The organism is Nonomuraea sp. bgisy101 (genome assembly GCF_057708945.1).
Genome location: NZ_JBYITD010000001.1, coordinates 277800 through 504390 on the forward strand (window position 1 = coordinate 277800; position 226591 = coordinate 504390).

Annotated in this window: 212 protein-coding genes, 1 pseudogene and 2 riboswitches (2 of these 215 only partly in view); of the genes and pseudogenes, 137 read left to right on the forward strand and 76 right to left on the reverse strand. The window is 70.9% G+C overall.

Going from position 1 to position 226591, the window contains the following annotated elements:
• The 3 genes in view from AC3EO4_RS01325 to AC3EO4_RS01335 are tightly spaced (each overlapping or abutting the next) and all read right to left on the reverse strand, a layout consistent with a single transcriptional unit that may run on beyond the window.
• A protein-coding gene (locus tag AC3EO4_RS01325; protein ID WP_431893072.1) for a carbohydrate ABC transporter permease crosses the window boundary here: on the reverse strand, positions 1-681 show its 5' portion. 234 nt of this gene lie to the left of the window's left edge; only the first 681 of its 915 coding nucleotides appear in the window; the start codon lies at positions 679-681; its stop codon lies off the left edge, out of view.
• Positions 678-1544 carry a carbohydrate ABC transporter permease gene (locus AC3EO4_RS01330; protein WP_379579561.1) on the reverse strand — a complete coding sequence of 289 codons (867 nt, stop codon included), beginning with the start codon at positions 1542-1544 and terminating at the stop codon, positions 678-680. Before AC3EO4_RS01330 ends, AC3EO4_RS01325 begins: the two co-directional genes overlap by 4 nt.
• Positions 1544-2830 carry an ABC transporter substrate-binding protein gene (locus AC3EO4_RS01335; protein WP_431893077.1) on the reverse strand — a complete coding sequence of 429 codons (1287 nt, stop codon included), beginning with the start codon at positions 2828-2830 and terminating at the stop codon, positions 1544-1546. The genes AC3EO4_RS01330 and AC3EO4_RS01335 overlap by 1 nt, the downstream gene beginning before the upstream one ends.
• Before the next feature lie 246 nt (positions 2831-3076).
• On the opposite strand from AC3EO4_RS01335, the gene AC3EO4_RS01340 reads away from it, so the two are divergent.
• From AC3EO4_RS01340 to AC3EO4_RS01350, 3 genes are read left to right on the forward strand one after another with little or no spacing between them, the layout of a single operon-like run.
• Positions 3077-3682 (forward strand): PadR family transcriptional regulator, encoded by a 606-nt coding sequence (locus AC3EO4_RS01340; RefSeq protein ID WP_379579557.1) that lies wholly within the window; start codon positions 3077-3079, stop codon positions 3680-3682.
• Complete coding sequence (locus AC3EO4_RS01345; protein WP_431893080.1) at positions 3669-4880, forward strand: FAD-dependent oxidoreductase; 1212 nt, start codon at positions 3669-3671, stop codon at positions 4878-4880. The genes AC3EO4_RS01340 and AC3EO4_RS01345 overlap by 14 nt, the downstream gene beginning before the upstream one ends.
• 60 nt (positions 4881-4940) lie before the next feature.
• Positions 4941-6107, forward strand: coding sequence for a serine hydrolase domain-containing protein (locus AC3EO4_RS01350; protein ID WP_431893083.1), 1167 nt, complete (start codon positions 4941-4943; stop codon positions 6105-6107).
• A gap of 109 nt (positions 6108-6216) precedes the next feature.
• On the opposite strand, the gene AC3EO4_RS01355 is transcribed toward AC3EO4_RS01350, so the two are convergent.
• Positions 6217-7971 (reverse strand): AMP-dependent synthetase/ligase, encoded by a 1755-nt coding sequence (locus tag AC3EO4_RS01355; RefSeq protein ID WP_431893084.1) that lies wholly within the window; start codon positions 7969-7971, stop codon positions 6217-6219.
• A 168-nt stretch (positions 7972-8139) separates the two neighbouring features.
• Here AC3EO4_RS01355 and AC3EO4_RS01360 point away from each other — a divergent pair, with 168 nt between their 5' ends.
• From AC3EO4_RS01360 to AC3EO4_RS01390, 7 genes are read left to right on the forward strand one after another with little or no spacing between them, the layout of a single operon-like run.
• On the forward strand, positions 8140-8907 hold the full coding sequence (locus tag AC3EO4_RS01360; protein WP_379579550.1) for a metallophosphoesterase family protein: 768 nt from the start codon (positions 8140-8142) through the stop codon (positions 8905-8907).
• A 21-nt stretch (positions 8908-8928) separates the two neighbouring features.
• A complete protein-coding gene (locus AC3EO4_RS01365) occupies positions 8929-9366 on the forward strand; it encodes an SRPBCC family protein (protein WP_379579548.1) in 438 nt (145 codons plus the stop codon).
• Positions 9363-10526, forward strand: a complete 1164-nt coding sequence (locus tag AC3EO4_RS01370; RefSeq protein WP_379579546.1) for an ArsA family ATPase — start codon at positions 9363-9365, stop codon at positions 10524-10526. The genes AC3EO4_RS01365 and AC3EO4_RS01370 overlap by 4 nt, the downstream gene beginning before the upstream one ends.
• Positions 10519-10911 (forward strand): hypothetical protein, encoded by a 393-nt coding sequence (locus AC3EO4_RS01375; protein WP_379579544.1) that lies wholly within the window; start codon positions 10519-10521, stop codon positions 10909-10911. The genes AC3EO4_RS01370 and AC3EO4_RS01375 overlap by 8 nt, the downstream gene beginning before the upstream one ends.
• A gap of 29 nt (positions 10912-10940) precedes the next feature.
• Entirely contained in the window at positions 10941-11873 is a 933-nt protein-coding gene (locus AC3EO4_RS01380; RefSeq protein ID WP_379579541.1) for an ROK family glucokinase, read from the forward strand.
• A gap of 9 nt (positions 11874-11882) precedes the next feature.
• Entirely contained in the window at positions 11883-12575 is a 693-nt protein-coding gene (locus AC3EO4_RS01385; RefSeq protein ID WP_431893090.1) for an endonuclease/exonuclease/phosphatase family protein, read from the forward strand.
• 36 nt (positions 12576-12611) lie between these two features.
• Positions 12612-13712, forward strand: coding sequence for a hypothetical protein (locus AC3EO4_RS01390; protein ID WP_379579537.1), 1101 nt, complete (start codon positions 12612-12614; stop codon positions 13710-13712).
• Here AC3EO4_RS01390 and AC3EO4_RS01395 read toward each other — a convergent pair.
• Together AC3EO4_RS01395 and AC3EO4_RS01400 are read right to left on the reverse strand one after the other, a co-directional pair.
• Entirely contained in the window at positions 13705-14157 is a 453-nt protein-coding gene (locus AC3EO4_RS01395) for a hypothetical protein (protein ID WP_431893093.1), read from the reverse strand. The two genes, AC3EO4_RS01390 and AC3EO4_RS01395, sit on opposite strands and share 8 nt — an antisense overlap.
• A 42-nt stretch (positions 14158-14199) precedes the next feature.
• Complete coding sequence (locus AC3EO4_RS01400; RefSeq protein WP_379579533.1) at positions 14200-14958, reverse strand: alpha/beta hydrolase; 759 nt, start codon at positions 14956-14958, stop codon at positions 14200-14202.
• 200 nt (positions 14959-15158) lie between these two features.
• Between AC3EO4_RS01400 and AC3EO4_RS01405 the strand changes: the two genes are divergently transcribed.
• A complete protein-coding gene (locus tag AC3EO4_RS01405) occupies positions 15159-15860 on the forward strand; it encodes a lysophospholipid acyltransferase family protein (RefSeq protein ID WP_379579531.1) in 702 nt (233 codons plus the stop codon).
• A gap of 38 nt (positions 15861-15898) precedes the next feature.
• Here AC3EO4_RS01405 and AC3EO4_RS01410 read toward each other — a convergent pair whose 3' ends face one another.
• On the reverse strand, positions 15899-16810 hold the full coding sequence (locus AC3EO4_RS01410) for a LysR family transcriptional regulator (protein ID WP_431893097.1): 912 nt from the start codon (positions 16808-16810) through the stop codon (positions 15899-15901).
• Between the two features lie 93 nt (positions 16811-16903).
• Here AC3EO4_RS01410 and AC3EO4_RS01415 point away from each other — a divergent pair, with 93 nt between their 5' ends.
• The gene (locus AC3EO4_RS01415) at positions 16904-18253 is read left to right on the forward strand and encodes an MFS transporter (RefSeq protein ID WP_431893100.1); all 1350 of its coding nucleotides are present in this window, start codon (positions 16904-16906) and stop codon (positions 18251-18253) included.
• Here the strand turns inward: AC3EO4_RS01415 and mmuM are convergent.
• The 3 genes from mmuM to AC3EO4_RS01430 form a co-directional block, all read right to left on the reverse strand.
• A complete protein-coding gene (gene mmuM, locus AC3EO4_RS01420; RefSeq protein ID WP_431893103.1) occupies positions 18186-19052 on the reverse strand; it encodes a homocysteine S-methyltransferase in 867 nt (288 codons plus the stop codon). The genes AC3EO4_RS01415 and mmuM overlap by 68 nt on opposite strands.
• A 191-nt stretch (positions 19053-19243) precedes the next feature.
• Entirely contained in the window at positions 19244-21802 is a 2559-nt protein-coding gene (locus AC3EO4_RS01425; protein WP_431893105.1) for a VIT domain-containing protein, read from the reverse strand.
• A complete protein-coding gene (locus AC3EO4_RS01430) occupies positions 21799-22695 on the reverse strand; it encodes a helix-turn-helix domain-containing protein (RefSeq protein WP_431893107.1) in 897 nt (298 codons plus the stop codon). The genes AC3EO4_RS01425 and AC3EO4_RS01430 overlap by 4 nt, the downstream gene beginning before the upstream one ends.
• A gap of 113 nt (positions 22696-22808) precedes the next feature.
• Here AC3EO4_RS01430 and AC3EO4_RS01435 point away from each other — a divergent pair, with 113 nt between their 5' ends.
• Positions 22809-23276 (forward strand): Dps family protein, encoded by a 468-nt coding sequence (locus tag AC3EO4_RS01435; RefSeq protein WP_379579521.1) that lies wholly within the window; start codon positions 22809-22811, stop codon positions 23274-23276.
• A gap of 8 nt (positions 23277-23284) precedes the next feature.
• Here the strand turns inward: AC3EO4_RS01435 and AC3EO4_RS01440 are convergent, their stop codons facing one another.
• Positions 23285-25987 (reverse strand): KAP family P-loop NTPase fold protein, encoded by a 2703-nt coding sequence (locus AC3EO4_RS01440; RefSeq protein ID WP_431893111.1) that lies wholly within the window; start codon positions 25985-25987, stop codon positions 23285-23287.
• A gap of 140 nt (positions 25988-26127) precedes the next feature.
• Between AC3EO4_RS01440 and AC3EO4_RS01445 the strand changes: the two genes are divergently transcribed.
• Positions 26128-27225, forward strand: a complete 1098-nt coding sequence (locus AC3EO4_RS01445; RefSeq protein ID WP_379579517.1) for an alkaline phosphatase PhoX — start codon at positions 26128-26130, stop codon at positions 27223-27225.
• On the opposite strand, the gene AC3EO4_RS01450 is transcribed toward AC3EO4_RS01445, so the two are convergent.
• Both AC3EO4_RS01450 and AC3EO4_RS01455 read right to left on the reverse strand, forming a co-directional pair.
• Positions 27207-27785: a TetR/AcrR family transcriptional regulator gene (locus tag AC3EO4_RS01450; RefSeq protein WP_431893114.1), complete on the reverse strand. Its 579-nt coding sequence runs from the start codon at positions 27783-27785 to the stop codon at positions 27207-27209. The two genes, AC3EO4_RS01445 and AC3EO4_RS01450, sit on opposite strands and share 19 nt — an antisense overlap.
• Before the next feature lie 9 nt (positions 27786-27794).
• Entirely contained in the window at positions 27795-28424 is a 630-nt protein-coding gene (locus tag AC3EO4_RS01455; protein ID WP_379579513.1) for a GNAT family N-acetyltransferase, read from the reverse strand.
• A 27-nt stretch (positions 28425-28451) separates the two neighbouring features.
• Here AC3EO4_RS01455 and AC3EO4_RS01460 point away from each other — a divergent pair, with 27 nt between their 5' ends.
• Together AC3EO4_RS01460 and AC3EO4_RS01465 are read left to right on the forward strand one after the other, a co-directional pair.
• A complete protein-coding gene (locus tag AC3EO4_RS01460; RefSeq protein ID WP_379579511.1) occupies positions 28452-28811 on the forward strand; it encodes a YciI family protein in 360 nt (119 codons plus the stop codon).
• Positions 28808-29983, forward strand: coding sequence for an RNA polymerase sigma factor (locus AC3EO4_RS01465; RefSeq protein ID WP_379579509.1), 1176 nt, complete (start codon positions 28808-28810; stop codon positions 29981-29983). The genes AC3EO4_RS01460 and AC3EO4_RS01465 overlap by 4 nt, the downstream gene beginning before the upstream one ends.
• Positions 29984-30013: 30 nt before the next feature.
• Here AC3EO4_RS01465 and AC3EO4_RS01470 read toward each other — a convergent pair whose 3' ends face one another.
• Positions 30014-30937 (reverse strand): bifunctional helix-turn-helix transcriptional regulator/GNAT family N-acetyltransferase, encoded by a 924-nt coding sequence (locus AC3EO4_RS01470; protein ID WP_431893116.1) that lies wholly within the window; start codon positions 30935-30937, stop codon positions 30014-30016.
• 31 nt (positions 30938-30968) lie between these two features.
• On the opposite strand from AC3EO4_RS01470, the gene AC3EO4_RS01475 reads away from it, so the two are divergent.
• The gene (locus AC3EO4_RS01475; RefSeq protein WP_431893117.1) at positions 30969-31895 is read left to right on the forward strand and encodes a lactonase family protein; all 927 of its coding nucleotides are present in this window, start codon (positions 30969-30971) and stop codon (positions 31893-31895) included.
• Here the strand turns inward: AC3EO4_RS01475 and AC3EO4_RS01480 are convergent.
• Together AC3EO4_RS01480 and glpK are read right to left on the reverse strand one after the other, a co-directional pair.
• Positions 31892-32596, reverse strand: coding sequence for a Clp protease N-terminal domain-containing protein (locus AC3EO4_RS01480; protein ID WP_379579503.1), 705 nt, complete (start codon positions 32594-32596; stop codon positions 31892-31894). The two genes, AC3EO4_RS01475 and AC3EO4_RS01480, sit on opposite strands and share 4 nt — an antisense overlap.
• A gap of 31 nt (positions 32597-32627) precedes the next feature.
• On the reverse strand, positions 32628-34082 hold the full coding sequence (gene glpK / locus AC3EO4_RS01485) for a glycerol kinase GlpK (RefSeq protein ID WP_431893119.1): 1455 nt from the start codon (positions 34080-34082) through the stop codon (positions 32628-32630).
• 121 nt (positions 34083-34203) lie between these two features.
• On the opposite strand from glpK, the gene AC3EO4_RS01490 reads away from it, so the two are divergent.
• Positions 34204-35229, forward strand: coding sequence for a 6-phosphofructokinase (locus AC3EO4_RS01490; protein ID WP_379579499.1), 1026 nt, complete (start codon positions 34204-34206; stop codon positions 35227-35229).
• 215 nt (positions 35230-35444) lie between these two features.
• Here the strand turns inward: AC3EO4_RS01490 and AC3EO4_RS01495 are convergent, their stop codons facing one another.
• The gene (locus AC3EO4_RS01495; protein WP_379579497.1) at positions 35445-36479 is read right to left on the reverse strand and encodes an MHYT domain-containing protein; all 1035 of its coding nucleotides are present in this window, start codon (positions 36477-36479) and stop codon (positions 35445-35447) included.
• Between the two features lie 115 nt (positions 36480-36594).
• Between AC3EO4_RS01495 and macS the strand changes: the two genes are divergently transcribed.
• The 3 genes from macS (at position 36595) to thiI (ending at position 40001) form a co-directional block, all read left to right on the forward strand.
• Complete coding sequence (gene macS, locus AC3EO4_RS01500) at positions 36595-37695, forward strand: MacS family sensor histidine kinase (RefSeq protein WP_431893123.1); 1101 nt, start codon at positions 36595-36597, stop codon at positions 37693-37695.
• Between the two features lie 31 nt (positions 37696-37726).
• Positions 37727-38362 (forward strand): response regulator, encoded by a 636-nt coding sequence (locus AC3EO4_RS01505; protein ID WP_379579493.1) that lies wholly within the window; start codon positions 37727-37729, stop codon positions 38360-38362.
• A 442-nt stretch (positions 38363-38804) separates the two neighbouring features.
• Positions 38805-40001, forward strand: a complete 1197-nt coding sequence (thiI, locus tag AC3EO4_RS01510) for a tRNA uracil 4-sulfurtransferase ThiI (RefSeq protein WP_379579491.1) — start codon at positions 38805-38807, stop codon at positions 39999-40001.
• 36 nt (positions 40002-40037) lie between these two features.
• On the opposite strand, the gene AC3EO4_RS01515 is transcribed toward thiI, so the two are convergent.
• Both AC3EO4_RS01515 and AC3EO4_RS01520 read right to left on the reverse strand, forming a co-directional pair.
• Positions 40038-41159, reverse strand: coding sequence for a hypothetical protein (locus AC3EO4_RS01515; protein ID WP_431893126.1), 1122 nt, complete (start codon positions 41157-41159; stop codon positions 40038-40040).
• On the reverse strand, positions 41152-41757 hold the full coding sequence (locus AC3EO4_RS01520) for an RNA polymerase sigma factor (RefSeq protein WP_379579488.1): 606 nt from the start codon (positions 41755-41757) through the stop codon (positions 41152-41154). The genes AC3EO4_RS01515 and AC3EO4_RS01520 overlap by 8 nt, the downstream gene beginning before the upstream one ends.
• A gap of 457 nt (positions 41758-42214) precedes the next feature.
• On the opposite strand from AC3EO4_RS01520, the gene AC3EO4_RS01525 reads away from it, so the two are divergent.
• A complete protein-coding gene (locus tag AC3EO4_RS01525) occupies positions 42215-43558 on the forward strand; it encodes an MFS transporter (RefSeq protein WP_431893129.1) in 1344 nt (447 codons plus the stop codon).
• Positions 43559-43574: 16 nt separating this feature from the next.
• Here the strand turns inward: AC3EO4_RS01525 and AC3EO4_RS01530 are convergent, their stop codons facing one another.
• Complete coding sequence (locus AC3EO4_RS01530; protein ID WP_379579485.1) at positions 43575-43865, reverse strand: YiaA/YiaB family inner membrane protein; 291 nt, start codon at positions 43863-43865, stop codon at positions 43575-43577.
• 114 nt (positions 43866-43979) lie between these two features.
• A complete protein-coding gene (aroF, locus tag AC3EO4_RS01535) occupies positions 43980-45014 on the reverse strand; it encodes a 3-deoxy-7-phosphoheptulonate synthase (protein WP_379579483.1) in 1035 nt (344 codons plus the stop codon).
• Positions 45015-45232: 218 nt separating this feature from the next.
• Between aroF and AC3EO4_RS01540 the strand changes: the two genes are divergently transcribed.
• From AC3EO4_RS01540 to AC3EO4_RS01560, 5 genes are all read left to right on the forward strand, one after another.
• Positions 45233-45865, forward strand: a complete 633-nt coding sequence (locus tag AC3EO4_RS01540; protein WP_379579481.1) for a molybdopterin-dependent oxidoreductase — start codon at positions 45233-45235, stop codon at positions 45863-45865.
• Positions 45866-45918: 53 nt separating this feature from the next.
• Complete coding sequence (locus AC3EO4_RS01545) at positions 45919-47055, forward strand: sensor histidine kinase (RefSeq protein ID WP_379579479.1); 1137 nt, start codon at positions 45919-45921, stop codon at positions 47053-47055.
• Between the two features lie 66 nt (positions 47056-47121).
• Entirely contained in the window at positions 47122-47859 is a 738-nt protein-coding gene (locus AC3EO4_RS01550; protein ID WP_379579477.1) for a LytR/AlgR family response regulator transcription factor, read from the forward strand.
• On the forward strand, positions 47856-48146 hold the full coding sequence (locus tag AC3EO4_RS01555) for a hypothetical protein (RefSeq protein WP_379579476.1): 291 nt from the start codon (positions 47856-47858) through the stop codon (positions 48144-48146). The genes AC3EO4_RS01550 and AC3EO4_RS01555 overlap by 4 nt, the downstream gene beginning before the upstream one ends.
• Positions 48143-49681, forward strand: coding sequence for a sodium:solute symporter family transporter (locus AC3EO4_RS01560; RefSeq protein ID WP_379579474.1), 1539 nt, complete (start codon positions 48143-48145; stop codon positions 49679-49681). The genes AC3EO4_RS01555 and AC3EO4_RS01560 overlap by 4 nt, the downstream gene beginning before the upstream one ends.
• Positions 49682-50001: 320 nt before the next feature.
• On the opposite strand, the gene AC3EO4_RS01565 is transcribed toward AC3EO4_RS01560, so the two are convergent.
• From AC3EO4_RS01565 to AC3EO4_RS01575, 3 genes are read right to left on the reverse strand one after another with little or no spacing between them, the layout of a single operon-like run.
• Positions 50002-50841: a deoxyribonuclease IV gene (locus AC3EO4_RS01565; RefSeq protein ID WP_379579473.1), complete on the reverse strand. Its 840-nt coding sequence runs from the start codon at positions 50839-50841 to the stop codon at positions 50002-50004.
• Positions 50842-50885: 44 nt separating this feature from the next.
• Positions 50886-52370, reverse strand: coding sequence for a beta-N-acetylhexosaminidase (locus tag AC3EO4_RS01570; protein WP_431893138.1), 1485 nt, complete (start codon positions 52368-52370; stop codon positions 50886-50888).
• 38 nt (positions 52371-52408) lie between these two features.
• Complete coding sequence (locus tag AC3EO4_RS01575; protein WP_379579469.1) at positions 52409-53956, reverse strand: PucR family transcriptional regulator; 1548 nt, start codon at positions 53954-53956, stop codon at positions 52409-52411.
• 133 nt (positions 53957-54089) lie between these two features.
• Between AC3EO4_RS01575 and uraD the strand changes: the two genes are divergently transcribed.
• The 9 genes from uraD to AC3EO4_RS01620 all read left to right on the forward strand — a co-directional run bounded on the left by uraD (position 54090) and on the right by AC3EO4_RS01620 (position 63342).
• Positions 54090-54563 carry a 2-oxo-4-hydroxy-4-carboxy-5-ureidoimidazoline decarboxylase gene (uraD, locus tag AC3EO4_RS01580; protein ID WP_431893141.1) on the forward strand — a complete coding sequence of 158 codons (474 nt, stop codon included), beginning with the start codon at positions 54090-54092 and terminating at the stop codon, positions 54561-54563.
• The gene (gene uraH, locus AC3EO4_RS01585; RefSeq protein ID WP_379579465.1) at positions 54560-54859 is read left to right on the forward strand and encodes a hydroxyisourate hydrolase; all 300 of its coding nucleotides are present in this window, start codon (positions 54560-54562) and stop codon (positions 54857-54859) included. The genes uraD and uraH overlap by 4 nt, the downstream gene beginning before the upstream one ends.
• On the forward strand, positions 54860-55723 hold the full coding sequence (pucL, locus tag AC3EO4_RS01590; protein WP_379579463.1) for a factor-independent urate hydroxylase: 864 nt from the start codon (positions 54860-54862) through the stop codon (positions 55721-55723).
• Between the two features lie 3 nt (positions 55724-55726).
• A complete protein-coding gene (locus AC3EO4_RS01595) occupies positions 55727-56587 on the forward strand; it encodes an FAD binding domain-containing protein (RefSeq protein ID WP_431893145.1) in 861 nt (286 codons plus the stop codon).
• Complete coding sequence (locus AC3EO4_RS01600) at positions 56587-57060, forward strand: (2Fe-2S)-binding protein (RefSeq protein ID WP_379580259.1); 474 nt, start codon at positions 56587-56589, stop codon at positions 57058-57060. Before AC3EO4_RS01595 ends, AC3EO4_RS01600 begins: the two co-directional genes overlap by 1 nt.
• 2 nt (positions 57061-57062) lie before the next feature.
• Positions 57063-58445 carry an 8-oxoguanine deaminase gene (locus AC3EO4_RS01605; protein ID WP_379580257.1) on the forward strand — a complete coding sequence of 461 codons (1383 nt, stop codon included), beginning with the start codon at positions 57063-57065 and terminating at the stop codon, positions 58443-58445.
• On the forward strand, positions 58442-60763 hold the full coding sequence (locus AC3EO4_RS01610; protein WP_431893148.1) for a xanthine dehydrogenase family protein molybdopterin-binding subunit: 2322 nt from the start codon (positions 58442-58444) through the stop codon (positions 60761-60763). Before AC3EO4_RS01605 ends, AC3EO4_RS01610 begins: the two co-directional genes overlap by 4 nt.
• 105 nt (positions 60764-60868) lie before the next feature.
• Positions 60869-62266 (forward strand): NCS2 family permease, encoded by a 1398-nt coding sequence (locus tag AC3EO4_RS01615; protein ID WP_431893151.1) that lies wholly within the window; start codon positions 60869-60871, stop codon positions 62264-62266.
• Positions 62266-63342, forward strand: coding sequence for an XdhC family protein (locus AC3EO4_RS01620; RefSeq protein ID WP_379579455.1), 1077 nt, complete (start codon positions 62266-62268; stop codon positions 63340-63342). Before AC3EO4_RS01615 ends, AC3EO4_RS01620 begins: the two co-directional genes overlap by 1 nt.
• Here the strand turns inward: AC3EO4_RS01620 and AC3EO4_RS01625 are convergent.
• Positions 63339-64487 carry a winged helix DNA-binding domain-containing protein gene (locus AC3EO4_RS01625; RefSeq protein ID WP_431893154.1) on the reverse strand — a complete coding sequence of 383 codons (1149 nt, stop codon included), beginning with the start codon at positions 64485-64487 and terminating at the stop codon, positions 63339-63341. The two genes, AC3EO4_RS01620 and AC3EO4_RS01625, sit on opposite strands and share 4 nt — an antisense overlap.
• Before the next feature lie 174 nt (positions 64488-64661).
• On the opposite strand from AC3EO4_RS01625, the gene AC3EO4_RS01630 reads away from it, so the two are divergent.
• The 7 genes from AC3EO4_RS01630 to alc all read left to right on the forward strand — a co-directional run bounded on the left by AC3EO4_RS01630 (position 64662) and on the right by alc (position 71937).
• Entirely contained in the window at positions 64662-65024 is a 363-nt protein-coding gene (locus AC3EO4_RS01630; RefSeq protein ID WP_358123664.1) for an allophanate hydrolase-related protein, read from the forward strand.
• Positions 65021-65788 (forward strand): TIM barrel protein, encoded by a 768-nt coding sequence (locus AC3EO4_RS01635; RefSeq protein WP_379579450.1) that lies wholly within the window; start codon positions 65021-65023, stop codon positions 65786-65788. The genes AC3EO4_RS01630 and AC3EO4_RS01635 overlap by 4 nt, the downstream gene beginning before the upstream one ends.
• Positions 65785-66609, forward strand: a complete 825-nt coding sequence (locus AC3EO4_RS01640) for an NAD(P)-dependent oxidoreductase (RefSeq protein ID WP_379579449.1) — start codon at positions 65785-65787, stop codon at positions 66607-66609. The genes AC3EO4_RS01635 and AC3EO4_RS01640 overlap by 4 nt, the downstream gene beginning before the upstream one ends.
• Before the next feature lie 2 nt (positions 66610-66611).
• On the forward strand, positions 66612-68309 hold the full coding sequence (gene gcl, locus AC3EO4_RS01645) for a glyoxylate carboligase (RefSeq protein ID WP_379580255.1): 1698 nt from the start codon (positions 66612-66614) through the stop codon (positions 68307-68309).
• A gap of 93 nt (positions 68310-68402) precedes the next feature.
• Entirely contained in the window at positions 68403-69578 is a 1176-nt protein-coding gene (locus AC3EO4_RS01650; protein ID WP_431893159.1) for a glycerate kinase, read from the forward strand.
• A 28-nt stretch (positions 69579-69606) separates the two neighbouring features.
• Positions 69607-70911 carry an allantoinase AllB gene (allB, locus tag AC3EO4_RS01655; protein WP_431893162.1) on the forward strand — a complete coding sequence of 435 codons (1305 nt, stop codon included), beginning with the start codon at positions 69607-69609 and terminating at the stop codon, positions 70909-70911.
• Between the two features lie 78 nt (positions 70912-70989).
• Positions 70990-71937 (forward strand): allantoicase, encoded by a 948-nt coding sequence (alc, locus tag AC3EO4_RS01660; RefSeq protein WP_431893165.1) that lies wholly within the window; start codon positions 70990-70992, stop codon positions 71935-71937.
• Positions 71938-72007: 70 nt separating this feature from the next.
• Here alc and AC3EO4_RS01665 read toward each other — a convergent pair whose 3' ends face one another.
• From AC3EO4_RS01665 to thiO, 6 genes are all read right to left on the reverse strand, one after another.
• Positions 72008-72883 (reverse strand): CAP domain-containing protein, encoded by an 876-nt coding sequence (locus AC3EO4_RS01665; RefSeq protein WP_431893168.1) that lies wholly within the window; start codon positions 72881-72883, stop codon positions 72008-72010.
• 162 nt (positions 72884-73045) lie between these two features.
• The gene (locus AC3EO4_RS01670) at positions 73046-74284 is read right to left on the reverse strand and encodes a hypothetical protein (protein WP_431893170.1); all 1239 of its coding nucleotides are present in this window, start codon (positions 74282-74284) and stop codon (positions 73046-73048) included.
• A gap of 41 nt (positions 74285-74325) precedes the next feature.
• Positions 74326-76278 (reverse strand): Stk1 family PASTA domain-containing Ser/Thr kinase, encoded by a 1953-nt coding sequence (pknB, locus tag AC3EO4_RS01675; RefSeq protein WP_431893173.1) that lies wholly within the window; start codon positions 76276-76278, stop codon positions 74326-74328.
• A gap of 332 nt (positions 76279-76610) precedes the next feature.
• Entirely contained in the window at positions 76611-77366 is a 756-nt protein-coding gene (locus AC3EO4_RS01680) for a thiazole synthase (RefSeq protein ID WP_379579435.1), read from the reverse strand.
• Positions 77359-77559, reverse strand: a complete 201-nt coding sequence (thiS, locus tag AC3EO4_RS01685) for a sulfur carrier protein ThiS (protein ID WP_379579433.1) — start codon at positions 77557-77559, stop codon at positions 77359-77361. The genes AC3EO4_RS01680 and thiS overlap by 8 nt, the downstream gene beginning before the upstream one ends.
• Positions 77559-78671, reverse strand: a complete 1113-nt coding sequence (gene thiO, locus AC3EO4_RS01690; protein ID WP_431893176.1) for a glycine oxidase ThiO — start codon at positions 78669-78671, stop codon at positions 77559-77561. The genes thiS and thiO overlap by 1 nt, the downstream gene beginning before the upstream one ends.
• Positions 78660-78775, reverse strand: a riboswitch (TPP riboswitch). Its footprint overlaps the gene before it by 12 nt.
• A gap of 57 nt (positions 78776-78832) precedes the next feature.
• Between thiO and AC3EO4_RS01695 the strand changes: the two genes are divergently transcribed.
• The 3 genes from AC3EO4_RS01695 to thiE are packed head-to-tail and all read left to right on the forward strand — an operon-like array spanning position 78833 to position 81017.
• Positions 78833-80002, forward strand: coding sequence for an NAD(P)/FAD-dependent oxidoreductase (locus tag AC3EO4_RS01695; protein WP_431893179.1), 1170 nt, complete (start codon positions 78833-78835; stop codon positions 80000-80002).
• 30 nt (positions 80003-80032) lie between these two features.
• Complete coding sequence (locus tag AC3EO4_RS01700; RefSeq protein WP_379579427.1) at positions 80033-80407, forward strand: Rv2175c family DNA-binding protein; 375 nt, start codon at positions 80033-80035, stop codon at positions 80405-80407.
• Positions 80385-81017 carry a thiamine phosphate synthase gene (thiE, locus tag AC3EO4_RS01705; RefSeq protein WP_379579425.1) on the forward strand — a complete coding sequence of 211 codons (633 nt, stop codon included), beginning with the start codon at positions 80385-80387 and terminating at the stop codon, positions 81015-81017. The genes AC3EO4_RS01700 and thiE overlap by 23 nt, the downstream gene beginning before the upstream one ends.
• 9 nt (positions 81018-81026) lie before the next feature.
• On the opposite strand, the gene AC3EO4_RS01710 is transcribed toward thiE, so the two are convergent.
• Entirely contained in the window at positions 81027-82073 is a 1047-nt protein-coding gene (locus AC3EO4_RS01710; RefSeq protein WP_379579423.1) for a polyprenyl synthetase family protein, read from the reverse strand.
• A 98-nt stretch (positions 82074-82171) separates the two neighbouring features.
• Here AC3EO4_RS01710 and metF point away from each other — a divergent pair, with 98 nt between their 5' ends.
• Positions 82172-83092: a methylenetetrahydrofolate reductase [NAD(P)H] gene (metF, locus tag AC3EO4_RS01715; protein WP_379579421.1), complete on the forward strand. Its 921-nt coding sequence runs from the start codon at positions 82172-82174 to the stop codon at positions 83090-83092.
• A gap of 36 nt (positions 83093-83128) precedes the next feature.
• On the opposite strand, the gene AC3EO4_RS01720 is transcribed toward metF, so the two are convergent.
• Positions 83129-83674 (reverse strand): GNAT family N-acetyltransferase, encoded by a 546-nt coding sequence (locus tag AC3EO4_RS01720; RefSeq protein ID WP_379579419.1) that lies wholly within the window; start codon positions 83672-83674, stop codon positions 83129-83131.
• Entirely contained in the window at positions 83671-84150 is a 480-nt protein-coding gene (locus tag AC3EO4_RS01725) for a YbaK/EbsC family protein (protein ID WP_431893183.1), read from the reverse strand. The genes AC3EO4_RS01720 and AC3EO4_RS01725 overlap by 4 nt, the downstream gene beginning before the upstream one ends.
• Before the next feature lie 97 nt (positions 84151-84247).
• Here AC3EO4_RS01725 and AC3EO4_RS01730 point away from each other — a divergent pair, with 97 nt between their 5' ends.
• Complete coding sequence (locus tag AC3EO4_RS01730) at positions 84248-85063, forward strand: L,D-transpeptidase family protein (protein WP_431893186.1); 816 nt, start codon at positions 84248-84250, stop codon at positions 85061-85063.
• Between the two features lie 569 nt (positions 85064-85632).
• On the opposite strand, the gene AC3EO4_RS01735 is transcribed toward AC3EO4_RS01730, so the two are convergent.
• Positions 85633-86259: a TetR/AcrR family transcriptional regulator gene (locus AC3EO4_RS01735; RefSeq protein WP_431893189.1), complete on the reverse strand. Its 627-nt coding sequence runs from the start codon at positions 86257-86259 to the stop codon at positions 85633-85635.
• Positions 86260-86340: 81 nt separating this feature from the next.
• Between AC3EO4_RS01735 and AC3EO4_RS01740 the strand changes: the two genes are divergently transcribed.
• From AC3EO4_RS01740 to AC3EO4_RS01750, 3 genes are all read left to right on the forward strand, one after another.
• Positions 86341-87504, forward strand: a complete 1164-nt coding sequence (locus AC3EO4_RS01740; RefSeq protein WP_379579411.1) for a cytochrome P450 — start codon at positions 86341-86343, stop codon at positions 87502-87504.
• Entirely contained in the window at positions 87501-87704 is a 204-nt protein-coding gene (locus AC3EO4_RS01745) for a ferredoxin (RefSeq protein ID WP_379579409.1), read from the forward strand. Before AC3EO4_RS01740 ends, AC3EO4_RS01745 begins: the two co-directional genes overlap by 4 nt.
• A 449-nt stretch (positions 87705-88153) precedes the next feature.
• A complete protein-coding gene (locus tag AC3EO4_RS01750) occupies positions 88154-88600 on the forward strand; it encodes an SAV_6107 family HEPN domain-containing protein (protein WP_379579407.1) in 447 nt (148 codons plus the stop codon).
• Between the two features lie 684 nt (positions 88601-89284).
• On the opposite strand, the gene AC3EO4_RS01755 is transcribed toward AC3EO4_RS01750, so the two are convergent.
• Positions 89285-89668: a MerR family transcriptional regulator gene (locus AC3EO4_RS01755; protein WP_379579405.1), complete on the reverse strand. Its 384-nt coding sequence runs from the start codon at positions 89666-89668 to the stop codon at positions 89285-89287.
• Between the two features lie 51 nt (positions 89669-89719).
• On the opposite strand from AC3EO4_RS01755, the gene AC3EO4_RS01760 reads away from it, so the two are divergent.
• Positions 89720-90535: an MBL fold metallo-hydrolase gene (locus AC3EO4_RS01760; RefSeq protein WP_431893193.1), complete on the forward strand. Its 816-nt coding sequence runs from the start codon at positions 89720-89722 to the stop codon at positions 90533-90535.
• A 196-nt stretch (positions 90536-90731) separates the two neighbouring features.
• On the opposite strand, the gene bldD is transcribed toward AC3EO4_RS01760, so the two are convergent.
• The 8 genes from bldD to AC3EO4_RS01800 form a co-directional block, all read right to left on the reverse strand.
• On the reverse strand, positions 90732-91226 hold the full coding sequence (gene bldD, locus AC3EO4_RS01765; RefSeq protein ID WP_026214021.1) for a transcriptional regulator BldD: 495 nt from the start codon (positions 91224-91226) through the stop codon (positions 90732-90734).
• Between the two features lie 264 nt (positions 91227-91490).
• Entirely contained in the window at positions 91491-92375 is an 885-nt protein-coding gene (locus AC3EO4_RS01770) for a universal stress protein (RefSeq protein WP_431893198.1), read from the reverse strand.
• A complete protein-coding gene (locus AC3EO4_RS01775; RefSeq protein ID WP_431893200.1) occupies positions 92372-93793 on the reverse strand; it encodes an amino acid permease in 1422 nt (473 codons plus the stop codon). Before AC3EO4_RS01775 ends, AC3EO4_RS01770 begins: the two co-directional genes overlap by 4 nt.
• A 10-nt stretch (positions 93794-93803) precedes the next feature.
• The gene (gene arcC / locus AC3EO4_RS01780) at positions 93804-94739 is read right to left on the reverse strand and encodes a carbamate kinase (protein WP_379579397.1); all 936 of its coding nucleotides are present in this window, start codon (positions 94737-94739) and stop codon (positions 93804-93806) included.
• Position 94740: 1 nt separating this feature from the next.
• Positions 94741-95745, reverse strand: a complete 1005-nt coding sequence (argF, locus tag AC3EO4_RS01785; protein ID WP_379579395.1) for an ornithine carbamoyltransferase — start codon at positions 95743-95745, stop codon at positions 94741-94743.
• Positions 95746-95747: 2 nt separating this feature from the next.
• Positions 95748-96977, reverse strand: coding sequence for an arginine deiminase (locus tag AC3EO4_RS01790; protein WP_379579393.1), 1230 nt, complete (start codon positions 96975-96977; stop codon positions 95748-95750).
• A gap of 16 nt (positions 96978-96993) precedes the next feature.
• Positions 96994-98391 carry an amino acid permease gene (locus AC3EO4_RS01795; RefSeq protein ID WP_431893205.1) on the reverse strand — a complete coding sequence of 466 codons (1398 nt, stop codon included), beginning with the start codon at positions 98389-98391 and terminating at the stop codon, positions 96994-96996.
• Between the two features lie 118 nt (positions 98392-98509).
• The gene (locus AC3EO4_RS01800) at positions 98510-98746 is read right to left on the reverse strand and encodes a DUF3040 domain-containing protein (RefSeq protein WP_431893207.1); all 237 of its coding nucleotides are present in this window, start codon (positions 98744-98746) and stop codon (positions 98510-98512) included.
• A 234-nt stretch (positions 98747-98980) separates the two neighbouring features.
• Between AC3EO4_RS01800 and pyrR the strand changes: the two genes are divergently transcribed.
• From pyrR to AC3EO4_RS01900, 20 genes and pseudogenes are all read left to right on the forward strand, one after another.
• Positions 98981-99514 carry a bifunctional pyr operon transcriptional regulator/uracil phosphoribosyltransferase PyrR gene (gene pyrR, locus AC3EO4_RS01805; RefSeq protein ID WP_379579387.1) on the forward strand — a complete coding sequence of 178 codons (534 nt, stop codon included), beginning with the start codon at positions 98981-98983 and terminating at the stop codon, positions 99512-99514.
• Positions 99511-100425 carry an aspartate carbamoyltransferase catalytic subunit gene (locus AC3EO4_RS01810; RefSeq protein WP_379579385.1) on the forward strand — a complete coding sequence of 305 codons (915 nt, stop codon included), beginning with the start codon at positions 99511-99513 and terminating at the stop codon, positions 100423-100425. Before pyrR ends, AC3EO4_RS01810 begins: the two co-directional genes overlap by 4 nt.
• Entirely contained in the window at positions 100425-101723 is a 1299-nt protein-coding gene (locus tag AC3EO4_RS01815; RefSeq protein WP_379579383.1) for a dihydroorotase, read from the forward strand. Before AC3EO4_RS01810 ends, AC3EO4_RS01815 begins: the two co-directional genes overlap by 1 nt.
• Positions 101720-102823 carry a glutamine-hydrolyzing carbamoyl-phosphate synthase small subunit gene (carA, locus tag AC3EO4_RS01820; RefSeq protein WP_431893212.1) on the forward strand — a complete coding sequence of 368 codons (1104 nt, stop codon included), beginning with the start codon at positions 101720-101722 and terminating at the stop codon, positions 102821-102823. Before AC3EO4_RS01815 ends, carA begins: the two co-directional genes overlap by 4 nt.
• Before the next feature lie 135 nt (positions 102824-102958).
• Entirely contained in the window at positions 102959-106246 is a 3288-nt protein-coding gene (gene carB, locus AC3EO4_RS01825) for a carbamoyl-phosphate synthase large subunit (protein WP_431893214.1), read from the forward strand.
• A 6-nt stretch (positions 106247-106252) separates the two neighbouring features.
• The gene (locus AC3EO4_RS01830; protein WP_379580253.1) at positions 106253-107119 is read left to right on the forward strand and encodes a dihydroorotate dehydrogenase electron transfer subunit; all 867 of its coding nucleotides are present in this window, start codon (positions 106253-106255) and stop codon (positions 107117-107119) included.
• Positions 107109-108086 carry a dihydroorotate dehydrogenase gene (locus AC3EO4_RS01835; RefSeq protein WP_379579377.1) on the forward strand — a complete coding sequence of 326 codons (978 nt, stop codon included), beginning with the start codon at positions 107109-107111 and terminating at the stop codon, positions 108084-108086. The genes AC3EO4_RS01830 and AC3EO4_RS01835 overlap by 11 nt, the downstream gene beginning before the upstream one ends.
• Positions 108083-108772 (forward strand): orotidine-5'-phosphate decarboxylase, encoded by a 690-nt coding sequence (pyrF, locus tag AC3EO4_RS01840; protein ID WP_379579375.1) that lies wholly within the window; start codon positions 108083-108085, stop codon positions 108770-108772. Before AC3EO4_RS01835 ends, pyrF begins: the two co-directional genes overlap by 4 nt.
• 571 nt (positions 108773-109343) lie before the next feature.
• Positions 109344-109667 (forward strand): integration host factor, actinobacterial type, encoded by a 324-nt coding sequence (mihF, locus tag AC3EO4_RS01845; RefSeq protein ID WP_183658973.1) that lies wholly within the window; start codon positions 109344-109346, stop codon positions 109665-109667.
• A 139-nt stretch (positions 109668-109806) separates the two neighbouring features.
• A complete protein-coding gene (gmk, locus tag AC3EO4_RS01850) occupies positions 109807-110343 on the forward strand; it encodes a guanylate kinase (RefSeq protein WP_379579373.1) in 537 nt (178 codons plus the stop codon).
• A gap of 24 nt (positions 110344-110367) precedes the next feature.
• Positions 110368-110637 carry a DNA-directed RNA polymerase subunit omega gene (gene rpoZ / locus AC3EO4_RS01855; protein ID WP_358123574.1) on the forward strand — a complete coding sequence of 90 codons (270 nt, stop codon included), beginning with the start codon at positions 110368-110370 and terminating at the stop codon, positions 110635-110637.
• A gap of 7 nt (positions 110638-110644) precedes the next feature.
• Positions 110645-111847, forward strand: coding sequence for a bifunctional phosphopantothenoylcysteine decarboxylase/phosphopantothenate--cysteine ligase CoaBC (coaBC, locus tag AC3EO4_RS01860; protein ID WP_379579371.1), 1203 nt, complete (start codon positions 110645-110647; stop codon positions 111845-111847).
• A gap of 213 nt (positions 111848-112060) precedes the next feature.
• The gene (locus AC3EO4_RS01865) at positions 112061-112429 is read left to right on the forward strand and encodes a hypothetical protein (RefSeq protein WP_379579369.1); all 369 of its coding nucleotides are present in this window, start codon (positions 112061-112063) and stop codon (positions 112427-112429) included.
• Positions 112430-112558: 129 nt separating this feature from the next.
• Complete coding sequence (gene metK, locus AC3EO4_RS01870) at positions 112559-113746, forward strand: methionine adenosyltransferase (RefSeq protein WP_379579367.1); 1188 nt, start codon at positions 112559-112561, stop codon at positions 113744-113746.
• 118 nt (positions 113747-113864) lie between these two features.
• The gene (locus tag AC3EO4_RS01875) at positions 113865-115925 is read left to right on the forward strand and encodes a primosomal protein N' (protein ID WP_379579365.1); all 2061 of its coding nucleotides are present in this window, start codon (positions 113865-113867) and stop codon (positions 115923-115925) included.
• Positions 115926-115974: 49 nt separating this feature from the next.
• Positions 115975-117573 (forward strand): hypothetical protein, encoded by a 1599-nt coding sequence (locus AC3EO4_RS01880; RefSeq protein WP_431893221.1) that lies wholly within the window; start codon positions 115975-115977, stop codon positions 117571-117573.
• Between the two features lie 23 nt (positions 117574-117596).
• Positions 117597-118916, forward strand: coding sequence for a hypothetical protein (locus AC3EO4_RS01885; RefSeq protein WP_431893223.1), 1320 nt, complete (start codon positions 117597-117599; stop codon positions 118914-118916).
• Positions 118917-119110: 194 nt separating this feature from the next.
• Positions 119111-119659 carry a peptide deformylase gene (def, locus tag AC3EO4_RS01890; RefSeq protein ID WP_183658990.1) on the forward strand — a complete coding sequence of 183 codons (549 nt, stop codon included), beginning with the start codon at positions 119111-119113 and terminating at the stop codon, positions 119657-119659.
• Between the two features lie 2 nt (positions 119660-119661).
• Positions 119662-120594 (forward strand): methionyl-tRNA formyltransferase, encoded by a 933-nt coding sequence (gene fmt / locus AC3EO4_RS01895; protein ID WP_379579360.1) that lies wholly within the window; start codon positions 119662-119664, stop codon positions 120592-120594.
• A gap of 176 nt (positions 120595-120770) precedes the next feature.
• Positions 120771-122213, forward strand: a pseudogene (locus tag AC3EO4_RS01900) (RsmB/NOP family class I SAM-dependent RNA methyltransferase); the annotation flags it as partial.
• Positions 122214-122218: 5 nt separating this feature from the next.
• Here AC3EO4_RS01900 and AC3EO4_RS01905 read toward each other — a convergent pair.
• The gene (locus AC3EO4_RS01905; protein WP_379579356.1) at positions 122219-122635 is read right to left on the reverse strand and encodes a VOC family protein; all 417 of its coding nucleotides are present in this window, start codon (positions 122633-122635) and stop codon (positions 122219-122221) included.
• A 95-nt stretch (positions 122636-122730) separates the two neighbouring features.
• On the opposite strand from AC3EO4_RS01905, the gene AC3EO4_RS01910 reads away from it, so the two are divergent.
• Together AC3EO4_RS01910 and rpe are read left to right on the forward strand one after the other, a co-directional pair.
• Positions 122731-123702, forward strand: a complete 972-nt coding sequence (locus AC3EO4_RS01910) for a helix-turn-helix transcriptional regulator (protein WP_431893228.1) — start codon at positions 122731-122733, stop codon at positions 123700-123702.
• 48 nt (positions 123703-123750) lie between these two features.
• On the forward strand, positions 123751-124413 hold the full coding sequence (gene rpe, locus AC3EO4_RS01915; RefSeq protein ID WP_379579352.1) for a ribulose-phosphate 3-epimerase: 663 nt from the start codon (positions 123751-123753) through the stop codon (positions 124411-124413).
• Between the two features lie 122 nt (positions 124414-124535).
• Here rpe and AC3EO4_RS01920 read toward each other — a convergent pair whose 3' ends face one another.
• The 5 genes from AC3EO4_RS01920 to AC3EO4_RS01940 are packed head-to-tail and all read right to left on the reverse strand — an operon-like array spanning position 124536 to position 130333.
• Positions 124536-125537 carry an ABC transporter ATP-binding protein gene (locus tag AC3EO4_RS01920; protein ID WP_379579351.1) on the reverse strand — a complete coding sequence of 334 codons (1002 nt, stop codon included), beginning with the start codon at positions 125535-125537 and terminating at the stop codon, positions 124536-124538.
• Positions 125534-126514 (reverse strand): ABC transporter ATP-binding protein, encoded by a 981-nt coding sequence (locus tag AC3EO4_RS01925; protein ID WP_379579349.1) that lies wholly within the window; start codon positions 126512-126514, stop codon positions 125534-125536. The genes AC3EO4_RS01920 and AC3EO4_RS01925 overlap by 4 nt, the downstream gene beginning before the upstream one ends.
• An 11-nt stretch (positions 126515-126525) precedes the next feature.
• Complete coding sequence (locus tag AC3EO4_RS01930) at positions 126526-127506, reverse strand: ABC transporter permease (protein WP_431893232.1); 981 nt, start codon at positions 127504-127506, stop codon at positions 126526-126528.
• Between the two features lie 54 nt (positions 127507-127560).
• On the reverse strand, positions 127561-129333 hold the full coding sequence (locus AC3EO4_RS01935; protein WP_379579345.1) for an ABC transporter substrate-binding protein: 1773 nt from the start codon (positions 129331-129333) through the stop codon (positions 127561-127563).
• A 7-nt stretch (positions 129334-129340) separates the two neighbouring features.
• Positions 129341-130333: an ABC transporter permease gene (locus tag AC3EO4_RS01940; protein ID WP_431893234.1), complete on the reverse strand. Its 993-nt coding sequence runs from the start codon at positions 130331-130333 to the stop codon at positions 129341-129343.
• Positions 130334-130580: 247 nt separating this feature from the next.
• On the opposite strand from AC3EO4_RS01940, the gene AC3EO4_RS01945 reads away from it, so the two are divergent.
• From AC3EO4_RS01945 to AC3EO4_RS01975, 7 genes are all read left to right on the forward strand, one after another.
• Complete coding sequence (locus AC3EO4_RS01945) at positions 130581-131390, forward strand: oxygenase MpaB family protein (RefSeq protein WP_379579341.1); 810 nt, start codon at positions 130581-130583, stop codon at positions 131388-131390.
• Between the two features lie 255 nt (positions 131391-131645).
• Positions 131646-131776: riboswitch (FMN riboswitch) on the forward strand.
• Positions 131777-131882: 106 nt separating this feature from the next.
• Positions 131883-133127 carry a bifunctional diaminohydroxyphosphoribosylaminopyrimidine deaminase/5-amino-6-(5-phosphoribosylamino)uracil reductase RibD gene (gene ribD / locus AC3EO4_RS01950; protein WP_431893236.1) on the forward strand — a complete coding sequence of 415 codons (1245 nt, stop codon included), beginning with the start codon at positions 131883-131885 and terminating at the stop codon, positions 133125-133127.
• The gene (locus AC3EO4_RS01955; protein WP_379579336.1) at positions 133127-133717 is read left to right on the forward strand and encodes a riboflavin synthase; all 591 of its coding nucleotides are present in this window, start codon (positions 133127-133129) and stop codon (positions 133715-133717) included. The genes ribD and AC3EO4_RS01955 overlap by 1 nt, the downstream gene beginning before the upstream one ends.
• Positions 133714-134343 carry a nicotinamide riboside transporter PnuC gene (gene pnuC, locus AC3EO4_RS01960; protein WP_379579334.1) on the forward strand — a complete coding sequence of 210 codons (630 nt, stop codon included), beginning with the start codon at positions 133714-133716 and terminating at the stop codon, positions 134341-134343. The genes AC3EO4_RS01955 and pnuC overlap by 4 nt, the downstream gene beginning before the upstream one ends.
• Complete coding sequence (locus tag AC3EO4_RS01965) at positions 134340-135542, forward strand: bifunctional 3,4-dihydroxy-2-butanone-4-phosphate synthase/GTP cyclohydrolase II (protein WP_431893239.1); 1203 nt, start codon at positions 134340-134342, stop codon at positions 135540-135542. Before pnuC ends, AC3EO4_RS01965 begins: the two co-directional genes overlap by 4 nt.
• Positions 135539-136006 carry a 6,7-dimethyl-8-ribityllumazine synthase gene (gene ribH / locus AC3EO4_RS01970; RefSeq protein ID WP_379579330.1) on the forward strand — a complete coding sequence of 156 codons (468 nt, stop codon included), beginning with the start codon at positions 135539-135541 and terminating at the stop codon, positions 136004-136006. Before AC3EO4_RS01965 ends, ribH begins: the two co-directional genes overlap by 4 nt.
• Before the next feature lie 44 nt (positions 136007-136050).
• Entirely contained in the window at positions 136051-136500 is a 450-nt protein-coding gene (locus AC3EO4_RS01975; RefSeq protein WP_379579328.1) for a PH domain-containing protein, read from the forward strand.
• Positions 136501-136592: 92 nt separating this feature from the next.
• Here the strand turns inward: AC3EO4_RS01975 and AC3EO4_RS01980 are convergent, their stop codons facing one another.
• The 4 genes from AC3EO4_RS01980 to AC3EO4_RS01995 form a co-directional block, all read right to left on the reverse strand.
• Positions 136593-138053, reverse strand: a complete 1461-nt coding sequence (locus AC3EO4_RS01980) for a hypothetical protein (protein ID WP_431893244.1) — start codon at positions 138051-138053, stop codon at positions 136593-136595.
• A gap of 155 nt (positions 138054-138208) precedes the next feature.
• A complete protein-coding gene (locus AC3EO4_RS01985) occupies positions 138209-139498 on the reverse strand; it encodes a dicarboxylate/amino acid:cation symporter (RefSeq protein WP_431893246.1) in 1290 nt (429 codons plus the stop codon).
• A 94-nt stretch (positions 139499-139592) separates the two neighbouring features.
• Entirely contained in the window at positions 139593-139676 is an 84-nt protein-coding gene (locus AC3EO4_RS01990) for a putative leader peptide (RefSeq protein ID WP_373317351.1), read from the reverse strand.
• A 191-nt stretch (positions 139677-139867) separates the two neighbouring features.
• Positions 139868-141976, reverse strand: a complete 2109-nt coding sequence (locus AC3EO4_RS01995) for a glycosyltransferase family 4 protein (RefSeq protein WP_431893249.1) — start codon at positions 141974-141976, stop codon at positions 139868-139870.
• A 285-nt stretch (positions 141977-142261) separates the two neighbouring features.
• On the opposite strand from AC3EO4_RS01995, the gene AC3EO4_RS02000 reads away from it, so the two are divergent.
• Positions 142262-143581 (forward strand): ricin-type beta-trefoil lectin domain protein, encoded by a 1320-nt coding sequence (locus AC3EO4_RS02000; RefSeq protein ID WP_431893251.1) that lies wholly within the window; start codon positions 142262-142264, stop codon positions 143579-143581.
• Here the strand turns inward: AC3EO4_RS02000 and AC3EO4_RS02005 are convergent.
• Positions 143578-144618 (reverse strand): LLM class F420-dependent oxidoreductase, encoded by a 1041-nt coding sequence (locus AC3EO4_RS02005; RefSeq protein ID WP_379579318.1) that lies wholly within the window; start codon positions 144616-144618, stop codon positions 143578-143580. The genes AC3EO4_RS02000 and AC3EO4_RS02005 overlap by 4 nt on opposite strands.
• A 104-nt stretch (positions 144619-144722) precedes the next feature.
• On the opposite strand from AC3EO4_RS02005, the gene AC3EO4_RS02010 reads away from it, so the two are divergent.
• Entirely contained in the window at positions 144723-145610 is an 888-nt protein-coding gene (locus AC3EO4_RS02010) for an endonuclease/exonuclease/phosphatase family protein (RefSeq protein ID WP_431893254.1), read from the forward strand.
• 88 nt (positions 145611-145698) lie between these two features.
• On the opposite strand, the gene AC3EO4_RS02015 is transcribed toward AC3EO4_RS02010, so the two are convergent.
• From AC3EO4_RS02015 to AC3EO4_RS02030, 4 genes are read right to left on the reverse strand one after another with little or no spacing between them, the layout of a single operon-like run.
• Positions 145699-146259, reverse strand: coding sequence for a nucleotidyltransferase family protein (locus tag AC3EO4_RS02015; RefSeq protein ID WP_431893257.1), 561 nt, complete (start codon positions 146257-146259; stop codon positions 145699-145701).
• On the reverse strand, positions 146259-147347 hold the full coding sequence (locus AC3EO4_RS02020) for an XdhC family protein (RefSeq protein WP_379579312.1): 1089 nt from the start codon (positions 147345-147347) through the stop codon (positions 146259-146261). The genes AC3EO4_RS02015 and AC3EO4_RS02020 overlap by 1 nt, the downstream gene beginning before the upstream one ends.
• Positions 147328-148407, reverse strand: a complete 1080-nt coding sequence (locus tag AC3EO4_RS02025) for a vWA domain-containing protein (protein WP_379579310.1) — start codon at positions 148405-148407, stop codon at positions 147328-147330. Before AC3EO4_RS02025 ends, AC3EO4_RS02020 begins: the two co-directional genes overlap by 20 nt.
• Positions 148400-149266 carry an AAA family ATPase gene (locus AC3EO4_RS02030; RefSeq protein WP_379579308.1) on the reverse strand — a complete coding sequence of 289 codons (867 nt, stop codon included), beginning with the start codon at positions 149264-149266 and terminating at the stop codon, positions 148400-148402. The genes AC3EO4_RS02025 and AC3EO4_RS02030 overlap by 8 nt, the downstream gene beginning before the upstream one ends.
• 277 nt (positions 149267-149543) lie before the next feature.
• On the opposite strand from AC3EO4_RS02030, the gene AC3EO4_RS02035 reads away from it, so the two are divergent.
• The gene (locus AC3EO4_RS02035) at positions 149544-150341 is read left to right on the forward strand and encodes an SAM-dependent methyltransferase (protein WP_431893262.1); all 798 of its coding nucleotides are present in this window, start codon (positions 149544-149546) and stop codon (positions 150339-150341) included.
• Positions 150342-150397: 56 nt separating this feature from the next.
• Here the strand turns inward: AC3EO4_RS02035 and AC3EO4_RS02040 are convergent, their stop codons facing one another.
• On the reverse strand, positions 150398-152170 hold the full coding sequence (locus tag AC3EO4_RS02040; RefSeq protein WP_379579304.1) for a glycoside hydrolase family 9 protein: 1773 nt from the start codon (positions 152168-152170) through the stop codon (positions 150398-150400).
• An 85-nt stretch (positions 152171-152255) separates the two neighbouring features.
• On the opposite strand from AC3EO4_RS02040, the gene AC3EO4_RS02045 reads away from it, so the two are divergent.
• The 4 genes from AC3EO4_RS02045 to AC3EO4_RS02060 all read left to right on the forward strand — a co-directional run bounded on the left by AC3EO4_RS02045 (position 152256) and on the right by AC3EO4_RS02060 (position 154762).
• A complete protein-coding gene (locus tag AC3EO4_RS02045) occupies positions 152256-153287 on the forward strand; it encodes a M24 family metallopeptidase (protein ID WP_379579302.1) in 1032 nt (343 codons plus the stop codon).
• 25 nt (positions 153288-153312) lie between these two features.
• Positions 153313-153873, forward strand: coding sequence for an elongation factor P (efp, locus tag AC3EO4_RS02050; RefSeq protein ID WP_379579300.1), 561 nt, complete (start codon positions 153313-153315; stop codon positions 153871-153873).
• Positions 153874-154284 (forward strand): transcription antitermination factor NusB, encoded by a 411-nt coding sequence (nusB, locus tag AC3EO4_RS02055; protein WP_379579298.1) that lies wholly within the window; start codon positions 153874-153876, stop codon positions 154282-154284. It begins immediately after the preceding gene.
• A gap of 139 nt (positions 154285-154423) precedes the next feature.
• Positions 154424-154762 (forward strand): MmcQ/YjbR family DNA-binding protein, encoded by a 339-nt coding sequence (locus AC3EO4_RS02060; protein WP_379579296.1) that lies wholly within the window; start codon positions 154424-154426, stop codon positions 154760-154762.
• Here AC3EO4_RS02060 and AC3EO4_RS02065 read toward each other — a convergent pair.
• The gene (locus AC3EO4_RS02065; RefSeq protein WP_379579294.1) at positions 154759-155670 is read right to left on the reverse strand and encodes a cation diffusion facilitator family transporter; all 912 of its coding nucleotides are present in this window, start codon (positions 155668-155670) and stop codon (positions 154759-154761) included. The two genes, AC3EO4_RS02060 and AC3EO4_RS02065, sit on opposite strands and share 4 nt — an antisense overlap.
• Before the next feature lie 177 nt (positions 155671-155847).
• Here AC3EO4_RS02065 and AC3EO4_RS02070 point away from each other — a divergent pair, with 177 nt between their 5' ends.
• From AC3EO4_RS02070 to AC3EO4_RS02080, 3 genes are all read left to right on the forward strand, one after another.
• The gene (locus AC3EO4_RS02070) at positions 155848-156603 is read left to right on the forward strand and encodes a methyltransferase (RefSeq protein WP_379579292.1); all 756 of its coding nucleotides are present in this window, start codon (positions 155848-155850) and stop codon (positions 156601-156603) included.
• A gap of 98 nt (positions 156604-156701) precedes the next feature.
• Positions 156702-157943, forward strand: coding sequence for a DNA polymerase IV (gene dinB / locus AC3EO4_RS02075; RefSeq protein ID WP_431893269.1), 1242 nt, complete (start codon positions 156702-156704; stop codon positions 157941-157943).
• 205 nt (positions 157944-158148) lie between these two features.
• On the forward strand, positions 158149-158550 hold the full coding sequence (locus AC3EO4_RS02080) for a DUF3040 domain-containing protein (protein ID WP_379579288.1): 402 nt from the start codon (positions 158149-158151) through the stop codon (positions 158548-158550).
• 54 nt (positions 158551-158604) lie between these two features.
• Here AC3EO4_RS02080 and AC3EO4_RS02085 read toward each other — a convergent pair whose 3' ends face one another.
• From AC3EO4_RS02085 to AC3EO4_RS02095, 3 genes are read right to left on the reverse strand one after another with little or no spacing between them, the layout of a single operon-like run.
• Positions 158605-161013 (reverse strand): transglutaminase TgpA family protein, encoded by a 2409-nt coding sequence (locus AC3EO4_RS02085; protein ID WP_431893273.1) that lies wholly within the window; start codon positions 161011-161013, stop codon positions 158605-158607.
• Entirely contained in the window at positions 161010-162260 is a 1251-nt protein-coding gene (locus AC3EO4_RS02090; protein ID WP_431893666.1) for a DUF58 domain-containing protein, read from the reverse strand. Before AC3EO4_RS02090 ends, AC3EO4_RS02085 begins: the two co-directional genes overlap by 4 nt.
• Positions 162260-163237 (reverse strand): AAA family ATPase, encoded by a 978-nt coding sequence (locus tag AC3EO4_RS02095; protein WP_379579284.1) that lies wholly within the window; start codon positions 163235-163237, stop codon positions 162260-162262. The genes AC3EO4_RS02090 and AC3EO4_RS02095 overlap by 1 nt, the downstream gene beginning before the upstream one ends.
• Positions 163238-163699: 462 nt before the next feature.
• Between AC3EO4_RS02095 and mraZ the strand changes: the two genes are divergently transcribed.
• The 18 genes from mraZ to AC3EO4_RS02185 all read left to right on the forward strand — a co-directional run bounded on the left by mraZ (position 163700) and on the right by AC3EO4_RS02185 (position 184439).
• A complete protein-coding gene (gene mraZ / locus AC3EO4_RS02100) occupies positions 163700-164131 on the forward strand; it encodes a division/cell wall cluster transcriptional repressor MraZ (RefSeq protein WP_431893276.1) in 432 nt (143 codons plus the stop codon).
• 279 nt (positions 164132-164410) lie between these two features.
• The gene (rsmH, locus tag AC3EO4_RS02105; RefSeq protein WP_379579280.1) at positions 164411-165340 is read left to right on the forward strand and encodes a 16S rRNA (cytosine(1402)-N(4))-methyltransferase RsmH; all 930 of its coding nucleotides are present in this window, start codon (positions 164411-164413) and stop codon (positions 165338-165340) included.
• A complete protein-coding gene (ftsL, locus tag AC3EO4_RS02110; protein ID WP_379579278.1) occupies positions 165327-165824 on the forward strand; it encodes a cell division protein FtsL in 498 nt (165 codons plus the stop codon). Before rsmH ends, ftsL begins: the two co-directional genes overlap by 14 nt.
• A gap of 632 nt (positions 165825-166456) precedes the next feature.
• Complete coding sequence (locus AC3EO4_RS02115; RefSeq protein WP_431893281.1) at positions 166457-168199, forward strand: peptidoglycan D,D-transpeptidase FtsI family protein; 1743 nt, start codon at positions 166457-166459, stop codon at positions 168197-168199.
• A 40-nt stretch (positions 168200-168239) separates the two neighbouring features.
• A complete protein-coding gene (locus AC3EO4_RS02120; protein WP_431893284.1) occupies positions 168240-169772 on the forward strand; it encodes a UDP-N-acetylmuramoyl-L-alanyl-D-glutamate--2,6-diaminopimelate ligase in 1533 nt (510 codons plus the stop codon).
• Positions 169769-171181 carry a UDP-N-acetylmuramoyl-tripeptide--D-alanyl-D-alanine ligase gene (locus AC3EO4_RS02125; RefSeq protein WP_431893288.1) on the forward strand — a complete coding sequence of 471 codons (1413 nt, stop codon included), beginning with the start codon at positions 169769-169771 and terminating at the stop codon, positions 171179-171181. Before AC3EO4_RS02120 ends, AC3EO4_RS02125 begins: the two co-directional genes overlap by 4 nt.
• Positions 171178-172236 (forward strand): phospho-N-acetylmuramoyl-pentapeptide-transferase, encoded by a 1059-nt coding sequence (mraY, locus tag AC3EO4_RS02130; RefSeq protein WP_379579270.1) that lies wholly within the window; start codon positions 171178-171180, stop codon positions 172234-172236. Before AC3EO4_RS02125 ends, mraY begins: the two co-directional genes overlap by 4 nt.
• On the forward strand, positions 172233-173591 hold the full coding sequence (gene murD / locus AC3EO4_RS02135; RefSeq protein WP_431893292.1) for a UDP-N-acetylmuramoyl-L-alanine--D-glutamate ligase: 1359 nt from the start codon (positions 172233-172235) through the stop codon (positions 173589-173591). The genes mraY and murD overlap by 4 nt, the downstream gene beginning before the upstream one ends.
• Positions 173588-174904, forward strand: coding sequence for a putative lipid II flippase FtsW (gene ftsW / locus AC3EO4_RS02140; protein WP_379579266.1), 1317 nt, complete (start codon positions 173588-173590; stop codon positions 174902-174904). Before murD ends, ftsW begins: the two co-directional genes overlap by 4 nt.
• Before the next feature lie 35 nt (positions 174905-174939).
• Positions 174940-176025, forward strand: coding sequence for an undecaprenyldiphospho-muramoylpentapeptide beta-N-acetylglucosaminyltransferase (gene murG / locus AC3EO4_RS02145; protein WP_379579264.1), 1086 nt, complete (start codon positions 174940-174942; stop codon positions 176023-176025).
• The gene (gene murC, locus AC3EO4_RS02150) at positions 176022-177428 is read left to right on the forward strand and encodes a UDP-N-acetylmuramate--L-alanine ligase (protein WP_431893296.1); all 1407 of its coding nucleotides are present in this window, start codon (positions 176022-176024) and stop codon (positions 177426-177428) included. The genes murG and murC overlap by 4 nt, the downstream gene beginning before the upstream one ends.
• Complete coding sequence (locus AC3EO4_RS02155) at positions 177425-178087, forward strand: cell division protein FtsQ/DivIB (protein ID WP_431893299.1); 663 nt, start codon at positions 177425-177427, stop codon at positions 178085-178087. Before murC ends, AC3EO4_RS02155 begins: the two co-directional genes overlap by 4 nt.
• Before the next feature lie 194 nt (positions 178088-178281).
• The gene (gene ftsZ, locus AC3EO4_RS02160) at positions 178282-179688 is read left to right on the forward strand and encodes a cell division protein FtsZ (protein ID WP_431893302.1); all 1407 of its coding nucleotides are present in this window, start codon (positions 178282-178284) and stop codon (positions 179686-179688) included.
• 158 nt (positions 179689-179846) lie between these two features.
• Positions 179847-180548 (forward strand): YggS family pyridoxal phosphate-dependent enzyme, encoded by a 702-nt coding sequence (locus AC3EO4_RS02165; protein WP_431893305.1) that lies wholly within the window; start codon positions 179847-179849, stop codon positions 180546-180548.
• Between the two features lie 157 nt (positions 180549-180705).
• A complete protein-coding gene (locus tag AC3EO4_RS02170) occupies positions 180706-181209 on the forward strand; it encodes a cell division protein SepF (RefSeq protein WP_379579254.1) in 504 nt (167 codons plus the stop codon).
• Between the two features lie 80 nt (positions 181210-181289).
• Positions 181290-181574 (forward strand): YggT family protein, encoded by a 285-nt coding sequence (locus AC3EO4_RS02175; RefSeq protein ID WP_183659086.1) that lies wholly within the window; start codon positions 181290-181292, stop codon positions 181572-181574.
• 54 nt (positions 181575-181628) lie between these two features.
• Positions 181629-182501: a DivIVA domain-containing protein gene (locus tag AC3EO4_RS02180; protein ID WP_379579252.1), complete on the forward strand. Its 873-nt coding sequence runs from the start codon at positions 181629-181631 to the stop codon at positions 182499-182501.
• Positions 182502-182558: 57 nt separating this feature from the next.
• Positions 182559-184439, forward strand: coding sequence for a hypothetical protein (locus AC3EO4_RS02185; protein ID WP_431893309.1), 1881 nt, complete (start codon positions 182559-182561; stop codon positions 184437-184439).
• Positions 184440-184615: 176 nt separating this feature from the next.
• Here the strand turns inward: AC3EO4_RS02185 and ileS are convergent, their stop codons facing one another.
• Complete coding sequence (gene ileS / locus AC3EO4_RS02190; protein WP_431893312.1) at positions 184616-187762, reverse strand: isoleucine--tRNA ligase; 3147 nt, start codon at positions 187760-187762, stop codon at positions 184616-184618.
• A 430-nt stretch (positions 187763-188192) separates the two neighbouring features.
• Here ileS and AC3EO4_RS02195 point away from each other — a divergent pair, with 430 nt between their 5' ends.
• Genes AC3EO4_RS02195 through AC3EO4_RS02205 form a run of 3 tightly spaced genes read left to right on the forward strand, consistent with a single transcriptional unit; the run spans position 188193 to position 190064 of the window.
• On the forward strand, positions 188193-188582 hold the full coding sequence (locus tag AC3EO4_RS02195) for a TraR/DksA family transcriptional regulator (protein WP_379579246.1): 390 nt from the start codon (positions 188193-188195) through the stop codon (positions 188580-188582).
• Entirely contained in the window at positions 188555-189142 is a 588-nt protein-coding gene (gene lspA / locus AC3EO4_RS02200; protein ID WP_431893669.1) for a signal peptidase II, read from the forward strand. The genes AC3EO4_RS02195 and lspA overlap by 28 nt, the downstream gene beginning before the upstream one ends.
• Positions 189135-190064, forward strand: coding sequence for an RluA family pseudouridine synthase (locus tag AC3EO4_RS02205; protein ID WP_379579242.1), 930 nt, complete (start codon positions 189135-189137; stop codon positions 190062-190064). The genes lspA and AC3EO4_RS02205 overlap by 8 nt, the downstream gene beginning before the upstream one ends.
• Here the strand turns inward: AC3EO4_RS02205 and AC3EO4_RS02210 are convergent.
• The 3 genes from AC3EO4_RS02210 to AC3EO4_RS02220 are packed head-to-tail and all read right to left on the reverse strand — an operon-like array spanning position 190061 to position 194975.
• Positions 190061-191488, reverse strand: a complete 1428-nt coding sequence (locus AC3EO4_RS02210; RefSeq protein WP_431893316.1) for a serine/threonine-protein kinase — start codon at positions 191486-191488, stop codon at positions 190061-190063. The two genes, AC3EO4_RS02205 and AC3EO4_RS02210, sit on opposite strands and share 4 nt — an antisense overlap.
• A gap of 31 nt (positions 191489-191519) precedes the next feature.
• Entirely contained in the window at positions 191520-193064 is a 1545-nt protein-coding gene (locus AC3EO4_RS02215) for a serine/threonine-protein kinase (protein ID WP_379579238.1), read from the reverse strand.
• A 9-nt stretch (positions 193065-193073) separates the two neighbouring features.
• Positions 193074-194975, reverse strand: coding sequence for a serine/threonine-protein kinase (locus AC3EO4_RS02220; protein ID WP_431893319.1), 1902 nt, complete (start codon positions 194973-194975; stop codon positions 193074-193076).
• 200 nt (positions 194976-195175) lie between these two features.
• Here AC3EO4_RS02220 and AC3EO4_RS02225 point away from each other — a divergent pair, with 200 nt between their 5' ends.
• Positions 195176-196000 (forward strand): chorismate mutase, encoded by an 825-nt coding sequence (locus AC3EO4_RS02225; RefSeq protein ID WP_431893322.1) that lies wholly within the window; start codon positions 195176-195178, stop codon positions 195998-196000.
• Here AC3EO4_RS02225 and AC3EO4_RS02230 read toward each other — a convergent pair.
• Positions 195963-197330, reverse strand: a complete 1368-nt coding sequence (locus AC3EO4_RS02230) for an amino acid permease (protein ID WP_379579232.1) — start codon at positions 197328-197330, stop codon at positions 195963-195965. The genes AC3EO4_RS02225 and AC3EO4_RS02230 overlap by 38 nt on opposite strands.
• Positions 197331-197514: 184 nt before the next feature.
• On the opposite strand from AC3EO4_RS02230, the gene dnaE reads away from it, so the two are divergent.
• Positions 197515-201042, forward strand: coding sequence for a DNA polymerase III subunit alpha (dnaE, locus tag AC3EO4_RS02235; protein WP_431893326.1), 3528 nt, complete (start codon positions 197515-197517; stop codon positions 201040-201042).
• Between the two features lie 102 nt (positions 201043-201144).
• Here dnaE and AC3EO4_RS02240 read toward each other — a convergent pair whose 3' ends face one another.
• On the reverse strand, positions 201145-203346 hold the full coding sequence (locus tag AC3EO4_RS02240; protein ID WP_379579229.1) for a transglycosylase domain-containing protein: 2202 nt from the start codon (positions 203344-203346) through the stop codon (positions 201145-201147).
• 94 nt (positions 203347-203440) lie between these two features.
• Complete coding sequence (gene murA, locus AC3EO4_RS02245) at positions 203441-204751, reverse strand: UDP-N-acetylglucosamine 1-carboxyvinyltransferase (RefSeq protein ID WP_379579228.1); 1311 nt, start codon at positions 204749-204751, stop codon at positions 203441-203443.
• A 66-nt stretch (positions 204752-204817) separates the two neighbouring features.
• Between murA and AC3EO4_RS02250 the strand changes: the two genes are divergently transcribed.
• The gene (locus AC3EO4_RS02250; protein WP_379579226.1) at positions 204818-205336 is read left to right on the forward strand and encodes a hypothetical protein; all 519 of its coding nucleotides are present in this window, start codon (positions 204818-204820) and stop codon (positions 205334-205336) included.
• Here the strand turns inward: AC3EO4_RS02250 and AC3EO4_RS02255 are convergent.
• Both AC3EO4_RS02255 and ybaK read right to left on the reverse strand, forming a co-directional pair.
• A complete protein-coding gene (locus tag AC3EO4_RS02255; protein WP_431893330.1) occupies positions 205331-206701 on the reverse strand; it encodes an amidase in 1371 nt (456 codons plus the stop codon). The genes AC3EO4_RS02250 and AC3EO4_RS02255 overlap by 6 nt on opposite strands.
• 64 nt (positions 206702-206765) lie before the next feature.
• Positions 206766-207263 (reverse strand): Cys-tRNA(Pro) deacylase, encoded by a 498-nt coding sequence (gene ybaK / locus AC3EO4_RS02260; RefSeq protein ID WP_379579222.1) that lies wholly within the window; start codon positions 207261-207263, stop codon positions 206766-206768.
• A 120-nt stretch (positions 207264-207383) separates the two neighbouring features.
• Between ybaK and hisD the strand changes: the two genes are divergently transcribed.
• From hisD to AC3EO4_RS02310, 10 genes are read left to right on the forward strand one after another with little or no spacing between them, the layout of a single operon-like run.
• On the forward strand, positions 207384-208691 hold the full coding sequence (gene hisD / locus AC3EO4_RS02265; RefSeq protein WP_379579220.1) for a histidinol dehydrogenase: 1308 nt from the start codon (positions 207384-207386) through the stop codon (positions 208689-208691).
• Complete coding sequence (locus AC3EO4_RS02270; protein ID WP_379579218.1) at positions 208688-209758, forward strand: histidinol-phosphate transaminase; 1071 nt, start codon at positions 208688-208690, stop codon at positions 209756-209758. Before hisD ends, AC3EO4_RS02270 begins: the two co-directional genes overlap by 4 nt.
• Positions 209755-210351, forward strand: coding sequence for an imidazoleglycerol-phosphate dehydratase HisB (hisB, locus tag AC3EO4_RS02275; protein WP_379579216.1), 597 nt, complete (start codon positions 209755-209757; stop codon positions 210349-210351). The genes AC3EO4_RS02270 and hisB overlap by 4 nt, the downstream gene beginning before the upstream one ends.
• Positions 210348-210503: a hypothetical protein gene (locus AC3EO4_RS02280; RefSeq protein WP_358123422.1), complete on the forward strand. Its 156-nt coding sequence runs from the start codon at positions 210348-210350 to the stop codon at positions 210501-210503. Before hisB ends, AC3EO4_RS02280 begins: the two co-directional genes overlap by 4 nt.
• Entirely contained in the window at positions 210500-211132 is a 633-nt protein-coding gene (hisH, locus tag AC3EO4_RS02285) for an imidazole glycerol phosphate synthase subunit HisH (RefSeq protein WP_379579214.1), read from the forward strand. The genes AC3EO4_RS02280 and hisH overlap by 4 nt, the downstream gene beginning before the upstream one ends.
• Before the next feature lie 37 nt (positions 211133-211169).
• Complete coding sequence (locus tag AC3EO4_RS02290) at positions 211170-211499, forward strand: hypothetical protein (protein WP_379579212.1); 330 nt, start codon at positions 211170-211172, stop codon at positions 211497-211499.
• Positions 211500-211504: 5 nt separating this feature from the next.
• Complete coding sequence (gene priA / locus AC3EO4_RS02295) at positions 211505-212227, forward strand: bifunctional 1-(5-phosphoribosyl)-5-((5-phosphoribosylamino)methylideneamino)imidazole-4-carboxamide isomerase/phosphoribosylanthranilate isomerase PriA (protein WP_379579210.1); 723 nt, start codon at positions 211505-211507, stop codon at positions 212225-212227.
• A 21-nt stretch (positions 212228-212248) separates the two neighbouring features.
• Entirely contained in the window at positions 212249-212653 is a 405-nt protein-coding gene (locus tag AC3EO4_RS02300; protein WP_379579208.1) for a Rid family hydrolase, read from the forward strand.
• Positions 212650-213411, forward strand: a complete 762-nt coding sequence (gene hisF / locus AC3EO4_RS02305; RefSeq protein WP_379579206.1) for an imidazole glycerol phosphate synthase subunit HisF — start codon at positions 212650-212652, stop codon at positions 213409-213411. The genes AC3EO4_RS02300 and hisF overlap by 4 nt, the downstream gene beginning before the upstream one ends.
• A 33-nt stretch (positions 213412-213444) precedes the next feature.
• A complete protein-coding gene (locus AC3EO4_RS02310) occupies positions 213445-213762 on the forward strand; it encodes a nuclear transport factor 2 family protein (protein ID WP_379579204.1) in 318 nt (105 codons plus the stop codon).
• A gap of 9 nt (positions 213763-213771) precedes the next feature.
• On the opposite strand, the gene AC3EO4_RS02315 is transcribed toward AC3EO4_RS02310, so the two are convergent.
• From AC3EO4_RS02315 to AC3EO4_RS02325, 3 genes are all read right to left on the reverse strand, one after another.
• Positions 213772-215100, reverse strand: a complete 1329-nt coding sequence (locus AC3EO4_RS02315) for a glutamine synthetase family protein (protein WP_379579202.1) — start codon at positions 215098-215100, stop codon at positions 213772-213774.
• A 77-nt stretch (positions 215101-215177) separates the two neighbouring features.
• Entirely contained in the window at positions 215178-215339 is a 162-nt protein-coding gene (locus tag AC3EO4_RS02320; protein WP_354910408.1) for a hypothetical protein, read from the reverse strand.
• Positions 215340-215683: 344 nt separating this feature from the next.
• Positions 215684-216313: a TIGR03085 family metal-binding protein gene (locus AC3EO4_RS02325; protein WP_431893340.1), complete on the reverse strand. Its 630-nt coding sequence runs from the start codon at positions 216311-216313 to the stop codon at positions 215684-215686.
• Between the two features lie 119 nt (positions 216314-216432).
• Between AC3EO4_RS02325 and AC3EO4_RS02330 the strand changes: the two genes are divergently transcribed.
• The 12 genes from AC3EO4_RS02330 to AC3EO4_RS02385 all read left to right on the forward strand — a co-directional run.
• Positions 216433-218229 carry an ABC transporter ATP-binding protein gene (locus AC3EO4_RS02330; protein ID WP_379580249.1) on the forward strand — a complete coding sequence of 599 codons (1797 nt, stop codon included), beginning with the start codon at positions 216433-216435 and terminating at the stop codon, positions 218227-218229.
• A complete protein-coding gene (locus AC3EO4_RS02335) occupies positions 218226-220001 on the forward strand; it encodes an ABC transporter ATP-binding protein (protein WP_379579197.1) in 1776 nt (591 codons plus the stop codon). Before AC3EO4_RS02330 ends, AC3EO4_RS02335 begins: the two co-directional genes overlap by 4 nt.
• Before the next feature lie 58 nt (positions 220002-220059).
• Positions 220060-220257 (forward strand): STAS domain-containing protein, encoded by a 198-nt coding sequence (locus tag AC3EO4_RS02340; protein ID WP_379579195.1) that lies wholly within the window; start codon positions 220060-220062, stop codon positions 220255-220257.
• Positions 220258-220265: 8 nt separating this feature from the next.
• On the forward strand, positions 220266-220607 hold the full coding sequence (gene hisI / locus AC3EO4_RS02345) for a phosphoribosyl-AMP cyclohydrolase (RefSeq protein WP_379579194.1): 342 nt from the start codon (positions 220266-220268) through the stop codon (positions 220605-220607).
• Positions 220604-221158, forward strand: a complete 555-nt coding sequence (locus tag AC3EO4_RS02350) for a Trp biosynthesis-associated membrane protein (protein WP_379579192.1) — start codon at positions 220604-220606, stop codon at positions 221156-221158. The genes hisI and AC3EO4_RS02350 overlap by 4 nt, the downstream gene beginning before the upstream one ends.
• The gene (locus tag AC3EO4_RS02355; RefSeq protein WP_431893344.1) at positions 221113-221421 is read left to right on the forward strand and encodes an HGxxPAAW family protein; all 309 of its coding nucleotides are present in this window, start codon (positions 221113-221115) and stop codon (positions 221419-221421) included. Before AC3EO4_RS02350 ends, AC3EO4_RS02355 begins: the two co-directional genes overlap by 46 nt.
• Before the next feature lie 39 nt (positions 221422-221460).
• The gene (locus AC3EO4_RS02360; RefSeq protein ID WP_379579188.1) at positions 221461-221976 is read left to right on the forward strand and encodes a DUF4190 domain-containing protein; all 516 of its coding nucleotides are present in this window, start codon (positions 221461-221463) and stop codon (positions 221974-221976) included.
• 14 nt (positions 221977-221990) lie between these two features.
• Entirely contained in the window at positions 221991-222404 is a 414-nt protein-coding gene (locus AC3EO4_RS02365) for a DUF2752 domain-containing protein (RefSeq protein ID WP_379579186.1), read from the forward strand.
• Between the two features lie 123 nt (positions 222405-222527).
• A complete protein-coding gene (gene trpC, locus AC3EO4_RS02370) occupies positions 222528-223367 on the forward strand; it encodes an indole-3-glycerol phosphate synthase TrpC (protein ID WP_379579184.1) in 840 nt (279 codons plus the stop codon).
• A 1-nt stretch (position 223368) separates the two neighbouring features.
• Entirely contained in the window at positions 223369-224598 is a 1230-nt protein-coding gene (trpB, locus tag AC3EO4_RS02375; RefSeq protein ID WP_431893348.1) for a tryptophan synthase subunit beta, read from the forward strand.
• A 1-nt stretch (position 224599) separates the two neighbouring features.
• Positions 224600-225397 carry a tryptophan synthase subunit alpha gene (gene trpA, locus AC3EO4_RS02380; protein WP_431893350.1) on the forward strand — a complete coding sequence of 266 codons (798 nt, stop codon included), beginning with the start codon at positions 224600-224602 and terminating at the stop codon, positions 225395-225397.
• 327 nt (positions 225398-225724) lie between these two features.
• Positions 225725-226591: the 5' portion of an ABC transporter substrate-binding protein gene (locus AC3EO4_RS02385; protein WP_431893353.1), read on the forward strand. The gene runs 471 nt beyond the window's last position; 867 of the gene's 1338 nt are visible here — the first part of the coding sequence; its start codon is at positions 225725-225727; its stop codon lies off the right edge, out of view.

Sequence of the window (226591 nt, forward strand, 5' to 3'; positions counted from 1 at the left end):
CGACAACGCCGCGAGCGCGGGACGGCACAGCGGGAGCGTCAGCTGCCAGTACCGCCGCCACACGCTCGCCCCGTCCACGAGCGCCGCCTCGGAGATCTCCTCGGGGATGGTCCGCATGAAGTTGGCCAGCACGAACACGCAGAACCCGAACTGGAACGCCACGTGCACGAGGATCAGCCCGAGATACGAGTCGTACAGCGACAGCGAGTCGGACAGCCACCACGGCAGTGGGATCAGCGTGTACAGCGTGTACAGCGGTGTGATCAGCACCTGTGGCGGCAGCAGGTTGCCCGCCGTGAACACCACCAGCAGCACCTTGCGCCCGGGGATGCGCAGCCGCGCGATGGCGAAGGCGGTGAAGGAGGCCATCAGCAGCGTGAGGATCACGCCGGGCACGACGATGATGAGCGTGTTGAGGTAGTACTTCGGCAGGTCGGCCTGGTCCCACCCCTGCGTGTAGTAGTCGAGCGTGAGCGTGCGCGGCAGCGAGAGGTAGCCGAGCTCCGCCGTCTCCTCGTACGGCCGCAGCGAGGCGTAGACGGCCAGCAGCAGCGGCAGCAGCCAGCCCAGCGCCACCAGCCCGAGGAAGGCGTGCAGCAGCACGCGCAGCGGACGGAAGGGGCGCCTGGCCGGCCCGCGTGCGGGTTCGACGGCGGCGGGGCGGGCGGCGGTCAGCGTCACCTGTGGTCCTCCTTGAACAGCTGCGTCAGGTAGGTGACGATGAACCCCATCGAGATCACCAGCAGGATCACCGCGATGGCCGAGCCGAACCCGATCCTGCTCGCCTCGCCCACGATGTTCTCGGTGACCAGCACCGACAGCAGTTCGAGCCCGTTCCTGCCCTTGTTGACGGCGTAGACGATGTCGAAGGCGCGCAAGGCCTCGATCACCGTGATCACCAGCACGATGACGTTGATCGGCCGAAGGGTCGGGAACACGACGCGGAAGAAGGACTGCGCCTCGTTGGCCCCGTCGATCGCCGCGGCCTCCTTCAGCGCGGGGTCGACCGCCTTCAGCCCGGCCAGGTAAATGATCATCACGTAACCGACATGCCGCCAGGCCGCGGCGATCATGATGACCCAGATGTTGATGCTGCTGTCGCCGAGCCAGTCGGTGGTCAGCCCGGTCACCGCGTTCAGCACGCCGTAGTCGGAGGAGTAGACGAGCTGCGCGATGAAGCCGACGACGGCCAGCGACAGCACGACGGGCAGGTAGAGCGCGCTCTGGTAGACCCGCGACAGCCGCAGCCGCCGGTCGAGCAGCACCGCGCAGAACAGCCCGAACGGCGTCGCGATCAGGCCGAGGAAGCCCAGCCACAGCACGTTGTTGCGGACCGCCGACCAGAACGGCGGGTACTCGCCCGCCAGGTCTCCGTAGTTGCGCGTCCCGATCCAGCGCAGCTCGGAGATGCCGTTCCAGTCGGTGCCCGACAGCGCGATCGAGGCCAGCGTGGGTCCCCAGATGAGAGCCACGTTGACCAGGATGGCCGTCCCGAGCCCGAGGCTCAGGACGGCGACGTCCCTGCGGGAGTAGCGGCGGCTCATCAACGGAAGATGTTGGCCTTCTGCGCCTCGATGTCCTTGAGCAGCGAGTCGATGTCGTCGGGCTTGCCGACGAACCGCTGCAGCGCGGGGATCATCACGGTCGAGGCGAAGTCGGGCCTGGTGTCGCGGTCGAGGAACTGGGCGATGTGCGTGGCCTGCGAGACCAGCTCGGCGCCGCGTTTCTGCAGCGCGCTGTAGCCGCTGGTGTCGGCCTTGGAGCTGGAGGCCAGCGTGCCGGGGTCGAGCTTGGTGGCCGCGTTCTGGGAGGTCGCCTGGGCGAAGTGCTTGAGCAGCGCCTTGGCTCCGTCCACGTTCTTGGCCTTGGCCGAGATCATGTAGCCGTCGATGGGCGCGTCGATGGAGTCGGTGCCGAACTGCGGGTTGATCTCGGGGAAGGTGAAGAAGTCGATGTCGTCGCGATCGGCTTCGGGGAACTGCTGTGCGACGAACATGCCCAGCAGGTACATGCCGGTCTTCTTCTGGGCGAGCGACTGCCCGGCCTCCTGCCAGGTACGGCCCAGCGCCGCGGGCTGGTGGAACTCCATGAGGCCCCGCCAGGTGTCGAAGACCTGCCTGACCTTCGGGTCGGTCCACGCCTCCTTGCCCGCCATGAGCGAGATGTGGAAGTCGTAGCCGTTCGTTCGCATGTTGAGGATGTCGAAGGTGCCCATCGCCGGCCAGCCGTCCTTGTCGGCGAAGGCGATCGGGATGAGCCCGTCGGTCTTCATCTTCCTGGCCAGCGCGGTTAACTCGTCCAGCGTCTTGGGCGGCTGGTATCCCTTCTCCTCCCACAGGCTCTTGCGATAGAAGACCGCCCATGGGTAGTAGGTGAACGGGACGAAGTACTGCTTGCCGTCCGAGCCGGTCGAGGCCGCCTTGAACGCGGGGGTGTAGTCCGCGCCGATCTCCTGCCACACGTCCGAGATGTCGGTGGCGAGCCCTTGCTCGGCGAAGAACTGCATGCGGTAACCGGCGAACCAGGTGAACACGTCGTCGGGCGTGCCCTTCAGGTAGCGGTTGATGTTCTCCTGGAAGGTGTTGTGGTCGACCGTGTTGATCCTGACGTCGGCCTGCGTGAAGGCCTTGATCACGGTTTCGAGTGATTTCTTGGGAATCTCGTCGGACGCGTTGGATCCGATGGTGATCGTGCCGCGCGCCGCGGAGCCGCTCGCGCCGGGGGTTCGTTGATCGTTGGGGTTGCCGCATCCCGCGAGGATCGCGGGGACTCCGAAGGCCGCTGCGCCGAGCAGCAGGTTTCGGCGGGTGATCGGCAGTCGTTGGGTCATGGTGGGTTCCTCCTTGACCGACCCTCAGATTCCCCCGATATCCCGCAAATCTCCACAGAATCAGCACGAATGTCAACGTAACTTTCCTAACGATTACAGGGGTCGGCCCGCGCGAATGGCGAGCGAATGGCGGGCTCCGGCCGGGCGCTCGGTGTCGGCGCGGGCGTGATCGGGGGAGAACTGATCAATTGATAGTTGACATCAACTAGCCGGGTATGGATAGTTGATATCAACTAAGGAGGAGCGGTGGATAACCGTCGCAAGGTGTCCAACCCGTTGGCGTTGGCGGTGCTGGCGTTCCTGTTGATGGAGCCGATGCATCCGTACGAGCTCGGGCGGCGGCTGCAGGAGACCGACAAGGACCGCAGCTTCAAGTACAACAGGGGCTCGCTGTACATGGTGGTCAAGCAGCTGGCGAAGGCGGGCTTCATCGTCGAGCGGGAGACGGTGCGCGACACCGAGCGGCCCGAGCGCACGCTCTACGCGCTCACCGACGAGGGCAGGCACGAGCTCTACGACTGGCTGCGCGAACTGGTCGCCATGCCCGCCGAGGAGTATCCGAACTTCGGGGCCGCGCTCTCCCTGCTCAGCGTCCTCAACCCCACCGAGGCGGTCGACCTGCTGCGACGGCGCACGGCCGCGCTCGAGGCGCGGACGCTCGAGATCCGCGAAGGCGTGCGCGCGGCGACCGACGGCGGCGTCGCGTGGGTCTTCCTCGTCGAGGAGGAGTATCGGCTCGCCGTTCTGGAGGCCGAGCTCCGCTTCGTCACCCGGCTCATCGAGTCGCTCCAGCAACCCGACTACATCACGACATGGCACACGGTCTTCGGGAGTCAGCATGACAGCGATTAGGACAGCGTTGGTGATCGGCGGCGGCATCGCCGGGCCCGTGACCGCGATGGCACTGCGCCGCGCGGGCATCGAGGCGAGCGTCTACGAGGCGTACACGGGCAGCGCGGACGGCATCGGCGGCACGCTCACCATCGCCCCGAACGGGCTCGACGCGTTACGGGTCGTCGGAGCCGACACGCCCGTCAAGGCCGTGGGGCAGCCCGTGACGCGCACGGTGATCACCGACGGTGCCGGCAGGCGCATCGGCGAGTTCTCCGGGCTGGCCGACCTCGAGCCCAGCCAGGCGATGTGGCGCTCCGACCTGTACCGCGCGGTGCACGAGCACGCCGTCGCCTCGGGCGTCCCCATCGAGCACGGCAGGCGCCTGGTCGATGCCGAGGAGAGCCCCACCGGCGTCACCGCCAGGTTCGCCGACGGGGGCAGCGCGAGCGCCGACATCCTCGTCGGCGCCGACGGCATCAACTCCGTCGTCCGCACGCTCATCGACCCCGCCGCGCCGGGCCCGCGCCACGTCCCCCTCCTCAACTTCGGCGGCCTGGCCGACATCGCGCTGCCCGCGCGCACCGACGCCGCCTCCTTCGTCTTCGGCAGGCGCGGCTTCCTCGGCTACTGGGTGCAGCCCGACGGCAGGACCGCCTGGTTCGCCAACCTCCCCCACGAGGCGCCGATGACGGCGGCCCAGGCGAGGCAGGTGCCCGCGGGCGAGTGGCTGCGCAGGCTGCGCGAGATCTACGCCCACGACGTGCCTGGACCTGATCTGCTGCGCCACACCGGCGAAGAGGCGCTGGTCACGCTCGGCACGGTCGCGATCATGCCGAGCGTGCCGCGCTGGCACAGCGACAGGATGGTGCTGGTCGGCGACTCCGTCCACGCGCCGTCGCCCAGCTCGGGGCAGGGCGCGTCACTGGCGGCCGAGAGCGCGGTCCAGCTCGCCCGTTGCCTGCGCGACCTGCCCGACGCGCCCAGCGCCTTCTCCGCCTACGTACGGCTGCGCCGCGACAGGGTCGAGAAGGTCGCCGCCAGGGCGTCCAGGACCAACAACAGCAAGGCGCTCGGGCCGTTCGCCATCGCGATGATGCGCCTGATGATGCCGTTGGCGACGCGCACCTTCCTCGCCCCCGAGCGCGCCCTCGGTCCTGAGCAACGCCACCACGTGGAGTGGGACACCCCGGTCCCCGCCCTCGCCGCCGCGCTGTAGGCGTCTTGAAGGCGGTGGGCGCTATCCCTTGGGGAAAGGCCCTCTGCTCAGGAGACCCTGATGAACCAGCATCCGCAGCACGGGGGAGGCCGCGCGATGACCGCTCGCGCCAGGCGATTCGTGACGCTCGCCCTCGCGGCGGCGATGGCGATCGGCCTGTCCTCGGCGGCCCACGCCGGTGCCCGGCAGTCCGCCCTCCCGCGGTCCGCCGTCCAGGCGTCCGCCGTCCAGGGATCCGCCGTCCAGGGATCCACCGTCCAGGGATCCGCCGTCCAGGGATCCGCCGTCCAGGACCGCGTCAACGCCGCCCTTCGCGCATGGATGGCCGCCAACGGGGTCGGCAACGCCGGCCTCGCCGTGATGCGCGACAACGAACTCGTCGGTTCCTACGGCTACAACGAGATGTCGGCCGAGACGCCCGCCCCCGTGGCCTCGCTGTCGAAGTCGATCACAGCGGTGTGCGTCATGTCGCTCATCGACGACGGCAGGCTCCGGTTCAACACGCCGCTCTACTCGCTGCCCCCGAGCTTCAGGAAGATGACCGGGCGATGGGCGAGCAGGGCGGTCGGGAACATCACCGTCGAACAGTTGCTGCGGCACACGAGCAGGATCACCTTCGATCCCTCCCAGGCCGGACTGGCCGGCATCCCCAACGCCGCCTCCTCCGACAGGATCCTCGTCCGCCGCGCGCTGGCGCAGCCGCTCAGCACCATGCCCAGGAGCGAGGTCTACAACAACATCAACTACGCCGTTCTCGGGCTCGTCATCCAGGCGGTCACGCGCGAGCCCTACGAGTCCTACTGCCGTCGCATGGCGCTGGCTCCGCGGGGCGCCGCCCAGGCCAGGATCGGCGCAGGCATCCGTGCCATGGGCGCCTTCGGTGGCTGGGAGATCTCGGCGGTCGACTACGCGATGTTCGCCCGCGCCTACGACCCCCGCTCCCGGCTGCTGAGCCCGGCGGCGCACCGGTTCATCGACGCCCTGTCCAACCCGCGCAAGCCGACCGCGTCGCTGGGGATGTTCGTGGTGCGCACGTCGTCGGGCCGCAACCTCTTCCATCACGGTAGCTGGCAGTCGTCGGCGACCACCCCGCGGCAGTTCAGCTCCTTCTTCGCCATGTGGGACAACGGGATCTCGGTGGTCGTCACCTATGACAGGAACCTGACGGACGCCGCCCGCGGGGCGCTCGACGACACGCTGCGCCAGGCGGCCTACAGCCGGGGCTAGCCGCCCGCGGCGGCGTGACCCGCGGCACGCGGGGCGATGGCGGCCGACGTGACCCGAGGCCGATCCCGCCGGCGCTCGCGAAGAGCGCCGGCGGCGGAGGCCGTCGCCGTCACCTGGTGTACAGGGCGTCGATGTCGGAGGCGAAGTCCCGCATCACCAGGTTGCGCTTGACCTTGAGGGTCGGCGTCAGGTGGCCGCTCTCCTCCGTGAGGTCCGCGTCGAGGATGACGAACTTCTTGATCTGCTCGGCCTTGGACACGCTCCCGTTGGCCGCGTCGACCGCCGACTGGACCTCCGCCAGCATCGCGGTGTCCTGCTTGGCCTGCTTGGCGGACAGCCCGCGCTGAGCCAGCGCCTCGGGGTCGAGCGTGATGAGGGCCGCCGCGAACGGGCGGCCGTCGCCGACGATCATGGCCTGGGAGATCAGCGGGTGCGCCCTGATCGCGTCCTCCAGCGGCGCGGGCGCGATGTTCTTGCCCGCGGCCGTGACCAGCAGCTCCTTCTTGCGCCCGGTGATCAGCACGTACCCGTCGCCGTCCAGCTCGCCGACGTCGCCCGTGTGGTACCAGCCGTCGGAGTCGATCGCGGCCGCGGTGGCCTCGTCGTTGTTCCAGTAGCCGTGGAAGACGTGGCGGCCCTTGGTGAGGATCTCGCCGTCCTCGTCGATCCTGACGCTCGCGCCGGGGATCGGCTTGCCGACGGTGCCGATCTTGTTGGCGCCCGGCATGTTGACGGAGATGGGCGCGGTGGTCTCCGTCAGGCCGTACCCCTCGAACACCTCGATGCCCACGCCGGTGAAGAAGTGGCCGAGCCGCTCGCCGAGCGCGCCGCCGCCGGAGACGGCCGCGGTCAGGCGGCCGCCGGTGGCCTGACGGAGCTTGCCGTACACGAGCTTGTCGAAGAGCTTGTGTCGCAGGCGGAGGCCGAGCGGCGCGCCGCCGGCGGCCTCAGCCTTGCTGTAGGCGATGGCCACGTCGGCCGCGCGGGCGAAGATCTTGCCTTTGCCGCCGGAGATGGCCTTCTGCTCCGCGCCGTTGTAGACCTTCTCGAAGACCCTGGGCACGCCCAGCAGGAACGTCGGCCGGAAGGCGGCCAGGTCGGGCGCGACGTTCTTCATGTTCGGGGTGTGGGCGAGGACGGTGCCCGTCTCGACGAGCACGATCTGGATCACCCTGGCGAACACGTGGGCCAGCGGCAGGAACAGCAGCGCCGCCCTGCCGGGCTCGTCGAACAGCTGCTCCAGCGGCCCGCGGGCCACGTTGATCGAGGTGAACAGCAGATTGTCGTGGGTGAGCCTGCAGCCCTTCGGCCTGCCCGTGGTGCCCGAGGTGTAGATGATCGTCGCGAGGTCGCCGCCCGCCCTGCAGGTACGGCGGGCCTCGAGCGTCTCGTCGGTGACGTCAGGACCGGTGAGCTCGGCGATCTGCTCCACCCGCCAGACGTTCTCCAGCTCGGGCCGCGCCGTCTTGACGGTCTCCTCGTGGGCGTCGAGCTCGACGAAGGCGGCCTTGGCGCCGCTGTCGGACAGGATCCACGCGACCTGGTCGGTGGAGGAGGTCTCGTAGACCGGCACGCTGACCGCGCCGGCCGCCCAGATGGCGTAGTCGATGACGGTCCACTCGTAGCGCGTGCGCGACATCAGCGCGATGCGGTCGCCCGGCTCGATGCCCGCGGCGATGAGGCCCTTGGCGAGCGTGGCGACCTCGTCACGGAACTCGCGAGCGGTGACCGCCGGCCAGCTCTCGCCGGCCTTCCTGCGCATCACGACCGCCCCAGGCTCCTGCTCGCCCCTCCGGAAGACCGTGTCGGTGCAGTTGGCGGTTAGCTGGACATCCACCAGGACGGGGACGCTGTACTCGCGCACGGATCACTCCTCCGGGTGCACGCTACTGGGACGACCGAGGACGCTACCGCGTTAAGTTACGCGTGGGTAGCCTCGTCACACAGGCGTTATCTAGGGCGTTCATCACGCTAGCAGCCAACGGGCGCTGTGCCGCACGAGCCACGGGGCCCCGCCGTTAGGGTGTGCCGTATGCGGGTGCATGTCGTGAGCGATGTCCACGGAAGCGTCGACGCGCTGGCCCGCGCGGGCGACGGCGCCGACGCGCTGATCTGCCTGGGCGACCTCATCCTGTTCATCGACTACGACGACCACGCGCAGGGCATCTTCCCCGAGCTGTTCGGCGCGCGGAACGCGGCCGAGTTCATCGCCTTGCGCACCGCCAAGCGGTTCGACGAGGCCAGGGAGATGTCGGCGAAGCTGTGGGCGGGACTCGGCGGCGACCCGCGCGAGCACATCGAGCGGATCGTCAGGGACCAGTACGCGCGGCTGTTCGAGGCGATGCCGACGCCTGCCTACCTCACCTACGGCAACGTCGACCTGCCCAGGCTGTGGGGCGACTACCTCAAGCCAGGGCTCCAGGTGCTCGACGGTCAGACCGTGGAGATCGGCGGGCTCACGTTCGGGTTCGTCGGCGGCGGGCTTCGCACCCCCTACCGCACGCCGTACGAGATCTCCGACGAGGAGTTCGCCGCCAAGGTGGAGGCGGTAGGCGAGGTGGACGTCCTGTGCTGTCACATCCCGCCCGCGGTGCCCGAACTGCTCTACGACGTGGTGGCCAGGCGTTACGAGCGGGGCAGCGAGGCGACGCTGGAGGCGATCAGGCGGACCCAGCCCCGCTACGCGCTGTTCGGCCACGTGCACCAGCCGCTCTACGCGCGTACCAGGATCGGCAGGACAGAGTGCGTGAACGTCGGTCATTTCCGTGGAAAGGGCGTCCCGTACGTCCTCGAATGGTGACCCGACCGGTACCTTTGTCGCATGGCTGATCGCACCACGTCGAGCATCACCATCGACGCCGACCGCTCCCGCGTGATGACCGTCGTCGCCGACTTCCCCGCCTATCCCGAATGGGCAGGTCAGGTGAAGTCGGCCGAGGTTCTGAGCACGAACGGCGCCGGCCGTCCGCAGACCGTGCGCTTCGTGCTCGACGCGGGGGTGATCAGCGACACCTACACCCTCGGCTACGAATGGATCGACGACGAGAGCGTCAGTTGGCAGGTCGTCGAGTCCGGCACCATGGTGCGCGAGCTCAAGGGGAGCTACACCTTCGCCGACCGGGGCAGCGCCACCGAGGTGACCTACGAGCTCGCGGTCGACCTGAAGGTCCCGATGATCGGCATGATCAAGCGCAAGGCCGAGAAGGTCATCGTCGACACGGCGCTCAAGGGCCTGAAGAAGCGTGTCGAAGGCCGATGAGAGTCCTGCTCTTCACCGGTAAGGGCGGCGTCGGGAAGACCACGGTGGCCGCGGCGACGGCGACCCTGGCCGCGCGGCGCGGGCTGAAGACACTGGTCGTCTCCACCGACACCGCGCACTCCCTGGCCGACGCGCTCGACGTCAGCGTGGGCGACCAGCCGGTGGAGATCGAGCCGGGCCTGCACCTCCACCAGGTCGACACCCAGAAGTCGCTCGAACGCCACTGGGGAGAGCTGCAGGACTACGCGAGAGGGCTGTTCTCCGAGCTGGGCCTCGACGCGATCACCTCGGAGGAGATCACCGTCCTGCCGGGCGCCGAGGAGGTCATCGCGCTGCTGGAGCTGCGCGAGCAGGCGCACTCGGGCCGCTGGGACGTCATCGTCGTCGACTGCGCGCCGACCGCTGAGACGCTTCGCCTGCTGGCCCTGCCCGAGGCGCTCGACTGGCACGTCTCACGCCTGCTGCCCGTCGGGCGCAGGCTGATGAAGGTCGTCGCCCCGTTCGTGCGCAGCCTCGCCCACGTCAGCACGCCGGGCGAGGAGGTCGTGAGCGCCGGCGAGCGCTTCCACCGCGGTCTCATGGAGGTGCGCGAGCTGCTCACGGGCGAGTCCGCCTCCGTCCGTCTCGTGCTGACGCCGGAGTCGGTGGTGCTGGCCGAGGCCAGGCGCACGCTCACCTCTCTCAACCTGTACGGCTACCGCGTCGACGCCGTGATCGCCAACCGCGTCTTCCCCGCCGACGGCGCCGACGAGTGGCGCTCCCAGTGGGTGAAGGCGCAGTCGAAGCTGCTGGCCGAGGCCGAGGAGTCGTTCGCTCCGCTGCCCGTCCACGTCGTGCCCTACCTGCCTGGCGAGCCCGTCGGCGCCGCCGCGCTGGCCGAGGTGGGCGAAGGCATCTACGCCGGCGGCGATCCCTTCGCCGATCCCGACGTCGATCCGCCGCTGGCCTTCGACGGGCACGAGCTGTCGCTGGCCCTGCCGGGAGCCGACAAGAACGAGGTCGACCTGGCCCGCAAGGGCGACGAGCTGATCGTCACGGCCGGGCCGTACCGCAGGATCCTGGCCCTGCCCACCGCGCTGGCCCGCAGGAACATCAGCGGCGCCGTGCTCCGTGACGGCCGCCTCCGGGTACGGTTCGTGACAGGAGGGCGAGATGACTGAGAGCAATGACAGAGATCCCATCGGCACGGTCGCCGAGGAGGCGCGCAAGCTGTTCGACGCGCTGCAGGGGCGCGCGACCCGCCAGGTGGGCAAGACGGTGATCAATTCGTTCACCGGCGGCGGTGGCGGGCGCGAGCGGGACGTGTGGGGCGAGGCCGTGGCCGAGCACCCCGAAGGCGAGTACATCTGCCGCGCGTGCCCGGTCTGCAGGGCCATCGCCGCGCAGAAGGAGTCGGGGTCAGACGTGACCGGGCACCTGATGGCCGCGGGCGGCGAGCTGTTCGCCGCGTTCCGCCAGGCGGTCGACGCGCTGAGCCGTCCGAGTTCCCCCCGAAGGCCCCGCGAGGAGCGGCACGAGGACGTGGAGCACATCGACCTGGGCTGAGGAGCCCCGGAAGAAAGGTTGGGACGGACATGCTGACGATCGGCGTGGACATCGGCGGCACGAAGGTCGCCGCGGGCGTGGTGGACGAGAACGGCGCCATCATCGAGAACGCCTTGCGGCCGACCCCCGCCGACCGGCCCGACCAGGTGGCCGCGACGGTGGCCGACGTCGTCAAAGAGCTGGCGAAGGGCAAGGAGATCGAGGCGGTCGGCGTCGGCGCGGCCGGATTCGTCGACGAGACCCGCTCCGTCGTCCGCTTCGCGCCCAACCTGGCCTGGCGCGAGGAGCCGCTCCAGAAGAAGATCACCGAGCTGATCGGCCTGCCCGTGATCGTGGAGAACGACGCCAACGCCATGGCGTGGGCCGAGGCCCGCTTCGGCGCGGGCAGGGGCGAGAGCCACCTCGTCTGCATCACCGTCGGCACCGGCATCGGCGGCGGCATCGTCATCGACGGTCAGCTCTACCGCGGCCGTTGGGGCATGGGCGCCGAGCTCGGCCACATGCAGGTCGTCCCCGAGGGCAGGCTCTGCGGGTGCGGGAACCTCGGCTGCTGGGAGCAGTACGCCAGCGGCAACGCCCTCGTCCGCGAGACCCGCGAGATCGTCGCCGACCAGCCGGAGCGGGCCGCCGTCCTGCTCGGCCTGTCAGGGGGCACGGTCGAGGGCGAGGAGATCACCGAGGCCGCGAGGCAGGGAGACGAGGCCTCGCTGGCGGCCTTCACCGCGATGGCCGACTGGCTGGCCCAGGGCATGGCCGACCTGGCCGCGGTCCTCGACCCTGGGCTCTTCATCGTCGGCGGCGGCGTGTCCAGGGCGGCCGACCTGTTCCTCGACAGGACCCGCGAGACGTTCGGGCGCGTGCTGACCGGCAGGGGCCACCGGCCCGTCGCCGGGATCAAGCTCGCCGAACTCGGCGCTTCCGCCGGGCTCGTAGGCGCTGCGGATCTGGCGCGCAGGCGTTAAATTCACGGAGTGACCATCACGGTCGGCACCTACAACGTGCGCGGCATGAAGGATGACGTCGCCGCGCTTGCCAGGGTCATCAGGGCCATGAGCCCTGACGTGCTGTGCGTGCAGGAGGCGCCGCGGCTGCTGTGCTGGCGGCGCCGCCGCATGGAGCTGGCCGAGTCCGCGGGCATGCGCGTGGCCGCGGGCGGCAGGCTCGGCGGTGTCGCCATCCTGCTCGCCCCCGGGGTACGGCTGCTGCACAGCGAGAGCCACGTCTTAAAGATCTTCTTAGGTTTGGAGATCAGGGCGGTGGCCATCGCGGTCGTCGAGGTCGAAGGCGCGCGCTTCGCCGTCGCCTCGATCCACCTCGACCTCGACGAGGCGGCCAGGCTTCACCATGCCACCGAGGCCGTCGCCATGATCGAGCAGGTCGCGGCGAGGTTCGACGCGGCGATCGTGCTGGCGGGCGACATCAACGAGCAGGACGACAAGACCACCTGGCGGTACATCGCGGCCAGACTGAGCGACTGCTACCCGAGGGCGCCACGAGGTAATGGTTTGACCTTCAGGGCCGCCCGCCCCGACAGGCGCATCGACGCGATCTTCGCCACCCAGGGGCTCCAGGTGGCCTGGTGCGGCGGTGTCGACGCCGATCCCGCCGACCTGGTCGCCGCCACCGATCACCTTCCGGTGGTCGCCAGGCTTGTACGGGCCTAGTCCGCGTCGCGTCATCGGTGGCCGTACCATTTGGTCATGACCCGTCGCCTTCGGCGGCGTGCGCTGTTCCTGTGCGTGGCCACCATAGTCTCCGGCCTGCCCGTCGTGAGCGCCGCGCACGCCGAGCCCGTCCGCACGCCGATCGAGGCGTGGCAGCGTTCGACGAGCGTGCGTCTCAGTGCCGACAGTTCACTGACCGACGTGGACGCCGTCTCCGCGAACGAGGTGTGGGCGGTCGGCCAGCAGCAGATCTGGGACGTGTGGGAGAACCGCGGCGCCGTCGGCCGGTGGAACGGCACAGGGTGGAGCGAGGTGCCCATCCGCGACGCGACGGGCGCGGGGCCGCTGCGCAGCGTGTCGGCGGTCTCGGCAGGCCAGGTGTGGACGGTCGGCGACGGCCACGACGGCCTGCCGTACCTCGGCAGGGGCGACGCGAGCGGTTTCGACAGGGTCAGGGTGCCCGGCATGCGGGCGGGCGACTGGTTCGGCGGCATCGACGCGCGCGCGGGCAGGGTCGTCGCGGCGGGCAGCCGCGACGGCAAGGGCCTGCTGCTGACCGGGCAGGACGGCAAGTGGACCTTCCACCAGATCGAGGAGAAGGGCTCCCTCTACGCGGTCGCCGGCTCCTTCGCGGTCGGTGACACCGGCAAGGCGCCGCTGATCATGCGGTACGCCGAGGGCGAGTGGACCTCGATGGAGCTGCCCTCGATCCCCGGCGGCTACCTGCGCGACGTCTACATCGACAGCGCCAAGCGGGCGGTGGCGGTGGGCGGCGTCTACGGGGACCTCGGCGTGTCCGAGCCGCTCGCCCTCGTGTGGAACGGCAAGCGCTGGACGCGCGCCGAACTGCCGGAGTCACGCGCCAGGCTGTACGGCGTGACCGGCGACGGCAAGGGCCGCTTCTGGGTCTCCGGCTACGACCCCGACCACGACGGCGAGGCGTTCCTGCTGCGCAACGAGAAGAAGCAGTGGGAGGTCATCCGCGGCGGCCCCGAGAAGACCAGGGGCAGTGTGCGGTTGCAGGCCGTGACGTACCTGCCCGGCAAGGGCGGCGTGTGGGCCGTCGGCCACGTCGTGGACGCGGCCGAACGCTACAGCGACGTCGTGGAGTCGTTCGGCCGCTCGTCGGCTAAATGACCGCGCCGTCGTCCCAGCCGGAGTCGTTGGGCGGGCCGTCCCCCATGCGGACCACGAGCGCCACGAAGCCGCCGATGAAGGCGGCCACCGCGGTGAACAGTGCCCAGCCCTGCATGTCCCAGCCACTCATGGCCGCCACCAGCAGGTAGGCGGGGCCACCGAACAGCGCCACCCACGCCACCTTGGTGGCCAGGTCGACCTTGGGCAGGGGAGGGGGCGGCTCGGGCACGAAATGGCCCTCGTCCTCCTCCTCGTCGTCGACGAGGGGCGTCTCGTCGACGTCCTCGGGCTCGGAGGCCTTGATCACTCGGCGGGTCGGCTCGGGCTCCTGTTCGGCGGGGGACAGGTTCTCGCTGTCGGGCCAGGGCTGATCGGCGGAGTCGGGCTCGTTGTAGGACGCGACGATCTGACGCCAGACCTCGTCCTCGTCACTCTGCGGCGTCACGTCACATCCTTCACGAAGATCGCACTTTCCCCCCGGTAGCGATCAGTCTCTCTGCAAGGGTACCGAGGCGTGTGTCCTGATGAAGTCCAGGCTCCCGGCAAAGATCCTGTCGGCGTCGTTGTCCAGAGTCGCAACATGGTAGCTATCGGGGAGCTCCTCCACCGTCACTCCGGCGACCCGCTCACGCAGGATCGCCACGCTTGTGGGTTTGACCACGTGGTCCTCCGGGCTGTGGAAGACCAGTACCGGCGCGTCGAGCGTCCCGAGGTCGGCCTGGACGAGCGACCACAGCCATGGCAGCGACGCCGCCGCCTTGACGGGGGTGCGCGCGTAGGCCAGTTCGACCGCTCCCGGCTTCTTGATGTCGTTGGCCACGCCGGGAACCGACGCGATGAACCATTTCAGCACGGGCGCGAGGCGCAGCAGCGGCACGTCGTTGGCGATCGATGGGTTGACCACGATCACGCCCTTCACGCCGGCCCCGTGCACCTCCGCCAGCCTTAACGCCATGCAGCCCCCCAGCGAGAGCCCGGCCACGAACACCTCCGCGCACCTGCCGCGCAGGTCCTCGAAGGACTTCTCGAGCTCGGCGTACCAGTCCTCCCACCGGGTGTGGCTCATCTCCTGCCAGGTGGTGCCGTGTCCCGGGAGCCTGGGCAGGGCCACGCTGAGACCGTGCGCCGCGAGGTACTCCCCCCACGGGCGCAAGGACTGGGGCGTGCCGGTGAAGCCGTGACACAGCAACACCCCGACCTGTCCGGCCTCGTGGTGGTACGGCTCGGCACCTGGCATGACCGGCATAACCGCTCCTCGCCGGGAAATCATCCCTGCACGCTCAACACTGCCTGCACAATCAACGCTGTCATAAGTCAACGCTGTTATTGAGCCCCGATTTGCCCGATCGTCGCATGATATGGGGGAGTTGCGCGAGTAGTGGTGTAGGAGCTTCGCCTCCGAGATGCGAAGATGATTACCGACTGTTCCGAGGAAGAGGTGGCCAGGTGTTCTATTGGATGGTGAAGGCCATCTTGTCGCCGTTCCTGCATCTGGTCTTCAGGCCGTGGGCCGAGGGCCTCGACAACGTGCCGCGCCAGGGTCCTGTCATCCTCGCCGGCAACCATCTGTCCTTCGCCGACCACTTCTTCGGCGCGCTCCACCTGCCCCGCAAGGTGATCTCGCTCGGCAAATCCGACTACTTCACCGGAAGCGGCGTCAAGGGCTTCTTCACCCGGCTGTTCTTCAGCGGCGTCGGCACCGTTCCGATCGACCGCTCCGGCGGCAAGGCCAGCGAGGCGGCGCTGCGCACCGGCAAGCGCATCCTGGCCGAGGGCCACGTGCTCGGCATCTACCCCGAGGGCACCCGCTCGCCCGACGGCCGCCTCTACAAGGGCAAGACGGGCGTGGCGAGGCTGGCGCTGGAGTCGCGGGCCCCGGTCATCCCGTGGGCGATGGTCAACACCTACGAGATGATGCCGCCAGGACGGCCGCTGCCCAAGCTCGGCATCAGGCCAGGCGTACGCTTCGGCAAGCCGCTCGACTTCTCCCGGTACTACGGGATGGAGGACGACCGCCTGGTGCTCAGGGCCGTCACCGACGAGATCATGTACGCGCTGATGGAGCTGTCCGGCCAGGAGTACGTCGACAAGTACGCCGCCAGCGCGCGCGTCGAGATGGAGCGGGCGGCCAGGGCGGCCCAGAACTGATCACGGCTGATCGGCTCCGGCCGGTCGCCACGGGCTGCTCACCACGCCGGTTGCTCGGCGAACACCTGCCTGACCGTGGCGCGCAGCCATGCGTGCGCTGCGTCCGCGTCGTGCCGCGGGTGCCAGGCCTGTGAGATCTCCATCGTGGGCAGCTCCAGCGGGATCTCGAACGTCACCAGGCCGAGGGCCGCCACCGCCTCGGGAGCCTGCCAGGCGCCCACCATCCCCACCAGATCGGTCTCCCGCAGGACGATCAGCGACTGGGTGAAGGCGGGCACCGTGCCCACCACCCTGCGCCGCAGCCCCAGCTCGCCCAGCGCCCTGTCGATCGGCCCGGCCAGCCGTCCTCTCCGGGTGACCAGGAGATGGTCGGCGTCGGCGTAGCGCTCGGGCGTGATCGGCCCTTCGAGCAGGGGGTGCCCCGCTCGCACCAGGCCGACGGGCCGGTCGACGGCCAGGAGCTCGACCCTGGTCTCCGGCGCGGCATCCTGGATGACCGTCACCTCCAGGTCCGCCAGCCCGTCGCGCAGCGCCCTGACGTCGGTCTGGCCCTCGGGAACGAAGCGCAGGGTCACGCCGGGGGCCTGCCGTACCGTGCGGGTGAGGAGCGGGGCGGCGATCGCCGCGATGACCGCGTCGGAGGCCAGGATCGCGAAGTCACGCCTCAGCGTGGCGAGGTCGGGTTCGGCGGGCGAGGCGAACACCCTGCGCGCCGCCTCCACCAGCGACCGCACCTCCGCCTGTACGGCCAGCGCGCGCGGCGTCGGGACCATCGCCCGCCCCGACCTGACCAGGATCGGGTCGCCCATCGCCCTGCGGATGCGGCCGAGCGTGCGGCTCATCGCGGGCTCGGACAGGCGCAGGCGCAACGCCGCCCCCGAGACGCTGCCCTCCTCCAGGAGCGCGTCGAGAGCGATCAGCAGGTCGAGTGATGGTTGCGTCTGACGCATACATACCTTGCCAAAGATGCATTTGAAGTCAGGTCACTCTCGATCCTACGGTGAGGCTGCTTCCCGTTCCCACCTGTTCCGAAGGGTTCCCGCATGCCCGAAAGATCAAGGATCCTGGCCGTCATGGCGGCCTCGGTCGTCCTGGCGGTCTCCCTGGTGGCCGCCGTCAACCTGGCCATCCCCACCCTCGCCGCCAGCGCGCTCCGACCGAGCCCCTCGCAGCTGGTATGGATCGTCGACGCCTACGTCATCGTCTTCGCCTGCCTGCTCATCCCCGCGGGCGCGGCGGGCGACCGCTTCGGGCGCAAGGGTGTGCTCATCACCGGCCTCGCCGTGTTCGCGCTCGGCAGCCTGGCCGCCGCGCTCGCCCCGGCCACCGGGGTGCTCATCGCCGCCCGGGCGCTCAGCGGCGCGGGCGCGGCGCTCGTCATGCCCGCCTCGCTCTCGCTCACCGTCGGCGTCCACCCGCCGGAGGAACGCGGCAAGGCCATCGCCACCTGGACCGCCGCCACCGGCGTCGCGGGCGTCCTCGGCAACGTGGGCGGCGGGCTCGTCATGCAGTACCTGCCGTGGCAGGCGCTGTTCCTGATCCCCGTGCCGATCGCAGGGCTGCTCGCGCTCCTCACCGCCAGGCTCGCGCCCCGGCTGCCCCGCCACCACGCCGACCTCGACCTGCCGGGTGCCGCCCTGCTGATCGCAGGCTCCGTCGCGCTGCTGTTCGGCGTCATCGAGGGGCCCTCACACGGCTGGACCAGCGCCCCCGTGCTCGGCGCCTTCGCCTTCGCCGCCGTCCTGCTCGCGGGCTTCGTCGCCCACCAGTTCCGTACGGCGGGGCCGCTGCTCGACCCGCGCCTGTTCGCCAGGACGGGACTGCGTGCGGGAACGCTCGGCGTCGCCGTGCTCTTCTTCGGGCTGTTCGCGCTGTTCTTCGTCAACGCCCGCTACCTGCAGGAGGTCATGGGCTTCTCGCCGCTGCTCACCGGGCTCGCGATCCTGCCGCTCACGGTGCCGATGATCGTGCTGTCGCGGCTGTCGGCGCGCTTCGACCAGCGCAGGGCGGTCCTGGCGGGCCTCGCGCTGGTGCTCGCCGGGCTGGTGGCGCTGTCGTTCGCGAGCGCGGGCACGCCGTACGTGCTCTACGCCGTCGGGCCCACACTCATGGGCGCAGGCATGGGGCTCAGCCTCCCGCACCTTTCGCACACCGCCGTGGCCGCGCTGCCGCCCGAGCGGGCCGGGCTCGGCTCCGGCCTCACCAGCGCCGCCCGCGAGCTGGGCAGCGCCGTCGGCGTCGCCGTCATGGGGACCGCCCTGGCCACCAGAGGCATGAGCGCCGGCTACCTCGTCGTCGCGGTCGTCGTGCTCGCCGGTGGGCTGCTCACCCTGCGCTGGCTTCGCGCACCCGCTTCACGTGCTCAGGCGTCGTACGGCAGCAGCCGCCGATGAACGACGCGCCCAGATCCCGCCACTGCCTGGCGGCCTCGCCGTACTCGACGGGGTCGGCGAACCCGCGCCAGCGCTGGGCCTCGGCGTCCCAGGTCTCACCCGAGTTCGGGTAGACGACGACCGTGAACCCGGCCAGCTCGCGGATCAGCCCCGAGATGTGCGACGGCGAGGTGCAGTTGACGCCCACCGCGAGGACCTGCGGGTTGTCCGCGAACAGGGCCGCGGCCCGCCTGATCGGGGTGCCGTCGTTGAGATGCCTGTCGTCCCGGCAGGAGAAGGCGATCCACGCCTTCACCTCCGGAGTCTCCTCCAGGAGGCGGCTGATCGCCTTGGCCTCGGCGAACGACGGGATGGTCTCGCAGGCCAGCAGGTCCGCCTCCGATCCCGCGAGGATCTCCCACCGGGGACGGTGCCAGTCGGCCAGCCCGTCCTCGTCGAGGTCGTAGTCGCCGGTGTACTCCGCGCCGTTGGCCAGGTATGCGCCGTAGGGGCCGACGCTGGCGGCGACCAGCCCGCCGCCTGCCTCGTCCCTGGCCTGAACGGCGAGCGTGACGGAGAGGGCGATGAGGTCGGCGGCCTCCTGCTCGGACATGCCGCGCTTGACGAAGCCAGGGATCGAAGCCTGGTAGCTGGCGGTGGTCGCCACCTGCGCGCCCGCCGCGAAGTAGTCGGCGTGGACCCGGCGGATGAGGGCGGGATCTTCCAGCAGCAGGCGGGCCGACCAGAGCTCGTCGCGCAGGTCGGCGCCCAGCGCTTCGAGGTGAGTGGCGAGACCGCCATCCAGGACAAGTGTGCTCACACCATCACTTTATGCTCTCTTCTCCAGCCGTTTTCCCGCCCTCGACCCGAGGTGCCCTCGTTCAAGGCCCGCGTTCGGATCCCTCGGGTGGGTGCATCCTCGTGGGGCAGGGGCCTCCGGGCCCCGGCGCCCTCGGCCCGATGTCCGTTCGGGCTTCTTCCGGAGGATGCACCCTTGTCGCCGGGTGGAGGTCAGCCTCGCTTCCAGAACGGGCGAGGGCGGGTGGTGCCGCCGGCGGAGTCGCCCAGGAGCCTGGTCAGGACCTCTACGGCGCGAGCCCACAGGGCGTCCGCGTCGGTGCCGGGGTCCTCGGCCGTCTCCAGCTCGGTGGCCAGCGCCGACAGTTCGGCGTGACCGCCGAGGTAGGCGGCCAGCGCGGCCAGGCGGCTGCCCAGGTCGGCCAGGTAGAGCCGGCGGTCGACGAGGACCGTCTTCAGCCGTTCGAGTTCGGCCACCAGCTGTGGCCTCACCAGGTCGAGCTCGTGCCTGACCGGCGGCGGCTGCGGGGCGCTCCTTCCGCGGCCGAGCCCGGCCGCCCTGCCGAAGGACGGGCGGCGGCCCGCAGGCCCGGTGATACCGGCCCCACCGGGGCCGCCGCGGGACTGCTCCTGCTCCATCCAGTCGACGCTCGCCTGGCCGTCCTGCGTCCCGCCTCCGCCGAAGCCCGCGGTCCCGCCGAGCGGGGCGGGGGCGCCAGGCTCGGGGAGGCTGCGCGGCACGCCAGGGCCGGCCGGACGGCGCGGGGCCGGCGGCGGTGGCGCCGAGGGAGCGGCGGCGGCCATGGCGGTGAACATCATGCCGGACGCCGAGGGCGGCATGGCGGGCATCTCCCACCCGCTGGGCGGCTCGACGGGCTGGATCACGCGATGCTCGGGCGTGCCGTCGGCGACCTGGTGGGTGTCGATCGCGACATAGGCGGTGAAACGGCACAGCACACTGTACGCGAGCGACGTCTCCACGATCCCGGACTCGAGGTCGTGCTCGCCCATGGCGTAGCGGTCCTCGAGGTCGCGCAGGTGCGCGCGGGCCCAGATCGCGCGGATGGCGGGGTTGTCCACCACAGTGCCTGGGACGGTCTGCTCCCACGGCGTGCCGCCCGCGAGACCGTGGACGGTGACGGAGGAGCCTTCGCGGTGGCGCCCCGACACCGTCAGCGGCACGCCAGGGAAGATCGAGCCCAGGTGGGTGACGGTGCCGGTCTCGACGTCGAGGCCCTTCAGCGACAGGTCGGTGACCAGCGGGGCCCCGATCCTGCGGTGGATCTGCTCCATGGCCGCGTCGAGGCGGTCCTCCGACTCGACCAGTTCGCAGCGGCCCGCGCCGAGGCCGGCCAGCCTGCCGAGGAAGCCCGCGTTGACGGCCCTGTCGATGCCGACGACGTGCACCCGCATGGCCGAGAGCGCTCCTCCGGCCTGCTCGAGGATCTGATCCTCGTTGCCGACCTGGCCGTCGGTGACCAGCACGACGATCCGGTCGCGGGCGCCCTGCTCCCCGGCCGGCCCCGTGGACTGCCCTGTGGCCTGTCCCGTGTCCGGGCTCGTGCCCGAGCCGGCGGTGGCCGGGCTCGTGGGGGAGGGCGAGGCGCCGGCCGTCGAACGAGAGGCCGTGGGCGGCGACGGGTGGGCGAGCAGGGCGACGGCCTGCAGCAGCGGGGCGAGCAGTTCGGTGCCGCCACGGGCATCGACCCTGGCCAGGTGCTCGACCGCGCGATAGCGGTTGCGGTCGGTCGCCTCGCGCAGCCCCTCGAACGCCTGCTCCACCACGGAGTCGAAGGCGAGCACAGCGAACCTGTCGTCGGACGTCAGCGTGTCGACGATGCGGGCCGCCGCGCGCCTGGCCGCCACCATCTTCCAGCCGGTCATACTGCCCGAGCGGTCGAGCAGCAGCACCACGTCGCGCGGCGCGCGCCGCTCCTGCAGCGCGGGCGGCAGCACGGTCAGGTTGAAGGTGCCCTCGCCGTCGAGCAGCAGCGCCGTCGACGCCTCGAAGCCCATGCGGAGGATGAAGTCGCGGTCGAGGCGTTCGCCGGGCTGCAACTCCACGGTGGTGCCCTCGCGCTGGACGACGTGCAGGCTGGAGGCGAGCTCACGCAGCTCGAGGCCCGCGGGGTCGACGTCGGCGCGCAGCGACAGCCGTACCGGATGGGGGAAGCCGGGCAGCAGCACCGGCGGGGTGATGCGGGAGGCGTCGGGGACGGCTCCGGTGTCGGGGGCCACGCCGCCACCCGCGGGGGCGCCGTCGAGAGGGTCGCCGGGGATGTAGCGCGGTGCCACGACCAGGGGAAAGCGGAAGGTGGCAGCGCCGTCCTCGTACGGGAGCGGCTGGCTCAGCGTGAGGCGAACGGTGACTCGCTCGCCCGGCAGGATGTTGCCGACGGTGATCGTGAAGACGTCGGGCCTGTCCTCCTCGGCGAGCGCGGCCCGCCTGCCCTCGCTCAGCGCCCTGTCGTAGTCGGCCCTGGCCTGGCCGCGCTCCTTGAGCACGCCTTCGATCACCCGGTCGTCGGCCTCCATCGTGAACGCGGTCACGGCCGCCCTGTCGGGAAGCGGGAAGACGTAGGTCGCCTCCAGCGTCACGTCGAACGGGTTGCGGAAAGCCTGCGTCACCTCCACGCCCGCGATCAGGCCCGAGATCCGCGCGGCGATGTCGACGCTCTCCAGGGGCAGGTTGCCGCGCTCGGTCCGCAGCGCGCCCATGCCTGCCTCGGGGACCGGCAGGCACTCGGTCGGGTCCAGCGAGATGATCTTCATGTCGCGCTCCCTTCGTGAAGGCGGCGCTCTTCGAGCACCGCGAGAAGCGGTCCGGCGGCGGCGAGGACTGCCTCGAGGTCGGCTTCTGACGGGGTACGGCCGGCGCCGTCGATGAGCAGCGTCACGCCTTCGGCCAGCCGTACGCCGTGGACGGGCCACGAGCGCGGAGCCGACTCCGGAGCCCGCGCCCAGAACCTCACCTTGGCCCCTTCGCCCGGCCACACGGTGTCAGGCGCGGAGGGCGGCGTCGTGGAGGCGGGGGCGGGCGGGATCGAGCCGGGGGCGGGCGGGGCGGGCTCGGCGGCGCGTGACGGCGGTGCGGCAGGGGAGAGGGAGGGGCCGGGGGAAGGGGCCGCCTGCCCGTCGAGGCGAGACGGCGGCCCGGCGTGCGGGGACACGGCGTGTGGGGACTCCGCGTGTGGGGACTCCGCGTGTGGGGACTCCGCGTGTGGGGACTCCGCGTGTGGGGACTCCGCGTGTGGGGACTCCGCGTGTGGGGACTCCGCGTGTAGGGACTCGGCCTGCGGGGATATGGCGGGCGGCGACGGGGCGGGCGGCGACGGGTCCGCGGTGGGCGGGGGGACGGGGAGGCGGGCGGCGTGGGCGAGCATCGCGTCGGTGGCGCCCGTCAGGGCGGCCTGGATCTCCGCGATGGACGCGCCGTCGGCCTGCATGCGCTTGATGGCCACCAGCTGCAGCAGATGGCGGCGGCCGTAGAGGGCCACCCTGCCGCGCCTGGTGAGCGGCGGGTCGAGGAGCCCGATCGTGGCGTACCACCTGATCAGCCGTTCGCTCGGCACTTCGCGCACCCGCCCGTTGACCTGCTGGCCCGACGTGCGCAACTCGCCGGCCGCGTGCCGCGCCAGCTCGCCGATCGTCCAGGTCTCGCTCATACTGCAACGATGACACTGTCATCATTGCAGTGTCAAGGCCGGGGAAGATTCGGCTGGTGATGTTGGTTGTTTCAGACAGAACCTCATGTGTCGAGCGACGGGAGGACAACCTCATGGCCACGATCACCGGAGCGCTGTCGGGTGACGCGCGGAAGATCGTCGCGGAGGCCCTGCAGGGGGCGCTGGTCGACCTGATCGATCTGTCTCTGGTGGCCAAGCAGGCGCACTGGAACGTGATCGGCGCGCACTTCCGCCCGCTGCATCTGCAGCTGGACGAGCTGGTGGCGGTGGCGCGCGAGCACGCCGACACCGTCGCGGAGAGGGCCGTCGCGCTGGGGATCAACCCTGACGGGCGTGCGGCCACGATCTCCGGATCGACGAAGGTGCAGCAGCCCGAGCACGGGTGGATCGAGGACGGCAAGGTCGTCGCCACCTTCACCGACATCCTCGAAGGCGTCATCAGGAGGATGCGCGACCGGGTCGCCGCGACCGACGAGCCCGACCCCGTCACCCAGGACCTGCTCATCGCCGTCACTCAGGACATCGAGAAGCAGCACTGGATGTTCCAGGCCCAGCGGTAGAGGCGCGGCTACAGCAGGTCGGTGGCGAGCGCGGCGATCGGCGGACGCGTGGCGAGCAGGAGACGCAGCGACTCCTCCGCCGCCCCATGCGTGGCGACGTCCGCCTCCATGAGCGCGCGAAGCCAGGCGTCGCCGTCGCCGCGCAGCGCCGCCCGTTCCAGCCGGTCGAGTACGGTCGCGCCCGGATGCGCCTCTCTGGAAAGGGTCGACAGCAGGTGCGGCCATCCGGCGGTGAGCGCCGCCAGTTTGGCCACCGCCGCGTCCGGCGTCCGCGGCGCCCCGGCCAGCTGCCGCCGGTAGGTGACGAACGAGTAGAAGCGGAACACGTTGAGGTACCGCTTCACCTCGCGCGGGTTGCGCAGGTCCAGCCACGGCAGCGTCGCCTCGATGGCGTGGAAGGCGTTCTCGTCGCTGTAGAGGTCGCCGAAGACGCGGTCGGCGGCGCGCCGTACCTCTTCCGGGCGGGCGCCGAGGGCGGCCTCCGCGCGGCGGACGCTGTGCTCCAGCGTCGCCGAGGTGGGCGACAGCTTCCTGATGGCCGCCTCGACCCTGTCGACCTCCTCCTCCCGCACCGGTTCCGCGGGCGGCGGCGCGTCGCCCGACGGCATGCCGAGCAGGACGCGCAGGTAGTGGGGCAGCCGGTCGTCGTCCAGCTGGGGAACGCTCAGAGGCAGCTGCACGATCTTCTCGAGGAAGCGCCAGCCGACGCCCTCGGGTAGCCGCAGCCCCCGGTAGGCGCTCTCGACGTGAGCGGCCACCACGTCGGGCTCCATCGCCAGCACGAACACGCAGTTGGGGAACTCGCCCGCGAGGAACAGGTTGATCGCCTCGATGACCTGCCCCACCGTCCCGGACGAACAGCGGTCGAGGTCGTCGACGAACACCACGAGCGGGCGTTCGGGCGTGGCCACCAGGTCGAGCACGTTGCGCATGTCGGTCTGCACCAGGTGCAGGAAGCCTGCCTTGCCGCGGTAGTCGTGCTCGTAGCCGAGCCCGAGCGGGTCGGGCGGGCGCATCAGGCCGCTGAAGCTGCCGCCCGCCGACTCGCCGAAGAACCTGGCGATCCGCTGTGTCCCCGTGGCCACCGCGGTCACCGCCCCCGCCGCCCCGATCGCCGCGGCCGACCCCTTCAACCAGGGCAGCAGTTGTTCGGCCGCGAGCGACGCGCCCGACAGCAGCAGCGTTCCCGCCAGGCCGATCCCTACGGGCACGAGCCTGGTGAGCGCCAGCTGGTAGGCCTGGCGGCGGACGGACTCCCTGTCGACACGGCCGAGGTTCAGCTCCAGCCAGAACCGCTCGCGCTCGGTAGGGGAAAGGCGCTGGGTGACCTGGGTGATGATCTCGTGGGCGAGCCCCGCCCACACCTGCTCCCCGTCCTGATACATCCAGGGGTTGAACCAGACGGTGGGCCGCCAGTCGCCGTCGGCGTCGGGGACCGCCCTGTCCTCGCGCGAGGTGACCGCACGCCGTACCCGATCGAGGATCTCGGCGTTGGTGACCTGGCCGCGCTCGCGGCGCGGAGGTCGCAGGCGGACCGGGCTCTCGCCCGTCGCGCCCGGGTCGAGCAGCTCCTGCACCATCCGCATGAGCGAGGTCTTGCCGACGCCCCACGGGCCCTTCACGCCGATCGTCAGCGGCGGCTGTGTGTCGGGGTGGCGGATGAAGGCGGCCATCGCCTCGGCGTACACGCGGTGCCCGAGCCGGTCGTCGAGCGTCCACCTGTCCGGTGTCAGCCGTGCCCTCGGCCGTACGGCGGTGCGGCGGGCGCGCAAGCGCCGCAGGCTCCACGCCAGCCGTTCGGACTCCTCCCGCGTCAGCAGCGACCTGCCGAACTCGCGCACCGCCTCGTGCGGCGCAGGCGCCAGACCCCACCTCACGAGCTCGTCCAGGCCTTCGCGGGCGTCCAGCAGCTCGGCGTGGTCGGCCGTCAGTTCCTCGGCGGAGCCGAGCAGCGCGACCACGGGCAGCAGCCGCCGCGCCTGCTCGCTCAGGTGCAGGTCGTGGACACGTGCGACGATCTCCGCCGCCGACTCGGGCACCTCGCGCTCGCCCGCCGCCCTCAGCAGCGCCGCCGTCTGCCCCAGTGCCGCCTCTCCCTCGGGACGGCCCGCGCTGACCGCCACGTCCTCGATGTCGCCGTGGCTGAACATGATCGCGCGCAGGTCCGAGCCGAGCCCCTCGTAGCCCTCCTTCGCCATGGCGTACAGGTCCGACACCGTCACCGTCCCGCGCCGCGACAGCAGCCCCTCGGCCAGCAGCCCGCTCAGCGAGGGGGCGGGCCCTGGACGTTCGGCGCGGGTGCCCAGCGAGGCCGTCAGGGCGGCGGCCGCCACCGGCGGGTCGCCCGGCACGTCGAGCCGCGCGTGGCCGGGCTCGCCGGGGCCGCTGTGCAGAACCCAGCCGAAGTCGACCACCAGCAGCAGCGCGGCGGCGCACGAGTCACCGAGCCGCCGGGCGAACTCGGAGATCAGTCCCGTGAACGCGCTCGGCACCCACGCCGAGCCTGCGGGCCAGCGGACCAGCAGCAGTTCGCCGGGCTCGGCCGACTGGAGGAACGCCGCGAGGGCGGGGAACGGCGCCTCCGCCTCGCCGGTCGCCACCTCGAACCCGCACAGCCGCAGCGCGTGCGCGAGCCTGCGCGAGGGCTCGCCGTCCAGGTAGACCAGCGCCCTGCGCCCTTTGATCCTGGGAGCGAGCTGCACGGGTGTCATGTCCAGAATGCTGGGGCTCCGGATCAGTGGTCGGCGCAGGGTTTGCGCAGAGTTTGACGGCGAGATCCCTTTCCATTCATGTCATTCCGATCCACTGGGTAAGGGCTTGGGCCTAGCGTGGCAACTGACAGGGAGGCCCTATGTTGCGCAGAACTCTCCTCCGCACGGGCGCCGTCGTCGTGGGCTCGCTGTGGCTCGGCTCGTCGAAGGCGGACGCCTCCGTCGGCCCGTACGGCGCGCTCCAGAAGCCGAACGCCGACGGTCTCGCGTTGCCCAAGGGCTTCACGGGCCGGGTGGTCGCCCGCTCGGGCCGCAAGGTGGCGGGGCTGACCTGGCACGCCGCGCCGGACGGCGGCGCGTGCTTCCCCGACGGCAAGGGCTGGATCTACGTGTCCAACTCCGAGATCCCGCTGCTCGGCGGCGCGTCCGCGCTCAGGTTCGGGCCCGAAGGATCCGTCCGCGACGCGTACAGGATCCTGTCGGGCACCAACCTCAACTGCGCAGGCGGCGCCACCCCGTGGAACACCTGGCTGTCGTGCGAGGAGATCCTCAGAGGCCGCGTCTTCGAGTGCGACCCGTACGGCTCCCGCGCCGCCCGCCCCCGCCTGGCCATGGGCCGTTTCAAGCACGAGGCCGCCGCCTGCGACCCCGACAGGCAGGTCGTCTACCTGACGGAGGACGAGCCCGACGGCTGCTTCTACCGGTTCAGGCCACGCGACTGGGGCGACCTGACGGAGGGCACGCTCGACGTGCTGACCACCTCGGGTGCCTGGCGGCGCGTCCCCTCGCCCGCCGCGCTCACCAGGGCCACCCGCCACCAGGTCGACGACGCCAGGCACTTCGACGGGGGCGAGGGCTGCCACTACATGAACGGCGTCTGCTACTTCACCACCAAGGGCGACGGCAAGGTCTGGGCCTACGACGCCGCCGCGGGCAGCCTGGAGGCGCTGTCGACCGTGCGGGGCGCCGACAACGTCACCGGTACGGGCGCGGGGCAGCTGTTCGTCGCCGAGGACGGCGGCAACATGGAGATCAGCCTGGTCAGCCCGTCAGGAGGGGTCTCACCGTTCCTGCGCCTGTCGGGCCACGACCGTTCGGAGCTGACGGGGCCCGCGTTCTCCCCCGACGGCAGCCGGCTCTACTTCTCCTCCCAGCGCGGCAGGAAGGGTGACTCGGGCGGCCTCGACGGGCACACCTTCGAGGTGACGGGCCCCTTCGCTCAGGCGCCGGACAGATAGCCCATCAGCGCCACCTTCAGCTCCCGTGTCAGCTCCGGCGAGTTGTGCGGGACGACGGCCTTGACCATGGAGACGGCCATCGTGCCCATGAGCAGCGCCCGGTCGCGGTCGAGCAGGGGGGAACGGCGGACCAGCAGCTCGGCGACCTGTTCGGCGATCGCCGCGTGCAGGCGTTGCGAGGCCGCCGCGAGCCTGTCGCCCGTCGCCGAGCCGTACAGCAGGGCCCAGTAGGCGGGCGAGCGGCCCTTGAACGCCACGCTCTCGTCCACGAAGGCCGCCACCATGGCCTCCAGCGGCACCTCCGGGGTGACGGAGGCCAGCCGCTCGGCCCAGAACTCGCGGCGCTCGTCGGTGTAGCGGGCGACCAGGCCGTCGAGGATCTCGTCCTTGTTGCGGAAGAACTGGTACAGCGAGCCGGGGGACATGCCCGCCCGCGCCGCGACCTGGTTCGTGGTCAGGTCGGGGTAGCCGACCTCCGCGATGACCTGTTCGGCCGCGTCGAGGATTTCGGCCATGCGCTTGAGGCCGCGGGCCTGGCGGCGTACCGGACGGTCGGACATGCGAGCAGTTTACCGAGTTTCGTCGGCCACGAGCAGGGCCTCGGCGCCCACGGGCGCGAACCCGGCGGCCAGGAAGGCCCGCAGGCTGGCCGCGTTGCCCGGCGCGATCTGTGCCCACAGCGGCTCGTCGCACAGCCCGCGCGCCGCCGAGGCCAGTCGCCTGCCCACGCCCCGCCCCCTGTGCTCGGGGCCGACCTCCACCGACACCTCCCAGCGTCCCGCGACGCCCCTGCCGATCGTCAGCACGCCCTCCTCGCAGGCCCACACCTGGACGGCGTCGCGATGGCTCATGGCCCGCGCCACCCGGGGATGGTCGCCGCCGGTGATCTCGGCGAGCCAGGAGGGCCGCGGTCCCGCGAGGGGCCGGGCGAGGACGAGCACGTCGATGTTGTCCACCGTCCGTCCCGTCTCCAGCTCCAGCGCTCGCAGGAACGGCGGGTTCAGCGGCGCGGACAGGTCGCCGACCGGGAGCCTGTCCCGCAACCAGCCGTGGTCGAGGTCGGCGAAGACCACGCTGTGCCCGGTGAAGGCGATCACGCCCATGTCACGTGGGCTGGGCTGGGGCACGATCGTCACCGTTCCGTCGGCCTCCGGCGCCTTCCCCGCCGCCACGTCGGACAGCAGCTCGGCCAGCGTCATGGGGGTTCCTCCTACTAATCTCGACGAATGAAGTATCTGATCCTGATCTACAGCAATCCGAGGACCAGGGAGCTGTGGGGCCGGTTTTCCGACGAGGAGCGGGCCGAGGGATGGAAGGCGTACGCCGCGCTCAACGAGGAGCTCGCCGCCTCCGGAGAGCTGATCGTGACGGAGGCGCTCGCCGACGCCTCCCAGGGCAGGCGCGTCCACGTGCACGAGGGGAGGACGACGACCAGCGACGGGCCCTTCGCCGAGGTCAAGGAGCACCTGGCCGGGTTCTACCTGGTCGAGTGCGACAGCTTCGAGCGCGCGGTCGAGCGGGCGTCGCAGGTGCCGGAGGCGGCCTTCGGCCTGGTCGAGGTACGGCCGGTGATGGAGCTGCGGTGAGCTTCGAGACTCTGCTGCGCGAGCTGGCGCCGCAGGTGCTGGGCGCGCTCGTGCGCCGCTACGGCGACTTCGACTCCTGCGAGGACGCCGTGCAGGAGGCGCTGCTCGCGGCGCACGTCCAGTGGCCCGAGGAGGGTGAGCCGCGCGATCCGAAGGGCTGGCTGATCACGGTCGCCTCCCGGCGCAGGATCGAGCTGTGGCGCAACGAGACGGCCCGCCGCCGCAGGGAGGAGAGCGCCGCCGCGCTGGAGGTGCGGGCCGAGCCCGCGCTCGACGACACGCTCACCCTGCTGCAGATGTGCTGCCATCCGGCGCTGACGAGTGACTCGCAGGTGGCGCTGACCCTCAGGGCGGTGGGCGGGCTGACGACCGCCGAGATCGCCAGGGCGTTCCTGGTCCCCGAGCCGACCGTGGCGCAGCGGATCAGCAGGGCCAAGCAGCGGATCAGGGCGAGCGGTTCGTCGTTCTCGCCTCCCTCCGGGCGCGTCACCGCGGTGCTGGAGGTGCTGTACCTGATCTTCAACGAGGGTTACACCGCCGGCGCGGGCCCCCTGCTGAACAGGGTCGAGCTGAGCGGAGAGGCGATCAGGCTGGCCAGGCAGCTGCACGCGCGGTTGCCCGCCGACGGCGAGGTGGCGGGGTTGCTGGCGCTGATGCTGCTCACCGACGCGCGCAGGCCCGCAAGGACACGGGCCGACGGGACGCTGGTGCCGCTCGCCGAGCAGGACCGCGGGCTGTGGGACGCGGCGCTGATCGAGGAGGGGACGGCGCTGCTGACCAGGACGCTGTCGGGGGCGCCCGTCGGGCCGTACCAGGTGCAGGCGGCGATCGCGGCGGTGCACGACGAGGCGGCGAGCGCAGGCGACACCGACTGGCGGCAGATCCTCGGGCTGTACGACCTGCTGCGGGCCCTCGCACCAGGGCCGATGGTCACGCTCAGCCGGATCGTGGCCCTGGCGATGGTGTCGGGTCCTTCGGAGGGGCTGGCGGAGCTGGCGACGGCCGAGGGCGACCCCGCGCTGGCGGGGCACCACCGGGTGCACGCGGTCCGCGCGCACCTGCTGGAACTGGCAGGGGACAGGGAGACGGCGCGAGTCCATTACGAGCTGGCGGCGAGGACGACGCTGAGCGTCCCCGAACGGCGCTACCTCGAATCCCGCGCGGCCCGGTAGATCCGGCGTGCCCGACCCGGCTGCTCCGGGTCAGAGGTCGCGGGACCAGACCTGCTCGACGACGTCCACCCCGTTCTCGACCGACTTCTCCTCCGAGTCCAGCGTGAACCCCGCCGCCTGGTAGATCCTTCGAGCGCTCACCAGGGAGTCCCTGGTCCACAGCATGATCCGCTTGTATCCCGACTCCCGCGCGTGCCGCAGGCACTCCTCCACCAGCCGCCGGCCCAGGCCGAGCCCCCGCGCCGAAGGCTCCACCAGCAGCATCCGCAGCTGCGCCGTGGTCTCGTCCTTGTGCACGCAGAAGACCGATCCGACGGGAGCCCCGTCGATCTCCGCGATCCACCCCGCGTCCTTCTCCGGGTCGTACTCGCCGACGATCCGCGCCACGAGCTTCTCGAACTCGAGGCCCCAGCCGTAGTCCTTGCCGTAGAGCGTGCCGTGCCGCCACACGACCCACCCGAGGTCGCCCGTGCGCGGAGGTCTGATGACGTACGGCACGCGTGCGGGCGACGAGGCCTTGTCGAGCACCGTCCTGATCGACGACATCCCCTCGGTCAGCCGCGACTGCTCCTGCTCGCTCAGCCCGTCGAGCAGCGCGCCGATCTGCTCGCTCTGTCGCAGATCGAGCCGGGCGAAGGTGGCGGCCCCCGCCTCGGTGAGGCGGACGACCTGCTTGCGCGCGTCGGTCGAGCAGCGCTCCTTGGCGAGGAGGCCGTCGCTCTCGAACCTGGTCAGGATCCTGCTGAGGTATCCGGCGTCGAGGTCGAGCATCCGCCGCAGCTCGCCCGCCTCCAGCACGAGCCCTTCGGCGTTGGCCAGCTCGAACAGCACCCTCACCTCCGTCAGCGAGTAGGGCGAATCGAGCATGCCGATCTGCAGGACGCCGATCACCTTGGTGTAGAAGCGATTGAAGGCCCTGATCTCGGAGATCCTTGCCTCGGTCAACGAGTTCATTGACATAGTCAAGCATGAAAGGATGTCTGCTGTGAAGCACCTCTTCATCGGTGGATACGGCCCCGACATTCTCACGGCGAGCCAGGAACTGGAGGTGGTCGCGCGGACCGGCGCCGTCAAGGCCTCCTTCCTCGCGGCCCACCCCACGCTGCCCGTGCTGTACGCCGTGGGGGAGGACGACAGCGGCACCCTGGCCGCCTACACGGTGACCGGCGGCGAGCTGTCCCTCCTGGGCGAGCGGCCGAGCGAGGGGAGCCAGCCGTGCCACCTGGCCGTGCATCCCGGCGGAGAGCTGCTGGCCGTGGCCAACTACGGCGACGGCGTCGTCAGCCTGCACGGGCTCGACGAGGCCGGCGCGTTCGCCGGCGACCCCATCGTGCTCGCGCACCAGGGCTCGGGTCCGGTATGGGAACGGCAGGAGCGGCCCCACGCCCACCAGGCCGTCTTCCACGAGGACGTGCTCCACGTCTGCGACCTGGGCACCGACGAGATCCGCCGGTACACGCTCGACGGCCGGGCCCTGGAGTTCGTCAAGCTGCCCGCCGGGATGGGCCCCCGCCACCTGGTCTTCTCGGGCGGCCGTTGCCACGTGGCGGGCGAACTCGACGCCGCGGTCCGCACCTACGACCGCGACTGGAACGAGCTGGCGGCCGCGGCCGCCAGCGAGGAGCCGGGCACGAACTACCCCTCGCACATCGACGTGGCGGGCGACTACGTCTACGTCGGCAACCGCGGTCCCGACACGATCTCCGTGCTCCGCGCGTCGGACCTGGCGATGGTGGCGGAGGTGCCCAGCGGCGCCGCATGGCCCAGGCACTTCGCCATCGACGGCACCACCATGTACGTGGCCAACCAGACCGGCGACGCGGTCACGCTGCTGGCCCTGCGCGGGGGAGTGCCCCAGCCGACGGACGTCAGGATCGACGCCGTCGCGCCCGCGTGCGTGCTGCCGCGCTAGCTCTTGCCGAGATAGCCGGACAGCAGCCGCTTGAGCTCCTTCTCCGTCTCCTCCTTCGTCACGCCCAGGCCGGTGAGCGCCTCCACCGCGGAGCCCTCCTCGAGTGAGAGGACCCCGAGCAGGATGTGCTCGGTGCCCACGTAGTTGTGGCCGAGCCGCAGCGCCTCGCGCAGGGTGAGCTCGAGCGCCTTGGTGGCCTGGGCGGAGAAGGCGATCACGTCGCCGCCTCCCGGCCCCGCGGGGACGATCACCGCCTCCCGCACGGCCGACGGCTCCGCGCCGAGCGTGACCATGATCTTGGCGGCGAGCCCCTCGGGCTCGTGCAGGAGGCCGAGGACGAGGTGTCCTACCTCGATCTGGTCGTTCCCGCCGTCGCGGGCCTCCGACTGGGCCTCGACGACCACGTGGCGGGCGCGCTCGGTGAAGCGGGCGTAGTTGCGCAGGTCCTCGGCGAGGGTCGGGCCGTCCTTCGAGACGAACCGCTTCTGTGCGGCCTGCTTGGACACGCCCATGCTGCGGCCGATCTCCGTCCACGAGGCGCCCGAGTGGCGGGCCTGGTCGACGAAGTGGCCGATGAGGTGGTCGGCCACGTCGCCGAGGTGTTCTCCGAGGGTGACCGCGTCGGAGAGCTGGGCGAGGGTGTCGCCCCCGCGGGTCTTGATCGCTGAGATCAGGTCGTCGAGCCTGACGGTGTTCTCCATGCGTCAACCATAAGTTGACGGCCCATCGACGTCAACCGCGAGTTGACGTTCGTCTCACGGCGTCGCGCCACCGCTCGTACGCGGCGTCGTCCCGCTGGCCGGGCTCGAAGCGCCGCTCCAGCCGCCACGTCTTGCGCAGCTCGTCCGTCGACTCCCACACGCCCGAGCCGAGGCCCGCAAGGAAGGCCGCGCCCAGGGCTGTCGTCTCCTGGACCACAGGACGCTCGACAGGGACGCCGAGCTGGTCGGCCTGGAACTGCATGAGGAGATCGTTGGAACTGGCGCCGCCGTCGGCCTTCAACGCGGCGACCTCGGGCATCGTCTCCACCACGTCGCGCACCTCGAAGGCGATCGCCTCCAGCGTCGCGCGCACCAGATGGGCGCGGGTCGTGCCGCGGGTGATGCCGGTGATCGTGCCGCGCGCGTCGGGGTCCCAGTGCGGAGCGCCGAGACCGGTCAGCGCGGGGACGAACACCACGCCGCCGCTGTCGGGGACCGTGCGGGCCACCGCCTCCGACTCGGGCGCGGTGCTGATCAGGCCGAGGCCGTCGCGCAGCCACTGCACGGCCGCCCCCGTCACGAAGATCGCGCCCTCGACGGCGTAGGTGCGCTCGCCGGAGGGCGTCTGCCAGGCGACCGTCGACAGCAGGCCCGCGGCCGGGCGGACGATCTCCGCGCCCGTGTTGACCAGGAGGAACGAGCCGGTGCCGTAGGTGCACTTCACCTCGCCCGCCCCGAAGCACGTCTGCCCGAACAGCGCCGCCTGCTGGTCGCCCGCCATCCCGGTGATGGGCAGGTCGAGCCCGAGGAAGGCCGCGGGGTCCGTCCTGCCGATCTCGCCGTGGTTGGGCACGATCTCCGGCAGGGCGTGCGAGGGGACGCCGAACAGCTCGCACAGCTCCTCCTCCCACGTGCCCGAGGCCAGGCCGTACAGGAGCGTGCGGGAGGCGTTGGACGGGTCGGTCACGTGCCGCGCGCCCGCCGTCAGCCTGGCGACGACGTAGGAGTCGACGGTGCCGACCACGGTGTCGCCCGACGTGACCCCCTCCCACACGCGCGGGTCGTGAGAGGCCAGCCATGTCAGTTTGGTCGCGGTGAAGTAGGGGTCGAGGCGCAACCCGGTCAGGTCGGACACCCGGGGTTCATGACCCGCCTCGCGCAGCCGCGCGCAGATCTCGGCCGTCCGCCTGTCCTGCCAGACGATCGCGCGGCGCGGCGCGGCCAGCGTCCGCCGGTCCCACAGGACCGCCGTCTCCCGCTGGTTGGTGAGGCCGACACAGGTGGGCGCCGCCGAGGCCCCCTCCAGCGCCGTACGGCAGGCCGCGAGCGTCGCCTGCCAGATCTCCTCCGGCGCGTGCTCGACCCATCCCGGATGGGGGAAATGCTGGGCGAACTCCTCGTACCCCCGCGAGTCGATCCGCCCCTCGTCGGTGACGACCAGCGCGGTCACACCGGTCGTGCCTGCGTCTATCGCCAAAACGCTCACGACGCCTACCTTTTGGTCTAGACCATTGTCGGTGCCAGGGGGCACAATGCGTTGCGTCGGCGATACGCCGATCGCACCGCCCCATTAGTTTGGCCGTGAACCCCATCGGGAGGAACCCGCCATGCGTATTGGAGTGCTCACCGGAGGTGGAGACTGCCCCGGTCTGAACGCTGTGATCAGGGCTGTTGTTCGCAAGGGTGTCAGCGTTTACGGACACGAGTTCGTCGGATTCAGAGACGGCTGGCGTGGCCCCCTCGAGGGTGACACCATGCCGCTCGACATTCAGGCCGTGCGAGGAATCCTGCCGCGTGGCGGCACGATACTCGGCTCGTCCCGGACCAACCCGATCAAGATCGAGGGTGGAGTCGACCGGATCAAGGAGAATCTCGCGGCCGGCGGGATCGACGCGTTGATCGCCATCGGTGGAGAGGACACCCTCGGTGTCGCCCGCCAGTTGTACGACCGTGACGTCCACGTGGTCGGCGTGCCCAAGACCATCGACAACGATCTGTCGGGCACCGACTACACCTTCGGCTTCGACACCGCCGTCAACATCGCCACGGAGGCCATCGACCGGCTCCACACCACCGCCGAGTCCCACCACAGGGCGCTCATCTGCGAGGTCATGGGCCGCCACGCGGGCTGGATCGCGCTGCACGCGGGCATGGCGGGCGGCGCCAACGTCATCCTCATCCCCGAGAAGCCGTTCGACATCGACCGCGTCTGCGAGTACGTCGAGTCGCGCTTCCGCACCCGCTACTCGCCGATCATCGTGGTCGCCGAGGGCGCCCACCCGGTCGAGGGGCAGATGGAGCTGCAGGCGGGCGAGCTCGACTCCTTCGGCCACGTACGGCTCGGCGGCATCGGCGAGGTGCTGGCCAAGGAGATCGAGAAGCGCACCGGCAAGGAGGCCCGCACGACCGTGCTCGGCCACATCCAGCGCGGCGGCACGCCGACCGCGTTCGACAGGGTGCTGGCCACCAGGTTCGGGCTGCAGGCGATCGACGCGGTCCACGCCGGCGACTTCGGCAAGATGGTGGCGCTGCGCGGCACCGACATCGTGCGCGTCGGGCTCGACGAGGCCACCTCGGAGCTGAAGACCGTGCCGGCCGAGCGCTACGAGGAGGCCGAGGTCTTCTTCGGTTAAGCCGATTGCAAGTGGCGGGCCGTACCTTGAGGGCAGAGCGGGAGACCGCTCCATTCCCCTCCAGGTACGGCTTGCGCCCTGACTGTCGCGGCCCGATGTAAGGGGCGCAGGCCGTACCCTTGGAGCCCGGTCCGGCGACCCCGCCTCAGCCTGTCGCAGGCCTTGCCGCCCCCACAGGCCTCGGCGTGTGCTGGAGCGTGCCTGCCGGAGAGACCTCAGCCCTGCTGATAGGGGTAGGGCCGGGACTGGGGCCGGCCCTGCGGGGCGCGGGCCCTCCTGGGGTCGGGCCGACCTCCCTGTGGCCTCCCGTACTCGGGGCCACCGTACTCAGGACTCCCGTACTCGGGGCCGCCGTAGGCGGGGCCACCGCGTTGGGGCCTTCCCTGGCCGGGACGAGGCTGGGCCGGCATCGGAGTGCGCGCCTGCGCGGGCGGACCCGCCGGGACGTTCGCGGGCGCGCGCAGGGTCTGCGCGCGTTCGGCCGCCAGACGGCGCATCTCAAGGCGGGCCATCAGCTCGGCGTCCTCCTGGAGCTCTCTCTGCGAGGGGGACAGGATGACCATCAGCAGCATGGTCAGCGTGATGAGGCTGACCACCGTCATCAACGGCACGAGGAACGACAGCGCGTCCGCGCCACCCACGTGCCCCTGCTCGCCGTGTACCTGGACGCTCATCGCGAACATGCCGGTGTAGTGCATGCCGCACACGGCCACGCCCATGATCAGGGCGGCGCCGGTGATCGCCACCGCGCGCCTGACCCGCAGCGTGAACCACAGCGCGACCGTCGCGGCGACGACCGCGATCACGACGGAGGCCGCCACGATCGTCGGATCGTAGGAGACGTGGGCCGACATGTTCATCGCGTACATGCCCATGTAGTGCATCGCGGCGACGCCCAGTCCGGTGAGCAGCCCGCCGCCGAGCAGCGCGAGCACCTTGGCGCGGCCATAGGCCACCAGGAAGAGCCCGGCACCGACGAAGACGACGGCCACCAGCGCGGACGCGACGGTGAGGGGCACGTCGTACCTGATCTCGGTGCCCTCGACGTCGAAGCCCATCATCGCGATGAAGTGCATGACCCAGATGCCGGTGCCGCCGATGGAGATGGCGGCGCCGACGAGCCACCGGGCACGCGAGGCCCCGGTCGAGGCATGGGCCTGGGCGGTGAGCCGCAGTCCGAGCATCGACCCCATGCACGACATCACGTACGCGAGGATCGGCGTGAGCGGACCCTGGGTGAAATGATTCATGTTGTGACAATCCTTGCCATAGGGATCTCCGGGATTGTGGCAGCGGACCTGTCCTATTTGCATGGATAGTTCAACTATCTGTCAGACGATCCTGTCGGAAACGTGAGAATGTCTCATGGACTTCGCCTTCTGGCGGGCGATCGCGGTGTTCAGAATCGCGTCGCTCGTCTACGCGACGGTGCTGATGGTCCAGCACGAAGGCTTCGCCCATCCGGTCGCGGGGTGGACGGTCATCGCGGTCATGGCGCTGTGGACCGCGGCCGCCACCTTCTGCTACTCCGTCGACGCCGTGCGCGGGTGGCCGCTGCTGGTCATCGACATGCTCGTGGCGGTGGCGTGCCTGCTGGCCACGCCGTACGTGCAGGGAGAGTTCCAGGGTGAGCTGGGCAGCATGCCGGTGCCCGCGATCTGGGTCGCAGGACCCGTCCTGGCATGGGCCGTGTACGGCGGGCGCCGCCTCGGCGGGGTGGCGGCGGCGATCGTGGCGGGCGCCGACCTCTGGGTACGCGTGAACGGTCCCGGCACCCCCATCCTGATCAACGGCGCGGTCCTGCTCTTCATGGCGGGCATCGTCGTCGGGCACGTGGCACGCCTGGCCATCCGCGCGGAGGAACGCATGCAGCGGGCCGTCGAGATGGAGGCCGCACAGCGCGAACGCGAACGCCTGGCCCGCGGGATCCACGACTCGGTGCTCCAGGTGCTCGCCCTGGTCAAACGGCGGGGGCAGGAGATCGGCGGCGAGGCGGCCGAACTCGGCAGGCTCGCCGGAGAGCAGGAGGCGGCGCTGCGCGAACTCGTCACGGTGCGGGCCGCCCCCACGGGGTCGGCCGACCTGCGGGCGCTGCTCATGAGACTCGGATCCACCCAGGTGACGGTGTCGACCCCGGCCACGCCGCTCGTCATGCCCACCGCGACGGCCGAGGAGACGGCCGCCGCCGTACGGGCGGCCCTCGACAACGTCCGCGCGCACTGCGGTGAGCAGGCGAGGGCCTGGGTGTTCGCCGAGCAGGGCGACGGCGAGGTGACCGTCAGCGTCAGGGACGAGGGGCCGGGCATCGCCGAAGGGCGTCTGGAACGGGCGCACGCCGACGGGCGGCTCGGGGTGGCCCAGTCCATCAAGGGACGCGTCGCCGATCTCGGCGGCCGGGTGTCGATCCTCTCCGCGCCCGGCGAGGGCACCGAGGTGGAGATCACCGTACCCGCACCCCTCCACTAGCGGATTCGCCCGAAGTCCCTAGAGTTGCGGCATGGTGCGGGTGATGGTGGTCGACGACCATCCCATGTGGCGAGACGCGGTGGCCAGGGATCTGACCGAGGCCGGCTACGAGGTCGTCGCGACCGTGGGCGAGGGACGGCAGGCGCTGCGGGTGGCTCAGGCGGTCAGGCCTGACGTCGTCGTGCTCGACCTGCACCTGCCCGACATGTCCGGCGCGCAGGTCGCCGGCGGGCTGCCCGGCGTGAAGATCCTGGTGCTGTCGGCCAGCGCCGAACAGGAGGACGTGCTGGAGGCGGTCAAGGCGGGCGCCGCCGGCTACCTGGTGAAGTCGGCCGGCAGGGAGGAGTTCCTCGACGCGGTCGCGCGGACCGCCGCGGGCGACGCCGTCTTCACCCCGGGGCTCGCCGGGCTGGTGCTGGGGGAGTACCGCAGACTGGCGACCCGGCCGCAGGCCCAGCCCGAAGGGCCCCGGTTGACCGACCGGGAGACGGAGGTGCTGCGGCTGGTGGCGAAGGGGCTGTCCTACAGGCAGATCGCCGACCGGCTCGGACTCAGCCACCGGACCGTGCAGAACCACGTCCAGAACACGCTCAACAAGCTCCAACTGCACAACCGCGTGGAACTGGTCCGCTACGCGATCGAACAGGGCCTCGACGAAGACCCCTGACACCCCCAAGGCCGCACTCTCCATGGCCCTCGCCGTTCCCGGACCATCCCCTCGACCTCCCCGCGCCTTCCGGGCCCCGCGACGTCCGGGCCCCGCGACGTCCGGGCCCCGTGCCTTCCGGGCCCGGCGCCCTGACCCTCGGAGGCGCGCCTTTCCGACGCGGATGTCGTGTTCCCGCTTCCTGCGGGCGTGTCCCGAATCCCGCGCTCTGCGTCCTGCATCCCGTCGCCCGCGTCCGGCGTCCCATCCCGGCGTCCCATGCCCGGCGTCCTATGCCGGTGCCTCATGCCTCATGCCCGGTATCGGGCGCCGGTGGGAGGTGAAACCCGCCGGACCGGCAAGAGACCGGGCGGGGCTCGCCGCTCCCAGGCGGACTAAACTCAATGGGTCGCGGCGTTGGAGATGGCGCTGTGTTTCCACATTCCTCCCGGAGGTTCCCGCCATGACGATGTCCGCCCTGGGCGAGCCGTGCGTTCTGCTCAAGCTGGGGGAGATCGTCCTGAAAGGCAAGAACCGCGAGCTGTTCGAGCGCAGGCTCGTCGGCAACATCCGCGCCGCCCTGAAGGACTTCGACCTCAAGACCGAGGTGCGCCAGCGCCACGGCGTCATCGCGATCTTCCTGCCTGAGGGCACCTCCGTCGAGGTGGCCGACCAGGTCGCCGAGCGGGTGACCGACGTGCCCGGCCTGGTGTGGATCCACCGCGCGTGGCGCGTGGCCAAGGACCCTGACACCGTCGTCAAGGCCGCGCTGGAGCTGATCAAGGACCGCGACGAGGTCAAGCGGGGTGCCACGTTCGCCGTACGCTCCCGCCGCCGCGACAAGCGCTTCCCGCTGCGCTCCAACGAGCTCGACCGCCTGGTCGGCGGCACCATCAACGACACCTACGGGCTGCCGGTCGACCTGAAGCGCCCCGAGCTGACGGTCTTCATCGAGGTCGACCGCGACGAGGTCTTCGTCTTCACCGACGGGCTGCCGGGCCAGGGCGGTCTGCCCGTCGGCAGCAGCGGCAGGGCCCTGGTGCTGATGTCGGGCGGCATCGACTCGCCCGTGGCTGCCTACCGCATGATGCGACGCGGGCTCCACGTCGACTTCCTGCACTTCTCGGGAATCCCGTTCACGACCTCCGAGTCGATCTACAAGGCCTACGCGCTCGTCCGCAAGCTCGACCGCTTCCAGGGCAAGTCGCGCCTGTGGGTCGTGCCGTTCGGGAAGGCGCAGCAGTCGATCAGGACCTCGGGCCAGGACAGGCTCGCGGTGATCGCGCAGCGGCGGCTCATGCTGAAGACGGCCGAGGAGGTCGCGCACCGCATCAGAGCGGGAGCGCTCGTCACCGGCGACGCGCTCGGCCAGGTGTCCTCGCAGACGCTCCAGAACATCACCGCCCAGGACAACGCGGTCGACCTGCCGATCCTCCGGCCCCTGATCGGCTGGGACAAGACGGAGATCATGGCCGAGGCGCGGCGCATCGGCACGCTGGAGATCTCCGAACTGCCCGACGAGGACTGCTGCACGCTGCTGGCCCCCAAGCGCGCCGAGACCCGAGCCAAGATCGAGGATCTGAAGCTGATCGAGAAGCGCCTCGACGCCGAGGAGCTGGCGGTGCAGCTGGCGGACTCGATCCAGGAGTACACCCTCTGACGGCACGGACCCTCACGACGGGGCGCTTCCGACTCGTCAGCGGCGCTCGCCGGGCTTGTCGACGATCACGGCCTTGAGCAGGCTGTCCCAGCCGACGATCTGGCCCCTCTTCACGGGGACGCCGCCTCCGTCGTGGTCCCGGGTGGCGATGGTGCGGTATCCCATGTACTCGTAGGTCTTGGGGTCGATGAAGATCTCCTCGCGCAGGTAACCCCTCTGGACGCGGTAGAGGGTGACGCACGATCGCTTGGCCAGGTCCGTGGACCGGGCCTCGTACCGCACGCCGGGGATCTTCGCCATGGCGCCGTACATGGCGGCGCGGAGCCTGGACGGCAGCACGGCATCGCGCATCCCCTGCGCGATCTGCTGGAACGCCCACATGTTCCGTTGCCCGGCGGTCAGGGGAGGCGACGCCTCCTCGGCGATCGCCGTCGCCTCCTCAGACGTCTTCCCCTTCCTCATGGCCAGCACCTTGGCCCTCGCGAAGGTGTCGGCACGCCTCTTGGCGTCCTCGGCGTCGACCTGCTCGTAGACGCGGGCGAGCAACGCGGAGGGCTCGGTCGGCAGCGAGAACAGCCATGGGTAGGCCACCTCGAACTCCGAGCCTTCGATCACCTCCAGCTTGCCGTTCTCCTTGACGGCGAACTTCTTGTCGTCCACCCGGCGCCACATCTCATGGGTCTTCGTCCTCTTCGGGGAGCCGAACAGCCCTTCACCGCCGTCCCCTTGAGTCTGGGCGTACCGGTTCTTCACGTACGCCCATTGCGTGGGCTTGGGCGTGGCCTCGGAGTCGCCCGCGGCCACCACCGCCGCGTTGTTGGCCAGGTCCTCCGCGTTGGCGACCGGGCGCAACTCGACCGGGCTCAACTCGAGCGGGCGCGGCTCGAGACGCGGGCTGGGCAGCCGTTCCACGGGTCGGTCCCTGTCCACTCCGGGACCGGCCACCGCGACCGCCGCCACCAGCGTGAGAGTGGCCGCGCCGGCCAGGCCGAGCCCCCACGCGGGCCGGGCACGGCGGGCGGCCGAAAGCCATGAGGTGTTCCTGACCGGAGCCTGGCGGATGTGGGCGGTCAGCCGGGAACGGGCCGCGGCGATGCTCTCCGGAGGAGGATCCGCCAGCGCGTCGTGACGATCGCGCAACTGCTGCAGCTCATCCATGGTCCACTACCTCCTGTGCCGTGGGGCCCAATGTCTTGCGGAGCTTGCGTCTGGCCCGGTTGACCCGGGAGCCGACGGTGCCGATCGGGATGGCGAGGGCGCGCGCCACCTCGGCGTAACTGAGCTGGGCGCAGGCGACGAGCAGCAACGCGTCACGGTCTCCCTTGGACAGCCCCGCCAGACCCCGCGCCAACGCGGGGCTCAGCTGCTCGGCGGCCACCTGGTCCGCCACCCGGCCGGCGTGGTCGCCGACGTCGTCCCTGGTCACCGAGCGGCCGAGGGCGCGATAGAACCGGATCTCGCTCCGGCGGTGCCTGCCGATCAGGTTGGTGACGATCCCGTAGAGCCAGGCCCGGGCCTCGGGGCAGGTCAGGTCGTAGCGGTCCCGCTGGTCGAAGGCGGCGAGAAACGTCTCGGCGGCGACGTCGTCAGCGGCACTGGGCCCGAGCCTGGCCGCCGCGTACCGGCGGATCGAGGTGAAGTACCGATCGAAGATCATCGAGAACCACTCGGGCTCGTGGCGCGACTTCTCGATGATCGACGCGTCGGTCGCCCCCTCGGCATCCGTGTCGGAGGGGTAGGGGTCAGGGTCATGCATCCGGCGCCTTTCTCGAGAAGTGATCAGCGCTGATTGCCCGAACCTCAGAATCTTCTTCGCACTTTCGACGATGAAATGTGGGATCTGGCCAGATTTCATGATCGAGGCGAGACAGGTCCGAGCCGGGAGCCGGGCCGCCGTTTAACCGCTTTCGCGATGGACGGCCGACGGCTAGCCTTCCGAACAGCGAAGGACTCCGAGGAGCTGAGATGGTCGGTCAACCGAGCGCGCGTTGACGTCGTAGGTCACGTTCGACCTGTCATCGCGTGCTGCCTCTGACATGCGGCACAGCGAGCCTTTCCCTGCCTGATTCGCCGGAGCGCCTGTCGTCGCGCGCCGGGCGGCGGGCACCGTCCTCGGCAGCTCAAGGAATCCCTGTGCCATCCGTTTCTCTCGCCGTGCTCGCACGGCGTCGCATCGCGTCCCTCGACGCTCTGACGTGCGGACGAGGTCCGCGATGAACGCGGCCGACTCCGTCCGGCCGGTTCCGCCGAGCCTGTGGCGGGACGGCGACTTCCGCCGGCTCTGGGTCGGTCAGACCGCCTCGCAGCTCGGGGCGCAGGCCGCCCAGGTAACCCTGCCGCTCGTCGCCGTGGTGGCACTCGACGCCGGCGCCGACCAAGTCGGCGTCCTCCGCGCGGTGGAGCAGGCGCCGATCCTGCTGTTCTCGCTCTTCGTCGGCGTGTGGGTGGACCGCCGGCGACCCCGGGAGGTGATGGTGCTGGCGGACTTCGGCCGGGCTGTGGCGTTGGCCGCGATCCCCGTCGCCTCTCTCCTCGGCCTGCTCGGCATTCCCGCGCTGCTCGTCGTCGCCTTCCTCGTGGGCGTTCTCACGGTGTTCTTCGACGTGGCCTACCAGGCCTCACTCGTGGAACTGGTGAAGCGAGACCAGCTGGCGCAGGGCAACAGCGCGCTCGAGGGCAGCAGGTCCGCCGCGCAGGTCGGCGGACCCGCGCTCGGTGGCGCGATGGTGTCGCTGCTTTCCGCTCCGGCAGCCATCATGGCGAGCGCGTTCTTCTTCACGGTGTCGTTCCTGTCGATCAGGCGAATCCGTCCACGCGAGTCGCCACCTCAGCGGGCCGAACGGCCCGCCCGGATGTGGCGGCAGCTCCACGAAGGGCTCCGCCTCGTCGCCGGCGACACCTCGTTGCGGGCGGTGGGTGCCTGCTCGGCGATCTTCCAGTTCTTCTTCGCGGCCCTGATGACCGTCTACCTGCTCTTCCTGCCACGCACACTGCACCTGTCCGGTGCGGCCGTCGGCCTGGCGCTCGCGGCGATGGGTCCGGGCGCGCTGGTGGGATCGCTGCTGTCGGCCAGGCTGCCGAGGAGATTCGGCTACGGCGTCGTGCTGGTGTCTTCAGCGGCGCTCGCCGACGGTGTGATGCTGTGTGTGCCCGCACTGCACGGCTCCTCCGCCGTCACGATCCCCTTGCTCATGGTGATCAACTTCGTGTTCGGCGTCTTCAGCCAGCTGGTCAACGTCAACGTCATGGCCGTACGGCAGGCCATCACGCCCCTTCGGATGCAGGGCCGGGTCGTCGCGACCATCAACGTCGTGGGGATGGGACTGACCCCGCTCGGTTCGCTGCTCGGCGGCTGTCTGGCCGGCCAGTGGGGGTTGCGTACCAGTTTGCTGGTGACGGCCGCCGGTCTGTCCCTGTCCCCGCTGTTCATGGCCCTGTCCCCCCTCGCGCGCCTGGGGAAGACCCTTCCGGCAGCACACCGAGCCGCCGGACGTCACGCCGGCGAGGGGGAGCCCGGGTTCCCCGAAGGGCCGGCTGGAGCAGCGAGGCGCGCCTGAGCGAAGGTTCGTGCCTTCAGGGGTTGTCGACCTTGAAGGGGTCGTGCTCGGCGAGAAGTTTGTCGAGGCGGGCCTGGTCGACGCGGTTGGTGACCGCGCTGAGCTCCTGGCGGTCGCGCACCACCTTGGCCAGCGTGAACGCCGAGGTGATCACGTACAGGACGCCGACCGTGAGGAAGGCCCTGATCCATCCGGAGACCGGAAGGTAGGCCACGCCGATCGCCACGGCGGCCACCGACAGGCCGAAGGAGAGGACCGACTGGATGTAGTAGGCGGTTGTCTGGGTGGGCTGGATCGGTTTGTTCATGGCTCGATGATGAAGTTCCGTGAACGCCGACACATGCGGAGAACTACTTAGTTACTCGTGAGTACGGCAGGCGGTTCGTGGCGCGCCCGCCGTACCAGCGACCCTCGGATCGGGTCAGACCGCGAGTGCGTCGCCGACGACGCCCCTGCCCATCAGCCCGGGGAACGTCCGCATGATCGTGGCGAGCTCGCGCAGGTCGCCGTCGACCAGGGCCTGCGGGCCGTCGCACAGGGCCTGCTCGGGGTGCGGGTGCACGTCCACGATGACGCCGTCGGCGCCCACCGCGATGGCGGCGCGGGTCAGCGGCAGCACCAGGTCACGGCGGCCGCCCGAGTGGGACGGGTCGATGATGACCGGCAGGTGCGACAGCCGCTGGGCGACGGGGACGGCCGACACGTCGAGGGTGTTGCGGGTGGCGGTCTCGAAGGTGCGGATGCCGCGCTCGCACAGCACGATGTCGAGGTTGCCGCGCTGGGCGATGTACTCGGCGGCCATGAGCCACTCCTCGATGGTGGCGTTCATGCCGCGCTTGAGCATGACGGGCCTGCCCGCCGCGCCGACGGCCTGCAGCAGCGCGAAGTTCTGCGCGTTGCGGGTGCCGACCTGCAGCATGTCGGCGTAGGAGGCGACGAGATCGACGTCGTGAGCGTCCACGACCTCGGTCACGATCGGCAGGCCGGTCTCCTCGCGCACGTCGGCGAGGATGCGCAGGCCCTTCTCGCCGAGCCCCTGGAAGGCGTAGGGAGAGGTGCGCGGCTTGTAGGCGCCGCCTCGCAGCAGGGTCGCGCCTGCGGCCTTGGCCATCTGGGCCGCCTCGAGCGTCTGCTGCGGTGTCTCGACCGCGCAGGGGCCGGCGATGAGCGTCACGCTGTCGGGCCCGATGGGCACCCCGCCCACGTGCACGGTGGACCGGTCGGGATGGTTCTCCCTGCTCACCAGCTTGTACGGCGTCGACACCCGCATGACGTCGCGCACCCCGCTCATGCCGCGCAGGTTGACGGCACTGAGCTGCGTGACGTCGCCCACGAGCCCGATGATCGTCCGCTGCACGCCCCTGCTGACGAACGCCTCCACCCCTGCCGCCTGCACGAGGCCGACCACTGCCTCGACGTCGCCCTGCGTCGCCTCGGAACCCATCACGATGACCATGAATCTCTCCTTGAAAACGACGAAGGCCCCGGGTCCTGACGGACCCGGGGCCTTCGTTTCGCCTGTGAGCTAGCGCATCACCAGATGGCGAACGGTCCGATCGGGTCCGTCGCCATACCAAAACAGGAAGGTGATGTGCATAGTGCGCCAATAGTAGCGCACGGCGGAGACCTGGCAAGCAGGCACCGAGTCGGACCCGCTCCCGGAAGGATGGGAGGATGGCCTTGAACACAGTCGGCGAGGGAGTGATCGTGGAAGAGTCGCGCCTGCCCCCAGGCCAGTACATTCCACGCGGCCGACCCGTCATCCACTACGGCAGGGTTCCGCGTTTCAAGCGGGAGACCTGGGACTTCCGCGTCTTCGGCGCGACGGCGTCGGGCGAGGAGCACCGGTTCACCTGGGAGGACTTCGAGCGGCTGCCGCGGGCTTCGGTCCTGGCCGACTTCCACTGTGTGACGAAGTTCTCGCTCATGGGCAACGAGTGGGCGGGCGTGACGCCGCAGACCATCATGGCGGCCGCGCCGCCGGTCGGTGGCGTCCACCACGTGATGATCTGGGCGGAGTACGGCTACAGCGCCAATCTCCGGATGTCCGACCTGACGGCCCCCGGCACGCTGTTCGCCATGGAGCTGGACGAGAAGCCGCTGGCGCCCGAGCGGGGCTTTCCGCTGCGCATCGTCGTCCCGCACCTGTACGCGTGGAAGAGCGTGAAGTGGGTGCGAGCGGTGGAGTACCTGACGGAGGACAGGCGCGGCTTCTGGGAGGAGCGCGGCTACCACAACGTGGCCGACCCCTGGAAGGAGCAGCGCTACTCCTACCAGGAGGAGCCGGGCGAGGGCCCGCCTCCCTAGATCTCGCACCGTTCCCACCCGGACACGGTGCGTTGTTGGCTACCGTTGCGCGCATGTCGACCACCGCTTGCGTGGTTCTGGCCGCCTTCGCGTTCGTCGCGGGGTTCGCCCTGGCCAGACGGCGTCCCGCGCTACCCGAGGGTGGCTGGAAGGACGAGGCCACCTTCACGACGCTGCACATCGCGGCGATGGCGGCGCCCTCGCTGCGGACGGGGCTGACGAGGGAGTCGGCACGCAAGGCCGTACGGCATCTGCGGGCCCTGCTCGGCACCTCGGCTGTCGCGATCACCTCGACCGACGCCGCGCTGGCCTGCGACGGAGCGTGCCCCGAGGAGGTGCTCGCGCACGCGCGCACGTCGCTGGCCTCGGGGCGGCCGCACGTGTTCGCGGGCGAGCCGAACGGCGCGGTCGTGGTGCCGCTGACCGTCGAGGGCAGAGTGGTGGGCGCGCTGGCGGCCTACGACGAGGAGCTGAGCGCGGCGCTGGTGCGCACGGTCACCGAGGTGGCCAGGTGGGTCTCCGGGCAGCTGGAGCTGGCCGAGCTCGACTCCTCCAGGCGGCGCGCGATGGAGGCGGAACTGCGCGCGTTGCGCGCCCAGATCTCCCCGCACTTCGTCTACAACGCGCTGACCACGATCGCCTCGTTCGTCAGGACCGACCCGTGCAGGGCCCGCGAACTCATCCTCGACTTCGCCGACTTCTCCCGCTACGCGCTGCGCAGGGCGCGGGACTTCACGACCCTCGCCGACGAGCTGACCTGCGTGGACCGCTACCTGCTGCTGGAGCGGGCCCGCTTCGGCGACCGGCTGCGCTTCAGCGTGCAGGTGGCGCCCGAGGTGCTGCCGGTGCCGGTGCCGTTCCTGTGCCTGCAGCCGCTGGTGGAGAACGCCATCAAGCACGGCATGGGCGGGCGTGACGGCACGGGCGAGGTCAGGGTGGTGGTCCGCGACGCGGGGCCCGAGGCGCACATCACGGTCGAGGACAACGGCATGGGCATGGAGCCCGAGCGCGCCCGCGAGGTGCTCGACGACGACCCGCGCCGCAGGGGCGGCGGCATCGGCCTGGCCAACGTCGACGTCAGGATGCGGCAGATCTACGGCGAGGGTTACGGCCTGGTCGTGGAGACCGCCGTGGGCGCCGGCACCAAGGTGAGGATGCGTGTGCCCAAGGCCCGCCATAGCTCTTTGTAGTCAATTCTTTACCCTACGCTGGCGTGTCGCTTGTGACCTGTGTGTTCTTGAGGCACCGTGGAAAGCATGCTACGTGTTCTGGCCGTCGACGACGAGGTGCCCGCCTTGGAGGAGCTGGCCTACCTGCTCCGTCAGGACGCCAGGGTCGAGCACGTCGTGACCGCCTCCGACGGTGTCACGGCGCTGCAGGACATGGTGCAGATGATCGGCGGGGGAGAGCGGCTCGACGGCGTCTTCCTCGACATCCGCATGCCGGGGCTCGACGGGCTCGACCTGGCCAGGCTGGTCGGCGGGTTCCCGAGCCCGCCCAGGCTGGTGTTCGTCACCGCCCACGACGACTGCGCGGTGCAGGCCTTCGAGCTGGAGGCGGTCGACTACCTCCTCAAGCCGGTGCGCGCCGAGCGGCTCGCCGAGGCGGTGCGCAGGCTGGAGGCGGCCGCCGCCCCGCCGTCCGAACACGGGCCGGACGACGTCATCCCCGTCGAGCTCGGCGGCGTCACCAGGTTCGTGCCGCAGCAGGCGGTGTGGTTCGCCGAGGCGAAGGGCGACTACGTGCGCCTGCACACGCCCGACGGCGGATACCTGGTGCGCATGTCGCTGGCCGCGCTGGAGCGCAGGTGGGCGGACGCGGGCTTCATCAGGGTGCACCGCAGCACGCTGGTGTCCGCACGCCATGTCAGCGAGCTGCGCTTCGAGGGCGGCAGGGTGCTGCTGACGGTCGGCAGGGAGACGCTGCCGGTCAGCCGCCGCCATACCAGGCAGGTCAGGGAGCAGCTGGTGCGACAGTTCAAGACGCTCACATGAACGCCAGGCGGGTGGTCGTGCCCAGGAGGCCGGCCGCCGTGCAGCGGGCCCCTGTCCCGCTCGGGCTCGACGGGCCCGACAGCGACGCGGAGGTCAGGGCGCTCATGGGTAGGCAGGCCAGGCACGCGCTGGTCACGGTGGCCGCGGTGGCAGCCGTGCTGGTCGCCCTGCCGCTGCTGACGGCCGAGGGCGACTGGCTGCTGGTGACGCTGGCCGTCCAGCCGCTGTGGGTGGTGCTGGCCGTCTTCCAGCTCAGACGGGCGGAACGCGCGGAACGCGAGCCGTGAGCAGCACCGTCGCCGCGTCGGCGGCCGGCATCGCGTTCGTGGTCATCATCTCGGTGATCGTCGGCGCGGTACGGCCGCGGCGCTACGCGACGGTGTCGGAGTTCTACGTGGCGGCGAGGGCCGTGGGGCCGTGGTGGAACGGCGCGGCGATCAGCGCGGAGTTCACCTCGGCCGTGGCCTGCCTGGGACTGGCCGGGTTGATCGCCACGCACGGCGCGCCCGCGCTGTGGTTCCCGGTGGGCGCCGCGGCGGGCTATGTCGTCATCCTCGCCCTGGTGGTGGCGCCGCTGCGCCGCTCGGGCACCTACACGCTGCCCGACTTCGCGCAGTGGCGGCTCGGGTCGGCGGCGCTGCGCAGGTTCGCCACCTGCTACGTGCTGGCGATCGGGCTGCTCTACCTCGTCGCGCAGCTCCACTCGGCGGGGGTGGTGCTGCACCTGCTGACCGGGCTGCCGCCGTGGACGGGCTGGCTGTCGGTGACGCTCGTGTCCGTCTTCGTCACGCTCGCGGGCGGGATGGGCAGCGTGACCAGCGTTCAGGCGGTGCAGTACTGGCTCAAGCTCGTCGTGTTCACCGGGGTCGCGCTCGTGCTGTGGTGCGCGTGGCGGTGCGCGGTCGAGGCGGGCCCGCTGGAGGTGGCGGGGTTCGCCGCGCCGTACGGAGACCTGCTGGCGGGCTCGGGCGACCCTTCGCTGCCGGGCGTGCTGACCGTGCTGCTGGCCTGCGCGCTGGGCACCATGGGACTGCCGCACATCATCGTCCGCGTCTACACCAATCGCGACGGGCCCAGCGCGCGGCGTTCGATCTTGGCCACCCAGGTGCTGCTCGGCCTGTTCTTCCTGGTGCCGCCGCTGTACGGCATTCTCGGCCGCGTCCACGTGCCCGACGCCCAGGACGAGGAGGTCGTGCTGCTGCTGCCCGGCGCGATGCTGCCGGGCCCCGCGGGCGACGTGCTGACCGGGCTGCTGGCGGCAGGGGCGTTCGCGGCCTTCCTGGCCACCTCCTGCGGGGTGCTGGCCGCTGTGGGCGGCGCGGTGTCGGCCTGCGTGACGCGGGCGGGGGTGAGCGCCTTCCGCCTCGCCACGGCCGGCGTGGCGTTGACGACGCTGGCGCTGACCTCGCTCACCACTCCCGGCAGTTCCGTGCTGGGCGTGCTGCTCGGATTCAGCCTCTCGGCGGCGACCTTCTGCCCATTGCTGCTGCTCGGCATCTGGTGGCGGCGGCTGACCGCCGTGGGGGCGGCCGCGGGGTTCGCGGTGGGCGGCGGGCTCACCGCCGTGCTGGCCGCCGGTGAGGCGACGGGCGTGAAACTGGGGTTGGTGTCCGAGTATCCTGCGACCTTCGCCGTGCCGCTCGCCTTCGTCGCGATGGTGGTGATTTCCCTGGTCACGCCGGGTCGGGTGCCTATGGGTGTGGATCGGATGATGGCCAGGATGCACCTGCCGGAAGAGGCCGCGAGCGCCTCCGGCGACCGCTCGTCGCTTGAGGACGGCCGCTCGTCAGTGCGGCACTCTCCGTACGTCGATGACTACTGACCGTTCAGCGAGCTGTTCTTGAAGAGGGTTTCACGTTCAAGATCGCATCCGTAGTGTTTCCGCATCGGAGAGCCACTCCGTCGCATCGGGGGGACGAGCCGCGCGGCTCACACAGGCCTGATGCGCGGTTCCGCTGGTGACCAGCTGGTCACCGAAACGGTGGTCGGGCCCTTTACCGGGGGGTAGGGCCCGCCCGCCGAGGACGTGAAGGGGCGCCCGCTGTAGCTGCGTGCCGGACCGCGATCCGGCCATACGGGGGCGGCCGGGTCGCGCGAGCGGCGCCCCTTTACGCCACCTCCGAGCCGACGGCGCCGCCGGGCTCAGGCGTCGCGCAGCTTGCGCAGCAGCTCGATGTCCTCGCGGTGCTTGTCGGCCTTGCCCGGCGTCTCGATGCAGATCGACACGCCGGCCACCACCGGGTGGCGCATCAGGTCGGCGAACGGCTGGGCGCCGATGTGACCCGCCCCGATGTTCTCGTGCCGGTCCTTCTTCGACCCGCACACGTCCTTGGAGTCGTTGGCGTGGATCAGCCTCAGCCGGCCGGGCGCGACCCGGTGGAGCGTGTCGAAGGTGTCCCTGACCCCGTCGGCAGTGGTTAGGTCGTGGCCGGCCGCGAAGGCGTGGCAGGTGTCGAGGCAGACGGTGGCCTTGGGATGCCACTCGAGCGCCGCCAGGTAGGGCTCCAGGTCCTGGACGGTGGCGCACAACATCGCGCCCTGTCCCGCCATCGGCTCCAGCAGCAGGTCGGGCCCGTCGTCCGGGATCTCCTCCAGCAGCGGCAGCAGGTGCTCGTGGAGCTGGCGCAGCGCGTCGTCACGCGACTGGGTGACCGCGGAGCCCGTGTGCACGACCACGCCCTTGGACCGCGTCGCCAGCGCGCGCGCCAGCGAGTGGCGCGTGATGGCCACCGAACTGGCCAGCGTCTCGGGATTCGGTGAGCCGAAGTTCACCAGGTAGGGCGTGTGAATGAAGGACTCGACGCCCGACGCGGCGAACTTCGCGTCCTCCTCGGGTTTGCCCTCCGTCAGCGCCCAGCCACGCGGGTTCGTGACGAACACCTGGACCATCTCGGCGCCGATCTCGGCCATGTACTTCAGGCCGCCCGTCGCCAGGCCGCCGGTGACGGAGACGTGTCCGCCGATGAGAGATGTAGGGCTCATGATGTGGCCAGTCTAGGCGCTCGGGGTGACATCCCAGGTGGCGATCACTCCCAGGTGATCTCCGGCGAGCGGTAGTAGTTCACCGACTGGGCGCTCCACCGGGGGCCGTGGCCGGCCAGCCGTCCCTTGTAGTCCTCCCACGAGCGGCCGGAGGAGGGCGACCAGCCGATCTCGGCGATGCCCGGCAGGCGTGGGTAGGCCATGTACTCCAGCGCGTCGGGCGTCTCCAATGTCTCGGTCCACAGCGGGGCCTCGACCCCCAGGACGTCCTTCTCGGCCACGCCCGCGAGGAGCGTGGCGGGGTCCCACTCGTAGCTGTCGGCGACCTCGACGAGTCCGGCCCAGTCCAGGCCGTACTCGGTGTCCTGGGTGTACTTCATGTCCAGGTAGGAGCGGTCGGCGGGGGACATGACGAGCTTGGCGCCCCTGGCCACGGCGGCCACGGCGCGTTCGGCCTCGCGCGGGTTCCAGTGCTGCGCCACCGCGCCGGAGGTGATCTCGGCCCAGCCCATGAGGCGCTTGCCGTACTTGTCGACGATCCGCTGGGCGCGCGCGACGAACTTCTCGTAGTCGGCGGGATCGGTGCTGTGCGCCTCGTCGCCGCCCAGGTTGAGGTACGGCCCGGGCGTCAGCTCCGCCATCTCGCGCACGACGTCGTCGAGGAAGCGGTAGGTGACCTCCTTGCCCACACACAGCGAGCTGAAGCCCACCTCCCTGCCCCTGTACGGCTCCCGCGCCCTGCCGTCGCAGTTCAGCTCGGCGTAGGCGGCCAGGGCGGCGTTGGTGTGCCCCGGCGTGTCGATCTCGGGGACGACGGTGACGAACCGCTCGGCGGCGTAGCGCACGATCTCGCGGTAGTCGTCCTGGGTGTAGGAGCCGTCGGTGGCCAGGCGCGGCCAGCTCTTGATCTCGATACGCCAGCCCTGGTCGTCGGTGAGGTGCAGGTGCAGGTGGTTGACCTTGTAGGCGACGGCCAGGTCGATGTAGCGCTTGACCTGCTCGACGGTGAAGAAGTGGCGGGCCACGTCGAGCATGACGCCGCGATAGGCGAAGCGCGGCCTGTCCTCGATGCTGAGGCCCGCGATCGTCCACGGGCCTGGCTGCTCGCCGGCGCTCTCGACCTTGGCGGGCAGGAGCTGGCGGAGCGTCTGGACGCCGCGGAAGAGTCCCTCGGGGGTGGAGGCGGCCAGCCGTACCATGCCGGGGGTGACGTCCAGCGTGTAGCCCTCCGGGCCGAGGTCGCGCCCGCTCGCCTCCTCCAGCGTGATCTCCGCCTCCTGCCGGACCACGGGCAGCGCGTAGCCGGTGGAGCGGCGCAGCAGCCGGGCCAGCTCCTCGGCGACGGGCGCGGCCCCCGCCGCGCGCAGGCCGATCCGCGCGCCGGCCTCCAGGGAGAACGTGCCCTCGGCCATCCGCACGGAGGCGGGCAGGGGGATCAGGGGCGGACCCTTCGGCTCCGGCACATCGGATGCGCACGCGGTGGCGAGAGTGGACGCCGTCATCAGCGCGGCAAGTCGGCGGTGCGGCAACGGACGCTCCAATTGTAAGGTTTCTTTACATATATCACCTATTGCAGGCGGAGGGCGAGGAAGAAGTCCACCCTGTCCTCCAGGCGCGACAGGTCCCTTCCCGTCAGGTCCTGGATGCGCTGGATGCGGTAGCGCAGGGTGTTGACGTGGACGTGGAGCAGCTCCGAGCACTTGGTCCACGAGCCCGAGCACTGGAGGAAGGCCTCCAGGGTGCGGACCAGGTCGGCCTTGTGCACCTGGTCGTAGGAGCGCAGCGGGTCGAGCAGGCGGACCCTGAACATGTGGCGCACGTCGTCGGGCACCGAGGCCAGCAGCAGGACGTGGGTCGCCAGCTCGTCCTGCCCGACGACCGCGTCGGGCTCCGGCTTGCCCTCGGCCATGCGACGGGCGTACCTGGCCTCCTCGACCGCGCCGCGCAGCCCCTCGACCCCGGCGATCCCGCTGACGCCCACGGTCAGCCTGCCGCCCGCGAGTCCGGGCGCGAGCTCGTGCACGGCGGTGCGGACGCGCCCGGCGAGCTCCCGGTCGGCCGAAGGGACGAGCGCGATCGTCTCCTCGCCGACGACTCCGATCGCGAGCGGCGTGAGCGCGCGGGCCGTCCCCTGCGGCGGTCCCGCGCCGCTGGAGACGGCCGCGTGCAGGATCTCCTTGACGACCGCGCGCAGCTCGGCGGGGCGCAGGGCGCCGTGCGCGGCGGCCGCCAGAACGACGTAGCCCGGCGCCCCCGCCAGCCCCGTGACCTCCAGCCTGGGCAGGATGTCGCTGGGCTTGCCCTCGGTGAACACCAGGCGGACCAGCTCCTGGGCGATGCGTCCCTCGGGGCTGAGCCGGTCGTCCAGGCGGATCCGCTCCAGGGCGGCGACCGCCGCGAGCTCGCCCGCCAGCGCCTGCCGCTCCTCCGGCCAGTCGGTGAAGCAGCCCTCGACCGCGACGAACCAGTCGGCCACCCTTGAGGTGGTCTGCTCGTCCACAGGGAAGATCGAGTAGCCGTTCCTGGAGCAGGGCAGCCGCTTGACGGTGAGGAACGTCCTGGCCATGGCCATGGCCGTGTCGTGGTCCAGCGGACTGGAGCCCGCCACCAGGCGCCCCGAGGGCGTGAGGACCCAGCAGCGCATGCCCAGATCCCGCCCGATCATCTCCAGGACGGGGTCGAGCCCCGCCCCCGAGACGAGCTGGCGGTGCCGGTCGAGGACCGCGGTCACGTCAGAGGCGCGGGCCGTCGACAGGTGGCGCACGATGTGCTCGGTCACCTCGGCGAACGACAACGCCTGCGGCACGTGGAAGAGCGGCATCCGGTGCCTGCGGCAGGCGTCGACCAGGTCGGCCGGCAGATCGCCGCTGCGCGCCTCGCAGGCGCCGAGCCCCGAGGCGCCGGCCCTGGCAAGCGCCCTGACGAAGGTCTCGCTGTCGGCGGGCGCGCGCCGCCAGATCAACCCGGTGAGGACCAGCTCGCCGCCGCTGAGATAGCGCCCGGGATCGAGCAGGTCGGTGGTGACGACCCACCTGATGGGCCGCTCCAGATCGTCGTGGCCTGCCACGACCGACAGGCCCAGTTCAGGCATGTCGAGCAACGCGTTGAGCCGCATGCATTCGGAGGGTAACCGATGGGTGAACAGGACGTGCATTGGAGCATGACACGAAAAGACCAGGCCAACCCCCCTCGCACTTCGGAGTTCTTGCTGCTGGACCGGGGACATCAGCCCTGTGTGTACTCATGACATGCCCAACCTCAACGCACTCAGCGCCGACGAGGCGGAGAAGGAGCTGCTGGCCTGCTGCGCCTCCCGCGCCTTCGCCCGCGAGGTGGCCGCGCTGCGTCCGTACCAGGACCTGGCCGCGCTGACCGCCGCCGCCGACGCCGCCGTGCGCGCCCTTGCCTGGCCCGACGTCGAGGAGGCGCTCGCGGCCCACCCGAGGATCGGGGAGCGGGCCGAGGGCGCCGACCGCGAGTCCGCCTGGAGCAGGCAGGAGCAGTCGGGCGTCGAGGACCACCTGCGCCAGGCGCTGGCCGAGGGCAACCGCGCCTACGAGGAGAGGTTCGGCCACGTCTACCTCATCTGCGCCACAGGACTGTCGGGCGAGCAGATGCTCGCCCGCCTGAAGGAACGTCTGGCCAACGACCCCGGCACCGAGCGCGAGGTCGTACGCGACGAACTGGCCAAGATCACCAACCTGAGGGTGGCGAAGATATGAGCTTCTCGACACACGTGCTCGACGCGGTCACGGGACGGCCCGCCGTGGGCGTCGAGGTACGGCTGGAGCACCAGGGACAGGTCGTGGCGCAGGGCCGCACGGACGACGACGGCCGGATCAAGGGCTGGAACCCGGAAGCGGGCGTGCACCGCGTGGTGTTCGACACCGGTTCCTACCTGCGCGACACCTTCTACCCGGAGGTCGTCATCACCTTCACCGTCGCCGACCCCGCCGAGCACTACCACGTCCCCCTACTCCTCAGCCCGTTCGCCTACTCCACCTACAGAGGGAGCTAGATGTCAGTCATCCTCGGACCCAACCGGTACGGCAAGGCCGAGACCAGGCTCGTCCGTGTCGTCCGTGACGGCGAGGTCCACCATCTCAAGGACATCAACGTCAGCAGCTCCCTGTCGGGTGAGATGGAGTCGGTCCACCTGACCGGCAGCAACGCCGCCGTACTGCCGACCGACACGCAGAAGAACACCGCCTACGCCTTCGCCAAGAAGTACGGCGTCGACCAGATCGAGGACTTCGCCCTCCTGCTGGCCAGGCACTTCGTCGACTCCCAGCCGACCATCCACCACGCGAGGGTGGAGATCGAGGAGTACGGGTGGGAGCGCATCAGCGGCGGTCACTCCTTCGTGCGCAGCGGCAGGGAGGTGCGCACCTGCGTCGTGCACTACGACCGCGACGGCCGCACGAGCGTGGTCTCCGGCCTGAAGGACCTGGTGGTGCTCAACTCCACCGACTCGGAGTTCCACGGCTACATCGTCGACGAGTACACCACCCTGCAGCCGACCGGCGACAGGATCCTCGCCACCGCGGTGGCCGCCCAGTGGCGGCACGCCTCGGCCACGGGCGAGTTCGGCAAGTCCTACGCCGACGTGCGGCAGGCCCTTCTCGACGCCTTCGCGGAGACGTACAGCCTCTCGCTGCAGCAGACGCTGTACGCCATGGGCCGGCGAGTGCTGGAGACCCGCCAGGAGGTGTGCGAGATCCGCTTCGCGATGCCGAACAAGCACCACTTCCTCGTGGACCTGGCGCCGTTCGGCCTGGACAACGACAACGAGGTCTTCTACGCCGCCGACCGGCCCTACGGCCTGATCGAGGGCGGCGTCCTGCGTGAGGACGCGCCCGACGCGGCGTTCGCCTGGGAGTGAGACATGGACTTTCTGCGGCCCACGACATGGGCGGAGGCGCTGGCGGCCAAGGCCGACCAGCCGGAGGCGGTACCCATCCAGGGCGGCACCGACGTGATGGTCGAGATCAACTTCGACGTGCACAGGCCCGTGTCCCTGCTGGACCTGAACCAGGTGGCCGAGCTCCAGACGATCGAGCTCGTCGACGGCGTGTACAGGGTCGGCGCGGGCGTGCCGTACGTGCGGATCATCGAGGAGTTGCCCGGCGCGCTGCCGGGCCTCGCGCAGGCGTCGCGGACGGTCGGCTCGCCGCAGATCCGCAACCGCGGGTCGGTCGGCGGCAACCTCGGCGCCGCCTCGCCGGCGGGTGACAGCCATCCGCCTCTGCTGGCGGGCGACGCCGTGATCGAGGTGGAGTCGCGCGACGGCGGGGTCAGGCTGATCCCCGCCTCCGAGTTCTACCTCGGGGTCAAGCGCAGCGCGCTGCGCCCCGACGAGCTGATCAGGGCCTTCCACATGAAGACCGCCGAAGGGCCGCAGTACTTCTCCAAGGTCGGCACGCGCAACGCCATGGTGATCGCGGTGTGCTCGTTCGCGGTGGCGCTGCACCCGTCGGAGCGACGCGTCGGCACCGGGATCGGCTCGGCCGCCCCGACGCCCCGCAGGGCGCTGGAGGCCGAGGAGTTCATGGCGGGCGAGCTGGACTGGGACGCCCGCCTCGACCCCGCCGTGCTCAAGCGGTTCGGCGAGCTGTGCGCGGCGGCGGCCTCGCCGATCGACGACGTGCGCGGCACGGCCGACTACCGCAGGCACGCGATCGCGGTCATGGCCCGCAGGACCCTGACGTGGGCCTGGAACGACTACAGGAAAGCGAGGGCCGCGTGATGCGCGTGAACTTCACCGTCAACGGCCGCACCGAGGCCGTCGACGACGTGTGGGAGGGCGAGAGCCTGCTCTACGTGTTGCGCGAGCGGGTGGGCCTGCCGGGCTCGAAGAACGCCTGCGAGCAGGGCGAATGCGGCTCTTGCACGGTCTACCTCGACGGCACGCCCGTCTGCTCGTGCCTGGTCGCGGCAGGCCAGGTCGAAGGGCGGGAGGTCCGCACGGTCGAGGGGCTCGCCGACGGCGACAGGCTCGACCCCGTGCAGGAGGCCTTCGTCGAGTGCGGCGCCGTGCAGTGCGGCTTCTGCACGCCCGGCCTGATCGTCCAGGCGCACGACCTCATCCAGCACAACGACCGGCCGTCCGACGCGGAGATCCGCGAGGCGCTGGCCGGCAACCTGTGCAGGTGCACCGGCTACGAGAAGATCCTCGACGCCGTACGGCTGGCCGCCGCCAGGAAGGCGGCACTGCGTTGATCATCGAGAACGTCCGCATCGCGCCGGTCGTGGGCCCCGAGATCGAGTCGGGGTTCATCAGGATCGAGGGCGACACCATCGTCGAGGTCGGCAGGGGAAGGCCCGCGGCGCCGCCGGAGGGCGGCGACCATGAGCGGATCGACGGCAGCGGCTGCCTGGCCACGCCCGGCCTGGTCAACACCCACCACCACCTCTACCAGTGGGCCTCGCAGGGCCTCGCGCAGGACGCGACGCTGTTCGAGTGGCTGGTGTCGCTCTACCAGGTGTGGGCGGCGATGGACGCCGAGGTCGTGCACGGCGCGGCCACGGCGGGGCTCGGCTGGCTGGCCCTGTCCGGCTGCACGACCTCCTCCGACCACCACTACGTCTTCCCCAAGGGCCGCGGCGACCTGTTCGGCGCCGAGGTCGAGGCCGCTCGCGCGGTCGGGATCAGGTTCCATCCGGCGCGCGGATCCATGGACAGGGGCCAGTCGCAGGGCGGCCTCCCGCCGGACGTCGTGGTGGAGAAGCTCGACGAGATCCTCGACGCCACGCAGGAGGCGATCGACACCTACCACGACCCCTCCTTCTCCTCGAAGCTGCGGGTCGCGGTGGCCCCCTGCTCGCCCTTCTCCGTCAGCGCCGAGCTGATGACCGAGGCCGCCTCCCTCGCCAGGGCCGCGAACGTGCGCCTGCACACCCACCTGGCCGAGACGCTCGACGAGGACGAGCACTGCATGGAGCAGTTCGGGATGCGGCCCGTCGACTACATGGAGAAGCTCGGCTGGCTCGGCTCCGACGTGTGGTTCGCGCACGCGGTGCACCTCAGCGACGGCGACATCGAGAAGTTCGCCCGCACCGGCACGGGCTCGGCGCACTGCCCCTCGTCCAACGGCCGGCTCGGCGCGGGGATCGCCCGCGTGTCGGAGATGCTGGCCCGCGGCGCCAACGTGGGTCTCGGCGTCGACGGCAACGCCTCCTCCGAGCTGACCACGATGGCGGGCGAGATGCGGCAGGCGCTGCTGTTCCAGCGCGCCCGCTACGGCCCCACCGCGCTCACCGCCAGGCAGGCGCTGGAGACGGCCACGCTCGGCGGCGCGCGCAACCTCGGCAGGCAGGACGAACTCGGCTCGCTCGAGCGGGGCAAGCTCGCCGACATCGCGCTGTGGCGCGTGGACGGCGCGTTCGGCTCCGCCGTCACCGACCCCGTGTGCCAGCTGGTCTTCGGCACCAGGCAACCGCCGCTGGCCAGGCTGCTGGTCGGCGGGGAGACGGTCGTCGAGGACGACGAGCTGCGCACGGTGCCCCAGGACGCGGCCGGACGCGCGGGGGCCGACGCCCACCGCAGGCTGCTGCGCCTGGCGTCCGAGCAGGGATTCAGCGCAGCCAAGGAGGTTCACGCGTGACCGGCTCCCGACAGAGCACACCGCTGAGAGCACCGCACGAGATCGCCGTGCCCGGTCAGGGCGGGGTGGGCGACAGCCCGCTGCGGCCCGACGGCACGCTCAAGGTCAAAGGGGAGTTCGCCTACTCCTCCGACCTGTGGATCGACGGGATGCTATGGGGCGCGACGCTGCGCAGCCCCCATCCCCGCGCGCGCATCGTGTCCATCGACACCTCGGCGGCCCTCGCCCACCCGGGCGTGCACGCCGTGCTCACCGAGCAGGACGTGCCGGGGCGCAAGCACTTCGGACTCGACCTCACCTGGGACCAGCCGGTCCTGGCCATCGGCGAGGTCCGCCACCAGGGCGAGCCGATCGCGCTGGTGGCCGCCGACCATCCCGAGATCGCCCGCAGGGCACTGGAGAAGATCGCGATCGAGTGGGAGGTGCTCGACCCGCTCATCGACGCCCGCAGGGCAGCCTTCGACCCCGACTATCCGCAGGTGCAGGACCGGCCCAACCCGGCCAGGCACCAGCCGGTGCGGATGGGCGACGTCGAGTCGGCCAGGGCCACGGCGCAGGTCGTGGTCACCGGCTCCTTCGAGGTCGGCATCCAGGACCAGGCCTTCCTCGGGCCCGAGTCGGGGCTGGCCGTACCGGCCGACGACGGCGGGGTGGACCTCTACGTCGCCACCCAGTGGATGCACAACGACCTCAAGCAGATCGGGCCCTGTCTCGGGCTGCCCGAGTCCAAGATCCGGATGACGCTGTCGGGCGTGGGAGGGGCGTTCGGCGGTCGCGAGGACCTGTCGATGCAGATCCACGCCGCGATGCTGGCCATGCGGACGAGACGGCCCGTCAAGATGGTCTACAACAGGCACGAGTCGTTCTTCGGCCATGTGCACAGGCACCCGGCCGAGATGCGCTACGAGTACGGGGCCACCAGGGACGGCAGGATCGTCTACGCGGACGTGGAGATCCTGCTCGACGGCGGCGCCTACACCTCGGCCACGCTCAACGTCGTCGGCAACGCCGCCTCCCTGGGCGTCGGGCCCTACGACATTCCCAACGTCAAGATCGACGCGTACGGCGTCTACACCAACAACCCGCCCTGCGGCGCGATGCGCGGTTTCGGCGCGGTCCAGGCGTGCTTCGCCTACGAGTCGATGATGGACAGGCTCGCCGCCGCCTGCGGCCTCGACCCCGTCACGGTCAGGCAGCGCAACGCCGCCGGCCAGGGCACCAGGCTGGCCACCGGGCAGGTGCTGTGGGCGCCGCTGCCCATGGCCGAGATGCTGGAGCAGGCCCGCACCCTGCCGCTGCCCGCCGGCCTCGACGCCAAGGACATCAGGAACCTGCCGGGAGGCGCGTCGCAGACCACCCACGGCGAGGGCGTCGTGCGCGGCGTCGGCTACGGCGTCGGGCTGAAGAACATCTGCTTCTCCGAGGGGTACGACGACTACTCCACCGCCAGGGTCCGCCTGGAGGTCGTCGGGGGAGAGGCCACCGCGCTGGTGCACACCGCGGCGGCCGAGGTGGGACAGGGACTGGTCACCGTCGAGGCCCAGATCGCTCGCACCGAGCTGGGCATCGAGAGGGTCGTCATCCACCCCGCCGACAACCAGGTGGGCGACGCGGGATCGAGCTCCGCCTCCCGCCAGACGTACATGACGGGCGGCGCGGTCAAGGCGGCCTGCGAGGCCGTGCGCGACCGGCTGTTCGAACGGCTGGAGCACGACGACCTGTCACTCGTCGGCGGCAAGGTCGTCTCCGCGAGCGCCGGCGTGATCGCCTCCATCGAGGAGATCCTCGGCGACGAGGCCATCGAGGAGACCCGCGAGTACCACCACGAGCCGACCACCGGCATGGACAAGGCGACCGGGCAGGGCGACTCGCACACCCAGCTCGCCCTGTGCGTCCACCGCGCGGTGGTCGACGTGGACGTCGAGCTCGGCCTGGTGAAGGTCGTCGAGCTGGCGGCCGTCCAGGACGTCGGCCGGATCATCAACAGGCTCTCGCTCGAAGGCCAGATCCACGGCGGCAGCGCCCAGGGCCTCGGCCTCGCGGTGATGGAGGAGATCGTGGTGCGCGACGGCAAGGTGCGCAACCCGTCCTTCACCGACTACCTCATCCCGACCATCCAGGACATGCCGCCGATGCGGCTGGAGATCCTCGAGAACGCCGACCCGCGCGCGCCGTACGGGCTGCGCGGGGCCGGAGAGCCACCCACGCTCTCCTCCACGCCCGCGATCGTCGCGGCCATCCGCGACGCCACGGGTCTCGCACTCAACCGGGTGCCGGTCCGCCCCGAGCACATCACGCTCGGCGCAGCAGTGAGTTGATCAACAGGGGCCGCCCCGTCTGCGGCGGTCCCACAACCACACCCCCGCGGCGCGGCCTGTCATGCCGTGCCGTAGGTCGACCATGCCCTGAGGAGGGCCCCGACCATGACCCAGCTGAAGCCCAAGCCCGTCACAGGCGACTTCTTCGAACTGGCCGCCAGGGGCACCACGGTAGGCAGAGAGGTGCGCGGCGGCATCACGACGTTCGTGGCCGTCGCCTACATCATCCTGCTCATCCCGATCATCCTGAGCGGCGCCAAGGACGTGACCGGCGCCACGATGACGATCCCGCAGCTCACCACCGCCGTCACGCTGTCGGCGGCGCTCACCACGATCCTGATGGGCCTGGTCGGCAACGCGCCCTTCGCCCTGGCCTCCGGCCTGGGCGTGGCACCCGTCGTGGCCTTCCAGGCGGCCCCGCACATGACCTGGGCGCAGGCGATGGGCCTGGTCGTCCTGGAGGGCGTGGTCATCGTGATCCTCGCCCTCACCGGGGTCAGGCAGCTCATCATGGACGCCATCCCGACCCCCATCAAGCACGCCATCGGCGTCGGCATCGGCATGTTCATCGCCCTGATCGGGCTGGTGGACGCGGGGTTCGTCGGAAAGGGCGCGGGCACGCCCGTGACCCTCGGCGTCGGCGGTCACCTGGCCGGCTGGCCGATCGTGGTCTTCTGCGCCGGGCTCCTGCTCACCATCGCCCTGTTCGTCAGGAAGGTGCCCGGCGCGCTGCTCATCGGCATCGTCGTCGCGACGGTCTTCGCCATCGTCGTCAACGCGGCCGTACCGGGACTCAAGTGGGGCGTGGTCACCCCCGCGATGCCCTCGCAGATCATCGCCACACCCGACTTCGGGCTGCTGTTCGGCGTCGACCTGTTCGGCGGGTTCGGCTCCGCGGGCTTCCTCACCGCGACCGTCGTGCTGTTCACGCTCGTCCTGTCCGGATTCTTCGACGCGATGGGCACCATCCTCGGCGTCGGCGAGGAGGCGGGCATGGCCGACTCCCAGGGCCGCATCCAGGGCATCGGCAAGATCCTGACGATCGACGGCCTCGGCGCCGTCATCGGCGGCGGCACAGGGGCCTCGGCGAACACCGTCGTCGTCGAGTCGGCCGCCGGGGTGGGGGAGGGCGCTCGCACCGGCCTCGCCAGCCTCGTCACGGGGGCGCTGTTCGCCGCGGCCATGTTCCTCACGCCCCTGGCCGCGGTCGTGCCCGCACAGGCGGCGGCACCCGCGCTGGTGCTGGTCGGCGCCCTTATGATGACCGCGGCCCGCAAGATCGAGTGGGACTCCCTCGACCTGGCGATCCCCGCGTTCCTGACGATCGCGCTGATGCCCTTCACCTACTCCATCACCAACGGCGTAGGCGCGGGCGTCATCGCCTACACCGTCATCAAGGCCGCCCGCGGCCGCTTCGACGAGATCCACTGGCTGCTCTGGGTGATCAGCGCCATCTTCGTCGGGTACTTCGGCATCGGCTTCATCGAGAGCCTCATCGGCTGATGTTCGAACTCCTGGAGGAGCTGAAGGCCTGGGCCGCCTCGGGCAGGCCGTTCGCCGTCGCCTCCGTCGTCTCGACCACCGGCAGCGCCCCCCGCCCCGCGGGCGCGGCGCTGGCGGTGTCGGCCGACGGGGAGGCCATCGGGAGCGTGTCAGGCGGCTGCGTCGAGGGCGCGGTCTACGAACTGTGCCTGGAGGTCGCCGCCGGCGGCGTCCCCGTCCGCCAGACGTTCGGCTACAGCGATGACGACGCCTTCGCGGTCGGCCTGACCTGCGGCGGCGTCATCGAGGTGCTCGTCTGGCCGAGCCCCCGCTTCCTCGAGCCCGTACGGCAGGGCGAGCGCGTCGCGGTGGCCAGGGCGTTCGGCGATACGGCCGGCGCCGTCGTCGTGTGGCCCGACCGCCACGAAGGCGGCATGGGCGACGACGAACTCGACGCGGTCGTCGTCGCCGAGACCAGAGCCATGCTGGAGGCGGGGCTGACCGGCGTCCGCGAGGTCGGCTGCGGCGAGCGGCGCGTGGAGCTGTTCGTCGAGTCGCACACCCCGCCGCCGCGCCTGCTCATCTTCGGCGCCATCGACTTCGCCGCCGCGCTCACCAGGGCGGGCCGCCTGCTCGGCTACCACGTCACCGTGTGCGACGCCCGGCCCGTCTTCGCCACCCGCCGGCGTTTCCCCGAGGCGCACGAGGTGGTCGTGGACTGGCCGCACCGGTACCTGGCCGGGACCGAGGTCGACTCCCGCACGGTCATCGCCGTTCTCACTCACGACGCGAAGTTCGACGTGCCGCTGCTGGAGGTGGCGCTGCGGACGGGAGCGGCGTACGTGGGGGCGATGGGCTCACGCCGTACGCACAGGGACAGGATGCGGAGACTGCGCGAGCAGGGGCTGACCGAGGAGGAACTCGGCGGGCTGCGCTCGCCCATCGGCCTCGACCTCGGCGCGCGCACGCCTGAGGAGACCGCGGTGTCGATCGTGGCGGAGATCGTCGCCGCCCGGCGCGGCGGCAGCGGCGTGCCGCTGTCGCAGACGGGCGGGCCCATCCACAGGTTCACCGGCGACCGGCTGGTGGACGCCTAGCGCAGCGACCGTTCGAGGGGCGTCCTGAAGCGCGGCGTCACCGTCATCCCGTCCAGCCAGGCCCCGACGCCCGCCGCCGCGCGCTCGACGGCCTGGCGGGCGTCCGCGCCGACGTCCTCCAGCAGCCGCCACACCACCTCGCCGTCCGCCCGCTGGCCCCACCCGCCGACGACAGCGCCGTTCCACCACACGGTGGGGCCGACGTTGCCCGATCGGTCGAACAGCTCGGCCCGATGCGCCTGCGGCAGGTACCAGTCGCGCTGCTGCCAGCCCATCGGCGTCGGGTCGAGCGCCGGCAGGAAGGCCGCCCACGGCTCGGGCTCGACCGCCTCGACGTCGTCCGGCAGGACGTAGCCGGTCGGACCGTCCTCCAACTCGACCTCGACGGCGCCCACCGCCCCCAGCGCCTTGCGCACGTCGCCGAGCGACCAGCCGGTCCACCACTTCAGGTCGCCCTCGGTGCCGGGGCCGTAGGCCGCCAGCCACCTGCGCACCAGCTCGGCCTGCGCGTCCCGCACGGCCATCGGCGGCATCTCGGGCGCAGGCGCCCACCGATGCTGCCCGCTGATCCACGAGCCCGAGGGCCTGCCCTGCCGGACGATCAGGCCCTCGGCCGCCATCAGGAACAGCAGCCTGGTACCCACCCCCTGCCTGGCCTCGTACGGCTTGCCCGCCGCGTAGACGAGCTGCTCGCGCAGCTCCGGAACGACAGTTCCCAGCGTGGCCGCCGTCGCCTCGCCGTGCTCGCGCAGCGCCTCCAGCACCTTGGCCTCGACCCGAGAGATCCACTCACCGTCGAAGCCGCCGCCCTCCTCGAAGTGCCGGGTGAGCAGCCTGCGCTCCCTCACCGCGACGGCGAGGGTGCTGGAGTGGTGGACGACCGGAGCGAGGCCGCGCGGCACCACGAAGATCGTGCGCCGCATGCCGGTCATCCTGACCAGCGTCCTGTCCTCGTACAGGGCCCGCTCCACGGGCTCGGGGCCCTTCACGCCCGCCCGCGCCGCCGCCGACAGGAACACCGTGGCGGGGTCGGTGCCGTGCAGCGCCACCACGGCCTGCGCCGCCTCCTCGACGCTGCCGCCCCGCTCGGCCAGCAGGTGCCTGACGCCGAGGCGGGCGCGGCGCTGTGCGGTACTCATGCGCATGCTCGGAGCATAGAGGTTGGACCAACGCACAATCCGGGCGCGTTCCCCGCCCCGCAGCTTCGGACGTCCTGCCGGTAGACCCGGCGGAGGGCGGGTGTGTCTACTGGTTGGCACACCAGGTACCGCGCTGCCGACGGCAGAACTACGGGCCTCTCCCCACGAGAGGAGCCTGCGATGGCCCTGATGTTCCTCAACGGCGGCGCGATGCGAGGCGGGCCGCTGCACCACCTCCTCGACGGCGCGCCGCTCGTCGCACAGACCGAGACGGCGCCCAAGTACCGGTTCTACTCGGTCGGCGGGCGCTGCCCCGCGCTGGTGCCCGTCGCGCACGGCGGCGCCGCCATCGCGGGCGAGCTGTACGACGTGGACATGGACGTCCTGCGGGACCGCCTGCTGCCGGCCGAGCCGCCCGAGCTGGAGCTCGGGGTGATCGAGCTGGCCGACGGCGGCTCGTCGCTGGCGATGCTGCTGCGCAAGCCGGTCACCTCGCACGTGCCGCTCATCGACATCACCTCGCAAGGAAGGTGGGTTTCGTGAGGTTCGACGTCAACTGCTCGATCCTGTTCACCCAGCTCCCACTGCTCGAACGCCCTGCCGCCGCCAAGGCCGCAGGCTTCGACGCGGTGGAGTTCTGGTGGCCCTTCGACAAGGCCGTGCCCGGCGACAGGGAGGTGGACGCCTTCATCGACGCGATCAGGAACGCGGGCGTGCGGCTCGTCGGCCTGAACTTCGTCGACGACATCCCCGAAGGCGGACGCGGCCTCGTGGGACGCCCTGGCGACGTGGCGAGGTTCAGGGACAACATCGACGTCGCGGTAGGAATCGCCGGACGGCTCGGCTGCCTGGCGCTCAACGCCCTGTACGGCAACAACGGCGAGAGCGAACCGGCGCTGGAGAACCTCGCGCTGGCCGCCCGCAAGGCCGCGGCCGTCGACGCCGTCGTGCTCGTCGAGGCGCTCAACGTCTACGAGTCGCCGTCCTACCCGCTGGTCTCCGTCAAGGCCGCCACCGACGTGATCGAGGCGGTCGGGCAGCCGAACGTGCGCTTCCTGTGCGACCTCTACCACCTGGCGCGCATGGGCGAGGACCTGCCCTCCGCGCTCGCGCACCCGCTGACGGGACACGTGCAGATCGCCGACAATCCCGGCCGCGGCCGCCCAGGCACCGGATCCCTGCCCCTGGCCGAGCTGCTCGACGGCTACGAGGGCTGGGTCGGCCTGGAGTACAAGGACCCCGACCTCGACTTCGGGTGGGTCTCGAAGTGGTCGGCCCCCACACACGAACAGGAGCTCGTCACGTGAGGATTGGATTCATCGGGCTCGGGATCATGGGGTTGCCCATGGCCGAGCACCTGGTCAAGGCGGGACACGAGGTCGTGGGCTACGACGTCGTGCCGCGGCCGTTCCCGACCGCGGCGAGCATCGCCGAGGCGGTCAGGGAGGCGGAGGTCGTCATCACGATGCTCCCCGCCGACCCGCAGGTCGAGGCCGTGTTCCCCGAGATCGCCGCGAACGCCCCGCAGGACGCGCTCTACATCGACTTCTCCACCATCACGCCGCAAACCTCGCGCAAGCTGGCCGAGCAGTGGAAGCGCACGCTCGACGCCCCCGTCTCCGGCGGCGAGAAGGGCGCGGTCGACGGCGTCCTTTCCATCATGGTCGGCGGAGCGGAGAGCGACTTCGAGGCGGCCAGGCCGATCTTCGAGGCCGTGGGCAAGACCTTCAGGCTCGTCGGCGGCCCTGGCGCGGGACAGTTCGTCAAGGCCGCCAACCAGCTCGTCGTCGGCGGCACCTACGCGCTGGTCGCCGAGGCCATCGTGCTGATGGAGGCGGCAGGCGTCGACGCCGCCGCCGGGCTCGACGTGCTCGCGGGAGGGCTGGCCGCCAGCCGCATCCTCGACCTCAAGCGCGAATCGATGCTGGCCCGCAGCTTCCAGCCGGGCTTCCGCATCGACCTGCACCACAAGGACATGGGCATCATCCTCGACGCCGCTCGCACCGCCGAGGTCGCGCTACCCATGTCCGCGCTCACCGCGCAGCTCATCGCGGCCGCCCGCGCGCAGGGGCACGGCTCGCTCGACCATTCCGCCCTGCTCCTGGTGATCGAAAGGCTCAGCCGATGAAGATGCCCGCGATGAACGCGGTCGTGGAGGTCCTCAAGTCCGAGGGCGTCGACGTCGCCTTCGGCTGCCCGGGCGCGGCGATCCTGCCGCTGTACAAGGCGATGGAGGAGCTCGGCGGCATCGAGCACCTGGTCGTCAGGCACGAGGAGGGCGCCACCCACATGGCCGACGGCTGGGCCCGCACGAACGGCCGCGTCGGCGTGGCCATCGGCACCTCGGGCCCGGCCGGCACCAACATGATCACCGGTCTCTACACGGCGTTCGCCGACTCCATCCCGATCGTCTGCATCACCGGGCAGGCCGCCTCCACCAAGCTGCATCAGGAGGCCTTCCAGGCGGTGGACATCGTCGCCATCGCCACGCCCGTCACCAAGTGGGCCGTGCAGATCAAGGAGGCGGGACAGGCGCCGTGGATCTTCCGCGAGGCCTTCCGCGTCGCCCGCTCGGGCCGTCCGGGTCCCGTGCTGATCGACATCCCCGTCGACGTGGCCCGCCAGCTCATCGAGTACGACCCCGCCATCGACGCCCCGCTGCCCGTCGCCGCCGTCGAGCCGCACCTGCCCCGCGTCGAGAAGGCGCTGGACCTGCTGCTGGCCGCCGAGCGCCCGCTGCTGCTGTCGGGCGGCGGCGTCATCGGCGCCGACGCCTCCGCCGAACTGGTGGAGCTGGCCGAGCTGCTGCAGGTGCCCGTGCAGGTCACACTCATGGGCAAGGGTTCCATCCCCGACGACCATCCGCTGCACAGCGGGATGACCGGCATCCAGACCTCCCAGAGGTACGGCAACGCCTCCTTCCTCGAATCGGACCTCGTGCTCGCCCTCGGCTCCCGCTTCGGCGACCGCCACACCGGCACGCTCGACGTCTACAGGGGCGAGCGCACGTTCATCCACGTCGACATCGAGCCGACCCAGCTCGGCAGGGTCTTCGAGCCCGACCTCGGCATCGTCTCCGACACCCGGCTGTTCCTGCGGGCGATGATCGACTTGGCGAAGGCGCGAGGGGTCAGCCGTGCGCCAGGACCGTGGGTCGAGCGTGTGCGGGAGCTGCGCAGGACGCTCACCAGGCGCGAGGACTTCGACGACATCCCCGTCAAGGCGCCCCGCGTCTACAAGGAGATCAACGACTTCTTCGACGAGGACACCTACTTCGTCACCGCCATCGGGCTCTACCAGATCTGGGGCGGTCAGCACCAGAAGGCCTTCAAGCCGCGCCGCTACCAGGTGTGCGGGCAGGCCGGGCCGCTCGGCTGGGAGATCCCCGCGGCGATCGGCGTCAAGAAGGCGGCCCCGGACGCGCAGGTGGTCGGGGTGGTCGGCGACTACGGCTTCCAGTACCTGGTGGAGGAGCTCGCCGTCGCGGCGCAGTACGACGTGCCGTTCGTGCTCGTCATGCTGAACAACGAGTATCTCGGCCTGATCAGGCAGGCGTCGCTGCCGTACGAGATGAACTACCAGGTGGACATCCACTTCGACGAGTACGGCACCGACAACGTCAAGATCATGGAGGCGTACGGCTGCTCGGGTGTGCGCGTCTTCGACCCCGCGGAGATCCGCTCCTCGCTGGAGTGGGCGACCAAGGAGGCCACGCGCACGTCGCGGCCGGTGCTCGTGGAGGTCATGATCGAGCGGGAGGCCAACACCCCGCACGGGCTGTCCATCGACGCGGTGCGCGAGTTCGAGCCGCTTCCCGCCGAAGTGTGATGATGGGTCATCGCAGGCACGCCCTCCTGCCCGCTCGCACCGGGCAGGAAGGCGTGCCAGCCCATTCTTCATCATCGGCCTGGGAGTGTCGCAGTGGTTGAGCATGTTCTTGTCGCCCCTGACAAGTTCAAGGGGTCGCTGACGGCGGCCGAGGTCGCCGCCAGGGTGTCGGCAGGGCTGGGCGTCCCCACCGTCGAGCTGCCGGTCGCCGACGGCGGCGACGGCACCGTCGACGCCGCCGTGGCCTGCGGTTTCACCCGCGTGACCCTGAACGTGACGGGGCCGACGGGCACGCAGGTCCCGGCCTCCTACGCCTGGCTCCCCACCGCTGCCGCCCACGCCGACGCCGATCCCTATCCCGTCGCCGTCATCGAGCTGGCCGAGGCCTCGGGGCTGCGCAGACTCCCCGGTGACGCCGAGCCGCTGACGGCCACGAGCAGGGGCACCGGCGAGCTCGTCGCCGACGCGGTACGGCGCGGCGCCCGCAGGATCGTGCTCGGGCTCGGCGGCAGCGCCTCCACCGACGGAGGAGCGGGGATGGTCCAGGCGCTGGGCGCACGCCTGCTCGACGTCGAGGGTGACGAGCTGGCCAGGGGCGGGGCGGCGCTGCGGGACCTGGCCAAGATTGACATTTCTGGATTTATCGACATTTCTGGGGTGGAGTTCGTCGTCGCCAGCGACGTCGACAACCCCCTGCTCGGCCCGCACGGCGCCGCCGCCGTCTACGGCCCGCAGAAGGGCGCCACCCCCGACGAGGTCGTCCTGCTCGAAGGCGCGCTCGGCCGGCTGGCCGCCGTCGCCACCCAGACGCACGGCCTGCTCGGCGCGGTCGAGCACGACGGCACCCCCCGCCCGATGGGCGTGGCGGGGGCGCCGGGCGCCGGCGCGGCCGGAGGGGTGGGCTTCGCCGCGCTCGCGTTCCTGCACGCCGAGATCCGCCCTGGCATCGAGTACCTGCTCGAGCTCCTCGGCTTCGACGACCAGGTCCAGGGCGCGCGGCTGGTCATCACCGGCGAGGGCTCGCTCGACGAGCAGTCGCTGCGCGGCAAGGCCCCCGTCGGCGTCGCCCAGGCTGCGGCGAAGACGGGCGTTCCCGTGATCGCCGTCTGCGGTCGCCGTACGCTCACCGACGAGGCGCTCCGGGCGGCCGGCATCGAGGCGGCCTACGCGCTCACCGACATCGAGCCCGACCCCGCCCGCTGCATGGCCGAGGCGGGGCCCCTCCTCGAACGTCTGGCCGCCCGCGTCGCCGCCGACAGGCTGAGCTGATGCGCACCCCTTCGAGGAAAGGCAGGAGATGAGCGAATACGAGCTGGTCGTCCGATCCCGCGTGGCGGTCACGCCCGAGGGCGAGCGCCCCGCGGCCGTGGCGGTGCGCGAGGGGAAGATCGCGGCCGTGCACGCCTACGACGCCGCCCTCGACGCGGGGCGGGACGTCGACCTCGGCGACCTGGCTCTGCTGCCCGGCCTGGTCGACACCCACGTGCACGTCAACGAGCCGGGCCGTACCCACTGGGAGGGGTTCGCCTCCGCCACACGCGCGGCCGCCGCGGGCGGGGTGACGACGATCGTCGACATGCCGCTCAACTCGTTGCCGCCCACCGTGACCGCCGCCGCGCTCACCGCGAAGCAGGAGGCCGCCGCCGGCCAGTGTTACGTGGACGTCGGCTTCTGGGGCGGCGCGATCCCCGGCAACCTCGACGACCTGCGCCCCCTGCACGAGCGGGGCGTCTACGGCTTCAAGTGCTTCCTCTCCCCGTCCGGGGTGGAGGAGTTCCCTCCGCTGACCCCCGACGAGGTACGGCAGGCGCTCAAGGCCATCGCCGAGTTCGACGGGCTCATGGTCGTCCACGCGGAGGACCCGTCACTGCTGCTGGAGCCCGCGGGGCCGACCTACCCCGAGTTCCTGGACTCGCGGCCGGGCGCCTCGGAGCGGCGCGCGGTCGAGCAGGTGATCGAGCTGTCCAGGCAGACCGGCGCCCGCGTCCACATCCTGCACGTCTCCAGCGCCGACTGCCTGGAGCCGCTGGCGGCGGCCCGTCGTGACGGCGTGCGCGTCTCGGCGGAGACCTGCCCGCACTACCTCACGCTCACCGCCGAGCAGGTGCCCGACGGCGACACCGCCTTCAAGTGCTGCCCGCCCATCCGCTCTGCCGAGAACCGTGACCGACTCTGGGCGGGGCTCGCCGACGGCGTGCTGAGCTGCGTCGTGTCCGACCACTCGCCGTCCACCGCCGACCTCAAGCTGCCCGACTTCGCGGCCGCGTGGGGCGGCATCGCCTCGCTCCAGCTCGGCCTGCCGGCGATCTGGACCGAGGCCGCGACCCGCGGGCACGGCCTGGCCGACGTGGTGCGCTGGATGTCGGCCAATCCCGCCGCGATGGCGGGCATCCGCGGCAAGGGCGGGCTCGTCCCGGGCGCCGACGCCGACCTGGTCGCCTTCGACCCCGCCGCCGACCTGCCCGTCGACGCCGCCGCCCTCCATCACAAGAACCCCGTCACGCCGTACCACGGACGCACGCTCAAGGGCGCCGTCCGCACCACGTGGCTGCGCGGCGTCCCCGTGGACGTCACCGCGCCGCCCCGTGGCGTCTTCCTCTGACCCGCCACCAGCCCTCTGACCCGCCACCAGCCCTCTGACCGACCCGCCATCGAGACCGACCAGGAGAGAGCGAACCGCATGCCCGACTTCACCACCCTTCCCGACCTGGCCCTGCGCACCGTCGGCGGCTCGGTCGTGGTCGCCAACGACGAGTCGTTCGCCGAGAAGGAGAGCCTCATCAGGCCCGGCCGTCCCGGTTTCAAGGCCGAGACGTTCGGCAACAAGGGCCAGGTGTACGACGGGTGGGAGACCCGCCGCCGTCGTGAGCCCGGCCACGACTGGGCGATCGTGCGCCTGGGCATGCCCGGCGTGATCCGCGGCGTGGTGATCGACACGGCCTGGTTCAAGGGCAACTACCCGCCCCACGCCTCCGTCGAGGCCTGCGCGGTGGACGGCTATCCGAGCCCCGCCGAGCTGGCCGCGGCCGACTGGGTTCAGATCGTCCCCAAGGTCGATCTGAAGGGCGACGCCGAGCACGCCTTCGAGGTGTCGGACGAGCACCGCTACACCCATGTCAGGCTCAACATGTTCCCCGACGGCGGCATCGCCCGTCTGCGTGTGCACGGAGAGGTCCGCCCCGACCTGTCGGTGTACGAGGGGCTGGGGCTCGACCTGGCGGCGCTGGCCAACGGCGCGGTCGTCACCGCCTGCTCCAACGAGTTCTACTCCGCGCCCAACAACGTCCTGGCTCCTGGCCTGGCCAGGCACCAGGCGGAGGGGTGGGAGACCGCCCGCAGGCGCGACGAGGGCAACGACTGGCTCGTCATCCGCCTCGCGACGCTCGGCGTGATCAGGCTGGTCGAGATCGACACCACCAACCTGCTGTTCAACGCGCCGGGCGCGGTGTCGCTGAAGGGCAGCGTGGACGGCGAGACGTGGTTCGAGCTGCTGCCCACGACCCGGCTGCAGCCCGACACCCCGCACCGCTTCCGGCTGGAGGACGCGCCCGCTGCGGCGTACGTGCGGGTCGACATCTACCCCGACGGCGGCCTGGCCCGCGTCCGCCTCCTCGGCACACCGGCCTAGCGCGGAGGCGCGGGCCCGCATCCGGCCCCAGGGCGCAGGCCCGCGTCAGGCCTCCAGGGTGGCGGGCGGGTCAGCGATGGGCGGCGAGGACGAGCGTCCAGTAGTCGCCCGCGGGGGCGTAGCCCACGCCGATGTGGGTGAGGTCGCAGTTCATGATGTTCGCGTTGTCGCTCGGGTGGTCCAGCCATGACTTCACCACGTCGGCGGGGGTGGGCAGACCCCTGGCGATGTTCTCGCCCCAGGGGCCGAGCGGGGAGAATCCCGCCTCCTCCATGCGGTTGGCGGCACCGCGATCGTCAGGAGAGGCGTGGCTGAAGTAGTTCTTGGCCGACATGTCCGCCGCGTGCCTCATCGCGGCGAAGCGCAGCCGCGTGTCGGGAGCGAGCGGCCTGCACCCCCCGGCGGCACGCGCCTCGTTGGTCAGCCTGACGACCTCGTTCTCCATCCCCACGGCGTCGAGCGAGCCGATGTCGTACAGGGTCCGCCAGCGGCCGCATTCGCCGACGGACTCGCCGTCGGGGTCGTACTGGCACACCCGAACCCGCACCCCCTTCACACCCTGCACCTCGAAACCGTCGGCAGCGGGCGTGGAGCCGCCGCAGTGGCGGGCCTGGTGGACCTCGCTCCATCGGGCGTTGCCCTTGAGTGCCTGGAACACCACGTACGCGCACTCGCCGCCTGCCTCGGTGGAGGTGCCGTCCAGATCGTAGAGGGAGAAGGTGACCTGCGCGGTGGTGTCGTCGCCGTTCGAGGTCCTGATGGAGAGCGTGCCGCGAGCCCTGGCGAGGGAGTTCCCTGACTGGGCGGGCCCCCAGGGCACGGCGCGGTCGGCCACGCTCGTGCCGGATGGGACGGCGGTCGAGGCACCGGCGGTGGCGGGTGCCGTCGGCGCCAGCACCCCGATGACCGCGACCGCGACCAGTCCTGGCGCGCACTTCCTGGTCATGATGTCTCCAGCAGCCCCCTCGCTCCGGCCTCCCCGCCGGACCTCGGGCCGGGAGAGCAGAGCCAACCTGTGCCGCTTTTGGTCATCGTACAACGCGCGGTACAAGTCCTAGCAGGTCACAGGCCTGAGGCTCGGATCACGCGACGTGGCGGGGGCGGCGTCTCAAGGGCTGAGCCTGGCCTGGTGGTGCGGCGGCAGGTCGAGCCTGCGCAGCGACAGCAGGGACTCGCCGGGCCGCCACGCGACCACGAAGGAGGCGTAGTCGGACTCGGCGGGCATGACCTTGCCTGTGGTGACGAAGTCGCCCGCCAGGACCAGCCGGCCGTCGCGGGTCCACGCCATCGAGGTCGACTTGATCGACGCGGGCACCGGCATCGAGGGCAATCGCGTCCACGTCCGCGTGCCCAGGTCCAGCACCTGCACGTCGAGGTACTGGCGGGGCCCTGGCCAGGCGGGGTCGGCGAACCAGAGCGCGATCCGCCGCCCGTCAGGGCTCACCTCGGCCGTGGAGGGGGTGCCCTCGGTGTCAGGAGCCGGCAGCGGCGTGCGCCGGGCGGCCTCCGGCTCGACCAGCGCCGGCTCAGGCTGCGAGCCTTTCGAGACCAGGACGAGGTCGCGGGTGACGGCGTGCACCCTCTGCTCGGCGAAGACCTCCTGGCCCGTGGCCCTGTCGAGCAGCAGGGCGCGTTCCTGCTCGGCGAACGACAGTAGTCCCTGTGGGGTGTCCTGGGCGGGGGCCCGCGAGCAGGCGACCCGCAGTGCCCTGCCTCGCTCGCGGCCGCGGAAGTCGAGCGGGCGCAGGCGGCACTCGTCGGCCCTGACCCGTTGGAGCGTCCACACGCCCTTGCCGTCGGCGGCGGCGAACGCGAAGAGCGCCGTACCGCCGAGCGGGCGGGCCCGGTCGCCGGTCAGCAGGAACAGGCGGCCTCCGGCGTCGGCGTCGTCCGGGGTGGACATGACGAGCTCGCGCGAGCCCGCGGTGAAGGCCCAGGTCCGCTCGCCGTACGGCAGGCCGCGCACGCGGGTGCGGACGCGCGAGTCCACGTCGAGCCTGAAGACCTCGCCCTCGCCGGTGACCAGCAGGCGCAGCCCGCTGCCCGGCTCCAGCGGACGCCCCGAGACGGGCGGCATGGGGTCGCCGGGACCGTGGCGGGCGGTCTCCGCCGCCGCGCCGCGGCCGGGAACCGCCTCCTGGGTGGGCTGCGCGGCCTGGTTGGCCTGGGTGTTCTGGTTGGCCTGCGTGCTCTGAGCGGCCTGTGTGCCCTGAGCGGCCTGGGTGGAAGTACCGGAGCGCGGGGCGGTCGCGGAGGTGCCGCCCGCCGGGGTGCACCCCGCGACGGCGGCCAGAAGGGCGACCAGGGCGGCGGACAGGGCGGCGGGCAGGGCCGCAGTGAGTCTCACACCCCGGTCTACCGTCCCAGGCCGGAGAACGTTCCGGCCGCTCAGCGCCAGATCGTCACCGTGGTGTTGGCGGGGCGCTCCTCCCCGGCCAGCGGACGCTGGAAGCGCACCTGCTCGCCGTTCGTCAGATTGCGCACCCTCACCCGGTAGCCCTGCTGCTGCAGCTCCGTCGTCGCGTCCCGCACGCTCTTGAACACGACGTTCGGGACGATCCTGAACTCGGTCTGGTCCTCGGCCTGGCTGTTGTTCTTGCCGAACCAGTCCATCCAGCCGCCACCGCAGCGCGAGACCGTGACGCTGGTCATCGTGCCGGGGTCGACCTCGGCCTTCGGCCTGGGGTTCTGCGAGATGACCTGGCACGGCTCGGCGTCGTCGTCGACCTCGTTGACCTGTACCTGGAAGCCCTGCTCGGTGAGGAACTGGGCGGCCTCGTCCTTGGACATGCCGCTGACGTCGGGCATCACCAGCCCCGCGCTCAGCACCAGGTTGACGCGGGTGCCCTCCTTGACGCTGTCGCCGATACTCGGCCTGGTCTGCGTCACGAGACCGCGCTGCACCTTCGGGTTGGCGACCTTGGTCACCTTGCCGACCTTGAGGCCCTGCTCGGCCAGCTTGACCGCCGCGCTGTTCTGGTCGAGACCCTCGACGTTGGGCACGGTCACCCGCTTGGCGCCGAGCGAGGGCACGATCGTGATCGTCTGGCCGATCTCCACCTCGGTCTTGGAGGCGGGGTCGGTGCTCAGCACCTTGCCCTCCTCCATCTTCTCGTCGTACTGCCCCTGCGCCACCTTCACCACGAAGCCGTTCTTGGCGGCCTCGCTCTTGGCGACGGCGATGCTCCGCCCGACGAGGTCGGGCACGATCGCGTACTTGTTCTGCGCGAAGTACCAGCCGGTCAGGCCGACCGCGACCACCATCAGCGCGGCCAGCGTCACCAGGAACCAGTTGGGCCTGAACCCGCTCCGGGCGCGCCTGTGCGCGGGCGGCTCGCCGCCCTGCCCCGCGGGCGCGGTCAGCACCTCGGCGCGGGGCGCCACCAGCGTCGGGTTCGGCGCGGCCACCTTCGGCTGGGAGGGCGGCTGCGGATGCGGCTGCGAGGCGTTGGGCATGAAGTGCTGGCCCGTCGAGTACGGCGGGCTCGACTCCCTCGGCACCATCCTGTGCGCGTCGACGGCCGCCACCAGCATCGCGGAGGCGTCGGCCGGACGGTCCTGGGGATCGCGCGCGGTCGCCTGGGCCACCAGCGTGTCGATCAGCGGCGGCACCTCGGGGATCAGCGAGGAGGGCGGCGGGACGGTGTCGTGGACGTGCCGGTAGGCGACCGACATCGGCGTCTCGCCGTCGTACGGCTGGCGGCCGGTCACGAGCTCGAACAGCATGATGCCGGCGGCGTAGACGTCGCTGCGGACGTCGGCCCCTCCGGTGGTCACCTGCTCGGGCGACATGTAGCCGATCGTGCCGATCATCATGCCCGTGCGCGTCTGGTTCGTCGCCTCGATGGCCCTGGCAAGGCCGAAGTCGACGACCTTGACCCTGCCGTCGTCGGTCAGCAGGACGTTCTCCGGCTTCATGTCACGGTGGACCATGCCCTGCTGGTGGGCGGCGCCGAGCGCGGCCATCACCGGGATCATGATCTCCAGCGCCTCGCGGGCGGGCAGCCTGCCCCGCGCCCGCAGCACGTCGCGCAGCGTCTTGCCGGGCACGTACTCCATCGACAGGTACACCACGTCGCCGTCGGTACCCTGGTCGAAGACGTGCACCACATTGGGGTGCGAGAGGCTGGCCACCGACTTGGCCTCGCCGATGAACCTGCGCACGAACGCCGGGTCCTCGGCCAGCGAGGAGTGCATGACCTTCAGCGCGACCGTGCGGTCGAGCCGGATGTCGAGCGCAAGGTAGACCGTCGCCATCCCGCCCCGGGCGATCCGGGACTCGATGCGATAGCGCCCGTCGAGTAGTCGCCCTACCAGGGGGTCCGCGATCGTCGTGTCCACCCCGCAGAGTTTACGGGCGATTCGCCCCCGGCAGGGCCCGACAATCCCAAACCGATGCCCGTTTGATTCATGATCTTGAACAGGCCTGTGGGATGTGCGGGTGGCCGTGTGGCCGGGGTTTCCCGGGGTGTCGCGCGTGCCGGCGGACGGGGCTTCTCCGCCTCTCGTCGGCAACCCCGGACGGGCGCACCGCCGCGCCTGCCATCCCCGCCGGCCCGCGGGGCAGAGGGAGGGGACGGCGCGGTCTTCTCGAGGAGACCGGCGGCCGGCGGGGCTTCCGGAGGGAGCAGGAGGGCCGTGCTCTGAAAGATCGCCGGGGTCGGAGGGCGGGGTCAGAGGGTGGTCGGGGAGGACGCCTCGGCGTAGCGGCGGCGGGGGATTCGGCCCGCCTGGCGGGCCAGCCGTCCCGCCTGCACCGCGGCGCGCATCGCCGATGCCATCAGCTCGGGCCGCTGCGCCCGGGTGACCGCCGTCGCCAGCAGCACGGCGTCGCAGCCGAGCTCCATCGCCAGCGCCGCGTCGCTCGCCGTGCCGATGCCCGCGTCGAGGATCACCGGCACCGAGGCGGCCTCCACGATCAGCTCGATGTTGTGCGGGTTGCGGATGCCGAGCCCCGAGCCGATCGGCGCGCCCAGCGGCATCACCGCCGCGCACCCGGCCTGCTCCAGCCGCCGCGCCAGCGCCGGGTCGTCCCCGATGTACGGCAGGACCACGAACCCGTCGGCCACCAGCCGCTCGGCCGCGTCGAACGTCTCGATCGGATCGGGCAGCAGCGTCCGCTCGTCGTTGATGACCTCGAGCTTGACCCAGTTCGTGCCCAGCGCCTCGCGGGCCAGCCGCGCCGTCAGCACCGCCTCACCCGCCGTGAAGCACCCCGCGGTGTTCGGCAGGACCTTGATCTGGCGCGAGCGCAGCACGTCGAGGACCGAGCCCCTGGCGCCGGGGTCGAGGCGGCGCATGGCGACGGTGGTCAGCTCGGTGCCGGAGGCGACCAGCGCCTGGTCGAGCACCTCGAGGGAGGGCGCGCCTCCGGTGCCCATGATGAGCCTGGAGGAGAACTTCTCTCCGGCGATGATCAGCTCATCCACCCTGCACCGCCGTGAGGATCTCGATCCTGTCGCGGTCGGCCAGCGCCGTGGTCGCCCACGTACCCCTGGTGACCACCTCGTCGTTGACCGCCACGGCCACGCCCGTGGTCTGGGACGTCAGCCGCTGGACGGCCTGGGCCACGGTGGTGCCGTCGGGCACGTCGTGCGCGGCCCCGTTGATCGTCACGTGCATCAGATACTTCCTTGTCCGGCTGTCTGGAACCGCTGCGGCGAGCACAGGGCGGCCAGGTCGCCCTCCTCGCCCTGGAGGAGCGCGGTGGTGAGAGGGGACAGCAGCACGCCGCCCCTGTGGTGTCCGGTGGCCAGGGTGAGGCCGGGGCCGTACGGGCCGATGAGCGGCAGGTTGTCGGGGGTGCACGGCCGCAGGCCCGCCTCGATGTCGGCCACCTGCAGCTCGGTGACGCCGGGGACCAGTTCCCTCGCGTCGCGCAGCAGCTCGTACAGGCCGCCGGCCGTCACCCGGGTGTCGAAGCCGAGCTCTTCCTGGGTGGCGCCGACGACCAGCTCGCCGTCACCGCGCGGCACCAGGTAGACGGGCGAGCCGTGGACCATGCCGCGCACGCATCTGCCCAGCAGAGGGGAGGGCGAGCGCAGGCGCATGATCTGGCCCTTGACAGGGCGCACGGGCAGGCCGGCCAGGCCGCCGCTCCACGCGCCCGCCGCCAGCACGACCCGGTCGCCGAGCACGACGTCGCCGGCGCCCGTCTTCTCGTCAGGGGCCAGCCGTACGCCCACCACGGCCGTGCCGTCGCGGACCAGCTCTGTCACGCGCCGCCGTTCCACAGGGACGCCGGACCGCTCCAGGGCGGCCAGCAGGGCCGCGGTGACGCGCCTGGGGTCCACCCACGCGTCGCCCTCGGCGAGCACGCCACCTCTGACCGACGGCGCCAGCATCGGCTCCAGGCGGCGGCACTCGCGCCCCGTCAGCCGCCGCACCGGCAGCCCGAGCTTGTCCATGAACGCCGCCAGCTCCTCGAGCGCCGCCATGTCGTCGGCGCCGAAGGCGAGGTCCATGGTGCCCTGCGTGCGGTAGTCGAGGGCGAGCCCGCTGTCGGCCTCCAGCTCGGCGGCGAAGGCGGGCCAGCGTTCGAGGGCCGCCAGCCCCAGCCTGAGCAGCGGCTCCTCGGTGTAGGACACCTCGCTGACCGGGGCCAGCATGCCGGCGGCCGCGTGAGAGGCGCCCGAGGCCGGGGCCGGGTCGATCACCGTGACCCGGGCGCCCGAGCGGGCCAGACGCCAGGCGACGGACAGGCCCACCACGCCGCCGCCCACGATCAGATCCATCTCGCTCCCTTCGCCGGCATGATCCGGATCAGGTGTCTTGCGGTCGAAGGCCCTTCGAAGCCTTCCTCTCAGCCCGGTACGGCCGGACTCCCGCGCGTCTTCTCCGAACAAGCCTACTCATGGCCCGGACCCTGGTCGCCGGCGGTGGATTGGTTAAGGTCATGAGCGTGAATCATGTCGTGGTTGTGGGCGCGGGACTGGCAGGCATACGCAGCGTCGAGGCCCTCAGGTCTCGCGGATTCAGCGGCAGGATCACGCTGATCGGGGAGGAGCGGCACCGGCCCTACGACCGTCCGCCCCTGTCGAAGGCCGTGCTGCTCGGCACCGCCGACTCCAGCTTCGTCGACTCCGATCTCGACGCCATGGACGTGGAGCACAGGCCGGGGGTGTCGGCCAAGGGGCTGCGCGACGGCGTGGTGGAGACGACCGAGGGCGAGATCTCCTACGACGGCCTGGTCATCGCCACGGGAGCCGAGCCGATCAGGCTCCACGGCGAGGGCCGCCAGCACGTGCTGCGCACCCTCGACGACGCCCTGACCCTGCGCGCCCTGCTGGTCGAGAACGCCAAGGTCACGATCATCGGGGCGAGCTGGATCGGCGCCGAGGTGGCCACGGCCGCGCGCAGGGCGGGCTGCGAGATCACGGTCCTGGAGGCGGGTCCCACGCCGCTCTCGCACGTGGTCGGCCGCGAGGTGGGCGCCGACACCATCCCCTGGTACGAGGGGATGGACCTACGGCTCGACACCATGGTCGCCTCCGTCGACGAGGGAGGGGTGTCGCTGGTCAACGGCGGTTTCGTCGAGGCCGACGTGGTGGTGGCGGGCATCGGCGTCCGCCCGGCGGTCGAGTGGCTCGCGGGCTCCGACATCGACCTGCACAACGGGGTCGTCACCGACGAGCACCTGAGGACCTCCCTGCCGAACGTCGTCGCCGTCGGCGACTGCGCCGCGTGGTGGTCGCGCCGCTTCCACACCAGACTGCGGGTGGAGCACTGGGACACCGCGCTCAACGCCCCCGAGGTCGCCGTGGCGACGCTGCTGGGCGACGACGCCGTGTACGATCCGGTCCCGTACTTCTGGTCGGAGCAGTTCGGCCACATGGTGCAGTACGCGGGCCACCACGCGGGCGCGCGCCTGCTGCGCCGTGGCGATCCCACGGCGGCCAAGTGGTCGGTCTGCTGGTTGACAGACGAAGACAGGCTCGCGGGGGTGCTGACGGTCAACAAGCCCCGCGACCTCGTCCAGGGCCGGAGGATCATCGAGTCAGGGCAGCGCATGGACCCCCTCAGACTGGAAGATCCCGAGGTCGCGATACGTGACTGTGTAGTTTGAAGATGGATGCGATGTGGTAGTGGTGGATTCGTGACGCTTTCTGTTGCGCAGATAGACCGGGAAACGGACCAGCTCGTGGGTGAGTGGCTGACGCTCCCCGAAGTGGCCGACCGCCTCGACCTCACGATCGGGCGGGCCAAGCAGCTCCTGAAGGACCACAAGCTCCTCGGCGTACGGCGGGGCTCCGGCGGCCCTCAGGTCCCAGCGGTGTTCCTCGACGGCAAGGACGTGGTGAAGGGCCTGTCCGGCACGCTCATGCTCCTGCTGGACGCGGGTTACGACGACGTCGAGGCGATGCGCTGGCTGTTCACTCCCGACGAGTCCCTGCCCGGCTCGCCCATCGACGCGATCAAGGCCGGTCGCCACACCGAGGTCAAGCGGCGTGCCCAGGCGCTCGGTTTCTGAGGCCAGGCTCTACCTCTGCACCGACGGCAGGAGGGAGCGCGGCGACCTGGCCGACTTCCTCGACGCGGTGCTGAGCAACGGGGTCGACATCGTCCAGCTCAGGGAGAAGGGCCTGGAGGCGCGCGAGGAGCTCGCGCTGCTCGAGGTCTTCCGCGACGCGTGCGACCGCCACGGCAAGCTCATGGCGGTCAACGACAGGGCGGACCTCGCCTTCGCGGCCAGGCCCGACATCCTCCACCTCGGCCAGGACGACCTGCCGGTGACCGTCGCGCGGGAGATTCTCGGCGACGACATCCTCATCGGCAGGTCCACCCATGCGGCGGGGGAGGCCTCCGCCGCCGCCGTCGAGGAGGGCGTCGACTACTACTGCTGCGGTCCGATCTGGCCCACCCCGACGAAACCGGGACGGCCGGCGCCCGGCCCCGACCTGCTCAGGTACGCGGCGACGCTCGGTGACCGTCCATGGTTCGGCATCGGCGGCATCGACCTCGACAACCTGGACGAGGTCAGGTCCTACGGCGTGAGCCGCGTCGTGGTCGTCAGGGCGATCACCGAGGCCGACGACCCGGGGGCGGCCGCCGCCGAGTTCGCCAAGCGGCTGGCGTCGTAGCGGGGCCGCTCAGGTCTTGCGCGTGGTGGCGGCCACCGCCAGCTCGGCCAGCGCCGCACGGGCCTCGGCGGTGATCGGCGCGTCGTCGAGCGAGGTCAGTGCCTCCTCCAGGTACGTGCCGATCATCTCCTCGCACGCCTTGAGCGCGCCGCTGCCCTCGATGATGCCGCGCAGCTCGGCCACCCCCTCCGCGTCGAGGTCGGGGTCGCCGAGCAGCCTGCGGACGGTCGCGGCGTCCTCGGGGGTCGCCGAGGCCAGGGTGCGGGCGATGAGCATGGTGCGCTTGCCCTCGCGCAGGTCGTCACCGGCGGGCTTGCCGGTCTCGACGGGGTCGCCGAACACGCCGAGGATGTCGTCGCGCAGCTGGAAGGCGATGCCGACGCGGTTGCCGTACTCCACGCACAGCTCGTCGATCCACGGCGCGTTCCCGCCCGCGGCCAGCGTGAGGCCGAGCCTGAGGGGCTGCTCCACCGAGTACTTGCCGCTCTTGTAGAGCGCCACCCGCAAGGCCGACTCGAAGGTGTTCTCGCCGTGCGCCTGCTCCAGCAGGTCGAGGTACTGCCCGCACATCAGCTCGGTGCGCATGTGGTCGTGGTAGGGCTGGGTGGCGTTCAGGTGGGGCAGCCCGCATGAGCGCCACATCTCGCCCGACCAGATCAGCAGCAGGTTGCCCAGCAGGATCGCCGCGCCCTCGCCGAACTGCTCGGCCGAGCCGTACCAGTCGCTCTTCTCGTGCAGGCGCTGGAAGCGGCGGTGCGCCGAGGGCATGCCCCTGCGCAGGTCGCTCTTGTCCATCACGTCGTCGTGCACCAGGGCGCTGGCCTGCAGCAGCTCCAGCGAGGCCGCCGCGACGAAGATGCCCGGCTCGTCGGAGCCGCCCGCCGCGCGCCATCCCCAGTAGCAGAACGCGGGACGCAGCCGCTTGCCGCCCGCGAGCAGTTCCCTGGCCGCGTTGAGCAAGGGGACGAGGTCCGGGCCGTTGACGATGGGGCGTTGCCGGTCGAGGAACTCCCCGAGGGACCGATCAACCTCGGTGCGGAGGGTGTCCATGCTCATGCCATGAGAGTAACGGGCTGTAGCCAACGTTTCGATCTCCCGCTCCCGTCATATGGACGTGGCGACGGCGCCCGCATCCGTACCGGTAGCCTTGGATTATGGCTCTGGGTCGACCCTCCGTCCTTCCCGATCGCGTCCCCACGGTCCGCGATCTCCTCGCCTCTGGCGGCCGTTCCTTCTCCTTCGAGTTCTTCCCGCCGAAGAACGAGGAGGGCGAGCGCCAGCTCTGGCGGTCCATCAGGGAGCTGGAGGCGCTGCGGCCGACGTTCGTGTCCGTGACCTACGGCGCGGGCGGCTCCACCAGGGACCGCACGGTCGACATCGTGGAGCGGCTGGCCCATGAGACCACGCTCACCCCTGTGGCGCACTTCACCGCGGTCAACCACTCCATCCGTGAGCTCCGCCACCTCGTCGGGCGCTTCGCCGACGCGGGGGTGCGCAACATCCTGGCCGTCAGGGGCGACCCGCCCGGCGACCCCAACGGCGAGTGGATCCAGCACCCCGAAGGCGTGCTCTACGCCGAGGAGCTGGTCAAGCTGATCCGCCAGGCGGGTGACTTCTGCGTCGGCGTCGCGGCCTTCCCGTACAAGCATCCGCGCTCGCCGTCCATCGAGAGCGACACCGCGCACTTCGTCAGGAAGTGCGCGGCGGGCGCCGACTACGCGATCACCCAGATGTTCTTCCAGGCCGACGACTACCTCAGGCTCAGGGACAGGGTGGCCGCGAGCGGCTGCGACACCCCGATCATCCCGTGCATCATGCCCGTCACGAAGATGAGCACGATCGCCAGGTCGGAGCAGCTGTCGGGCGCGCCGTTCCCGCCGGATGTCGCCGCCCGCTTCGAGGCCGTGGCCGACGACCCCGCCGCGGTCAGGCGGCTGGGCATCGACCACGGGGCAGAGTTGTGCCAGCGGCTGCTCGACGAGGGCGCGCCCGGCATCCACTTCATCACCTTCAACAGGTCGAGCGCGACGCGTGAGGTCTTCCAGCTGATCCAGCCCGCCGCCCTGTCCGCCTGACCGGGCCTGCCGCAGGGCCCGGCTCCCCGTACCCGGTCAGGGGAGGGGCAGCGGCGTGCCCGCGATGGCGTAGTGCTCGTGGCCCCCGGGGAAGACGAACCGGGTGAGCAGGTCGGTGAAGCCGAGCGCCCGGTAGAGATGCCTGGCGGCGGTCGGCTGGTCGTGCGTAGACAGGACGGCCGAGCGCTCGGGCCGCCCCTCGCACAGGGCGTGGACGAGCGCCCTGCCGATGCCCTTGCCCTGGTAGTCGGGGTGGACGTGGATCTCGGCCAGTTCCAGCGAGTCGCCGAGCCACGCGTCGGCCACCGCGACGCCCGATCTCTCACGCAGCGCGCGGTAGACGACGTCGTGCCACCACTGTCCTGCCTGGCCGTGGAAGCCGTAGGCGAAGGCGACGGCCCTGCCGTCGGGCGGCGCGGCGAACAGGCAGCGGAAGGCGGGGTTGGCGCCGTGCCCCCGCATGATCGCCCGCCGGCCCGCGATCTGGTCCGCCGGCGGGTTCATGGCGGCCGTGTAGATGCCCATCACCGTGTCGAGCCGCTCGGTGAACTCCGCAGGTCCCGTACCGCGGATCTCGATCACTCGACCTCGACCGCCGTGCCGTCGGTGATGCGCAGGAGTTCGTCGAACGTCGTGGGGAAGACGGTGTGCGGGTGCCCGCCCGCGGCCCACACCTCGTCGTGCTTGTCCAGCCACGTGTCGACGAACGTGCGGATGGGGGCGGGATGCCCGACGGGCGCGACACCGCCGATGGGCTGCCCTGTCGCCTCGCGGACGAACTCGGGAGCGGCCCTGCGCACCCGCTGAACCCCCGCCGTGCGGGCGATCAGCTCGACGTCCACGCGGTGCGCGCCGCTGGTCAGGACGAGCAGGGGCGCGCCGTCGGCGTCGAAGATCAGGCTGTTGGCGATGGCGCCGACCTCGCAACCCAGCTGGCCGGCCGCCGCGGTGGCCGTGGGCGCCGATTCCGGCAGGACCACGATCTCCCCGGTGGCGCCCAGCTCACGCAGGGCCGATGCCACGCGAACAGCGTTCGGGTGCAAGAACTTTTCGGGCATGCGCCCACTCTAAACAGATTGACCCAAGAATTGCCGGTACATGGTGGTGCGCTAGGGTCCTTTGATTCGATTGTTAATCATTTGAGGGGATGGATGCATGGGAGCTCGACGCCAGCTCGGCCTGGCTGCTCTCTTGACGGTGGGCACCGTCGTTCTCTCAGCGTGCGGCTCGGCTGTCCCGCAGGAGACGCGGCCCGCCGCCGCGGTCGCGCGCATCGACTCGCCCGTCACCGCGGCGGGCGCGGTCGCGCAGGTGGAGAAGGTCGTCACCGCGCCTGACAAGACGCTGAAGCTCGGCTCGAAGGGCGCTGCGGTCGTGTGGCTGCAGAAGCGGCTCAAGCAGCTCAGCTACATGCCGGGCAAGCCCGACGGCAGGTACGGAGGGACCACCCTCGCCGCCGTGTGGGCGTTCCAGAAGGTCAACGGGATCAGGCCGACCAGCACCATCGGCAAGCGCACATGGGCCGCGCTGGAGAACCCGAGGTCGCCGCAGATCCTGGTCAAGAACGGCCAGCCCACCAGGGTCGAGGTCAACCTGGCCAAGCAGATCATGGTCTACTACGTCGACGACCAGGTGAAGCTGATCTCCCACACCTCGTCGGGCAGCGGCGTGCCGTACTGCGAGACGGCCGTGTGGCAGGGCAAGTCGCAGCGCTTCTGCGGGTCGGCGAGCACGCCGGCGGGCGACTTCAGGACGACGTGGCGGGCGTCGGGCTGGCACAAGTCGTACCTGGGCCAGCTCTACAACCCGATCTTCTTCAACGGCGGCATCGCCTTCCACGGGGCGCTGTCGGTTCCGCTGTACCCGGCCTCCCACGGCTGCGTGCGGCTGCCGATGAACGTGGCCGAGGTGCTGCCGGGGATGCTCGGCAAGGGCGTGCCCGTGCACGTCCGCGGCCGCTTCAAGCGCTAGCCGTACGGCACGCCGGTCCGGCGTCCGCGTCCGCTTCTGCGCAGGGTGCGCGTCCTCCCGGGGCGCGCGCCCTCCAGGCTCCCGGTTCCCGCCGTCGCGGCCCGCCTGCCACGCCGAGTTCCCGCCGTTCCCGCCGCGCGACGACCGGAATCCCCGTGCCGATCGCCTCGGCCACCCCCTCGGCTCGCCTGGACCACCCCTCGTGCGCGCAGGGTGGCGAAGCCCTCGTCGCGCCTGGGACCAGGAGACGCGCGGTTCGCGCCAGAACGGCGACAGGCCCCGTGCTCGTTGCTGTCATGGCTCCAGTAGGCCGTCACGTCCACGCAGGGGAGCCGCCAGGCGATCCTGAGCACCCTGCGACGGCGGGCCTCACCAGGACCTCCAGGACGCCCTCCGGGCTCTCCCTGACGTCCCATGTGAGCACGGAGGCGGCCTCGATGAGGAACTGCCCCGCGGGGGATCTCCGTCGTGCGGACCTCGCCGCAGGCCCGGTCGTGCGGCTGCCGGATCTGGATGGTCGTCAAGGGCGTCCTTCCCAGAGCGTGAAGAGCTGGGACGCGAAGGGCGGGTCAGGCGGTCGCTCTCGCCGGGCGGCCGAGCGCGTCGAGCCCGCCGGCCACGACCTGGGCGGCCCTGCGCACCGCCGTCCACGCCTCCGCGTACGGCTCGCCCTTCGCCAGGCTCATGACGGCGGCCAGCTTGGCCGCGCCGACCATCGCCCCCACGGCCGCCGCGGCCGACACGGGGTCGAGCTCGTCCGGATAGGCCGCGCACAGCGCCTCGGCAACCCGCCGCTGGCTGTCGAACAGCAGGTGGAGCGCCCTCGCCTGGAGCGCGGGCACCGTCATCACCAGCCGGAAGCGCTCGGCCGCCAGCCGGGAGGCGAACTCGTCCTCCCAGGTCGCGCCCGCTTCGACCACCCGCAGCAGCAGTTGCGCGACCGACTCGCCCTCCTGCCTGTGGCCGACCATGGAGAGGGTCCTGCCGAGACGCTCGTCGGCGTCGAAGAAGACGACCTCCTCCTTGGAGGCGAAGTAGCTGAAGAACGTGCGCGTCGACACCTCGGCCGAGGCGGCGATCTCGGCGAGCGTGGTCTGCTCGAACCCCTTCTCGGCGAACAGCCGCATCGCGCCCTCGACGAGAGCACGCCGGGTCTTGGCCTTTTTGCGCGCTCTAAGCCCTGCCTCGTCCGTCATGGAACTAATGTACTGCACTGATTGAATTTTTGCATTCGATGATGTTTTCTGGAGGGTGTCGATCTCACGAAGGAGTGCGGAATGACCTACCCGATGACCCGTCAGCGCACGTTCGACCCGCCCGACGAGCTGTTCGGCGACCCCGCGCCGGTGCGGCCGCTGACGTTCGCGGACGGGCACGAGGGCTGGCTCGTGACCGGACACGCGGCCGGCCGCGCGATGCTGGCCGATCCCCGCTTCAGCACCGACCCCCGGCGGCTGCATCCGCTCCTCATGTCGCGCAGGCTGCCGGAGAGCGACGTGCCGGCGGGGTTCTTCCTTCGGATGGACGCGCCCGAACACACGCACTACCGCAGGCTCCTCACCGGGCAGTTCACCGTACGCAGGATGAACCTGCTCAGGGCCCGCATCGAGGAGATCGCCGCGGACTGCCTCGACGAGATGGAACGCCAGGGTCCGCCCGCCGACCTGGTGCGCTCCTTCGCGCTGCCGATCCCCTCGCTGGTCATCTGCGAGCTGCTCGGCGTGCCGTACGAGGACAGGGAGCAGTTCCAGCGCGACTCGTCGCGGTTGCTCCGGCTGGAGAGCTCCCCCGAGGAACTGGCGGCCGCGGTCAGCGACCTGATCAAGTACTTCTACACCCTCATCGCGCGCAAGCGTGCCGAGCCGGAGAACGACATGCTCACCGGACTCGTCGCCAGTGGAGAGCTGAACGACGACGAGATCGCCGGCATGGGCTTCCTGCTGCTGGTGGCGGGGCACGAGACGACCGCCAACATGCTCGGGCTCGGCACGTTCGCGCTGCTCCAGAACCCCGACCAGCTCGCGATCGTCCGCGACGACGCCTCCGTGATCGACAACGCGGTGGAGGAACTGCTCCGCTACCTGTCGATCATCCACTTCGGCCCGACGAGGACCGCCATGGAGGACGTCGTCGTCGCGGGCACGCTGATCAAGGCGGGGGACTGCGTCGCGCTGTCCATCCCCGCCGCGAACCGCGACACCGCGCGCTACCCCGACCCCGCCGTCCTGGACGTACGGCGGCCCGCGAGCGGCCACCTGACCTTCGGTCACGGCATCCACCAGTGTCTCGGACAGCAACTGGCCAGGATCGAGATGCGGGTCGCCTACCCCGCCCTGCTCAAGCGCTTCCCTTCGCTCCGGTTGGCGGTCCCCGCCGACGAGGTGCCGATGCGCACGGACATGAGCATCTACGGCGTCCACTCCCTGGAGGTGGCCTGGTGAGGATCAACGCCGACAGGGGCGTGTGCATCGGCGCCGGCATGTGCGTGCTGACCGCGCCGCTGGTGTTCGACCAGGACGAGGACGAGGGCCTGGTCGTGTTGAAGGTCGCCGAGGTGCCACCAGAGGCCGAGGCCGCGGTCGCCCGCGCGCTCACGCTCTGCCCGTCCGGCGCCATCACCCGCGCGGACGAGGCACGCTGACCTCCCCGACGACGTGACCCGCGTCGTCGGGCCGTCGGGCGACACGCCCTGGGGTGACGTTCCCTCGCGGACGGCCGTGCCCTTGTCATGCCTCGCGCTCTCCGTCGCCGCCTTCGCAGGTCAAGCCGATTGATCGAACCTGTGTTCGCGATTCGGTTGACATTCATGGTCATCGAAATTATGTTCGACGGAGTGACGTGAGGCTCGCGGCTCACGTCGAAGAGCCTGGTCGCGGGTTCCCGCTACCCCCATGCGGGGCCCGCGGTCGGGTTCCACGGGCGAAGGGCGCGTCCTCGTCGTCGGCGGAGACGAGTGGGCGCGCGCTGGCCGGACGGGGAGAGGGGAAGCTCCTCGTCCGGCCGCCCGGCGGAAATGTCGGTGGGGTCTGCAAGTGTTGGCTTCACCGGCGGAAACGCCGGGGCCGCCAAGACCCCTCAAAGGAGGCTGGCATGACGACAAGGCTCAGCGACACGCACGGGCCCCGCCTGTCGCCCGCAGTCAGGGCGCATCTCACCGACTCACGCACCTGCCTGGCCGACGCCGTGACGGCCCGCACCCCCGCCACCCGCTACGTCGCCGCACACCTCGCCGCCCTGCGCGCGGCGGCGGCCATCCTGGCCGCGCGTCCGCGCCCGATGGAGGGCCGCAGGCGCAGGCTGCGCAGCGCGTGGGAGCTGCTGCCCGAGGCCGAGCCCAGGCTCGCCGAGTGGGCGGCCTACTTCTCGATCAGCGCCGCCAAGCGTGCCGCCGCGGAGGCCGGCATGGTGCGCGGCGTGACCATGGCCGACGCCGACGAGCTCCTGGCCGAGGCGGAGACGTTCGTCGCCACGGTCGAGGAGATCCTCGGCGTCCCCGGGCAGCCCGCCCTTCCCGTCAACGTTCCCCTGGCGGGCTGAGGGCCCGTCTCCCCTTTTCCCCTGGCCCAGGTTCCCGGCCGGTCGTCTCGTTCTCGTCGGTGGGAGGACGAAGCGCCCGCCCGGCAGGCCGTCCGGCTCGATCCCTCCGCGAGCCGGACTCCCCCTTCTCCTCACTGCGTTCCTCGCGTCGCGTTGTTCCTCGCGTCGCGTTGTTCCTCGCGTCGCCTGGCCGAACCCCCGGTGTCTTCCGCCAGAACGGATGCCGGGGCCGAGAACGTTCAGCACCAGGGCGACCGCCGCCCGGGCGTAGGCTGCCGGGCCGACGACCGGCGTTCCCCGATGCGGGGTGGCCCGTGGGCGGGATCGACCGCAACCCTTGCATCCGGCCGCCGGGCCGTCGGCCGGCGCAAGATGAGCGGCTGGATGTGATTGCTGCGGCGACAGGTCGTCGGGCGCTGACATCGGCTGGCGTTCCCTGATGCGGGGCGGCCTGCGGGCGGGATCGACCGCGACCCCTATGCCTGGCCGCCGTGGTCGCCGACGGGCCCACGATCGTGGACGGTGGCTCCTGGGGGCTCGCGGCCAGGCGCCGCTGGTCGTGCCGGCCACCACGGTCAGGGCGGGCTCGCGGCCCGGCTCGGTGGGTGGTGTCCGGCGTCGGCTCGGCTGTACGGCGCGGGCGACGGGCCGGCGCCGCGGCCGCTCAGGCACCCGCCGGTCGGCTCAGCCGGTTCCCCGTACCACCTGCTTGAACTCCGGGCACGCGATGAGCGGGTCGTGCGTGCAGGAGGCCGCGTGGCGCAGGCTGTCGCGCATCCTGGTGAGCTGGGCGATGCGGTCGTCCAGCTCGCTCGCCTTCTCCGCCATCCGCTCGCGCAGCGCGTCGTCGGACGGCTTGGCGTGCAGCAGCCGGCCGATCTCCGTCAACGTGAACCCCGCGCTCCTCGCACAGGCGATCAGCGCCAGCCGGCTGAGCGTCTCCGGCTCGTACGTCCGCCTGATCCCGTTACGCCCGGTCGCGCTGATCAGTCCCTTGCGCTCGTAGAACCGCAGCGCGGAGGCCGCGAGACCCGACCGCTGGGCCACCTCGCCGATGTCGAGCAGCATCCGTGACGCCCCCTTGACTTGAACCGCGCTTCAAGTCGCAGTGTAGGGGGCATGACGAAAGTTCACCATCTGAACCTGGCCTCCATGCGCACCGTCGACCCCACCTACGAAGGACTCGAACCGGCCCCCGCCGTCAGCCACGCGCTGCTGGTCGAGACCGACGCCCACGGCCTCGTCCTGGTCGAGACCGGCCTCGGGGTCGACTCGGTCGAACAGCCTGGCCAGGTCCTCGATCCCGAGTGGGTCGAGCTGGTCACCCCCAGGCTCGACAGGGACGAGACCGCGCTGCGCCGGCTCGCCGACCTCGGCCACGACCCCGCCGACGTGCGCCACATCGTGCTGACCCACCTCGACGTCGACCACGCGGGAGGGCTGCCCGACTTCCCCGAAGCCAGCGTGCACGTCATGGAGGCCGAGCACGCGGCGGCGATGGCAGAGGGACCGAGCCGCCGCTACCGTCCCGCCCACTGGTGGCACGGGCCCAACTGGCAGCTGTACGGCGCGGACGCGGGGGAGGAGTGGTTCGGCTTCGCCGGGGCCCAGCCGTTGCGCGGACTCTCGCAGGACTTCCTCCTGGTGCCGCTGGGCGGGCACACGGCAGGACACGCGGCCGTCGCCGTCAGGAACGGGGACGGATGGTTCCTGCACGCGGGCGACGCGTACTTCTACCACAAGGAGATCGACCCGGCCGACCCCGCGTCGCACCCGCTGTTCGACTTCGTGCAGCTGGACTCGCAGGTGGACGCCGAACTGCGGGTGGCCAACCAGGAGCGGCTGCGCGAGCTGGTGCGTGACCATTCCGACGAGGTGCGGGTGTTCTCCGCGCACGACCCGTGGGAGTTCGCCCGCCTCAGCGGATCCGCCTGACCTTGCGTTCGGAGGCGAACTCCTCGCCCGGCAGCCGCAGGAGACTCGCCGCCACAGAAGACCCCGGCCGCCGCAGGTGATCCCGGCCGCCGCAGGATACGGGGTGCCCCTGCGGGACGGCCGGTGCCACGAGACGACGAAAGAGGCGCTTCCCGGGAGATCCAGGGAAGCGCCCCACCCGCGCCTACAAGAGCCTTCAGAAGGACTCGACGGCCCTGCGGGCCTCCGCGTCCAGCACACCCCAGCTGATGAGCTCCTCGGTCAGCTCACTGGGCGACTTGTCATAGATGACGGCAAGCGAACGCAGGTCCTCCTGCCGGATGGAAAGGACCTTGCCGTTGTAGTCTCCACGCTGGCTCTGGATGGTGGCCGCGTAGCGTGCCAGAGCACCCGCCTTCTCCTTGGGCAGCGTCGCCAGGCGCTCCAGGTCGATCACAAGCTTCGGCGTGGGCCCGAGCGGGCTGGGTGCCGCACCCCCGGGCAGCAGTTCCGAGACCGGCACGCCGTAGAAATCGGCAAGCTCGGCAAGCTTCTGCACCGTGACCGCCCTGTCGCCACGCTCGTAGGAACCCACGACGACGGCTTTCCAGCGTCCACGCGACTTCTCTTCGACTCCATGCAGGGACAGGCCCTGCTGGGTGCGGATGGCGCGGAGTCGTGCACCCAGCGACTTGGCGTACTCAGACGGCATCGTGTGGCCCCCCGGCTCTTGTATGTGCTGCTCTCAGTAGATTGTGCTCCCTTGCGACGATTGCCCGGACCACCGGGGGGTGGGTGCCGTACAGGCACCTTCGGTAGCCGAGCCACTGGGGTTTACCCCAGAACGCCGCGAGGTGTGGTTACGGACAGTGACGGTAAAGCTGTGGACGCCTAAGGTCAAGCTGATTGGAAAAAAGATGCCGAATCCGGTCCGGGAGGGTCCGCCTCAAACATCACTGATGTCCCTTGCGTAACACTACTTCGTCACTGTTTGCCGAGAGCCCGAAGGCTGTCTGGGCAGAACGAGGACAGGACGCGGCGCCGCCCTTATGATCTTGACCGATGTGTCGCCGAGGAAGACCCGCCGCAGGGGTCCAGAACCGCTGGAGGCCAGGACGATCAGCTCGCCGTCCAGCCAGTCCGTCCCGCCCATGGCCTGGGCGACGTTCCTGCCCTCCAACGTCTCGACCGCCACTTCGGGCCGCCGGCTCGAAGCCGCCCGCTCCAGGTCGGTCATGGCCTGGGCGCGCAGGCCCTCCAGCATGTCCTGTTCGATCCTGGCCCGGCTCGCGCCGACCACCAGCGTCACCAGGCGCAGCGGCACGGCCAGCGTGACGGCGGTGGCCGCGGCGACCGCCAGAGCCGCGTCACAGGAAGGGGCGCGCCGGTAGGCCACGGTCAGCCGTTCGATGCGCGCCGGCGGATTCTCCGCGTAGCCCTTCGGCGTCAGCAGCACCGGCACAGGGGAGGCGTGCAGGAGCTGGTCGGCGGTGCTGCCGAGGGAGATGCGCGCCTTGGCTCCTCGCGGCCCTGAGCCGATCACGATGACGTCGGCGCCGATCTCGCGCGCCACCTCGACCAGGCCGCGGCCGCTGCCCCTGTGGAAGTGGGAGACGAATGCCGCGTGCTCGCCCACCCGCTTGCGCGCCTCCTCGAAGCCCGCCTCGACCTGCTCCAAGAGGTAGGCCCGCCATGCGCTCTCGTCGGCCCTGCCGGGGCCGGGCGTGCTCCAGGGCGGGGGCTGGATCGTGGCGACGCTCAGGCGCGCTCCCGCCTGCGCGGACAGCAGTTCGGCGAGCACCAGGCCGTCATGGCCCCGGGAGTCGGGCAGGAATCCGGCGAGGACGTGCTCGAGCTTCATCGGACGCTCCCGGTGTTGAGCCGCGAATGCCCGTAGCCGTAGATGATGTAGGCCACCAGGCCGACGCCCGTCCACAGCAGGAACGCGACCCAGGTGGCCCAGGCCAGCTGGGACATGAGGAGCAGGCAGAAGATCACGCCGAGGACCGGCGTGGCGGGGAACAGCGGCGTGCGGAAGCTGCGCGGCAGGTCGGGTCTGGTACGGCGGAGCACCAGCACGCCGACGTTGACGATGGCGAAGGCGAACAGCGTGCCGATGCTGGTGGCCTCGGCCAGCTGCCCGAGCGGCACGAAACCGGCGAGCACGGCGACGAACAGGCAGACGATGAGGGTGTTGGCGACGGGCACCTGGCGGCGCGGGTTGACCTTCTCGAAGATCTTGGGAATCAGCCCGTCGCGCGACATCGCGAACAGGATGCGGGTCTGGCCGTACAGCACGGTGATGACGACGCTGGCGATCGCGATGACCGCGCCGAAGGAGACGATCAGCCCAGGCCAGGTGGCTCCGGTGGCCAGGTCGACGATGAGCGCCAGGCTGGCCTCGGTGTTGTCGGGGTCGAAGTCGGTCCACGGCATGGCGCCGATCGCCGCCACGGCGACCAGGACATAGATCACCGTGACGATGACCAGCGACAGGATGATCGCCAGCGGCAGGTCCCGCCTGGGATTCTTGGCCTCCTCGCCTGCGGTCGAGGCGGCGTCGAAGCCGATGTAGGAGAAGAAGACCTGGGAGGCGGCGGCGGTGATGCCGGCGATGCCCAGCGGGGCGAAGGGGGTGAAGTTGCCCGCGTTGAAGGCGGTGAAGGCGACCACGCAGAAGAAGAGGAGCACCGCGACCTTGATGTACACGAAGATCGTGTTCGCGGTGGCCGACTCCGAGGTGCCACGCAGCAGCAGCCAGGTGGCCAGCGCGACGATCGCGATGGCCGTGAGATTGATCACCCCGCCCTGCATCGGGCCGTGGATGATCGAGGCCGGCAGCGCCCAGCCGAAGGCGCCTTCGAGGAAGGTGTTGAGGTACTCGCCCCATCCCACCGCCACGGCCGCCACGGAGACCGCGTACTCCAGCATCAGGCACCAGCCGCACACCCACGCCACGAGCTCGCCGAGCGTGGCGTAGGCATAGGAGTAGGACGAGCCCGACACGGGGATCGTCCCGGCCAGCTCGGCGTAGGACAGCGCCGAGAACAGCGCCGTGATGGCGGCGAGCACGAAGGACAGCACCACCGCGGGTCCTGCCTTCGGCACCGCCTGGCCGAGGATGACGAAGATCCCCGTGCCCAGCGTGGCGCCGACGCTGAACAGCGTCAGCTGCCACAGGGACATGGTGCGGCGAAGCTCGCCGCCCTCTCCATGTCCGGCCTCCGCTACGATCTGGTCGGTGGGCTTGGTGCGGAACAGCCGTTCGGCCAGCGCCACGGGCTCCTCCTTACAGTGTGCTGGACAGCGGCCAGGTGGCGTTGGGCGTGACGATGGTGCCCGCCCTGCCGTCCAGGATCTCCAGGGCCTGGTCCAGCTTCCCGATCGCGGCCATGTCGCCCGTCGTCTCCACGAACCTGCAGACCGCCTCCGCCTTCGGGCCCATGGACCCGGCGGGGAAGTCGATCGAACGCAGCTCGTGCGGCGTGGTGTGGCCGATCTCGGTCTGCTGGGGGGTGCCGAAGTCGCGCATGACACGCGGCACGTCGGTCAGGATGAGGAAGGCGTCGCATTCCAGGGCCTCGGCGAGCAGCGAGCCCGTCAGGTCCTTGTCGATGACGGCCTCCACGCCCGACAGGCGGCCGTTCTCGTCGCGGATGACGGGCACGCCGCCGCCGCCCGCGCACACGACGGTGACGCCGTCGCGCACCAGTTTGCGGATCAGCCGCGTCTCGACCACGCGCTGCGGTTTGGGCGAGGGCACGACGCGACGCCAGTACTGGCCGTCCTGCTTGACGGTCCAGCCGTACTCCGCGGCCAGCTTCTCCGCCTCCGCCTGCTCGTAGACCTGGCCGACGAACTTGGTCGGGTTGTCGAAGGCGGGGTCGACGGCCGACACCAGGGTCTGGGTGACGTGCGCGATCACCTGCCGGCCCGGCAGCGCGTTCTGCAACGCCTGCTGCATCCAGTAGCCGATCATGCCCTGGGTCTCGGCGCCCAGCGTGTCGAACGGGTAGGGCTTGGTCAGGTTGGGGTCGTTGGCGCTCTCCACCGCCAGCAGGCCCACCTGCGGGCCGTTCCCGTGGGTGATGATCAGCTCGTGCCGCTCGGCCACCTTGGCGAGCGTCTTGACCGCCACAGCCACGTTCGCCTGCTGGACGTCGGCGTCCGGTCTCTCCCCGCGTCGCAGGAGCGCGTTGCCCCCCAGCGCGACCAGCACCTTCACGTCAGCCCCCCAGCGTCGCGACCATGACGGCCTTGATGGTGTGCAGGCGGTTCTCGGCCTGGTCGAAGACGATCGAGCGAGGCGACTCGAAGACGCTCTCGGTGATCTCCAGCGCGTCGAGCCCGGTCTTCTCGTAGATCTCCTCGCCGACCTTGGTCTCCCTGTTGTGGAAGGCCGGCAGGCAGTGCATCACCTTGACGCCGTCGTTCCCCGTCGCCTTCACGACCTCGTCGTTGATCTGGTACGGCCTGAGCAGCTTGATCCGCTCGTCCCACACCTGTTTCGGCTCGCCCATCGACACCCACACGTCGGTGTAGAGGAAGTCGACGCCCTTGACGCCCTTGCCGACGTCGTCGGTGATCGTCAGCGTGGCGCCCGTCTGCTTGGCCAGGTCCTTGGCGGGCTTGACGACCATCTCGGTGTCGGGCTGCAGCGCCCTGGGCGCGACGAGCCGTACGTCCATGCCCAGCATCGCCCCCGTGACCAGCAGCGAGTTGCCCATGTTGTTGCGGGCGTCGCCGAGGTAGGCGAAGGAGACGTCGTGCAGCGGCTTGTCGCTGTGCTCCCGCATGGTGAGCATGTCGGCGAGCATCTGGGTGGGGTGCCACTCGTCGGTCAGGCCGTTCCAGACGGGCACGCCCGCGTAGGCGGCCAGTTCCTCGACGTACTCCTGTTCGAAGCCCCTGTACTCGATGCCGTCGAACATCCTGCCCAGCACGCGGGCGGTGTCCTTGACCGACTCCTTGTGGCCCATCTGCGAGCCCGCCGGGTCGAGGTAGGTGACGTGCGCGCCCTGGTCGTGCGCGGCGACCTCGAAGGCGCAGCGGGTGCGGGTCGAGGTCTTCTCGAAGATCAGCGCGATGTTCCTGCCCTTGAGCCGCGGCTGTTCGGTGCCCGCGTACTTGGCCCGCTTGAGCTCGGCGGAGAGCCCGAGCAGGAACCCGAACTCCGCGGGCGTGAAGTCGAGCTCCTTGAGGAAGCTGCGGTTGCGCAGGTTGAAGCTCATGGTCAGATGCCCCCCCTCTCGAGTGGGCAGCTCATGCAGCGGGGCCCGCCCCTGCCGCGGCCCAGCTCGCTGCCGCGGATGGTGATGACCTCGACGCCGTGGTCGCGCAGGAAGTTGTTGGTGGTGGTGTTGCGCTCGTAGGCGACGACCACGCCGGGCTCGATGGCCAGCACGTTGCACCCGTCGTCCCACTGCTCGCGCTCGGCGGCGTAGACGTCCTGGGTCGCGGTGAGGACCTTGATGTCGTCGAGGTCGATCGCCCTGGCGATCGCCCTGTGCATGTCCTCGGGCGGGTGGTCGGTGACCTTGAGCTCCTTCTCGTTGTCACCGGGCTCGATCGTGTAGGAGGGCAGCATCCCCAGGCCCGCGTACTTGACGAACACGCCCACGTCCACATTGGTCATGACCGTGTCGAGGTGCATGAACGCGCGCGCCTTCGGCATGTTGAGCGCGACGATCCTCTTCGCGCCGCCCCTGGCGAACAGGTTGCGCGCGAGCATCTCGACCGCCTGCGGCTGGGTGCGCTCGCTCATCCCGATGAGTACCGCGCCGCGGCCGATGACCAGGACGTCGCCGCCCTCCATGGTGGCGGGCGCGACCTTGGTGCCCGGCATCCACACGTGGAACGAGCCCGCCTGGGTGGCGAAGGTCGGATGGTAGGTGTAGATGGCCTCGAAGTTGATCGTCTCGGCCTGCCTGGCCTTCTTCTTCATCGCGTTGATCGACACCCCGTTGTAGATCCAGCAGGAGGTGTCGCGGGTGAACAGGTGGTTGGGCAGGGGAGGCAGGACGAAGTCCATGTCGTCCAGCACGTGGAAGGCGACGCTCTTCGGGTCGGCGCCGCGCTCCATGATCTCGGACTTGGTGATGCCGCCGGTGAGGAACTGCTGCAGGTCCTTGGAAGGGAGCGAGTCGAGGGTGTTGCGGATGGCGTCGGTGGCCAGGGGGCCGTGCCAGCGCTCGTCCACGACGTGGTCGAGGATGTGCTTGCGCGCCTCGGGGATGTCGAGCGTCTCGCGCAGGAGGTCGGCCAGCATGTGAACCCTGATGCCCCGGTCGCGCAGCGTCCGCTGCCATTCCTCGTGCTCCTCCACCGCGCGCTGCACCCACAGCACGTCGTCGAAGAGGAACTCGTCCTTGTTCGTCGGGGTGAGCCGCTTCAGCGCCAGATCGGGCCGGTGAAGCATCACCTGGGAGAGCCTGCCCACCTCGGAATCGACATGAAAGGTCATAACCTGTGTTCCTTTCCTAGACCTTGGGGCCGTACTCGCCGCGCCGGGCCTTCACCCAGATGTAGACGGGCACGCCGACCAGGAGCATCAGCGTGCCGCCGAGCACGGCCTCGGGGCCGGAGCCGTAGGCCATCCAGAACGCGAACACCAGCGCGATGACGGTGATGACGCTGTCGCGGGCCAGCCGTCCCTTGTGGACCGCCCGTTCGCCCGTCACCAGCCAGAACAGCTGTGCGCATGCGGAGAAGAAGTAGGGGATGACGGTGGTGAAGGAGGCCAGCAGCACGATCGTGTTGAAGGCGTTCGCCGAGGCGTAGGCGACCAGCAGCATCAGGGAGGTCAGGACGCTGCCGACCAGGATGCCTGGGACGGGCGCCCCGCGGCGCGACTCCCTGGCGAAGAAGGCGGGGAACATGCCGTCCCTGGCGGCGGCCTTGGGCATCTCGGCCACCAGCATGGTCCAGCCGTTGAGCGCGCCGATGCCGGAGACGATGGCGCAGAAGGCCATGAGGATCCCGCCCGCCGAGCCGCCGAACATGTTGTTGATCGCGTCGGCGAACGGGGCCGACGACTGCACCAGCGTGGCGTACGGCACGGTGCCCATGACCGCCACGGTGCTCAGCATGTACAGGAAGGCGCAGGCGAGCACGCCGATGACGCTGGCGCGGCCGATGATGCGGACCGGGTCCTTGACCTTCTCGGCGGCGATGGAGACGCTCTCCACGCCCGAGTAGATGAACAGCGCCACCGCGCCGGCCAGCGAGATGGCGCCGAGGGCGCTGTCGTCTGTGGCGTTGAAGGGGCCGAAGTTGGCGCCCTGGACGAAGAACAGGCCGACGACCGCGACGAACAGCAGGGGCGCGAACTTCAGGACCGTGGTGACGAGTTGGAAGGCGGCCATGTTCCTGGCGCCCATCATGTTGACCACCGCGGGGATCCAGAGCCCGACCAGCGCGATGACGATCGCCGCCGTGGCGCCGCCCCAGTCGAGGCCGAAGACCCCCGTGGCCGCGAACTGCACGTACCCGACCCACGCGACGGCGATGGCGGCGTTGCCGATCCACGCCGTCAGCCAGAACGACCAGGCGTTCCAGAAGCCGACGAACTCGCCGAAGGCGTCGCGCGCGTAGGCGTAGGGGCCGCCGCCCGCGGGGATGCGCGCGCCCAGCCTGCCGAAGACCATGGCCATCGCGATGGCGCCGACGGTCACCGCGCCCATCGCGACCAGGCTGACCGTGCCGAAGGCGGCCAGGGCGGCGGGCAGCAGGAAGATCCCGGTGCCGACCACGTTCCCGATGACCAGGGCGATGGCCGCGCCGAGGCCGAGGCTGCGCCCCGGTCCCTCGGTGACACCGGCAGGCTCGGAGCGGACCGTGTCGACGCCGCCGCCGGCCGGATGCCGCGGTCCTCCCATAGCGCCCCCCGACGCCGAAATCCCCCGATGTCCTATGACCTTGGGGGACCTCCCCTTTGCGAGGTGCGCTAAAACGCCCAGCTCAGGCGCATCACGGGCAGGCGGGGGAGGGAGGCGCTCAGGTGCGCGAGTTGCCCGAGAGGAGCAGCACGACGGCGAAGACGGCGAGGCAGACCGCGATGAGCGCGACGGGCCACGCTTCCCAGCGACCCTTGGCGCGCTCGGCGGTGATGCGCTCGGCGGTCACCCGACCGCGGCCGTGCTCGGAGAAGCCGCGCGCCAGCGCGGGCTCCTCCGCGGCGAACTGACGCGCGATGGCGTCGAGGATCTGGCGCTCGCGTGCCGACAGGGACATGCCGGGACCTCCCGAGAAAGACTTGGAGGAGGTTTTATCTCTTTTGTCCGGATTTTCCAAATCGTTCAGCCGGCCTTGGGCGGCTCGGCCCCTGGCCCGCCCCTCGCGGAGCCCGCCACCACCCGTGGGAGCGCACCCCGCGCGTCGTGGCTGGTGGCTGCTGGTAATGTGGCTGCGACCCAACACCCTTTTAAGCCCCGTCCTGTGAGGCGGGAAAGGTGGTGAGCTACACCCATGTCCGAACCCAGGGCCGTTCTCGAAGGCCCGGACATCCACCGGGCGCTGACCCGCATAGCGCACGAGATCCTCGAGCGCACCAAGGGCGCCGACGGCGTCGTCCTCCTCGGCATCCCCACCCGCGGCGCCACTCTCGCGGCCCGGCTCGCCGAGCGCATCGAGCAGTTCGAAGACGTGAAGGTTCCCGTCGGCTCGATCGACATCACCATGTACCGCGACGACCTCAGGCTCAGGCCCGCGCGCCCGCTCGGCCGTACCGACCTGCCGGCCGACGGCATCGACGACAAGCTCGTCGTCCTGGTCGACGACGTCCTCTTCTCCGGACGTTCGGTCCGCGCCGCGCTCGACGCCCTCAACGACCTCGGCAGGCCCACGGCCGTGCAACTGGCCATCCTGGTCGACAGGGGTCACCGCGAACTGCCCATCAGGGCCGACTACGTGGGCAAGAACCTCCCGACCGCCAAGAGCGAGAAGGTCAAGGTCTACCTGGAGGAGACCGACGGGCGCGACGCAGTGGAGTTGATCAAGTGAACAGGCACCTCATCTCGGCGGCCGACCTGACCAAGGACGACGCCCTGCTGATCCTCGACACCGCCGAGGAACTGGCCCGCGTCTCGGAACGCTCCATCAAGAAGCTCCCGACGCTGCGCGGCCGTACGGTGGTCAACCTCTTCTTCGAGGACTCCACCCGCACCCGCATCTCCTTCGAGGCCGCGGCCAAGCGCCTGTCGGCCGACGTCATCAACTTCTCCGCCAAGGGCTCCAGCGTCTCCAAGGGCGAGTCGCTGAAGGACACGGCGCTGACCCTGGAGGCGATGGGCGCCGACGCCGTCGTCATCCGCCACGGCGCCTCAGGCGCGCCGCACCGCCTGGCCAACTGGGTGCGCGGCAGCGTCGTCAACGCGGGCGACGGCACCCACGAGCACCCCACGCAGGCGCTGCTCGACGCCTTCTCGATGCGCCGCCGCCTCGGCTCCCTCGAAGGGCGCAAGGTCACCATCGTCGGCGACGTCCTGCACAGCCGCGTGGCCCGCTCCAACGTGCTGCTGCTGGCCACCCTCGGCGCCGACGTGACGCTGGTCGCGCCGCCGACCCTGGTGCCGGTCTCCGTCGGCACCTGGCCGTGCGAGGTGTCCTACGACCTCGACGCCGTCCTGCCCAAGTCCGACGTCGTCATGATGCTCCGCGTGCAGAAGGAGCGGATGAACGCCGCCTACTTCCCCAGCGAGCGCGAGTACTCCCGCCGCTACGGGCTCGACCGCGACAGGTTCGCGAAGATGCCCGACGAGGCGATCGTCATGCACCCGGGCCCGATGAACAGGGGCATGGAGATCGCGGCCGAGGTGGCCGACTCGCCGCGCTCGACGATCGTCGAGCAGGTCGCCAACGGAGTGACCATCCGCATGGCCGTCCTGTACCTGCTGCTCGGGGGAGAGATCTGATGCTGATCAAGAACGTTCGCATCCTCGGCGGCGACCCCGTCGACATCACGGTGGTCAACGGCCTCATCGCCGAGATCGCCCCGGGCTCCTCGCCGAGCGCCGCGACGTCCGAAGTCGTCGACGGGAGGGGCGCGATCGCGCTGCCCGGCCTGGTCGACCTGCACACCCACCTGCGCGAGCCGGGTCGCGAGGACGCCGAGACCGTGCAGACGGGCACCCAGTCGGCCGCCCGCGGCGGCTACACCGCCGTCCACGCCATGGCCAACACCATGCCCGTCGCCGACACCGCGGGCGTCGTCGAGCAGGTCTGGCGGCTCGGCCAGGAGTTCGGCCACTGCGACGTGCAGCCCGTCGGCGCCGTCACCGTCGGCCTGGAGGGCAGGCAGCTGGCAGAGCTCGGCGCGATGGCCGACTCCGCCGCCCGCGTGCGCGTCTTCTCCGACGACGGCAAGTGCGTCGACGACGCCGTGCTGATGCGCAGGGCCCTGGAGTACGTCAAGGCCTTCGACGGCGTCGTCGCCCAGCACGCCCAGGAGCCCAAGCTCACCAAGGACGCCCAGATGAACGAGGGCGTCATCTCCGGCAGGCTCGGCCTGGCGGGCTGGCCCGCGGTGGCCGAGGAGGCGATCATCGCCCGCGACTGCCTGCTGGCCGCGCACGTCGGCTCGCGCCTGCACGTCTGCCACGTGTCCACGGCGGGCTCGGTCGAGATCATCCGCTGGGCCAAGTCCAAGGGCTGGAACGTCACCGCCGAGGTGACCCCCCACCACCTGCTGCTCACCGACGAACTCGTCGAGAACTCGCCCAACGGCTCCTACAACCCCATCTACAAGGTCAACCCGCCGCTGCGCACCAGCGACGACGTCCACGCCCTGCGCGCGGCACTGGCCGACGGCACCATCGACGTCGTGGCCACCGACCACGCGCCGCACCCGGTCGAGGACAAGGAGACCGAGTGGGCCGCCGCGGCCATGGGCATGGTCGGCCTGGAGACCGCGCTCAGCGTCGTCCAGGAGGCCATGGTCGACACGGGCCTGCTCGACTGGGCGGGCGTGGCCGAGCGCATGTCCGCCGCCCCCGCGCGCATCGGCCGCCTGCCCGGCCACGGCCAGGCGCTCGAGGTCGGCGCCCCCGCCAACATCGTTCTCTACGACCCCACCGCGCGCGCCGAGGTGGACCCCTCCGCCTTCGCCTCCAAGAGCCGCAACACCCCCTACGAGGGCATGACCCTCCCCGGCAGGGTGCTGGCGACGTTCCTGCGCGGCAGGCCAACCGTTCTCGAAGGGAAGCTCGCTTGAGTAACGTCGCCGTCCTCGTACTGGAAGATGGCCGTGTCTTCCACGGAACCTCGTACGGCGCCGAGGGGGAGACGTTCGGCGAGATGGTCTTCAACACCGGCATGACCGGCTACCAGGAGACCCTCACCGACCCGTCCTACCACCGCCAGATCGTCGCGATGACCGCCCCGCACATCGGCAACACGGGCGTCAACGACGAGGACCCCGAGTCCTCGCGCGTCTGGGTCGCGGGCTACGTCGTGCGCGAACCCTCCCGCGTGGTCTCCAACTGGCGGGCGAACCGCTCCCTCGACGACTATCTCAAGGAGCAGGGTGTCGTCGGCATCGCGATCTCCGGCACCCGCGCGCTGACCCGCCACCTGCGCGAGCGCGGCGCCATGCGCGCGGGCATCTTCACCGCTCCGTCCGAGCCGGTCGAGGCCCTCGTCGAGCGCGTACGGCAGCAGCCGCCCATGGAGGGCGCCGACCTGGCCGCCGAGGTGGCCACGGCCGAGCCGTACGTCGTCGAGGCCGTCGGCGAGAAGCGCTTCACCGTCGCGGCCGTCGACCTCGGCATCAAGGGCATGACCCCGCACCGCATGGCCGAGCGCGGCTGCGAGGTGCACGTCCTGCCCGCCACGGCGACCTTCGACGACATCAGAGCCGTCGGCCCCGACGGCGTCTTCTTCTCCAACGGCCCGGGTGACCCCGCCACGGCCGACGTGACGACGCTCAGGCAGGTGCTGGAGTCGGGGATCCCGTTCTTCGGCATCTGCTTCGGCAACCAGCTGTTCGGCAGGGCGCTGGGCCTGCCCACCTACAAGCTCCGCTACGGCCACCGCGGCGTGAACCAGCCGGTCCAGGACGTGCGCACGGGCAAGGTGGAGATCTCGGCGCACAACCACGGCTTCGCGGTGGAGGCCCCGCTGGACGGGCCCTTCGACACGCCGTACGGCCGCGCCGAGGTCAGCCACGTCAACCTCAACGACCGCTGCGTGGAAGGCCTGCGCCTGCTCGACGGGCGCGCCTTCAGCGTGCAGTACCACCCGGAGGCCGCCGCCGGCCCCCACGACGCCGCCTATCTGTTCGACGAGTTCTGTTCGTTGATGGCGGCGTCGTGAAGGCACGAGGCCGCGCAGCGCCCCACTCAACCCATGTTCGACGAGTTCTGTTCGTTGATGGCGGCGTCGTGAAGGCACGACGCCGCGCAGCGCCCACTCAACCCATGTTCGACGAGTTCTGTGAGGTCATGAGCCGTGCCCAAGCGTGAGGACATCAGGTCGATCCTGGTCATCGGCTCGGGACCGATCGTCATCGGGCAGGCGTGCGAGTTCGACTATTCGGGCACCCAGGCCTGCCGCGTGCTGCGGGCAGAGGGCTTCAGGGTGATCCTGGTCAACAGCAACCCTGCCACGATCATGACGGACCCCGAGTTCGCCGACGCCACCTACGTCGAGCCGATCACCCCCGAGTTCGTCGAGAAGATCATCGCAAAGGAGCGGCCCGACGCGCTGCTGCCCACCCTGGGCGGGCAGACCGCGCTCAACACGGCGGTCGCCCTCCACGAGGCGGGCGTCCTGGAGCGCTACGCGGTCGAGCTGATCGGCGCCGACTTCGACGCCATCCAGGCGGGCGAGAACCGCGAGCGGTTCAAGGAGATCGTCGCCAAGGTCGCCCGCGAGCACGGCCTCAACGCCGAGTCCGCCAAGTCGATCATCTGCCACACCATGGACGAGTGCCTGGCCGCCTCGGACGAGCTCGGCTACCCGCTGGTCGTGCGGCCCTCGTTCACGATGGGCGGCGTCGGCTCCGGCTTCGCCTACGACGAGAGCGACCTGCGCCGCATCGCCGGCGCGGGCCTCGACGCCAGCCCCACCACCGAGGTGCTCCTGGAGGAGTCGATCCTCGGCTGGAAGGAGTACGAGCTGGAGGTCATGCGCGACAAGGCCGACAACGTCGTCATCGTCTGCTCCATCGAGAACATCGACCCGATGGGCGTGCACACCGGCGACAGCGTCACCGTGGCCCCCGCGCTGACCCTGACCGACCGCGAGTACCAGAACATGCGTGACGTCGCGATCGCGGTCATCCGCGAGGTCGGCGTCGACACCGGCGGCTGCAACATCCAGTTCGCGGTCAACCCGCGCTCCGGCCGCATGATCGTCATCGAGATGAACCCGCGCGTGTCGCGCTCGTCCGCCCTGGCCTCCAAGGCGACCGGCTTCCCGATCGCCAAGATCGCGGCGAAGCTGGCGATCGGCTACACGCTCGACGAGATCCCGAACGACATCACCAAGGTGACGCCGGCCTCCTTCGAGCCGACCCTCGACTACATCGTGGTCAAGGTGCCGAGGTTCGCCTTCGAGAAGTTCCGCGGCGCCGACCAGACGCTCACCACGCACATGAAGTCGGTGGGCGAGGCCATGGCGATCGGCCGCTCCTTCCCCGAGGCGCTGCAGAAGGCGCTGCGCTCGCTGGAGAAGAAGGGCTCGTCCTTCTCGTGGGCGGGGCCCCTCGAGCCGAAGCGGGAGCTGCTCGACGAGTGCCGCACGCCCCACGACGGCAGGCTGCGCACCATGCAGCAGGCGATCAGGGCGGGCGCGACGGCCGAGGAGCTGTTCGAGGCGACCAGCGTCGACCCGTGGTTCATCGACCAGCTCATGCTGCTGGACGAGGAGGCCCGCGCGCTCGGCGAGGCCGCCGAGCTCACGAGGGAGGCGCTGGAGCGAGCCAAGCACCACGGCTTCTCCGACGCGCAGATCGGCGAGATCCGCGGTATGAGCGAGTCGCGGGTGCGCGACCTGCGCCACGCGCTCGGCCTGCGCCCCGTCTACAACACCGTCGACACGTGCGCGGCCGAGTTCGCCGCCAGGACGCCCTACCTCTACTCGACCTACGACGAGGAGAGCGAGGTCCCTTACGGCGAGCGCCCCAAGGTCCTCATCCTCGGCAGCGGGCCCAACCGCATCGGCCAGGGCATCGAGTTCGACTACGCCTGCGTGCACGCCTCCTTCGAGCTGTCCAGGGCGGGATTCGAGACCGTCATGGTCAACTGCAACCCCGAGACGGTCTCGACCGACTACGACACCTCCGACCGGCTCTACTTCGAGCCGCTCACGCTGGAGGACGTCCTCGAGGTCGTCCACGCCGAGCAGCAGACGGGCCCCGTGGCGGGCGTCATCGTCCAGCTCGGCGGTCAGACGCCGCTGGGGCTCGCGCAGGCGCTGAAGGACGCGGGCGTGCCCGTCGTCGGCACCTCGCCCGAGTCCATCCACCTGGCCGAGGAGCGCGGCGCGTTCGGCCGCGTGCTGGCCGAGGCCGGCCTGCCCGCTCCCAAGCACGGCACGGCGCTGACCGTCACCGAGGCACTGGGCATCGCCGAGGAGATCGGCTACCCGGTCCTCGTCCGGCCCTCCTACGTCCTCGGCGGCGCGGGCATGGCCATCGTCTACGACGACGAGACGCTCGGCACCTACATGGCGGCCCAGGAGGGCGGCCACCCCGTGCTGATCGACAAGTTCCTCGACGAGTCCATCGAGATCGACGTCGACGCGCTGTTCGACGGCGAGGAGCTCTACCTCGGCGGCGTCATGGAGCACATCGAGGAGGCGGGGATCCACTCGGGCGACTCGGCCTGCGCCCTGCCGCCCATCACGCTCGGCGGCAACGACATCAAGCGCATCCGCGCGGCCACCGAGGGCATCGCCAGGGGAGTCGGGGTCCGCGGCCTGCTCAACGTGCAGTACGCCATGTCGGCGGGCGTCCTGTACGTCCTGGAGGCCAACCCGCGGGCCAGCCGTACGGTGCCGTTCGTCTCCAAGGCGACGGCGGTGCCGCTGGCGAAGGCGGCGGCCCGCGTCATGATGGGCGCGACCGTGGCCGAGCTGCGGGCGGAGGGCATGCTGCCCGAGACGGGCGACGGCGGCACGCTGCCGCTGGACGCCTCGATCGCGGTCAAGGAGGCGGTGCTCCCGTTCAACCGCTTCCGCGGCGTCGACACCGTGCTCGGCCCCGAGATGCGCTCGACCGGCGAGGTCATGGGCATCGACGAGTTCTTCGGCATCGCCTACGCCAAGTCGCAGGCCGGGGCCTACGGCGAGCTGCCCACCAAGGGCAGGGCCTTCGTCTCCGTCGCCAACAGGGACAAGCGCTCGATGATCTTCCCGGTGCGCGCTCTCGCCGACCTCGGCTTCGAGATTCTCGCCACGGAGGGCACCGCCGAGGTGCTGCGCCGTAACGGAGTCCATGCCAAGATCGTGCGAAAGCAGAGCGAGGGAACGGGACCCGACGGTGAGCCGACGATCGTGCAGCGCATCCTGGACGGTGAGGTGGACCTGATCGTCAACACGCCGTTCGGCAGCCCCGGCCAGTCGGGGCCGCGCCTCGACGGCTACGACATCCGCACCGCCGCCGTCCTGCGCGGCATCCCGTGCATCACGACGGTCCAGGGACTCGCCGCGGCCGCCGCGGGCATCCAGGCCATCGTGCGGGGCGATGTGGGCGTACGGTCCCTTCAGGAACACGCACGAGCCCTGCGGGGGTGATCAGGTCTGGCCGGGACTCCGGTGCAGGTGACTGGCACGGTGCTGACCACGCGCCGGGTCGACGCCTACCATGCGCTGACCGTGGTGGCGCCGGGCGTCGCCGAGCGGTTCCGTCCAGGCCACTTCGTCTCGGTCGCCGTCGGGGGGCCGCGCACCTCGATGGTGACCAGGCGCGCCCTGTCCATCCATGACGTCAAGCCCGACTACGGCGGCACGGTCGAACTCGTCTTCACCGCCTCGGGCCCCGGCACGTCGTGGCTGGCGGAGCGGCGCGCCCGCGACACGCTCGACCTGGTGGGGCCGCTGGGGCGGCCGTTCCCGCTGCCCCGCGACCCCGCGGTCTGCGTGCTCGTCGGCGACGAGTACGGCGCGGCCCCGCTGTTCCCGCTGGCCGACGCGCTGATGGAACGCGGCTGCCGCATCGACTTCGTGCTCGGCGCGGCCTCGGCCGACCGGGTGTTCGGCGCGATGCGGGCCCGCAGGATGTCGGAGACCACCACGCTCACCACCGAGGACGGCTCGCTCGGGCTGCGCGGCAAGGTGACCGACGTGCTGCCGTCGGTCATCGCCGACACGCGCGCCGACGCCATCTACGCCTGCGGGCCGATGGAGTCGCTGCGCCAGGTCACCGCGGTGGCGATCGAGTTCGACATCCCCGTCCAGGTGGCGGTGGAGGAGGCCATGGCCTGCGGCATCGGGATCTGCATGACCTGTGTGCTGCCTGTCATCGGCGACGACGGCGTGACCAGGATGGTGCGCGCCTGCGCCGAGGGTCCTGTCTTCAGGGGGGAACGCGTGCGGTTCGAGGACGTGGGAACGATCCCGTTCGACGCGCTCGGCGCCCCCGGCGGTGGAGCTCGACATGTCGGTTGACATGCGGACGTTCCTGGCGCACGTCGAGCTCGCCAACCCCGTCACCACCGCGGCGGGCTGCGCGGGCTCGGGCCGCGAGCTGGCCCAGTTCTTCGACCTGCACCGCCTCGGCGCGCTGGTCACCCGGTCGATCACGATGGCGCCGAGGGCGGGCAGGCCCACCCCGCGCATGGCCGAGACGCCCTCGGGCATGCTCAACGCCGTGGGTCTCCAGGGGCCTGGCATCGACGCCTTCCTCGAACGCGAGCTGCCGTGGCTGGCCCAGCGCGGCATCAGGACCGTCGTGTCGATCGGCGGCGGCACGGTGGCCGAGTACGCGGCGCTGGCGCGCAGGCTCACCGACGCGCCCGGCGTGACCGCGATCGAGGTCAACCTCGCCTGCCCCAACATCGAGGACCGCGGGCGCGTGTTCGCCCGCGACGGAGGGGCCGCGGCCGAGGTGATCGCGTCGGTGCGCTCGGTCATGCGCTACGACGTGCCCGTCGTCGCCAAACTGTCACCTGACGTGGCCGACGTCGTGGCCGTCGCCCGCGCCTGCGTCGACGCGGGGGCCGACGCGCTCTCCATGATCAACAACCCGCTCGGCATGACCATCGACATCGACGCGCTCAAGCCGTCGCTCGCGGCGGGCACCGGGGGGCTTTCTGGTCCCGCGATCCTGCCGCTGGCCGTACGGTGCGTCTGGCAGGTCCACGCCGCCATCCCCGGCGTGCCCATCATCGGCGTCGGCGGCGTGATGAGCGGTCACGACGCCCTCCAGCTCGTCCTCGCAGGTGCCTGCGTGGTCGGGGTGGGCACGGCGCTGTTCCACGACCCCTACGCCTGCCTGCGCATCGAGCGCGAGCTCGAGGAGCTGTTGCAGGCCAGGGGCTTTCACCGCCTCGCCGACGCCGTCGGCCTGGCACACCGGCCACCGGGCAGCGCCGCCCGGCACCTGCTCGTCGACTCCGAGGAGAGTTCCCTGTGACGCCCGCACCCATCGCCGTCGCCCTGGACGCACCTGACCTGGAGACCGCGGCCCGCTGGGCTTCGCTGGTGACCCCGCACGTGAGCACGGTCAAGGTGGGCCTGGAGCTCTATCTGCGCTACGGGCCCGACGTGATCGCCTCCGTGCAGGGGGCCAGCGGCGTGAAGGTCTTCCTCGACCTGAAGCTCCACGACATCCCGAACACCGTGGCGGGCGCCACGAGGGCCGTGGCGCGGCTCAGGCCGGCCATCCTGACCGTCCACGCCTCCGGGGGCCCCGCGATGATCCAGGCGGCCGTGGAGGCCGCTCCGCACACCGAGATCGCGGCCGTCACCGTGCTCACCTCGCTGTCGGCCGCGGACCTGGCCGCCATCGGGGTCGGGGGCTCGCCCGAGGACGCCGTGCGGCGGCTGGCGGTGATGTCGGTGGAGGCGGGCGCCAAGGCGCTGGTGTGCTCGCCTCGCGAGGTCGCCGGCGTGCGGGCGGCCGTGGGGCCCGGCATCACGCTGATCACCCCCGGGGTGCGGCCCGCCGGCGCCGACAGCCAGGACCAGGCGCGGGTGGCCACGCCCGAGCAGGCTCTCGCCGACGGCGCGGACCTGCTCGTCATCGGCCGCCCGATCACGGGCTCGGCCGACCCCGGCGCGACGGCCGCCTCGATCGCCGCCTCACTCCGTCGCTCATGATCATCTCTGGGTACGGCACGCCGGGTCAAGCCCCCTGTTGATCACCGCTGCCCGCCCGTCCCTCGCGCGTGCTCCAGCGGGACTCGGGCGGGCCCTGGAGACGTCGCACCGCGTGGCCCTCAGGGCGCGTAGGCCCCGAAGGGCCCGCCTGCCACGCGAGCCACTCATGACGCGTCCGTCACAGCCGTTTCGGCGCGTCCTGAGCCGCTCAGGCCGTTCCTGACGCGCCGTGCGGGCGATCACGGGAGCGGACGGCGTTGTCCGAAACCCCTGTCCCGCCGCCGAATCCGAGCCTCGGCTGTCCGTAAACCCCCTCCCCGCGCGGGCCTGCGAGGCCTCTCCCGGGCCAGTTTCTGTGATCATGATCGCATTCCTGTCAACCCGGTTGACGAATGGCGAGAAGCGCGAAGTGAGGGCATTTTGATCGGCACAGCGTAGTTATTCGAACACACGGAGTGAAGAAGTGGATTTTATGGTGAGAGAAACGGCGCTTGACGTTGCTAACGACGCCTTGACCAGCTAGTTTCCCATCCCGTCCGAGTACATCGACAGAAATTCGAGGTGACCCGGCGTGGCTCTTCCTCCCCTGACCCCTGAGCAGCGCGCCGCAGCCCTTGAGAAGGCTGCCAAGGCCCGTAAAGAGCGTGCCGAGGTCAAGAACCGACTCAAGCACGGCGCGGTTTCTCTGGCTGAGGTGCTCAAGGATGGGCAGACCGACGACGTCATCGGCAAGATGAAGGTGTCGGCTCTGTTGGAGTCGCTCCCCGGCGTGGGCAAGGTCCGCGCCAAGCAGCTGATGGAGCGGCACGCTATTGCCGAGTCCCGCCGCGTGCGGGGTCTCGGCGCGAACCAGAGGGCTGCCCTCGAGCGCGAGTTCGGTGGCAACGAGGGCTAACCTCGGTACCACACGAAAGCGCAGGTTCGACGGGGGTAACGAAGTGACCGACAGGTCCTGGTCCGATGGTGAAGGCACGGATCGCGGTGGTTTCGTTCCCCCTGGTGGCAACGCGCACCAGCACGGTGCCACCAGGCGGTTGACGGTCCTGTCAGGGCCGTCAGGCGTCGGCAAGTCCACGGTCGTCGCCGAGCTCCGGCGGGCACACCCCGAGGTGTGGCTGTCGGTCTCGGTGACCACCAGGAAGCCCCGCCCCGGCGAGACGCACGGGGTCGAGTACTTCTTCGCCGGCAACGACGAGTTCGACGGGCTCGTCGAGTCGGGCGAGCTGCTGGAGTGGGCCGAGTTCGCGGGCAACAGGTACGGCACGCCGAGGCAGGCCGTGCTCGACAAGCTCGCGGCCGGGGTGCCCACGGTGCTGGAGATCGATCTCCAGGGCGCCAGGCAGGTGCGCGAGAGCATGCCGGAGGCGCTGCTGGTCTTCCTGGCCCCCCCGTCGTGGGAGGAGCTGGAGAAGCGCCTTCGCGGGCGCGGCACCGAACCCGAGGACGTCATCGCCCGCCGGCTCGAGGCCGGGCGCGTCGAGATGGCGGCCGAGAAGGAGTTCGATACCACGCTGGTGAACACGAACGTCCAGGACGTATGCCACAGGCTGATAGCCTTGATGACCGCATAGCATTCCGACGAGAGGTCTGACAACGTGGCAGGCATTGCCCCGACGACCGAGGGCATCACCAACCCCTCGATCGACTCGCTGCTCGACATCGTCGACAGCAAGTACTCCCTGGTCATCATGGGTGCCAAGCGCGCCCGCCAGATCAACGCCTACTACTCCCAGCTCGGCGAGGGCCTGCTGGAGTACGTCGGCCCCCTGGTCGAGACCCACGCGCAGGAGAAGCCGCTGTCCATCGCGCTCCGCGAGGTCGCCGACGGTCTCCTCAACGCCGAGCCCATCGAAGGCGCGGTCTGACCCTTCCATGAGGGTCGTCCTGGGCGTCAGCGCGGGCATCGCCGCCTACAAGGCCTGCGAGCTCCTGCGCCTGTTCACCGAGTCGGGCCACGAGGTGCGGGTCGTTCCGACCCGCGACGCGCTGCGGTTCGTGGGCGAGCCCACGTGGGCGGCGCTGTCAGGGCACCCGGTGGCCACCGACGTGTGGGACGACGTGCACGAGGTGCCCCACGTACGGCTCGGCCAGCGCGCCGACCTCGTCGTGGTCGCGCCCGCGACGGCCGACGTCCTCGCCAGGGCCGCCCACGGCCTGGCGGGCGACCTGCTGACCAACACGCTGCTCACGGCCAGGTGTCCCGTGGTGTTCGCGCCCGCGATGCACACCGAGATGTGGGAGCACGCGGCCACCAGGGCCAACGTGGCCACCCTCCGCGAGCGGGGATCCATCGTCATCGACCCCGCCGTCGGCCGCCTCACGGGCGCCGACACGGGTCCAGGCCGGCTGCCGGACCCCGAAGAGATCTTCGAGATCTGCCTCCGCGTCATGGCGGGCCGCCCTCGCGACCTTGCGGGACGCAAGGTCGTCATCTCGGCGGGCGGCACCCGCGAGGCTCTCGACCCGGTCCGCTACCTCGGCAACCGCTCCTCGGGGCTGCAGGGATACGCCCTGGCCCGCACGGCGGTCGCGCGCGGCGCCGAGGTGACGCTCGTGGCGGCCAACGTGTCGCTCGGCGACCCGGCGGGCGCCAAGGTCATCAGGGTCGAGTCCGCGGTGGAGCTGCGCGACGCCGTGCTGTCGGCCGCCGCCGACGCCGACGCGGTCGTCATGGCGGCGGCCGTGGCCGACTTCAGGCCCGCCGTGCGCCACGACTCGAAGATCAAGAAGACCTCGGGCGAGCCGGAGCCGATCGAGCTGGTCAAGAATCCCGACATCCTCGCCGAGCTGGGCGAGCGGCGGCGCGCGGGCGCTTTCGCCCCCGCGCGTCCTGCGGTGATCGCGGGCTTCGCGGCCGAGACCGACGACGTGCTCGCCAACGGCAAGGCCAAGCTCGCCCGCAAGGGATGCGACCTGCTGGTGGTCAACCAGGTGGGGGAGGGGCTGGCCTTCGGCACCCCCGACAACGCCGCGACGATCCTGGCCGCGGACGGATCCCAGGTCGAGGTGCCACGCGGGCCCAAGGAGGACCTCGCCGACGCCGTGTGGGACCTGGTCGCCGCCCGCCTGTCCTGAGCACCGCCCGCCCGTGACGGTCGCGGCCCGCCCGATCGGCGAGCCCGAGATCGCCGTGGCGGCACTCCGGCCCCTGCGCGTCCCGAGCGGGCCGGTTCACAGGGGAGATCAGGCGGTCGGGAAAGGCCGGGTTCCGGCATGGCCCGTTACCTGATCAACTGTTGCGGCACCCCGCCTGCCTGCGGATACTGAGGGTCGGCGAGGGGGGATGGGATGCCGGTGACGTCGGCTGTCAGGGATCGCTGCAGGGCTCTGCTGCGCCAGGGGGAGGAGATCCGCTATGTCTTTCCCGCGCTGTCGATCGGCCCGCCCGGCGTCGCGAACTTCCTGATCGTCGTCACCGACAGGTCCGTCTCCGTCCTGGCCACCAGGATGCTCAGGAGCGACCGCCCTGTCGCGCTCTACGCCGCCTTCCCCCGCGCCACGAGGCTCGGGCCGATCACCATGGCGCCCAGCCCCGTCATCCAGCTCGGTGAGATGTTCTTCGAGTTCGACGAGGAGTACGCCGCCGTCGTCGCCGCGGCCGACGCCGAGGTGTTCGAGCCCGACACTCTGCCCCTCGATCCGCTCCCTCACCTCTGACAAGGGGCAGAATGGGAGCAGTTTCGCGGGGCGCGGGCATGTGGGGCTACACTTCGGCGATGGCCCTGGCGTGTCTCTACCGCCCGAGCCGTACATCCGTCAGCAGCCGCTGCATGAGGAGCCACTGAGTTGTCACGTCGCCTGTTCACCTCCGAGTCGGTCACCGAAGGCCACCCGGACAAGATCGCCGACCAGATCAGTGACGCGATTCTCGACGCCATGCTCAAGGACGACCCCAAGTCCAGGGTCGCCGTCGAGACGCTGATCACTACCGGCCAGGTCCACGTCGCAGGCGAGGTGACGACCGAGACCTACGTCGACATCGCCGGCGTCATCCGCGAGAAGATCCTTGAGATCGGCTACGACGCCTCCCACAAGGGCTTCGACGGCGCCTCCTGCGGTGTGTCGGCCTCCATCGGCGCCCAGTCGCCCGACATCGCCCAGGGTGTCGACGACGCCTACGAGCACCGCGTCGAGGGTGACGTCGACGAGCTCGACCGCCAGGGCGCCGGCGACCAGGGCCTGATGTTCGGCTACGCCTGCCGTGAGACGCCCGAGCTGATGCCGCTGCCGATCACGCTCGCGCACAAGCTCGCCCGCCGCCTTTCCGAGGTGCGCAAGTCCGGCCTGGTGCCCTACCTGCGTCCCGACGGCAAGACCCAGGTCACGATCGAGTACGACGGCGACAAGCCGGTCCGTCTCGACACCGTCGTCGTCTCCACCCAGCACGCGGCGGAGATCGACCTCAAGGAGATGCTGACGCCCGACATCAAGGAGCACGTGGTCGACCACGTCCTCGCCGGGATCGACATCGACATCGAGGGCTACCGCCTGCTGGTCAACCCGACCGGCAGGTTCGAGATCGGCGGCCCGATGGGCGACGCAGGCCTCACCGGACGCAAGATCATCGTCGACACCTACGGCGGCATGGCCCGCCACGGCGGCGGCGCCTTCTCCGGCAAGGACCCGTCCAAGGTCGACCGCTCGGCCGCCTACGCGATGCGCTGGGTCGCCAAGAACATCGTCGCCGCGGGTCTCGCCGACCGTGCCGAGGTCCAGGTCGCCTACGCCATCGGCAAGGCCGAGCCCGTGGGTGTCTTCGTGGAGACCTTCGGCACCGAGAAGGTGGCCGTGGAGAAGATCCAGGAGGCCGTGACCAAGGTGTTCGACCTGCGTCCCGCCGCGATCATCCGCGACCTCGACCTGCTGCGCCCGATCTACTCCGAGACCGCCGCCTACGGCCACTTCGGCCGTGAGGGCTTCTCGTGGGAGTCGACCGACCGCGCGCCCGCGCTGCGCGAAGCCGCCGGTCTCTGACCGCTCGCCTGACGACGATGCCGCACTCCGGAAGGGGTGCGGCATCGTCGTCGCATGGCCGGGTCCCGTGCCGTCCGGAGCCGTCCGGCGGGCGCCGCGCATCTGGTAGACGTAGTCTGTGACCGACTCCGACGACGCCCTCCTGCCCCTTGAGGCCGTGCGCCCCGCGGAGTCGGCCAGGCGGGACCTCGGCGCGCCTGTGGCTGCCGCTGAGCTCCCCGTGGCCAGGATCGTCGTCGACAGTCCGCTGCCGCATCTCGACCGGCCCTTCGACTATCTGGTGCCCGAGGCCATGGACGGCGACGCCGTGCCCGGCGTGCGGGTGCGCGTGCGGTTCGCGGGGAAGCTGGTGGACGGATTCCTACTGGAGCGCGTGTCGGGCAGCGAGCACGAGGGGCGGCTCACGGCCCTCGAACGGGTCGTGTCGCCCGAGCCCGTGCTGACGCCCGAGATCGCCGGGCTGGCCCGCGCCGTCGCCGACCGCTACGCAGGAACGCTGGCCGACGTGCTGCGCCTGGCGGTCCCCCCGAGGCACGCCCGCGTCGAGGCGGAGAAACGCGACCCCGTCGCCGAGGGCGAGGGCGGCGGCGACGGCGCATGGGACGCCTACCCGATGGGAGCCTCCTTCCTCGACGCCCTGAAGAACGGCAGGTCGCCCAGGGCGGTGTGGGGCGCGCTGCCGGGCAACACGAGCTGGGCCCGCCCCGTCGCCGAGGCCGTCAGGGCGACGCTGGACGGCGGCAGGGGCGCCGTGGTCGTCGTCCCCGATGGCAGGGACGTCACGTTCGCCGACCAGGCGCTGTCCGAGGCGCTCGGCCCCGGCAGGCACGTCGCCCTCACCGCCGACCTCGGTCCAGCCGAGCGCTACCGCCGGTGGTTGCGCGCGCTGCGCGGCCAGGTCAGGGCCGTCGTCGGTACGAGGGCGGCGATGTTCGCGCCCGTGGAGAAGCTCGGACTCGTCGTCATCTGGGACGACGGCGACGACCTGCACGCCGAACGGCTCGCCCCCTACCCGCACGCCAGAGAGGTGCTCGCCCTCCGCGCGCACAGGGCGGGAGCGGGCATGCTCATCGGCGGCCACTCCCGTACGGCGGAGGCCACCCAGCTCATCGCCTCGAAGTGGGCCAGACCGATCGTGGCGGACAGGCAGGCCATCAGGGCGGTCGCGCCGAGGGTCAGGCCCGCGGGGGAGGACGGCGAGCTGGCCAAGGACCAGGCGGCCCGCGCGGCCAGGCTGCCCAGCCTCGCGTGGCGGGCCCTGCAGCAGGGGCTGGAGGAGGGCCCCGTGCTCGTGCAGGTGCCCAGGCGCGGCTACCTTCCCTCGCTGGCCTGCCGTACGTGCAGGGCGGCCGCCAGGTGCGAGCACCCGCCGACCCGGGCGACGATCACCGGTGAGCAGCTGTGCCACGGGCCGCTCGCGCTGCGCGGCGGGCACGCGGCGCCGTACTGCAAATGGTGCGGGCGGATCGCGGGCGACTGGCGGTGTCCTTCGTGCGGCGACGGCAGGATCCGCGCGTCCGTGGTGGGCGCCCGGCGTACCGCCGAGGAACTGGGCCGCGCCTTTCCCTCGGTGCCTGTGAAGACCTCGGGGCGCGACGGCGTGCTGGCCACGGTCGGGCCGGGTCGCGCGCTCGTGGTGGCCACGCCCGGCGCCGAGCCCTTCGCCGAGGGCGGCTACACGGCCGCGGTGCTGCTCGACGGCTGGGCGATGCTCGGCAGGGCCGACCTGCGGGCAGGGGAGGAGGCCGTCCGGCGCTGGATGAACGCCGCCGCGCTGCTGCGTCCGGCCGCGGAGCTGGTGGTGCTGGCCGATGCCGCGATGCCGGCCGTCCAGGCGCTGCTGCGCTGGGACCCGATCACGCACGCCGAGCGCGAGCTGGCCGACCGGCGGGAGCTGGGGTTCCCTCCTGCGGTGCGCATGGCGACCCTGACCGGCGCGCCCTCGGCGGTCAGGGAGATGCTCGGCGAGGTGAGGCTGCCGCAGGAGGCGCAGGTCCTCGGCCCCGTGCCGGTGGACACGCGGCGCGCCGAGGGCGAGCAGGAGCGCGCCATGATCCGCGTGCCGCGATCGCTGGGGCCGCAGTTGGCCATCGCGTTGAAAGGGGCCACGGGGGTGCGTGCGGCGCGTAAGGCGCAGGATGTCGTGAGGGTAAGTGTTGACCCTCTCGACCTGATATAGCCTCGTTCCCCGATTCGCGTGCGCGTAAGTCGTCCGTTAGCGTCGCCCTGTGTCGATCGAATGGGTGAACCGAGCCATCGACGATCTGCGCGCCTGGGGTCGGGCGCACGAAGTCGACGTGGACGCGGACGAGATCCGTCTGCTCTGCGACTACGCCAGCGACTATCTCAACGTGACCGAGCTCGGCGAGTTCACTCCCGCCACCTTCGACGAGCTGCTGCTGTCGATCTACCCGCGTAAGGTCATCGCGCCGCCGGAGAGCGCGCAGGAGACCGTCGCGGCCTCGCGCACGCTCGTCGACTTCCTGCTCGTCCTCGGTGAGATCTCCGAGGACGGCGCGCGGGAGATGCGCGCCACCCTGGCGCGGATCGAGCCCGAGATGGCCACCGCGCTGGCCGACCCCGCCAACTTCGGCATGGCCAAGAGCCTGTTCAGCTCGATCGGGCCCGAGTCGCTCGAACAGGCGGTCGCCATTCCCGCGGGTGAGCTGCCCGAGCTGGGGGAGGCGCCGTGCGACTGCCCCGCGTGCGCGCCGCTGCCCGCCGTACGGCTGGCGCCGAGGGCGGAGCTGGAGGCGGCCGTCGAGGCCGTGCCGATACTGGCCGACGCGCGGCGGCTGCGCGCGTGGGTGGCCGAGCGCGGCTCCACGCCCACCGCGAAGGGGCGGCTGCGGGCCAGGGACGCCGCGGCCGCGCCCCTGCCGTACGCCGGGCTCCTGTGGGACCTGGGTCGCCTGCTGGGCTCCGACGATCCGCTGGAGTCGTGGGCGCGCACGGTGGAGTTCCTGCTGGAGAAGGACACCGGCGGCCAGGTCACCGGCTCCGCCGAGCTCGACGAGGAGCTCTACGACCTGTTCGACATGCTCTACCGCCTGCAGACGCCCGCCCCGGTGAGCGTGGTCGCCGAGTACCTTCAGGAGCTCACCGAATACAGCGGCGTCGACGTCGAGACGGCTCTCGACCGGCTGGCCCACTGCGGGCTGCTGGGGCGTGCCGACGACGCCGTCACGCTCACCCCGCTCGCCTGTTACGGCATGCGCCGCCGCTACCTCGCCCACGGCCTCGACGCGCCGGAGGCGGAGGACCTCGCGGAGGCCGACGCGATGGGCCTGATCGAGGGCCTGCTGTCCGGCATCCCCACCGAGCTGGCCGAGGAGGACATCCAGCGCTGGCTGGAGCGCAGGAGCGCGGCGGAGGCCGCGGCCGAGCTGCTGTCGGCCGCCGGGGGCGCGCCCGCGGTGGCGCGCGGCATCGCGGTCACCATCGTCGACAGGCTCGACTCCGCCGCCGAGAGCGCGGTCAGGGCCTGCCTGGATGACCAGGAGCTGCGCCCGCACGCCATACACTGGCTGACCGCCCGCGGACTGCCCGCGCCTCCGCTCACCCAGGAGGAGCTGCTGTGGGTGAGCGTCGACATGCTCGCCCTCGCCATGCCCGCCGCGGAGGAGGATCCCGAGATCTTCGCCGAGAACATCGCGGCCTCGGGACCGCCCGCCCACGTGATCGAGGAAATGTGGCGGGTCGACCACCCCGACGTGGTCGAGGTGCTCGAACTGCTCGGGCGCTCCATCCCCGACGGCACCCTCGCCAAGGCCGCGAGGAAGGCCGCTTTCAAGGCCCGCTCCCGTGCGATCGGTACCTCCCTGTGACGGCTGTGCAGTAAGTTTCGTGAGTGGCAAACAACGTCTTCGACCTCACCGAGCTGCGCAAGCCCCCTCCGATCGAGGACAAGCACGTCGAAGGCCTGGTCTTCCCGCCGGTCGCGCTGGCGCCCGACGCCGACCTGGCCAGGGCCGTGCCGGGAGTGCCGCTGGTCGCCGACGCCCTGCGCCTGACGGCGTGGACGGGCACCCGCCCCGTCACCGAGCACGGCCTGCTGCGCGCCGCCGACGCCGAGGCGGCCGTCGCCGAGCTCGGCCTGGTGGCCGGGCGGCTGCGCCTGCTGTGGGTGGTCGCGGTCAACACCCAACTGCTGCAGATCATGAGGGGGACGGCGAGCCGCGGCCCGCTCCCGCACCAGCTGTCCGTCGAGGCGACGCTGGAGTTCTGGGACGGCGTCGTGATGGACGTCCTCGACAGGGCCGAAGAGGGGCTCAGCGGGTCCGCCGTGGTCGACGAGCACCTGGCCGAGACGCTGGCCACGATCTACTCCGTGCGCACCGGCGTGGCCGCCGCCACCCTGGCCAAGGGCATCCTCCAGTCCCATGAGGTGGCATGCGACCCCGGCGCGGTGGAGCTTCGCCGTCTGGCCGCGGCCCTGCCGGCCGAGCTCTTCGACGCGCTGGCGCTGCTCGAGTACTGCGGGCTGGTCGAGCAGACCACCACGGGCCATTTCAGGCTCACCCCGCTCGGGGTGTGGGCGGTCCGCCGCGACCTGCTGCGCGAGGGCCACGACGCGCCGACGGCGGCCGAGGTCGAGGTCTACTCCGACTACGCGGCGGCCGAGCTGGTCGAGGCGATGATCACCGGTGTGGTCACCCCGAGCGTGGTCGCCCACTGGCTGGAGCGCCGCTCGCCGGAGTCTGCCGCCCACGAGCTGGTCCAGGTCGCCGCGTCAGGAACGGCGGGCCAGCGCGGCGCGGTCGGCACCATCCTGGAGGAGCTCGGTCCCGAGGCCGAGCTGCCCGTCCGCAAGGCCCTCGACGAGCCGCTCATGTGGCGCTACGCCGCCTCGTGGCTGCACATCCGCGACCTGGCCGCGCCCCCGCTCAACCCCGGCGACCACACCTGGATCGCGATCGACTCCCTTGCCGCGCTGCTCTACTTCGCCGACGCGCCGGGCGCGATGGGCTCCTTCGACGTGCTGGAGGCAGGCGAGGAGCTGGTACGCCTGGTCGGCGAGATGGCCACGGTCGACCACCCCGACACGATCGCCGTGCTCGACCTGCTGGCCGACCACCACGGCGACCAGGCGGTGGCCAAGGCGGCCAGGAAGGCGGCGATGAAGGCCCGGTCGGCGAGGGCGATGTCGACCGGCGACGAGCCAGGCTAGGCGACGGCCGCCGGCATGTGGGCAACCCGCCAGGAGCCCCAGGCCCGCCCCCGTGCGGCGTCCCGCCTGCGACCGGGGTCCGCGCCCCTGTGGGCGTCCGGCCTGCGAGAGGGTGGCCGGGGGTTCTCCGGGGAGGGTTGGCGTTTCTCCCCAGTAAACTGGGGTGATCCCATCGATGCGAAACGGAGTACCCCTTGTCCATTCAGTCGATCCGGCTGTTCGGTGACCCGGTGCTGCGCACCCCGGCGGCCCCGGTCGTCGACTTCGACAAGGAGCTGCGCAAGCTGGTCAAGGACCTCACCGACACGATGATGGACGCGCCGGGGGCGGGTCTTGCCGCCCCGCAGATCGGCGTCGGCCTGCGCGTGTTCACCTACTACGTCGACGACCAGCTCGGACACCTGATCAACCCGGACCTCGACCTGTCGGCCGACCTCGACGAGGAGGGCGAGGAGGGCTGCCTGTCCTTCCCCGGGCTGTCGTTCCCGACGCCGCGCGCCATCCGCGCGGTCGCCAAGGGATTCAACATGCACGGCGAGCCCGTCGTGCTCGAAGGCACCGACCTGATGGCCAGGTGCTTCCAGCACGAGACCGACCACCTCGACGGCATCCTGTTCATCGACAGGATGGACCCCAAGCAGCGCAAGCTGGCGATGAAGGCCATCCGCGAGGCCGAGTGGAGCGGGCTGTCGGCCCCCACCGTCAAGTTCTCACCCCACGCCACGGGCGGGAGGGCCCTCTGACGATGCGCCTGGTCTTCGCTGGCACCCCCGAGACCGCGCTGCCCTCGCTGCGCGCCCTGATCGACTCGCCGCGCCACGAGGTGGTGGCCGTGGTCACGCGCCCGGACGCCCGCGCGGGCCGAGGCCGCGCGCTGCACCCGAGCCCCGTGGCCGACCTGGCCGCCGCCGAGGGCATCGAGGTGCTGCGGCCCGCCAAGGTGAGCGACCCCGCGTTCCTCGACCGGCTGAACGAACTGGCGCCCGACTGCTGCCCCGTCGTCGCCTACGGGGCGTTGCTGCCGCAGGCCGCGCTCGACATCCCGCACCACGGCTGGGTCAACCTGCACTTCTCGCTGCTGCCCGCGTGGCGGGGGGCGGCGCCCGTGCAGCACGCCGTCCTGCACGGCGACGAGATCACCGGTGCGGCCACCTTCCAGATCGTGAAGGAGCTCGACGCGGGCCCCGTGTACGGGGTGGTCACCGAGGAGATCAAGGGCACCGACACCAGCGGCGAACTGCTCGCCAGGCTGGCCGAGTCGGGGGCGGGGCTGCTGGCGGCCACCCTCGACGGGATCGAGGACGGCACGCTCGAAGCGCGGCCCCAGCCGCTCGACGGGGTGTCGGTCGCGCCGAAGCTCACCGTGGACGACGCCAGGATCGACTGGAGCGCGCCCGCGATGCGCGTGGACAGGCTGGTGCGGGCCTGCACGCCCAACCCCGGCCCGTGGACGACCTTCCGCGAGCACCGGATCAAACTCGGCCCGGTACGGCTCGCGGCCGAGGCCGAGCGGCTGGCGCCAGGCGAGCTCGTGGTGGCGGGCAAGAACAGCGTGCTGGTCGGCACCGGCACCCACCCGGTGGAGCTGGGCGAGGTGCAGCCGCAGGGCAAGCGGCTCATGACGGCCGGCGAGTGGGCGCGCGGCGTGCGCGTCACGCCGGCGGATCGGCTGCTCTGATGGCCGGGCGGGGCGCGTCCTCAGGCGGCGGCTCGCGCCGCGGGGGCTTCTCGGGCGGCCGGGGTTCTTCGGGCGGCTCTTCGGGCGGGCGGGGGTCGTCGCAAGACCGTGGCTCCGGGGGCTCCTCGGGCGGCTCTTCAGGAGGTTCCTGGGGTGGCAGAGGTTCCTCGGGCGGCCGTGGGGCGTCAGGCGGCCGCGGCTCTTCGGGCGGGCGGCCTTCCCCTGGTGGCCGGGCCAGGAAGCCCGCGCGTGACGAGGCGCGCAACGCCGCCTACGACCTGCTGAGAGCGGTCGACGAGCGCGACGCCTACGCCAACCTGCTCATGCCGCGCCTGCTGCGCGAGCGAGGGCTGAAGGGCAGGGACGCGGCTCTGGCGACCGAGCTGGCCTACGGCACGCTGCGCGGCCTCGGCGGCTACGACGCGATCATCGCGATGTGCGGCGACCGGGAGCCCGACCCCGCCGTCCTCGACGCGCTGCGCCTGGGCGCCCACCAGCTGCTCAAGATGCGCGTTCCCCCGCACGCCGCCGTCGGCACCACCGTCGACCTGGTACGGCTGCGCATCGGCACCGGCGCCTCCCGCTTCGCCAACGCCGTCCTCCGCAAGATCGCCTCCAGGACGCTCGACGAGTGGATCGCGATCGTCGCGCCTCCCGCCGGCAGCGACCTCGTCGGCCACCTGGCGATCGCCCACAGCCACCCCCGCTGGATCGTCAGCGCTTTCCGCGACGCGCTCGGTCGTGACGCAGAGGAGACGGCCGACCTCCTGGCCGCCGACAACGCCAGGCCCGTGGTGACGCTCGTGGCCAGGCCGGGGCGCAGCTCCGTCGAGGAGCTCGAGGAGGCGGGCGCCGAGCCAGGCCGCTACTCGCCCTACGCGGCGTACCTGCCGGAGGGTGACCCCGGGCAGATCCTCGCGGTGGCCGAGACCCGCGCCGCCGTACAGGACGAGGCGAGCCAGCTCGTCGCGCTCGCGCTCACCAGGGTGCCCGTCGACGGGCCCGACGACCGGTGGCTCGACATGTGCGCGGGCCCTGGCGGCAAGGCGGGCCTGCTCGACGCGATCGCCACGCACGGCGACCTCGCGGCGGGCAAGAGCGGGGAGGCGGCGTTCGCGTTCGCAGGCGGGGCCAGGATGCTGGCCGCCGACGTGCAGTACCACAGGGCCCGCCTGGTCTGGCAGACCACCAGGCAGGCCGCGGTGATCACCGCCGACGGCACCGAGCCCGCCTGGCGGCCCGGCTCCTTCGACCGTGTGATGCTCGACGCGCCCTGCACGGGGCTCGGCGCGCTGCGCCGCCGTCCCGAGGCCAGGTGGCGGCGCGACCCGGCGAGCGTGGCCGAGCTGGGCGCGCTGCAGCGCCACCTGCTCGGGACCGCTCTGGATTCGCTCCGGCCCGGTGGAGTCGCCGCCTACGTCACCTGCTCGCCGCATCTGGCCGAGACCCAGGTGGTGGTGGCGGACGTGCTCAGGCGCCGCGACGACGTCGAGCAGCTCGACGCCCGCGCCTTCCTGCCGGGGATCGACGGGCTCGGGGAAGGCCCGCACGCGCAGTTCTGGCCGCACCGTCACGGCACCGACGCCATGTTCCTGGCCCTGCTGCGCAGGCGGGCCTGATCCCGCTACTTCTGCATCGAGCTCAGCACCGACAGGTAGTGCTGGTTGTACATGAGGCCGAGGACGTTGCCGAACGGGTCGACGACCGACGCCGTGACGAACCCCGGCCCTCTTGTGACCACCGGCTGATACTCCTTCGCGCCCATGGAGAGCAGCTTCTCCATGGCCGCGTGGACGTCGTCGACGTGCCAGTAGACGACCGCGCCGCCCGGCTCCCCGGGGGCGCCCTCGGGGGCGTAGCCGCTGTGGATCAGGCCGAACTCGTGCTGGTAGTCGCCGACGCGGAACTCGACGTAGGCGAGGTTGCCGTCGGGGCCCGACCGCTCGAAGTAGGGCTCGATGCCGAACACCTCGGCGTACCACCGCGTGGCGGCCCGCATGTCGTCGGCCCAGAAGCTGGTGGTGGTGAGGCCTCGCAGCATGGGTGGCTCCTTCGTGTTCTCGGTGAGTGACAATCTTCATTCTTCTCCTCAAAGTGCTCATCAAATGAGCACTTTCTTTTGCGAGACTGTGGTTCATGCGAGCCGACCGTCTGGTGGCCGCCCTGCTGCTGATGCAGTCGCGGGGCAGGATCACCGCCACCGAGCTGGCCGAGGAGCTCGAAGTCTCCGTGGCCACCGCCAGGCGTGACCTGGAAGCGTTGTCGGCTGCGGGCATCCCCGTCTACCCGCAGCCGGGCAGGGGCGGCGGCTGGTCGCTGCTCGGCGGGGCCCGCACCGACCTCAGCGGGCTGACCGCGCCCGAGGCCCAGGCGCTGTTCCTGCTCGTCGGACCGGCGGCGGCCATCGCCCCCGAGGTCAAATCGGCGCTGCGCAAGCTCGTGCGAGCGCTGCCACAGACGTTCAGGGCCGAGGCCGAGGCCGCGGCGAGCGCCGTCGTGATCGACCCCGCCCGATGGGGCGAGCACGGCCGGCGGCGGCCCGAGCTGGTGGACATCCTGCAGAACGCCACCGTCCGCAGGCTGAAGGTCCGCCTGTCCTACACCGGCAGAGGCAAGGGACGCACCGAACGACTCGTCGACCCGTGGGGCCTGGTCGACAAGGACGACATCTGGTACCTGGTGGCGGGCACCGACGACGGACAGCGCACCTTCAGGGTCGACAGGATCATCGCGGCCGACGTGACCGACCTGCCGGCCGGGCGGCCCGCCGACTTCGACCTGTCGCAGGCGTGGGGGCGGGTGGTCGACGAGGTGGAGCAGCACCGCTCGCAGCTGTCGGCCACCGTGCTCATCCAGGCGCGTTTCGTGCCCGTCCTGCGTGACCAGTTCGGACGGCACTGCGACGTGGTGGCGACGCTCGACGACGGGCGGGCGCGCGTCAGGGTCGCCGCGCCGACCCCGCTCATGATCGCCCAGTACCTCGCGGGCTGGGGCGCGCTCGTCGAGGTCGTGGACTCGCCTCCGGTGCGCGCCGAGCTCGCCAGGCTCGGCGCCGAGCTGGTAAAGCTGCACGGCCCGCCGGAGACCGGGGGGCAGGGTGTTCACTGAAGCCGGGTGCGGGCTCGGCGGCAGGCGTTCACTACACTCGGGGCCATCATGGCCGCTCAGATCTCTCCCAGCATCCTGTCCGCGGACTTCGCCCGTCTCGCCGACGAGGCCGCCCGCGTGCCCAACGCCGACTGGCTGCACGTGGACGTCATGGACAACCACTTCGTGCCGAATCTCACCCTCGGTCTGCCCGTCGTCGAGGCCCTGCTCAAGGCCACCTCGACGCCGATCGACTGCCACCTGATGATCACCGACCCGGACAGGTGGGCGCCCGCCTACGCCGAGGCGGGCGCGGGAAGCGTCACCATCCACGCCGAGGCGGCCAAGGCGCCGGTGCGCACGCTGCGCCAGATCCGCTCCGCGGGAGCCCGCGCCGGGTTCGCGCTCAACCCCGCGACGGACGTCGAGCCGTACGCGGACCTGCTCGGCGAGATCGACATGCTGCTGCTGATGACGGTCGAGCCGGGGTTCGGCGGGCAGAAGTTCCTCGACATGGTGCTGCCGAAGATCCGCAGGGCGCGCTCGCTGGTCGAGCGGCACGGCGGCCAGATCTGGCTGCAGGTCGACGGCGGCGTCACGGCCGACACGATCGAGCGCTGTGCCGAGGCGGGCGCCGACGTGTTCGTGGCCGGCAGCGCCGTCTACGGCGCGGCCGACCCCGCCTCGGCGATCGACAGGCTCAGGGAACTGGCCACCCCCCACACCGGCTGACGCCAGGCTCCCGGGGCGTCGGAGGGCGGCGGGAGCGGTTCACGCTCTCCCGTCCTGCCGTCCGTCCGGCGCCGGGCCCGGGCGGGGCGGCCGGGGAGTGGCCCCGCATGGGCGCGGGCTCCTCAGGCGGCCGGACTGCCGGGCGGCGGTTCGGGGAAGTGGCAGGCGGTGAGGTGGCCCTCGCCGTTGCCGGGCAGCCGGACCAGCGGCGGTTCCTCGACCGCGCACGTGGGCTGAGCCTTCCAGCAGCGGGTCCTGAACCGGCACCCTGACGGCGGGTCGATCGGCGAGGGGACGTCGCCCCGCAACCGGATCCGCTCCCTCGGGGCGCCGTCCACCTCCACCTCGGGCACCGCCGACAGCAGGGCGTGGGTGTAGGGGTGGCGTGGCCGCTCGTAGAGCGACGTCCTGTCCGCGATCTCCACGATCTTGCCGAGGTACATCACCGCCACCCGCTGCGAGAAGTGCCGCACCACCGCAAGATCGTGCGCGATGAACAGGAACGCGATCCCCAGTTCCCGCTGCAACCGCCGCAGCAGGTTGACGACCTGGGCCTGGATGGAGACGTCCAGCGCCGAGACCGGCTCGTCCGCGACGATCAGCCGAGGCTCCAGCGCCAGCGCGCGGGCGATGCCGATCCGCTGCCGCTGGCCGCCGGAGAACTCGTGCGGGAACCTGTTGACGTGCTCGGGGTTGAGCCCGACGGTCTCCAGCAGTTCGCGGACCTTGGCGTCCCGCGTGCCCGGCGAGTGGAGATCGTTGATGTCCATGGGGCCGCGCACGATCGAGCCGACCGTGTGCCTGGGGTTGAGCGACGCGTACGGATCCTGGAAGATCATCTGAATGTCCGGCCTGATTGGTTTCAGCGCACGCCGTCCCGCGTGGCTGATGTCGCGGCCGTCGTAGACGACCCGGCCGTCCGTCGGCTCCAGCAGCCTGGCCGCCAGCCGTCCCGCGGTCGACTTGCCGCACCCCGACTCGCCGACCAGGCCGAGCGTCTGCCCCGCCTGGATCGACAGGTCGATGCCGTCCACCGCGTGCACCTGGCCGACCTGCCGCCTGACCAGGAAGCCGCCCTTGACGGGGAAGTGCTTGCGCAGCCCCGACAGCTCCAGCAGCGTCATGGGCGGACCTCCTGCTTCTGCTTCGAGGTGAGGTAGCAGGCGTCGCTGTGCCCGCGGGGCGGGGAGAGCTCAGGCCGTTCGCCCGAGCACACCCGCGGTCCGGCCAGCGGGGCGAAGTCGCAGCGGGGGTGGAAGGGACAGCCCGGTGGCACGTTGATCAGGCTGGGCGGCGTGCCGCGCACCGGCACGAGTTCCTCGGTCACCGGGCGGCGCAGGCTCGGCATCGACCCGAGCAGACCCCAGGTGTAGGGGTGGCGGGGGTCGTGCAGAACCTCGCGGACCGTGCCGCGCTCGATGGCCCTGCCCGCGTACATCACCAGCACGTGATGAGCGGTGCTCGCCACCACGCCCAGGTCGTGGGTGATGAGGATGATGGCGCTGCCGGTCTGCTCCTGCAGGTCGCGCAGCAGGTCGAGGATCTGCGCCTGCACGGTCACGTCCAGCGCGGTGGTCGGCTCGTCGGCGATGAGCAGCGCCGGATCGCAGACCAGCGCCATGGCGATCGTCGCACGCTGCCGCATGCCGCCGGAGAACTGGTGCGGGAACTCCCGCGCCCGGGTCCTCGGCTGCGGGATGCCGACCCGGTCGAGCATCTCGACGGCCCGCTCCCAGGCGGCGGACCTGGAGGCGCCCCTGTGCCTGCGGTAGACCTCGGCGATCTGCGCCCCCACCGTGTGGTACGGCGAGAGCGACGTCAGCGGGTCCTGGAAGATCATGGCGATCTCGTTGCCGCGCAGCCGTTCCATCGTCGAGCGGGGCGCGCCCAGCAGGTCGCGGCCCTGGAAGACGATCCGGCCGGAGACACGCGAGGTCTGCGGGTCGTGCAGGCCGAGCACGGCCAGGTTCGTCACCGACTTGCCCGAGCCGGACTCGCCGACGACGCCCAGCGTGGTGCCCCGCTCCACGTCGAAGGACAGGCCGTCGACGGCGTGGACGACGCCGTCCTCGGTGTGGAAGTCCACGGTGAGATCGCGCACGTGGAGGAACACTAGGTCAGCCTCACCCTCGGGTCGATGACGGCGTAGAGGGCGTCGACCACGGCGTTCATGACCACGATCGCGCCCGCGGCGACCAGCACGGTGGCCATCAGCATCGGCAGGTCGGAGTAGGTGACGGCGCGGACCGACAGGCGGCCGATGCCCTGCAGGCCGAACGTGGTCTCGGTGATGATCGCACCGCCGATGAGCGTGCCGAGGTCGACGCCGAAGATGGTGACGACAGGGATGAGCGTGCCGCGCAGCGCGAAGCGCAGGACGACCGTACGGCCCGGCATGCCCTTGGCGCGGGCCGTACGGACGAAGTCCTCGCCCAGGTTCTCCACCATCGTCGAGCGGGTCATCCGCGTGTAGTTGGCGGTGAAGATGATCGCCAGCACCACCCAGGGCAGCAGCAGTCCCTGCGCCCATGCCAGCGGGTTCTGGGTGATCGGGGTGTAGCTCGGGACGGGAAGCAGCTTGCCCTGGTAGACCAGGAAATACAGGGCGAGCGTGCCGATGAAGTAGATCTGCACCGAGGCGCCGATCAGCGAGGCCACACTGGCGATCTTGTCGAGGGGCCGGCCGTGACGCAGCGCGGCGAGGATGCCGGTGCCGACGCCGAAGGTCAGGAAGATCGCCGCCGCGCCGACCGTCAGCGAGATCGTGACGGGCAGCCGATCGATGATCGTCTCGAACACCGGGGCGCGGTTGACGAAGGAGTAGCCGAGGCACGGGGCGGGACAGTGGCCGAGCCCGGGGAAGTCGCGCCCGGCGAAGACGCCGCCGAGCCAGGTGACGAACTGCACCACGATCGGCTGGTCCAGGCCGAGGTTGTGCCTGGCGAGCGCGAGCAGTTCGGGCGGGCAGACCTTGCCGCAGGCCAGGCTCGCGGGGTCGGAGGGCAGGGCGAAGAACAGGAAGAACGTCACCGCCGAGATGATCACCAGCGTGACCAGGGTCGTGATGGAGCGGCGGACGAGGAATCGGAGCACGGGGATCTCCTGCGGCGGGCGGGCCCCGGGCGCGGGAGCGCCCGGGGCGTGGCGCTACGGCTTCACGAAGATGGTGTTGGGAGAGACGATCCACTGCTGCGGGTCGATCTCCGCGCCGCCGACCTTGGAGCCGTGCAGCATCGTCGCTATGCGGTTCTCGGCGACGACCAGCGGCGTGATCGTCTCCTGGATCTTCTTGTCGAGGGCCATCCACGCGGCGTTCTGGGCGTCGATGTCGGGCATATCGGAGATCTTCTTCATCTCGGTCTTGAGCGCCGGATCGTTCAGGTGGGAGTAGTTCGGCGCGCCGTCGGCGACGGGGCCGAAGATGACGGGCAGGACCGTCGAGCCCGAGGCCCAGTCGGCGCCCCAGCCTCCCCAGTACAGGTCGAAGTCGTTCTTCACCAGGCCGATGGAGTCGTAGTAGGTCTTGCGGTCCATGGGCTTGGTGACGACCTTGATGCCCGCCTTCTCCAGCGCGTTCTTGATCGCGACCGTCACCCGCTCCTGCAGGGGGGTCTGGTTGTAGGCGTAGACGATGGTCGGCGTGGGATCGCTCGACTCGGCCAGCAACTGCTTGGCCTTCTCGATGTCACCCTCGGGCTTGGCGCCCTTGCCGAACACGTCATAGGACTGGTAGCCGACCGTGGTGTTCTCGTTGAGGATCGTCGTCGGCAGTGCCGCCGCCTGCGGCCCTCCCTCGATCTGCTGGATCTGCCTGGCCGGCCACGCGTGGTTGATCGCCTGCCGGATCTTGACGTCCTTCACCCTGTCGAGGTTGAAGTAGTAGTAGTTGCCGTAGGGCGACGGGCTGATCATCCGCCTCGAGGCCAGGCTCTGGTCGCCCAGCACCTGCTGCAGGCGCTCGGGCGGGGTGATCGCGTAGAAGGTGAACGCCTGCTGGTCGGCCCCCGCGTCGGCGACCAGCCGGTCGGTGATCTGCAACGGCTCCTGGCCGAACTCCAGCTTCCACCCGTCGGGGTAGGCGCCCCTGATCGGGTCGGTGGCGGGATCCCACTGGGGGTTGCGGGCCAGCTCGTAGGACTTGTCGACGACGTGGGACTTGATGATGTACGGCCCGCTCGCCACGGGCTCCTTGTCGTACTGCTCCTTGGTGTCCTTGGCCTTGGGCACGATGCCGTACCCGGCCATGGCGAAGGCGTAGTTGGCGTCGGCGTGCGGTGACGTGAACTTGAAGACGACCGTCTTGTCGTCGGGCGTCTCGATGGCGTCGAGCTCCTTGCCGCCGTAGGGCCCCTCGTAGGCCGCGCGGTGGTCCACCTGGGTCAGCCACTGCTGGATGTAGGTCGGCCCCTGGGTGATGAAGGGGGCGAACATCCGCTCGATCGTCCACTTCACGTCCGCCGAGGTGATCGGCGCGCCGTCCTGCCACTTCACGCCGTCCTTCAGGGTGAAGGTCCAGGTCCTGCCGCCGTCGGAGGCGGTGCCCGCGTCGGTGGCCAGGTCGCCGACGAGCTTGTAGTCGCCCTTGGCCACCCGCTTGTAGCCGGTCAGTCCGCGATGGATGAGCAGGCCGAAGTTGGCCTCGGTGTTGACGTAGATCTGGGCGGGGTCGAGATGGGAGAAGTCGTCCCTGTCGATCATTGTGACGGTGCCGCCCTTGACGACGCCTTCGGGCTCGATGGCAGGGCCCTTGGAGTCGTCCGCGGTCCCGACCGAGATCGTCGGCGGGGTGTAGGCGGCGGCCGGGGGCGCCGTCTGCTGGCTCGTCCCCGGTGGGGGAGCGCCCTGGTTGCCCGGCGCGCAGGCGCCGGTGAGCGCCAGGGCCGCGGCGGCGAGTACGGCGATGGCCGTGCGGACGGACATGTCTCTCCTATCGTTTGATCTTCGGGTCGAAGGCGTCGCGGACCGAGTCGCCGAGCAGGTTGAAGGCGACCACGAACACCAGCAGCGCGACGCCTGGGAAGACGAGGTAGGTGATGTCGTTCTGGTAGACCTCCGTGCCGCGCAGGAACATGCGGCCCCAGTCGGGGATCGGCTCGATCATGCCGACGCCCAGGAACGACAGCGCCGCCTCGGCCGTCACCAGAGCGGGCAGCAGCAGCGTCGACTGGATGAGGATCGGCGTCCACAGGTTGGGAAGCAGTTCCCTGAACACCACCCTGGTGGGCGAGGCCCCCGTCACCCTGGCCGCCTCGACGAACTCCCGCTCCCTCAGCGTCAGCACCTGCCCGCGCAGCAGCCTGGCCAGCCCCGCCCAGCCGAACGCGGTCAGGACGACGACAAGTGTCACCGCGCGCAGCCACACGGGTGTCTGCTCGTCGGGCCTGACGAAGAGGTTCTCCACGACCGGCATGAACGCGATCGTGAACAGCACGGCGGGAAAGGACAGCACGATGTCGATCACCCTGCCGATGAGCGAGTCGACCCGTCCTCCCGCGTATCCCGCGACGATCCCGAGCACCACTCCGAGCAGCGAGGTCAGCAGCGTGGCCACCACCGCGATCAGCAGGGAGGTCCTGATGCCGTAGACGAGCTGGGTGAACACGTCACGGCCGAGACCGGGCTCGATCCCGAACCAGAATGCCGAACCCACGCCCCCGTTCGGCTGCACCGGATAACCGAAGTCGTTGAGCAGTCCGGGGCTTTCCTGGCCATAAAGCGTGTACGGGTCCCTGCCGTACACGAGTGAAATGAGCGGCGCCGAGACGGCGACGAGGAAGAAGAAGGCGACGACCAGCGCGGCGGCGACGCCGGTGCGGTCGCGTTTGAAGCGCAGCCACATCAACTGGCCCGGCGACCGGCCCACGGCCTGGGGTATCGGGGTCATGGCGGCGGCGTCGAGCGCCTGGGTCGGGATGGTCATGGGGGTGCTCCCGGATCTTTGTGCCTCGTTCGCACGTTCGCAGCAGCGACCCGGATAAATCAATGCCTGCGCCTTCTTTAACGATTCTGTCGAACAACGTGGACGTATTCGAGGCGCTATTTCCCGTTGCCGCACCGGCGAATTGGAGCGACAATCGGCGGCGTGTGGGACGGCTCGTCACGGAATCGCGACACGAACCCGACGAACCCCAGACATAGGATCATGGTTGTGGGGTAATTAAACACTTATGGAGGATCACGGGCTGTTCGGGCCGCAATCGGTGACCTGGCGGGTGATGGGGGAGCCCATCCTGCTGGTGGGCGGCTTCCGCGCCCTGCTCATGCAGGGCCTGCATCCCAGGGCGATGCGCGGAGTGCTGCAGAACTCCGCGCTCATGGACCCCGCCGAGTCGTGGTCGCGTTTCCTGCGCACCACCGAGTTCGTCAGGGTCCGCACGTACGGCACGCGGGCCGAGGTCGCCCGCGCGGGAGCGAGGGTCAGGAAGATCCACGCCACGTTGACGGCGCTCGACCCCGACACCGGCGAGCGCTTCCGTCTCGACGAGCCCGAGGCGTTGCGCTGGGTGCACGTCGGCGAGGTCGACTCCTACCTGTCGGTGGCCCGCAGGGCGGGGGTGCGGCTGACCGACGACGAGGCCGACAGGTTCGTCGCCGAATGGCGGTCGGCGGCCGAGGTGGTCGGGCTGTCGCCCGCGGACGTGCCGGGGTCGGTGGCGGAACTGCGCGACTACATCGGCGCCGCGCGGCCGGGGCTGCGTTTCGTGCCGGAGGCGGCCCACCCGCTGCGGATGTCGCTCAACGCGCCGCTGCCGCTGTACCTCGCGCCGTTGAAGCCGATGCTGCCCGCGCTCACGCTGCTGGCGTTCGCGACGCTGCCGCGGTGGGCCCGCCGGCTGTACGGGCTGCCGGCGACGCCGGTGGGCGACCTGTGGGCGACCGCGTCGCTGCGGGCGCTCCACACTGGGATCGGGTTCGTGCCGGCTCAGGTCCGCTACGCCCCCGCCGCCCGCCGCGCCCGCCGCCTCATGGCGGCGTGACGCCTGTCCGGCGGCGCCGGGTCGTGGCGGCCCGGCATCCGGGCGTCCGTGTGGTGCGCCGGGCGTGGCGGCGTGATGTCCGGACGGTCTGTAGGGCCCGCCGGGCCTGGCGGGCCCCTCCGGCGCGTGGCGCCGCCCTCCGAAGAGACGCTGCTCGGGCGGCGGCGGGGCGCTGACCAAGCGTTTGTTTGGGTTTGTTGGCGGGGGTGGTCGCGCCGGGCTTTTCGGGCATGGCACACTGGACGAGAACAGAGCTAGCGTGCTCCGGGGTCGGTGAAAATCCGAACCGGCGGTGACAGTCCGCGACCCGGCCGATGCCATCGGCCGGTTGACTCGGTGAAATTCCGGGACCGACGGTGAAAGTCCGGATGGGAGGAAGCGCGCGGGTGTCCGGTGTCCAACCAGGCGCCTCTGTGGTGCATGCGTCGCAGCACCCTGTCATCCCCGGGGCCCGCCGTAGCTGAGAGCTACTGGCGAGTAGGAGGTCCGGGGGTGGACGAACCCGCCCAGTCAAGGCCGGGCATTGCCGTACCCGAAATCCCCGAGAGCGACGACGCCCTGCACATGGCCAGGGCCGTCAGGCTGGCCGCGATGGGACGCGGCACCACCAGCCCCAACCCGGTCGTCGGCTGCGTCATCGTCGACGCGTCGGGAGCGCACGCGGGAGAGGGCTTCCACGCCTACGCGGGCGGACCGCACGCGGAGGTCGTGGCACTGAGCGAGGCGGGTGAGCGCGCCAGGGGCGGCACCGCCTACGTGACGCTCGAGCCGTGCGCCCACACCGGACGCACGGGCCCCTGCTCGGAGGCGTTGCTGAAGGCGGGGATCGCCAGGGTGGTGATCGCCGTTCCCGACCCCAACCCGCAGGCCGCGGGCGGGGCGGAGCAGCTGCGCGCGCACGGGGTCGGGGTCGAGGTCGGGCTGCTGGCCGAGAAGGCCGAGCGCGGCAACGCCGAGTGGCTCACGTTCATCCGCAAGGGCCGGCCCCACGTGACGTGGAAGTTCGCCGCCACGCTCGACGGAAGGTCGGCGGCGGAGGACGGCACGAGCCAGTGGATCACCTCGCCCGAGGCGCGGGCGGACGTCCACCGGTTGCGGGCGGAGTCCGACGCGATCATCGCGGGGATCGGCACCGTCCTGGCCGACGACCCCCGCCTCACCGCCCGCCCCGCCCCGCTTTCACCACAAAGGCCCGGTGCGACGTCATCCGAGCCCGGCGGGGTGTCCGGGGCGGCGTTCTCCGGCCCCGGAGCCTCCCGTCTGGCGGCTCGCGGCCTGGGCCCCTCGGGGCGCGCGGGACGGCAGCCGCTGCGGGTGGTCGTCGACACCGACGCGCGCACCCCCGCGCACGCCGGCGTCCTGTCCGCGGAGGCGCCCACCCTCGTCGCCGTCGCCGAGGACGCCGACACCGGCCTCCAGGTCCCCGTCCTGCGCCTGCCGCGGTCCCCACAAGGCGGCCTCGACCTGCACACCCTGCTGGCCGAGCTGGCCCGCATGGAAGTCGTCAGCGTGTTCCTGGAAGGCGGCGCGACCCTCGCTGGTTCCTTCATGAGGGAAGGGCTGATCGACCGTGTCATCGCCTACGTGGCGCCCGCGCTCCTCGGTTCGGGGAGCGCCGCGCTCGGACAGGCGGGCGTGCGGACGATCGCCGACACCCACCGGCTGGTCTTCGAGGAAGTAACCCCCATCGGGACGGACCTGCGGATCACCGCCCGCCCCGCGACTGAGGAGAACTGATGTTCACCGGAATTGTGGAAGAACTGGGCGAGATCGTGGCGGTCGAGCACCAGGGCGACGCGGCGAGGCTGTCGGTGCGCGGCAAGGTCGTCACCTCCGACGCCAAGCACGGCGACTCGATCGCGGTCAACGGCGTGTGCCTGACGGTCGTCGACGTCGAGGACGACGTGTTCACCGTCGACGTGATGAGGGAGACGCTCAGGAGAAGCTCGCTCAGGAGCGTGGAGAGCGGCGCGCGGGTCAACCTGGAGCGGGCAGTACGGGCCGACCAGCGCCTTGGCGGGCACATCGTGCAGGGCCACGTCGACGGCACCGGCGTCCTGCTGTCGCGCGAGCCCGGCGAACGATGGGACGACGTGCGGTTCTCGCTGCCGGAGGAGCTGAACAGGTACGTGGCGGAGAAGGGCTCGATCGCCGTCGACGGCATCAGCCTGACCGTCACCACCGTGGACGAGGAGAGCTTCGGCGTCAGCCTCATCCCGACCACGCTCGAACTGACGACGCTGGGCGACAGGGCCGAGGGCGACCTGGTCAACCTCGAGGTGGACGTGATCGCGAAGTACGTCGAGAAGCTGGTGGTGACCAAGTGAGCGGCGACTTCACCGTCTTCGGCACGCCCGTCTACTGGACGGACCTGATCGGCAACATCGCCGCCCTGGCGACCGTGGTGCTGGCGATGCGCAGGTCGATGTGGACGTGGCCGGTGCAGCTCACCGGCGCGGTGCTGCTGTTCATCGCCTCCGTCAACGCCCACATCACAGGAAACGCGCTCAAGCAGGTGCTGTTCGGCGCGCTGGCCGTCTACGGCTGGTACAAGTGGACCAAGGGCAGGCGCGACGACGGCGGTCTGGAGGTCAGGCCCGCCACCGTGGTGGAGCGCTCGACGCTGATCGGCACCATGCTGGCCGGCACGGTCGTGGTCGCGCTGCTGTTCACGTGGCTCAACTCGATGGGCCTGAACATCTCGTGGGCGCCGTGGCCCGACGCCTACATCTTCGTCGGCTCGGCGGTGGCCACGTTCGCGCAGGGCAGGGCGCTGATCGACTTCTGGTGGATCTGGGTCCTGGTCGACCTGGTCGGCGTGCCGCTGGCGTTCACCTCGGGCCTGGTGGTCTCGGGCGCGGTCTACGCGATCTTCCTCGTGCTGGTCCTGCTCGGCTTCCGCAGCTGGCTGAAGCAGTACAGGTCGGCGAAGACGGCGGCGGTGCCGGCATGAGCATCCTCTTCGACTCGGTCGAGCGGGCCGTCCACGACATCCGCGAGGGCAGGCCCGTTGTGGTCGTCGACGACGAGAACCGCGAGAACGAGGGCGACATCATCTTCGCCGCCGCGAAGGCCACGCCGGAGCTGCTGACCTTCACCATTCGCCACACCAGCGGCGTCATCTGCGTGCCGATGGAGGGCAAGGAGCTCGACCGGCTGGGCCTGCCGCTCATGGTGGTCCAGAACAAGGAGCGGATGCGGACCGCGTACACCATCAGCGTCGACGCCCGCGACGGCGTCACCACCGGCATCTCCGCCGCGGACCGGGCCAGGACCATCCGGACGCTGGCCGACTCCGCCACCGAGCCACAGGAGCTGGTACGGCCGGGCCACATCTTCCCGCTGCGCTACCACGAGGGCGGCGTCCTGGCCAGGCGGGGCCACACGGAGGCCGCCGTCGACCTGGCCCGCATGGCGGGGCTCAGCTCCGCGGGCGTGCTGGCCGAGATCGTCAACGACGACGGCACCATGGCCAGGCTGCCGGAGCTGCGCGCCTTCGCCGACCGGCACGATCTCGCGCTCATCTCCATCGAGCAGCTCGTCGACCACCGGCGGCGCACCGAGAGCATGGTCACGAGGGTCGCCGAGACCAGGCTGCCCAACGCGCACGGCATGTGGCGCGCCTACGGCTACGCCAGCGCCCTCGACGGCGGCGAGCATGTCGCCCTGGTGCTCGGCGAGCTGGGCGACGGCGAGAACGTCCTGGTCCGCGCCCACTCCGAGTGCCTGACCGGCGACGTGTTCGGCTCGCTGCGCTGCGACTGCGGCGTGCAGCTCGACCAGGCGATGGCGGCCATCGCGAAGGAGGGCCGCGGTGTGGTCGTTTACCTGCGCGGACACGAGGGCAGGGGCATCGGCCTGCTGGCCAAGCTCAGGGCCTACAGCCTGCAGGACAACGGCAGCGACACCGTCGACGCCAACCTGGAGCTCGGCCTGCCCGTCGACGCGAGAGAGTTCTCCAACGCCGGGCAGATGCTGGCCGACCTCGGCGTCAAGTCGGTCAGGCTGCTCACCAACAACCCGGCCAAGCTGCGCGGCATGGACGGCTACGGCATCAAGGTGCTGGGCCGCGAGCCGCTGCCGGCGGCCGAGAACCCGTACAACGAGAGCTACCTGAGGGCCAAGCGCGAGCGATTGGGGCACGAGCTGTGAGCGGAGAGGGCAGGCCGACGGCGACGTCGGTCGACGCGGAAGGGCTGAGCGTCGGCATCGTGGCGGCCAGCTGGCACGGGAAGATCACCGACCAGCTGGTCGCGCGGGCCGTACAGGCCGCCCAGGACAGCGGCGCGAACGCCACGGTGGTGCGCGTGGCGGGCTCGCTGGAGATCCCGGTCGTGGCCCAGGCCATGGCCAGGAGGCACGACGCGGTGGTGGCGCTCGGCGCGGTGATCCGCGGCGAGACGGCCCACTTCGACTACGTCTGCGACTCGGTGACGGCGGGACTCACCAGGATCTCGCTCGACGAGGAGACGCCCGTCGGCAACGGCGTCCTCACCTGCGACACCCTCGACCAGGCGCTCGCCAGGAGCGGGCTGCCCGACAGCCTCGAGGACAAGGGCTACGAGTCCACGGTCGCGGCGCTGGAGACGGCGCTGCTGCTGCGCGGGCTGCGATAGTTTTCCATGGTCGACTGAACCCCTCCCAACCAGCGAGAGCCGAGATGCCAGAGCAAGTCAACCCCCCGTCCCTGCCCCTCACCTGGCGGCCGGTCAGGGCGAGATACGTTGCCTACGGCTTCGCGGCTCTCATCGTCGTCGGCGCGATCGTGATGGCGCTGCTGATCTCGGAGCCCTTCAAGCTCCCCGACAAGATCATGATCGTCGCCTTCGGGTGCGCGGTCGCGTGGGTGCTGCACCGCCTCGGCAGGGTCAGGGTCGAGGCGGACGAGGAGGGCATCACCCTCGTCAACGCGCTGCGCACCCACCGCTACACCTGGCCCGAGGTGCTCGACGTCACGCTGCTCGAAGGCGACCCGTGGCCGAAGATCGACTTCTCCGACGGGATGACGGTGGGCGCGATGGGCATCCAGGGCAGCGAGAAGGCCCGCGCCCGCCGCGCCACCGCCGAGCTCGAGTCCCTCATCAGGGCCAAGGGCGAGGCCAGCGAGTAGGCGGGCCGGTCAGCCCACGAGGTGGGCGGGCCAGGCCCGCCGGCGCAGGGAAGAGGAGGCAGGCCCGCCGACCCAACGAGCGGGCCGGCCGGTCAGTCCAGGGCCCACGCCTTCTCCGCGGCCAGGACCCTGGCGACCTCGGCCGGTACGGCGTCGCGGACCTCGACGACGCCGTTCTCCTCACGCAGCACGGTCACGATACCGGTCACCAGCCGACGCCTGCGGAGCACGTCCTGAGCCCGCACCTCCCGTTCGGCGGTGAGCGTCTCGGGCTCCCTGGGCGCGCCGGGCGCCGCGGGCTCGGACGTCGCGCTCTCCGCGACGGCCCCGCCGGGTGCGGCGGTCCCGGTCGCCGTGCTGCCGTTGTGCTCGGCCCTGGTGCGGCCGGTCCCGAAGGACTCCGCCTGAGCCCCTTCGGCAGGGGAGCGTCCTGTCTCGGCGCGCCCCGTCCCGGAGTGCCCTGTCACGGTGCGCGCGGGCTCGAAGTGGGCTGTCCCCGGTGTCGCGGACTCGGGGCGGCCGGTGGCGGCCATCGCCGAGCCGAAGGCGGCGGCGTGCTCCCGGCCGGCGTGCTCACGGTCCACGCTGTCCTGGCCGGCGTGCTCCAGGCCGGTGACCCGCCCTGCTGCCTCCCCCTCCGTGAGGGACGCCGGCCCGCTCTCCGCGAGGGAGACCGGACCGCTCTCCGGGAGGGAGACCGGACCGCTCTCCGGGAGGGAGGCCGGATCGGCGGGCGGGACGATCGGCCGCCACTGCCACAGCCGGTAGCTCAGTCCCGGGTGCGGGCGCTCCACCAGCTCGCCGAACGAGAGCTGGAAGGTAGGCAGCCCGTCAGGGTTCAGCCTCCTGGCGATGGCCACCGAGCTGCGCAGCTCGTTGAGGTAGCGGCTTCGGTTGCCCTCGTCGGTGTCGAGCAGCCAGGTCGGCGGGCGCGTCATCAGCCGCGTCCGCAGGTCACCGAGCAGCTCGGCCAGCCTGACCTCGTGCTCATGGTCGAGCGGCCAGTCCTCCTCCGCCTTCGGCGGGGCGGGCGGCGCGGGCGGCTCCGCCGAGCCGAGCACTCTGGTCGAGACCCAGTCGCCCAGCGCCGAGCGCGCCTCGGCCGTCTCCACCGGCTTGGCGTCCGCGTCGATGCCGTCGGGACGCAGGTGCAGGGCCGGGTCGAACACGTCCCTGATGGGCCAGAAGCGCAGCAGCCGCTCGGCGTTGTGCGCGTACAGGTGGAGGCCGTACTCGAAGAAGGCGGGGCCGATCAGCACGCTGCGCCCCGACGCGGCGGACATGTACGGCGTGACGGCCACGACCCCGGTCTCCGCGACGCACCGGGCGTCGGCCACGAGCTTGCCGTGTCCCTCCCACGGGGGCGGCGGGGCGTCCCACACCTCCAACCTGACGCGGCTGTGCTCGGCACTCGCGTACAGGTAGACCTGACGGTCGAGCTCGGCCAGGTGGACCCGGGTGTCGACGCCCTGGAGCCCGCTCACGCCACGGAGCATGAACTGCCCGTAGGTGATGGGGACCTCATCGTCCATGGTGTCCAGCAGGTGGGCCATGCGCGTACTCCGGATTCACAGATAGGGGTTGTGTGAATGTACCGGAATTCAGCCAGTTTGGCCTGCGTGGACCCCTTCCTGGAACACACCTGGAACACGAGAAGACGGGGCGGCCCCTGCGCGGGCCGCCCCGTCTTCTCCTTCGGATGAGGACGTCAGGCGATCGCGGGCTCGCCCGAGGGGCGCGGCGCGCTCACCGGAGCCTCGTCGAGCGGCTGCGGGGAAGCGTTGAGCACCGCCTCGTCGAGACGGCCCTCGCCGCGGGCGACCAGGACCGGGACCACGATCTGCCCGGCGACGTTGGTCGCCGTGCGGATCATGTCCAGGATCGGGTCGATGGCCAGCAGCAGGCCGACGCCCTCGAGCGGCAGGCCCAGCGTGCTCAGCGTCAGCGTGAGCATGACGGTCGCGCCGGTCAGACCGGCCGTCGCGGCCGAGCCGACCACGGAGACGAACGCGATCAGCAGGTACTCGCCCACCCCCAGCGGGACGTTGAAGACCTGCGCCACGAAGATCGCCGCCAGCGCCGGGTAGATCGAGGCGCAGCCGTCCATCTTGGTGGTCGCGCCGAACGGCACGGCGAAGGAGGCGTAGTCGCGGTCGACACCCAGACGCTCGATCGTGACCTTCTGCGTCAGCGGCAGCGTGCCCACCGACGAGCGGGAGACGAACGCGAGCTCGATCGCGGGCCACGCGTTGCGGAAGAACGTGATCGGGCTGACCTTGCCGACCACCGCCAGCAGCGTCGGGTAGACGGCCAGCAGGACGATGAAGCAGCCGACGTAGACGCCGAGGCTGAACTTGGCCAGCGGCGCGAGCAGGTCCCACCCGTACGTGGCGACCGACTTGCCGATCAGGCCCGCGGTTCCGATGGGGGCCAGGCGGATGACCCACCACAGCGCCTTCTGGACCAGTTCGAGGATCGAGCGGCTGAAGGTGAGGAACGGCTCGGCCTTCTCGCCGATCGCCATGGCCGCCGCGCCGAGGACGATCCCCAGGAAGACGATCTGGAGGACGTTGAGCTCGGTGAACGCCGTGACGATGTTCGTCGGGATGATGCCGGTGAGGAAGTCGACCCAGGTGCCGACGCTCTCGGGCGCCTTGGCGCCCGCCGTGCTCAGGTTGACGCCCTGGCCGGGGTTGAGGATCAGGCCGAGGGCGATGCCGACGATGACGGCGATCAGCCCCGTGGCCAGGAACCAGAACAGCGTCTTGCTCGCCAGCCTGGCCGCGCCGTTGACGTTGCGGAGGTTGGCGACGCTGACCACCACGGCGGTGAACACCAGCGGCGGCACTGCCAGCTTGAGCAGCTGGACGAAGATTTTTCCGACTTCGGTGAGGGTGGTGGCCAGCCAGGTCAGGTCCCAGATGCGGGCGGCGAATCCGAGCGCCACGCCCACGACCAGGCCCAGCAGCAACTGCAGGGAGAAAGAGAATCTCTTCACGATGAGGAAGGCTCCGAAAGACGGCATGCCGCAGCAGGCATGCGAAAGGGGGGTGGGTGAGGGGTCGGGCGATCGAGCGCTCGTCAGAGCGCGATCAGCGACAGAGGGAGCCGGTCAGACGACAGAGATCGATGTGCAGCCGCTCGACGAGCCACACAGACAGGACGGAAAACCTCACAGGATCAGTCAACCGTGGTGAATCGGACGGTATTCCGACTGTAAGAGTGATCTAGCTCACAAATCAAGACTTTTGCGTCCTGCCGAACGATCATCGCGGTAGTGCGATGAGGCGGCACGGGCCGCGACCGGGCGCTCTGGAGGCGCCGGCGTTGTCGGAGGCGCGGCTCCAGGGGCGCTGGGCCCGTTCGCTCAGTCCGCCTCGACGGTGCTGATGTGGATCGACAGTTCGTTGGAGGACGTGTACGACGCGCGGGCCATGACGTCGCCGACGGAGTGCCCAGGGTGACGGTCCACCGCCTTCCGGTCGGCGATGTCGTCGCAGAGGCGGCCCAGCCTCAAGGGAGCGTCCTGCTCTCCTGGGCACAGGTACAGATCCCACACCTCCTGGTCCCGCTCGCGCGCCGACGCCAACCGGTCGTAGGGCACCGAGCAGCTGAAGCGCCCGTCGAGGTGGGCCTGAGCGGGCAGGACGATCTGGCCGCCGCCCACCCCTTCGGCCCCTTCCTCCGCGCCGCGGCGCCGGGCGAGCAGGGTCAGCGGGCCATAGGGCAGGTTCACCAGCAGTCCGTGGACGGTGAGCCTGGTAGGGGAGGACACGAGGTCGGTGACTTCGGCGTGCCTGTCCCGGGCGTGGACGGCGATCGACAGGTCGCCGTTCTCGGTGGCGTACGGCGTCCACGTCTCCAGCGGACGGTTGAGATCGGGCGAGGCGTTCACCAGGACGCGGGTGTCGCACATCCCCGAGGCGAGCCGGCGCAGCCGCTGACCGGGCCTGGCCACGTGCACGTCCCAGCGTCCCTCGGCGAGACGGTGCAGCCCGCGTTGGAGTGAGGCCTCGCCCGAGGGGGTCAGCGGCACCTCGATCGCGGTGTCCGTGCCGTGCCGCCGCAGCTTCAGCGACCACCCCGCGGCGGTCCTGCCCGCGGGCCAGGAGCCGCGGTCGAGGCGGATCGTCAGGCCGCCGTCCGCGCGTACGAGGCAGTGGGCGGCGATCGGCGTCCTGGCCACGCGCGGCCGCTTCGTCGCCCTCCGCGGCAGCAGCACCCGCACGCCGGAGCGCGCGAGCGCCGCCAGCCGGTCCATGAAGGCGAGCCGGTCGAGGAAGACGGGCCTGCCGGGACCGATGAGGAGGGCGAGCGGGCCCCTGCGGCGCGACCACAGGTGGTCGGTGAACAGGTGCTCGTACCGCAGCGCGACCACCGAGGGGTCGAACCGCCGCGCGTTGGCGAGCGCCGCCGCGCCCATCGAGCGGCGCAGCGGCTCGTCGTCGATCAGCCGCAGCAGGCCGTCGGCCAGCGCCGACGGCGTCGCCTCCCGCACCAGCAGCCCGTCGACGCCGTCATCGATGATCTCGCCGGGGCCGAAGGGACAGTCGACGCTGACGACGGGGACGCCGCACCGCATGGCCTCCACGATGGTCATGCCGAACGACTCCAGCTTGGACGACACCGCCGCGATCGAGCCCTTGACCCACTCCGTCTCGATGGGCGAGCGCGGGCCCATCAGGAAGGCGCGGCCGTTGAGGCCGAGTTCGTCGATCAGCTCCTGCAGCCTCGGGGCCTCCTTGCCCCTGCCGTACAGGCGCAGGCTCCACCCGGGGCGCTGGGCGGCCACCTTGGCGAAGGCCTCGATCAGCAGCTCGTACCGCTTGACGGGCGTCAGCCGCCCGGCCGCGACGATCGTCCGGGTGTCGAGCGTGGACGGCTCGACCGCCGGCTCGGGGACGCCGTTGGGGATCGAGACGACCGTCGTCCCGCCGAGCGGCATCTTGGCCCGGTACACGGCCGCGTCGCCGTCCGACATGGTCACCAGGATGTCGAGCGCGGGACAGTGCTCGCGCAGCTCGGCCAGCAGCGCGGGGCCCTGCCCGTCGTGGATCAGGTGTTCCTGGCCGACCTTGAGGTAGCGGCGCGTGCCGTACCTGGACAGGTAGACGATCAGCCCTGGCCGGGTGGCGACGACCACGTCGGCGTCGCAGGCGGCCAGGTAGGAGGCCATGCGCTCGTCCGTCAGCCGGGAGCACCGGTCGTAGCCCTTGAGCTCACCCTTGGCGTAGTCGGCCGACGGCTGCGAGTGGCGCGGGTCCTTGCCGTCGAAGTACGGCGAGCCGGGACGCAGGTCCACCAGATCGCGCACGGTGACGCGGGGGTCGACGGCGAAGGCGGGCTCGTCCGCGGTGCGCAGCAGGCTGGCGATCTCCACCTGGTGCCGCTCGGCCAGCGCCGCGGTGAGGTTGACGGTCGACCGGATCGTCCCGCCGATGCCATACAGATTCTGGATCAGAAAGACGATCTTCATCGGTTCTCCATCACCACTGAGCCGCTGCGAGCCGATCTTGGGGTAAGGGCGATGCCCATCGTGCCCGGCTCCCGTGGCGGCGACACGGCGGCGGGGGAAGGCGTGACCCCGTCTTGGCGAGGCTTTGACGTTTCGGCGTGCCGCCGTACGCACACCGGTAGGCAAGAACTTGCCCAGGCGCCGGAAAGTCGCCGAGCGAAGGGGGCGCCGACGGGACAATCTGACGGTCACCGAGAGTGCACGCGGTGTGACGTCATGGTCGCCGCGCAGGAGAAGGGCCACGTCGTGAAGAGTGTTGTGACCGCGCTGTTGAGCTGCTGGGTCCTGCTGGTGGGACTCATCGTGGCCCCCGTCCATGCGACGGTGTGCGCGCGGACCACGCTCGTCTCTGTCGCGCACCAGGACGACGACCTGCTGTTCGTCAACCCCGCCCTCAGCGACGACTACGACGCCGGAACCTGCCTGCGGGTGGTCTACCTGACGGCAGGCGACGCGGGGCGCACGGCCGACTACGTGCGGGAGAGGGAGAACGGGGTCCGTGCGGCCTACGCCTTCATGGCCGGGGCGTCCAACGCCTGGCGGCGCTCCGACATCGACGGGATCAGGGCCTTCTCCCTGGACCGCCCTCCGGCCGGTCGCGGCGAGATCCAGCTGCTGTTCGTCGGCCTGCCCGACGGCTTCCCCAGGGGCAGGGGGAGCTCGGCCCAGGGCAGGCAGAGCCTGCTCAAGCTGTTCCGCGGCGGCATCGACCGGATCTCCACCGTGGACGGCTCGGCGCGCTACGACGAGCGCACGCTGGTGGCGACCCTGCAGAAGCTGATCGAGCGCTTCGAACCCGACACCATCCGCACGATGGACCACCAGAGCACCCGCCTCGGCTTCAGCCTGGACGAGCCGGTGGATCACAGCGACCACGCGGTGACGGCGCGCTACACGCTGCTGGCCGCACGCCGCGCCATGGCCGCCACGCCGGGCCTGCGGCCCGCCATCGTCTTCTACCGGGGATACGGCATCTCGGCGCTGCCCGAGAACCTCACCCCTGGCGAGAGCGCGCGCAAGAGCGCGATCTTCGCCGAGTACGTCAGGTGGGTGGGCTGTGAACAGGCGGTGTGCCCGTCCGCACCCACCACCTTGGCGGCAGGTGACCAGAACTGGGTCTCCAGGCAGTACCGGCGGGAGATCCCCGCTCCCGCCCCCGGCACGATCGTGTCATGGATGGGCGCCACCGGCGCGCCCAACGACGACGCCTCCACCGCGCGCTGCCTGGAGGCCGGGCCGGGCGGCGCCGTAAGGACCCAGGCCTGTGACGGCACTCGCGCCCAGGGCTGGTACGTCAGCGGCGCCCGCCTGCGCAGCACCCTGAACGGGGGCTGCCTGTCGGCGGGCAGGGCGCCCGCGATCGCGGCCTGCGACGGAGGCAGGTCGCAGCGCTGGACCCTCGCCCCTGACGGGCGCATCCGCAACGCCGCCGGCTGCCTGCACCAGGACGACCTGCTCGACCGTCACGCCAGGCTGCGCGTCGCGGAGTGCGACGGGGGGCGGCCGGAGCAGCGATGGTTCCACGCGGTGGACCCACGCCGTGGCTCCACCCGGGCAGGAGGCTAGGCGGCCAGCTCCTTGACCTGCTCCAGCAGCCGGATCCGCTCCTCGTGGGTACGGCCGAGCGGCGTGACGTTCAGCGTGGTGACGCCCGATTCCTTCATGGCCTGCACGCGGTCGCGGACGAAGCCCTCCGAGCCGATGAGCGACATCCGCTCCAGCAGCTCCTGCGGGACCAGCGCCTCGGCCTCCTTCTTGTTGCCCGCCAGGTAGAGCTCCTGGATCTGCTCGGCCTCCTTCTCGTAGCCGTAGCGGCGGGCCAGCTCGTTGTAGAAGTTCTTGCCCTTGGCGCCCATGCCGCCGATGTACAGCGCCGCCATCGACCTGCCGAGCTCCAGCAGGCCGTCGCCGTCGTCGCCGATGTAGAGCGCCGCCTGCGCGATGACGTCCAGATCGCCCAGCGAGGCGTCGCGCCTGGCCCTGCCCGCGGCCAGCGAGGGCCCCCACACGTCGGCGGCCTTCTCCGGCATGTAGAAGATCGGCTCCCAGCCCTCGGCGATCTCGGCGGTCAGCTCCACGTTCTTCGGGCCGATCGCGGCCACCACGATCGGGATCCGCGGGCGCACGGGGTGGTTGATCAGCTTGAGCGGCTTGCCGAGCCCGGTGCCCTTGTCGGCGGGCAGCGGCAGCGTGTAGTGCTTGCCCTCGTAGGTGAGCCGCTCGCGCTCCCACACCTTGCGGCAGATCTCGATGACCTCGCGGGTACGGCCCAGCGGAGCGGTGTACGGCACGCCGTGGAAGCCCTCGATCACCTGCGGACCCGAGGCGCCGAGGCCCAGCGTGAACCGGCCGTCGGAGACGTAGTCCATGCCGGCCGCGGTCATCGCCAGCAGGGTCGGCGTGCGCGAGTAGATCGGCAGGATGCCGGAGGCGATCTCCAGCCGCTCGGTCTTGGCGGCGATGTAGCCCATCTGGCTCACGGCGTCGAAGGAGTAGGCCTCGGCCACGAAGACGATGTCGAGCCCGGCCTTCTCGTAGTCGGCCAGCTCGGCGACCGTCTCCTTGAAGCCGCCTGAGTAGTTGAGCGCCATCCCGATCCGCATGCCGAACTCCCTAGTAACCGAACTATGTTCGGCCTCAGGTTAGCGCTTCGCGTGTCGCCCGGCGAGCGCCTACCCTGGTCAACTCAGGGGGCGAGAGGAGCGGTGTGCTGAAGCGTGCGGTGATCGCGGGGGCGATTCTGATCGCGACGATGCTGGCGGGTCACCGCCTCATTCCAGCACTCGGGGGATTCACCCCCATATTGGAAAGTTTGCTGCCCTGGTTGGGGCTGGCCGTGCCGCTGCTGCTGCTTCTGGCGCTGCTGGCCCGCTCGGGGGGCGCCGCGATCGCGGTGTTGCTGCCGGCGCTGGTGTGGGCGGTGATGTTCGGCTCCGACGTGCTGCGCTCCTCACCGGGCGGCGACAGTGACCTTTCTGTCGCCACGGTCAACGTGGGCGTGCGCAACAACTCCTCCGGCACGGCGGTGCGCGGCATCGCCGACGGCATCGACCTGGTCGCCGCCCAAGAGCTGACACCCGGCGGGCCCGCGGCCAAGGCGCTCAACAAGATCTTCCGGTACCACCGCAACGTCAGCACGATCGGCCTGTGGAGCAGGTTCCCGCTGTCGCAGCCCGACTTCTTCGACGTGGGCCTCGGGTGGGAGCGCGCGCTCAGGACCGTGGCGAAGACGCCGTCGGGCGACGTCACCGTCTACGTCATGCACCTGGCCTCGGCCCGTCCCGGGCACACCGCGACGCGCGACAGGACGCTGGCGGAGGCGCGCAAGCTGATCGAGGACGACAGGAGCGAGCGGATCCTGCTGCTCGGCGACCTCAACACGGCGACGGACGACAGGGGGCTCGGCAACCTGGTGCCGCCGCTGCTGAACGCGCAGGAGGAGGCGGGGGAGGGCTTCGGGTTCACCTGGCCGTCGAGCTTCCCGATCACCCGGCCCGACCACATCCTCTACAAGGGGATGACGGCCACCCGCGCGGGCGTCGCGCCGGCGACGGGCAGCGACCACCGCGCCGCGACGGCCTCCTTCCGCTTCTGACGCGGGCGGGCGCCCTGCCCAGGGGCCCCGCGCAGAGGGCGGTCCTGGTCTGTCGGCTCGCGGGCTCAGGTCGTGATGCGCGGTCTGGTCAGTCGGCTCGCGGGATGAGGGCGGCCAGATCCTCGGGGGTGTCGATGTCGCGCGGGTCGCCCGGCACCTCGACCTCCGTCACCAGTTCGGGGTGGGCCCGCATGAAGGCCCGCGCCCCCACGTCCCCCACCGCCAGCTCCGCCACCCGCGCCACGTGCTCGACCGAGACCAGCACAGGATTGCGCCGCCGCCCGCCGTACGTGGCGACCGCGACCTCCGCCCCGCTGCCGATCAGCGCCCTGACCGCCGCGGGCTCCACGAACGGCTGGTCGACCAGCGCGATCACCACCCCGGAGGCGTCCGAGGGCAGCGCGTCCAGCCCGACCCTGAGCGAGGAGCCCATGCCGCTGCGCCAGTCGGGGTTGCGTACCACCACAGCGCCGCGCACCTGCACGGTCGCCGCTCCCAGCACGACGATCACCGGGTGGCAGCCGCCCTCGTGCAACAGCCGTACCCCTCGGTCGACCAGCCGCTCGCCCTCGTACTCGACCAGCGCCTTGGGCGTGCCGAGCCGCGCCCCCTGCCCCGCGGCCAGCAGCAGGCCCACCACCTGAGTCATCAGACCTCCCTATGGATACGGCCGCCGGTCTCGCTGAGCGGACGCCCGCTCCCACCCCAGCGCAGTTGGATCAGCTCCGCCATCACCGACACGGCGGTCTCTTCCGGCGTGCGCGAGCCCAGGTCCAGCCCGATGGGGGAGCGCAGCCTGCTCAGCTCCTCCTCGTTCATGCCCGCCTCGCGCAGCCGGGCCAGCCGGTCGTCGTGGGTACGGCGGGAGCCCATCGCCCCCACGTAGGCCGCCTTGGTGCGCAGCGCCACCTCCAGCAACGGCACGTCGAACTTCGGGTCGTGGGTGAGCACGCAGATCACGGTCCGCTCGTCCACGTTCGTGGCCGCCAGGTAGTCGTGCGGCCATTTGACCACGACCTCGTCGGCGTCGGGGAAGCGCTTGGGCGTGGCGAAGACGGGCCTGGCGTCGCAGACGGTGACGTGGTAGCCGAGGAACTTGCCCATGCGCGCGACGGCGGCGGCGAAGTCGATGGCGCCGAAGACGAGCATGCGCGGCGGCGGCGCGAACGTCTGGACGAACACCGACAGGTCGTCCAGGCGGCGCTCGCCGTGCCCGCCGTAGTGCCTGACGCCGGTCAGGCCCTGGGCGAGCATGCCGCGCACATCGTCGTCGACGGCCTCGTCCAGCCGTTCGACGCCGAGCGAGCCGATGGCCCTGCCCGGCCAGATCACCCTGCGCGCGCCCACGGCGCCGGGCCCCGCGACGATGGTCGCGACGGCCACGGGTTCGTGCGCGGCGACCGAGGCGGCGATCTCGCCCAGCTCGGGATAGGTCTCGATGGAGACGGGCTCTACCAGGATGTCGATGATGCCGCCGCAGGTCAGGCCCACCGCGAAGGCGTCGTCGTCGCTCACGCCGTACCGCTGGAGCACGGGGGTCTCGATCTCGCTCGCCAGCTCGAACACCGCGCCCTCGACACAGCCGCCCGACACGCTGCCCACCACCTCGTCGCCGCGCACCGCCATGGCCGCGCCCGGCGGCCTCGGCGCGCTGGAGAAGGTGCTCACCACCGTCGCCAGTCCGAACCGCAGCCCGGACTCCCACCACCGCATGATCTCAGGCAGGACGTCGCGCATGGGAAAGCCTCTCGCAGAGATCCTCATAGGCGGCCAGGCTGTGGCCGGCCACCAGGTCGTCGATGTACGGCAACGCGGCGCGCATCCCCCCTGTGAGCGGCTGGTAGTCCACGTGCCCCTTGTGCGGGTTGGCCCAGATCACCCGGTGCGCCTGTCGGGCCAGCCTGGCCATCTGCTCGCCGAGCAGCCCCGGATCGCCGCGCTCCCAGCCGTCGGAGGCGATGACCACGATGGCGCCGCGCACGCTCCTGCCGCCGAGCAGCTCCCGCAGCTCCTCGCCCAGCCTGGTGCCGCCGCTCCAGTCGGGGACCGCCTTCGAGACCTCGGCCAGAGCGGTGCCGGGATCGCGGTGGCGCAGCTCGACGGTGATGGGCGTCAACCTCGTGCCGACCGAGTAGACCTGCGTCGCCCGCGGTTCGGTCCTGACCAGCGCGTGCGCGAACCGCAGCAGCGTCTCGGAGTAGGGCGCCATGGAGCCGCTCACGTCGACCAGGAGCACCACCCTGCGCGGCCTGGTGGTGTGGCGCCGGTAGCGCAGCCGCGCCACCTCGCCCTTCCTGAGCGCCTCGCGGATGGTCCTGCGCTGGTCGAGCCTGCCCCTGTGCGCGGCCACCAGCCTGCGCGAGCGCCGCCGCTCCCTGTGGTCGCGCAGCATCGCCAGCAGGCTGTGCACCTCGGCGCGCTCGGCCTCTGTCAGCCCCGCCACGTCCCTGTGGCGCAGCACCTCGACCGGGCTGGCCGTCGCCGCCACCGACTCCGCGCCCTCGCCCGCCTCGCCCTCGCCGCCCGCGAGGTGCCTGATCACCGTTCTGGTGGCGGTTCGGCCCCGCGACGCCCTGTGGCCGCCGAAGTAGGCGGCGAAGCACCTGTCGTACCTGGACAGGTCGTCGGGCGTCGCGCAGAGCGTGAGACGGCCCGCCCAGTAGACGTCGTCCCTGCGGGTCACGTCGAGCTGGCCGAGCGCCTCGAGCAGGTTCTGGGTCCGCTCGTGGTCGGCGGCGACCCCCGCGGCCCGCAGCGTCCTGGCGAAGCCCGTCATGGTGGCGACCACGTCACGCACGGGCCAGCACCCCGCTCTTGAGCACGCTCTCCACGTCCTCCCTGTACTTCAGCGCCGCGCCGAGCGTGGCCGCGGCCAGGCCGGGGTCGAGGTCGCGGGCGCCGAGCGTGAGCAGCGCCTCGGTCCAGTCGAGCGTCTCGGCGATGCCGGGCGGCTTGACCAGGTCCTGGCCGCGCAGCCGCTCCGCCGTACGGGCGACCTGGCGGGCCAGCGCCTCGGTGCACTCCGGCAGCCTGCGCAGCAGGATCGCCACCTCCCTCTCGAAGCCGGGGTGTTCCAGCCAGTGGTAGAGGCAGCGGCGCTTGAGCGCGTCGTGCACCTCGCGGGTGCGGTTGGAGGTGACCACCACCACCGGCGGGCTCTCGGCCCTGATCGTGCCGAGTTCGGGGATGGAGATCGTGAAGTCCGACAGCACCTCCAGCAGGAACGCCTCGAACTCGTCGTCCGCCCTGTCGATCTCGTCGACGAGCAGGACCGAGGGCTGGGTCTCGACGGCCCTCAGCAGCGGACGGGCGATGAGGAAGCGCCGGTCGTAGATCTCGCCCTCGAGCCTGCTCGCGTCGGTGATCCCCGCGGCCTCGGCCGCCTTCAGGTGGAGGAGCTGCCGGGCGAAGTCCCAGTCGTAGAGGGCCTGGGCGGCGTCCAGCCCCTCGTAGCACTGCAGGCGGATGAGCGGGGCGTGCAGGAGTTCGGCCATCGTCTTGGCCAGCTCGGTCTTGCCGACGCCTGCCTCGCCCTCGAGGAACAGCGGACGCCCCATGCGCAGCGCCAGGAAGGCGGCCGTCGCCAGGCCCTCGTCGGCCAGATACGCGTGCTGGTCCAGCAATTCGACCAGTTTTTCGGGTGACTCGATGTTCATTGCGTTGATTGTCCGTCGCAGCACGCCCTCAGGCTAGGAACGGGCGTGCAGATTCTCTATGGATACCCAACCTTGGAGCCCTGGTGCCTGGACCGTCTGCCCCGTGAACGCCCCGCCGAACCTGGGGCTCGTCTCCCCGCCCGCCCTGACCCGGCCGCCCTGGGCGCGGGCCGCGGCCGTCACCGTTCTGGGGATATTTCGGCTTTCGTGAGGGAGTGCCAGGAGTCATCGATTAGATTGATCATGACCAGACTGGGCCAAGCAGGGGGACTCTCCAGTGACCGACAGCTCACGGGGCAGGCTCGACAGGATCGACTCCAGCGTGCCGCATCCGGCCAGGGTGTGGGACTACTGGCTGGGCGGCAAGGACAACTACGAGGCCGACAGGGCCGTGGGCGACGAGATCCTCCAGGTCATGCCCGATCTCGTGGTCGTCGCCCGAGCCGACAGGCAGTTCCTCGGCCGGGCCGTGCGGCACCTGGTCGACGCGGGCGTCAGGCAGTTCCTTGACATCGGCACCGGCGTGCCCACCGCCGACAACACCCACCAGGTGGCGCAGCGGGCCGCGCCCGAGTCGCGCGTCGTCTACGTCGACAACGATCCGATCGTGCTCGCCCACGCCCGCGCCCTGCTCTACAGCACCCCCGAGGGCGCGACCGACTACCTCGACGCCGACCTGCGCGATCCCGAGACGATCCTGACGGGGGCGGCCAAGACACTCGACTTCTCCCGCCCGATCGCGCTGATGGTGCTCGGCGTGCTGGAGTTCGTGCCCGACGACGAGCAGGTCCGCGCCGCGCTGTCGACGCTCCTCGACGCCATGCCGTCGGGAAGCTACCTGGTCGTCTCGCACAGCGTCCACAGCGAGTCGATGGACGACGCCGCGGCCAAGTGGAACGCCAGCGGCGCGACCGAGATCAGACTGCGCACTCCCGAGCAGCTGGAGGCGCTGTTCGAGGGGATGGAACAGGTCCGGCCCGGCGTGGTCTCGCTGCCGCGCTGGCATCCGGACGCGGCCACCGAGTACACCGACCGTGAGGTCCACCAGTACGGAGGGCTCGGCAGGAAGCCCTGAGTCCTGTGCGGCGGAGCGGCGCCGCTCCGCCGCACAGGAGGAAGGGCTGGAGCGGGTCAGTCCCTGGCCATCAGCGTGAGCGCGTAGAGCGCGATCGCGGCGAAGTCGTCGGCGGGCTCGGAGGCCTGCCACGAGCGCACGTCGTCCACGAACCTGCTGCCCCTGCCGGTGAACTCCTGGTAGCGGTCCACCCCGTCGGCCGGGCACTTGGCCATCTCCTCGAAGTGGTCGCCGAGCCCGTCGTCGAACAGCGAGGCCGCGTTCGGCCCGTTGACGACCGCTCCGGTCGCGGGGCGGCCGGTCAGGTTGGAGATCTGGTAGTGCGGGCAGGCGATCGAGTTGTCGCCGACGCCCTGGACGAATGACACGCCCCACGGGTTCGCGCCGAAGGCCCACCCGCGCTGCCAGGTGCCGAAGGCGTCGTAGGAACGGTCGCCGGAGACCGAGCGGTAGAGCCTGGAGGTGGCGGCGAGGCCGAAGGCGTGCGGCACCGCGTCGAAGGCGTCGTAGAGCGCTCCCGCCCTGAACGGATCCTTCGCCGCCCTGGACGCGCCGATCTCCAGCTGCGCCTTGAGGTCGGCGAGCAGCGCGCCCTTGATGGACGCGCCCGCCCTGATCAGGTCGGCGTGCGCGAGGGCACTGACGTCGTAGAGGTTCAGGGTGTCGCCGGTGTCGTTGGCGATGTACTCGCTCGCCCAGTGCTGGGCCTGCTCCAGCCATTGGGCGGCCCTGGAGTCGCCGAGCCGCTGGGCGGCCAGCGCCAGCTCCGCGCCGCCCAGTTCCATGTCGTCGCGCCAGACGCTCTCGGGGTAGAAGGCGTGCGGCAGCGAGGTCACCAGCTGCCCCACGTCGGTGGTCTTGGCCATCGCGTAGATCTCGGCGGCCTGGTCGAGCCAGGCCTGCGCCCGCCGCCTGTCCGGCTCGACCTGCGCGGCCAGGGCGAAGGCCGCCGCCGTACGGCCGGCGAGGTTGGGGCTGATCGGCTGGCCGGGTGCCGCCGCCCTGAAGACGGGACGGTTGCGGATGTACTTCTCGGCGGAGGAGTCGTCGGCCTCGGGCAGGCGCCAGATGTCGTGGTCGCCGACGAACGTGCCCTCGGCGTTGCCCGCTCCGATCCCGACCTGGATGTAGAGGGTCTTGGTCGTCCCGTCCCACATCTTGTCCAGGTACTTGAGGCCGTGGAGCGACTCCGACCTCAGGCGCGGGTCAACGTGCGTCCCTCCGTCCCTTCGCGCGGCCCACATCAGCGTGTCGACGTAGGCCAGGATGTGGGTGAACTTCAGGTAGTCGCCCGCGTCGAACCAGCCGCCCTCGACGTCGACGGGGCCGCCGGCCCTGGTCAGTTCGCCCTTGATCTGGTCGGTGTCGGGCCCGGTGAAGGCGGGCCAGTCGTAGACGTGGGCCGCCCGGTCGTTGGCGTGCCGCCTGCCGCCGTCGCGCTGGCCGCCGAAGAACGTCATGATCTTCGAGGCGGGCAGCGCCAGCAGGGCGGAGGGCGCGATCGTGAACTCGGCGGAGGTGAGGCCGCCCGACCTGATCCGGTAGCTGCCGGGCTTCGTCAGCCTGGTGAGGTCGAGGTCGTAGACGTGGCCGTAGGCGGCGTTCCACGCGCCGAGGTCGCGGCCCGCCGTACCCTTGAGCACCTGCCTGCCCCGGTGGTCGTGCACGGTGAAGGAGGCGGGGCGCCCGCTGGTCATCAGGTAGGCGTGCTTGGCCTCGCCGGGCGCGAAGCCGACCTGGTCGACGCGGATGTGCCCGGCCGGCTGCCCGGTGGCGTGCATGCTGGGGGCTCCTGTCAGGGCGAGGGCGAGGGCTAAGACGATCCGCATCGGCTGCTCCACAAGTTAGTAAACCTTCCTAACCTTCAAACTGGACCGTAGCTGGCGGCGACAAACGTGGTCAATACTTGGTGAAATGACCACCGATTTCGCCCAGCGCCGGGCCAACCTCGCCGCGCTGCTGGCGGGCGCCGACGCCATCCTCGTCACCAAGCCGGTCAACGTCCGCTACCTCACGGGGCTCGACAGCTCCAACGCCGCCGTCCTGGTCCGCGCGGACGGCACGGCGAGGCTCGCCACCGACTCCCGCTACATCGAGATGACCCGCGATCTGGGGATCGACGCCGTCGAGGCCTCCGACGTCGCGCGCGAGCTGGCCACGCCGGGCGTCGGCATCGAGGCCGCGCACATGACGGTGGCCGTCTTCAACAGGCTGGGAGAGGGCATCGTCCCCCTGGAGCCGCTGGTCGAGCGCCTGAGGGTGGTCAAGGACGACGACGAGATCGAGCTGCTGCGGACCGCGTGCGCCATCTCCGACCAGGCCTTCGCCGACATCTCGGCGGCCATCAGGCCCGGCGTGACCGAGCGCGAGATCGCCCGCGTCCTCGAGGCCCGCATGGTCGAGCTCGGCGCGGACAAGCCCGCCTTCGAGTCGATCGTGGCCGGCGGCGAGAACGGCTCGATACCCCACCACTCGCCGACCGACCGCGAGCTGCGCGCGGGCGACCTGGTCACCCTCGACTTCGGCGCCCAGTACCGCGGCTATCACGCCGACATGACCCGCACCGTCGCCCTGGGCAGGATCGCAGACTGGCAGCGGGAGATCTACGACCTCGTCCGCGCCGCCCAGCGCGCCGGTCGCGAGGCGCTGCGCCCTGGCGCCGAGGCCGCAGGGATCGACGCGGCCTCACGCTCGGTGATCGAGCGGGCGGGACACGCCGAGCACTTCCGTCACGGCCTCGGCCACGGGGTCGGTCTGGAGATCCACGAGGAGCCGTTCCTGGGCCCGTCACGGACCGGTAGACTAGAGGATCGAGTTCCGATCACCGTCGAGCCCGGCGTCTACCTTCAGGGCAGGGGCGGGGTCCGTATCGAGGACACGCTCGTGACGCGTGAGGGCGGGGCGGAACTCCTGACGAAGACGACCAAGGAGCTGCTCGTCCTGTAAGAGCGGCCGCATCCGGGAGAAGCGAGTGGCGACGACCAACGACCTCAAGAACGGCATCGTGCTGAAGCTCGACGGCGGTGAGCTCTGGTCCGTTGTGGAGTTCCAGCACGTCAAGCCGGGCAAGGGCGGCGCGTTCGTGCGCACCAAGCTCAAGAACGTCCTCTCCGGCAAGGTCGTCGACAAGACCTTCAACGCCGGGGTGAAGGTCGACGTGGCCAACGTCGACAAGCGTGAGATGCAGTACTCCTACAAGGACGGCGACGACTTCGTCTTCATGGACACCGAGACCTACGACATGGTCAACGTGCCCGCCAAGACCGTCGGCGACGCCGCCAACTACATGCTGGAGAACACTCTGGCCACCATCGCCTTCAACGAGGGCGCCGCGCTCTACGTCGACCTGCCCGCCGCGGTCGAGCTGCTCATCGCCAACACCGAGCCCGGCCTGCAGGGCGACCGCTCCACCGGCGGCACCAAGCCCGCCACCCTGGAGACCGGCGCCGAGATCAAGGTGCCGCTGTTCATCACCACCGGTGAGAAGGTCAAGGTCGACACCCGCAGCGGCGAATACCTCGGCCGGGCCTGAGTGTCCGCGCGAGGCAAAGCACGCAGGCGGGCGCTCGACATCCTCTTCGAGGCCGAAGCGCGCGGCGAGGATCCGCTGAAGATCCTCGCCGAGCGGGTCGACCGGCGGGAGCCGCCGGTCAACGAGTACACCTCGGCGATCGTCGAGGGCGTGGCCAGGCACTCCCATCGCATCGACGAGCTCATCACGACCTACGCCGAGGGGTGGACGCTGGAGCGCATGCCCGCCGTCGACCGCAACCTGCTGCGCGGCGGGACGTACGAGCTGCTCTGGATGCCCGACGTGCCGGAGGGCGTGGTGATCAGCGAGTGGGTGCACCTGGCCTCCGAGCTGTCCACCGACGAGTCGCCCCAGTTCATCAACGGCCTTTTGGCCCGTTTCAAGCAGCTCAAGCCGAGCCTCACCCTCTGACCCCTCCAGGTCGCCCCGTACGGTCACCACGGCCACGCGCCCTCCCTGAGCGCGTCGCCCGGCCCCGTGACGTCACCCGCCGCCCCCGTGAGTGGGCGGCGGGTGGATTCGGGGCGGCATGCGGTACAGGATGGGGGCCATGGTGACCGAGGACGACGTGCGGCGGATAGCGCTCGGGCTGCCGGAGACCGCCGAGCGCCCCATGTACGGCACGCCCGCCTTCTACGTCAAGGCCAAGTGGTTCGCGAGGATCAGGGAGGAGGGCGACGTCCTGGTCGTGCCGGTGGCCTCCGAGGAGCACAAGCGCGAGCTGATCGCCGCCGCGCCCGGCTCCTTCTTCACCCTCCCACACTACGACGGCCACGCGGCCGTGCTGGTCCGCTTCACCGCGGTCGACGTCGGGGAGCTGGCCGAGCTGCTCACCGACGCGTGGCGGCTGCGCGCGCCCAAACGCGTCCTGGAGACCTTCGACGGCTAGGCGTGCCTGGCGCCCTCGTGTTCAGCGTGGCCGACGGGCTCGACCTGGATCGTGGAGTGCTCGACGTCGAACCTGCCCATCAGGATCTCGTGCAGCGCGTCGAGCAGGCGTCCGGTGTCCTGGAGGTCTGAGGCCTCCACGACCACGTGCGCGGACAGCACGGGCAGTCCGCTGGTCAGCGTCCACGCGTGCAGGTCGTGCACGTCGACCACGCGCTCGGCGGCCAGCATCAGCCTGCGCACCTCCCTGAGGTCCATCCCCTTCGGCGTGGCCTCGAGCAGCACGTCGATCGCCTCCCGCATGAGCCGCCACGCTCTCGGCAGGATCATCAGCGCCACGACGACGGAGGCGATCGGGTCGATGACCTGCAAGCCGGTCAGCTGGATGCCGATCGCCGCCACCACCACGGCGAGCGAACCCGTCAGGTCGCCCATGACCTCCAGGTAGGCGCCTCTGACGTTCAGCGACTCCTTCTGGCCGCGGTGCAGCAGCGCCAGTGAGATCCCGTTCACCACCAGTCCGGCGATCGCGATGACCAGCACCAGGTCGGCCGACACCGCCGGTGGCCGGAACAGGCGCCTGGAGGCCTCGCTGAACACCCAGATCGCGATTCCGAACAGCACGGCCGCGTTGACCACCGCGGCCAGGATCTCCAGACGGTAGTACCCGAAGGTCCTCCTGTCGGAGGCGGGCCTGGCGGCGAAGTGGGAGGCGATCAGCGCCATGAGGACACCGGTGATGTCGGTGGCCACGTGGAGCGAGTCGGAGATCAGCGCCAGGCTGCCCGCGACGATGCCGCCGATCACCTGCGCCACGAAGACGAGCGAGGTGATGGCGATGACAGCGATCATCCTCCCGCGGTGGCGCGCCGTCGCGCTCGCCTGGGCGTGGCCGTGTCCGGATCCCACCGTTACCTCCTCGTGATCTAGTATGCCCAGCCCGCGCGGGACGGCGTAGGCTGGCCCATGTCGCGGCGGCTTCGCAGGCGGGCATGGACGCCGCGCGCGGGGACCACGTGCAAGGACAGAACGCGTTCGGGGACACCGTCGTTCACGGGCGCGGCGAAACGAGGAGGCGAGCCGACGTTGCGTGCTGAGAGCATCACCAAGCAGGCGACCCCGGCGGTGCGCACCGCCGTCGTCTGGGACGCGCTGCGGGCGGTGCTGGCCGCGCGGGCGAAGGAGACGGGCCGTGAGCGGCTCGACATCGTCGACGCGGGTGGCGGCACGGGCGGCTTCGCCGTCCCGCTGGCCGAGCTGGGCCACGCGGTCACCGTCGTCGACCCGAGCCCCGACTCGCTGTTCGCGCTGGAGCGCAGGGCCGCCGAGCGCGGCGTCGGCGTGCGGGCGCTCCAGGGCGACGCCGCCGACCTCGGCGAGCTCCTGCCGCGCGACAGCGCCGACCTGGTGCTGTGCCACAGCGTGCTGGAGTACGTCGACGACCCGATCTCCGCGCTGACCGCCGTCGCGGGGCTGCTGCGCGCCGGCGGCGCCGTGAGCGTGCTGGCGGCCAACCCCGTCGCCAGCGCCATCCACCGCGCGGTCGCGGGCCACTTCGACGAGGCCAGGGCGGTCATGAACGACCCGATGGGGCGATGGGGCGACCGCGACCCCACGCCGCGCAGGTTCGCCGCGCAGACGCTGACCGAGCTTCTCTCGGCGACCGGGTTCGCGGTGGGCGAGATCCACGGGGTGCGGGTCTTCGCCGACCTGGTGCCCAGCCGCCTGATCGACGGTGAGCCCGGCGCGGCGGAGGCGCTGGTCGCCCTGGAGCAGGCCGCCGCCACCCATCCCGTCCTGCGCGACATCGCCACCCAACTCCACGTCCTGGGCCACAAGTGACCTCCCGCGGGCTCGTGTCCGGCGCGGGGGCCGCCGGAGGGCGAGGCGGGAGCGGCGCGGAGACGACTGTCGAACGCGCGTTCGGGTAGAATCACGTCGTGTCGCGCAAGCAGATCACCGGAGTCGGCCCCGTCGCCAGGATCGGGGCCGACGACAGCGCCTGCCCCATCCTCCACGTCGACATGGACGCCTTCTTCGCCAGCGTCGAGCTCCTCGAGCGTCCCGAGCTCAAGGGCCGCCCGGTGATCGTCGGCTCGCCCGCCGGCCGTGGCGTCGTCCTCAGCGCCACCTACGAGGCCAGGCGGTACGGCGTGCACTCGGCCATGCCGATGAGCAGGGCTCGCCGGATCTGCCCCCAGGCCACGATCATCCCGCCCAGCCACGGCAAGTACTCCGAGGTCTCCAGGGGCGTGATGGAGATCTTCCACTCGATCACCCCGCTCGTCGAGCCGATCGCCTCCGACGAGGCCTTCCTCGACGTCGGCGGCGCCAGGCGCAGGCTCGGCTCACCCGCCGACATCGCCGCCAGGATCCGCGCCGAGGTGCTGGAGCGCTTCGGCATCACCTGCTCGGTCGGCGTGGCCGGCAGCAAGTTCGTCGCCAAGCTGGCCTCCAAGCAGTGCAAGCCCGACGGCCTGCTCGTGGTCCCCGCCGACCGCGTGGTCGACTTCCTGCACCCGCTTCCCGTCAGCGCCCTGTGGGGCGTCGGCGAGCGCACCGAGCAGGCCCTGGTACGTCTCGGCATCCGGAGTGTGGGCGACCTGGCCAGGGTCCCGCTGACCACGCTGCAGCGCGAGCTCGGCCACGCGGCGGGCACCCACCTGGCCGCGCTGGCCTGGGGCAGGGACGAGCGTCCCGTGACCGCCCACGTGCCCGACAAGAGCATCGGCGCGGAGGAGACGTTCGCGACGGACGTCGACGACCCAGAGGTGATCAAGCGCGAGCTCCTGCGCCTTGCCGAACGGGTCGCCGCCCGCGTGCGCGCGGGCGGCCACGTGGGCAGAACGGTGAGTGTGAAGCTGCGCCGCGCCGACTTCTCGACGATCACTCGTTCGCGGACGCTGCGGGAGCCGACGGACGTCGCGCAGGAGATCTACGCGACGGCCTGCGACCTCTACGCCGCCGCCGGGCTCGAACGGATCAGGCTGCGTCTGGTGGGCGTCAGGCTGGAGAATCTCAGGCCCGCCGATTCCGCCTCTCACCAGCTCAGCCTCGGCGAGAAGGAGACAGGATGGCGGGAGGCCGAACGTGCGATGGACAAGGCGATCAGGAGGTTCGGCCCCGATGCGGTGGTGCCGGCTTCCCTAGTCAGAGGACGGCTTGATGAAATGGAGACATGACGCCCGATGTCGCGACATCTCGGAGGTTGGGGGAGAATGGGCATGTCTAGAGCCATGACGTCACCTCCGGTTTGGTCTACGTTGGACGTTTTCTTTCGCCTACGTCTACAGCCTCGTATTCTGGGGATAACCGACCGCGAGGTCCGGACACCCCGTGTCGTCCGTTGCCGTCTTCCCCGAAATGGGGCCGTCCTTGGGAGGCGCCGTGCCGCTCTCTGAGCACGAGCAGCGCTTGCTCGACCAGATCGAGCAGGCCCTCTACGCCGAGGACCCGAAGTGGGCCAATACCGTTCGGATCAGTGATCCGCGCAGCCATTACAAGCGGCGCCTGGTCAAAGCCTCCATCGGCTTTGCGCTGGGCATCGTCCTGCTGATGGTCGGCGTCGTGATCAACCAGATCCCGCTCGGCGTCGGCGGTTTCGTGGTCATGCTCGCCGCGTGTCTGTGGGGTCTGTCCAGTTGGAAGCGCATGAACGGATTCGGCGGAGACTCCGGTGCGTCCGGGTCAGGCCCGAGAACGTCGGGCAAGGGCCAGCGCCGGGGCAACCGTGGATCGTTCATGGAGCGCATGGAAGAGCGTTGGCGCCGTCGCCACGACGAGCGCTGAGCCGATGGACACCGTGCGGCCGCTCCGCTGAGGGAGCGGCCGCGCAGTTCGGCGTCAGGTGTTTCTGCGTGCTGCCCTGTTCCAGAGCCTGATGTTCTCCAGCCGATCGAAACCGTCCAGGATCTTCTCTCCCAGGCCCCTGATCCGCAGCAGGGTCGAAGGCGGAAGCAGCGCGGCGCGCACCCGTCTGGTCCGCGACACGGTGGCCGCCAGGGCCCGCCGGACGGTCCGCAGCTCCCTCCTCATCGGGGCGATCTCCCCGGGGTCGCGTGCGAACAGCAGCCGCTCCACGGCCGAGGCGATCGTGCTGATCGCGGCCGCCGGCTCGGCGCCGAACTCGTGCTGCTGGGTGAGCCTGCGCGCCAGCGCCCTCGGCGTCTCGCTCGGCACCCGCGCCATCCCGTAGTCGCACAGCACGTCGTCGAGCTCGGCCCACGCGGCGGCCACCGAGGCGTCCACCTTCTCCGCCCTGGCCGTGACCTCGTCGGACGGCCCGGACACCTTCCAGGTCAGCGTCCGCACCCGGCGGTTCCTGATCACCAGCCGCACCAGAGCGGGGATGAGCAGGATCACCAGCAGTCCCGCCACCGCCAGCGCGATCGTGACCCACAGCGGGGTCGTCTCCACCGGCGTCACGGACCCGCTGTAGATGCCCTCGGGGTCGAGCTCCCTCAGCCTGTCCCTGCTGTTGGGCGCGCTGCTCGGGGTGTCGCCGCCGTCCGCCGCGCTCGTGCTCGGGTCACTGCTCGGGGTGGTCTCGGCGGGCCTGGGCAGCGAGTAGTCGGGGACGCGGGCGGTGCCCTGTCCCGCGCTGCCCGCCGGGGTCGGCTCGAAGGCGAGCCAGCCCACTCCCTCGAAGTAGAGCTCGGGCCAGGCGTGGGAGTCGTGGGTGCGGACCTCCCAGCGACCCTCGATCTTGGTGCCGCCCGTGTAGCCGATGGCGACCCTGGCGGGGATGCCGATCGATCTGGCCAGCACCGCCATCGCCGAGGCGAACTGCTCGCAGTATCCGGCCCTGGTCTGCTCCAGGAAGCTCCGCAGCGCGTCGGTGTCGTGGCCCTGTGTGGCGAGGCTGTAGGTGAAGCCGCCCGTGGTGGTGAAGAACCGCTGCAGGTTCACCGCCGCCTCGTACGGCGACTTGCTGTCCTTGACCACCCGCTGCGCCAGCTGCCTGATCTGCGGCGGCAGGTCGGGCAGCTTCAGGTAGCGCTCGGCGACCGCCGGGTCGACGGTCTTCGGCGCGGCGTCCAGCTGGTCGGCGCTCGCCTCGGGCTCGGTGCTGACCACCTGGTACCGCAGGCCGCCCGCCACGTCTCCGGAGGAGAAGACCATCAGCGAGTCGACGTCCGCGCGCCAGTCGCCCTCCGCCCGCACCAGCTGCGGTGGGTACGGCAGGGGCAGGAACTGCAGGGGCGTGATGTCCTCGCTGACCTGGATGTCGGTCTCGACCCGGGTGGTCTTCATCGACGAGGCCAGTCCAGGGGGAGGGGGCAGCGGGCCCTGGTCCACCCTGTTCTCCGGCCTGCCCTTCAACTCGTTCATCGTCCAGCGCCGGCCGTCGAAGACGTCGAGGGAGTAGATCCTGAGATAGCGAGGGGTGTCGTCGCTGCTGGTGTAGGAGAGAACGGTGTTGTTCTCGGGCAGCTGCAGCCGCCCCCTCAGGTCGGCGACCTGATCAGGGATGCTGATGGAGTTGCCCCTGCCCTTGCCCGAGCCGCCCACCCCGAACCCGAACAGCGGGTCGGGCTCGAGTGTCGGCAGCAGGGCCGGCAGCAGGACGGCCAGCGCGATCGCGGTGAACCCGATCCGCTTGCCCGACAGGCGCAGGCCGCGCGTGTCGGCCGACTCCTGGACGCCCTCGTCGGCGGCGCGGCTGCGCCGTACCAGGACCGCCCGTCCCCAATGACCCACCCGCTCGCGTCCGTCGGCGATCAGCAGGCTCGTGAAACCGAGCGCGCCGAGGATGAAGGCGGGCCAGCCGATCGGGTCGGGCAGCACCGCGGCGGGCACCGTGAACAGCGCCAGCAGCGGCAGGCCCGCGAGGGCGGCCCTGCGCAGCCTCGTGACGAACAGGTCGACGACGATCGCGATGAGGCCGACGCCGGCGGTGGTGAGCATGGCGATCGGCGGTTCGTCGGGAACCGGCGCGGCGTAGCGCTGGATGTCGGCGAAGCCGGTGGCCAGCAGTTTGAGCAGCGCCACCGCTGATTCCTTCGTCGGCACGACCAGCACCCACGCCTTGTCGCCCGCGTAGGCGGCGGTCAGGTAGACGCCCAGCGCCACGAGGCCGAGCAGCGGCGCCGCCCAGCCGGGCAGGGTGAGCCTGCTGGCGAGCACGCCCGCGGCGCTGACGGCGAGCACCGCGCCGAGCGAGCCCCACAACCACGCGCCGCCGTCGAACAGCGGGTAGAGCGTGAGCGAGACCGCGAGGGTGGCAACACCCGACCAGATGGGGAGCCTCATGCCGCACCTCCCACGGTGAACCGGTTCTTGACGCCGGCGGCCGGCCAGACCGTCGCCAGCGAGGTGCCCGCGGGCAGGGTGACGATCCGCCAGCCCGATCCCACGAGGACCGCTTCGACCGCCTGCCTGCGGTCGGCCGAGCCGTACTCCCTGGCCTCCCAGCCCTCCACGTCCAGCAGGACGGCCACGCCCGTGGCGCTGCCGTGCCTGACCTTGGCCAGCTCCCTGGCGTCCTCGGCGTCCATGGCGCCGAGGACGGCGACGATCAGGCCGTCGCCTCCGCCCTGACGCAAAGCGGTGATGCCGAGCTCAAGGGACCTCGCGGGGCTGTTGCGCACCACCGCGAGGGTGTCGAGCAGCGACCAGCTCACGCCCGTGTCGCTCAGATGCTCGGGACCCTGGTCGGTGACCAGCCGCAGGCCCAGGCCTTCGCGGGCCAGGTGCAGGCCGATCGAGGCGGCGGCCGAGACGGCCACCTCGAAGGAGGAGCGGGGGCCCTCACCCCTGTGGGCGTGCCTGCGGGTGTCGAGCAGGAGCGCACCGCGGCTCTGCCACTGCTGCTCCTCGCGCCGCACCATCAGCTCGCCGTGGCGGGCGGTGGAGCGCCAGTGCACCCGTCGCAGGTCGTCGCCCTGCCGGTACTCGCGAGGGGCCACGTCGTCGTCGCCGGCCGCCGCCACGCTTCTGGTACGGCTGTCGCCTCCGCCGGTCCACTCGCCCGACAGCCGCACGTGGGGCAACGCCACCACGTGGGGCGTCACGACGAGCGTGTCGGCGATGGTGAAGGAGCGGGTCAGCTCGACCAGCCCGAACGGGTCGGTGATCCGTACCGACAGCGGGCCGATCGTGTAGCGGCCGCGCAGGTCGGACCTGACCCGGTAGTCGATCTCCCTGATGCCCTTCGACTCGACCCTGTCCAGCACGAACCTGGGCCTGGCGCCGAGCGCGTAGGGCACGGTGTCCTCGATGAGCAGCAGTCCCGTCGGCAGTCTGGTGACGTTCTCCAGCCGCAGCGTCACCGTCGCCTCGCCGCCCACCTCGATCCTCGGCGGGTCGAGGCGACGGGCGCAGCTCAGCCGGTAGCGGGTCCGAGCCACCACCAGCGCGGCCAGCAGCGGCAGCGCCATGATCAGCACGCCGATCCTGAGCAGGTCGTGCTCGCCCAGGAGCAGCGCCATCAGCAGCGCGGCCACGCCCGAGGCCAGGAACGACCTGCCCCTGGAGGTGAGCGCCCGCAGTCCCGCCATCACGACGCTCGAGTCTCCGGCACGGGCACTCGCCTGACGAGCTCGGTGACGACCTGCTCGGGCATCCTGCGCTGGCCCTGCGCCTCGATGCTGGGCAGCAGCCTGTGCGCGAGCACGGGGACGGCCAGCTCCTGCAGATCGTCGGGGATGACGTAGTCGCGGCCCGACAGCGCGGCGTGCGCCCTGGCCGCGCGCACGAGCTGCAGCGTGGACCTGGGCGAGGCGCCGAGCCGCAGGTCGGGGGAGTGGCGGGTGGCCACCACCAGGTCGATGGCGTACTTCTTGACCGGCTGGGAGACGTAGACGCCGCGGACGGCCTCGATGAGCGCTCTCACCTCGGCGGTCGTCGCGACCGGCTCCAGCTTGTCCAACGGCGAGGTGCCGCCGTGGACGTCCAGCATCTCCAGCTCGGCGGCGGGCTCGGGATAGCCCATCGCCACCCGGGCGGTGAAGCGGTCGCGCTGGGCCTCGGGGAGGGGATAGGTGCCCTCCATCTCAATCGGGTTCTGGGTGGCGATCACCATGAAAGGGGCGTCGAGCTCGTAGGTGACGCCGTCCACCGTCACCTGGTGCTCCTCCATGCACTCCAGCAACGCCGACTGCGTCTTGGGGGAGGCGCGGTTGATCTCGTCGCCCACCACGATGTTGGCGAAGACGGGGCCGGGCTTGAACTCGAACTCGCGGGTCTGCTGGTTGTAGGCGCTCACCCCGGTGATGTCGCTCGGCAGAAGGTCGGGGGTGAACTGCACACGCCGGACAGGACAGTCGATCGACCGCGCCAGCGCCTTGGCCAGCATCGTCTTGCCAACACCGGGGACGTCCTCGATGAGAAGGTGTCCCTCCGCCAGCAGGACGGTCACGGTCAGCCGGACGGCATCGCTCTTGCCCTCGATCACCGACTCGATCGCCTGCCGAATGCGGTGCGCGGTGGAGACCAGCTCGTCGAGCTGGCGAGGGACGTCATGGGTTACTGCCACCAGGCCTCCATGAGAGAAGTGCAACGGCTCTCCCCAGCGCGAGGGTGCTTTTGGGGTGCCTTGCCATTCCTTTTCATTGTGCGTACGACCCTACGACGACGGGGGTCCTTGAGCGACTTTTGTGGATATTCGGGGAACAGCCACAGTGTTCAGGTGATCCGTCCGGTTCTTGTCGCATAGTGGTGCGAATCCAGTGACACGCTCCCTCCACTTTCCCCCACGCGATGCGCGACGCCGGCGTATTCACCGATCTTTCGGGCGTTCGACACGCCCGCGACGCCTGCCGCCCCGCCGCCGCCCCCCACCCCGCTCCACCGCTCTGACCTGCGAAAACGCGCGTGAAACAGCGTCCGAAGACGGTTCGAATCAGTTGACGGTGGGGAGAAGTGGAGTATGGTGGTGCGCAGTGGAGGGCAGGTGCACCAGCACTGAGCGCTTCACGAGGCACGGGAGGTGGGGCCGGTGTTCCTCGGCACCCATCAACCGCGTCTGGACGACAAGGGACGGCTGTTCCTGCCGGCTAAGTACCGTGAGGAGCTGGCGGAGGGTCTTGTGATCACCAAAGGCCAGGAGCGATGCCTCTACGTCTTTCCTGTGGGGGAGTTCCAGCGCATTACCGAGGCTCTCAGCACCGCCCCGGTCACCGCCAAGGCGGTCCGGGACTACAGCCGTGTCTTCTTCGCCAGCGCGTCCGACGAGACTCCGGACAAGCAGGGGCGCATCACGATTCCCCAGGCTCTGCGGGCTTACGCAGGGCTGGAGCGTGACTGCGTGGTCATCGGGGCCAACACCCGGCTGGAGATCTGGGACCAGCGGGCCTGGGACACCTACCTGGCCGACCAGGAGCAGGCTTTCGCCGATCTCTCGGAGGAGGTGCTGCCAGGGATTCTCTGATCACAGCCGATCCGTCGGTGATGTCGTTCGGCGAGGTCTCCACCCGCAACCACTCGCCCGCCAGCTGATGCACCTTCCCCGGTGTCAGATGGCAGGCGTCCACGAAGCGGGTGCGGATGGGGACCTGGCCGGACGGCTACGGGTGGGGACCCATGAGCTGGGCACCGGGATCGAGCCTTTGGCGTCATCCGCGAGTATGGACGCATCCTTAGCAGGAGGGGGGTTTCAGTAATGCACGTAGAAGGCAACGCTGCGGGCACGGGTGGTCACGTTCCCGTGATGCTCGAGCGGGTTCTGGAGCTCCTCGCCCCCGCGCTGGCCGGGCCGGCGCCGGTGGTCGTCGACGCCAATCTCGGGCTCGGCGGGCACTCGGAGGCGCTGCTGGCCGCCCATCCGGCCCTCCATCTGATCGGCATCGACCGCGACCCTTTCGCGATCGACTTCTCCACGCGCAGGCTCGCGCCGTACGGCGAGCGGGTCACGCTGGTCCACGCCTCGTCCGACGAGATGACCTCGGTATTGGCGAGCGCGGGCCATCCCGTGGTCGACGGCGTCCTGTTCGACCTGGGCGTCTCCTCGCCCCAGCTGGACGAGGGCGAGAGGGGTTTCGCCTATTCCTACGACGCTCCGCTCGACATGCGGATGGACACCGAGCAGTCGCTCACGGCGGAGGAAGTGGTCAACACCTACTCCGCGGCCGAGTTGACCCGCATCCTTCGTGATTACGGAGAAGAAAGGTTCGCACCGCGTGTCGCAGGCCTCATTGTCAAGGAAAGGGCCAAGGAAGCCATAACGTCGACTAAGCGGCTCGCGGAGATCGTTCGCGCGGCGATTCCCGCCGCTACCCGACGTACCGGGGGCAACCCCGCTAAACGGACTTTTCAGGCGTTGCGTATCGAGGTCAACGCGGAACTGACCGCCTTCGAGGCGGCGCTTCCCGCCTCCCTCGACGCGCTGGCGCTCGGTGGGCGAGTCGTCGTGCTCTCCTACCACTCCCTCGAGGACCGGTTGACCAAGCAGGTCCTCGCGGCGCGAACCAGGGACACCAGCCCCCCAGGGTTGCCCGTCCCGTTGCCGGCTCACCAGCCGCGGTTCCGCCTCCTGACGAGGGGAGCAGAGCTCCCGACTGACGAAGAGCTCGCCCGCAATCCGCGGGCGGCCTCGGCCCGGCTCCGGGCGGCAGAGAGGATCCGTGTTGACGAGGACTGAGCAGGAGATCAGGCGGGGTGCGCCCGCCAGGGGCGGCGTGCCCAGGACCGCTCCGGCGAGGACCGGCGTGCGCAAGCAGGGCGCTCCGCACGAGACCAGCCCCGCCACCGAGCGGCCCGCCGTTGACCGGCCGATCGGTCAGCGGCCCGCCGCTGCGCAGGAGGGCAGCCCGATGCGGGTGCGCGTGCGGCGGCCGATGCCGCGCAAGCAGCGCGCTCCCTTCGTGCTGCTCGTCGTCGGCCTGCTGTGCGGAGGGCTGGTCAGCCTGCTGCTGCTCAACACCGTGCTCGCCCGCGACTCCTTCACCGCCAGCGAGCTGCGGGAGCAGATCGCCGAGATGCAGCAGCAGTCGAACGCCCTCGAGCGGGAGATCGAGAAGCAGGAGCAGCCCGCCGAGCTGGCCAAGAGGGCCGAGGGTCAGGGCCAGGGGCCGTACAACGAGATCAACACCATCGACCCGAACAAGGTGGGGCCGAACAGGTGAGGGAGACAGGCGGCCGGGGCCAGGGCCCCGGTCGTGGTGGTGGCGGCGCCGGCTCTCATGGAGGGCCCGGCGCCGTTCGTCGTACGCCGGGCGGTCCAGGACGGCCGGGGCGTCAGGGCGGAACGGGCTCGGGGCGGTCCGAGGGCCCGAGGGACGAGCCGCCGCGCCGCAACAGGGACGAGGACGCGGGGCGGCCCAGGCGCGACGACGGCGACGGCCGCGCGCGCAGGGAAGGACGTCCAGGGCCCGGCGACCGGCCGGGTTCCGAGGGTCGCCCGCCGTCCGACAGGCGAGCGGGTTCGGACCGGCGGCAGGACGCGGACGGGCCGTCCGCTCAGGAGAGCCGTCCCCGGCGTCCCGGCGGCGACGCCACCCGTTCCGCCGGGCAGGGCCGCGCGGACGACCCCTTCGACCTCCCACGCGGGTTGACAGGGGCGCCGTCGCAGGAAGGCAGGCGCGGCCGTTCCGACGCCACCGTGCCGGCCCCCAGGGGCGGCCAGCGCCACGACGCGCGTCCGCCGCGCAGCCAGCCGCAGGGCCAGTCGAAGGGCCCCTCCCAGAGCCAGGCCCCACCCCCGCGCAGACCGGTCCGCAGGCCCCCTCCTCCTCCCAGACCGCCGCGCCCTCCGCTGGTGCTGCGCCTCGGCAACCCCCGCAGGCGCATCAACATCGGCCTCATCGGCATGACCTTCATCCTGTCGATCTTCGCGGGGCGGCTCATCCAGCTGCAGGGCCTCGACTCCAAGATCTACGAGGCCAAGGCCGCCGACCAGCGGGTGATCAGCGAGGTCATCCCGGCCAAGCGCGGCTCCATCACCGACGCGGGCGGCCACGCGCTGGCCGTGACGGTCGAGGCGCGCGAGATCGCGGTGGACCCCAGCAAGATCCCCGCCGACCAGCGGGCCAAGATGGCCGCGACCCTGGCCAAGGAGCTGGGCAAGCCCGAGGCCGACATCGCCGCGAAGCTGGCCAGGCTCACCTCGCGCTACGAACTCGTCGCCCGCGACGTCGACCCCGTCGTCGCCGACAGGGTGCTCGACCACGAACTGCCGACCGTGACCACGAAGAAGACCTACCGCAGGACCTATCCGGCGGGCGACCTCGCCGGCACGCTCATCGGGTTCGTCGGCAACGACGGCACCGGCCTCGAGGGCGTCGAGCAGATGCGCAACTCCCGCCTGGCGGGCCAGGACGGCAAGCAGAGCGTGGAGCAGGGCCGCGACGGCCAGCGCATCCCGATGACCCGCAGCCAGCGCCAGGCGCCGATCGCGGGCCGCGACGTGCGGCTGACCATCGACCGCGACATCCAGTGGGCAGCCCAGAAGGCCATCGCCCAGCAGGTGTCCGCCAGCGGCGCGCTGAGCGGCACCGTGATCGTGATGGACGTCAAGACCGCCCAGATCATCGCCATGGCCAACGCGCCCGAGCTCGACCTGAACAACTGGCAGAAGGCGCCCGACACCTCCTACGTCAACCGGGCGGTGTCCGAGGTCTTCGAGCCGGGAAGCACCAACAAGGTCATCACCGCGGCGGCCGCGATCGAGGCGGGGGCGGTACGGCCCGACACGACCTTCAGGGTGGCCGACCACATCAGGTGCGCCGACCAGATCCTGAAGGACTCCCACCCGCACAAGACCGAGACGATGACGTTCAAGAAGGTCGTGGAGACCTCCAGCAACGTCGGCACCATCCAGGCCGCCCGCAGGGTCGGCGACGAGCGGCTGTTCGCCATGCTGAAGAACTTCGGCTTCGGCACCAGGCCGGGTCTCGGCCTGCCGGGCGAGGAGGCGGGCCTGCTGCCCGACTACAAGAGCTGGTCGGGCACCCAGCGCTGCACCGTCGCCTACGGCCAGGGCGTGTCGGTGACCGCGCTGCAGACCGCCAGCGTCTACCAGGCCATCGCCAACGGAGGCGTCAGGGTCGAGCCGCGGATCGTGGCGGGCGAGACCGACGCGCACGGCCGGTTCGTCCCCGCCAAACCGGGAAAGCAGACCAGGGTGGTCAGCGGGCAGACCGCTCGGGAGATCGCCTCGATGCTGGAGGGGGCCGTCAGCGCCGAGGGCACGGGTACGCTGGCAGCCATACCCGGCTACCGGGTGGCGGGCAAGACAGGTACCGCGAACCGCTACGATCAGCAGTTGGGCCGTTACAACGGCTACACCGCCTCCTTCGTCGGTTTCGCCCCTGCGGACAAGCCTGAGCTCGTCGTTCTCGCGGTGGTGCAGAAGCCGTCCGAGGACATCTACGGCGGGCACGTCGCGGCCCCGGTGTTCAAGGACGTGATGACGTTCGCCATCAAGAGCAGGAAGATTCCGCCCACAGCCCCGACCGCTGCCCCGTCCGCGCCGCCCGCGCGGATCGGCACCGGACACTGAACAGGGAGGGTACGCTGCCGCCGTGCGTCCCCCGTCGTCTATGCGTCCTCAATCCAGCCCGCCCCGACCGCTGAGCGGGCTGGCGACCATGCTTGACGCTCCGTCAGGCAGCTCCCGCTCACCGCTGGCCGCGGTGACCGGCGTCACCATCGACTCCCGCCAGGTCGTGCAGGGAGACCTCTACGTCGCCCTGCCCGGCAGCGCCGCCCACGGCGCCGACTACTCCGCCCAGGCGATGGCGCGGGGCGCGGTGGCCGTCCTGACCGACCCCGCGGGCCGCGACGCCGCGGTGGCCACGGGCCTTCCCGTGCTGGTCGTCTCCGAGCCGCGCGCCCTGCTCGGGCAGATCTCCTCCTGGGTGTACGGCCAGCCCTCCCACGACATCTCCGTCCTCGGGGTGACCGGCACCAGCGGCAAGTCGACCACCACGTTCCTGCTGGAGGCGGGGCTGCGCGCGGCCGGCCACACCACGGGCCTGGTGGGCGGCGTCGAGATCCACGCGGGCGACCTGGTCATCCAGCCGAAGCTGACCACGCCTGAGGCCTCCGACCTGCACGGCCTGTTCGCCCTCATGCGCGAGCGCGGCGTCACGGCGGCGGCCATGGAGGTCTCCAGCCACGCCCTGGCGCTCGGCAGGGTCGACGGCGTCTACTACGACGTCGCGCTCTTCACCAACCTCTCCCAGGACCACCTCGACTTCCACAAGGACTTCGACGACTACTTCGCCACCAAGGTGAAGCTCTTCCAGCCGGAGTTCAGCAGGACGGGCGTGACCAACCTCGACGACCCCCACGGCCGCGAACTGCTCCACCTGGCCAAGATCCCGATGACCACGTTCTCGGCCACGGGCGAGCCCGGGGCCGACTGGCGCGCCCTCGACGTCAGGCTCGGCGCCGACGGCAGCGTCTTCAGGGTCGTCGGCCCCGGTGGCGTGAAGGAGGACGTCACGATCTCGCTGCCCGGCCCCTTCAACGTCGCCAACTCCCTCGGCGCGATCGTCACGCTCGTCGAGGCGGGACTGCCGCTGCGCACCGCCGTCCACGGCGTCGGCACGATGACGGGCGTGCCGGGCAGGATGCAGCGCGTCACCTCCGCCGACGACGAGTTCCAGGCCGTGGTCGACTACGCGCACAAACCGGGCGCGGTCGAGTCGGTCCTCACCTCGCTGCGGTCGGTGGCCTCCGGCAGGCTCACCGTCGTGCTCGGCTGCGGGGGCGACCGTGACACGGGCAAGCGCGCCCTGATGGGCGAGGCCGCCGCGAGGCTGGCCGATGTGGCGATTTTCACCAGCGACAACCCGCGCTCGGAGGACCCGCTGGCGATTCTGGCGGCGATGATGGACGGTGCGCTCCAGGTGCCGCGAGAGCGACGCGCCCACGTGATCATCGAGCCCGACAGGGCTGCCGCGATCGGCATGGCGGTCGGCTCGGCCGAGCGCGGAGACGTGGTCGTCGTGGCCGGCAAGGGCCACGAGCAGGGCCAGTACATCTCAGGTGAGGTGATCCCCTTCGACGACAGGGCCGTGGTCGCGGAGGCGATCGACGCACGTAAGGAAAGCAGGAAGAACCTATGATCCCGATGCCACTGGCCAGGATCGCCGAGATCACCTCGGGCGCCCTGTCGGGCATGGCCGACCCGCGCGCGGTGGTGCGCGGCCCCGTCGTGATCGACTCGCGGGCCGTCGAGCCGGGATCCCTGTTCGTGGCGATCAAGGGCGCGCGCGTCGACGGCCACGACTTCGCCCCCCAGGCGATCAAGGCGGGGGCGGTGGCGGTGCTGAGCACCAGGCCGCTGGGGGTGCCCTCCGTCGTGGTGACCGACCCGGTGCGGGCGCTGGCCGACCTGGCGGGCGCCGTGGCCGAGTCGCTGCCCTCCGCCACGGTCATCGGCCTGACGGGGTCGGCGGGCAAGACCACCACCAAGGACCTGCTGGCCAGGCTCACCGCGCGCATCGGTCCCTCGATCGCGCCCGCCGGCAACCACAACAACGAGATCGGCCATCCGCTGACGGTGCTGAGGGCCGAGCACGACACCCGTTTCCTCGTCCTGGAGATGGGCGCCAGGCACGCGGGCCACATCGCCGACCTGGCCCGCATCGCCCCTCCGCGCATCGGCGTGGTCCTCAACGTCGGCACCGCGCACCTGGGCGTCTTCGGCGGCAAGGAGGCGATCGCCGAGGCCAAGGGCGAGCTGGTCGAGGCGCTGCCGGCCGACGGGGTGGCGGTGCTCAACGCCGACGACCCGCTGGTGCGCCGGATGGCCTCCAGGACCAGGGCCCGCGTCACCCTCTTCGGCCACGCCGAGGACGCGGCGATCCGCGCCGAGGACGTCGCCGTCGACGAGCGGGGGCGCGCGTCGTTCACCCTGTGCACCCCCTCGGGCGGCGCCCACGTGGCGCTCAAGCTGTACGGCGCGCACGCCGTGGAGAACGCCCTGGCCGCGGCTGCCGCCGCCTACGAGCTCGGCCTGCCGCTGGCGACCATCGCGGACGAGCTGTCGCAGGCCGAGCCGCGAAGCAGGTGGCGCATGGAGGTCACCGACAGGGCCGACGGCGTCACCGTGATCAACGACGCCTACAACGCCAACCCCGACTCGATGCGCGCCGCCTTCGAGACGCTCGCCGTGCTGGGCAAGGACCGGCGTCGCTTCGCCGTCATCGCCTCCCTGCGCGAGCTGGGCGAGGAGAGCGAGACGCTGAACGTGGGCGTCGGCCGGATGGCGGGCGCGGCAGGGCTGACCGGGCTGATCGTGGTGGGCGCCGAGGCCGAGCCCGTCCTGCGCGGCGCGTTCGCCGCGGCGGAGGAGCCACCGGGGCAGGGCTCGCCGGACGGGCCGCAGATCGTGCACGTGGCCGACGCCGAGGCGGCAGGGGAACTGCTGGCCGGCTGGCTACGGCCGGGCGACGCCGTGCTGGTGAAGGGGCCGCGCATGATGGATCTCCAGCGCACGGCCGAACTGGTCCTCGGGAGGGTCACCCAGTGACCAACATCATCATCGCCGGCGCGGTCGGCCTGATCCTTTCGATGCTCGGCACCCCGCTGGCGATCAGACTCTTCTCCAGGCGGGGCTATGGCCAGGAGGTCCGCGACGACGGCCCCGAGGCGCACCTCAGCAAGAAGGGCACGCCCACCATGGGCGGCACCGTCTTCGTGCTGGCCGCGCTGATCGCCTACGCCGCCTCCCACCTGGCCATGCTCGAACCGCCCACCATCTCGGGCCTGCTGGTGCTGTTCCTGATGACGGGCCTGGGAGCGGTGGGCTTCCTCGACGACTTCATCAAGATCTACAAGCAGCGCAGCCTGGGTCTGCGCAGCGGCGCCAAGGCGCTCGGCCAGCTCATCGTCGGCGCCGTCTTCGCGGTCCTGGTCGTGCGCTTCCCCAACGTCTACGGCATCACGCCGGCGCAGACGAAGATGTCCTTCCTGCGCGACTTCGGTCCCTCGATCGGCATCGTCCTGTTCACCGCGTGGGTCCTCATCATGATCGTCGGGTTCTCCAACGCGGTGAACCTGACCGACGGGCTCGACGGCCTGGCCTCCGGCGCCACCGCCACCGTGCTCGGCGCCTACGTGCTGATCGGCAACTGGCAGCTGCGCAACAACTGCATCGACAACCTCGGGCCCAACTGCTACTGGGTGCGCGACCCTCTCGATCTGGCGGTCGTGGCCGCCGCGGTGCTCGGCGGGCTCATCGGCTTCCTGTGGTGGAACGCCCCACCCGCCCGCATCTTCATGGGCGACACCGGCTCGCTGGCGCTGGGCGGCGTGCTGGCCGGCCTGGCGATCACCACCCGCACCCAGTGGCTGCTGGTCATCCTGGCCGGGATGTGCGTCATCATCACGCTGTCGGTGATCATCCAGGTGGGCTTCTTCAAGATGACGGGCAAACGGGTCTTCCGCATGGCTCCGCTGCAGCACCACTTCGAGCTGAAAGGCTGGGCGGAGACCACGATCGTGATCAGGTTCTGGCTGATCGCAGGGCTGTGCGCGGCCGTGGGACTCGGACTGTTCTACGTGGAGTGGATGCCCAAGTCATGATCGTTGTAGCTGGACTCGGCGTGTCGGGCACCGCCGCGGCGCGGGTGCTCGCCGAACGCGGCGAGCGCGTGGTGGTGCTGGAGGCGGTCGAGGGCGAGCGGCAGCGAGTCGTGGCGCAGGAGCTCGCCAGGATCGGCGTCGAGGTGCGCTTCGGCTCCATGGAACTGCCCGCCGGTGCCACCGAGCTGGTCACGACCGGATGGGCGCCGCACCACCCGCTGATCGCCGCCGCGCTCGAGGCGGGCGTCGAGGTGGTCGGCGAGGTGGAGCTGGCCTGGCGGCTGCGGCCCGAGCAGGCCGCGCCGTGGCTGGCCCTCACCGGCACCAACGGCAAGACGACCGTGGTGCGCATGCTGACCGCGATGCTGCTGGCCGCCGGGCGCAAGGCGCTGGCGGTGGGCAACGTCGGTGTACCGGTGGTGGAGGCGGTCGGCGGGCCGTACGACGTGCTCGCCGTGGAGCTGTCCAGCTTCCAGCTGCACTGGTCGAGCGGCCTGGCGCCGCACGCCGCCGCGATCCTCAACGTCGCGCCCGACCATCTCGACTGGCACGGCTCGCTCGACGAGTACGCCAGGGCCAAGGCCCGCATCTTCGAGAGGGCGGGCACGGTCGTCTACAACGCCGACGACCCGATCGCGGGCGCGCTCGCCGAGCCGTACACGGGGGCGGTGGGCTTCACCCTCCGGGTGCCGCGGCCCGGCCAGCTCGGCGTGGTGGAGGACCTGCTGGTCGACCGCGCCTTCGTCGCCGACCCCGTACGGCAGGCCGAGGAACTGGCCACGCTCGACGACGTGCGTCCCTTCGCGCCGCACAACGTCGCCAACGCCCTGGCCGCCGCCGCCCTGGCCCGCAGCGCAGGCGTGCCGCCCGAGGCCGTACGGCAGGGCCTGCGCGACTTCGTGCCCGATCCGCACCGCATGACCCACGTCGGCAGGGTCGCCGAGGTCGACTACGTCGACGACTCCAAGGCCACCAACCCCCACGCGGCCGCCGCCTCGCTGGCCGCCTACCCGTCGATCGTGTGGGTGGCAGGCGGCAGGCTCAAGGGCGCCGACGTGGACGACCTCGTCAGGCAGGCCGCGCCCCGGCTGCGCGCGGCGATCCTCATCGGCGTCGACAGGGCCGCGATCGCCGAAGCGCTCGCGCGACACGCGCCGAATGTCCCCGTGGTCGATCTCGCCGATCGCGACACTGGGGTGATGGACCGTGTCGTCACCGAAGCCGCCAGGCTCGCCGCGCCCGGAGACACCGTGCTGCTGGCCCCGGCTGCCGCCTCACTCGACATGTTCGCCAACTACCCGGCTCGGGGGGAGGCCTTCGCGCGCGCCGTAGGGAAGCTGGGGGAGCGTTCGTGAGCACCACGGCCGACAGTCCCGTCGAGCGCCCGACCAGCTGGACGAAGGAGCAGGCCGCCGCGCTGAAGGAGCTGCTGGACAAGCCGCTGACGACCTACTACCTGATCATCGGGTGCAGCGCGCTGCTGCTGGCGCTGGGGCTGATGATGGTGCTGTCGGCCTCCAGCATCGAGGCGCTGCAGAAGACCGGCGACCCGTTCTACTGGTTCGTCAAGCAGTCGATGTCGGCGGCGCTCGGCGTGCCGGTGATGTGGGTCTGCTCGCGGCTGCCGCACAGGTTCTTCAGGTGGGCGGGCTACCCGCTCGTGGCGCTGTCGATCATCGGTCTCGGCATCGTGATCTTCGCGGGCGAGTCGCAGCTCGGCGCGCAGCGCTGGATCGACATCGGCCCGATCTACCTGCAGCCGTCCGAGCCCGCCAAGCTGGGGCTCGCGCTGTGGGGAGCCGACCTGCTGGCCCGCAAGGCGCGCGGCGGCCGCATCGAGTGGCGGCAGCTGCTGATCCCGCTGCTGCCCGGCACCGCGATCCTGGCGGTCATGGTCATGCTCGGCCGCGACCTCGGCACCACACTCGTGCTGATGCTGATCTTCCTGTCGCTGCTGTGGGTGGTGGGCGCGCCGCTGAAGCTGTTCGGCGGCATCATCGGGATGATGACGGTCGCCACGGTCTTCATGATCACGACCGAGGGCTACAGGTCCGACCGCATCACCGGCTGGCTCGATCCGTGGGGCCACGCGCAGGGCGCGGGATACCAGGCCGTGCAGGGGCAGATCGCGATGGGCTCGGGCGGCTGGTTCGGGCTGGGACTCGGCAGCAGCAGGGGCAAGTGGAGCTGGATCCCCCACGCGGAGAGCGACTTCATCTTCTCCATCCTCGGCGAGGAGCTGGGGCTGATGGGCACGCTGTCGGTCATCGCGCTGTTCGGCCTGCTCGGCTACGCGGGCCTGCGGGTGGCGATGCGCGTCAACGATCCCTTCATCAGGCTGGCCTCCTCGGCGGTGGTCGCGTGGATCGCCGGGCAGGCCATCGTCAACATCGGCGCGGTGATCGGCGTGCTGCCCATCACCGGCATCCCGCTCCCGCTGGTCTCCTACGGAGGCTCGGCGCTGTTGCCGACGCTCGCCGCGCTTGGCATGTTGTTGTCATTCGCCAAACGCGAACCGGGCGCCAGGGAGGCTCTGGCCGCGCGTGGCCCCGGACCGGCCGCGAGGGCTCTAAGCTGGCTGGGCCTGGGGGGTGCGCAACGGGGCCGACCGAGACGACCAACAAGAACCGTGCCTACTGGACGAGTCGGGCCAGATGCGGAACGTTAAGGCGGCACGTTTCTCATCAGTAGGGAGTAACCGATATGAGGGTGGTCCTCGCCGGTGGCGGGACGGCCGGTCACATCGAGCCGGCTCTTGCCCTGGGTGACGCGCTGCGCAGGCTCGCGCCGGGCGTCGGCGTCACCTGCCTGGGCACCGAGCGGGGCCTGGAGACCACGTTGGTGCCGGCCAGGGGCTACGACCTGCAGCTGGTGCCCGCCGTACCACTCCCGAGGGCGCTCACGCCACAGTTGCTGACCGTCCCGGGACGGCTGGCCGGCGCCATCAACGCCGCCGCCGCCATCATGGACAAGGCCCAGGCCGACATCCTGGTCGGTTTCGGCGGCTACGTCGCCACTCCCGCCTACCTCGCGGCCAGGCGGCGGGGCCTGCCCATCGTCGTCCACGAGGCCAACGCCCGTCCGGGGCTGGCCAACAGGCTGGGCGCGCGGCTGACCGACCACGTCTTCACCGGGCATCCGCAGAGCGCCATCGCCAAGGCCGAGTACATCGGCATCCCGCTGCGCAGGCAGATCGTCGAGCTCGACAGGCTCTCGACGGGCGACAAGGCCCGCTCGTGGTTCGGGCTGCGCACCGACCTGCCGACCCTGCTGGTCTTCGGCGGCTCGCAGGGCGCCCGCTCGCTCAACCACGCGGCCCTGGCCGCGGGGCCCACCCTGCGCAGGGCGGGCGTGCAGGTGCTCCACGTGCTCGGCCCGAAGAACTCCCTGGAGCAGGAGCCCCCTCCCGGCGACCCGCAGTACGTCGTGCTGCCCTACGTCGACCGGATGGACCTCGCCTACGCGGCCGCCGACTTCGCGCTGTGCAGGAGCGGGGCGCTGACCTGCGCCGAGCTGACCGCCGTCGGCCTGCCGGCCGCCTACGTGCCGCTTCCGCACGGCAACGGGGAGCAGCGGCTCAACGCCGCCCCGATCGCGGAGAGCGGCGGCGGCCTCATGATCGACGACTCCGACCTTTCACCTGATTGGATCATCCAGAACGTGCTGCCCATCCTCCGCGACCCCGAGCGGGTCGCCACCATGTCGGAGGCCGCCGCCTCGATGGGGCGCAGGGACGCCGACGTCGCCCTCGCCCGCAAGGTGCTCGAGATCGCGGGAGGCCGCTCATGAGCCTGGTGCGACTGGTCGAGCCCGTGGCCGCCGAGGACCTCGGCAGGGTCCACTTCATCGGCATCGGCGGCGCCGGCATGTCGGGCATCGCCCGCATCCTGCTCAAGCGCGGCGTCCGCGTGTCGGGCAGCGACGCCCGCAGCTCCGACCTGGTGACGGAGCTGCGCGAGCTGGGCGCGAGCGTTCACATCGGGCACGCCGCCTCCCACATCAAGAACGTCGACACCGTGGTCGTCTCCACCGCCATCCGCGACTCCAATCCGGAGCTGGGCGAGGCGATCAAGCAGGGGCTGCGGATCATCCCGAGGGCCGCCGCGCTCGCCTCCGTCATGGCCGGGCGCACCGGCGTGGCCATCGCGGGCACGCACGGCAAGACCACGACCACCTCGATGCTCACGGTGGCGCTGCAGAAGTGCGGCACCGACCCGTCCTACTGCGTGGGCGGTCAGCTCGTCACGACGGGCCTCGGCGCCGACGAGGGCGCGGGCGAGGTGTTCGTGGCCGAGGCCGACGAGAGCGACGGCTCCTTCCTGATGCTCGCCCCGGACATCGCGGTCGTCACCAACGTCGAGGCCGACCACCTCGACAACTACGGCGACCCGAGGGCCGTCTACGACAGCTTCGCCCGTTTCGTCGAGCGCGTGCGCCGCACGCTGGTGCTGTGCGCCGACGATCCTGGCGCCGCGGCGCTGGCCGAGCCCGCGCGCGGGCTCGGGCTGAAGGTGGTCACCTACGGCGAGGCCGAGGGCGCCGACTACCGGATCGCGGACGTGCGGCCCGACGGCTTCGGCGTCGTCTTCGAGGTCGTGGGCAGGGGAGAGGTCAGGCTGTCGGTTCCCGGCGCCCACAACGCGCTCAACGCCACCTCGGTCATCGCCATGGCCGACGAGCTCGGCCTGCCGTTCGAGGAGATCAGGGAGGGCCTGTCGGCCTTCACAGGGGCCAAGCGGCGCTTCGAGGCCAAGGGCGAGGCGGGCGGGGTGGCCGTCTTCGACAGCTACGCCCACCACCCGACCGAACTGGCCGCCGACCTGCGGGCCGCGCGCGACGTGGTCGCCTCCTACTCGGGCGACGGCAGGGTGATCGCGGTCTTCCAGCCGCACCTCTACTCGCGCACCAGGTTCTTCGCCGACGAGTTCGGCGTGGCGCTCGGCCTCGCCGACGAGGCCGTGGTGCTCGACGTGTACGGCGCGCGCGAAGACCCCGAGCCGGGCGTCTCGGGCGCCATGGTGGCCTCCCGGGTGCCGCTGCCCGAGACCAGGGTGGCCTACGCCCCCGACAAGACGAAGGTGCCCGCCCTGGTGGCCACGCTGGCCAAGCCGGGCGACGTGGTGCTCACCATGGGCGCGGGCGACGTGACCGAGCTGGGGCCGAAGATCGTGGCGGAGCTGTCCGCCAGGTGAAGGCGCGTCAGGCGTTCGTGGCCCTGCTCACCGCGTGCGTGGTGGGCACCACGGTGTGGCTGGTGTTCTTCTCCTCGGTCCTCGGGGTGCGGTCGGTGGAGATCGTGGGAAATCTCACAGTCCCCGCCGACCAGATCAAGAGGCAGGCCGCGGTGGCCGACCTGCATCCCCTGGCGACCGTCGATCTCGGCGAGGTCCAGGGCAGGGTGCTGGAGATCAGGCAGCTCGCCTCGGCGAAGGTCGAGCGGGCGTGGCCCAGCACGCTCAAGATCGAGGTGGTCGAGCGCAAGCCGGTCGCCGTCGTGCCGTACGGGGGCAAGGCGGCGCTGATCGATCGCAAGGGGTTCGTGACGGAGATGCGCGAGGTCGCGCCGCCCCAGCTGCCCGTCCTGCGGGTCGACAGGCCGGGGCCGGCCGACCCCACCACCGTGGCGGCGATCAAGGTCATCGGCGGACTGCCCGACAGCCTGCTGGCGCGCATCGACGAGGTGCGGGCCACCTCGCCCGAGGGCATCTCCTTCCGGCTCACCAGCGGCCGCACGGTCGTCTGGGGAGGGGCCGACAGGGGCGCGGACAAGGTCCGCGTGCTCCAGGCGCTGCTCCGGCGCACGGCGACGGTCTATGACGTCAGTTCGCCCGACGTCGTGTCGATGAAATGAAAGGGTGGGCGCGAATGGGACGGCGTGCGACACGCCGGACGGGCTTGCGGCGCGGTTAGTTGACCCGCCCGGTAGGCGACTCCTACTGTCCGTATCAATCCTCAGGTTGACATAAATCTGAATCTCAACTTGAGGTTGAGAGTTTTTCGAACAGCATTGAAATGGCAAGTCAACGAGCGGAAAGGCCCCTCGTCGTGGCAGCACCGCAGAACTACCTCGCGGTCATCAAGGTCGTCGGCATTGGCGGCGGCGGAGTGAACGCCGTCAACCGGATGATCGAGGAGGGACTCAAGGGCGTCGAGTTCATCGCGATAAACACCGACGCCCAGGCGCTGCTGATGAGTGACGCCGACGTCAAACTCGACGTGGGCAGGGAGCTCACGCGCGGCCTCGGGGCCGGCGCCAATCCCGATGTGGGCCGCAAGGCGGCCGAGGACCACCGTGAGGAGATCGAGGAGGTCCTCAAGGGGGCCGACATGGTCTTCGTCACCGCGGGCGAGGGTGGCGGAACGGGCACGGGCGGCGCCCCTGTCGTGGCCAACATCGCCCGGTCGCTCGGCGCGCTGACCATCGGTGTGGTCACCAGGCCCTTCAGCTTCGAGGGCCGCCGCCGCGCCATGCAGGCCGAGGCGGGCATCGAGACCCTTCGCGACGAGGTCGACACCCTCATCGTGATCCCCAACGACAGGCTGCTGTCGATCTCGGACCGGCAGGTCAGCGTGCTGGACGCCTTCAAGGCGGCCGACCAGGTGCTGCTGTCCGGTGTCCAGGGCATCACCGACCTGATCACCACTCCCGGCCTGATCAACCTCGACTTCGCCGACGTGAAGTCGGTCATGTCGGGTGCTGGCTCGGCGCTGATGGGCATCGGTCACGCCCGCGGCGACGACCGGTCGGTCGCGGCCGCCGAGATGGCGGTCTCCAGCCCACTGCTGGAGGCCTCGATCGACGGCGCCCACGGCGTGCTGCTGTCGATCGCGGGCGGGTCCGACCTGGGCCTGTTCGAGATCAACGAGGCGGCACAGCTCGTCTCCAACGCCGCGGCGCCCGACGCGAACATCATCTTCGGAACGGTCATCGACGACGCTCTGGGCGACGAGGTGCGGGTCACCGTCATCGCCGCGGGCTTCGACGAGGTCGTCCCCGCCGACAAGCCGGCGCTGCAGCAGCCGCGCCAGCAGGCCAGGCCCGCGGCCTCCGCGGCGCCCTCGGCCTCCGCGGCGGCCCCGGTACGGCCGGCCCCCGCGCCCGCGCCGAGCGTGAAGGCCGAGCCGCCGCGCGTCGAGCCCCGCCCCGAGGTGAGGCCCGAGCCGCAGCGTCCGGAGTTCCGTCCTGAACCGCGCCCCGAGCCCCGTCTCGAGCCCCGTCCCGAGCCGCGGCCCGAGCCCGTGCGCGCGGTGGAGACCCCGCCGCCGGTGCCCGCCCCCGCGCCCGCGCCCGTGGAGGAGCCGGCCCCGCCGGTGTCGATCCCGCGCCCCGCGCCCGAGGTGGCCAACCCGCCGACCCCCATCTCCTCTCGCATGTCGGAGCCGCCCAGGCGGCCGCGCGTGGTGTTCGAGGAGCAGGAGGAAGAGCTGGACGTGCCCGACTTCCTGAAGTGAGATTCCTCACCCGGCAGGGCCGGGGAGGGATCACGCCCCCGCTGCGAGACTCATGGGTCGTCGCGGTGGGGGTTCGGTGCGTTCGGGCCCTGGTCACGGCCCGTCGCCCTTGACTCCGGTTCGCGGGAGCGGCGGGAACGGTGCACGATGGATGCCTTGTGGACGTAACACGCAAAACGCAGATAGCTGCCGGTCTGGCAGAGGTCGAGGCGCGCATCGCCGAGGCCTGCGCGGCCGCGGGCCGGGCCCGTGACGAGGTCACGCTCGTCGCGGTCACCAAGACCTACCCTGCCGAGGACGTCAGGATCCTGGCCGGGCTCGGCGTGCGGGAGATCGGCGAGAACCGCGACCAGGAGGCGTCCGTCAAGGCCCGCGAATGCGCGGACCTGCCGCTGACCTGGCACTTCGTCGGACAGCTGCAGACCAACAAGGTGCGCTCGGTCGCCGCGTACGCCGACGTCGTCCACTCCGTCGACCGGTCGAGGCTGGTCGCCGCGATCGGGCGCGAGGCCGTCAGGGCGGGCAGGCGGATCAGCTGCCTGGTGCAGGTCGCGCTGGACGACGATCCGGTAAGGGGCGGGGCCAGGGCGGCCGACGTTCCTGGACTGGCCGAGGAGATCGCCGCCACCGAGGGCGTGAGGCTCGGCGGCGTCATGGCCGTCGCCCCACTCGGTGAGGAACCGGGCAAGGCGTTCGCCAGGCTGCGGGATCTGGCGCTGGCCGTACAGGCCGGGCATCCTGGTGCGACCATAATCTCGGCGGGGATGAGCGGCGATCTGGCCCAAGCCATCGCGCACGGTGCGACACACGTGCGAGTCGGTACGGCGTTGCTCGGTCGTCGCAAGCTCTTCGTCAGGTAATGTCCCCTCCAGCGGACCTTGAGGTCCGCGAAAGAAGTAGAGGTCGATCAGCGGTGAGCTCCAAGGGGGTACGGCTACCGCCTCGGACCGGCCGCCGACGCGCAGCCAGGCGGAAGGCCCGAGCGAGTGCGACCATGAGCAGGAGGACGACGTAGCGATGGCCGGCGCGATGCGCAAGATGGCGGTCTACCTCGGTCTCGTGGAGGACGACCGCTACGAGAGGTACGAGGCCTACCCCGACGACGACTACGAGTACGAGGAGGAGTCGCGTCGGGCGGAGCAGGAGCGTCCCGCGGCGGCACACGACCGCGACGACGAAGGCGACGCCGGAGTGCCCGCGCCCAGACCGGCCACGACCATCGTGGAGCGCCGCACGACCGACCTGGCGCGCATCACGACGCTCCACCCTCGCACCTACAACGAGGCGCGCACGATAGGCGAGCACTTCCGCGACGGCACTCCTGTCATCATGAACCTGACAGAGATGGTTGACAGCGACGCCAAGCGGCTTGTCGATTTCGCGGCAGGTCTGGTCTTTGGCCTACACGGGAGCATCGAACGTGTTACCAACAAGGTGTTCCTGTTGTCCCCAGCCAATGTCGAGGTGACCGCCGAGGACAAGGCCCGAATCGCGGAACGCGGATTCTTCAACCAGAGTTAGAGTCTCTGTATGTCTATCGACCCGACCCAGGTCTCGCCGAGACCGGGAGGGGCACCTAGAAGTGGAGGCGCGGCCGGACCGTGGGGATCGTAGGCGAGATCTTGGTCGTTGTCCTGTCTCTGTATCTGGTGTTGCTCATCGGCAGAATGATCTTTGAGACGGTGCAGGCGTTCGCTCGGCAGTGGCGGCCTTCGGGATTCGTTCTCGTGCTCGCCGAAGCCACATACACCGCAACCGACCCACCTCTCAAGTTTCTCCGCCGTTTCATTCCTCCCCTCCGGTTGGGTACGGTGGCCTTTGACCTAAGCTTCACAGTGCTCTTCATTGTGGTCTTGGTCATGATCCAACTCGTGTCCGCGCTGTAGTGATCGGGTACCGTCCCTCCGGACAGACTCCAAGCGCGCCAAGGAGACCAAAAGATGCCGCTGACGCCCGCTGATGTGCGGAACAAGCAATTCAGTACGACCCGGTTGCGACCGGGCTACGACGAGGAAGAGGTGGATGCCTTCCTCGACGAAGTCGAGGCTGAGCTTGACCGCCTGATCCAAGAGAACGAGGAGCTCCGCGCCAAGCTGGCCGAGTGCCTGCGTGGCAAGGTGCCGGGCGGCATGAGCATGCCGATGGCCTCCGCGCCTGTCCAGGAGCAGCCCAAGCCGGAGATGATGGCGCCCCCGCAGCCCGAGCCGATGCAGGCGCCCCCGCCCCCGCAGCCGGTCCCCGTTGCCATGAACATGCCTCCGGCCGAGGACAACATGGACACCGCGGCCCGCGTGCTCGCCCTGGCGCAGCAGACCGCCGACCAGGCGATCGCCGACGCCCGTCGCGAGGCCGACGAGACCGTCACCCGCGCCCGCCGCGAGGCCGACGACATCCTCACCAAGGCTCGCCGTCAGGCCGAGCAGGTCATCGGCGACGCGCGCGCCCGCGCCGAGACGCTGGAGCGCGACGCGCAGGAGCGTCACCGTCAGGCGATGGGCTCCCTCGTCCAGACCCGCGACGAGCTCGAGCGCAAGGTCGAGGAGCTGCGCAGCTTCGAGCGCGAGTACCGCAGCAGGCTCAAGCTCTACCTGGAGAACCAGCTCGCCGAGCTGAACGTCTCCGCGGAGGGCGGCAGCGGTGGCTTCCCCGTCATCCCCAGCGGTCCGATGGGTGGCGCCCCCGCCATGACCCACGCGGTTCCGCAGGCGGGACAGCAGCCCCTGCCCGGTCCCGCCAACCCGTTCGGTGGCGACCAGTCGCAGCACCAGGGCGCCTTCCAGGGTGCCGACGGCCCGCACAACGATCGCCGCTAACGCCGGTAAGGTAGCGGGTCAGGTTCGTTTCTGATCCGTCACTCGAAAGAGCCCCCTGTGATCCTCATCAGCGCCGGTCTGGTGCTCGCGGCGGTTGTGTTGCTGATCGCGGGCTTCGTCATGGCTGAACCGTTCTTGATCATGTGGTCGATCGTGGTCAGCGTGCTGTCCGCGCTCTTCCTCGTGATCGGGGCGTTCCTGCGGCGTCATGAGCTCTTCCCCGGCGGCGGTGGTGCCGGGGCGCAGGCTCCGCAGGCGAACGCTCCGACGGTCACCCCCACGGCGGTCACGCCCGCGGGGGCGGCCACGGGGCCGACGATGCCGCAGCAGCAGCCCAGACCTCTCGCCCCTGCCCAGCCGGTCCCCTCGGGGGGCAGGCCGCAGCAGGGGGTCGCCCACGGGGCGCCGCCTCGACCCGCGCCCGCCGTGGCGGGGGCGCCGAGGGGGATCTCCCCTGACGCGATCGTCCTGGTGATTCCGGGACGCAAGCGCTACCACGTGGCGGGTTGCCGCCAGCTCAGTGGGCGGGAGCACGAGGAGCTCACCTTCGAGGAGGCGCGCGAGGAGGGCTTCACGCCCTGCACCACGTGCCTGCCCGACGCCGCGCTCGGAGGGCGGCAGGTTCCTCCTGCCGCCGAGCCGCGGCAGGGCCAGCCCGCGGGCCGCGCTCCCTACGCGGCCACCCAGCCCCCCAGGGACACCGCCCCCACAGGGCGTCCCCCCGTCTCCGCCTCTCCCGCCCCGTCCGCCGGCCCGCAGGCCGCGCACGGCGCCGAGGCGGCGTCCCGCACCGACCCGCGCCCCCCAGCGGGCGTGCCGGGCAAGCCTCCTGTCTCCCGGCCCGATGAAGGCGTCAATCCCGGCGACGCCAAGCCCGACGGCGTCAAGCCTGACAGCGCGAAGACCGACGGCGCGAAGAACGACGGTGCGAAGAACGACGGCGTCAAGACCGACGGTGCGAAGACCGACGGGGCCAAGACCACCGGACGACCCGACGGCGCCACGACCGGTGAGCGGCCCGAGGGCGTCAAGAGCGGCGAAAGACCTCAAGGCGTCAGGACCGGTGGAAAGCCGGAGGACGCCACGACCGGCGCACGGCCGGCCCAGCCCGCCGGCAAGCCGGAGGCGAGCCCTGCTCCCAAACGGCCGGAATCCCCTCAGGTGGCCGAGCGCCCCGAGGCGAGCCCCGCCCCCAAGGCCGCTCCCGCCAAGGACGGCCCGCAGGCCAAGGACGAGCGCGCTGAGAGTGCCCTCGCCGGGGCTGAGGACGACGAGGGCGACACCGCGCCGGGGGGCCTGCCCCTGCCACCCAGCGCCCCCGGCAGGCTCGTGGCGGGCACTCCAGGCGGCTCGACCGTTCCCGACCTCGGCCGGCCTCCCTCTCCCACCGCCAAGGGCGACGACGCGCCGGCCGAGAAGCCGGCGAAGGGCGGCGCCGTACCCGACGAGGACACCGCCAGTGGGGAGACCCAGCGGCTGCGCCCGCCTGCGGGCGTGAGCCGCCCGTCGGAGGCCAAGGCCTCCACCCCTGGACGGGAGCCGGAGCCCGAGCGCCCCAGCGGCGGCGCCAGGCCCGCGGAATCCGGCCGAGGGTGGTTCGACCGCCCCGAGTCGCCGGCCAAGGAGCCGGTGGAGCCGGAGGCGACCGCACCCGGGCGCGCCGGGCCTCCGGTCGCCTCCGGTCCCACCCCGACCCCCGGCGGTACGGCGGGCGCGCCCCCGGCCAGGAAGGGCGAGAGCGCCAACGAGACCGTCAGGCTCGACCGTCCCGGCATCGTCAAGGTGATCGGCGGCACCAGGCGCTTCCACAACTCCTCCTGCCCGCTGGTGAGAGCGGCCGAGGCGAGCGGGGTGCTGTCCATGCCCCAGGCCGAGGCCGAGGCCAAGGGGCTGACGCCCTGCTCGGTGTGCATGCACGACCACCAGACCGTCGGCTGACGCGCACCTCACAACCGTCCGGCGCCGCCGCCCGTGAACTTCTCGCGGGCGGCGGCGTCTTTCTGTGATCGGCACGGGCCGTACCCGCACGTGGCGATTCCTCCGGCGGGCGCGGGCCGTGCCCGGACATGACAAGAGCGCGGCCCCTCGCGGGAGGGGCCGCGCTCCTTCGTTCGTCAGGCGCGCCGCAGCTGGAAGGTCAGCCCCAGGTCGGCGTCCGACAGGACGGGCAGGCCGTCCGCCTGACCCTCGGTGAGGCTCGCGGCCAGGACCTCATCGGCGACCAGCGAGCCGCCCGAACGCAGCGCCTCGGCCAGTTCGGGCGAGGCGGCAGACCACCACAGGTCGATCCTGTCGGTGATGGACAGCCCCGTGGACTTGCGGGCGTCCTGCACCAGGCGGATGACCTCGCGGATCAGTCCCGCCCTGCGCAGCTCGTCGGTGATGGCCAGGTCGAGCGCGACCGTCTCGCCGGTGCCGGTGTCGACGGCGCCGGTCTCCACCGCCCATCCCGACTTGGGCTGCTCGGTGACGATCACCTCGTCCGCCGTGAGCGAGACCGTGCCGAGCTCGCCCGCCTCGACCGAGACGGCGCCTGCCGCGCGCAGCGTCGCCGCCAGCGTCGCGGCGTCGGCGGCGGACACGGCCGCGGCGACCAGCTTGGTCTGCGAGCCGAACCGCTTGCCGAGCGACCTGAAGTTGGGCTTGACCGTGAAGGACACCAGGTCCGAGCTGAAGCCGGACATGTCCTCCAGCGCCTGTACGTTCAGCTCGTCGGCGATCAGGTCGCGCAGCTCCGAGGTGAGCCCCGCCCAGCCGGGCGCACCCACGAGCGCCCTGCCGAGCGGCTGCCGTGTCTTGACGCCCGAGGCGGCGCGGGCCGAGCGGCCCAGCTCCACCAGCCGCCGCACCAGCGCCATCTGGGCCGACAGCTCGGGGTCGAGCAGCTCCTCCTTCACCTCGGGCCAGGCGGTCAGGTGGACCGACGACGGCGCGTCGACGCCGCGCAGCACGTCCCACAGGTAGTCGGTGACGAACGGCGTGATCGGCGCCATGAGCCTGGTGACGGTCTCCAGGCACTCGTACAGCGTCGCGAACGCCTCGGGCGAACCCTGCCAGAACCTGCGGCGCGAGCGCCTGACGTACCAGTTGGACAGGTCGTCGAGGAACTCGGCCAGCCTGCGTCCCGCCCGCACGGTGTCGAAGGCGTCGAGCGCGCTCGACACCTCGGCGACCGTCCTGTGCAGCTCGGCCAGTGCCCACCTGTCGATGAGCGAGCGCTCGGCGACGGGCGGCGCCTCGGCGGCCAGGGAGGGTGACCACGACTCGGCGTTGGCGTACAGGGTGAAGAAGGAGGTGGTGTTCCAGTAGGTCAGCAGGACCTTCCTGACGATCTCCTCCAGCGCGTTGTGGCCGACCCTGCGGGCCGCCCACGGCGAGCCCGAGGCCGCCATGAACCAGCGAAGGGCGTCGGCGCCGTGCTCGTCCATCAGCGAGATGGGCTCCAGCACGTTGCCCAGGTGCTTGCTCATCTTGCGGCCGTCCTCGGCCAGGATCAGGCCGAGGCAGAGCACGTTCTCGTAGGAGGACTGGTCGAAGACCAGCGTGCCGACCGCCATGAGGGAGTAGAACCAGCCGCGCGTCTGGTCGGTCGCCTCGCAGATGAACTGCGCCGGGTAGACGCCCTCTGGCTTGCCCTTGGCGCCCCACTGGGCGAACGGCATCGAACCCGAGTCGTACCACGCGTCGATGACGTCGGGCACCCTGCGCGCCTCGGCGCCGCACGAGGGGCACGGGAAGGCGATGTCGTCCACGAAGGGGCGGTGCGGGTCGAGCGCCGACAGCTCCTGGCCTGCGTAGGAGCCGAGCTCCTCGAGCGAGCCCACGCACGTGATGTGCGACTCGTCCTCCGAGCACACCCACAGGGGGAGCGGCGTGCCCCAGTACCGCGAGCGCGACAGCGACCAGTCGACGTTGTTGCGCAGCCACTCGCCGAAGCGGCCCCACTTGATGGTCTCGGGGTACCAGTTGGTCTTCTCGTTCTCCGCCAGCATGCGGTCCTTGACCGCGGTGGTGCGGATGTACCAGGCGGGGAGCGCGTAGTAGAGCAGCGGGGTGTGGCAGCGCCAGCAGTGCGGGTAGCTGTGCTCGAAGTGGCCGCCGCGGAACAGCAGGCCGCGGGCGCGCAGGTCGGCGGTGAGCTCCTCGTCGGCGTCCTTGAAGAACGTGCCGCCCACCATCGGGACGTCGGGCAGGAAGCGGCCGTCGGGGCCGATCGGGTTGACGATCGGCATGCCGTAGGTCTTGCAGACGGTCATGTCGTCGGCGCCGAAGGCGGGAGCCTGGTGGACCAGACCGGTGCCGTCCTCGACGGTGACGTAGTCGCCCAGGACCACGTAGTGCGCGCCGGGGATGTCGACCAGCTCGAACGGCCTGGAGTAGGAGGTGCGCTCCAGCTCGCGGCCGGTGAAGCGGGCGACCTCGGTGAAGCCCTCGCCGAGGACCTGCGCCAGCAGCGGCTCGGCGACGACCAGCACCTCGCCGTCCGCGGTGCGGGCGGCGACGTAGGTCACCTCGGGGTGGACGGCCACGGCCGTGTTGGACACCAGGGTCCACGGCGTGGTGGTCCAGATCAGCAGCGAGGCGTTCAGCTCGGCCAGCGGGCCCGAGGTGACGGGCATCCTGACGTAGACCGACGGCGAGGACACGGTCTCGTAGCCGCCGGGCTGGCCCAGCTCGTGGTCGGACAGCCCGGTGCCGCAGCGCGGGCAGTACGGCGTGATGCGGAAGTCGCGGAACAGCAGGCCCTTGTCGAAGATGACCTTGAGTGACCACCAGACGGACTCGACGTAGTCGGGGTCCATCGTCCGGTAGGCCGTGGACAGGTCGATCCAGTAGCCCATCCGCTCGGTCAGCTCTTCGAAGGCGTCGACGTGGCGCAGGACCGACTCGCGGCACTTGGCGTTGAACTCGGCGATGCCGTACGCCTCGATGTCCTTCTTGCCCGTGAGGCCGAGTTCCTTCTCGATGCCCACCTCGACAGGCAGGCCGTGGCAGTCCCATCCGGCCTTGCGCGGCACGCTGAAGCCGCGCATGGTCTTGTAACGGGGGAAGAGGTCCTTGAAGACCCGCGCCTCGACGTGGTGGACGCCCGGCAGGCCGTTGGCGGTGGGCGGGCCCTCGTAGAAGACCCAGGAGGGGGCGCCTTCGTTCTGCTCGATGGAGCGCTCGAAGATCTTCCCGTCCCGCCATCGGTCGAGCACCTCACGCTCGAGCGCGGGCAGGTCGACCTGCGCGGGTAGAGAGCGGAAATAGTGGGACATCTCGGGCGGGACCTCCACATGTCAGACTCGGTGTGACGGTGTGAAGGGACGAAGCCGCACGGCTCCGCGGTACCACCCCTCTTGACCCCCGGAGGGACCCACTTCATTTGGTCTGCGGCCGGGTCTAGTGAGCTCAGGCGAGCCGTTCTTCCGGCGGCTCGGGAGTGATCTCCCTGTGATGTCCGTCACAGGGCTCCGTCAACGCCTTGCAGGCTAAAACCATAACGCAGAGTGGAGGCTGCCTGCTTCCCGCCAGCCATCGCAGCAAATGGCGACAAAGAACCGGGAATGGATGCTTATGGTGAGGAGTTGATTGGTCGAGGCGGGATAGTACGGGAGGGGTAATACGTACGGCGGGTCGTTTGCCGAGTCGTTATCCACGGCCTAAGCTGCCCGCACCGTTTGAGCCTTGATCAGCATGGAGGCAGCCATGGCGGCAGTCACGCAGACCACGACCCCTTCGATGTGGTCGGCAGAGGAGCTGGCCGAGGTGCGCGACGCGCTCGTACAGGAGATCGCCGAGCTGGAGGCGGACATCCTGCGGCACGAGTCCGAGATCGCGTCTGGAGATGTCACGCAGGGCGCCGGCGACGACCAGGCCGACGCAGGGGCCAAGACCTATGAGCGCGAACGCGAGATCGCCCTTACCCTGAACACACGCGACCTGGTCGCGCAGAACGAACGTGCGATCGCCAGGATCGACGCAGGGACCTATGGAGTGTGCGAATCGTGCCACAAGCCGATCGGCAAGGAGCGGCTGCAGGCGTTCCCGAGGGCGACGCTGTGCGTGACATGCAAGCAGCGGGAGGAGCGCCGCTGAGCGCTGGCGGCGAGGTAGGTGCGAGGCCGGTCGGGCGACGCCTGATCGGCCTTCTCGCGCTGATCGCGGTCGTGATCTACGGGCTCGATCTGCTCACCAAGACGCTGGTGCTGCGGACGTTGGAAGGCGAGCCGCCGCTGGTGGTGATCCCGGGCCTGCTGCAGTTCCGGGTCATCTTCAACTCGGGCGCCGCCTTCAGCATCGGCACGGGGATGACCTTCGTCTTCACCCTGGTGGCCACGGGCGTGGTGGTCGCGATCCTGCGCACGGCGCGCAAGCTGCGCAGCCTGCCCTGGGCGATCACGCTGGGCATGCTGCTCGGCGGCGCGCTCGGCAACCTCACCGACCGGCTGCTGCGCTACCCCGCCGGCTTCGGCCGTCCCGCCTCGGGTCAGCTGCAGGGTCACGTGGTCGACTTCATCGAGACCTTCCCCGGGCACTTCCCCGTGTGGAACGTCGCCGACTCGATGATCGTGTGCGGCGGCATCGTCGCGGTGTTCCTGGCCTGGCGCGGCTACCAGATCGACGGCACCAGGGAGGTGTCCGCCAAGAATGGCTGAACAGCGTAGTCTGCCCGTCCCCGACGGACTTGAGGGGGAGAGGCTCGACGCGGCCCTGTCGAGGCTGTTCGGCTTCTCCCGCACGCGCGCGGCCGAGCTGATCGGCTCGGGCGACGTCCTGGTCGACGGCTCCGAGGCCGCCAAGTCCGATCGGGTGCACGCCGGCGCGTGGCTCGACGTCACGCTTCCGCCGCCGCCCACCACGCCCATGCCCGTGGCCGAACCCGTCCCCGGCATGACGATCATCTACGAGGACGACGACATCGTCGTGGTCAACAAGCCGATCGGCGTCGCGGCCCACCCCACCGTGGGGTGGACGGGGCCGACGGTGATCGGGGGCCTGCTCGGCACCGGCCACACGGTGGCCACCAGCGGCGCGGCCGAACGGCAGGGCATCGTGCACCGCCTGGACGCCAACACCACGGGCGCGATGGTCGTGGCCAAGAGCGAGCACGCCTACTCCGTGCTGAAGCGCGCCTTCAAGGAGCGCACGGTCGACAAGCGCTACCACGCTCTGGTCCAGGGCCACCCCGACCCGTTCAGGGGCACGGTCGACGCGCCCATCGACCGGCACCCGTCGGGTGACGGCAGGTTCGCGGTGGTGGCGGGCGGCAAACCCTCGGTGACCCACTACGACACCGTCGAGGCGTTCAGGGCGGCGTCGCTGCTCGACATCAAGCTGGAGACGGGCCGGACGCACCAGATCCGCGTCCACATGGCGGCCCTGCGCCACCCGTGCGTCGGCGACATGATGTACGGCGCCGACCCCACGCTGGCGGCCAGGCTCGGGATGACCAGGCAGTGGCTGCACGCGGTCGCGCTCGGCTTCGAGCACCCGTCGAGCGGCGACTGGATGTCCTTCAGCAGCGACTATCCCGACGACCTGCAGAAGGCGCTCGACACCGTGCGGGCGGAGTCCTAGGACCAGCCCTCGATCTCGGCCTCGCCCTGGGCCTCCTGGCCCGGGTCCTGCCGGCCAAGGTCCTGCTGATCCTGGTCCTCCCGGGTCCGCCGCTGGCCCTGTCCCTGGCCCTGTCCCTGGCCGTCGTCCGGATCCACCTGTCCTGGCTCGTCGGACGGCTTCCCTGTGTCGGTGGCCGGCGGTGACGTCTTCTCCTTCGGCTTGGTGGGAGAAGGGCTGTCGGGGGAGGGCCGCTGGGAGCGCTTCTCGTTCGGTGCCGAGTCGCCCGTGGCAGGGGAGCCATCCGGGCGCCCGTCGTAGGTGCCCGTGCTCCTGCCCTGCCCTGTGCCCTCGCGCGTCAGCTCGGGCGACGGCGGCGGCGCTGAGGTGGCCGACGGGGTGCTGACCACCAGGGGCACGGAGGCCGGCTGCCGGCTCTCGGGCCCAGGGTCGCGGCTCGACATCCAAGCCATCCCGCCGGTGACCAGCGCCACCGCGAGCGCCGCCACGGCGAGCGCGACCAGCCGGGCCCGCCGCTCCCGGCCGCCCGCGCGCCCCGCGGCCCGCCGTACGGCAGGCAGGGGCGGAGCGCCGCCGATCGGGACCGGCGCGGTCGACTCGGGCGCGATGCCCAGCACGATCATGCGCATCCGCCGCTCGGCCTCGTCCAGGCTCATGCGCCGTCCCGGGTCTTTGCGCAGCAGCCCGCAGATGACGGGCGCCAGCGGCCCGGCCGCCGACATCGGCAGCGGTTCCTCGTGCATGACCGCCGCCATGGTGGCCAGCGGATGACCGCGCTGGAAGGGCGAGTGCCCCTCCACGGCCGTGTAGAGCGTGACCCCGAGCGACCACAGGTCGGAGGCGGGCTCGGCGACGCCTCCCGCGGCTCGCTCGGGCGCGATGTAGGCGGGGGTGCCGAGGAGGACGCCGGTCCTGGTCACGGGGGCGTCGCCGTCCGTGGTGGCGATGCCGAAGTCCGTCAGCACGGCCCTGCCGTCCTCGGCCAGCAGCACGTTGTCCGGCTTGACGTCACGGTGCAGCACGCCCGCGGCGTGCGCGGCCCGCAGCGCGGCCAGGAGCTCCAGCCCGATGGCGGCCGCCCTGGCGGGTTCGAGCGGCCCGACCTCGCGCACCATGGCGCCCAGCGTCCTGGAACGGACCAGCTCCATCACGATCCACGGATGGCCCGACTCCTCGACCACGTCATAGACGGTCGCCACGCCCGGGTGGGCGACCCTGCCGGCGGCCCTGGCCTCCCGCAGGGTGCGCACGGTGAAGACCTCGCGCTCGGGCCCCGTCAGGTCGGGAGGCGGCACCACCTCCTTGATGGCGACGTCCCGGCCGAGCACCTCGTCATGGGCGTGCCACACCGTGCCCATCCCACCGCGCCCGATGGTCTTGATAAGCCGGTAGCGCCCGCCGATGATCGCCGAAGATTCGGACATGAAGGACGGACTACCCCGGAATCGCCGGAGCTCACGTGGGCTGGAAAGTCTCCACGAACCTGTCGAAGTACGGCAGGCCCTCCCGCCACGAGGCTTCGGGCGTCTCCCAGTAGACGGCGTACGGCCTGCCGTCGGCCAGCCGGAAGCCGCGGTTGACCACGTGAATGATCTCCTCGCCCTTCCTCCTGGTGAACTCCCAGTCGGCGGCCGGCATCCCGAGGTAGGTGAGGGGGCGGATGCCCACCCGCTTGTAGTCCGTGAACTCGCCCTTGGCCTGGATCTCCTTCTCCAGACGCCGCCAGGCCTCGACGGGATCCTTCACCGGGTCCTCTGCCTCGGTCCATTCGATGATCAGCGCGCCCGGCGCGCCCGGCCCCGTGACGATGACGCTGTCGCGATCGGCGATCTTCTTCGCGCTCCATCCCTGCGGCACGGAGACGGAGAAGCGCCCCAGCCTGCTGGTGAGCAGCCGCCACTCGCCCGAGCTCGCCGTCCCGCCGGGCGTCGGAGCCGTGGTGGGCGGCGCGCTCTTCGTGGGGGTCGCGCTCCCGCTCGCCGTCGTCGTTCCATGAGCGGTGGTGGGGGCGGACGTGGGCGGCGCGGTGTCGGAGGGGGCCGGCCGCATCGCCAGCCAGACGCCGCCGCCTGCGAGTCCGGCGGCCAGCAGGATGCTGGGGACGGCCCAGAGCAGCGGGGAGCGCCGCTTCACCGGCCGCTCCAGCGTCGCGGGAGCGTCGGGTCCCTGAGGGCGGGGCCGGGCCTCGGCCACGGCATGCCCTGCGGACTCCAGCGCCGCGAGCCTGGCCATGACCTCCTGCGCGCCCATCCGCGTCGCGGGGTCCCGCTGGAGCAGTCCCGTGATCACCGGGGCCAGAGGCCCCGCCAGGCGCGGCGGCTCGGGCGAGTCACGCAGCACCGCCGCCACCGTCGCCGCCCATGAGTCCCTCTGGTACGGCGCGCCGCCCTCAACGGCCGTGTGCAGCGTCGCGCCCAGCGACCACAGGTCGGAGGCCGGCGTGGCGGGCAGGCCGTTGAGCCGCTCGGGCGGCATGTAGGCGGGCGTGCCCACCAGGTTGCCCGTCGCGGTGAGGCCCGCCTCCGCGTCCACGGCGGCGATGCCGAAGTCGGTCAGCACGACCCTGCCGTCCTCGGCCAGCAGCACGTTCTCCGGCTTCACGTCGCGGTGCAGCACGCCCGCCGCGTGCGCGGCCAGCAGCGCACCCAGCACCGCACCGCCGATCCTGGCCACCTCGGGGACGGGCAGCGGACCCCGCTGCCTGATCGTCTCCGCCAGCGACCGCGAGCGCACGAGCTGCATCACGATCCAGGGGCGGCCGTCCTCCTCGATGACGTCGTGGATGACGATCACGTTCGGATGGTCGAGCCTGCCCGCCGCCCGTGCCTCCCTGATGGTGCGCTGGTTGAGCTGGGCGCGCTTCTGCTCGCCGATGCCGGTGTAGCGGACCTCCTTGATCGCCACCGTCCGGTCGAGCAGGTCGTCGTGGGCGCGCCAGACGATGCCCATGCCGCCCTCGCCGATGGACTCGATCAAGCGGTACCTGTTGCCGACGCGCACCAGCGAAGCCTACTTGGCGGGTTTGAAAGTCGCCGCGAATGTGTCGAAGAAGCGCAGGTCACGCTTCCAGTTCTCGTTGAGCGTGTGCCAGTAGAGCGCGTAGCCGCGGCCGTTGTCGGTGACGAAGCCGCGGTTGCGCACCCTGGTCTCTCCCGTGTTGGTGTTCCAGATGAACTCCCAGTCGGCGGCGGCCTTCATGTAGTCGACCTTCTTGATGTCGAGCAGCCTGTAGCCGCCGAAGCCGTGCTTGGCGCTCGGCTCCTGCTTCTTCCAGTCGCCGTAGGGGTCGTCGCCCGGGTTCGAGGCCTCCTCGATCATCAGGTAGGAGTTGGACGAGGCGCCGGGGCCGCGGAAGTAGACCTGGTTGCCCTTGCGCTGGTACTCCTCCCACTTCGGGGGCAGGCCGACGGAGAAGCCCATCTCCTTGTCCTTGTACATCCGCCAGCCCTCGGGCAGCGCGGCCGCGGGGTCCGAGGAGGAGGCCGAGGGGGTCGCCGAAGGGGTGGCCGAGGCCGAGGGCTGGGCGGCGGCGGTCGTCGCGGTCGCCGTGGCGGTGACCGTGGTGGTCACCTTCTCCGTGGGTTCGTTCGAGGTGCGCGGGTCCTCGTTCCCCGCCGAGCGCAGGCCGAGCAGTCCTGCGACGCCGCCCACCACGAGGATCGCGATGGCGACGGCGACGAAGGGGAGCGCACGCCGTACGGCGGGCTTGTCCGCCGACGCCGCCGTGGGCGTCTCGGGCAGGCGCATGCCCGTCTCGAAGAGTTCGGAGGGCGCCTCGCCCACCGCGGGCGGCATGGCCGCGGTGGGCTGCGCGGGCGCGGCGACCTCGGGCACGGGCTCGGGCGGCGCGGCCTGCCGCTTGGGCGCGGCGGACGCGGCCGGCTTCGCCGTGCCAGGCCTGGGCTTGGGGACGGACGGCTTCCTGGCGGCGGGCCTGACCGAGGGAGGCGGCGCGATCGCGGGCAGGCTGGGGTCGGTGGGCGTGTCGTCCACGTTCACATCGACGACGACGGGCGGGCGCTCGACCCTGACCGTCTCGTTCTGGGCCTGCCCGATGATCCTGCGCAGCATCCTGGCGGTCTCGTCGACGGTCAGCCGCTGGACGGGCTCCTTGGCCAGCAGACCGTCCAGGACGGGCTTGAGCGGCCCCGCCTTGGTCGCGGGCGCGGCGTCGTCGTTGAGCACGGCCATCATGGTCGCCATCGCCATGCCGCGCTCGTGCGGCGCCTTGCCCTCGACCGCGGTGTAGAGCGTGGCGCCCAGCGACCACAGGTCCGACTCGCGGCGCGCGGGCAGGCCCTTGAGCCGCTCGGGCGCGATGAAGGCCGGCGTACCCGCCAGGCCCGTCATGGTCAGCGCGGTCTCGGTCTCCAGCGTGGCGATGCCGAAGTCGGTCAGCACGACCCTGCCGTCCTCGGCCAGCAGCACGTTCTCCGGCTTGACGTCACGGTGCAGCACGCCCGCGTCGTGCGCGCCCTTGAGCGCCTCCAGGACGGCCAGGCCGATCTCGGCCACCTTCCTGGGCGGCAGCGGTCCCTCGGTCTTGATCACCTGCCCCAGCGAGCGGGAGGGGACCAGCTGCATGACGATCCACGGCCGGTCGTCCTCCTCGATCACGTCGTGGACGACGATCACGTTCGGATGGGTGAACCTCGCCGCCGCGCGCGCCTCGCGCATGGTACGGCGGTTGAGCAGCTGCACCTCGTCGCCGAGCACGGCCGCGTACCGGACCTCCTTGACCGCGACCTCGCGGTCGAGCAGCTCGTCATGGGCACGCCAGACGATGCCCATGCCACCTCGTCCGATTGGCTCCTTCAGGTGGTACCGACCGGCGACGCGGCGTCCGGCGTGCTGCTGTCCATCCGACATCAACGGCCTCAAACCCCCTTCTAAGCCTAGAAATACTCCCATAGGGATCGGGTAGCAGCGACCCGTGTAGTCTTAGATCCATGACTCCTCGCTACACGTTTATCGAGCCGGCTCCCGGAGGGCCGGTCATGCGGTAGCGACCACCTGGAGCCGGCGACAGGCGAAGACCCCGAGGTCTTCGCCCTTTTTCTTTCCTGGAGAACGCCGGCTCCGCTCGGACCGGCTTGAGCGTTGGGATCGAGATGTCTTCCACCCTCGAAACGCGTCCTCTCATCACCAGATGGATCAGCCTGCGCCCGCACCACGGACGGGTGCGGGCCGAAGACGTGCTCGGCGGACCCCTGTTCGTCGAGCCCTTCTCGGCCGACGACCTGCCCGCCATAGCCGAGCGCGCGGCGGGCGTGGTGGTGGGGGCGGCGTGGATGCAGGACTTCCAGCTGGTGCGCGCGGTGGCCAGGCTCGGGCTGCCCGTGCTCGTGCAGCGCGGCCATGCGGCCACCCTTGAGGAATGGCTCGCCATCGCCGACTACTGCGTGGCCGAGGGCAACGACCAGGTGGTTCTGTGCGAGAGCGGCACCCGCACGCACACGGGGCACCTGGCCCTCGACCTGTCGCTGCTGCGCGCGGCCAAGGCGCGCTCGGGACGGCCCGTGCTGGCCGACGTCTCCGCCGACCCGTCCCTGGCGGGCGCCGCCATCGTGGCGGGCGCGGACGGCCTGCTGCTGTCGCCGTCGGCCGATGAGGAGGAGGTCGCGCAGGTGCGCGAGGCCGTCACGCTCTTCAGCGCCCTGGCCGGCCACGACACACCCGCGACGCTGCCCGCGGCCAGGGCCGCCATCGACAGGGTGGACGCCGCCCTCGCCACCCTGCTCGAACGGCGGGCGGAGCTGGCGGGCGTCGTCCAGTCGCTCAAGCCCGTCGGTGGTTTCGCGGGCCGCGACATGGAGCGGGAGCGTCAGCTCGTGGCCAGGATGGCCGAACGCGCTCCCAGGCTCGGTGTGAAGCGCCTCACGCCGATCATGAACGCGGTCATCGAAGCGGGCCTTCACCTCTCCGAGGAGAGCTGACCACCTTCCAGCCGGCGGCGATGGCCACCGCGAGCACGGGGATGAGGAAGAAGGCGACCCGCTGGTCCTCGTCGGCGAAGGCCATCAGCACCACCACCAGCGCGAGGAAGCCCAGCGTGAACCAGTTGGTGTACGGCGTGCCCGGCATCGCGAAGCTCGAGCGGTGCCCGGTGCGCCGCAGCAGCAGCTGGCAGTACACCAGGGTGCCCCACGTGGTGATCACGCCGAGCGAGGCGACCGCGGTGGCGATGTCGAAGGCGCGCTGTGGCACGAAGTAGAACAGCCCCACGCCCCCCAGGAACACCGCCGCGGTCATCAGGATCCCGCCATAGGGCACGTGGCGGGAGCTGAGGTTGCCGGTGAAGTACGGCGCCTCGCCCTTGAGCGCCATCGCCCGCAGGATGCGCCCCGTGGAGTACAGGCCCGAGTTGCAGGAGGACGTGGCGGCGGTGATCACGATGAGGTTCATCGCGTCGGCCGCCCATGGCGCGCCCAGCTTCGCGAAGACCGTCACGAACGGTGACTCGTCGGCGCTGTAGAGCGTCCAGGGCAGCACCATCGCCAGCAGGACGATCGAGCCCACGTAGAAGACGGCGATGCGCCACACGACGCCGTTGATCGCCTTCGGCATCACCCGCTCGGGGTTCCTGGTCTCGCCCGCGGCGATGCCGACCAGCTCGATCGAGGCGTAGGCGAAGACCACCGCCTGCAGGCTCATGAGCACGACCGGGAAGCCGTTGGGAAAGAACCCCTCGTGCGCGGTGAGGTTGGCCACACCCGCCTGCGTGCCGCCCACGTTCGCGCCGGTTATCACCAGGAACAGGCCGACGACCAGGAACGCGCAGATGGCCAGCACCTTCAGCAGCGCGAACCAGAACTCCAGCTCGCCGAAGACCCGCACCGACAGCAGGTTGACGACCAGCACGAAGACCAGCGCGATCAGCGCGGTGAGCCACTGGGGGAAGCCGGGCGCCCAGTAGTTGACATAGGTGGCGATGGCGGTCAGCTCGGCGATGCCGGTGAACGCCCAGTTGATCCAGTACATCCAGCCGCTGGTGAACGCGGCCCACGGGCCGACGAACTCGCCCGCGTACTCCACGAAGGAGCCCGAGGTCGGCCGGTAGAGCACCAGTTCGCCGAGAGCGCGCATGACGAAGAAGGCGGCCAGGCCCGCGACCGCGTATGACAGCACCAGAGCGGGGCCCGCCGCGGCCAGGCGTCCGCCCGCGCCGAGGAAGAGCCCCACGCCGATGGCGCCGCCGATCGCGATCATCTGGACCTGGCGGTTGCCGAGGGCGTGGGAGTACCCCTCTTCAAGCTGCGCGCACACCGTGTCTCCTTCGTCACGGAAACGATATATGTGCAGGCCGGAGGGCGGTTCGAGGGCGCGCCGTGCAGTCTGTAGCCGAGGCCGTACACCTCGTCAAAGGGTGGCGACGGCGGCCGGAAAAGTCGGTGCGGACCACTAGGCTCGAAGCCTGCACATCCGGTCTCGATCGAGGAGGCGCCGCTCCATGTCGTCCAGCGACTCGTTTGTACACCTGCACGTGCATACCGAGTACTCCATGCTGGACGGGGCCGCCCGCCTCAAGCAGATGTTCAAACAGGTCGGCGAGCTCGGCATGCCCGCCATCGCCATCACCGACCACGGCAACATGCACGGCGCCTACGACTTCTACAAGCAGGCGACCGCCGCCGAGATCAAGCCCATCATCGGCATCGAGGCCTACGTCGCCCCCGAGATGCGGCAGAACAAGAAGCCCGTGCTGTGGGGCGAGCCGCACCAGAAGAAGGACGACGTCTCCGCGGGTGGCTACTACACCCACATGACGATCTGGGCGCGCAACAAGACGGGCCTGCACAACCTGATGCGCCTGTCCTCGCGCGCCTACACCGAGGGCTTCGTGCGCAAGTGGGCGCGCATGGACGCCGACATCCTCGCCGAGCACGCCGACGGCCTCATGGCCACCACCGGCTGCCCCTCAGGCGAGGTGCAGACCAGGCTGCGCCTGGGCCAGTACGACGAGGCCGTCAAGGCGGCGGCGAAGTTCCAGGACATCTTCGGCAAGGACAACTACTTCCTGGAGATCATGGACCACGGGCTCGACATCGAGCGCAGGGTCCGCGACGGGCTGACCAGGATCAGCAAGGAACTGGCCATCCCCCCGCTGGTCACCAACGACTCGCACTACACCTACGAGTCCGACTCCGCCTCCCACGACGCGTTGCTGTGCATCCAGACCGGCAAGCAGCTGTCCGATCCCGACCGCTTCCGCTTCGACGGCTCCGGCTACTACATCAAGTCGGCCGACGAGATGCGCGCCGTCGACTCCTCCGACCTGTGGGCCGAGGGCTGCCGCAACACGCTGCTGGTGGCCGAGAAGGTCGACCCGACGGGGTTCTTCACGCACAAGAACCTCATGCCGACCTTCCCCATCCCCGACGGCATGACCGAGGAGGCCTACTTCCGCCAGGAGGTGTGGAAGGGCCTGGAGCGGCGTTTCCCCGCGGGGGTCGACGAGGAGCACCGCGCGTGGGCGGAGAACGAGCTCGGCGTCATCATCCAGATGGGCTTCCCGAGCTACTTCCTCGTGGTCGCCGACTTCATCATGTGGGCCAAGAACAACGGCATCAGAGTGGGCCCTGGCCGTGGTTCGGCCGCCGGTTCGCTGGTCGCCTACGCGCTCGGCATCACCGACCTCGATCCCATCCCGCACGGGCTGATCTTCGAGCGCTTCCTCAACCCCGAGCGCGTGTCCATGCCCGACGTCGACATCGACTTCGACGAGCGCAGGCGTGCCGACGTGATCCGTTACGTCACCGAGAAGTGGGGCGCCGACAAGGTCGCCATGATCGCCACCTTCGGCACCATCAAGGCGAAGGCCGCCATCAAGGACGCGGGCCGCGTCCTCGGCTACCCCTACGCCCTGGGCGACAGGGTGTCCAAGGCGTTCCCGCCCGCGGTGATGGGCAAGGACATCCCCCTGTCGGGAATCTTCGACAAGGACCACCCCCGCTTCCAGGAGGCGGGTGAGCTGCGCAGGCTCTACGACGAGGACGTCGACGTCAAGTCGACGATGGACCTGGGCAGGGGCCTGGAGGGCCTGATCAGGCAGACCGGCGTGCACGCCGCCGGCGTCATCATGTCCTCCGAGGTGCTCACCGACTACATCCCGATCATGCGCCGCGACTCCGACGGCGCGATCATCACGCAGTTCGACTACCCGACCTGCGAGACGCTCGGCCTGCTGAAGATGGACTTCCTGGGCCTGCGCAACCTCACGATCATCGACGACTGTCTCAAGGCCATCGAGCTCACCACCGGTGAGCAGATCGAACTGCTCGACCTGCCGCTCGACGACGCGAAGACCTACGAACTGCTGGCCCGCGGTGACACGCTCGGCATCTTCCAGCTCGACGGCGGCGGCATGCGCTCGCTGATGCGTCTCATGCGTCCCGACAACTTCGAGGACATCTCCGCCGCCCTCGCGCTCTACCGCCCCGGCCCGATGGGCGCCAACTCGCACACCAACTACGCGTTGCGCAAGAACGGCCAGCAGGAGATCACCCCGATCCACCCCGAGCTGGAAGAGCCGCTCAAGGACATCCTCGACACGACCCATGGCCTGATCGTCTATCAGGAGCAGGTCATGGCCATCGCCCAGCGGGTCGCCGGCTACTCCCTCGGCGGCGCCGACCTGCTGCGTCGCGCCATGGGCAAGAAGAAGAAGTCCGAGCTGGACAAGCAGTACGAGTTCTTCGAGAAGGGCATGAAGGACAACGGCTTCTCCGCCGCTGCCATCAAGTCCCTGTGGGACATCCTGCTGCCGTTCTCCGACTACGCCTTCAACAAGGCCCACACCGCCGGTTACGGCCTCGTCGCGTACTGGACCGCCTACCTCAAGGCCAACTACCCGGCCGCCTACATGGCCGCGCTGCTCACCTCGGTCAAGGACGACAAGGACAAGTCGGCCCTCTACCTCAACGAGTGCAGGCGCATGGGCATCAAGGTCTTCCCGCCCGACGTCAACGACTCCGACTTCGACTTCACCCCCCGCGGCACCGACATCCGCTTCGGCCTGTCGGCCATCCGCAACGTCGGCGGCAACGTCGTTGACGGCATCCTGTCCGCGCGCAAGGAGAAGGGCCGCTACGGCGACTTCAAGGACTTCCTGCGCAAGGTGCCCGCGATCGTCTGCAACAAGCGGGTGATCGAGTCACTGATCAAGGCGGGCGCCTTCGACTCCCTCGGCCACGTCCGCAAGGGCCTGGTCATGGTGCACGAGCAGTCCGTCGACGCGATCATCGACATCAAGAAGAACGAGGCCATCGGCCAGGACTCCCTGTTCGGGGCGGTCGAAGGCGGCGAGGACCAGACCTTCGACGTGCAGATCCCGGTCGGCGAGTGGGACAAGAACACCCTGCTGCAGTTCGAGCGGGAGATGCTCGGCCTGTACGTCTCCGACCACCCGCTGTTCGGCGTGGAGCACATCCTGGCCTCGGGCGCCGACTGCTCGATCGCGGCCCTGCAGGACGAGAGCCGTGCCGACGGCCAGGTCGTGACGGTCGGCGGCATCCTGTCGGGCGTGCAGCGCAAGGTCACCAAGAAGGGTGACACCTGGGTGCTGACCCAGCTGGAGGACCTCGAAGGCGCGATCGAGGTGATGATCTTCCCCTCGTCGTACCAGCTGTGCTCGACGATCCTGGCCGAGGACGCGATCGTCTTCGTCAAGGGCCGCATCGACAAGCGCGAGGACGTCGCCAAGATCATCGCAATGGAGGTGACGGCGCCCGACCTCACGCAGGAGGCGGGCGGCCCGCTCCTGGTCAGCCTGCCGCTGAGCCGGTGCACGCCGCCGGTGGTGGGCAGGCTGAAGGAGATCCTCACCACCCACCCCGGCACCTCGGAGGTCCACCTCCAGGTGCACAACGGCCCCAAGACCACAGTCATGCGGGTGGAGGACCGCCTGCGGGTGACCCAGTCCCCTGCCCTCATGGGCGACCTCAAGCAACTGCTCGGCCCCGCCTGTCTGGGCGGCTGACGCCCGGCCGCCCTGGTCGCGGGGTCATCCGCCCGGGCCGGCGGGTGCCGTCCGTTCCCGTCCCCGGGTCGTGGGCGCCATCCGCCCGGGCCGGTCGGGGACTCAGCGGCGGGGGCGGCGGTAGGGGCCGCCGTACCTGTCCATCCACCTGTAGAAGCGGCGATAGCGCTCGCGGTACTGCCTGAAGAAACGGTGGATCTCGGTGCGGCGGGCCGCGGCCTCCGCCTTGGCCAGGCCAGGGGTGTGGCCACCGCCGAAGCGGGACATGTCGGGCCGGGTGAAGGACGTCTCCCTGGTGTCGCGCAGCGCCGACTCCATCGAGTCCACCCAGATCGGGCCGGGCAGCGACGCGCCCTGCACCTGGCCGTACGACTCGTCGCCGATCGTGACGTTGCGCAGCGGGTAGCGGTAGGAGCCGCGGATGTCGCCGACGCTCACCGCCGCCGCCAGGTCGGGGGTGTAGCCGGCGAACCAGGCCGAGGTGTAGCCGTTGTTGGTGCCGGTCTTGCCGGCCGCGGGCCTGCCGATGCTCTGGCCCTTCATCGTGCCCTTGGTGAACACCCCTGACAGCACGTGGTTGACGGCGTCGGCCACGCCCCGATCGAGCGCCTGCGCGCAGGCCGGCCGTACGGCGGTGCGCAGCCCCTCCCTGTCGGTGATGTCCACGATCGCCTGGGGACGGCAGTAGCGGCCGCGGGCGCCGAAGGCGGCGAACGCGGCGGCGACGGTGAGCGGGTCCATCTCGTTGACGCCGAGTGTGAAGGTCGGCACCTCGCGCAGCGGCTTCCCGTCGGCCCTGGCGACGCCGAGCGACCTGGCCGTCTCGACCACGGAGCACAGGCCGACCTTGCGTTCCAGCATCATGTAGAAGATGTTCACCGAGTTCCACGTGCCGGTCTCGATGCTCTGCGGGCCGCCCTTGCCCTCGCCGCTGGCGTTGTAGATCGTCGCCCTCGGCGCGTTGACCGGCTTGCCCGCGCAGTTCCGGTAACCCTCGGAGGGCACGAGTTCGCCGGGCGTCATGAAGCCCTGGCCGAAACGCCAGCCCTGCTTGAGCGCCGTGGCCAGGGTGAACACCTTGAACGTCGAGCCCGCCTGCAGCCCCATCCCGCCGCCGTGCCGTACGTCGGCGGGCAGGTTGAAGGTGGTCCTCGGCCCGTTGTTCCTGTTGTCGGGGTTGCGGCCGAACCGTTTGCTGGCCGCCAGCGCCCTGATCTTCCCTGTGCCAGGCTCGACCATCGCCTCGGCCGCGACCTCGCTGTCGCCCGCGTGGACCCGCTCCCTGATGGCCCGCTCGGCGGCCCGCTGGGCGAGCGGGTCGAGGGTGGTGCGCAGAACGAGCCCGCCCCTGGCCAGGCGGCGTTGCCGTTCGAGCGAGGTGTCGCCGAAGGCGGGGTTGGTGAGCAACTCCCGCTGCACGTAGAGGCAGAAGAAGGGGAACTCGCTCTCGGCGCACCCGCCGGGCTCGGGCCGCAGCCTGATGTTGAGCGGCAGCCGCCTGGTCGCCGCCGCCGTCTCCTTGGAGATCATGTTCAGGCCCGCCATGCGGTCGAGCACGATGTCACGGCGCTCCAGCAGCCGCGCCTGCCGCTCCGGCCCCAGCGCGGGGTCGGTCGTGTACGGCAGGCGCACCGCCCCCGCCAGCGTCGCCGCCTGCGCCAGCGTGAGCTTGGCGGCCGTGGTGGAGAAGAAGCGCCTGGCCGCGGCCTCGACGCCGTAGGCGCCCGCCCCGAAGTAGGCGATGTTGAGATATCGCTCGAGGATCTCGTCCTTGCGGTACTTGTCCTCCATCGCCAGCGCGTAGCGCAGCTCGCTGAGCTTGCGGGAGAGGTTCGGCGCGCGGGCCGCCTCCCGCTCCTTCTCCGTCGTGGCGTTCTCGACCAGGATGTTCTTCACCAGCTGCTGGGTCAGCGACGAGCCGCCCTGCCTGATGCCGCCCGCCTGGGTGTTGGTGATGACCGCGCGCAGCGTGCCCTTGATGTCCAGGCCCGCGTGCTCGTAGAAGCGGGCGTCCTCGATGGCCACGATGGCCTTGCGCATGACCGGGGCGACCTGGTCCAGCGTCACCGGCGTCCTGTTGGCCTCGTAGAACTGGGCGAACACCTTGCCGGTCCTGTCCAGCAGCGTGGTGAGCTGGGACAGCGGCTCCTCTCGCGGCGCGGGCGGCAGGTCGGTGAAGGTGGTGGCGGCGTCACGCACGGCGATTCCGGCCCCGCCGACGGTCGGGACCGCGACCGCCGCGGCCAGCACGCCGCCGATCGCCCCCGCCATGCCGAGGCCGGCGAGGGATTTGAGCACAGTCACTTAGATGATCTGCGACGAGAGGAAGGTGGTCAAACGCCTGCTTCAACAGCCTTTGCGAACAGCAAACGCGACCATGGCGTGATCGCCGCCGCTGTCAGCCCTCCCTCTGGAGGTTCAGCCCGAGCGAACCGAACTGCTCGAACGGGCGGTGGTAGCCACGCTCGATGTGCTGGACGCCGCGGAGCCTGGAGGGCCCGTCGGCCACCGCCGCGGCCAGCACCGCGGAGAATCCCGCCCTGATGTCGGGCAGCATCACGTCCGCGCCGCTCAGCTTGGACACCCCGCGCACCACCGCCGAGTGCTTGGCGTTGGTGTCGTGGTAGCGGCACGCCGGCCCGCCGAGGCACTGGTCGAAGACCTCGATCTCGCAGCCCATCTGCTGCAGCGCGGGCACGTAGACCAGGCGGTTCTCGAAGACCGTCTCGTGCAGCACCGACATGCCCTGGCTCTGGGTGAACAGCACCATCAGCGGCGTCTGCCAGTCGGTCATGAACCCCGGATGGGTGTCGGTCTGCACCGCCGCCGAGCGCAGCCCCTCGGGGGGCGCGGTGGCGCAGATGTAGTCGTCGTTGATGTCGAACTGGGCGCCCATCCTGGCCAGCGTGGTGATCGCGGTGACCAGGCGGTCCTGCGGGCAGCCGTGCACGCGCACCTCGCCCCTGGTGATGAGGCCCGCCGCCAGGTAGGAGAAGGCTTCGATGCGGTCGCCTGCCAGCCAGGTCTGCGCGCCGTGCAGCTCCGGCACGCCCTCGATGACGATCCGCCGGTCGGGGGAAAGCTCGATCCTGCCGCCCATCCGCTGCAGGAACAGCGCCAGCTCCACGACCTCGGGTTCCATGGCCGCGTTCTTGATCACGGTCTTGCCCTCGGCGAGCACCGCCGACATCAGGATCGTCTCGGTCGCGCCGACACTGGGATAGGGGAGCTCGATCCTGGCGCCGCGCAGCCTGGTGGCCTTGGCGTGGATGCCGTCCTCGGCCACCTCGACCTCGGCGCCCATGGAGCGCAGCGCCTGGACGTGGAAGTTGACGGGCCTGCGGCCGATGGGGTCGCCGCCGACCAGCGGCACGAACGCCTCACCGGCCAGGTGCAGGAGCGGGCCCAGCATGAGGATGGGGATGCGGTTCAGGCCGCTGAAGGCGTGGGGGACGCGGGGCCTGATCTCCTGCCCCTTCGCGATCCTGATCTCCTTGCTCGTGATCTCCACATGGATGCCGAGCGCTTCGAGCATCGCCGCTGTGATGCCGACCTCGCCGACCTCGGGGGCATTGTGGATGGAGCTCTCGCCGGTGCCGAGCATGGCCGCCACCATGTGCTTCGACACGCCGTTCTTGGATCCGCGGACCTCCACATCGCCACGCAGCGGACCGGAGGGTTCGATCAGCCAGACCTTGTCTTCAATCACGGCACGAGCCTAGCCGGGGGATACCATCGAGCAGGTTCGGACACACTTGTGAGGGGGAGTGGCCTGGTGGGGCATGTGCGGGCTTTCGCGGTGACCGTTCTCGCGCTGGCCGCCCTCGGCGTTCCCGCGGGCCTGGCGTGGTCCCTGCTCGCGCCGCGCGCGCCGTACGCGGTCGCCGCGGGTGAGGTGGTGCTGGCCGACCCCTCGACCCAGGCTCTCATCGCCGCCGACGGGTGGTACGCGGTGATCACCGGGGGCCTCGCGCTCGCCTGCGCGGTCGTGGCCTGGAACCTGGCACGTGACAAACGCCTGGAGGTGCTGCTCGGGCTGGCGGCGGGCAGTGGGATCGCGGCCTTCGTCACGCAGTGGGTCGGCACCACCTTCACACTCGGCGCGGTCACGGTGGAGGCCGCCGCCGCGGGTCCTGGCGTGAAGGTGGTCGCCGGCGCGCTCGCGCTGACCGCCAAGGGCGTGCTGGTGACCTGGCCCCTGGTCGCGGTCGGGCTGTACGGGACGATGGAGGCCGTGGTGGCCTACCGCGAGTCGCCGCTGCGCCAGACGTACGGGGAGATCGACCGGCTATAGGCCGGGGCGGCGCGTGCCGTACCCGGTGGCCTGCTCGAAGGCGCGCGCCACGCGCAGCACCCTGGCGTCGGCGAACGGGCGGCCGACGATCTGCACCCCCACCGGCAGCCCCGCGGAGGTGAAACCCGCGGGAACCGACGCCGCGGGGGCGTGCAGGACGCTGATCCAGTACGCCGAGCGCATCCAGGACAGGTAGTCGGGCAGCTTCACGCCGTTGATCTCGTCGACGTAGGGTCGCTCGACGGGGAACGGCGGCACCTGGCTGACCGGCGCGATCAGCACGTCATAGGTGTCGAAGAAGGCGGCCATGCGCTGGTACAGGCCGCTGCGCAGCTTCTCGGCGCGCGCCAGGTCGGCGCCGGTGACCTTACGGCCCTGCTCGACGTTCCACGCGGTGTTGGCGCCCAACCCCTGGAGGTCGCCGAAGCTCAGCGCGTAGTACCAGGCCCGGTAGATCCTGAAGGCGTCGTCGGCGTCGGACAGGTCGAGATCCACCTGCTCCACGCGGGCGCCGAGCCGTTCGAACACCGTGACCGCCGACGCGGTCACGGCCGCGGTCTCGGGGTCGACGGGCAGCCCGCCGAGGTCGGGGCTGAAGGCCACCCGCAGGCCCTTCACGGAGGTCTCGGGATCGGGAGCGAACGGCTCCTTGATCGAGTACGGCGAGCGAGGGTCGAATCCCGACATCACCGAGAGCATCAGCTCGAGGTCCTCGACCGATCTGGCCATCGGCCCCGAGACGGCCAGCGTGTACCAGGCCGCGGTGTCGGAGATGTCGGGGACGCGGCCCGGCGTCGGGCGCAGTCCGACCACGTTGCAGAAGCTCGCCGGGTTGCGCAGCGATCCGCCCATGTCCGAACCGTCGGCCAGCGGCACCATCCCCGTGGCCAGCGCCGCCGCCGCGCCCCCGCTGCTGCCGCCTGCCGACCTCGACAGGTCGTAGGGGTTGCGGGTGGCGCCGAACACCTCGTTGACGGTGTGGGAGCCGGTGCCGAACTCGGGCGTGTTGGTCTTGCCGACCGTGATGGCCCCGGCCTTCCTGAGCCGTTCGACCAGCAGGTCGTCCTTGGCGGGGACGTGGTCGGCGAACAGCGGCGAGCCGTACGTGGTCCTGATGTTCGCGGTGTCGGCGAGATCCTTGTGTGCCACGGGCACGCCGTGCAGCGGGCCTTTGGGCCCGGCGGCGTCGGCCGCCTTCGCCTCGTCGAGCGCCCGCTCGGCGACCAGCGTCACGATGGCGTTGACGGCGGGATTGACCTGCTCGACGCGCGCCAGGTGGGCCTCGAGCAGCTCGACGGCGCTCACCTCGCGAGCCCGCAGCAGCCGGGCCATCTCGGTGGCGGTGAGGTAGTGCAGTTCGGTCACTCTTGCGATCCTGCCGCATGCGTCCGCGTACGGCGATGGCAAGGTTTGCCCAGGCGGGCGGCCCCTAACCGGATTTCGCGATGGGCGCGGTGGCCGCCTTGGTCAGCTCGATCAGGTTCTTCGGCGAGGTCTCGATCTGCAGCCCCCGCTTGCCCGCGGAGAAGTAGATCGTCTCGAAGTCGAGGGCGGAGGCGTCGACGACGGTGGGAAGCTGCTTGCGCTGCCCGAGGGGGCTGATCCCACCGACCACGTAGCCGGTGACCCGCTCGACCTTCGCCGCGTCGGCCATCGCGGCCCGCTTGCTGCCCAGCGCCGCGGCGAACGCCTTGAGGTCGAGCTTCCCCGAGACCGGCACCACCGCCACCGCGAGCCCGCTCTCCACCTCCGCCACGAGCGTCTTGAAGATCCTGCCGTACGGCAGGCCCAGCGCGTCGGCGGCTTCCTCCCCGTAGGCCTGGGCGTTGGCGTCGTGCTCGTAGGGGTGCAGCGTGAAGTCGACCTGTGCCTTGGCCAGTGCGACCGTCGCGGGTGTGCCCTGCCCGCCCTTCTTCGCCTTGCTCACTGTCCCGATCGTAGAGGATCGGCGGCCGGGCCATCGCGGGTGAAATGTCACCCGATACCGTGGCTGTCCCGCATTGTGGACAGAACCAGATGAGGCGGAGACACTCCGTAGACTGTGTGGGTGATTTCCCGTATCGACCTGCGCGGCTCTCTTCCGGAGAACCTGCGCGACGTGCTGCCCCGCGCCGAACTCGACGTCGAGGCCGCCCTGGAGAAGGTGCGGCCCATCTGCGAGGACGTGCGCCATCGCGGGGCGGTGGCCGTTCGCGAGCTGACCGCCAGGTTCGACGGTGTCGAGATCCAGTCCGCCCGAGTCTCCGCCGAGGCGATCCAGCGGGCGCTGGACGAGCTCGACCCCAAGGTCAGGGCGGCCCTCGAAGAGGCGATCACGCGGACCAGGAAGGTGCACCGCGACCAGCGGCGCACCGACACCACGACCCAGGTCGTCCCCGGCGGCACGGTCACCGAGCGCTGGGTGCCCGTCGAGCGCGTCGGCCTCTACGTGCCCGGAGGGCGCGCCGTCTACCCCTCCAGCGTGGTCATGAACGTGGTGCCCGCCCAGGAAGCGGGCGTCGAGTCGCTGGCCGTCACCAGTCCCGCGCAGAAGGACTTCGGCGGGCTGCCGCACCCCACGATCCTGGCCGCGTGCGCGCTGCTCGGCGTCGACGAGGTCTACTCGGTCGGCGGGGCGCAGGCGGTGGCCATGTTCGCCTACGGCACCGAGGAGTGCCCCTCCGCGACCATGGTGACGGGTCCCGGCAACATCTGGGTGGCCGCGGCCAAGCGGCTGCTGAAGGGCGTCATCGGCATCGACTCCGAGGCGGGACCGACCGAGATCGCCATCCTCGCCGACTCCACCGCCGACCCCAGGCACGTGGCCGCCGACCTGATCAGCCAGGCCGAGCACGACGTCATCGCCGCGGCCGTGCTGGTCACCGACAGCGTGGAGCTGGCCGAGGCGGTCGAGAAGGAGCTGCCGGGACAGGTCGCCGCGACGCGCCACTCCGCGCGGATCGCCGAGGCGCTGTCCGGCAGGCAGTCCGGCATCGTGCTGGTCGACGACCTGGCCGCGGGGCTCAGGGTCGTCGACGCCTACGCGGCCGAGCACCTGGAGATCCAGACGGCCGACGCCGCCGAGGTGGCGGCCAAGGTCCGCAACGCCGGCGCGATCTTCGTCGGGCCCTACAGCCCGGTGAGCCTGGGCGACTACCTCGCGGGTTCCAACCACGTGCTGCCGACCGGCGGATGCGCCTGCCACTCCAGCGGGCTGTCGGTGCAGTCGTTCCTGCGCGGCATCCACGTGATCGACTACACCAGGCAGGCGCTGGCGGACGCGGCCGAGCACACGTGCGTGCTGGCCGACGCCGAGGACCTGCCCGCCCACGGGGCCGCCATCCGCGCCAGGTTCGACTGGGAGATCCCCTCATGACGCTCGACGACCTGCCGATCCGCGACGACCTGCGCGGCAAGAAGCCGTACGGCGCGCCGCAGATCGACGTGCCCGTGCAGCTCAACACCAACGAGAACCCCTACCCGCCCTCCCAGGCCCTGGTCGACGACCTCGCCGAGGAGATCAGGCGCGGCGCGGCGGCCCTCAACCGCTACCCCGACAGGGACGCGCTCGCCCTGCGCCAGGACCTGGCCGACTACCTCGGCCACGGGCTCACCCGCGACATGGTCTGGGCGGCGAACGGCTCCAACGAGGTGCTCCAGCAGATCCTGCAGGCCTTCGGCGGACACGACCGCACCGCGATCGGCTTCGAGCCGTCCTACTCCATGCACCCGATCATCACCACGGGCACCAACACCGAGTGGATCTCCGGCGCGCGCGAGGAGGACTTCTCGCTCGACCCCGACAAGGCCGTGGCCGCCGTCGAGGAGCACCGCCCCGACATCGTCTTCCTCACCTCGCCGAACAACCCGACCGGCACCTCGCTGCCGCTCGAGACCATCGCCAGGGTCGCGAGGGCGGCGCCCGGCATGGTCGTGGTGGACGAGGCCTACGCCGAGTTCGCCCGCACCGGCACCCCCTCGGCGCTGACGCTGCTGCCCGAGCACCCCAGGCTGATCGTGACCAGGACCATGTCCAAGGCGTTCGCGATGGCGGGCACGCGGCTCGGCTACCTGGCCGCGCACCCCGCCGTGGTCGAGGCGATGCTGCTGGTGCGCCTGCCGTACCATCTGTCGACGGTCACGCAGGCGACGGCCAGGGTCGCGCTACGGCACCGCGCCGAGCTGCTCGGCACGGTCGACGCGCTCAGGAAGGAGCGCGACGACATCGTGACGTGGTTGCGCGAGCGGGGCTTGACGGTCGCCGACTCTGACGCCAACTTCGTGTTGTTCGGCCGGTTCGGCGACCGGCGCAAGATCTGGGAGGGACTGCTCCAGCGGGGCGTCCTGATCCGTGAGGTCGGGCCGCCCGAGTGGCTGCGCGTGTCGATCGGCACCGGCGAGGAGATGACGGCATTCCGTGCCGCCCTGGAGGGGGTTCTGTGAGCGAGCGCACTGGTCGCGTCGAGCGCACCACGAAGGAGACGTCGGTCCTGGTCGAGGTGAACCTCGACGGAACCGGCATCGTCGACGTCGCCACCGGGGTCGGGTTCTACGACCACATGCTGGCCCAGCTCGGCAAGCACGGTCTGTTCGACCTGACCGTCAAGACCGAGGGCGACCTGCACATCGACTCCCACCACACCATCGAGGACACCGCGCTGGCGCTGGGCGCCGCCTTCCGCGAGGCGCTGGGCGACAAGTCCGGCATCAGGCGGTACGGCAACGCCTCGTGTCCGCTGGACGAGGCGCTCGCCGAGGTGACCGTCGACCTGTCGGGGCGGCCCTACCTGGTGCACGCCGAGCCCGACGGCATGGCGCCGATGATCGGCCCCGAGTACGACACGACGATGACCAGGCACATCCTCGAGTCGTTCGTGGCGCAGGCGGCGATCTGCCTGCACGTGCGCGTGCCGTACGGACGCAACGCCCACCACATCGTCGAGGCCCAGTTCAAGGCGCTGGCCAGGGCGCTGCGCGAGGCCAGCGAGCTCGACCCCCGCGCGACAGGGGTCCCGAGCACCAAGGGTGTGCTGTGAGCGACAACTGGACGGCGATCGTGATGGTCTTCATCGGCCTGTTCCTGGTCGGCGGCGTGGTGTCGCTGATCAAGCAGGGGTTGAAGATCGGCGCGGTCGTCTGCGGAGTCGGCGCCGCCATGGCGCTGCTCGCGGGGGTGCTGTGGTGGTGAACAAGAACGTCGTCATCCTCGACTACGGCTCGGGCAACCTGCGCTCGGCCGAAAGGGCGCTGGCCAGGACGGGCGCCCAGGTGACCGTCACGGCCGACTACGACGCCGCCATGAACGCCGACGGACTCGTCGTGCCGGGCGTGGGCGCCTTCGCGGCCTGCATGTCCGGGCTGAAGAGCGTCGTCGGCGACAGGATCATCGGTCGCCGCCTGTCGGCCGCTCGTCCCGTGCTGGGCATCTGCGTCGGCATGCAGATCCTGTTCGAGCGCGGCGTGGAGCACGGCGTGGAGACCGAGGGCTGCGGCGAGTGGCCGGGCACGGTCGAGCGCCTGGAGGCCCCCGTACTCCCGCACATGGGCTGGAACACCGTCAAGGCCCCCGCCGACAGCGTGCTGTTCGCCGGCCTCGACGCCGCCACCCGCTTCTACTTCGTCCACTCCTACGGCGTGCGCGACTGGCAACTGCACCCAGGCCCCGGCTTCACCGCGCCGCTGGTCACGTGGGCCGAGCACGGCGTGCCGTTCGTGGCCGCGGTGGAGAACGGCCCGCTGATGGCCACCCAGTTCCACCCGGAGAAGTCCGGTGACGCGGGCGCGGCCCTGCTGAAGAACTGGGTCGGCACGCTGTGAACGGGCCGCCGCCCACCGGGCGGCCCGAGGAAGCCCCGTGAGCAAGGAACGGGCGCGGCGGCGGGCGGCCCGCGAGGCCGAGCGGGAGCGCGCGGCCCGGCTGAACGCCGAGCGGATGGCCCGCAGGTCGCGCAGGAAGGCGCTGGTCAGGGGGCTCGTCCCCCGCCCCGTCCGCTTCGCCAGGCAGGGCGGGCTGCTGGCTCGCCGGCAGCGGGCGCAGAACGGCGTCGTCGCCCTGCTCTTCCTCGTCGTGCAACTGCTGGCCTGGCTGCTGTGGTCGTCGTGGCAGGTCAGCCTGGCCGTGTTCGTGCTCTCCCTGCTGTTCGTCCCTGTGATCGTCACGCTCGCCTTTGACCGGAGGACCTGAAGACCATGTCGTTCGTACTGCTGCCCGCCGTGGACGTCGTCGACGGCCAGGCCGTCCGCCTCGTGCAGGGGGAGGCCGGCACAGAGACCGGCTACGGCGACCCGCTGACCGCGGCGCTGGCCTGGCAGGAGGCGGGCGCCGAGTGGATCCACCTGGTCGACCTGGACGCGGCCTTCGGCCGTGGCTCCAACAGGGAACTGCTCGCCGACGTGGTCGGCAAGCTGGACATCCAGGTTGAGCTGACCGGAGGCATCCGTGACGACGCCTCGCTGGAGGCGGCGCTGTCCACCGGCTGCCGGAGGGTGAACATCGGCACCGCGGCCCTGGAGGACCCGGCCTGGTGCAGGAGGATTATCGCCGAGTATGGTGACAAGATCGCAGTTGGTCTGGACGTGCGTGGCACCACGCTCGCCGCGCGCGGCTGGACCGAGGCGGGCGGCGATCTCTGGGAGGTGCTCGACCGGCTCGAAGCCGACGGCTGCCCGCGTTACGTGGTAACGGACGTGACCAAGGACGGAACACTGCGCGGCCCGAATCTGGACCTGCTGCGCCAGGTCTGCGATCGAACCGACAAGCCTGTCGTCGCGAGCGGAGGCGTCTCCTCTCTCGACGATCTCATCGCCCTCACCTCTCTCGCGCCCCACGGCGTGGAGGGCGCGATCGTGGGCAAGGCACTCTACGCGCAGGCTTTCACGCTGGAAGACGCCCTGGCCGCGGTACGCGGCTAGGGCCAGAGAGAGGATCGCGTGATGGGCCAGGCAAGCTGCGTGCGCGAGGGGATGAGGATCTTCTCGGGCGGCGTCTGGGAGCAGAAGTACGGCTACGCCAGAGCCGTGGTGGCGGGACCGCGGGTCGTGGTCTCCGGATGCACGGCCACGGTCGACGGCGAGGTGCAGCACGAGGGCGACGCCTACCTGCAGGCCATGACGGCCTTCGACATCGCGCTCGACGCGGTCGAGGCGGCTGGCCTGACCAGGGAGGACGTGGTCATGGTGCGCTACTACGTGGTGGACGGGCGCCACTACGACGCGGTCGGCACGGCGTTGTCGGAGGTGCTCGGCCACGTCAGGCCCGCGTGCACGGGCGTCCAGGTGGCGGGACTGATCGACCGGCGGATGCTGGTCGAGATCGAGATCGAGGCGTTTCGGGCATGACAGTCGCGGTTCGAGTCATCCCGTGTCTGGACGTGGACGCGGGACGTGTGGTCAAGGGCGTCAACTTCGAGAACCTGCGCGACGCGGGCGACCCGGTGGAGCTGGCCCGCCGCTATGACGAGGAGGGCGCCGACGAGCTGACCTTCCTCGACATCACCGCCTCCTCGGGCGAGCGGGAGACGATGTTCGACGTGGTCCGCAGGACCGCCGAGCAGGTCTTCATCCCGCTGACCGTGGGCGGCGGCGTCCGCTCGGTCGAGGACGTCAACAGGCTGCTGCGCGCCGGCGCGGACAAGGTGTCGCTCAACACCGCGGCCATCGCCCGTCCGGAGCTGCTGACCGAGGCCTCCAGACGGTTCGGCGCCCAGTGCGTCGTGCTGTCGGTCGACGCCCGCAGGGCGCCGGGCACGGCGTCGGGCTTCGAGGTCACCACGCACGGCGGGCGGCGCGGCACCGGCATCGACGCCGTCGAGTGGGCGGCGCGGGGCGAGGAGCTGGGGGTGGGCGAGATCCTGCTCAACTCCATGGACGGTGACGGCACCCTCGACGGCTATGACCTCGCGATGCTGCGCGCGGTGCGGGCCGCGGTCAGGGTGCCGGTGATCGCCAGCGGCGGCGCGGGGCGCCTGGAGGACTTCCCTCCCGCCGTCGCCGCCGGCGCCGACGCGGTTCTCGCCGCGTCGGTGTTCCACTTCGGCACGCTGAAGATCTCCGAAGTCAAGGACACTCTTCGTACGGCGGGCCACCCGGTCAGGTAGTGACGTTGACCGTCGGGCACGTTCACTGTCGTCATGACAACTGCCAACAACCCGGTGGTCGCCAAGGCGATCGACGCGATCAACAGCGGTGACAGGGCGGCGTTCGTCGCCCTGTTCACCCCGGGGGCGACGATGTCCGACGACGGCAGCGAACGCGACCTCGAAGGATGGATCGACCGCGAGATCTTCGACGCCGACGGTCACTTCAGGATCCAGAGCCAGGACCCCGACGGCCTGACCATGCTCGTCCGCTTCACCAACTCCACCTACGGGGCGATGAACACCAGGTGGCACTTCGTGCTGTCCGACGACGGCGCGAGCCTCCGGCGGTTCGAGACGGGCCAGACCTGAGCCTGCGGCTCAGAAGACGCGCATGTGCTGGGACACCTCGAAGTCCGCGCCGCGTTCCTTGAACGCGGCCGCCTCCGAGCGTTTCACAGCCAGGTAGGCCCCGGCGCGCAGCGGCCCGAGCGCCGCCATGAGCAGCTCGTCGTCCTCCAGGGCGTCGAGCGCCTCGTCGAGGGAGCTCGGCAGCCGCGGGTAGAGCCCTGGCCTGGTGTCGGGGTCGACGAGCACGGGATCGCCTGGGTCGAGCTCGCGCCTGATCCCGTCGAGGCCCGCGTGGATGACCGCGCCCAGCGACAGGTACGGGTTGGCCGAGGAATCGGACGGTTTGAGCTCCAGGTTGGCCGAGCCCTGCTCGCCCACAGGGGAGCAGACCCGAACGGCGGCCTCCCTGTTGTCGGGCCCGTAGACGGCGTAGGCACTCGACCACATGCGCGGTGCCAGCCGCCGGAAGCTGTTGACGCTGCCGCAGGTCAACGCCGTGAGAGCGGGCAGATGGGCGAGCAGCCCGCCGACGAAGCGGGTCATCAGCTCGGGCCGGTCGTCGAACAGGTTGGTGTGCAGCGAGGAGTCCCACAGGGACAGATGCAGGTGGGCGCCGTTGCCGGCCTGGTCGGCGATCGGCTTGGGGGCCAGCGACGCCCACATGGCCATGCGCATCGCCACGCCGCGGACGGTCTCCCTGTAGAGGACGTGGTTGTCGGCGGCCCTGAGGGCGGGCGCGTGCCGGATCGACAGCTCCTGCTGGCCGTGGCCGAGCTCGGGGTGGTAGTGCTCGACCCGAAGACCCTGGGTCTCCAGCGCGCGGACCAGCGTGATCGCGTAGTCGTGGGCCAGGTCGAAGCCGGTGGTGGCATAGCACAGGCTGTCGTCGAGAGGCACCAGCCGGTCGGGACCGCCCGAGGGGTCGGGCAGGCGGCGGCCGAGGGTGAACTCGGGTTCGAAGGCCGCCACGAGCGCGTAGCCCTCGCTCTCGAGCTCGGCGACCGCGTCCTTGAGGAAGGTGCGCGGGCAGGCGCCCCACGGCGTGCCGTCCAGCTGCACCAGGTCCGAGACCATGGCGGCGGCGCCAGGAGAGTAGGGGAGAGGAACGAATGTCGACGGGTCCGGCATGATCCGGACCTCGCCGACGGGCCCGAACTGCTCGACCTCCTGGAGCTGGTCGAGCATGTTCATCGCCATCATGGCCACCGTGTGCCCGATGCCGGAGGCGAGCCGCTCACCCAGCCGGGTGCGGGACGCCGCCTTGCCACGGATCACTCCGCCGTGGTCGGCATAGAGGAACCGGACGAGTTCGATGCCCTCGATCTCGGCCCGCTCGATGACGCTTCGGCGATCTCTCATCGATCGACTCTACGCTCTTCGATCTCAGGTTCGGTGACAACACGCACGACCCGCTGCCAAGCGGGCCGTGGAGCCTGTCAGGTCACGACGTTGGTGAAGAATACGGCCAGTTGGTTGGCGCCGTTCACGATGCCGTCGAAAACGCTGTTGACCGCCGCCGCCGCGTTTCGCGGCTGGGTGAACAGGTAGAAGACGACGAAGGCCACGGCGAGATACGTGAGGACCTTCTTGACCTGCATGGGGGGCCTCCTGCAGTCCATTCCCAGCCGTATATACCCGGATCTGGGCGATCACTGGCATCTTCTATGAAGATGTTCTTGATCATAACCGGGGGGCGTCTTTACCTGGCCATCGTACGGCCATCGGCCCGAGTTGGCGCGGGGACTCGCGATCGGATCGGGAAATCCGCCGCCGGTTCCGCGAGGTGATCGGTGTCGCCGGAGTCCGAATCCTGGTCACCGGCTCCCCACCGCTCGTCCGTGTGGGCCGGATCACCGTGATCGCGTCCCGGCGTGCCGTCCGGGTCCGGCGCCGCGCGCCGCGACCGGCCCGCGCCACGCGGGCCCGTGAGAAGCCCGAGCCGTCAGAAGCCGAGCGGGGCGTGGGTGAGCCGGGCGACGGCGTCAGGGTCGCCGGTCAGGTCGACCCTCGCGTGCTCCTGCCGCCCGAAGCAGAACAGCAGCAGTTCGCTCGCCTTCCCCGTGACCTCCACCTTGACGCCGTCCTTCGCTCCGCCGATGGCCACCCCGCCGCCGAGCCGGTGCAGGATCACGCCGACCGGCGACCTGCGCAGCATGAGCTTGGCCCCCATGTCGAGCCGCCGCCACAGCAGCCGCTCCAGGTCGTCGGGCAGCTCCCGCGGCTCCCATGACGGCTGGGCACGGCGCACGTCCTCGTGGTGGACGAAGTACTCCAGCGTGTTGACCGCCTCGTCGAGCGGGGGCAGCAGGCCGTACACGCCGCCTGGCCTGCGCACGAGGCCGACCAGTTCGGGGAAGGGGTGCTTGGCCTTGAGCCCGTCCTGGACCGAGGCGGTGTAGCCGGCCAGCGGCTTGAGCGCGATGCCCGGGTTGGCGTCGATCCTGCGCTCGCGCAGTACGAGGTGGGCGGCCAGGTCGTAGGTGCTCCAGCCCGTGCACAGCGTCGGCGCGTCGGGGCCGAGCGTGTCGAACAGGTCGCACAGAGCAGAGCGTTCGCCGCGAGCGTGAGTCACCAGACGATTCTACTGGGGCGTGGGAATATCCAGATGATCGACCATGATAGGGACTTAAGTACAAATTTCCCCATTGGAAGGACCTTCCTCGAGTGGCGACCAAGGTCACCTCAGCCGTGATGCGCCAAGGGCTCCGTGTTCTCGGGGTGGCCATCCGCACGGAGAAGTCGGTGTTCGCGGCCGCCGTCATCAGCAGCGGCCTGTACGGCGGCATGACCGTCGCCTCCGCCTGGGCGCTCGGATGGGCGACGGAGAACGCCGTGCTGCCGGCCTTCGCCAGGGGCGAGATCGGCGCGGGCGCGCTGTGGATCTCGGTCCTTCTCATCATGGGCACCGCCCTGCTGAAGGCGATCGGCGTGGCGGGCAGGCGCATCCTGGCCGGCGTCCTGCAGTACCGCATGCAGGCCAGGTCGCGCAGGGACGTCACCAAGCAGTACCTGCGCCTGCCGCTGGCCTGGCACCACCAGCACCCCACGGGGCAGCTGCTGTCCAACGCCAGCGCCGACGCCGAGGCCGCGTGGGCGCCGCTCGCGCCGCTTCCGATGGCGGTTGGCGTCATCGTCATGCTGGTCACGGCGGCGGTCGCGATGCTGATCACCGATCCCGTGCTCGCCCTCGTCGGCTTCCTGATCTTCCCCGCCATCGCGGGGCTGAACCTCGTCTACCAGCGCAGGCTGAGCCCGCTGGCCACCCACGCCCAGCAGTTGCGCGCCGAGGTCAGCGAGATCGCCCACGAGAGCTTCGACGGCGCGCTCGTCGTCAAGACCCTCGGCCGCGAGGACCTGGAGACCGAGCGGTTCGAGCGCCGCGCCCACGAGCTGCGCGACGCCAACATCGCCGTCGGCAGGGTCCGCGGCCTGTTCGACCCGATGCTGGAGGCGCTGCCGACACTCGGCGTGCTGATCGTGCTGATGGTCGGCGCGATGCGGCTGCAAGGCGGGTCCATCAACTCGGGCGAGCTGGTCCAGGTCGCCTACCTGTTCACCCTGCTCGCCTTCCCGATCCGCGCGCTCGGCTGGGTGCTGGCCGAACTGCCCCGCAGCGTCGTCGGCTGGCAGCGGGTGCAGGCGGTGCTCGAGGCGACAGGCTCCATGGACTACGGCCAGGCCCGCGTGCCAGGCTCGGCGCCCGCGGGGCTCCAGGTCTCCGGCCTGTCCTACGCCTACGGCAGCGCCGAGGTGCTGCACGACGTCACCTTCGACGTCCCTGCCGGCCGTACCGTCGCGCTGGTGGGGCCGACGGGCTCGGGCAAGTCCACGCTCGTGCAGACGCTGGTGCGCCTGGTCGATCCCGACAAGGGAGAGGTGCGCCTGGACGGCGTCGACCTTCGTGAAATCGCTTACGGCGGCATCGCCGACGCGGTCGCGCTGGTGCCGCAGCAGACGTTCCTGTTCGACGACAGCGTGCGCGGCAACATCACGCTCGGCCTCGACGTCTCCGACGAGGACGTGTGGGCCGCGCTGCGCCTGGCCCAGGCCGACGGCTTCGTGGCCAAGCTGGCCTCGGGGCTCGACACCAAGGTCGGCGAGCGCGGCACCACCCTGTCGGGTGGCCAACGGCAGCGCATCGCCCTGGCCCGCGCGGTCGTCCGCCGCCCGCGCCTGCTGATCCTCGACGACGCGACCTCCAGCGTCGACCCCCAGGTCGAAGCAAAGATCCTCTACGGCCTGCGTGACCTGAACGCGGCCGGCGAGCAGGGCGAGGCCTCGACCGTCGTGGTCGTCGCCTACCGGATGGCCACGATCGCCCTGGCCGACGAGGTGGTCTACCTCGACCGTGGCAGCGTCGTCGACCGCGGCACCCACGAGGAACTGCTCGAGCGCTGCCTGGGCTACCGGAACCTGGTCACCGCCTACGAGCGCGAAGAGGCCGAGAGGGCCGCGATCGCGGCGGAAGAGGAAGAGGTCGTGGCATGAGCGTCGCTTTCCAGGACTCGGGCCGGTCGGCGCTCGCCACCGTGCGGCACGGGCTCTCGCTCACGCCGGAGTTCCGCAAGGGGCTGGCGGGCACACTCGCCCTCGCCGTGATCGCCACGATCGGCAAGATCATCGTGCCGATCGCCGTCCAGCAGACGATCGACACGGGACTCAAGGGCGGCACGCCTGACATCTCCTACATCTCCACGGCGGTGCTCCTGTGCGCCGCGGCGGTCGTCATCACCGCCCTGTGCGGCTACGTGATGAACGTCCGGCTCTACAGGGCCACCGAGGCCTCCCTCGCCACGCTCAGGGTCCGCGGCTTCCGGCACGTCCACGACCTGTCCGTGCTCACCCAGAACTCCGAGCGCCGCGGCGCGCTGGTCTCCCGCGTGACCAACGACATCGACCAGATCAGCAACTTCATGCAGTGGGGCGGGCTGATGATCATCGTGGCGTTCGGCCAGCTGCTGGTCGCCACCGGGTTGATGTTCGTCTACTCGTGGCAGCTCACGCTGCTGGTCTGGGTCTGCTTCATCCCGCTGATGATCGTCCTGCCGCGCTTCCAGCGCTGGCTCTCGGCGGCCTACTCCACGGTCCGCGAGCGCACCGGCGACATGCTGTCCGCCGTCAGCGAGTCGGTCGTCGGCGCGGCCGTCATCCGCGCGTACGGCTCCGAGCGCCGCACGTCCGAGCGCATCGACAACGCGATCAACGCCAACAGGAGCGCGCAGGTCCGCGCCCAGAAGATCGTCGGCCTCGTCTTCCCGCTCACCGAGATCGTCGCCGCCGCGGCCATCGCGGGGATCGTCCTGCTCGGCGTGCGGCTCGGCATCTCCGGCGACATCAGCGCGGGCAGGCTGGTCGCCTTCCTGTTCCTCGTCACGCTGTTCGTCTCTCCGCTGCAGATCGCCACCGAGGTGCTGAACGAGGCGCAGAACGCGGTCGCCGGCTGGCGGCGCATCCTGGGCGTGCTCGACACCCCGCCCGACGTCGCCGACCCGGGAGACGAGGGCGTCACCCTGCCCCGCGGGCCCATCGCCGTGGCCTTCGAGGACGTGCACTTCGCCTATCCCGGCGGCGCGCCCGTCCTGCACGAGCTGTCGGTCTCCATCCCCCCGCGCACCCGCATCGCGGTCGTCGGCGAGACGGGGTCGGGCAAGACCACCTTCGCCAAGCTGCTCACCCGCCTGATGGACCCGGTCGACGGGCGCGTCACCGTCGACGGCCACGACCTGCGCCAGGTGCGCTTCTCCTCGCTGCGCGAGCGGATCGTCATGGTGCCGCAGGACGGCTTCCTGTTCGACGGCACGCTCGCCGAGAACATCCGCTTCGGCAGGCCGGCGGCCACCGACGACGAGATCGCCCTGGCGATGACCGAGCTGGGCCTGGCCGACTGGGTGGAGGGCCTGCCCAAGGGCCTGGCCACCCCCGTGGGCCAGCGCGGGGAGTCGCTGTCGGCGGGTGAGCGCCAGCTCGTCGCCCTCGCCCGCGCCTACCTGGCCGACCCCGACCTGCTGCTGCTCGACGAGGCCACCTCCGCCGTCGACCCCGCCACCGAGGTACGGCTCGCACGGGCGCTGGAGGGGGTCACGAGGGGAAGGACCGCGATCTCGATCGCCCACCGCCTCTCGACGGCCGAGAACGCCGACGAGGTGTTCGTCTTCGACGCGGGCCGACTCGTCCAGCGCGGCCGGCACGCCGAGCTGGTCGAGGAGCCGGGCGTCTACGCCGACCTCCACGCCTCGTGGGTCTCCGCCGCCCACTCCTAGCCTCCTCCCGGCGGGGGCGGCGCCGCGCCGCCCCCGATATCGGGCTGACATCACCGGCGTGACCTTCGTCGACACGACCGGCCTCGGGCTGCTGGTCAGGCTGCTGGCCGAACTCCGCGACAACGGAGGCGACCTCGCCCTCGTCGCCTCGGCCGACTGCGGGGCGCTGCGCAGGCTCAGCAGCATGAACCTCGCCGGTCTGTTCAGGGTCTTCGACGCGGTCCCAGGCGCGGCGGCGCTGCCCGCGACTGGTTGAATGGCCGCATGTCCCTCGACCCGAAGGTCGCTTCGCGACTCAAGCGCACTCCTGACGGGCTGGTGCCCGCCATCGTCCAGCAGTACGACACGGGCGAGGTCCTCATGCTCGCCTGGATGGACGACGAGGCGCTGCATCGCACGCTGACCACGGGCAGGGCCACCTACTGGTCGCGCAGCCGCTCCGCCTACTGGGTCAAGGGCGACACCTCGGGTCACGTCCAGCACGTCAAGTCCGTGGCGCTCGACTGCGACGGCGACACCCTCCTGCTCAAGGTCGACCAGGTGGGCGCCGCCTGCCACACCGGCGACCGCACCTGCTTCGACGCCGACCAGCTGCTCCTGTCGTGAGACGCGAGCTGGGCATCTGGCTGCTGCTGTGCGCGGCGGGCGCGGGCCTGCCGCTGCTGGCCGCGGGCCGCGTCTGGACCTCCGTCACCTACGGCGCCGCCGCCCCCGTCGAGCTGGCGGGCGGCGACCTGGCGCCTGCCGTACAGCCGCTGGCCCTGGCCTCGCTCGCCGCGGTGGTGGCGCTGTTCGCGACCAAGGGCGTGTGGCGCAGGATCGTCGGAGGCGTGCTGGCGCTGTGCGGGGCGGGCATCGCGCTGCTGTCGTGGCAGGGCGTCGCGGGCTCGGCCGCTCGGGAGCTGGCCGCCCGGCGCAACCCCGTCGGGGCGGCGACCCAGGACGTCACGGCGATCGCGCACACCGCCTGGCCGTACCTGGCGGCGGCCGGCGGGGCGCTGCTCATCGCGGGCGGCGTGCTGGCCGTCCTGCGCGCCACGGGGTGGGCGGGCATGTCGGGCCGTTACGACCGCCCGGGTTCGGCCGCGGGTCCACGCGACGACAAGTCGCTGTGGGAGGCGATCGACAGGGGAGACGACCCGACCGAGGAACGCTGACGACGGCCGGGCACGACCACGGCGACTCGCCCGCCGCGTGGACCGTTGCGAGGCTCATCCCTATCGGATCCGCGCCGGCAGGTCTCGGCCTGGTGCCGGACTCGGGTCTAGGCTTCTGTGCAGGGCTCGTCGTGATGGCAGGGGGCGCCGCCGTCGGAAAGGTCATGCAGATGTGGGGCTCGGCAAGCAGCACGGCTGACCACAGGGTTACAAAAGGCCCACAATACGGTCGCTTCCTCACGTGGCAGACAGCTTCTCGCTAAGCTCTGCGGGCAATTCGCTATTCATGAGGAGTCGTCGGTATGAGCTACGGAAACCAGGGCGGTAGCGGGGGCTACGGCGAACAGCCGCCCGGGGGTGGTTACGGCCCTCCGGCTGGTGGTCAGGGCTCCGGTGGATACGGTCCGCCTCCGGGTGGTCAGGGTTCGGGCGGTTACGGCGCGGGCCAGGGTTCGGGCGGTTACGGATCGGGTGGCTATGGCGCGCAGCCTCCCGGCGGCTACCCGCCTCCTCCCGGTGGCGGCTACGACCCCTACGGCGGCTACGGCGCGCCGCAGCCGAACAAGACCAACGGCATGGCGATCGCCGCCCTGATCAGCGGCATCGTGGGCCTGGTGACCTGTGGTGTCGCCTCCATCGTTGGGGCGATCCTCGGCCACATCTCGCTCGGTCAGATCAAGAAGACCGGCGAGGAGGGCAGGGGCATGGCCCTGGCGGGCCTGATCCTGTCCTACGTGGGCCTCGCGGGCTGGGTGATCTTCCTGGTCATCTGGATCGGGTTCCTCGGCTACGCGGCCAGTGTGAGCAGCTCTTACTAGGTATCGTTGGCAGCGTGGTCACCGACACGCGCGGCAGGAAAGCCGTTCTCGCACCGCTGGGCGTCGCCCTCGCGGCGGGGGCGGCTTTCGCCTATGTGGGGGTGGTCGATCCCAACGAGTCCGGCCACTATCCGAGCTGTCCCTTCTTAGCGCTCACCGGGTGGTTCTGCCCGGGTTGCGGCGCGCTGAGGGCCACGCACGCTCTCGCCCACCTCGACCCCGTGGCCGCGCTGAAGCTCAACCCGCTGCTGGTCCTCGCCACGCCGGTCCTCGTCTATTTCTGGATCCGGTGGATGGCGGGCGCCTGGCGCGGGCGGCCATGGCGGCCGACCGCCCCGCGGCCCGCCCACATCTGGACACTTCTGGCGCTCGTCCTGGTCTTCTGGGTCGTCCGCAACCTGCCTTTCGGCGCTTTTCTCGCCCCGTAGCAGGGGGGCTGTGGCGAGGTGAGCCCGGTGCGGCCGATACCATCGCAAGACAAGACGGGGAGCGGACGCCGACGCGAACTCCTCGTCGCCCCCACCACTGTCGACCGGAGGGACCTTGATCGCGTGAACGAGCGGAGCCTGAGCGGGACCGTTCTCGACGACATCCTGGCCGGTGTGCGAGAAGATCTGGCCGAACGGCAGGCGGCGGTGTCGCTCGACGAGCTGAAGGAGCGCGCCAGGCGCGCCCCCGCGCCGAGGGACGCCTACGCGGCGCTCGGCGGCGACAAGGTCTCGGTCATCGCCGAGGTCAAGCGGTCGAGCCCGTCCAAGGGCGCGCTGGCCGCCATCGCCGACCCGGCGGCGCTGGCCGCCGACTACGAAGAGGGCGGCGCCCACGTCATCAGCGTCCTGACCGAGCGGCGCCGCTTCGGCGGCAGCTTGGACGACCTCGCCGCGGTGCGCGCGAGGGTCGACATCCCGATCCTGCGCAAGGACTTCATCGTCACCTCCTACCAGCTGTGGGAGGCGCGCGCCCACGGCGCCGACCTGGCCCTGCTCATGGTCGTCTCGCTGGAGCAGCCCGCGCTCGTCTCGCTCATCGAGCGGGCCGAGTCGATCGGCCTGACCCCGCTGGTCGAGGTCCACACCGAGGAGGAGGTCGAGCGGGCGGTCGCGGCGGGCGCCAGGATCATCGGTGTGAACGCGCGCAACCTCAAAACTCTGGAAGTGGACCGCGACGTCTTCACCAAGCTCGCACCGAAGATTCCCGACGGCATCATCAAGATCGCCGAGTCGGGGGTTCGCGGCCCGCACGATTTGCTAGCGTACGCGCGGGCGGGGGCTGACGCCGTCCTGGTCGGCGAGAGCCTGGTGACCGGCAAGGACCCGCGCAAGGCGGTGGAGGCCCTGGTCACGGCCGGAGCCCACCCCGCCACTCGACCCGACCACGGATCAGAGGGATGAGATGACTGTCCTCACCGCCGCCGACCTGGCTGGCAACGGCGCCCGCGGCGACGACCCCGACAGCGGCGGCAAGTTCGGCATCTTCGGCGGCAGGTTCGTCCCGGAGGCGCTGATCCCCGCTCTCGACCAGGTGGCCTCCGTCTACGCCGAGGCCAAGACCGACCCGGCGTTCGTCGCCGAGTTCGACCACCTGCTGCGCACCTACGCGGGCCGTCCCACGACGCTGACGGAGGTGCCGCGCTTCGCCGAGCACGCCGGCGGCGCCAGGATCGTGCTCAAGCGTGAGGACCTCACCCACACCGGGGCCCACAAGATCAACAACGTGCTCGGTCAGGCGCTGCTCACCAAGCGCCTGGGCAAGAGCCGTGTGATCGCCGAGACCGGCGCGGGCCAGCACGGCGTGGCCACGGCCACCGCCGCCGCCCTCATGGGCCTGGAGTGCGTGATCTACATGGGCGCCGTCGACTGCGAGCGCCAGGCGCTCAACGTCGCCAGGATGAAGCTGCTCGGCGCCACGGTCGTGCCCGTCACCAACGGCAGCCAGACGCTGAAGGACGCCATCAACGAGGCCTTCCGCGACTGGGTGACCAACGTCGACAACACCCACTACCTGTTCGGCACGATCGCGGGCCCGCATCCGTTCCCCGAGATCGTCCGTGACTTCGCCCGCATCATCGGCGTCGAGGCCCGCCGCCAGATGCTGGAGCTGACCGGCGGGCTGCCCGACGCCATCTGCGCCGCGGTCGGCGGCGGAAGCAACGCCATCGGCATCTTCCACGCCTTCCTCGAGGACCAGGACGTCGCCCTGCACGGCTACGAGGCCGCAGGCAGGGGCCTGGAGACGGGCGAGCACGCGCTCACGCTCACCGCGGGATCGGTCGGCGTGCTCCACGGCTCGCGCACCTACGTGCTGCAGGACGACGAGGGTCAGACCATCGAGTCCCACTCCATCTCGGCGGGGCTCGACTACCCGGGCGTCGGCCCCGAGCACGCCTGGCTCAAGGACAGCGGCAGGGCCACCTACCACGGCATCACCGACGCCGAGGCCATGGACGCCTTCTCCCTGATGGCCAGGACCGAGGGCATCATCCCTGCCATCGAGTCCTCCCACGCCCTGGCCGGAGCGCTGAAGCTCGGGCGCGAGCTCGGCCCCGACGCTACGATCCTGGTCAACCTGTCCGGCCGCGGTGACAAGGACATGGGCACCGCCATGAAGTACTTTGGGCTGTGAGATGACGACTCTTCAGACGGTGTTCGCCAAGGCCAAGGCCGACAACAGGGCGGCGCTCGTCGGCTACCTGCCCGCCGGATTCCCGACCAAGGAGGGCGCGGTCGAGGCCGCCACCGCCATGGTCGAGGCGGGCTGCGACGTCATCGAGATCGGCCTGCCGTACTCCGACCCGCTCATGGACGGGCCGACCATCCAGGACGCCGTCCACCGCTCGCTGGTCAACGGCACCCGCATCGCCGACGTGCTGCGCACGGTCGAGGGCGTGGCCAAGACCGGCGCGGCGACGCTGGTCATGACCTACTGGAACCCGATCGACCGCTACGGACCCGAGCGCTTCGCCCGCGCCCTGGCCGACGCGGGCGGCGTGGGCACGATCACGCCCGACCTGACGCCGGAGGAGGCGGGCCCGTGGCGGGCCGCGTCCGCCGAGGCGGGCATCGACACCGTGTTCCTGGTGGCTCCCAGTTCGACGGAGGAGCGCATCAAGGCCGTCGTCGAGTGCTGCACCGGGTTCGTCTACGCGGCCTCGCTGATGGGCGTCACGGGCGCCAGGGAGACCGTGAACGTGGCCGCCGAGGACCTGGTGGCCCGCACGAGGGCGCACACCTCGCTGCCGGTCTGCGTCGGGCTGGGCGTGGGCACGGGCCGCCAGGCGGCCGAGGTCGCCGCCTACGCCGACGGCGTCATCGTGGGGTCGGCGTTCATCCGCCGCCTGCTGGACGCGCCGGACTCGGCCGCGGGCCTCGCCGAGGTGCGCCTGCTGGCCGGCGAGCTGCGCGCGGGCGTCTCGGCCCGCTAGATCCCCGTACGGCAAGCGCCCGCCCAGGCCACCCAGGTCACCGGCGGGCGCCCGTCCATCACGCCACTCCAGCCGACTCCGGCCGGGCGCCCGACGTGACGGCGACCATTCCGCAGGCCCTTCACGGCCCTCCACACACGTCACAGAAGCAACGCGGCTGCCGTAACAGGACAGCCGCGTTTCTGTTTCTGTGCGATATCGCCGTCCTGTGAGCACGTAAGTACAAGGGCTGCTCATCGTTTGTCCATGGCCGCCGCGCGGCACGCGGGCCATGGTTACGGGCATCGGACGCGGGCTGTGCACCCGCGTGGCCTGGAGGGAAAGACGATGGGCAAGTCAAGGACGATCCTGAGCGCCACCGGAGCGCTGGTCTGTGTGTCGCTGGTGGCCGCGTGCGGCAGCCAGGCGGGACCCACGAGCTCGGCGGCTCCCTCCGCCGCCGCGTCGACGGCGGCCGCGGGCGGACCCGTGACGCTGGAGTTCTGGGGCTGGGCGCCGGGCTACGAGGACGCCACCAAGGCGTGGAACGCGGCCCACCCCGACGTCCAGGTGAAGTTCACCCAGACGCAGCCGGGCTCGCAGGGCGGCTACCAGCGCATGCTCGCCGCCGTGAAGGCGGGCAACGCGCCGTGCCTGGCCCAGGTGGGCGCGGAGACGCTGCCCAGCTTCCTGGTCGAGGGCGCGCTCGAGGACATCACCGCCCAGGCGCAGCCGTACAACGCCAGGTTCGAGCCGTGGACGCTCAAGACGGTCACCTTCGGCGGCAAGCAGTTCGGCGTCCCCGTCGACTCGGGACCGATGGGCCTGTTCTATCGCAAGGACATCTTCGACAAGCACGGCATCGAGGTGCCGAAGACCTGGGACGAGTTCGCCGCCGCAGGGGAGAAGCTGCGCAAGGCCGACCCCGACGTCTCCATCACCACCTTCACCCCCGACGACATGTACCTGTTCGCCGGCTACGCCCAGCAGGCCGGCGCCAAGTGGTTCGGCATCGAGGGCGACGCGTGGCAGGTCAAGATGAACGACCCCGCCACGGTCAAGGTCGCCGACTACTGGCAGGGCCTGATCGACAAGAAGGTCGTCGACGTGCTGCCGGGCTGGTCGGACGCCATGTGGAAGAACTACGCCGACGGCAGGAGCGCCACGGTCGTCGGCGCCGTCTGGATGTCCAAGGTGCTCGAGGACTCCGTTCCC

What these genes read in the sequence shown, in the direction of transcription:
- AC3EO4_RS02005 (WP_379579318.1), bottom strand. Translation starts at nt 144,618, where the DNA reads ATGCGGATCGGGATGGCGCTCAACTACTCAGGCGGCTTCAAGGAGACG.
- AC3EO4_RS01425 (WP_431893105.1), bottom strand. Translation starts at nt 21,802, where the DNA reads ATGAAGATCATCTCGCTGGACCCGACCGAGTGCCTGCCGGTCCCCGAG.
- AC3EO4_RS01345 (WP_431893080.1), top strand. Translation starts at nt 3,669, where the DNA reads ATGACAGCGATTAGGACAGCGTTGGTGATCGGCGGCGGCATCGCCGGG.
- AC3EO4_RS02335 (WP_379579197.1), top strand. Translation starts at nt 218,226, where the DNA reads ATGAGCGTCGCTTTCCAGGACTCGGGCCGGTCGGCGCTCGCCACCGTG.
- AC3EO4_RS01905 (WP_379579356.1), bottom strand. Translation starts at nt 122,635, where the DNA reads ATGCTGCGAGGCCTCACCACCACCAGCTTCTGGGCCGACGACATGCGG.
- AC3EO4_RS01740 (WP_379579411.1), top strand. Translation starts at nt 86,341, where the DNA reads ATGACCTACCCGATGACCCGTCAGCGCACGTTCGACCCGCCCGACGAG.
- AC3EO4_RS01695 (WP_431893179.1), top strand. Translation starts at nt 78,833, where the DNA reads ATGAGCGTGAATCATGTCGTGGTTGTGGGCGCGGGACTGGCAGGCATA.
- thiI (WP_379579491.1), top strand. Translation starts at nt 38,805, where the DNA reads ATGACGATGTCCGCCCTGGGCGAGCCGTGCGTTCTGCTCAAGCTGGGG.
- ileS (WP_431893312.1), bottom strand. Translation starts at nt 187,762, where the DNA reads ATGTCCCACTATTTCCGCTCTCTACCCGCGCAGGTCGACCTGCCCGCG.
- AC3EO4_RS01520 (WP_379579488.1), bottom strand. Translation starts at nt 41,757, where the DNA reads ATGCATGACCCTGACCCCTACCCCTCCGACACGGATGCCGAGGGGGCG.
- AC3EO4_RS01575 (WP_379579469.1), bottom strand. Translation starts at nt 53,956, where the DNA reads ATGCGGCTCAACGCGTTGCTCGACATGCCTGAACTGGGCCTGTCGGTC.
- AC3EO4_RS01710 (WP_379579423.1), bottom strand. Translation starts at nt 82,073, where the DNA reads ATGAGCATGGACACCCTCCGCACCGAGGTTGATCGGTCCCTCGGGGAG.
- AC3EO4_RS01525 (WP_431893129.1), top strand. Translation starts at nt 42,215, where the DNA reads ATGAACGCGGCCGACTCCGTCCGGCCGGTTCCGCCGAGCCTGTGGCGG.
- AC3EO4_RS02320 (WP_354910408.1), bottom strand. Translation starts at nt 215,339, where the DNA reads ATGCAGGTCAAGAAGGTCCTCACGTATCTCGCCGTGGCCTTCGTCGTC.
- thiS (WP_379579433.1), bottom strand. Translation starts at nt 77,559, where the DNA reads ATGCACGTGACGATCAACGGGGCCGCGCACGACGTGCCCGACGGCACC.
- AC3EO4_RS02220 (WP_431893319.1), bottom strand. Translation starts at nt 194,975, where the DNA reads ATGGGAGTATTTCTAGGCTTAGAAGGGGGTTTGAGGCCGTTGATGTCG.
- AC3EO4_RS02330 (WP_379580249.1), top strand. Translation starts at nt 216,433, where the DNA reads ATGCGCCAAGGGCTCCGTGTTCTCGGGGTGGCCATCCGCACGGAGAAG.
- rpe (WP_379579352.1), top strand. Translation starts at nt 123,751, where the DNA reads ATGGCCGCTCAGATCTCTCCCAGCATCCTGTCCGCGGACTTCGCCCGT.
- AC3EO4_RS01865 (WP_379579369.1), top strand. Translation starts at nt 112,061, where the DNA reads ATGCCGGTGACGTCGGCTGTCAGGGATCGCTGCAGGGCTCTGCTGCGC.
- AC3EO4_RS01480 (WP_379579503.1), bottom strand. Translation starts at nt 32,596, where the DNA reads ATGGAGAACACCGTCAGGCTCGACGACCTGATCTCAGCGATCAAGACC.
- AC3EO4_RS02085 (WP_431893273.1), bottom strand. Translation starts at nt 161,013, where the DNA reads ATGAGGCTCCCCATCTGGTCGGGTGTTGCCACCCTCGCGGTCTCGCTC.
- AC3EO4_RS01375 (WP_379579544.1), top strand. Translation starts at nt 10,519, where the DNA reads ATGACTGAGAGCAATGACAGAGATCCCATCGGCACGGTCGCCGAGGAG.
- AC3EO4_RS01410 (WP_431893097.1), bottom strand. Translation starts at nt 16,810, where the DNA reads ATGCGTCAGACGCAACCATCACTCGACCTGCTGATCGCTCTCGACGCG.
- AC3EO4_RS01490 (WP_379579499.1), top strand. Translation starts at nt 34,204, where the DNA reads ATGCGTATTGGAGTGCTCACCGGAGGTGGAGACTGCCCCGGTCTGAAC.
- AC3EO4_RS02170 (WP_379579254.1), top strand. Translation starts at nt 180,706, where the DNA reads ATGGCCGGCGCGATGCGCAAGATGGCGGTCTACCTCGGTCTCGTGGAG.
- AC3EO4_RS01755 (WP_379579405.1), bottom strand. Translation starts at nt 89,668, where the DNA reads ATGCTGCTCGACATCGGCGAGGTGGCCCAGCGGTCGGGTCTCGCGGCC.
- AC3EO4_RS01530 (WP_379579485.1), bottom strand. Translation starts at nt 43,865, where the DNA reads ATGAACAAACCGATCCAGCCCACCCAGACAACCGCCTACTACATCCAG.
- AC3EO4_RS01540 (WP_379579481.1), top strand. Translation starts at nt 45,233, where the DNA reads ATGGCCTTGAACACAGTCGGCGAGGGAGTGATCGTGGAAGAGTCGCGC.
- AC3EO4_RS01940 (WP_431893234.1), bottom strand. Translation starts at nt 130,333, where the DNA reads ATGACCATCCCGACCCAGGCGCTCGACGCCGCCGCCATGACCCCGATA.
- AC3EO4_RS01515 (WP_431893126.1), bottom strand. Translation starts at nt 41,159, where the DNA reads ATGGATGAGCTGCAGCAGTTGCGCGATCGTCACGACGCGCTGGCGGAT.
- AC3EO4_RS02120 (WP_431893284.1), top strand. Translation starts at nt 168,240, where the DNA reads ATGCGTCCTCAATCCAGCCCGCCCCGACCGCTGAGCGGGCTGGCGACC.
- AC3EO4_RS02195 (WP_379579246.1), top strand. Translation starts at nt 188,193, where the DNA reads ATGGCGGCAGTCACGCAGACCACGACCCCTTCGATGTGGTCGGCAGAG.
- AC3EO4_RS01995 (WP_431893249.1), bottom strand. Translation starts at nt 141,976, where the DNA reads ATGAAGATCGTCTTTCTGATCCAGAATCTGTATGGCATCGGCGGGACG.
- AC3EO4_RS01350 (WP_431893083.1), top strand. Translation starts at nt 4,941, where the DNA reads ATGAACCAGCATCCGCAGCACGGGGGAGGCCGCGCGATGACCGCTCGC.
- dnaE (WP_431893326.1), top strand. Translation starts at nt 197,515, where the DNA reads ATGTCGTCCAGCGACTCGTTTGTACACCTGCACGTGCATACCGAGTAC.
- AC3EO4_RS02060 (WP_379579296.1), top strand. Translation starts at nt 154,424, where the DNA reads ATGGTGACCGAGGACGACGTGCGGCGGATAGCGCTCGGGCTGCCGGAG.
- AC3EO4_RS02125 (WP_431893288.1), top strand. Translation starts at nt 169,769, where the DNA reads ATGATCCCGATGCCACTGGCCAGGATCGCCGAGATCACCTCGGGCGCC.
- AC3EO4_RS01725 (WP_431893183.1), bottom strand. Translation starts at nt 84,150, where the DNA reads ATGCCCGAAAAGTTCTTGCACCCGAACGCTGTTCGCGTGGCATCGGCC.
- hisI (WP_379579194.1), top strand. Translation starts at nt 220,266, where the DNA reads ATGTCCCTCGACCCGAAGGTCGCTTCGCGACTCAAGCGCACTCCTGAC.
- AC3EO4_RS02310 (WP_379579204.1), top strand. Translation starts at nt 213,445, where the DNA reads ATGACAACTGCCAACAACCCGGTGGTCGCCAAGGCGATCGACGCGATC.
- macS (WP_431893123.1), top strand. Translation starts at nt 36,595, where the DNA reads ATGGACTTCGCCTTCTGGCGGGCGATCGCGGTGTTCAGAATCGCGTCG.
- murD (WP_431893292.1), top strand. Translation starts at nt 172,233, where the DNA reads ATGATCGTTGTAGCTGGACTCGGCGTGTCGGGCACCGCCGCGGCGCGG.
- AC3EO4_RS02090 (WP_431893666.1), bottom strand. Translation starts at nt 162,260, where the DNA reads ATGGCGGGACTGCGGGCGCTCACCTCCAGGGGCAGGTCGTTCCTGGCC.
- metF (WP_379579421.1), top strand. Translation starts at nt 82,172, where the DNA reads ATGGCTCTGGGTCGACCCTCCGTCCTTCCCGATCGCGTCCCCACGGTC.
- AC3EO4_RS01505 (WP_379579493.1), top strand. Translation starts at nt 37,727, where the DNA reads ATGGTGCGGGTGATGGTGGTCGACGACCATCCCATGTGGCGAGACGCG.
- AC3EO4_RS01435 (WP_379579521.1), top strand. Translation starts at nt 22,809, where the DNA reads ATGGCCACGATCACCGGAGCGCTGTCGGGTGACGCGCGGAAGATCGTC.
- AC3EO4_RS02030 (WP_379579308.1), bottom strand. Translation starts at nt 149,266, where the DNA reads ATGAACATCGAGTCACCCGAAAAACTGGTCGAATTGCTGGACCAGCAC.
- AC3EO4_RS02210 (WP_431893316.1), bottom strand. Translation starts at nt 191,488, where the DNA reads ATGTCCGAATCTTCGGCGATCATCGGCGGGCGCTACCGGCTTATCAAG.
- AC3EO4_RS02270 (WP_379579218.1), top strand. Translation starts at nt 208,688, where the DNA reads ATGACGCTCGACGACCTGCCGATCCGCGACGACCTGCGCGGCAAGAAG.
- bldD (WP_026214021.1), bottom strand. Translation starts at nt 91,226, where the DNA reads ATGCCGTCTGAGTACGCCAAGTCGCTGGGTGCACGACTCCGCGCCATC.
- AC3EO4_RS01735 (WP_431893189.1), bottom strand. Translation starts at nt 86,259, where the DNA reads ATGACGGACGAGGCAGGGCTTAGAGCGCGCAAAAAGGCCAAGACCCGG.
- AC3EO4_RS01665 (WP_431893168.1), bottom strand. Translation starts at nt 72,883, where the DNA reads ATGACCAGGAAGTGCGCGCCAGGACTGGTCGCGGTCGCGGTCATCGGG.
- AC3EO4_RS02300 (WP_379579208.1), top strand. Translation starts at nt 212,249, where the DNA reads ATGGGCCAGGCAAGCTGCGTGCGCGAGGGGATGAGGATCTTCTCGGGC.
- AC3EO4_RS01770 (WP_431893198.1), bottom strand. Translation starts at nt 92,375, where the DNA reads ATGAAGCTCGAGCACGTCCTCGCCGGATTCCTGCCCGACTCCCGGGGC.
- AC3EO4_RS01955 (WP_379579336.1), top strand. Translation starts at nt 133,127, where the DNA reads ATGTTCACCGGAATTGTGGAAGAACTGGGCGAGATCGTGGCGGTCGAG.
- AC3EO4_RS02020 (WP_379579312.1), bottom strand. Translation starts at nt 147,347, where the DNA reads ATGCGCGACGTCCTGCCTGAGATCATGCGGTGGTGGGAGTCCGGGCTG.
- AC3EO4_RS01615 (WP_431893151.1), top strand. Translation starts at nt 60,869, where the DNA reads ATGACCCAGCTGAAGCCCAAGCCCGTCACAGGCGACTTCTTCGAACTG.
- AC3EO4_RS01430 (WP_431893107.1), bottom strand. Translation starts at nt 22,695, where the DNA reads ATGAGCGAGACCTGGACGATCGGCGAGCTGGCGCGGCACGCGGCCGGC.
- AC3EO4_RS01335 (WP_431893077.1), bottom strand. Translation starts at nt 2,830, where the DNA reads ATGACCCAACGACTGCCGATCACCCGCCGAAACCTGCTGCTCGGCGCA.
- AC3EO4_RS01445 (WP_379579517.1), top strand. Translation starts at nt 26,128, where the DNA reads ATGTTGCGCAGAACTCTCCTCCGCACGGGCGCCGTCGTCGTGGGCTCG.
- AC3EO4_RS01360 (WP_379579550.1), top strand. Translation starts at nt 8,140, where the DNA reads ATGCGGGTGCATGTCGTGAGCGATGTCCACGGAAGCGTCGACGCGCTG.
- AC3EO4_RS01565 (WP_379579473.1), bottom strand. Translation starts at nt 50,841, where the DNA reads ATGAGCCCTACATCTCTCATCGGCGGACACGTCTCCGTCACCGGCGGC.
- AC3EO4_RS01620 (WP_379579455.1), top strand. Translation starts at nt 62,266, where the DNA reads ATGTTCGAACTCCTGGAGGAGCTGAAGGCCTGGGCCGCCTCGGGCAGG.
- AC3EO4_RS01365 (WP_379579548.1), top strand. Translation starts at nt 8,929, where the DNA reads ATGGCTGATCGCACCACGTCGAGCATCACCATCGACGCCGACCGCTCC.
- AC3EO4_RS01415 (WP_431893100.1), top strand. Translation starts at nt 16,904, where the DNA reads ATGCCCGAAAGATCAAGGATCCTGGCCGTCATGGCGGCCTCGGTCGTC.
- lspA (WP_431893669.1), top strand. Translation starts at nt 188,555, where the DNA reads ATGCAAGCAGCGGGAGGAGCGCCGCTGAGCGCTGGCGGCGAGGTAGGT.
- AC3EO4_RS01450 (WP_431893114.1), bottom strand. Translation starts at nt 27,785, where the DNA reads ATGTCCGACCGTCCGGTACGCCGCCAGGCCCGCGGCCTCAAGCGCATG.
- thiO (WP_431893176.1), bottom strand. Translation starts at nt 78,671, where the DNA reads ATGGATCTGATCGTGGGCGGCGGCGTGGTGGGCCTGTCCGTCGCCTGG.
- AC3EO4_RS02360 (WP_379579188.1), top strand. Translation starts at nt 221,461, where the DNA reads ATGAGCTACGGAAACCAGGGCGGTAGCGGGGGCTACGGCGAACAGCCG.
- AC3EO4_RS01495 (WP_379579497.1), bottom strand. Translation starts at nt 36,479, where the DNA reads ATGAATCATTTCACCCAGGGTCCGCTCACGCCGATCCTCGCGTACGTG.
- AC3EO4_RS01730 (WP_431893186.1), top strand. Translation starts at nt 84,248, where the DNA reads ATGGGAGCTCGACGCCAGCTCGGCCTGGCTGCTCTCTTGACGGTGGGC.
- AC3EO4_RS01625 (WP_431893154.1), bottom strand. Translation starts at nt 64,487, where the DNA reads ATGCGCATGAGTACCGCACAGCGCCGCGCCCGCCTCGGCGTCAGGCAC.
- AC3EO4_RS02205 (WP_379579242.1), top strand. Translation starts at nt 189,135, where the DNA reads ATGGCTGAACAGCGTAGTCTGCCCGTCCCCGACGGACTTGAGGGGGAG.
- AC3EO4_RS01455 (WP_379579513.1), bottom strand. Translation starts at nt 28,424, where the DNA reads ATGACGCTGGCCGAGCTGCTGTCCGACGTGGCGGCGGGGAAGGCGCCG.
- trpA (WP_431893350.1), top strand. Translation starts at nt 224,600, where the DNA reads ATGACGACTCTTCAGACGGTGTTCGCCAAGGCCAAGGCCGACAACAGG.
- AC3EO4_RS02040 (WP_379579304.1), bottom strand. Translation starts at nt 152,170, where the DNA reads ATGCGGATCGTCTTAGCCCTCGCCCTCGCCCTGACAGGAGCCCCCAGC.
- AC3EO4_RS01980 (WP_431893244.1), bottom strand. Translation starts at nt 138,053, where the DNA reads ATGGCCCACCTGCTGGACACCATGGACGATGAGGTCCCCATCACCTAC.
- AC3EO4_RS01795 (WP_431893205.1), bottom strand. Translation starts at nt 98,391, where the DNA reads ATGGGAGGACCGCGGCATCCGGCCGGCGGCGGCGTCGACACGGTCCGC.
- argF (WP_379579395.1), bottom strand. Translation starts at nt 95,745, where the DNA reads ATGAGCTTCAACCTGCGCAACCGCAGCTTCCTCAAGGAGCTCGACTTC.
- AC3EO4_RS01470 (WP_431893116.1), bottom strand. Translation starts at nt 30,937, where the DNA reads ATGAACTCGTTGACCGAGGCAAGGATCTCCGAGATCAGGGCCTTCAAT.
- AC3EO4_RS01750 (WP_379579407.1), top strand. Translation starts at nt 88,154, where the DNA reads ATGACGACAAGGCTCAGCGACACGCACGGGCCCCGCCTGTCGCCCGCA.
- uraD (WP_431893141.1), top strand. Translation starts at nt 54,090, where the DNA reads ATGCCCAACCTCAACGCACTCAGCGCCGACGAGGCGGAGAAGGAGCTG.
- AC3EO4_RS01545 (WP_379579479.1), top strand. Translation starts at nt 45,919, where the DNA reads ATGTCGACCACCGCTTGCGTGGTTCTGGCCGCCTTCGCGTTCGTCGCG.
- coaBC (WP_379579371.1), top strand. Translation starts at nt 110,645, where the DNA reads ATGAGGGTCGTCCTGGGCGTCAGCGCGGGCATCGCCGCCTACAAGGCC.
- murC (WP_431893296.1), top strand. Translation starts at nt 176,022, where the DNA reads ATGAGCCTGGTGCGACTGGTCGAGCCCGTGGCCGCCGAGGACCTCGGC.
- priA (WP_379579210.1), top strand. Translation starts at nt 211,505, where the DNA reads ATGTCGTTCGTACTGCTGCCCGCCGTGGACGTCGTCGACGGCCAGGCC.
- AC3EO4_RS01630 (WP_358123664.1), top strand. Translation starts at nt 64,662, where the DNA reads ATGGCCCTGATGTTCCTCAACGGCGGCGCGATGCGAGGCGGGCCGCTG.
- AC3EO4_RS01760 (WP_431893193.1), top strand. Translation starts at nt 89,720, where the DNA reads ATGACGAAAGTTCACCATCTGAACCTGGCCTCCATGCGCACCGTCGAC.
- AC3EO4_RS01945 (WP_379579341.1), top strand. Translation starts at nt 130,581, where the DNA reads ATGGAGGATCACGGGCTGTTCGGGCCGCAATCGGTGACCTGGCGGGTG.
- AC3EO4_RS01600 (WP_379580259.1), top strand. Translation starts at nt 56,587, where the DNA reads ATGCGCGTGAACTTCACCGTCAACGGCCGCACCGAGGCCGTCGACGAC.
- AC3EO4_RS02225 (WP_431893322.1), top strand. Translation starts at nt 195,176, where the DNA reads ATGTCTTCCACCCTCGAAACGCGTCCTCTCATCACCAGATGGATCAGC.
- AC3EO4_RS01460 (WP_379579511.1), top strand. Translation starts at nt 28,452, where the DNA reads ATGAAGTATCTGATCCTGATCTACAGCAATCCGAGGACCAGGGAGCTG.
- AC3EO4_RS01920 (WP_379579351.1), bottom strand. Translation starts at nt 125,537, where the DNA reads ATGACGCTGCTGGAGCTGTCGGGGCTGCGCAAGCACTTCCCCGTCAAG.
- AC3EO4_RS01370 (WP_379579546.1), top strand. Translation starts at nt 9,363, where the DNA reads ATGAGAGTCCTGCTCTTCACCGGTAAGGGCGGCGTCGGGAAGACCACG.
- hisF (WP_379579206.1), top strand. Translation starts at nt 212,650, where the DNA reads ATGACAGTCGCGGTTCGAGTCATCCCGTGTCTGGACGTGGACGCGGGA.
- AC3EO4_RS01390 (WP_379579537.1), top strand. Translation starts at nt 12,612, where the DNA reads ATGACCCGTCGCCTTCGGCGGCGTGCGCTGTTCCTGTGCGTGGCCACC.
- AC3EO4_RS02315 (WP_379579202.1), bottom strand. Translation starts at nt 215,100, where the DNA reads ATGAGAGATCGCCGAAGCGTCATCGAGCGGGCCGAGATCGAGGGCATC.
- allB (WP_431893162.1), top strand. Translation starts at nt 69,607, where the DNA reads ATGAGCGAATACGAGCTGGTCGTCCGATCCCGCGTGGCGGTCACGCCC.
- AC3EO4_RS01440 (WP_431893111.1), bottom strand. Translation starts at nt 25,987, where the DNA reads ATGACACCCGTGCAGCTCGCTCCCAGGATCAAAGGGCGCAGGGCGCTG.
- AC3EO4_RS01330 (WP_379579561.1), bottom strand. Translation starts at nt 1,544, where the DNA reads ATGAGCCGCCGCTACTCCCGCAGGGACGTCGCCGTCCTGAGCCTCGGG.
- AC3EO4_RS02180 (WP_379579252.1), top strand. Translation starts at nt 181,629, where the DNA reads ATGCCGCTGACGCCCGCTGATGTGCGGAACAAGCAATTCAGTACGACC.
- fmt (WP_379579360.1), top strand. Translation starts at nt 119,662, where the DNA reads ATGCGCCTGGTCTTCGCTGGCACCCCCGAGACCGCGCTGCCCTCGCTG.
- alc (WP_431893165.1), top strand. Translation starts at nt 70,990, where the DNA reads ATGCCCGACTTCACCACCCTTCCCGACCTGGCCCTGCGCACCGTCGGC.
- AC3EO4_RS01790 (WP_379579393.1), bottom strand. Translation starts at nt 96,977, where the DNA reads ATGACCTTTCATGTCGATTCCGAGGTGGGCAGGCTCTCCCAGGTGATG.
- murG (WP_379579264.1), top strand. Translation starts at nt 174,940, where the DNA reads ATGAGGGTGGTCCTCGCCGGTGGCGGGACGGCCGGTCACATCGAGCCG.
- AC3EO4_RS01935 (WP_379579345.1), bottom strand. Translation starts at nt 129,333, where the DNA reads ATGTCCGTCCGCACGGCCATCGCCGTACTCGCCGCCGCGGCCCTGGCG.
- AC3EO4_RS01910 (WP_431893228.1), top strand. Translation starts at nt 122,731, where the DNA reads ATGCGAGCCGACCGTCTGGTGGCCGCCCTGCTGCTGATGCAGTCGCGG.
- AC3EO4_RS01835 (WP_379579377.1), top strand. Translation starts at nt 107,109, where the DNA reads ATGTCGGTTGACATGCGGACGTTCCTGGCGCACGTCGAGCTCGCCAAC.
- uraH (WP_379579465.1), top strand. Translation starts at nt 54,560, where the DNA reads ATGAGCTTCTCGACACACGTGCTCGACGCGGTCACGGGACGGCCCGCC.
- pucL (WP_379579463.1), top strand. Translation starts at nt 54,860, where the DNA reads ATGTCAGTCATCCTCGGACCCAACCGGTACGGCAAGGCCGAGACCAGG.
- AC3EO4_RS01380 (WP_379579541.1), top strand. Translation starts at nt 10,941, where the DNA reads ATGCTGACGATCGGCGTGGACATCGGCGGCACGAAGGTCGCCGCGGGC.
- AC3EO4_RS01965 (WP_431893239.1), top strand. Translation starts at nt 134,340, where the DNA reads ATGAGCATCCTCTTCGACTCGGTCGAGCGGGCCGTCCACGACATCCGC.
- trpB (WP_431893348.1), top strand. Translation starts at nt 223,369, where the DNA reads ATGACTGTCCTCACCGCCGCCGACCTGGCTGGCAACGGCGCCCGCGGC.
- AC3EO4_RS01975 (WP_379579328.1), top strand. Translation starts at nt 136,051, where the DNA reads ATGCCAGAGCAAGTCAACCCCCCGTCCCTGCCCCTCACCTGGCGGCCG.
- pyrR (WP_379579387.1), top strand. Translation starts at nt 98,981, where the DNA reads ATGTCCGAACCCAGGGCCGTTCTCGAAGGCCCGGACATCCACCGGGCG.
- rsmH (WP_379579280.1), top strand. Translation starts at nt 164,411, where the DNA reads ATGCTCGAGCGGGTTCTGGAGCTCCTCGCCCCCGCGCTGGCCGGGCCG.
- AC3EO4_RS02015 (WP_431893257.1), bottom strand. Translation starts at nt 146,259, where the DNA reads ATGACTCAGGTGGTGGGCCTGCTGCTGGCCGCGGGGCAGGGGGCGCGG.
- aroF (WP_379579483.1), bottom strand. Translation starts at nt 45,014, where the DNA reads ATGGTCATCGTGATGGGTTCCGAGGCGACGCAGGGCGACGTCGAGGCA.
- AC3EO4_RS02045 (WP_379579302.1), top strand. Translation starts at nt 152,256, where the DNA reads ATGACCACCGATTTCGCCCAGCGCCGGGCCAACCTCGCCGCGCTGCTG.
- gcl (WP_379580255.1), top strand. Translation starts at nt 66,612, where the DNA reads ATGCCCGCGATGAACGCGGTCGTGGAGGTCCTCAAGTCCGAGGGCGTC.
- AC3EO4_RS01595 (WP_431893145.1), top strand. Translation starts at nt 55,727, where the DNA reads ATGGACTTTCTGCGGCCCACGACATGGGCGGAGGCGCTGGCGGCCAAG.
- AC3EO4_RS01400 (WP_379579533.1), bottom strand. Translation starts at nt 14,958, where the DNA reads ATGCCGGTCATGCCAGGTGCCGAGCCGTACCACCACGAGGCCGGACAG.
- AC3EO4_RS01555 (WP_379579476.1), top strand. Translation starts at nt 47,856, where the DNA reads ATGAACGCCAGGCGGGTGGTCGTGCCCAGGAGGCCGGCCGCCGTGCAG.
- AC3EO4_RS01815 (WP_379579383.1), top strand. Translation starts at nt 100,425, where the DNA reads ATGCTGATCAAGAACGTTCGCATCCTCGGCGGCGACCCCGTCGACATC.
- AC3EO4_RS01550 (WP_379579477.1), top strand. Translation starts at nt 47,122, where the DNA reads ATGCTACGTGTTCTGGCCGTCGACGACGAGGTGCCCGCCTTGGAGGAG.
- AC3EO4_RS01800 (WP_431893207.1), bottom strand. Translation starts at nt 98,746, where the DNA reads ATGTCCCTGTCGGCACGCGAGCGCCAGATCCTCGACGCCATCGCGCGT.